Origin of the sequence: Microbulbifer sp. ALW1 (assembly GCF_009903625.1) — a bacterium.
Taxonomy (GTDB): domain Bacteria; phylum Pseudomonadota; class Gammaproteobacteria; order Pseudomonadales; family Cellvibrionaceae; genus Microbulbifer.
Genome location: NZ_CP047569.1, coordinates 3,021,622 through 3,252,307, shown reverse-complemented (window position 1 = coordinate 3,252,307; position 230,686 = coordinate 3,021,622). Strand labels below are relative to the sequence as shown.

Sequence of the window (230,686 nt, the reverse complement as noted above, 5' to 3'; positions counted from 1 at the left end):
GATTTCGGCCGCTGTAACGGGCTGTAACGGAAAGATACGGGGCGAATCGTGTATCAAAGGCCGTGAAAGACGCATAAAAAAACAGGGCTTGAGGCCCTGTTTTTTTATGTCTGGAAGGTGCCGAAAGCGATGCCTTAAAAGGGATTCTGACGAATCACACCAACCGCCAAACCTTCAATGGCGAAATTCTTGTCACGCATATCCACCTGAATAACATCGAAGTCATCATTCTCCGGCAACAGCTGGATGGTTGCCTGGTTGCCGCGTCGCTTGAACCGCTTCACGGTCACTTCATCTTCAATCCGTGCCACTACTATCTGGCCATTGCGGATGTTGTCCGTGCGTTGTACGGCCAGCAGGTCGCCATCAAAAATACCGGCGTTCTTCATGCTCATGCCGTGTACCCGCAGCAGATAGTCCGCCGGTGGGTGGAAAAACTCCGCCGGGATCTCGCAATACTCTTCAATATTTTCTTCCGCCAGTACCGGATTACCTGCCGCGACCCGGCCAACAATGGGCAAGCCGCTCTGGTGGTCTGGAATCCGGATACCGCGTGAGGCGCCGGCGACCATTTCAATTGCGCCTTTACGCGCCAGTGCTTTGAGGTGTTCCTCTGCCGCATTCGGAGAGCGGAAACCGAGCTCCTGGGCAATCTCAGCTCTGGTGGGTGGGTATCCGGTATCGTCCAGATACGTTTTGATCAGTTCCAGTACCTGGGCCTGGCGAGCGGTAAGGTTTGTCATGCGCACTTTCCTGTTGTCTGTATTTTTATACAGTTGCTGGGATTATATACAGATTTCTCTTGCACGCAATCTTCCGGGGGAGTGTGTGGGCTAGCTGCTAGACTTGGGGTACCTGTCGGCTTTCAGGTTGTATGGGCATCCAGTTCCCCAGGAGGGGAGTCGGGCAATAAGGAGAAGGCATATGCTGGACGCAAAAATGCCAGAAGCGTGGCGCGTGCTGCGAATTCAATCGGAACTCGTCGATGGTATCGAGCGCCTGATTACATTGAAGGGCGCGGTGACGGTTTTCGGCAGTGCAAGATTCCGTGAAGATGCGGTGGAGTATCAGGAAGGTGTGCGCCTGGGCGAGTTGCTTGCCAGTGAAGGGGTGCCGGTTATTACCGGCGGCGGCCCCGGGATTATGGAGGCCTGCAATCGCGGTGCATTTACCCAGGCTGGTGCCTCAATCGGCCTGAATATTGAATTGCCATTTGAGCAGACGCCGAATCCCTATCTCGATATCAGTCTGCACTTTCGCTACTTCTTTGTGCGGAAATTCATGTTCGTGAAACATGCCGTTGGCTTTATCGCCATGCCCGGCGGGTACGGAACCCTGGATGAACTGTTTGAGGCGCTGACGCTGGTACAGACGCAAAAAGTCCGACGCTTTCCCATTGTTCTGGTAGGGAAGCGCTACTGGGCGGGATTAATCGACTGGCTGATGGAAACGGTTTTGGACCGGGAATGCATTGATGCCGGTGATCTGAACCTGTTCAAATTGGTTGACACGGTCGAGGAGGCGGCAGAGATCATCGTGGAGTATATTCGCGAGCGCGATATTTGATGGGCTCTCTACCGCTCAGTTAAATACTTTCATCGGTGCCGGGAAAAGATTCGCCTTCCAGTTTGTCGATGGCGCTTTGGGCGGGCGAAAATAAGGGACTTTTGAATCCGGCATCCTCATCATCCTGCATTTCGCGCGCGAGGCTGCCATATCCGGCGTTGGCATCTTCCGGAGGTGCTGCACCAATCACCGGTAGTCGCGGCCAACTGAGAAAGTCAATTTCATCCAGTGCGCCGTCGATGTATTGAACTTCAATGGTGCGAGAGGGGTGGTCTACTGCCACCACTTCAAACAATTCACCAGATTGGAAGTTTTCGAACCAGCTGCCAATTTCCGGAGCAATTCTGGCCATGGCGCGGCCCTCCTGTCGTTATCAATCGTTAGGGGCCCTTTGTTGCCGCGCTACTATGAAATCCCGTCCCCATCGCCATCGTCACTACCACGGCGGCCGGTTCAGGAATCAATAGCGGCTGTTACAGCAAATCCCGCGCCTCTTTCGAAGTTCCGTTTCGAGCAATTTCCTCAGTCTTTAAATTCAATCTAGTGTCGGTGCCGGCTGCTTGGTATCCGGGAGGTCGCGATTTCGGGATTCCCTGGGTGCTTTGTGATCGCCAGGGCAAATTTCGGTGGATTGAAGCGCGCGGCTGCTTAAACCGCTTTTGGGGCAGGGGAGACGGATGTTCCAATTGGTGCCGACTATGCTAGTCTCAGGCCCTTAAACAAGCGTTTTAATTGTTGGTTTGAATTGGTATGAGTCAGCTGGAAACCGTCAAGCGAATCCTGGATGCCGCCGAGGTACTATTTGCCGAGCGCGGCTTTACTGAAACCTCGCTGCGCACCATCACCAGCACCGCCGGGGTGAATCTGGCCGCGGTAAACTACCATTTTGGTTCGAAAAAAGAGTTAATCCAGGCCGTATTTGAGCGTTTCCTTACGCCTTTTACGGAGCATCTGGATCGGGAGTTGAGCCGCCGAGAGCTTCAGGACGAGTGTTTACAGGTGGATGACCTCCTGCAGAGCCTGTATCGGGTCGCACTGGCCGGTCTCGCCAGAGAGGGGCGCGATCCCAAGCGCTTCATGCGTTTACTGGGGCTGGCTTATACCCAGTCCCAGGGCCACCTGCGGCGGTTTATCGTTTCGCGCTATGGATCCAGCTACCGGCGGTTTGCGGGCCAGCTTGCCAATGCCTTACCTCAGGTCGACCCGGTGACCTTCTACTGGCGCCTTTATTTCATGCTGGGCGCCACCATATTTTCTCTGTCGAGCTTCGACGCCATTGAAGCTATCCTTCGGGAGGATTTCGGTGCAGAGAGCAGTCTGGAAGAAACCCTTGCCCGGCTGGCGCCCGCTGCTTCGGCCATGTTGACTGCGCCCGAGCCGAAGGAATAGCCGCGCACAGCCGTGGCGCCTGGCGCGTACAAATTAATCCTGGCGCGTGCAAATTAATCAAAGGAGCAGGAAGACCATGTCTGTTCAGATCGGTCCGGTAATGATTGATGTCGAAGGTACCGAGCTTACCCTAGAGGATCGGGATTTATTGCGGCATCCACAGGTGGGTGGCCTGATATTTTTTGCACGTAATTACCGCGATCGGCCGCAGCTGGAAGCGCTGATCGCCGATATTCGCGGTGTTCGCCCGGAAATTTTACTCGCAGTTGACCAGGAGGGTGGGCGAGTGCAGCGCTTTCGCGACAACTTCACCCGAATACCTTCGATGCAGGCGCTGGCAGCCCACGCGGATACCACCCAGCTGAAAGATGTTGGCTGGTTGCTGGCCGCCGAGCTGCTGGCCGTGGGTGTGGATTTCAGTTTTGCCCCGGTGCTGGATGCGGATGACGATTTTTGCCGAATCGTCGGCGATCGCAGTTTCGCCAAAGATCCGCTGATGTTAGCAGAAAAGGCGCGGCCGTTTATGGCGGGGATGCACGAGGCGGGCATGGCAACGACCGGAAAGCATTTTCCCGGCCATGGCCAGGTGCTCGAAGATAGCCATGAAGAATTACCCGTAGACCAGCGCCCGCTGGAATCTGTATTGGCTTCTGATTGCAAGCCATTCGAAGAGTGTATGCTCGCCGGTGAGCTGGACGCCGTAATGCCGGCACATATCCATTTTGCCAATGTGGATGAGAATCCCGTGGGCTTCTCACGCTTCTGGTTGCAGGAGGTATTGCGCAAGCGCTTTGGATTTGACGGTGTGATTTTCAGTGATGACCTGACCATGGAGGGCGCGGGTGCGGCAGGGGGCTATGCCGAGCGTATTCGCGCTGCCATGCATGCGGGCTGCGATATGGGGGTTGTCTGTAACAATCGCGAGGGAGCGATCGAAGTACTGGCGGCGCTTGAGGGCTATACGCCCGACCCGGCCTCCAGCGCGCGTCTGGAGCGGATGCGCGGCCAACCGCAGATACGCAGTTGGGAAGCGCTGGAACAGTCTCCCCGCTGGCATTCAACCCGGGAATGGCTGGCATCCTGGATGTAAATGCGCACAATAACGCCACCGATCATTAGAAAGCAGTGAATGGAGTAATTTGTGGAGTCAGCCAAAGCGTTTTTGCGCTCTCTCGTCGGGGATGACCGTTTCTGGATTGCCGAAGTGTTTATCGTTGTACTGATTACCGCGATGGCGTCCTGGGTATTGAGCCTGTTCGTTAGTCGTTTGCGCGAGCGCGCCGCGCGCACCGTCAATCCCTGGGATGATGCACTGGTCAATTCCATCAACCCACCAGCGTCGATACTGATCTGGTTGCTTGGGTTATCGCTCGCCGCTGCACGCGCGGGAGCGTCCACGGATGCAGAGGTATTGACCTGGCTGGCTGGAAAGCCCAGGGCTATCGGCTTTGTGGTAGTGATAACCTGGTTTGCACTGCGCTTTGCCAAAGAGGTTGAGCTGAACCTTGCCGACCCGCGATTTGTACGCAAACCCATTGATACAACCACTGTGCGTGCCATTGGCAAGCTGATTCGCGCCTCCATCATGATTACCGCCGCGATGGTCATTATGCAGCGTCTCGGCTACAGCGTGAGTGGCGTGCTGGCCATGGGGGGTATCGGTGGTTTGGCGATCGGTTTTGCCGCCAAGGACTTGCTGGCGAATTTTTTTGGTGGCTTGATGATTTATCTCGATCGCCCTTTCAAAGTGGGAGATTGGGTGCGTTCGCCAGACAGGGAAATTGAGGGGACCGTAGAGGATATCGGTTGGCGGTTGACGCGAATCCGTACCTTCGACAAACGCCCGCTCTATATTCCCAATGGCGTGTTTACCCAGATCTCGGTAGAAAACCCCTCGCGCATGCTGAACCGCCGCATCTACGAAACCATTGGTATTCGCTACGACGACGCCCTGTTGATGGCGCCAATCGTGGATGATGTTAGGGCGATGCTTCAGCAGCACCCGGAGATTGATACTAACCAGACGTTGATCGTGAACTTCAATTCTTTCGCGCCGTCCTCTCTGGATTTCTTTATATACACCTTCACCAAAACGACGGACTGGATCCGCTACCACGAGATCAAGCAGGATGTACTGTTGAAGATTCTGCAGATCGTTGAGGGTCGCGGCGCCTCTTGTGCCTTCCCGACATCCACTCTGCATATTGCGGACTTGCCGGAACTTGCGTTGGCCAACGATAGCCGAATGACACTTGGTGCTGGAGTGACAGCTAAGTGACTTGCTGCGCGAGAGCATGATATGTCAAAGCTTTCGGTGATTTTCGGCCAAATTTGGTGAATTGTTGCGCATTGTTACCGAGAAGTAACATTAATTTCACGTGGAAACCTAGACACTGGCGCAGATTTATCTAAGAATCAGTAACGACTTTCTCCGGTTGCAATGGGGAAGTACTTCGAGGTAACGGCTGCAGTGATCGTTTGATCGTAAGTTACGCAGATACGACACTCCGGCCGCTGCAAATGGGGTAGGCGTTCTGCCCGCAACCGAGGCAGACGCAATAACAATAAATGAGGTTGGCTTAATGAGTGATCGCGTTACGGGTACCGTGAAGTGGTTTAACAATGCCCGGGGTTATGGATTTATCACCTGCTCAGAGGGTGCTGAAGATATTTTTGTTCACTACCGCAGCATTCGCGGTGATGGTTACAAAACCCTCAACGAGGGACAGTCCGTAGAGTTCGAAATGCAGCAGGGTGATAAAGGCCTGTTGGCGGAAGACGTCGTTCCCTGCGAATAAGCTGATCGTCGTAAGACCTGTAAGCCTGTTAGTGAGACGCGCGCTCAAACTTCGATGAATTTTGCCCGGCAAAACGGTCAAAATGGTTTTGGCGCTTGTGCGTTAACCAGCGTTTTATATTGCTGACCTTTTCGCAAGGGTCATGAAAAAGCCCGCACCTTCCGGTAAGAGTCCGAAAGGTGCGGGCTTTTTTGTTACTGGTCATTCGGGGGCGTCGCAGTGAGAGACCGCCCCCGGCACGAATCAGCCGGCACCCACTACGCGCAACAGTTGTCCGCAGAACCAGGCGGCGTAGGTGCCCAGGGCGTAGCCCATCACCGCCAGCAAAACCCCAACCGGTGCAAGGGAAGGGTGGAAGGCGGCGGCGACCACGGGTGCGGAAGCCGCACCGCCGACGTTGGCCTGGCTGCCTACCGCCATAAAGAATGTGGGTGCCTTGATCAGTTTCGCAACCAGCAGCATCAGCCCGGCGTGGATCGCCATCCAGATCAATCCCAGCACAAACAGTTCCGGGCTTTCTTTGAGAGCGGTAATGTCCATGTGGGTGCCGATGGTGGCGACAAGAAAGTAGATAAAGATGGAGCCCACTTTGGAGGCTCCGGCTCCCTCCAGCTTTTTCGCCGGGGAAAATGCCATGGCGATACCGAGGGTAGTGGCAATGATGATCAGCCAGAAGAACTGGCTGGTGAAGCTGAAGCGGGCCAGTTGCGGCGCGTTGGCCTGGAACCAGGGTGCCAGGAAGTCGGCACAGGCGTGGGCGATGCCGGTAATGCCGAAGCCGACGGCGGCAATCAGCATCAGGTCCTGCAGGCTCGGAATGCGCGCATGTTTGCGCTGCATGTGCTCGACCCGCTCCCGCAATGTATCAATGGCACTGGTGTCAGCGCCGCGGCGGGCATCCATTTCCTTTGCATTGCCGGCCATGATCAGCAGAACCGCCATCCACAGGTTGGCGATGATCACGTCTACCGCCACCATGGCGGAAAACACCTGGCCGCCCACGTCGAAAATCTCCTTCATCGCCGCCTGGTTGGCACCGCCACCAATCCAGCTGCCAGCCACGGTTGTCATGCCGCGCCAGATAGCATCCGGTCCGTTGCCATTCAGCATGTCGGGGTTAATGGCTGACATGATCAGCAACGCCAGTGGGCCGCCAATCACAATGCCGAGCGTACCGGTCAGGAACAGGATCAGGGCTTTGGGGCCGAGGTTGATGATGCCTTTGAGGTCGATGCTCAGTGTCAGCAGTACCAGGCTGGCGGGCAGCAGGTAGCGGGAGGCGACGAAGTAGAGGTTCGAGTTGTGGGCGTCGATGATATGGAAGGTGGTGAGCAGCGACGGCAGGAAATAACAAAGGAGCAGGGCGGGGACAAAACGGTAAAAACGTTTCCAAAAGCGTTGTTCGCTGCTGGCAGTGTAGAAAACAAAGCCGAGAATGGCCGCGAGCATGCCGAGAATAATGGCGTCGTTAGTGATCATATAGCGAGTTGGCCTGATTTTTATGATTTGCCACAAGGTTAACCGAGTTTTACCCCTAACGGAAAACGGCCCGTGATGGGCCGTGTTCGCTGGGTTTCTATTCTGGTTTCTATTCGAGGTTCTATCCGGGCTTTGCGTTAATTGAGATCCAGTGGTTCTTCGTCCTGCTGCAGGTCATCGCTGGAGGGTTCCTGCTGCTGCGCAACCGTCCGTACCTCGATCAGCACACCCAACTTGGGGTGATCGATATAATGCAGTTCGCCACTGCGCAGGCGTCGCTCTTCCTGCAGTACTGCTACCCGTGCGGCCAGCTTTTCACTGGGTGCGTGTTCAGCGGGGTCAACCGATTCACCGATCGGGGTGTCTGAAAAACGGTTGCCGCTGCGGAATACCGCTGCGTCTGTGCCGTTTGCGTAGTTGTCAGTGGTGCTCGCAGTGCCATAGCCATTACTTTCTGAAGCTGACTGGGTGCCTCCCAGACTCAGGGGTTCTTCGCCGGCCAGGGAAGAATTCACGCTGATGGCGGCTCTCGGGCGAGTTGGAACCCGAATGCCTTGTGTCGCTGCCGCTGTGGCGGCCTGCTGATAACCGAATCCGGAATTGTCCGCCGTTGGCATTTCAGCAGATTGCGGCAGCCATTCGCTCAGCCACAGGTCGGTGCTGAGATGGAGGTAGCGGGACACGCTGAGGGTGACACTGCCTTCCAGTTCATGGTGGTTATCACTGGGTGCGCCGCCACTGATCAGCACGGCGGGGGCGTTGCGCTCTTGCTGCAGCACCTGTCTCCAGGTTTTGTGGAAGAGCACCCGGTAGCCTGCACTGCGCTTCAGTGCCGCGACTTTGTTGTCCAACTGGTTGGGCGCTGGCAACAACTGCGGTGACATCGGGTTGGAGCGTGAAGGGGTATCGAAATCCACCCAGCGATCGTCGTACGCGAGATGGGGCGCGCTCGGCCAGTTTTCCCGGGACTGGTTCATCCCGTTGTCCCGTGCAAATACCACCATCTCAATCTCGAACTGAGTGCCGGCATAGCTGGCGGCTTCTGCGCCGGCGGTAGCCAGGGTCAGTAGCAGGAGTCCTGCGAGTTGCTTGAGTCCCCGCTGCTGGACTTTTTGTGTGACCTTGATTGCTGAATTGGTCATCATTTCGATACCACTGTTGTCGTTGTTGTCCGCCGCACCCGCTCTGAGGTGTGGGAGGGAGGCGGCTAATTCACCAGTTTGGAATTCGTCCATCTTATCACCGATTGGCACCCCAGTTCCGCAACCAGCTGCCCCTATTGAGACAGCTGTTGCAGAACTTCGGTCACCTGCTGCAGGCGTTGTTCCGGGCCGCCTTCATCCAGGCTGAAGTTCAACTGGTTGGCGCCCTGCAGCTGGAAGCTGGTGGGGCGGGTCTGCACCAGTTTGACCAGTGTCAGCGGGTCTACCTTGGCGTTGTCGGCAAACTCGATGCGACCACGGCTGGCGGAAGCCTCCAGCTTGCGGATACCCATCTGGTTGGCGTTGAGCTTGATTTCGGTGATCCGGAACAGGTGTTTCAGCGGCTCCGGCAGCAGGCCAAAGCGGTCGATCATTTCTACCTGCAGCTCCTTGAGTGCGTCCTTGTCTTCGGCGTTGGCGATGCGCTTGTACATGATCAGGCGGCTGTGCACATCCGGCAGATAGTCCTCCGGGATCAGGGCAGGCACGCGCAGATTGACATCCACTGCTGGCGATTCCAGTGGCTCGTCGATATTGGGTGTGCGCCCCTCGCGGATGGCTTTGACGGCGTGGTCGAGCATTTCCATATACAGGTTGAAGCCGACGCTCTGAATCTGCCCGCTTTGCTCTTCACCCAGCAGTTCGCCGGCGCCGCGAATTTCCAGGTCGTGGGTGGCGAGGGTGAAGCCGGCACCCAGGTCCTGGGCCTCACTGATGGCCTCCAGGCGTTTGACCGCATCGTTGGTCATTGCCCGTTTGTTTGGCGTCAGCAGGTAGGCGTAAGCCTGGTGGTGGGAGCGGCCAACGCGTCCACGCAGCTGGTGCAGCTGGGCGAGACCGAATTTGTCGGCGCGCTCAATCAAAATAGTATTGGCGGTGGGGATGTCGATACCGGTTTCGATAATGGTGGTGCACACCAGCACATTGAAGCGCTTGTGGTAGAAGTCGCTCATTACCTGTTCCAGCTCGCGCTCGCGCATCTGGCCGTGGCCGATGCCGATGCGTGCTTCCGGCACCAGTTCCTGTAGCTCGCGCGCGACACGTTCGATGCTTTTGACTTCATTGTGCAGGAAGTACACCTGACCACCGCGCAGTATCTCCCGCAGTATCGCTTCTTTGATCAGGGGTTCATCGCGTTCACGCACAAAGGTTTTCACCGACAGCCGGCGCGCCGGTGGCGTGGCGATCACAGAAAGGTCGCGAATACCGGCCATGGCCATGTTCAGGGTGCGCGGGATGGGCGTGGCGGTGAGGTTCAGGATGTCGACTTCCGAGCGCAGGCTCTTCAGCTTTTCTTTCTGGCGAACCCCGAAACGGTGCTCCTCGTCGATGATCAGCAGGCCCAGGTTTTTGAATTTGAGGTCGCTCTGCAGCAACTTGTGGGTGCCCACGAGAATATCCACTTTACCTTCCGCGATACGCTCTTTGATGGCATCGACTTCCTTGCTGCTGCGGAAACGGGAGATGACTTCAACCGTGAGCGGCCAATCGGCAAAGCGATCCTGCAGTGACTGGTAGTGCTGCTGGGCGAGCAGGGTGGTGGGCACCAGCATGGCCACTTGCTTGCCTGCATGGGCAGCGACGAACGCTGCGCGCATGGCGACTTCGGTTTTGCCGAAGCCCACATCGCCGCACACCAGTCGATCCATGGGCTTTTTCGACAGCATATCGCCAACAACCGCTTCAATCGCCAGCTGCTGATCCGGGGTTTCTTCAAAGGGGAATCCACTGGCGAATTCACGGTAAGCCATGCCCGGGTCGGCAAAGGCGTGGCCTACCCGGGCTTCCCGGCGCGCGTAAATGTCCAGCAATTCGGCAGCGGCATCGCGGACTTTTTCCGCCGCTTTGCGTTTGGCCTTTTGCCATTGCTCGCTGCCGAGTTTGTGCAGCGGCGCCAGCTCTTCATCGGCACCAGAGTAGCGGCTAATCAGGTGCAGGCTGGCAACCGGCACATACAGTTTGGCGCCGTCCCCGTATTCCAGGGTAAGGAATTCCGCTTGCTGGCCATCGATCTCCAGGCTTTGCAAACCTTTGTAGCGGCCCACCCCGTGGTCGATGTGTACCACCGGCGCGCCGATGCGCAGTTCCGCCAGGTTTTTAACCGCGTTGTCGGCGTCTTCCTTGGCTTTGCGGCGTCGCCGTTGTTGCAGCACCCGGTCGCCAAACAGTTGTGGCTCGGCGATCAGGTTGAGTTGCGGCTCATCGAGCAGCAGTCCCTGATCGATAGGGGCTACTGTAATACCGTAACGCTCATCGCTTGCCAGGAAGCTTTGCCAGCTGTCAAAAGTTTTTGGCTTCAGGCGGATGCCGTTCAACAGATCCAATAAGGCTTCCCGGCGACCACCGCTTTCTGCGCAGAACAGAACCCGCCCCTGGTATTCCATCAAATAGGCTTCGAGCTTCTGTAGCGGCTGGTCGGAATGGCCATTTACCGGCAGGCTCGGCGGTGCCTTGCAGGCAAAGTTGTAATTGCCTTCCGCTTCCGGAAGTGTCTCCGTGGAAAAGAAGGCGCGTGCCTGGGATTTCAGGGCCGCGTAAAACTCATCGATGTCCAGCAGCACCTTGCGGGGTTCAAGTATCGGGCGGGTGAGATCACCGCGGCGGCTTTGATAGCGGTTTTCCGCTTCGCGCCAGAAAGATTCAACTGGCTGTTTGATGTCGCCCTGGATAAAGAGGTTGCTGTTGGCTGGCAAGTAATCGAACAGGCTCGCGCACTGGTCAAAAAACAGCGGTAAATAATATTCGATGCCCGCCGGCGCGATTCCGGCGCTGATGTCCTGATAGATGGAGACCGGGCCCGGGTCGCAGTCAAAATGCTCGTGCCAGCGCTCAAGGAACTTGGCCAGTGCCGGCTTGTGCATGGGGAATTCCCGTGCAGGCAGCAGGTGGATCTCTTCCACCCGGTCAATGGTGCGCTGATCTTCCGGGTCGAAGGTGCGGAGGGACTCGATCTCGTCATCGAACAGGTCGATGCGGTAGGGCAGGGTGCTGCCCATGGGGTAGATATCCATCAGCGCGCCGCGCACGGCAAATTCGCCGTGCTCATACACGGTATCGACGCAGTGGTAGCCCGCCTGTTCCAGTAGGCGGCGCTGGGCGTTGAGGTCAAACTTCTGCCCTTCACTCAATATCAGGGCATTGCCAGCCACATAGTCTTTGGGGGCCAGGCGGTGCAGCAGTGTGCTGACCGGGGCGATAACCACACCACTCCCCATTTGCGGCAAGCGATACAGCGTGGCCAGGCGGTCAGAGATGATGTCCTGGTGCGGCGAGAAGGTGTCGTAGGGCAGAATTTCCCAGTCTGGAAACTGGATAATTTCCAGTGCTTCCTCATCGTCGCTGTAGAGATCTTCTGATCCCCCATCTCGACGCGGCTTGTTAAAAAATTTCAGCTGCACCTCAAGTTGGTGCGCTTCCTGACTGTTGCGTGCAATCAGCAAGGTGGGGGCGGGGCTCGCTTTGGCCGCGCTCAGGATTGCCAGGGCGGCACTAGCGCCGTGCAGCTGGCCCCAGAATTGCCGGTCATTCTTTGTTCGAAAAGCGGGGGGGATAAAGGGGGGAGTTGACTCATGTTTCCTTATAATTCCGTGCTTTCTGACCGCTGGCGGCCGGGGAGGGCGCTATTGTAGCGGCGAACGGCTGCGGCTGCAGGTTTGCTGCTTTTCAGGGCCTCGACCGCCTGCGTAAATGACGCAGGAGCGGCCGTTGCCAGTGGAAAATTTCACGCTGAAAAAATGTAGTTTAACTACAGTTTTTAGGCCATTTTTTGCTCGGTTGCGCACCCCATATCGAATCCACATAATGCGCCAGCCGTCGGCCAGAGGGCTGTTTTTCAGCCTTCCCCTATCATTGAAATAGGCAGTGAATTAGCCATTGATTCCGGGGCCGGCAGGATCCTATTTTTCATTTTGCAGAGGTGTCTGACAGTGACTCAGAAGCGACCAAAGCCCGCTGACTTTTTCAAGGATTGGAAGGCGCGTGAAGCGCTGGCGGAATCCATGATTCCAATGATTGGTAAGCTTAACCGGGAAAGTAACGTCGGCATTTATATGTACGGCCAGAACCTGGTGAACCGCTCCGTACTCAGCATCATGAAGGCGCACCGCTTTGTGCGTCAGGTTGAAGAGAACGAGCTGTCTGAGTTTGAGACCTTTCCGGTTCTCGAGGCCATCTGCAAACTGGAACTGGGTCCGGTCCACATTGACCTGGGCACCCTGACCAACAAATACATGCGCGACCAGCGTGGCCTGAGCATTGAAGACTTCGTCCGCGAAGAGCTGTCCGATGCCTCTGGCGCTGGCAAGCCACTGCCGGAATCCCAGGATGTCGTGATCTACGGTTTCGGCCGTATCGGCCGTCTTGTAGCGCGCCTGCTGATCGAAAAAGCGGGCAGTGGCGATGTGCTGCGCCTGCGCGCAATCGTGCTGCGCAAGGGTAGTGCGGCGAACGACCTGGTCAAGCGCGCCTCTCTGCTGCGCCGCGACTCCGTACACGGCGCCTTCAATGGCACCATCCGTGTGGACGAAGAGACCAATACACTGATCTGCAACGGCAATGAAGTGAAAGTCATCTACGCCAACTCCCCGCAGGAAGTGGATTACACCCAGTACGGCATCAACAATGCCCTGATCGTCGACAGTACCGGCGTATGGCGCGATGAAGAGGGTCTGGCCCAGCACCTGGAGAGCAAGGGCGCTGCCAAGGTGCTGCTGACCGCTCCGGGCAAAGGCGACCTGAAGAACATCGTTTACGGTATCAACAACGGCGATATCACGGCGGACGACAAGATCCTGTCTGCGGCCTCCTGTACCACCAACGCCATCGTGCCGGTACTGAAGGCGATGATGGACAAGTACGGCGTGCAGCACGGTCACGTGGAAACTGTGCATGCCTACACCAACGACCAGAACCTGATCGACAACTACCACAAAGGTGAGCGTCGCGGCCGTTCCGCAGCCCTGAACATGGTGCTGACGGAGACCGGCGCTGCCAAGGCCGTGTCCAAGGCGCTGCCGGAACTGAAGGGTAAGCTCACCGGTAATGCCATCCGCGTACCGACTCCGAACGTCTCCATGGCTATCCTGAACCTGCGTTTGGGCAAGGAGACCACCAAGGATGAGCTGAATGACTATATGCGCGATGTGGCACTGCACTCACCGCTGCGTCAGCAAATTGACTTTACCAATTCTCCGGAAGTGGTATCCAGCGACTTCGTCGGCTCCCGCCGTGCCTGCGTGTTCGATTCCATTGCCACCATCGTAGATGGCGATAATGCCGTCCTCTACTGCTGGTACGACAACGAATTCGGCTACAGCTGCCAGGTGGTTCGCTGCCTGGAAGACATGGCCGGTGTACGTTACGAGCTGTTCCCGAAGAAAGACTGAGTTCTTCAGGACTGAGTGACGACGGGGGAGGGCGGTCAATCCGCCCTCCTTGCTGTCTGGGACCTCCGTACCGAGAATTGGTCGGGCAGAGGTCTAAGGCGCCAGACTGGCGTTGAATTCGAAGGACTGGCGCGTATGTGCCGGAAGCACCATCTCCAACTAAAGTTGTTGTTTTTTCAGCAAAATTTTCCCTCCGTTTGGCCCTTTTGGCCCCATTCGCTCTGGTAAAGCCTCTATCCCCTACTTATAATGCGCGCGATTTTGCGGGGCTGCCGTGTGCCGGGAAATTTTTGCGCAATGACTGCGACTTGCCAGGGCAATAGCAGATCGGTTGCGGCCCGAGCGGTGAGCAACTTCTCCATTCCAGTGGTGCCTCCCGGTAGTGGCTACTCTTTATGTGTCCACTCCCAGGCAGACCACGGCCTAAGCCCCCGCGACGGGTTCTTCATTTTTTAGTGTTTTTTTAACCTAGAAATTTTTAAACCTCTTAAACCTATCAACATTAGAACTTAGGCACAGGCGTATGAGAAAGATCCGTCGGGGATTGGATTTACCCATATCCGGCGCGCCCGAGCAGGTCATCCATGATGGCCCTGCAGCCAAGACTGTTGCGGTGATTGGTCCCGATTACAACGGGATGAAGCCCACCATGGCAGTTGCGGAAGGGGATAGCGTCAAACTCGGACAGTTGCTGTTCACCGATAAGAAAACCGAAGGTGTTCGCTACACCGCGCCGGCCGCAGGCCGCGTGGTTGCCATCAATCGTGGTGCCCGTCGGGTGCTGCAGTCGGTGGTCATTGAAGTGGACGGTGATGAAGCAGAGCAGTTCGCCAGCTATAGCGCTGACCAGCTGTCCAGCCTCACTTCGGAGCAGGTGCGTGTAAACCTGGTGGAGTCCGGCCTCTGGACCGCACTGCGCACCCGTCCGTACAGCAAGGTGCCGGCCCTGACCGCGCAGCCTTCTGCACTCTTTATTAACGCCATGGACACCAATCCGCTGGCCGCTGATCCTGCTGTGATCATTGCCGAGCAGCGCGATGCCTTTGCCCAGGGTGTTGAGATTCTCTCCAAACTGGCAGAGAAGACCTTCGTGTGTACCGCGCCTGACGCCGATATCCCGGTTCCCAGCGCCGCCAGCGTACAGCGCGAAGCCTTCGCCGGCCCCCACCCCGCTGGTCTTTCCGGTACCCATATCCACTTCCTGCACCCGGTCAAGCCCGGCCGTCAGGTCTGGACTATCGGTTACCAGGACGTGATTGCCGTAGGCAAGCTGTTCGAAACCGGCAAACTGTTCACCGACCGCGTGGTTGCCCTGGGTGGCCCGCAAGTCACCAAGCCGCGACTGCTGCGTACCCGTCTGGGTGCCGACCTGACAGCGCTGACCGCTGGTGAGACCGCGGGTAATGACAACCGTCTGGTTTCCGGCTCTGTATTCGGTGGTCGCACCGCTGCGGGTCCGCTGGCGTACCTCGGTCGCTACCACAACCAGGTGAGTGTGCTGGAAGAGGGCCGCGAGCGCCCGATGCTGCATTACTTCACGCCGGGTGCGAATCGCTTCTCGATCCTGCCGATCTACGTATCCCGCTTCCTGAAAAGCAAGCTGTTCAACTTCACCACCAGCACCAATGGCTCCGAGCGCGCACTGATGCCGATCGGTACCTACGAGCGTGTGGTGCCCCTGAATATTCTGCCAACCCAGCTGCTGCGTGCACTGATTGTTGGTGATACCCAGGTGGCTCAACAGCTGGGCGCACTGGAACTGGATGAAGAAGATCTGGCGCTGTGCACCTTTGTATGTCCGGGCAAGTACGACTTCGGTCCCATTTTGCGGGACAACCTGACCCGTATTGAGAAGGAGGGTTAAGGATGTTGCGTAAATTACTCGACAACATGGAACCGCACTTCCACAAAGGCGGTAAATACGAAAAATGGTACGCACTGTACGAAGCGATCGACACCGGTCTCTTCCAGCCTGCGGACCGCACCAAGTCCACCGCACACGTGCGCGACGGTATCGACCTGAAGCGCATCATGATCACCGTGTGGGCCTGCGCCATGATTCCAATGTTCTACGGTATGTGGAACGTCGGTTTCCAGGCGAACACCATTATTGACGGCATGAGCAACCCTGAGCTGACCGGCTGGCGCCACGCCATCATCGGTGCACTCACCGGTTACGATGCCAACAGCCTGTGGGACAACCTTGTCTACGGCGCCATGTACTTCCTGCCGATTTATGCCGTGACCTTTATTGTCGGCGGTATCTGGGAAGTTCTGTTCGCGGCGATCCGTGGCCACGAAGTGAACGAAGGTTTCTTCGTCACCTCCATCCTGTTTGCCCTGACCTGTCCGCCGGATCTGCCGCTGTGGATGGTGGCGCTGGGTATCAGCTTTGGTGTGGTTATTGGTAAGGAAGTCTTCGGTGGTACCGGTAAAAACTTCCTGAACCCGGCACTGACCGGCCGTGCCTTCCTGTTCTTTGCCTACCCGGCTGCCATGTCTGGTGACCTGGTGTGGACTGCCGTTGACGGTTATACCGGCGCTACCGCGCTGTCCGTGATGGCCAGCGAAGGTATCCAGAACGGTATTGTCGGCGTACCCAGCGGACAATTGACCTGGATGGATGCTTTTCTCGGCAACATGCACGGTTCCATTGGTGAAACCTCAACCCTGGCGATGCTGATTGCCGGCGTGATCCTGATTGGCATGAAGATCGCCAGCTGGCGCATCGTTGCCGGTACTCTGCTGGGCATGATGGCCACCGCCACGCTGTTCAACATGATTGGTTCTGAAACCAACTCCATGTTCGCTGTGCCCTGGTACTGGCACCTGGTTGTGGGCGGCTTCGCCTTTGGTCTGATCTTCATGACCACCGACCCGGTATCCGCTGCTATGACCGACGCAGGTCGCTGGTGGTACGGCATTCTCATTGGCGTAATGTGCGTTTTGATCCGCGTTGTGAACCCGGCCTTCCCGGAAGGCATGATGCTGGCGATCCTGTTCGCCAACCTGTTCGCGCCGCTGTTTGACCACTTCGTGGTGCAGTCCCATATCAAACGGAGGTTGGCACGTGGCTAATAAAGATTCAGTAAAAGGTACTCTGATCGTTGCACTGGTGCTGTGTATCGTCTGTTCCGTGGTGGTTTCCACTGCGGCAGTCATGCTCAAGCCTCAGCAAGAAGCGAACGCCGCACTGGACCGTAAGCGCAACGTACTGATGGCTGGCGGTTTGATCGATGCCGATCAGAAAAATGCCAAGGTCATTGAAGACACGTTTGAGTCCGTGACTACCAAGTACGTAGATCTGCGTACTGGTAAGTTCACCGACGAAGCACCGGCAGGTGGCAGCGGTCGCGCAGCGGCCAAAGTCTCCGATGCCAGTGAAAGACTGTCTGCGGACCAGGACACGGCCAACATTATTCGTCGGGAAAATACCAAAGAGGTATACCTGGTGGAGAAAAATGGTGAGCTGCAGCGCGTTATCTTGCCTGTTCGTGGTGCTGGACTCTGGGGCCAAATGTACGGCTTCCTGGCGCTGGAAAATGATCTCAAAACCGTTGCCGGCCTTGGCTTTTACGAGCACAAGGAAACTCCCGGACTGGGCGGTGAAGTAGACAACCCTCGCTGGAAATCCCTGTGGGAAGGTAAGCAGGTCTTTAACGCCGATGGGTCTGTGGACATCAGCGTAATCAAAGGCAGTGTCGACCCGAGCAGTGCGAATGCCGCGCATCAGGTTGATGGCCTGTCTGGTGCTACCTTGACCAGCCGCGGTGTCAACAACCTGATCAACTTCTGGCTGGGAAGTGAGGGCTTCGGTCCCTTCCTGAAAAACCTGAAAGCAGGGGAGGCATAAGCATGAGCATGAAATTAAAAGACACTCTGCTGGAGCCGATTTTTAACAATAACCCCATCGCGTTGCAGATTCTTGGTATCTGTTCCGCGCTGGCGGTAACCAGCTCTCTGGCGGTAACGCTGGTGATGTGCGTCGCGTTGACCACAGTAACCGCGTTTTCAAACTTGTCGGTTTCCTTAATCCGCAAGCAGATTCCCAACAGCATCCGGATCATCGTGCAGATGACGGTGATTGCTTCGCTGGTAATCGTGGTAGACCAGATCCTCAAGGCTTATGCCTTTGACATCTCCAAGCAGCTCTCCGTATTCGTTGGTCTGATTATTACCAACTGTATCGTGATGGGCCGCGCTGAAGCCTTCGCCATGAAGCACGGTCCCAAGGACAGTTTCTTCGATGGTATCGGTAACGGTCTTGGTTACAGTGTCATCCTGATCGGTCTCGCCGTTGTGCGTGAACTCTTCGGTGCTGGCAAGCTGTTTGGTATCGAGCTCCTGTCTACCGTGAATAACGGTGGCTGGTATGTACCGAACGGTATGCTGCTGCTGCCGCCGAGCGCATTCTTCCTGATCGGCCTGTTCATCTGGGCAATCCGTACCTGGAAGCCTGCACAGGTGGAAGAGCAAGAGTTCAAGATTGCGCCGAACTCCAAAGTTCTGCCGGCGCAACAGGAGGCCTGATAGATGGAACATTTTATTTCTCTGATCATCCGCGCGGTTTTCGTTGAAAACATGGCGCTGGCCTTCTTCCTCGGGATGTGTACCTTCCTCGCGGTATCCAAGAAGGTTGAAGCGGCGGTTGGTCTCGGTGTTGCGGTGGTTGTGGTACTGACCATCACCGTGCCCGTGAACAACCTGATTTACACCTACCTGCTGAAAGACGGCGCGCTGGCCTGGGCCGGTTACCCGGATGTGGACCTGAGCTTCCTTGGCCTGCTGTCTTACATCGGCGTAATTGCCGCTCTGGTACAGATCCTGGAAATGTTCCTGGATAAATACGTACCGGCGCTCTACAACGCCCTGGGTGTATTCCTGCCGCTGATTACCGTGAACTGCGCCATCATGGGTGCCTCTCTGTTCATGGTGGAGCGCGAATACAATTTTGGTGAATCTGTTGCTTACGGCTTCGGCGCCGGCCTCGGCTGGGCACTGGCGATTACCGCTCTGGCGGGTATTCGCGAGCGCATGAAGTACAGTGACGTGCCTGAAGGTCTGAAAGGCCTGGGTATCACCTTCATTACCGTTGGTCTCATGTCGCTGGGCTTCATGTCCTTCGGCGGCATCGATATCTAAGCGGGGAGGTCGAATAGTATGGAATTAACGGATATTTATTTTGGCGTAGGCATGTTCACCGTGATCGTGCTGGCGCTGGTGGCCATCATTCTGGTTGCCCGCTCTCGCCTGGTGAACACCGGTGACGTCAACATCCTGGTTAACGGTGAGAAAACCCTCACCGTGCCGGCGGGTGGCAAACTGTTGCAAACCCTGGCAGCCAACAACCTGTTCCTGGCATCTGCCTGTGGCGGTGGCGGTAGCTGCGCCCAGTGCGTGTGTAAAGTGACCGAGGGCGGTGGTGACATGCTGCCGACCGAAGCGGCCCACTTCACCCCGCGTGAAGCAAAAGCCGGCAAGCGCCTGTCCTGTCAGGTGGCGGTTAAGCAGGATATGAAGATCGAAGTGCCTGAAGAGGTGTTTGGTGTGAAGCAGTGGGAATGCACTGTGGAATCCAACCCGAACGTGGCCACCTTCATTAAAGAGCTGACCCTGAAGCTGCCAGAAGGCGAAAACGTAGACTTCCGTGCTGGCGGTTACGTACAGCTGGAAGCGCCACCCCACCACGTGAAGTTCTCCGATTTCGAAATCGAAAAAGAGTACCGTGGCGACTGGGAGCACTTCGGCTTCTTCAAGCTGGAGTCCAAGGTGACCGAGCCGGTAGTACGCGCCTATTCCATGGCCAACTACCCGGAAGAGAAGGGCGTTGTTAAGTTCAACATCCGTATCGCTACTCCGCCGCCGCGCTCTGAAGGCATTCCGCCGGGCCAGATGTCTTCCTACGTCTTCAATCTGAAGCCGGGCGACAAAATGCGTGTGTACGGTCCCTTTGGTGAGTTCTTCGCCAAGGACACCGACAACGAAATGGTCTTCATCGGTGGTGGTGCCGGTATGGCGCCGATGCGTTCGCACATCTTCGACCAGCTGAAGCGCCTGAACTCCAAGCGTAAGATCAGCTTCTGGTACGGTGCGCGCTCCCTGCGCGAGATGTTCTACGAGGACGATTACAACGGCCTTCAGGACGAGTTCGACAACTTCAAGTGGCACATCGCCCTGTCGGATCCGCAGCCGGAAGACAACTGGACCGGTTACACCGGCTTCATCCACAACGTAGTGTACGAAAACTACCTGAAGGACCACCCGGCGCCGGAAGACTGTGAGTACTACATGTGTGGGCCGCCCATGATGAACGCGGCGGTGATCAACATGCTGAAGGACCTGGGCGTTGAGGATGACAACATCCTGCTCGACGACTTCGGCGGCTGATCGCGCATGATTGGACGTATCAATACATCCACAGAAACAGGGCCGCTGCATTCGGCCCTGTTTTTGTTTGTGCGCAGTGGGTTTCTTTTCCGTTGGCTGACCTTGGCAGCCTTGCTGTTTGCCGTGGCGGCCTGTTCACCGCAAAAGCAAAGCTGGAAGCTCAGCGGCCCGACCATGGGTACCGCCTACCACCTCACCGTGGTGGATGTGCCTGACGGGATGAAAAAGGCAGAATTGCAGTCGGCGGTGGATGCCGAATTGGCGGCGGTAAACCAGGAGATGTCCACCTATATCCCGGACTCTGAACTGATGCGCTTTAATGCCACAGCACCGGGTGAGTCGGTAGAAATTTCCCAGCATCTCGCTGAGGTCATTGCGCAGTCCCTGAAAATCTACCAGGACAGCGATGGTGCCTTTGATGTCACCGTCGGCCCGCTGGTGAATCTGTGGGGCTTTGGCCCGGACCCCGAGCCGGAGGCCATTCCTGCAGAGCAGCAGATTTCAGCCATTTTGGCTCAAATTGGCTCCGATGCGCTGGTGCTCAACGACCGCCAGTTACGCAAAACACGGCCGGTGAAAGTCGACCTCTCTGCCATTGCAAAAGGGCATGGTGTCGACCGCGTCGCTGATCTGTTGGAATCCAGGGGTATTACCAATTACCTGGTGGAAGTCGGCGGTGAACTACGTACCGCTGGAGTTAATCCCCAGGGGATAGCCTGGCGTGTGGGCATTGAGCGTCCTAACGCAGGGCAGGTCGTGCAGAAGCCAATACAGGTGAGCGGTAAAGGAATTGCTACCTCTGGTGACTACCGCAACTACTACGAGCGCGACGGTAAGCGATATGCGCATACCATCGATCCGCGGACTGGGCGTCCGGTGGAGCATAAGCTCGCGTCGGTCACCGTGGTGGCGGACACCTGTGCCGAAGCCGATGGCTACGCCACGGCACTCAATGTGATGGGCGCCGATGCGGCGTTAAAATTGGCAGAGCAGGCCAATCTGGCGGTGTTTCTGCTGGTAAAAACCGATTCCGGGTTCGAAGAGCGTGTTAGCAGCGCTTTCAAGCCCTACCTTGAAAGTCAGGGGAGGTAACCGTGACTATTTATATTCTTGCATTCATTACTCTGGTTCTCATTGTGACCGGTATGGCGCTCGGCGCCATTGTGCAGAACAAGCCGCTCAAGGGTTCCTGTGGTGGCCTGAACAATATCGGCATGAAGCGTGACTGCGATATCTGCGGCGGTGACGACGAAGAATGTGAAAAGGAACAGCAGCGGCAGGCGGCAAAAGCGGCAGCAGTTTCCGCGTCGGACCTTGCCTACGATGCAACCAGCAAGCCGAACAAAAAATCCTGATGGATGGCGCACTCTGACCAGGTGCGCCCAATAAATTCTTTATAAAAGCAAAGACAGAAAATCAATGGCAGTTTCCAAGTACGATCTGGTAATTATTGGCTCGGGCCCGGCGGGTGAAGCGGCGGCAATGAGTGCGTCCAAGAAAGGCCTGCGTGTTGCGGTAATTGAGCGCAGCAGTTCAGTCGGGGGCAACTGTACCCACAAGGGCACTATTCCCTCAAAGGCGTTGCGTCACTCGGTCAAACAGTTGATGCGTTACAACACCCAGAGTGTTTTCCGCGCGTTGGGCGAACCGCGCCGCCTCACTTTTCCCCAGGTCATGGAAACGGTCAACAAGGTCATTTCCTATCAGGTGGAAATGCACACCAGCTTTTATGCGCGCAATCGGGTTGAGCTGATTGTCGGTGAGGCCCGGTTCCAGGATGCCAACAGTGTTGTGGTGCAGCTGGTAGACGGTGCCAAGGAAATTGTCACCGCCGATAAAATTATTGTCGCGACCGGCTCGCGCCCTTATCGACCGGCAGATGTGGATTTCAATCATCCGCGGGTGTACGACAGCGATACCATTCTGGATATGGCGCACACGCCCCAGGCCATCATCATTTACGGCGCCGGTGTAATCGGTTGTGAATACGCCTCCATTTTTGCCGCGCTCGGCATGAAAGTGGATCTGATCAACAGCCGTAATCATCTGCTGGAATTCCTCGATGACGAGATTTCCGACGCACTCAGCTATCACCTGCGTGATATGGGCGTTACCGTGCGTCACCGCGAGGAGTACGCGAAAGTGATCGGCACCGATCGCGGTGTCACCATGGAAATGCAGTCCGGCAAACGCATTTCTGCCGATGCGCTGCTCTGGTGTAACGGCCGTTCCGGTAACACCGGTTCCCTGGGGCTGGAAAATGTCGGTCTCGAAGCGAATCACCGCGGGCAGTTGGCAGTCGATGAGCATTACTGCACGTCGGTAGAAAATATTTACGCGGTGGGGGATGTGATCGGTTGGCCGAGCCTGGCCAGTGCCTCTTATGACCAGGGCAGGGCAGTGGCGGCGGCCGTTGTTGGTCGCGGTCACCGAGTTATTGAAGATGCGCCGACCGGGATCTACACCCTTCCGGAAATTTCATCCGTTGGTCAGACGGAGACCGAACTGACCAATGCCAAAGTGCCCTACGAAGTTGGCCGTGCGCTGTTCAAGCACACCGCGCGCGCACAGATTTCCGGTGAACGTGTGGGCATGCTCAAGATCCTGTTCCACATTGAAACGCGGGAAATCCTGGGTATTCACTGCTTCGGGGCCGAGGCCGCGGAAATCGTGCATATCGGCCAGGCCATCATGAAGCAGCCGGCACCGAATAACAGTATCGACTTCTTTGTGAATACCACCTTTAACTATCCCACCATGGCGGAAGCCTATCGCAGTGCGGCGCTGGACGGACTTAACCGGGTGACGCGGCTGTGACAGAGCCATCCTATAACGAGTTTTTCCAGCTGATCGAGGGCGTCTTTGAAGAGGTGCCCTTTGTCCGCGAGATCGGCCTCAAGCTACACGAGGTGGATTTTGAAGCGCAGACGCTGTCGGCGACCTTTTTGCGCAAGCCGCAATTGATCGGCAACCATTACCACAACATTCTGCACGGTGGTGTGATAGCCACGGCGCTGGATCAGGTGGGCGGTTTTACCGCAATGGTGGCGGCCTACCAGCGTATGGGTGGTGCTATCGACTGGGAAGAAAAAATCCAGCGGCTCATGCGTTTGGGCACGGTGGATATGCGGGTTGATTATCTAAAGCCTGGTCGGGGTGAGCGCTTCGTGTGCGGCGGGTCGATTCTGCGTGTTGGCAACAAGCTGGTGGTCACTCGAATGGAACTGCACAACGATAGCGATGAGCTGATCGCCACCGGTACAGCAACGTTTCTCTACTGAACGATTGGCAATTGGCTGCCTGTCATTTTCTGAAGGCAGTCAAAAATGCTTACCGGCCCGGATCAGGTCGGCATACTCGTGGTTGGTGTCGCGGTGCATTACCTCGTCCGCGCGGATGATTTCCACCACGTCGCGCAATCGCGCGTCTTCCGACAGGCCCCAATAGTCAATCGCCACCTGAGGGGCTGGCACATTTTCCTCGTGGCCACTGTCGATACGCTCCAGGTACAGCGTATAGCTGACCACCGCTTCCTCTTCAAAATATCCCACCAGCCGGTGTGCGGTTTTATCGGAAATCAGATACAGCAGGAAGAATGCGTTGTAAAAAACGGCCTGCACGATCACCACGATAAGCCGCTCGTACCAGGTCGGGTTGATGATCTCCATGAACGTCATCAGGTGCATGCGTTCATTTTCCGCTTCATCCAGTAGCGTAAAAATCCAGCCGTCGTCATCGCAAAGCCGGCGCAGGCATTTCAGGTGCTGCAGGGTGCCGCCTACCATGCCAGGAACCGCTGCAACCGTTTCCAGGACGATAGCGCGATTGCCATACCGTTTGGCGAAGAAAGTGTCGGCAATAAAGCGCAGGATATTGACCATTGCGAGCGCAAAACGATCCGAGGCACCACTGGGCGAAAGCCGCTTATCCAGCTGTAGGCTTTCTGGGTCGAGACATTCGTAGGCCTCGCGATTCGGGGTTATTCGCGTACGCTCGGTTTTGCTCATACTTGCCGCTTGGTTCTGTGAAGAATTCACTGTCAGCGGGGAGGCGGGAACACAACAGGGTTGCCTCGACCCAAGATGAGTCTAGCAGGCGACAGGGTGGCCACATTGTCGCCTGCAGATTAGGGCAGGAAGAGGGCGGGGTGGAACTTCGAAAGGAGGAGTAACACCGGTAGGCGCGGGTTTAGCCCTGATGCTTTTTAACGGTATGCAGCACCCGGTCGAATTCGAAATAAACGTAAAAGTTGGCATATTCCCAGCGGGTGATCGCAGGCTCGCCAACCGGGCCCTGGATGTTCAGGGGCTCGCCCAGTTCCGAGGTAACTTGCTCCTGCTTCTTACCGCGCAGGTGGCTGGCCTCGGCAGCAGTACCCTGGCTGCCAACGGGAACTTCCACGGTTTCTGCCTGAATGGTAGAGCTGATGAAAAAAGCAGCGCTCAGTAGCGCGGCCAGGGAGGATTTTGCGAGGAGGCGGGTTGAGAACATACGGGCTCTCCAGTTTGATTATTGGCGTTATCGAGCATTAAAGCAGATATTGTGCCGAAACATGCGGCATTCTTCACGTTTTTCTCCCCGTCTATTTTACCGACACCTGCCGCGCCTCGAGGGCCCGAACGCACAGGTGGCGGGCACCGCGGCGCTGTTGTTCTTTGTGCTAGGCTGAAACTCGTACTCGACTCTTCATTTTCGACCCTTCGTACACGACCCACCGGACAGGCACGGATGCGGCTTGCACACTACTTTTCATCGGCAGGATTGCTGGTTGGCACCATCTTCTTTGCTATTTCCCTGACGCCTTCGCTGATTCCTCGCGAGGGCGTCGTACAGGGCGTAATTTCCGGGTTTTCGCTCGCGGCGGGTTACGCGGTGGGTGTTTTTGTCGCCTGGTTGTGGGGCTTTCTGCAAATTCCTAGTGTGGGAGCCAGAACCCAAAGGCTGCTGCGCTGGGTCGCAATCATCTTCTCGCTGCTGTTGGCGCTGGGCTTCCTGCTGCAGGCGACAAAATGGCAAAACTCGGTGCGGGCATTGATGGAGCTGGAGGAGGTTTCCGGTGTTCGCCCGCTGACCATTGCGGTGGTGGCGGGGCTGGTATTCCTGCTGTGCCTTGGAATTGGCAAGCTGTTCCGGCGATTGTTCCACTTCCTTTCCCGCAAGTTCGAGCGCCGGATCCCTGAGCGAATCGCCCTGTTTGCGGGGTTTGTCGGCGCTATTGCCCTGTTCTGGGCGATTTTCAGCGAAGTTGTTCTTACCTCCGCCCTGCGCACCGTCGACGGCATCTACCAGCGTCTGGATGCCAAAATAGTGCCGGAGATGAAAACCCCCAGTGACCCTATGGATCCCGGCAGCTCGGCGTCACTGTTGCGCTGGCAGGATATGGGCCACCAGGGGCGCCGGTATCTGGCGCTGCGGCCCATGGCCAAGGATATTGCCGAGGTCACGGGCACCGCCAAAGATCCCATCCGGGTCTATGTGGGTTTGAATGCGGCAGATACCCCAGCGAAGCGGGCGCAGCTGGCACTGGACGAGCTGAAACGGGTAGGGGGATTTGACCGTCCCTACCTGATCCTGATTACACCCACCGGCACCGGCTGGGTTGACCCGGGGGCAATCAATTCGATTGAGTACCTGCTCGGCGGTGATGTCGCCAGCGTTGCCGGTCAGTACTCCTACTTGCCCAGCCCCATCGCGCTGATGACCCAGGACGCCTACGGGCGGGAAACGGCCCAGGCGCTGTTTCAGTCCATTTACGGATACTGGAGCAGCATGCCGAAAAGTGCGCGCCCGCGGCTGTACCTGTTCGGTTTGAGCCTGGGGGCGCTCAACTCTGATCGCTCCTTCGACTTTTACGACATCATCGACGACCCCTTCGACGGGGCGCTGTGGGCCGGGCCGCCGTTTCGCAGCGATACCTGGCGCCAGGTGACTGCTGAGCGGGATAAGGGCTCGCCTGCCTGGTTGCCGCAGTTCCGTGGCGGCGCCGTGGTGCGCTTTGGCAACCACTTTGGCGGTTACCAGAAAGGCAAGGCGAAGTGGGGCAATTTCCGCCTGGCGTATCTGCAGCACGGCAGCGACCCGATCGTGTTCTTCGACCCCGGCGCGGCCTATCGCAAACCGGCCTGGATGGAAAAGCCCCGGGCGCGGGATGTATCACCGGATCTGCAGTGGTACCCCATAGTGACCATGTTGCAGCTCGGGATGGATATGCACGCGGGAATCGCGCCCATGGGGTATGGGCACAGTTACGCCCCGGCGGACTATGTGCACGCCTGGCACCAGCTGGTGGCACCGGCGGGGTGGGATGAGGAAAAGCTGACGCTTCTCAACAAAAAATTGCTGAAATGGAATCCCCGCTGAATTTGCCGGTCGAAGCTGCAATGGTGTTCCCATTCTGATCCGGAAATGGGCCTAAATACTTGGATTTCTTGGCGTTTTTCCGCTTAAATCAACGGCATGATAAAACCAGTTCCTCTCTATATCGGCCTGCGCTACGTGGCCGCTCGCCGCCGGCAGCAGTTCATTTCTTTTATCAACGGTTTCTCGTTGCTGGGAATGGCGCTCGGGGTGTTTGCACTGATCGTGGTGACTTCGGTGATGAACGGCTTCGACCGTGAACTGAAAACCCGAATCCTGTCGGTAGTGCCACACGGCTTTGTGGAAGAGCAGGGCGGTCTCGAAGACTGGTCCGGCGCCGCAGACCGACTGAAGCAGCTGCCCCATGTCATCGCCGCCAGCCCCTTCGTGCGCGGTTTTGCCCTGCTGGGTGCCAATAACCAATCCCAGGGCGTGGAGTTTCAGGGGGTGGACCCCGTCGCGCTGCGGGAAGTTTCCGCCGTTGGCGAACACATGCTGATGGGCACTTTGGATGCGCTGGAGTCCCGCAGCTACAAAATCGTTCTGGGGCGTATTCTCGCCCGTCAGCTGGGTGTGATTCCCGGCGATAGCGTCATTCTCACCCTGCCGGAAGTAACGATCACACCCGCTGGCATTTTCCCCCGAACCAAACGCTTCACCGTCGCCGGCGTTTTCTCTGTTGGTGCCCAGGTGGATCAGAACATGGCGCTGATGCATCTAGACGATGCCGCGCGCCTGTTGCGCATGCCGGGCAAGGTTCAGGGCCTGCAGCTGAAATTCGACGACATGAACAACGCGCTGGGGCGTGTTGAGGGATACGCGGCGTCACTGGGCGAGGGGTTTAGCGGTGAAGACTGGAGCCACTCCCAGGGCAGCCTGTTCCAGGCGGTGAAGATGGAAAAAACCGTTGTCACCCTGATGCTGATGATCATTGTGGCGGTGGCGGCGTTCAATATCGTATCTGCACTGGTGTTGATGGTGGCGGACAAGCGCTCGGATATTGCGGTGTTGCGCACCCTGGGGCTGACATCCCGCCAGATCATGGCGGTGTTTATCGTGCAGGGCAGTGCCATCGGCATCATCGGTGCGATTATCGGCGCGATACTGGGCACCCTGATTGCCCTCAACCTGACCGACCTGGTTTCCTGGATCGAAAACCTGGTGGGCGCGCAGATCTTTGACCCCCGTGTTTTCTTTGTCAGCTTCCTGCCCTCGGAATTTCGCACAGCCGACGCCGTCCTGGTGTTGAGTGCGGCGGTGATCATGAGCCTGCTGGCGACGCTGTTCCCCGCATGGCGCGCGGCGCAGATTGAGCCAGCGGAAGCCCTGCGCTACGAATAGCGCCCAAACTCGAGCGATGAAAATGGTGGCGCAGCGCGTTGCTCCCATCAACCGGACAAAATAGATGAATAGCAAAGTGGAAATCCACCCAGAAGAATCTCGCCCTCAGGGCGCCGTTGATGCAGTGCTGGCTTGCCATCAACTGACGAAAACCTATCGCCAGGGCAACAATCAGCTGGATGTACTGCGCGGTGTCGAACTGCAGGTGCCGAAAGGGGAGCGCCTCGCCATTGTCGGCGCCTCGGGCTCCGGTAAATCCACCCTGTTGAACCTGCTCGGTGGCCTGGATACGCCCACCTCTGGTGAAGTCTGGGTGGGTGGGCAAAACCTCGCCAGCCTGAATGCCAATGAGCGCGGCTGGCTGCGTAACAGCAGCCTGGGTTTTGTGTATCAGTTTCACCACCTGTTGAATGAATTTACCGCGCTGGAAAATGTGGCGATGCCACTGCTGATCGGCAAGCGCTCCGTGTCAGAGGCGCGCGCGGCGGCCACCGAAATGCTGGAAGCGGTTGGTCTGGGGCAACGCCTCGACCACAAACCGGCACAGCTTTCCGGCGGGGAGCGCCAGCGCGTGGCCATCGCGCGGGCACTGGTTGCACGTCCCGCCTGCGTGTTGATGGACGAGCCCACCGGTAACCTTGACCGCTCGACCGCCCACGAAATCCACAAACTGATGGATCGACTCAACCAAGAGACCGGGATCAGTTTTGTGATCGTCACCCACGATCCGGAACTCGCCGGCGCGCTGGATCGCTGCCTGCATCTGGTGGATGGCGAGCTGATTGAAAGTTGGCAGCAGGGCGACGGTGTTTAAGCGAAGAATGATTAAGGCGAAAAATGTTTAAGCCATTACCCGCATTTGTCGGTCTGCGTTACGCCGGTGCCCAGCGCAGCGGTGAAGACTCCGCCGGCCTGGTGTCGTTTATTTCCGGCCTGTCCATGATCGGTTTGATTCTCGGCGTGGCGCTGATGATCGTGGTGATGTCGGTGATGAACGGCTTCGACCGCGAATTGCGCGAGCGCATTCTCGGCATCATGCCGCATGCCACTGTGTACAACGCGAGTCCGGATATCGACTGGACCTCCGTGCGCGATCAGGTGGCGGCCACCGAAGGCGTAACCTCTGCTGCCGAGGTGTGGCAGGTCAACGGTCTCGCCCGCAACGGCCTGGAAGTAACGCCGCTACTGGTACAGGGCGTGAACCCGGAAACCATCGTCAATGTATCGACCATCGGCGATTTCCTGCAGCCCGGCAGCTTTGCCGCGCTTACCAGTGATCCTGCTGAGCCGGGCATCATTCTCGGCCGCGGTATTGCCGACAAACTGGAGATTGCCGTTGGTGAACAGCTGTCAGTGATTGTGCCCCAGAGCGGGAGCAGCGAATCCGGCGGTCGCGCCGCCGCGCAATTGGCGGGCTTCAAGGTGGTGGACATATTCCATTCCGGCACCGCGCTGGATCACTCCCTGGCAATCGTGGACTGGTCGCAGGCCAAGGCCCTCGCCGGTGGCGCCGGCGGTGCCGGGGTGCAGATGCGGGTAGACAATATGCTGCGCTCCTTTGCGGTGTTCCAGCACCTGTTGAGGCAGCTTCCGGTTGAGGGCTTTTACGGCAACGACTGGACCGGTACCCACGGCAACCTGTATCAGGCGATTCAGATGTCGCGCAACCTGGTCAGCCTGCTGGTGTTCCTGATCATCGCCATCGCCGCGTTCAATGTGGTTTCCACCCTGGTGATGGTGGTCATCGACAAGCATGGCGATATCGCCATTCTGCGCACCATGGGTGCCAGCACCCGGGAAATTCTGCTGACGTTTGTCAGCCAGGGCGCCCTGGTTGGCCTTGTCGGTGTGCTGGTCGGAGGATTGCTCGGGGTGATCGGTTCGCTGCTGGTCACGGATTTGGTGTCCGGTCTGGAATCCCTGTTTGGCATCCAGTTTTTGAAGTCAGACGTGTACCCGGTGGACTACCTGCCGTCAGAATTGCAGTGGAGTGATGTGGCGCTGGTGGTGGGGGCGGGATTCCTGTTGAGCCTGATCGCAACCCTGTATCCCGCCTTCCAGGCCAGCCGGGTACAACCGGCAGCGGCCCTGCGTCAGGATTACTGACCGGGATTTCTTAGTAAGAATTAGCTGTCCTGGCTGAGCTGCGACTTGCGCTGCGCCAGCCGGGACTTCCAGCGTTTCACGACATGCCAGCGCCAGATGGCCTGCATCGCAAAATAGGCCACCGCGGCAAAGAAAATGCCGCAGATCAGGGAGCCCGAGAATAGTGGCAACCAGATTCTTCCCACTTCCTCCGTCAGCCATTCCCACGATAACTCGATTTTGAACGCCAGTGGCGGGGTGCCCAGCATCCAGGCGCCGAGCTTGTAGGTGCTGTAGAAAATTGCCGGCATGGTCACCGGATTGCTGATCCACACCAGCGCCATCGACAGCGGCAGATTGCAGCGGAACCAGAGCGCGAGCAGCGCGGCGATCAGCATCTGGCCGGGTAGGGGCAGGAAACTGGTGAAAATGCCCACGGCAAAGGCCACAGAGACCGAGTGGCGATTCAGGTGGAAGAGGTTGGGGTCGTGCAGCAGGGTGCCGAGAAACTTCAGCCCATTGTTGGCGCGTACCTGTTCGGGAGTTGGCAGCCAGCGCCTGATAATACTTTTAGGCATGATGTATATCTGCTCGATACTCTCGACTGGGTGTTCCGGAATCTGACATTAGCCCCTTAAGCATCCTCTAAGAATAGAGTGGCAGGGCGTTATTGTGACGAACTATCGAAGGTCGTACCAGTCAGTGCGGGCGCTATTATGCCCATATCACTTTTTCAAGACTACTATTCTTGCGGACGTCATTTCCGGCTTGTCCCCAATTGACCGTCGCTTGGTCGGATCAGCCAGCCCGCTGAGCTCTGTCTTGTAAGCCAGGCAGGCCTCTCAGCGGTGCCCATCCCCGAAATCCCATTCCATTCAGCGCCCAATAGTCTTGTGACCTTCCAGTCAGTCGCAAAATGCCAATGTGTTGACAGAAAATGCGGTTGACGCAAGAAAAGTGGCTATTTAAGCTCTGCAACTCTATAAAGTGTCGACAATCTGAAGTCGGCAACGAGTTTGGCGCTCACGGAGCTGAAATAGATGGAAGGGCAGGTCACCAAATCCCAGGAGTCTGGTAGCGGGCTGGACACCGCTGTCGCTGTAACAGGCAAGACCGAATCCCGGTCGCAGAGCCTGGCGGATCGCCTGTTCCTGACATTGCGCAGTGAAATCGTTGAAGGCCGTATTGCCGCCGGCAGCAAGATCAGCGAGCCGGAACTGGCGCGGCGCTTCGATGCCAGCCGCGGCAGCCTGCGCGAAGCCCTGATGCGGCTCGAGTCCCTCAGCCTGATTGAGCGCAAAGTGAATGTCGGCGCGCGGGTAGTGGAACTGACCGAACGCGGCCTGCTGGAAATTTACGATGTGCGTGAGGCGTTAGAGGGCATGGCCTGCCGCCTGGCAGCCGAAAACCGCACCGAGGAAGACCTGGTGGAACTTCGCCAGATGCTCCATCGCCACGAGCAGCAGGAAGAACTGCAAAAAGGCACCGCCTACTTCCAGCCGGAAGGGGACTTCGACTTCCACTTCCGCATTGTGCAGGCCTCCAATAACGACCTGTTGATCGACACCCTGTGCAACAAACTCTATTTCCGCGTGCGCATGTACCGCTATCAGCTCGGCATGGCCAGCCCGCGCGCGCACCGCGCCTTCCGCGAACACAGCCACATTATCGAAGCCATCGAAGCCGGCGACGGTGAACTGGCAGAAATTCTGATGCGCCGCCACATCCGCGCGTCGCGCAGCAATATCGAAAAGAAACTTTCCAGAACCGATTAACGAAAATCGATTAAGCCAAAACTGATTAAGAGAAAAGGGCAAGTCTATGAGCAGACCAGAATCCGCCGGCGCACGCTTTCGCCAGGCCCTGAAAGACAACCAGCCACTGCAGGTCGTCGGCACCATCAACGCCTACACCGCCATTATGGCCGAGCGCATCGGCCACCAGGCCATCTACCTGTCTGGTGCCGGCGTCGCCAATGCCTCTTACGGTCTGCCGGACCTGGGTATGACCAGCCTGGACAACGTGCTGGAAGACGTACGTCGTATCACCGCCGCCACCAATCTGCCGCTGCTGGTCGATATCGACACCGGCTGGGGTGGCGCCTTCAATATTGCCCGCACCATCAAGGAAATGATCCGCGCCGGCGCCGCCGCAGTACATATCGAAGACCAGGTAGCGCAGAAGCGCTGTGGCCACCGCCCGAACAAAGAGATCGTTTCCAAAGAGGAAATGGTCGACCGTATCAAGGCGGCCGTTGATGCCCGTACCGATGACGACTTTTTCATTATGGCGCGCACCGATTCCTTCGCACAGGAAGGTCTCGAAGCTGCCATCGACCGCGCCCAGGCGTGTATCGAAGCTGGCGCCGACGGCATCTTCGCCGAAGCCGTGACCGAACTGGAACACTACCGCGCGTTCAAAGATGCGTTGAATGTACCGATCCTGGCGAACATCACCGAGTTCGGTAAAACCAAGCTGTACAACAAGGCCGAGCTGGGTGAGTCCGGCGCCGACATGGTCCTGTACCCGCTGTCCGCCTTCCGCGCCATGAACAAAGCCGCGGAAAACGTCTACAGCAGCATCCTGAAGCAGGGCGACCAGCAAGCGGTGGTCGACACAATGCAGACCCGCGCAGAACTGTACGACTACCTGAACTACCACGAGTTTGAAGACAAGCTCGATGCGCTGTTTAAGAAGTAAGGGTTTAAGAAGTAAGAGCTTAAAAAGTAATTTGTACCCAGCGTCATCCCGGCATACGCCGGTATGACGAAGTAAAAACTTAAATCGATAGGGGAAAATAGAGATGGCAGAGAAAAAAGTTGGCGGAGCAGGCCTGCGTGGCCAGGTAGCTGGTAAAACCGCACTTTCCACCGTAGGCGTATCCGGCTCCGGCCTGACCTACTGCGGCTACGACGTAAAAGACCTGGCAGAAAACTGCGAGTTCGAAGAAGTCGCCTACCTGATCTTCAACGGCGAACTGCCCACCGCAGCGCAGCTGGCGGACTACAAAGGCATACTCAAAACCATGCGCGGCCTGCCGCTGGCCCTGCGCGAAGTGCTCGAGCGCATCCCCGCCGACGCACACCCGATGGACGTCATGCGCACCGGCTGCTCCATGCTGGGCAACCTGGAAGGCGAAGAGTCTTTCGACCAGCAACAGGACCGCGCCAACCGCCTGCTGGCCGCATTCCCGTCCATCATCTGTTACTGGTACCGCTACACCCACGACGGCGTGCGCATCGAAACCGAAACCGATGACGACTCCATCGGCGGCCACTTCCTGCACATGCTGCGTGGCGAAAAGCCGAACGACCTGCACGCACAGGTAATGAACGTCTCCCTGATCCTGTACGCAGAGCACGAGTTCAACGCCTCCACCTTCACCGCGCGCGTCTGTGCCTCCACCCTGTCTGACCTGTTCAGCTGCATCACCGGCGCCATCGGCTCCCTGCGTGGCCCGCTGCACGGCGGCGCCAACGAAGCAGCGATGGAACTGATCGAGCGTTTCTCTTCTGCCGACGAAGCAGAAAAAGAACTGATGGGCATGCTCGAGCGCAAGGAAAAGATCATGGGCTTCGGCCACGCGGTCTACACCGAATCCGACCCGCGCAACGCCATCATCAAGCAGTGGTCCGAAAAACTGGCCGCCGACGTTGGCGACGATGTGCTGTACCCGGTATCCGTACGCTGCGAAGAAGTGATGTGGCGCGAGAAGAAGCTGTTCTGTAACGCCGACTTCTTCCACGCATCCGCGTACCACTTCATGGGCATCCCCACCAAACTGTTTACGCCGATCTTTGTGATGAGTCGCGTAACCGGCTGGGCCGCCCACGTATTCGAACAGCGCGCCGATAACCGCATCATCCGCCCGAGCGCGGAATACACCGGTCCGGAACTGCGCAAAGTAACGCCGATCGCGGATCGCTAACACGATCGAAACCACAGAACGCGATGCGAAGGCACTGATGCTGGGGTCCCTTTTGCAGGACTGTCTGCGAGAGGGATCTCGCAGCCAAGCCCCCATGGATGGGTTCACGGCGTGTCCTGCAAAAGGGACCCCGGTAGCAGTGCCGCCACTCAACCACCCGATTGCGTGATCCTCAATGAATACCGAATTCAGAAAAAAACTCCCCGGCACAGACCTGGATTATTTCGACACAAGAGAAGCAGTCGAAAACATCCAGCCGGGTAGCTATGAAAAACTGCCGTATACCTCCCGTATCCTGGCGGAAAACCTCGTGCGCCGTTGTGAGCCGGAAAAACTCACCGACGCCCTCAAGCAGATCATCGAACGCAAGCGCGACCTCGACTTCCCCTGGTTCCCAGCGCGCGTCGTCTGCCACGATATTCTCGGCCAGACCGCACTGGTGGACCTCGCCGGCCTGCGCGACGCCATCGCCGAAAAGGGCGGTGACCCCGCCAAAGTAAACCCGGTCGTGCCCACCCAGCTGATCGTCGACCACTCCCTGGCCGTCGAACACCCCGGTTTTGAAAAAGACGCGTTCGAAAAGAACCGCGCAGTGGAAGAGCGCCGCAACGAAGACCGCTTCCACTTCATCAACTGGACCAAAACCGCGTTTGAAAACGTCGATGTGATTCCGCCCGGCAACGGCATCATGCACCAGATCAACCTGGAGAAAATGTCTCCGGTGGTGCAGGTGAAAAATGGTGTTGCCTTCCCGGATACTTGTGTGGGCACCGACAGCCACACCCCGATGGTGGATGCGCTCGGCGTAATCTCCGTGGGCGTGGGTGGTTTAGAGGCCGAAAGCGTGATGCTCGGCCGCGCCTCCTACATGCGCCTGCCCGACATCGTCGGCGTCGAGCTGACCGGCAAACTGCAGCCCGGCATCACCGGTACCGACATGGTGCTGGCGCTGACCGAATTCCTGCGCCGCGAGCGCGTAGTGGGTGCGTATCTCGAATTCTTCGGCGAAGGCGCCTCCAGCCTGAGCCTGGGCGACCGCGCCACCATCGCCAACATGACGCCCGAATACGGCGCCACTGCTGGCATGTTCGCCATCGACGAGCAGACCATCGACTACCTGAAGCTGACCGGCCGCGACGACGAGCAGGTAGCTCTGGTAGAAAAGTTCGCGAAAGAAACCGGCCTGTGGGCAGACAGTCTGAAGAATGCCGAATACGAGCGCGTACTCAAATTTGACCTGTCTTCCGTCGGCCGCAACCTGGCCGGCCCGTCCAACCCGCACGCACTGTTGCCGGTGTCCGAACTGGCCAACCGCGGCATTGCGAAAGAATGGAAGGAAGAAGAAGGCCTGATGCCAGACGGTGCCGTGATCATCGCCGCGATCACCAGCTGCACCAACACCAGCAACCCGCGCAACATGATTGCCGCGGGCCTGATCGCGCGTAACGCCAACAAGCTCGGCCTGACCCGCAAGCCCTGGGTAAAGACCTCCCTGGCACCGGGTTCCAAAACCGTAAAAATGTACCTGGAAGAAGCCAACCTGCTGCCGGAACTGCAGCAGCAGGGCTTCGACGTGGTCGCGTTTGCCTGCACCACCTGTAACGGCATGAGCGGCGCGCTGGACCCGAAAATCCAGAAAGAAGTGATCGACCGCGACCTGTACGCCACCGCCGTACTGTCCGGCAACCGCAACTTTGACGGCCGTATTCACCCCTATGCCAAGCAGGCGTTCCTGGCCTCGCCGCCGTTGGTGGTTGCCTACGCCATCGCCGGCACCATCCGCTTCGATATCGAAAAAGATGTATTGGGCCACGACAAAGACGGCAACCCGGTGACCCTGAAAGATATCTGGCCGAGCGACGAAGAGATCGACGCGATCGTCAAACAGAGCGTGAAGCCCGAGCAGTTCCGCGAGGTCTACATCCCGATGTTTGATCTGGCTAAAGAGGAAGCGGAACGCGGCGAGCCGCTGTACCACTGGCGCCCGCAGAGTACCTACATCCGCCGCCCGCCTTACTGGGAAGGCGCGCTTGCAGGCGAGCGTAGCCTCAAAGGCATGCGCCCGCTGGCCGTGCTGGGTGACAACATCACCACCGACCACCTGTCGCCGTCCAACGCGATTTTGGCCAGCAGTGCCGCCGGTGAATACCTAGCAAAAATGGGCCTGCCGGAAGAGGACTTCAACTCCTATGCCACGCACCGCGGCGATCACCTCACCGCCCAGCGCGCCACCTTCGCCAACCCGAAACTGTTGAACGAAATGGTTCGCGACGAAAACGGTGCAGTGAAGCAGGGCTCTCTCGCGCGTATCGAGCCGGAAGGCAAGGTCACCCGCATGTGGGAAGCCATCGAAACCTACATGGACCGCAAGCAGCCGCTGATCATTATCGCCGGCGCCGACTACGGCCAGGGCTCCTCCCGCGACTGGGCCGCGAAAGGCGTGCGCCTCGCCGGTGTGGAAGCGATTGTGGCGGAAGGCTTCGAGCGCATTCACCGTACCAACCTGATCGGCATGGGCGTGCTGCCGCTGGAATTCCAGCCGGGTATTACCCGCGAGACTCTGGGTATCGACGGTACCGAGACCTTCGACGTACTCGGCGACCGCACCCCAGGCGCAACCCTCACCCTGCTGATCCACCGGAAAGACGGTGAGACCGTAGAAGTGCCGGTGAAATGCCGCCTGGATACCGCCGAAGAAGTGTCAATCTATGACGCCGGCGGTGTACTGCAGCGCTTCGCCAACGACTTCCTCGAAGCCGAAGGTGCCGCGCAATGACAACCTTTGCCCCTCAGATCAAAGTGCCCGCCACCTACATGCGTGGCGGCACCAGCAAGGGTGTGTTCTTCCGTCTGCAGGACCTCCCGGAATCCGCACAAGTTCAGGGCGCCGCGCGCGACAACTTCTTGCTGCGGGTGATCGGCAGCCCCGATCCCTACGGCAAGCAGACCGACGGCATGGGCGGAGCCACCTCCAGCACCAGCAAAACCGTCATCCTGTCGAAGAGCGAGCAGCCGGAGCACGACGTGGATTACCTGTTCGGCCAGGTCTCCATCGACAAGCCGTTCGTGGACTGGTCCGGCAACTGCGGCAACCTCACCGCCGCCGTCGGCGCCTTCGCGATCAACAGCGGTTTTGTCGATGCAGCGCGTGTTCCAGTGAACGGCATCTGCACCGTGCGCATCTGGCAGGCGAACATCAAGAAAACCATCATCGCCCACGTACCCATCACCAATGGGGAAGTGCAGGAGACCGGTGATTTCGAACTGGACGGCGTCACCTTCCCGGCCGCCGAAGTGCAGATCGAATTCATGGACCCGGCCGACGGGGAAGGGGCGATGTTCCCCACCGGCAACCTGGTGGACGACCTGGAAGTGCCCGGCGTCGGCACCCTGAAAGCCACCATGATCAACGCCGGCATCCCGACCATTTTCGTCAACGCCGCAGATATCGGTTACACCGGCACCGAGCTGCAGGAAGCCATCAACGGTGACGACAAGGCCCTGGCCATGTTCGAGACTATTCGTGCTTATGGTGCGAAGGCCATGGGCCTGATCGAAAAAGTGGAAGAGGCAGCCGCTCGCCAGCATACCCCCAAGGTCGCGTTCGTCGCGGCACCCAAGGGCTATGCGGCCTCCAGCGGTAAGGAAGTGGCAGCAGGGGATATCGACCTGTTGGTGCGGGCCCTGTCCATGGGCAAACTGCACCACGCCATGATGGGCACCGCTGCGGTGGCCATCGGCACCGCCGCAGCCATTCCCGGCACCCTGGTCAATCTGGCCGCTGGGGGAGGGGAGCGCAATGCGGTGACTTTCGGCCATCCGTCTGGCACCTTGCGCGTTGGCGCGGAAGCGGAAGTGGCCAACGGGCAGTGGACTGCCACCAAGGCCATTATGAGTCGCAGTGCGCGGATTCTGATGGAAGGTTGGGTGCGGGTGCCCGGTGACAGTTTCTAGTCCAATTTGCAGTAGTGACTGCCAATAGCGGAGTGTGCGGTTAAAGCTGCTCCGGAAGTTGAAAAAGCGAACCTCTTGCGGGGTTCGCTTTTTTTGTGCTCGAAGAGTGCTGTTTATTACTTGTGCGCCTCCGATGCAAAGGCGATCTCTAACGGATCAAAAGGGTCCACTGAGACTAACCGTACTAGAGGAAACTAGTGCTTCAAAACTTAGGGGGTACTGGTTTAAGGTTGTCATTAGTTCTAAAGCCCATCGCGTCAAATTGAAGCAGAATTAAGGCGCATATTGCTCAATATTCAATCTGGTAATCTTCGAAGTTATGACATCGTACTATTCATCAAGTATTGAAGATTTCATTCGAACTCCAGTCGAATCGGTCTCCGCTGAGCTGCATGCCAAGTACGCTGCAGACGGATTTTTGTCGCAATATACGAGTCAGACTGAAGCATGGAATGTGAGCATTCCTAAGCTGCAATGTGAGTTGCGTGCATTGTCGGAACAGCAGTCAGATGTGGCAGGGTGGACTGTTCTTCTCGAATATCCACTTTATCGACTTAGGCGTCGAATAGATGTTGTGATCTTGGCGCCAGCGGCAATTTTGGTGGTTGAGCTAAAAGTAGGAGAGTCAAAATTCCTGTCTGTCGACCGGCGTCAAGTTGAAGAGTATGCACTCGACCTCAGAGATTTTCATGCTGCGAGCTCCGGTGTAAGTCTTATTCCGGTACTTTGGTGTACTGAAGCTGAGACGGAAGCGTATGTCCCGGAAATTAATGCAGGTGCTGTCGCGGATGTACATTGCATTGGAAGATCAGGTTTTAGAATATTCCTTGATCGTATTTCCACTGCCAGTCCCTCACGAAAATACCAAATCCGGGAATGGGCATCTGGCCCATACCGTCCAATACCGACGGTGATCGACGCAGCAACAACATTGTTTACTGGTCATGACGTTCGCGAGATTGCGCAGGCTGATGCGACGAATTTGAAGGAGACTGCTAAGCGTGTGGTCGAAATAATTGAGGATACCAAGCGGAAGGGGGGGCGTTCCCTCGTTTTTTTGGCTGGTGTACCTGGTTCGGGAAAGACCCTCGCTGGATTAGAGGTTGTGCATAGCGCAGTTGAAACTGGGGTCGAGGACCAAGGCGATATTATTTATCTATCCGGAAATACACCGTTGGTGACAGTCCTCCGTGAGGCCCTTGCAAGAGATGAGACCGAGAGAAGAAGGGCGCGAGGAGAAAAGCCTGCTCTCGCCGAAGCTAGAAATTCGGTTAGGACTCGAATTCAGCACATTATAGATTTTTTACGTGAATATTTAACGAATGATTCAGGCTTAGCACCTCATGAGCATGTGATTGTATTTGACGAAGCTCAACGTGCCTGGGATGAAGATTACGGTCGCAAGAAATTCGGGCGACCATCCTCGGAGCCAAAGCTCCTCCTGGACATTATGGGGCGCCACCCAGATTGGTGTTCCATCGTCGCCTTGGTGGGAGGTGGGCAAGAAATCAATGTTGGGGAAAATGGTATTGCTGAGTGGGGTAAGGCGTTGAGGGCGCTACCGCCTACTGAGCTTGCTGGCTGGAAGATTTACGGCCCACCCGATTTTCTAGTCGGGTCGGATGCGACTGCGAATCTTGGAGCAGGAAGCCTTTCCGGTGTTGATGAAGTCGTTGTCGAGGCAGACCTCGAATTGAACGTTCCTCTTCGAAGTTTTCGTTCCCCTTCGTTGAGTCGTTGGGTGTCGTTCGTGTTGGATGGGAAAGTTTCTGAAGCTAGGGAATTGGCAGCTCGGCTCGGCGATTACCCCATTGTCGTATCTAGATCTATAGATTCCGCTCGAAAGTGGTTGAAGAAAAGAACGCGAGGAGAGCGCAGATTTGGGTTGGTCGCAAGTTCTGGTGCTCGGCGACTCCGAGCGGAGGGCTTCGGAGTTACTCTAAATGCCACTGACGGAAGCGCAATCGCTCAATGGTATTTGAATCAGCGAGGCGATGTTCGTTCTTCCTTTGCTCTTGAAGTACCTGCTAATGAATACACAGCCCAAGGTCTTGAACTGGATTTCGTTGGATTGTGCTGGGGTGGTGACTTGGTATGGAATGGGGCTTCCTGGATGCATAGGCAGTTCAGGGGCAATAGTTGGGCGAGAGTTAGCGCTGATCGTCAACGATTCATTACTAATTCTTATCGTGTGCTCATGACCCGGGGTCGCGAGGGGCTAGTGATATGGGTCCCCAAAGGTTCGTCAGAAGATCCCTCTCGTGATCCCAGGATCTACGATTCCACAGCAGAAGCACTAATTAAATTCGGAGCGGTAGAGTTACTTGATGCATGTGCCACAGTTTGAGCGCTGGCTTCTTAGAGCAAATCGGAAATAAATCGTCTCATATTAATTGTGTCTCGTGTCTAAATATTTTGGGCATCATAAATGATTTTAAAGCTGTAAGGTTGAAGACTTATGTTTAAGGTTAAAGGATTTAGAGAATCTTTGTTTGGGGTGACGTATCCTATTTTTAGTTTGACAATCGACAGTTGGGATGATTTTGGCACAAAATGCAGTTTCCATCTAACTTACCATAAAACAAAGTATGAGAGTGTAGAGATTGGTACAGTTAAAATTTTGCAAAAAGATAAGAATGTTACTGATCTACCTGATGAGTTTTCTAACCTTGGTGAGACTTATATAAGTTTGGGGCAAGATTTGGATTTTTATCGGTCGCTGCTAAGTGCTGTTGGCAGTGAAGAGTCCGAAGAGGTTTTGGAATCGCTAAATGATATTTCATGGAAGCCAATAAAAGCGGAACCATTTGAGAGTGCGTCTGCATATAGAAACGCACTTTTTAGAGAAAATGGTGCCAGGAGTTCATTTAGATTCGGTCGTTCCATTATTTCGGGCGAAAAATATACAGAACACTTTTCCTTTGAATATACTGCCCATATCGAAGGTGCGGATAGTCCATTTACTATAAGTGTGGACTTTGATGAGCGTGATGTTCTACCTGGAAGGATAGTCGGTTTAATTGGCCGGAACGCAGTGGGGAAAACTCAGCTAATGGCGGCTTTAGCAAAGGATCTGGTGCAGGTCGGAAGGATTTCACAGAAAGCGATTGATGAAAAAAATCAAAGGTTCGAAGGTGAGCGCCCGATATTTAGTCGAGTGATAACAATTTCTTATAGTGCTTTTGATAAATTTATACGGCCTAAAAACCCTCAGGTAAGCTATGTCTACTGTGGGATTAGGAATGAAAGAGGGGGGCTGTCAAAAACATCGCTTTTGGAAAATTACAAAAGTAATCTGGCTAAAATTGTCGAGTTAGGTAGGGAGGATGCTTGGGTTTCATTTATGTCTGAAATTCTGGACGATACAAGTGGTAAATTTATTTCTAAACTTGAGCGTGAAGTTGATTCAAAAATTGATAGTGATGCATTGTCTTTGATGAGTTCAGGTCAATCAATTTTGGCTCATTTCGTAACGGCGCTTGTTGCGCGGATTCAAGAAAACACACTGGTTCTATTTGATGAGCCAGAAACGCACTTGCATCCAAATGCTGTAGCGCATTTATTTAATGTTATGAATAAAATGCTAAAGAAGTACAATTCGTTTGCAATTATTGCTACGCATTCGCCAATTGTTATCCAGGAAATCCCTAGAAAAAGAGTAATTCTATTAACCCGTGAGGGGAATAGTACTATTTCTTCATTGATGAGCTTTGAAACTTTTGGTGAGAGTATCTCCGAGTTAACTAAGCATGTTTTTGATACGGTTTCAATAAATAATCACTATAAAAGCGTATTAAAAAGACTCGCAAAAAAATATACACCTGAGGCTGTAGATAAATTATTTGATAGCGGCCTAAGTTTTAACGCTAAAGCATATTTGTTGGCGCAGTATGGTAGTGAAAGATGAGAAAATTAGAAGTCCCTTCATCCAATGTTCCATACTCGCAAAGACATAAAGATGTTGTTAATGCGAAAAATAACACAATAAAAGGGGAGGTGAATGAAACAAAAGTTAATCTTTTGAGCTTGGAGGGGCAAATCCTTAGTCGATATGATTTATTCGAACAAGCAGTGCGGCAAAACTTATTGTTTGATTTTCAAGAAGACCATTCACTAGCACTGCATAAAGATGATTTGTTGAGCTGTTATAAAGGTCGTACAGCTAAACTTAAAGAGATTTTTACGTTGATAGAGGGGACTCAGCCGAAAAGGCTTTTAAAGCGATGCCCTTATTGTGGGGTTACTCTTCCAAAAACTTATGATCATTACCTTCCAGAATCAAAATTTCCGGAGTTGTCGGTCCATGTGTTAAACCTGGTGCCTTGCTGTGCGGATTGCAATCAGACAAAAAGTAGCAACTGGAAGAATGCTGTAAATCGAGTTTACTTGCATTTTTATAGTGATCAAATACCTGAAAGTCAATATTTGATGGTGAGCTTGCAGACTAGGACGGGCATAAATGCTGTAGGAGCAATCTTTTCGATCCAAAGACCTGCCGGTATTTTGGACGGTGTTTGGAGCGTTTTGTCTGCACACTATGAGCGATTAAATTTGGTGGATACATATAACGAATTGGCAAGCGATGAAATATCAGAGGTATTTAATGTTTGCGTTAGCCATCTTAAAAACGGGGGAGATAACATTAGTGGGTTTATACAGCAGTGCTTATCGTCCGAGGAGCAGTTGTATGGGTTGAATCACTGGCGCGTGGTTTTGATGAAGGCGCTTTCTGAAAGTCCTGATTTTTCTGAGGCTGTGAGTTCGGCAGTTTGATGACAAAATAAAAAGGACACCCACAAATAGTGCCTAACAGCAGAAAACGTCCGTCACGAGTATTTTTGCTTGCGCGCAAGAAGTCATTGTTGGAAGGGCAGGCTCGTGTGGTTTTTATCACGCATTCCGTATGATTGGGTGGGCCGCACACGAAGTGTACGCTCGCAGCTGACCTGCGATGCAATTCAAAGGGTGGAGAGAGTAGGGGTTAAGGTATTGCGGGAGGTGATGACAAGAGCCGTTCGCACTCGCGAATTCCGTGCACCCAGCGCTTGCCAAATTGCTCGCAAGCGGTGCGTACAGAATGGCCAGTGCCTACCAGGGATTTAAACCGGCTTTCAAAATTTCTATTCAGATAGGTCCATTGCTTTGGATCAATTTGCAGGCGATCGAGAATGGGAGGAAGTTTTTCGTTGATTGCTCCCCGCTTATCTTCTCGTAGGCAGCGTCCGCTCCAGTCCACCAATTCAATATAGTCCTCTAGCCGAAACGGTAGGCCTGTAGGCATGGGTTCTTTGGGATTCCCGACAAAAGGCAGCAGCGTGGTGGGCTGCTGTGCCTGTTTTGCAGAGAGGATACGTTGCTTGATTGAGGTATGGTCCGATGTCTCTGGGGTTTCGGCCATTTTCGCGCGGATTGGATTAAGGTCGACATAAGCCATACAGGCTGCCAGGACCTTTTCGTCCAGTAATGCTTGGGATTTAAAACGGCCCTCCCAGAATCGCCCGCTACACTGGTCTTCGCGATTGGATTCCCGTGCAATAAACTCGTTCAAGTAGCGCATAAACCAACTGATATCACTCAGCCGTGTCTTCCAGATTTTGGCTACCTCAGACAGTCGTGCAAGTTCGGCAGAATCCAGGGGCTCCCCACGGTAAAAACGCTGCGATAAGGCAGAGCCTTTGCACAGCCGATGCCATCGAGACACCACCTCTAGCAGGTCCCAACCGTCAGCCTGTTGCTGGTTCACGAATAACACGACATGATAATGGTTGCTCATGACGGCATACGAACAAACATCCAGGGCGAATATTCCGGAAAGTTTCAGCAGCCGGTCTTCTATCCATTGTCGACGGTGCTCAAAGCACTGCCCGGTGCGCTCATCACGCCCGCAAAGAAAAGCGCGGCGTACACAGCGGGAAACGCAGTGATAGTAGGGCGTTGTACTTGGATCAATCAGGTTTGATCGCGGTTGGGTCATGGCTATTAATGATGCTGTATATATAGCCAGTATTTTTCGATGAATTATGTTAAATGCAAGTGTTTGGCGTAGGATGCCTTTTCTTCTTTGGGGGTCCCATTGTTATCGAATGGGGGCAGATTAAGTCCACCTATTGGTAGTGCCGCGATCCGGGCGAGTATTTCTGGTCCGTCTATGGCTGCAATGGGCTGGGCTGGGTATCCATTTTCTGAAAACCGGTAACTGTCAGGTCAAGTCTGAACTACCAAAGATTAGAGGCAACTCATATTGTTGAGGGTTAGGGTCAATTTTATGTCTCCGTAGTTCATTTTTACAGTTTCGTCTTGTTCCGTGGATCCCTGGCATTGTGGTAAGTAGATATCCAATGAGTGCTCTTTGGTATCAATTGAGTTGTTATGTTCATCTTCGATTCTGATTTTGAATTTGTAGGTTAGAGTGAACCCCTGAATACACCCTTCCGGTACGGTGATACTTACTCTATCAAATCTACGTTGCACTGGATTGGGCGGGTTATTCAATACAACTCGTTGGTTGTTTCGGCGTTGCAATGTATCGCCAGATGATTCGATAGTGAAATCAATGCTGACACGTTTTGCCGGGTCCATATAACCGCTAACCTCAACCAGAAGTCTGGATTGAAGAAAGCAATCTTCCTGATTTCCTCCTGTGATGGAGGTGGGGGAGCTACCGGTCGCTGCTGTCAAAGTTGATGCAATAGCCGGTGTGGTCGGCGGCGCATTGGGAGGCCAGGGCAGTTCAGGCATCCAAGGCGGAACACGCGGAGGGCCACCGGGATTTGTGGGACGCCCGAATGAACGTCCTAGCCGGTCAAGAAAGTCATCTTTGGAGCGTTTCCACCAGTACTCTTCTGTGACCTCATTAGCGTGCTCCAGATCCTGACGAAGTAGAAAATAATCTGCCTCGTGGGTGAATTCATAAGAGCGAATATCCCCGTAGAGCGAATAAGAACGTCGTTCAGGCACATAAGTACTCATCGGACAATCTTCGCCAGCCCAGCCCCAAGTTTCTTGGTAGTCTATTCGTCTGCGCATCCTTAGTGTGACTTTCAAGGTTATATGAGTAACGACCAGTACATAATGCAGGTTGGTTACTCGTTCAGTAATTTTATTGTGGACCGCTTCAGAATCCAGGCTTGCGGTAGACGTAATTCCCAAGCTTTCCAGAGTAATCGATGAGCTTAGGTTGTATCTTATAATCCTTTTTATTTCTTCTACCAATCGGGTGGTTTGCGTTTCTGTAATCCTATAAGAGGTCAAATTTTCTTTTGACTCATCGTAATTGATGCTAAGGATCTCAATGAAATGCTTACTGGTTCTGCTTAATAGCGACCATCTGCAATTCCGCTCTTGAAATTCAAGGCCCTGTTGCCACCATCCAGATAGAACGATAGGGGAAATGCCTGCAATTCCTTCAGTTAAATCTGGCAGCTGTACTGTTCCAAGTTGGTAGTCGACGTCTTCTTTTTCTTTGATTTTTTCAATGCGGTCAGATTCAATGCGAATGTGATCTCGAAACTCCCTGAGTTCTTCGTCTGTTAGGCGGTCACCCTTGCTCACATTTCGCAGGCCATCCAGTATAAAGCGGATTGAGTCAGTAGATAGGTTTTTGGGGTCAACCAGTTCCACTATATTGCGGACTCTTCTAGCTCGATCTTTTGCTTCTTCTGAAGGGGTTCCGCGCACAACTTCAGAGCCAACAATATGGGTTTCGTCAAACTTTCCTTTTGCAGTGCCGGAAAATGAAAATACACTTATTTCATTTTCTTCTGTTTTTTTCAATTCATATTTCGGCATAGATATTTTCCACTTTGTTGGTTTTTGGGTTGGAGCTTCTCCGTAAAACCATAAATTGGTATGTGAGCTAATTTCGCGATTCTTCCTAAATTCATAGTTTAGAAATACTTGTTGGCAATTTCGAAAATTTCGAAATCACACTTTATAGTCGGTGAGAATTAATTCAAATTTCCAAATTGAAAATATGACTTTGTAGTCGGCTTGATGGCTGCAAGTACGTATTCGGTGCCGGGGAGCTGCATGTCGAGGTAGTGCCTACTGACAATGAGAAGCGACACGCATTTGTAGTTTTCGACATTACCGGGGGGTGAGGCTGCGTCGTCAGAATAAATGGAGGCAGATCAACATTGTGACACCCATTAGCATCCACTGACTTCTCCATCCATTAGTCTAAGGTCATGGCAAAAAGGTAATGGAAAACTCGATGGCCAGATAGCCTCGCCTCGGACCGGCAGGGGTTCCGCAGCATGTCATACAGAGGGTCAACAACCGGCAGGTGTGCTTCTGTTCAGGGCAGGACATGATCGCCTACGCCGGTTGACTAAAACAGTTTGCCAAGGAGTTCGAAATTCAGGTACATACCTGGGTGTTGATGACCAATCACCTGCACCTACTGGTAACTCCGTGGTCTGATCAGGGTGTAAGCAAGGTGATGCCGGCCCTTGGGCGTATTTATGTGCGTTACTTCAGCCGGTAGTATCGGCGCCGGGAACTGCGGGGCAGGGCGCTGGGCTGGGTGCGCATCACTTTGCCGTGAACATTGGTTGTCTCTGTTCTTTTGCGAGTAAATTCAGGGTCGATTCAGTTGCGGCGGGTTAAAAAGCAGGTGTGAATCCAAGGAAAACGCACCATGCGCCAGGTCCCATACCGATTACTCGCCGCTCTCACCATCGCTTTGACGCTCGGTGGCTGTGTCACCTACCCAGCAGCTCCGCCGGTGATCGGCGGGGGCACCTATGTCCGCAAGGCGCCTCCGGTTTACTCCTATACAGTGATCACCGATCCCGGCTATCGCTACTATGACGATACCCTCGGTGTTTACGTATTCTACGACCGCAGCGACGTTTTCTATCGACAGGGGCGTTACTATCGTTGGTATCAGGACCACTGGATCAGTGCCAGTCACTGGGGTGGCCGTTGGTATCCGGCCCCCAATTTCTATATCTCGACAAACTTCAATGATCGCTGGCATACGCGCTTGCGCCGTCACGGCCATCGCTATGCCGGAGGACGCGACTACAGACCGCCACGCCGGCACGATCATGACGACGGTTACAACCGGCGGGAGCGGCATGAAGGCAACGGGAATCGACATGATCGCCGTGAGGAACGCCAGGATCGTCGTGGGCAGGACCTGGATCGTGGCCGAGGCGGTGAACATGGATTTGCTCGTACAGCCGAGTCAAAGCGGCGGGCGTCTCAGGTGGATAACCGGAGCCTAGATAACCGGAGCCTAGATAACCGGAGAGAGGATCGCCGTAATGAACGCCCGAATCCACGTCAGAATCCAAGTCGGGACGAGCGGGTAGTCAAAGTTGCGGACAAGCCCACCGGCAATCGCGTCCCAAGAGTTGTTCCTGCAGTAGAGCGTCCGGCAACTGATCGGCGCACGGTAAGCGAAAGGCCCAAACCGCAAACCCAGCGCGGCCAGCCCCAGCGCAATGCGCCTAAAGATCGGCGCAATACTGCCGCGAAGCCAGCTCCGCCCCAGAAGGGCAAGCAACCAAAGAACGAGGAACCTGAGAGCGAGAAACCAAAGAGCGAACAACCAAAGAAAAAGAAAAAGGAAAAGAAGCCCAAAAAGAAAACGGACAAGCGCGATCAGGTAAGCCGGGTGCGTGAGCCGCTCACCCACCGGTCTAATGAGGCTCGCCGCCAGATCGATTGATCCTTTCTAATAAATAAAGGGAAATCGCGACTATTTACTGCTATTCACGTTTTTGGCTCCAACGAACATCGCAAATAGCCGAATGCCTATGGAAATGAGAATAAGCATGCTTGGCGCCGTAAGAGCAGGCATTGCTTTTAATTGGGTGATTTCTCTTTGAATGATCATCGTTTGATGAGGGTTGGACTGGTGCTTTGAAACCTGGCTGACGTTTTGCTTGAGTAACTTATCGAATGACTCAACTTCTCCCGCAAGCATATCCAGGAGTTCCAATTCGGTCTTGCCTTCCGTCGGTAGCTTTCTCATATCCGCTTTAATCGCATCACCAATTTTTTTCCATTCTTTGGCGAGGAAGTCTTCAAGGGATGAGAGTGTTCCTAGCTTCGAGTTTACGGATTGATTGGCTCGGTAGGCGTTGTGTCCATGGGCGTCGGTCGCCATCACTCTACCAAAGTGCTGTACGCCATGTTTGGCAGTATTCAGGTTCCGGCTGATCAGGGCGAGTTGATCCATGGTCTGATTCAGAGTCTGATTCCAGTTCGGATTTTTATCCTTGTTTTTAATCGCTGCCAGAGCGGTGTTAACCAGTCGACTTACTTGTTCCTTGGTCGCGTGCTCGTTAATAGACATGTCCTTATATCCTCATGCAATCGTTGAAGAGCTTATTCTATCCGTCTGATTTGAGATGAATGTGAAACGAAGAATTTTTCTCAGTTGAAATAAAAGGGGCCAGATCAACATTTTTGAATCGCGTAAGCACAACAAGATTCACTCGATAATGTTGGTCTGGCCCTATCTATTCGGCTCGGAAACCCTGGCAGCGGTGTCTTACAGGTGGTTGAACTTGCTGCTGCTGCGGCGCCGGTTACCGTATTGGGCGACGCGGACGCCGACGGCGGTTTCGATTAGCCCGGTTACGTCGTCTTCGATGCCGTGCGCGTCACGCTCGGTGGGCTGGTTAGCGTAGAAATTCCATGGCGAGTGATCGCTCTGAGCGAAGTTGCCGACCCCGGAGAGGGTGGTTTTGTAGCACTCCCGCATCCACTCCTCGACCTCGAGTTTGATGGTGGTACGCTTGAACCAGATCGGACGGGCCGTCCCGCAGAAGGTCCGAAAGTTGTTGCGCGCGTTCTGGGAGGCTTGATTGGACACGTTCAGCGGCACGCTGAGCCATCTGGAGATCATCTGGGGCGTCGCGGTCACGTCGGTGCCCTGGCTGACATCCTTGAACATCCGGATTCGATCCTGAACCGTGCCCATGCCATTGACACTGGTGTGGGCGTTTATCTTGGAACTCGAGCTCTGGTCGGGGAATTCGATTTCGCCGCCCGCGAGACCCTGCGAGATACGGAAGAACTGCTCGCTGTGGCGGGTCTCGTGGTAGATGGTTGCGCACAGTTCGACGAAGTCCTCGTAGATCAGATTGGCGTTGTTGGTGTAGTTGGCGTTTAGCCTCAAGCGCCAGCTGCCCCAACTGAAGGAGCCGCATAGGCCCGGGCCCAGATTGTTGTGGGATACTGCCGGCGTGGGCATGAAGGTCGTCATGCCGCGAATCGCCTGCTCGATCGACTGCCGCCGACGGGTTGTCCGGCTTCCGCCGGGGCGGTTCCAGTCCTTCCAGACATCGCGCATGCGGTTGGCGAAGGTTTGCTTGGTAACTTGGAGATGGAGAGTCACTGTCTTGCCTCCCTGGCTGTTATTAGGTTGCCGATGTTTACTGTTCGGCGGCGCGAACACTCCTCATTCGGGCGCGGTCATATTCGCTCAGCTTGACTGTTCATTCAAGGGTCGCTTGTCAACTCCGCGACGAATTGCGCCGCGACATCACAGGTATCATTCGTACCAGAATAATTCGTGTCAGAGTCAATTATTGGTGCTTGGCTTTTTTGGGGCTAGCGTCAAAAAAGTACTAAAGCCCAAGTTTTTCCCGTCTAGTTGAAATGTGCTCACCAAGTTCTCATTGAATCGCAATCTTTTCTGGTTGAATTCTGTGAGGAGGTCTTTGAATTAAGCAGTTCAGAAAAGTGTATTACAGTCTTTCGTTTTTGATTTAAATCCCGAAACTCGGCCGAAGTGTACAGCACCAGCTCCAGGTTAATTATGGGGGGAAGGGCGGGAAGGGCAGGCGCTGAATCCGCGCCCATCCTGCCGCTTTCAATTTACAGTGAGGCCGGAGTGATCTGAGCCTCGGCGTAAATGGCTTTCAAACGCTGGACGTTTTGTGCGGTGATCTCCCCCCTTGGCTATTCAATATCATCGAATAATTCGAAATTATTGCGATATTGGGGTTAGAACAGATCACTGGTGATCTGCACTTACTTGGAATCTGTTTTCAGCGGATTAAATGCTGAATTGATTTTCTAATTTAAATGGCACTAACGTGCAATTTGCAAAGCTGGCTTCGGTCAGCTTTTACGTTTTAAACGAAAAAACTTCATTAATGGTGTTCCATGTCACCGTTATTGGAGTTCTTGTAACTTGTTACGCTCCTTTTAATAGGAGAGAATCGCGCCAAATAATAAACGCATGAAAAATAACATGCTCAAAGTAACTTGATCTGAAATATTAATTTGTTCGAAGTAACACAGCTCGATATGTATTTAAACGAGCGGTGACAAGGAAAGGATACATGGCAACGAAAGGAAAGGCTTACCGCCTTCGGGGACTGAATATTCTAGGGTCTCTATTTATCGCAATTTCGCTTACTGCCTGTGGGGGCGGCTCTTCCGGTGGTAATTCAGGTGGGGGGAATTCTTCCGGAGGTAGCAGTAGTAGCGGTGGTAGTAGCAGTAGTAGCAGTAGCAGTAGTAGCAGTAGTAGTGGAGGAAGCAGCAGCTCGTCTGGAAGTGATTCGAACCAACCACCAGTCATCAATGGTTTTTCTATCACTCCGGAAATGGCGACCACTGAAACGACGCTGATTACTGCATTGGATGCCAATGATCCAGATGGTACTCAGCTGGATGAGGAGTATGTATGGCTGGTCAACGGAGCAAGCATAGAAGGCGAAACGGGCGCGACACTTGATGCTCAGCACTTCGTCAAAGGAGATACAGTCTCGGTAGAGGTGACTGTGAGCGACGGCGCTAGCACCGCAGTGCAGAGTGCCAGTACCCTTATCTTGAACAGTGCTCCTCAGCCGACGGCACAGGCCGAGAGCCTGGTGAAAACAGGAAGTGCAGTTACTTTGTACGGTAGTGCAAGTGACGCTGATGAAGATGAGGTTAGTTACGAGTGGAATCAAGTATCCGGTGACTCGGTAGAGCTCAGCAATACGGCTACAGCGGAATCTGGTTTCATCGCACCTGATGAGGCCGGCGAATTGATATTTTCGCTAACGGCTACCGATGAAGAAGATCAATCCGAGCCCGTTACCGTTACTGTTAAGGTTGAAAACGCCCCCAGGGTCGATGGTCTCAGCCTTTTACCCGAAATGGCTTATACCGATACTCCACTTGCCGCCATTCTGGAAGCGAGTGACGCGGATGGGGACGAATTAACGCTAAGCTACTCGTGGCGTGTGAATGGCGAGCTGCTCGATGAGCAATCTGCCGACACGCTAGACAGCAGTCACTACGTCAAGGGTGACACGGTGGAGGTTACGGCTACGGTCTTCGACGGTAATTGGGAAGCTACCGGCAGCGCTGAGATAACCATCGACAACCGTAAGCCTGAAGTCTCGGCCTCTTCAGAGGGCAGTGTTCAAACCAACCGTGCTGTAACTCTGAAGGGAAGTGCAACCGACCTTGATGGAGATGCACTGACTTATAAGTGGGTGCAAATTTCTGGTGAACCGGTCACCTTGAGCGATAGCACTGCTGCAGATCCCACTTTTAATAGCCCGTATGTATTTGGCAACCTGGTGTTTGCCTTGACCGCTAGTGATGGTGAGTCCACCTCCGACCGAATGGAAGTTACTGTCGAGGTAGTGAACTCTCCTCCCGTTCTCAGCAGTCTCACCCTGACTGATTTGCCCGCCTACACAAACACGGACTTGCGTGCTGTTGTCGAAGCTTCGGACGTTGATGGGCAGGCTCTTACCAATCACTATCAATGGTTTGTTAACGGTGAGGAAATTGAGTCATTAGACTCAGCGACTTTGCCGTCTACTCACTTTTCCAAAGACGACCAGGTAATGGTCACCGTAATCGTGAGTGATGGCGAGCTCATGGTGAGCAAGTCTGAGGATACGGTAATCCAAAACAGTCCGCTGGAAATTACTGTGCTCAATATGCCAGAGACTGCGGCGTATGGTGAGGCGGCCAATTTCCAGGTTCTGATCGAAGATGCGGACAATGATCCTTATACCTGGAATTTTCTCGCCCGTCCTAATGGTATGGTTAGAGACGAGTCCGGTGCAGTTACTTGGACACCGACTGGCCCGATGTTTGATACTCAGATGGATGCGTACTGGGAGATTTCAGTCCAACAGGATGAGGAGCAGCACCCGGTTAGCGGAGCGATCACGATCGTAGATAGCGACCGCCAATGGCCTCTCTCTGGAGGAATAAGCTCGCCCAGTCCGAGAGTAACGGCCGACTTGGATGGTGATGGTAAGCCGGAATCAATGATTAGCCATACGCGAAATCGGCTCTACGCAACTGCATTTGATGGTACAGGCTATGGCATAACCTGGGCGTACCCCTTCGCCTTTACTGAAAAAAATCTTCGAATTACCAGTGCAGTCGCTGCGAATCTGGATGACGACTCCGCTGATGAAATACTGGTCGGCTTAGATGCGTACACAAGCCAAACGCAGAAAACGACCAACCTGTATATGTTCGATGGTGATCAAAAAGCGAGGCAGGTGGCGACCGTCGAAGGACACAAAGTAGTCGCCATTCGCACTGCGGACCTGGACAATGACGGGCAGTTAGAGATCGTGGTGTTGGTCGACATGCTTGGCTCTTACAATTCTAGTGAGCAGTGCTTAACCATACTCAAGGCATCAGATTTTTCTCTAGTATGGCAGTCTCCTTCGTTACCGCTTGGGGTTAACCTGGACACTGGCAATGTTGATGAAGACCCAACACTCGAGATTGCTACAGACAATGGCTATCTCTTCGGCCTCAACGGCGAAGGCTATGAGTTGGAGTGGCACTACTCTCGCGGGTTCAATGAGCAGTCGTATGATCACGATATTGAAATTGCCGATGTTGATGGCGATGGAATTGGCGAAATTATCGGCGCTCTGAAAAATCCAGAAATCGGTAGCTCCCACTATCTCACCCTGTTTGATGCCGTTGCGCAGGGTGTAAAAGTGCAAAACCCGGTTTATACGACCAACATATTCGCTTTCGATACAGATGGCGATGGTAAATCAGAAATTTTAACCACTGAGAATGGTGTTGGAAGAGGTCAACTGTATTCGTTTGATGCCGAAGCGTCTCCGCAATTAGTTCCGCACTGGAACAGCTCGCGCTCTAGTGCATGGGGTGAGGGGATGGCTATTGTCAATCTCGATGATGATCCTGAGCTTGAGTTTTTCTTCAGAGATAGAGGGCATGCCAAGACTTACTCGGATATGTCCGGTGACGGTAATGTTGAGCTGGAATGGACCACGCCACAGCCGAATTATCTGACGAGCAAATTGTCGAACCTGCACACGGTAAACTTCAATGGTGAAGGCGTAAAGCTGGCGGCCATGGGTCAAGTGGATTTCGGTAGTGAAGCTTTTTATCTTGGGCTTATGAACCCCGGTAATGGAGAGATGACTTGGGAAGCCGGAATACCGAGACTCCACAGGTCTTCCGCGTTTTCTGGTGGTATTACCGATTTGGGGGGCGACGGTACTAGCCAATTACTTTATGCCGAGGACTCGGTACCGAGAATTTATGATTTCTTCTCGGAGTCCTTCGTCTGGACCGGCTCAGAACTGGACGGTAAGGTTGTAGCGGTTGCTCACGCAAAACTGGCATCTACTTCCAATACTGCAATGGTGTTGACGACTGAACTGGGCTCCGTCTACGCCTTTGATAGTGAAACCTTTCAACAACTTTGGCACCTTGAAAACGCCGGTGGTATAGGCCTTGAAGTAGTTGATTTCGATGGCACCAATGCCACAGAGCTTGTCAGCTACACACCGCAGAGTTTGAACTTGATCACTCCTGGGGAAGGTTCTGCTTCCATTACGCGGACTTTCTCGCTGAATGATATTCCGGAAGCGAAGCGTAGTGAGTACTTTGGCCTCTATTTTGATCGGCTTAATATGGTCGGCGTTACCACTGGCGATGTGGATGGCGACAGTAATAATGAAATCGTGCTTGCCCTGACCAATGGTAGTGCAGGGGATACTTGGCTGCTGCTGCTGAACTCGGACTTTACACTGCGAAGCGTTGCGTCCTTCCCAGATATTGAAATCCTTTCTATGCAAATGCAGGATTACGGCGATTCCGCTAATAATATTATGTTGAACGTCCAGTTCGGTGGTGAATACTATGATCACTTCTTCATTGAGGCGGATCCGAGTAGCGGCAAGATCATCTCTGAGTCGCCGAAGTTAAGTGATACGTCCACGCCTGGTAGTATGAAACTGGTCGACACCAATGGTGACGGTATTCGTGAGTTGTTTTGGACTACGGTACAAGGCGCCATCAACATAACTCGTTGATGTACAAGCTTAACCATTCCGACAAAGGGCCCTAGTGGCCCTTTGTCTTTTAAGGCGAAATCGCCCAGTTCTCGTTACCTGCAATACCGCATTAAACCTGGAAGTGGTTGTGGCCTATCCTTAACACAGGACTTATCTACGGTATTTATTTTCCTTGCGTGAGTCGGATTGATGGGAGTATAGGCATAGCTTATGCGGGCTGTCAGAGCCCTGGCATCTAGCTATGGCGACTACTGATATCTGTGTATTTATCCAGTAGAATGGCGTCAGTCTCTAACCGAAGCCTCAACGAAGTACTACCTCTTGCCTCAAGGATTCCTCCTAAGCCGCCACAGCTTTGACCAGCGCGGCAGCACCTGCATCCACTACTGGCTGGCCACGCCCGAGGGCCCGGTCAAGCTGGTCATTGAAGGTGAGCGTCCGGTCTTTATGGTGAGGGTGGCAGACCACGCCCAAGTGACCGAGGCGCTGGCCGGCGTGCCTTTCGATTGGCAGCAGCTGGGCTTCCAGACCTTTGGCCGCGAGGAGGCGGCCATGCTGTATTTCCCCGCCATCGACGCCCACCGCCGGGCCCAGACCCAGTTGCAAGCACGCGGCATCGAGGTGTTTGAAGCGGACTTTCGTCTCCACGACCGCTACCTGATGGAGCGCTTTGCCCGAGGAGGCCTCTACTTTGAAGGCGTGGCCCGGGCCAAAGAGGGCTATACGGAATACCGACAGGTGCGCCTCAAGGGCGCCGAGGTACAGCCGGATTTCAAGGTGGTGTCTCTGGACGTGGAGTGCTCCGGCAAGGGTGAGCTGTATTCCGTCGGTCTCTACGGCCATGGCGTGGAAGAGGTGCTGATGGTGGGACAGCCTGAAAGTGCTGAAACCATCATCCACTGGGTGGATGACGAACGGGCGCTGCTGGAGGCGCTGGAGGTCAGGATCCAATCCCTGGACCCGGACATCATCATTGGGTGGTCCGTGGTGGACTTTGATTTTCGGCTGCTGCTGAAAAGGGCCGGGCGCTACGGCCTGCGCCTGAAGCTGGGGCGCGGTGGTACCGATGCCCGCTGGCGGGATGGCAGGGAAGGCAACCAGGGCTTCGTGACGCTGCCGGGCCGGGTGGTGCTGGACGGCATCGACGGACTGAAGAGCGCCACCTACAACTTTGAAAGCTTCAGCCTGGAGTTTGTGGCCCAGACCCTGCTGGGCAGAGGCAAGGACACCGAAGACGTGGACAACCGCCTGGCGGCGATTGAACACGACTTTCGCCATAACAAACCCAAGCTCGCCGCCTACAACCTGGAAGACTGCCGCCTGGTCTGGGATATCTTCCAGCACACCCGCTTGCTGGATTATCTGCGCCTGCGGGCCCAGCTCACCGGCCTCGAACTCGACCGCAGCGGTGGTTCGGTGGCAGCCTTTACCAACCTCTACCTGCCCAGGCTGCACCGCAGCCGCTATGTTGCGCCGAACCTGCCGGCCGACGGCGGCCTGGCCAGCCCGGGCGGCTATGTGATGGACTCCCGGCCGGGCCTGTACGACAACGTGCTGGTGCTGGATTTCAAGAGCCTGTACCCCAGCATTATCCGGACCTTCAAGATCGATCCTATGGGGTTGATTGTGGGGCTGGCCGAGGGGCCGGAAGAGGGCGCGGTCGAGGGAACGGAAGAGCGCGGGGCGGATAAAAACAGCATCCCCGGTTTTCGCGGCGCGCGCTTCTCCCGTGACAAGCACTTCCTGCCGGACATCATTACCAACCTCTGGGCCCAGCGCGACATCGCCAAGCAGGAGCAGGATGCCGCGCGCTCTCAGGCCATCAAGATCATCATGAATTCCTTTTACGGGGTTCTCGGAAGTGGCGGCTGCCGTTTCTACGACACGCGCCTGGCCAGCTCCATTACCCTGCGCGGTCACGAGATCATGCAGCAGACGGCCCGGTGGATTGAGGAGATTGATGGAGGGAAACACCAGGTCATCTACGGCGATACCGATTCCACCTTTGTATGGTTGAGTGGCCAACCCAGTCCGGAAGAGGCGGATGCGATCGGTAAGAGTCTCGCGAGCGAGATAAACACGCGCTGGCAGAACAAGCTCAAAGACGAGCTGGCGCTGGAGTGCGAACTGGAGCTGGAATTCGAAACCCACTACCAGCGTTTTCTGATGCCTACCATCCGCGGCTCGGAGGCCGGCTCCAAAAAACGCTATGCGGGCCTGGTGGTGAACGGGAATGAGGAAAAGCTGGTATTCAAGGGCCTGGAAACCGTGCGCAGCGACTGGACGGCCCTGGCCAAGCAGTTCCAGACCCAACTCTACGGGATGGTGTTTAAGGGTGAAGATCCATCCGACTATATCCGCGAGATGGTGGAGAAAACCCGGACAGGGGAGATGGATGAGCAGCTGGTCTACCGCAAGCGGCTCCGGCGCAAGCTGGAGCAATACGTAAAAAACATACCGCCCCAGGTGCGCGCCGCGCGCCTGGCCGACGAACACCGCCGCCAGCAGGGACTTTCACCCAAATATCAGAACAAGGGTTGGATTCACTACGTAATTACCCTCAATGGCCCGGAGCCGGTGGATTACCTCCAGTCGCCGATCGATTACCAGCACTACATCGACAAACAGCTCAAGCCGGTGGCCGATGCCATATTGCCCTTCATCGACCTGGATTTTGACAGTCTGGTGGATGGCCAGCTGGGTCTGTTTGGGCTGACCGATTGAGTATCGGCTTGAAATGAAAACAGGATGTTGTTGCTCGCCAAAGCCGGGCTTTACCACCGTGGCGTTTAATGATTTGTCGAGGCGCGCATTCTTGCCAGCGGCCGCGCTGAAGGATAAATGGATGCCAGTCATGCCTGTGGCTGGCATCCGGTTATATGTTTAACCCTGAATAAAGGCCAGTAGGTCTGCATTGATGGTGTCGGCATTGAAAGTAGGCATGCCGTGGGAAAATCCGGAATAGGTTTTCAGTGTGCCATTTGGAAGTAGCTTTGCAGATAACGGGCCGGAATCCTCATAGGGCACTATTTGGTCATCGTCACCATGCATCACCAGAACAGGAATGGTGATTTTCTTGAGGTCTTCGGTAAAGTCAGTCTGTGAAAAGGCGACGATACCGTCGTAGTGCGCCTTGGCGCTCCCCATCATACCCTGACGCCACCAGTTCCAGATAATTCCCTGTGAGGGTTTTGCGTCTGGACGGTTGTAGCCATAGAAGGGACCGGCCGGAATCTCGTGGTAGAAGTGCGCGCGGTTGGCGAAGAGCTGGGCCTGTAGATCGTCGAATACCTCTTTTGGCAGTCCGCCCGGGTTGCTTTCGGTTTTTACCATGATGGGTGGCACTGCTGCGATAATGACGGCCTTGGAGACGCGATCTTCTCCGTGTCGCGCGATGTAGTGAACGACTTCACCGCCTCCTGTGGAATGACCGACATGTACGGCACCTTTTAAATCGAGATGCTTAACCACGGCTGCCGTGTCATCGGCATAGTGATCCATGTCATGCCAGTCCCAGACCTGACTTGATCTCCCGTGGCCGCGTCGGTCATGGGCGACTACCCGAAATCCTTTCTCCACAAAAAACAACATCTGGGCGTCCCAGTCGTCTGAGCTGAGGGGCCAGCCGTGGTGAAAATAGACGACCTGTGCGTCTTTCGGCCCCCAGTCCTTGTAGAAAATCTCTACACCATCCTTGGTTGTGACGAATCCCATATTCCATTCTCCTTTGCAAAACGGCAGGGATTCTTCCCGGTAAGGTCCCGTTGAGAGCCTGTCGCCCAGTTACACTGATTGCCTAAAATTGCCGCTCCCAGTGTAGGATTAAAGCGGGCTTTAAGGTCGATTTTCTGGGGTGCTAGAATGCTCGCTTATTACCGGAGAACACGCACTATGAACACGGCCCCCGCTTTCTATCCAATCGGTACCCCCGGCACACCCTGGGGCGACGCGGAACGCGCCGAGTGGTTGTCGCGACAGACCTGTCACCGCAGCTATACGGCTGAGGTGGTAAGCAAGATTGAGCGCCTGCACGATCGCTTTGACTTGGAAGAGTACGGACGTCTGGACTATGGCAGCGAGAGTTTTCCGCTCCTGGCGATCCGCAGCCGCGACTGGAATGACGATCTGCCGGTGGTACTGGTGACGGGTGGTGTGCATGGCTATGAAACCAGTGGAGTACATGGTGCGCTGCAGTTTGTGGATCGGCATGCCTCGGACTACGCGGGCCGAGTCAATCTGCTGGTGGCGCCTTGCGTTAGCCCTTGGGGCTACGAGCGCATCAACCGCTGGAACCCTAATGCCATCGACCCGAACCGCTCTTTTTACGAAAACAGCCCGGCGGAAGAGTCGGCGGCGCTGCTGGAACTGGTGGCGCCGATCCGCGACCGCGCAGTGATGCATATCGACCTGCACGAAACCACCGATACCGACGAATCCGAGTTTCGCCCGGCTCTGGCCGCCCGCGACGGCAAGCTGTTCACTCCGGGCGGTATTCCCGACGGTTTTTACTTGGTAGACGACAGCGAAAACCCGCAGCCGGAATTTCAGCAGGCGGTGATCGCAGCCGTAGAGAAGGTCACCCATATCGCCCCGGCGGATGACAACAACGAGATCATCGGCTCGCCGGTGGTGGCGCGCGGCGTTATCGAATACCCGCTCAAGCAACTGGGGTTGTGTGCCAGTATCACCAATGCACCTTTTAAGACCACCACCGAGGTCTATCCCGACAGCCCCCGCGCGACCCCGGAACAGTGCAATACCGCACAGGCGGTCGCGGTGTGTGCGGCGATCGATTTCGCGCTGGGGCATCGATAAAAAGGAGCGCGAAAAAGGACCGCGGAAAAAGCGTGCCATTTGCAGGAAGATCGCACTGTTGCCTGAAAGAGTGACCTGGATCACGGTATAGGGGTGACTATTTGAGACGGACGTGTTGAAATCAGGTGGCACCAAGTAATCGAAGCAATGGTCCTTCAGTGAAGCAGAGGTAAACGGTTTTTCTTTAGGTTCATTAAATTCCAAGGAGGAAAGATATGAATAATATAAGAATGTTTTGCGGCTGCGTTTTGTTGTCGATTGGTTTCGCAGGCTGTTCTAGTGCTCCACCGGCAGCGAGTAGCTATGGGCTTGAACAGCCTTTTCCGGCTCAACAAAGCACAGATTGGTGTCAAAAAAATTATTTTGCAGCGTCGGTAGGTGCTCAGGAACGGCAGAGAAACGCTATCTATTGCGATGAGCAATATCGCAGAACTTCTATGATGTCGGCGCAGAAGACGCGTCGAGATAAGCCGCTATCTGACCGCTAACGAATGCTTAGGCCTGGTGCTAGTGGGCCAGTGGTAAAAGGTGCAATCAGAGGTTACTTAGCCGTGACCTCTGCATTCAGCGTTACCGCGGCACTGAGAGAGTTGGTTACCAGGCAGCTTTCCTCAGATTTCTCCAGCAGCTGGTGTGCCTTTTCCTTGTCCGAGCCTGCCGGTACTTCCAGTTTCGCATTCACTTCAAACGCCGTGAAGCAGGTCTTGCGGCCGTCCTTGTCCAGGGTGCCTGTGGCGCTGCACTCCAAGGATGTCCATTCGAGTTGATTGAACTTCGCAATGGCACGAAACGTCAGGATAAAGCAGTCAGCTACAGCGGCGGTCAACAGATCTTCCGGTGACCATTGGTCACCGGGGCCCCCAAATTGTACTGGCGGCGCTGAGAGCAGCGGCGCGACTCCTTCGGCGGTCAGGTTGACGTTGCCGTCAGCGGTTGCTCTTGCAGTGACGTGGTAATGGTGGGGCAGGGCTTGCATGGGGCCTCCATTTAACGAGCCGTTTTTTCTCGCGCGTTAACAGCTTAGTCGGGTCATATTATGCATGGGGCCTCGAAAGAATAAATTCTTGTCGTGTGGTTTGTCTCAAGGTGGCAGTTACTTTTCGCGAACCACCTAATATGCTTAAGTAAAATACGATGAGGGTACTTCAGATGCCAGGTCCCAGGCTTGGCGGCTACCTGGTCGCGTTGATATTTGGCGCAATTTTGTGAAAAGAATGTGCGTGAACTCTGCTTGACGGTCAGCCGCGTCGAATGACAAAGATAACAAATACGAGTCAGCATTATGGCGCAGTTGCCATTTTGCTTCACTGGCTGATGGCGGTATTACTCATCGCACTCATCGCTCTGGGGCTGTACATGAGCAGCCTGCCGGATGCCGGGTTTGACAAGAAAAAAATTGAACTCATTCTGCTGCACAAAGAATACGGAATATTGGCGTTGGGTTTGGCCATGTTGCGCCTGGCATGGCGCGTCGGCAATGTGCTGCCGGAGTTGGTGGTTCAGCTCCCCGACTGGCAGAAGGTCGCCGCACGCTTTGTTCATCTGAGCTTTTACGGGTTGATGTTCGCCTTGCCTATTACCGGTTGGTTGATGTCTTCTGCGGCGAGTATTCCGGTTTATTTCTTTGGTGTGCGGTTGCCGGACTTAATCGCGCACAACGAGTACCGGTTTCAACTGCTGATCGAAGTGCACATGTGGCTGGGGTATGCGTTGGTTGGATTTATTGTCGTACACGCCACTGCCGCACTAAGGCACCACTTCATCTGCCGGGATAATACCCTGAAGAAAATCTTGCCTGGCGCAGGCTACTAAAATAATTCTTTACGGCACCTGTTCCAGTACAAACTGGGCAGCTTGCTGTAGCGCGTTCGCAGAGGCATCGTTGGCGGCCACCACCCCCGCGACAGGGGTGTCTTGAATCATGGGTTCGCGAACCGTAATCACTCTGCTGGCGATAATCCGGTTTGATGTGCCATCCACAAGCTGTATCCGTAAGGACAGGTGAAAACGTGTGGGCGTGGCGGTGAAGTCCTGTATGAATTCAAGGATTTCCGTTCGCAGTCCGTAATTGTATGGCCCGAAGTAGGGCGGTGTGGTGACCGCTTTGAAGTAATGGGTGTTTTCCAGTGTCTGGGCGAGCAGCGGCAGCAGCATCTGCGCAGGGGTTGCGCCCCATTGATGGCGACTGAAATAGTCGATTTGATGCGGTTGTGTCTGGTACGCCATGCGGATGGTGTCGTAGACGGGATTGATGGCGGTGGGAAGTACCAGCAGCGTCGCCGAATGGTTTTGTTGTTGGGGACGCTCCACTGGGATTTTATCGATTACCGCTACTCGTATGTCGTTTTCCACTGGGGAAAACAGCGTGCATCCGGCAGTGAACATGACGGCAATGGCCAACAGCAGGCGGCAGATTGTTTGTGCCTGAGATAGTGTGCTGGCGGAGCCGTTTTCGCTCATTCGGCTTCGCCCGGACCAAGCGGTGGCGCGGCACTGCCGCGCACGAGGATGGAAGGATCCCGGTTGATCTTGTCCGTAAGGCGGGTCATCGAATGGCTCAGCTGGTTGAGGGTGGCCATGGTCCGATAAGCCTCGGGCAGCACCTGAAGCTGAAGTGCATTTGCGGAGTTGGTGCTTGATTCCAGCAACGGCCCCAGCCGGCCGCTCGCCTGTTCAGTGTTGGCGATAATGGAGTCGAGTCTCTGCTGATTCCCCGCGAGCATTCGGCTCACCTGTCGGAGTGCATTGACGGTGTCACTGCTGGAATCCAGCAGCGGTCCGAGCCGACCACTGGCGTGCTCGGTATTGGCGATGATCGCACTGAGCTTCTCCTGATTTTGTGCAAGCATCTGGGTAACTTGCTGCAGGTTGCCAACCGATTGCTGGATGGAGGCGATGGTGTCTGTATCCAGCACAGTGCGCAACAAGTCGGTCAGTGATTGCACGTTCTGATTGACCTGGCTGATTGCCGTGTCCAGGTTGACCGAGCGGGAAGGGGTGTTGGGGATTCGCGGGTAGCGGGCGCCTGGGGCGGCGGTGAGAGGGCCCTGCTCGTTACCCACATTTTCCAGCAGTATGTAGACATAGCCGGTGAAGCCGCGGGTGGCGAGGCCGCGCGCGGTGATGGTGGCGACGGTCGCTCTGGTTACCGGTGCATCTTTTTCAATATCCAGCAGAATGCGAACGGAACTGGGGCCGGTGAGTTCCACCTCGGTAACCCGGCCGACGTCTACCCCGTGGAATTCCACCGGCGCGCCCGCAATTAATCCGGATACGGAATCTTCGGTGAGTATCTGAAACGTCGCATGCCGTCCGGCGCTCTGGTAGTACCAGATGGCCGCCGCCACGACGCCCAGGAACACCACAACGACAAATACCAATCTCGCCCGATTCGCAATGCTGATCGTCATCGAGCGCTCCTCCGGTGGTGAGATTGGCGACAGTGGAAATGGCCCGAATAGCGACCACTCCAAGTCTAGATCAAAACACTGGCGGGTAAATTGGAGGGGGCCTTGGTCTACGGATGCGGCTGGTAGTGCATCAGCGCAATATCACGGCCTTGCTTTTGGTAGGTATGGAAGCGATCCACAATCGCCGATGGCAAGCCGGCTTCATCCGCCTCGATATAGCCCAGCGACTGATAGAAAGGCACCAGGTGGAGATAGGGGAAGGTGAATGTACTGTCGTCGTAGGCTTCGGCCATGCGCTCCAGTAACCGTCGTGCCACGCCGTGCCCGCGGTAGTTTTCAACAACCGCAACGCCAGTCAGCAGCTGGCTGTCTGTCAGCCTGCGCAACGAACCGCAGGCAATTATCTGCTTTTGGGCATCCCGGATCACCATACAGGGATCGTGCCGCCGTGCTTTGCCGCGGAATTTGTGGGTGCGGTAGAATTTGTTGGCTAATGGCATCTCCGCATCGGAGAGCCAATGGGCAGTTAATGCATCAATCGAAAAGTCTGGATCCATAACTCTTTATGCCACGCGAAATCTGCCCGAGCTGCCAGCGCCCCCTCAAGGTCTGCTATTGCAGCGCGCTGGTGCACATCCCCAATCGAATCAAGGTGCTCATCATACAGCACCCTCAGGAGGAGAAGCACCCGTTCAACACTGGGCGCATGGCGCACCTGTGTTTGGAAAACAGTGAGTTGATTGTGGCAGAGACCTTGCCGGAGCAAGCGCTGGCGCGGCTGTTGGAGCCCCGATCGGCGCTGCTCTATCCATCCCTGAGCTGGCTGCCGGAAGTACCGCAGATGGAAGCGGGAACGCCTCAGGCTGAGGGGTTGGAACAGCTGGTGGTCATTGATGCCACCTGGCGGAAGTCCAAGAAAATATTGCATCTACACCCTGTGTTACAGCAGTTGCCCCAGGTCAGTTTTGAAGGTGCGCTGAGTTCGGAATACCAGATTCGTCACTCGTCACTTGAGAACAGTTTGTCGACCATCGAAAGCATTGCGGCGGCGATGGCGCAGTTTGAGCCGGAGGGGGACTTTCAGCGAATTCTGCGCCCCTTCAAAAGGATGGTCGCGCTGCAAACAATGAATGTTGGCGAGTGACATTTACGCGGAGACAGTATCTGGCTGGTCGTATTACCTGTCGTATAAGCTAGCCTGAAATACCCGTCCCCAAAATATCCATCTCCGAAGTACCTATCAGAGTGTTTGTGGCGATCAATGACCGATGTGCTAATACAGGCCCGTAACCTCAGCCGCACATACCACAACGGACGCGAACAGATTTGCGTGCTGCAGGGGTTATCGCTCGAACTTCGCGCTGGTGAGTCGGTGGCGGTGATCGGCCCTTCTGGCTCTGGTAAAAGCACTTTGTTGAACCTGTTGAACGGCCTGCTTCCACCGGATAGCGGCGAACTGCAGCTGTTCGGCCGCGCGCATTCTCTGCTTGCGGATAGCGATTGGGCCGAATTGCGCCGCACCCGTATCGCTACATTGTTTCAGGATGGCAACCTGATCCCCACGCTCACGGTTTCCCGCAATATTGCTTTTCGCGCTGGGCTCGCCGGCTTGCAAGAACATGAGGGTAGGGCGCTGCTGGAGCGGTTGGATATTGCGGACACCGCACACCGTTATCCCGATCAACTCTCCGGTGGCCAGCGCCAGCGTGCGGCGCTGGCCTGTGCTTTTGCCATGCGCCCGGCCCTGATACTTGCCGACGAACCCACCGGCAGCCTCGACTACGCCACCGCCCAGCGTGTGGCACCGCTGTTTTTTGACGCGATTCGCGAGCGCGCGCTGGGCGCGTTGATCGTTACCCATAATCCGGAGCTAGCCCAGCGCTGCGATCGGATCCTCGAACTGCGGGAAGGAGCCCTGCGTCCATGGGACTCGGCCGTGTCTTCCTGAGCCATTACCAGCGTCACCCGGGGCAGTTCATTGGCCTGCTGTTGATCCTGGTGTGTGCCGCCATGCTGTGGAGTGGCGTCCGATCGCTGACCGGCTCGGCAGAGGATGCCGTTGTCCGCTCCCGCGCGGCGCTGGAGCCGTTACTGAGTATCGAGCGTGTGGATCAACGCAAGCTCGGGGTGGAGGACTTCGCACAGTTGCGCCGCGCTGGGCTCTGCGTTTCACCGCGGATGGAGGTGCGTTTTACGGCCAGTGACACGCCAGTGGTGGTCGGGATTGACCCCTTCAGTGCCGCTTGCCTGCGCCAGTACGCCGAGACCTCGGGACAGGGGAATGATGCCGCTGTTCAACTGGTGGAGCGAATGATCGCCACCTTCGAGCGCCCGCGATTTTTTGGCAGCACGAAAGACTTCACGCGCTGGCAGCTACTTGGGTTGCCGAACACCGATGACTTGTCGCTGGAGGTAATCGACGGGCTGCCGGTGGGGCAACTGGTGACTGACATTTCTGTAGCGGCAGAACTGGCCGTGAACGGTCACAGCAGCCTTGCGATTCTATTGCCGGCCGCGGAATTACAACGAATGGCGCTTCCCGCGGAATATCGCACTCAGGTGCAGGACTATGGCGTGGAGCCGGACCCGCTGGTAGATGCCTTTCTCCTCAGTCTCAACGCGCTGGGTGCCCTGACGCTGTTGGTGGCCGCCTTGCTGGTGCGCAGTGTTTATCGCCTGGCGTCGGAGCAGCGGCGCGGTACCCTGGATATTTTGACACGGCTCGGGGTACCGTCGACGCGGTTGCGACTTGCCCTGATTACCGAAATTCTGCTGGTTGCCCTGATTGGTGGCAGCCTGGGGCTGTGGCTGGGTGGCCGCCTGGCAGCGCTGATGCGCGATGGTTTCCGGGGAACGCTCAGTGGTCTTTTCGATGTTGAGGCACTGGCGCAACACTCGCCCACTGCGGGAACCTGGCTCGGTCTGGTATTGATTCTCGTCATAGTGGTGGCCTGGGCCTGCGCAGATTTGTGGGGGCGCCCGGCGTTGCGTTTCAGCCAAGCAAGGCAGGGGGAAGTGGCGGCAAATTGGCGTTGGTGGGGAGCTATCGCCATTGGCGGTGTGTCACTGGCTTGCCTGCTGCTGACGGGCAAGCTCTGGCTGATCTTTCTCGCCACACTCGGTTGCCTGGTGAGTGCCGGTCTGTTACTGCCTGAATTATTGAGCGGACAATTGAGGTGCTTGTTGGGGTACTTGTTGGGCAGAGCCGAGCGTCACTATCGCCGGCCTCTACTGGAGTGGTCCATATCCGAAATGCGCGCCCTGTGCCGGCTATTGCAACTGCCACTCACGGCACTGGCCTTCGCGATTGCTGCGGCGATTGGGGTACAGGCAATGGTGACCGGCTTCGAATCCACGTTTGCGCGCTGGCTCGACCAGCGTTTGCAGGGAGATCTCTATCTCGACCCGGGGCGCCCGGTCGACGTTTCTGAATTCAGTGAAAGATTGCGTTCATTGCCAGGAGTGAACAGCGTCCTGCCGATGGTGCGTGGGCGCGGCGTGCTGGGGGCGCTGCCCGTGGACGTATTGGGCGTCGATCCCTCGTCGCCACTTTTGCAAGACTGGCCATTTCTTGATGCGACAGCGAACCAATGGGATGCACTGCCGAATGGCGGGGTCATGATCAATGAACAACTGGCACGAAGGCAGGTGCTGGGCCTTGGCGATCAGGTAACCCTGCGGCTCGGTACGGAGGCCTTGGCCCTAAAAGTGATCGGTATCTACGCCGATTATGGCCGGCCGGAAGGCGAGTTACTTTTGCCCATCGCGGCTTTGCCGGGTGAACTCCCGAATCGCTACACCACGTTTGTGCTGGGCAGCCAAGAGCTCGGCAATACACGGTGGCAGCAGTGGCCGGCCAAATACCCATGGCTCGCGGGCAGTCGCCCGCGCGATCAGCAGGGACTGAAGCAGGCTGCCAACACTGCGTTTGCTCGAACCTTCCAGATGACCCGTCTCTTAAACACGCTGACCCTAATACTGGCGGGGACCGCGCTGGCACTGATGGGGTTGGCGATTTTCCGGCTGCGGCAGGGCAGTTATACCTTGCTGTATGTATGCGGCGTACAGCGCACCAGCCTGCGCCGACGGCTGATCGCCCACAGTATGTTGGTGACTGGTCTACTGGGCCTTCTGGCGATACCGCTGGGAATATTCCTAGGTTGGGTGCTGGTTGCCCGGGTTAATCCCGCAGCGTTCGGCTGGGCGCTGCCGCTGCATTTCTACCCAGGGTTCTGGCTGCAGGTGTGGGTACTTTGTCTGTTCATTGGCGCGGTTGTGGGCGCGCTGGTGGGCAATCCAGTGCGGCTGGAGTCGTTAAAAAGTGAATAACCGCTGTTTCATTTTTTTGATTTTCATCATGCTTGCGGGCTGCACCAAAGAGCCCGCAACCGATGCCTCTGTCGAAGCGCTGAGAGCTTCGCCGGAGGGTTTTCGTCAGGCGGCTCCAGGCATGACCATAAACCTGCCACGAGATATGGGGGCACATCCCGATTTTCGTCTCGAATGGTGGTATCTCACTGCGAATCTGAAAACGGTGGATGGGGAACTATTCGGTGTGCAGTGGACATTGTTTCGCACCGGTATTCGTCCCGGTCCCTACGGTGACAAGCAACCGGGCTGGCAGCGCAACGTAGTCTGGTTCGCCCATGCAGCCCTGAGCCGCCCCGACGATCATCACTTCGCTGACCGCGCAGCCCGGGGAGGTACTGGCCAGGCCGGGGTAGACACACAACCTTTCAGAGCCTGGATTGATCACTGGCAGCTCGAAAGCCTGGAAGACAAGAATTGGGTGTTGAGCGTTGATGGCGAGGACTTCCGCTACCGTCTTCAAGTGCAGCCATCGGCGTCCTTTGTATTGAATGGCGACCGCGGGTTCAGTGCCAAATCTGCCGGGGGCGGTGGTTCGATGTATTTCAGTTTTCCGTTGCAGGTAACCGGTGGTGAAGTACAAATAGGTACAGAAAAATATAACGTCAGTGGGCAAGGGTGGTTCGATCGCGAGTGGAGCAGTCAGTACCTGAAATCAGATCAAGAGGGCTGGGACTGGATGGCACTGCACCTGGACGACGGCCAGCACCTGATGTTGTTTCGGGTGCGCGGAGCGGAGGACTATTTCTTCGGCACCTTGGTTGCCGCCGATGGCGCTGCGCAAACACTGGGTAGTAGTAAATTCAGCCTACGGCCAATTAAAAGCCGCGCCACGCGTTATGGCGAAGTGCCGGTCGTCTGGAAGTTACAGGTGCCTTCGGAAAAGATTGATCTCAAAATACAGTCCTGGCCCGGCGAATACTGGAATTCCGGTGCTTTGCGATACTGGGAGGGTCCGGTGACAGTCAGTGGCAGTCACACCGGGGAGGGCTACCTTGAAATGACGGGCTATGGAAAGTAAATGTGTGTGGCGTAATTTTCTAGATCCCATTAGTTAGTGGTATTAAATAAAAGAGGGCACTGGTGCCATGCAAAGGATTGAGAAATTCACTCGAAATCTGGCAGTTATCGTGATCGCCCTATTTGCCTCTGCCCAGCTCTTTGCTGTAGAGATCTTTGAATATCGCCGTCTGGCGGACCTCGATAAAGATTTCGAAGGTTCACAGGGGTACTCAGAGGGGTACATCGATTACATCAAGTCGATTTCTATTAGTGCTCATATTGTCGGCGTGCATTTTGAGGAGGTTTTAGACGGCGAAGAGTTGCGGGAAGTTATTTTGCCGGGCGGGAAAGTCGCCTATATAAAATCTCGAAGCATGAGGAGGTTAAATGATAGCTCGCGCTGGAGTATTTATTTCCTTCCAGACAAACGGATGATTGACGATTATGGCGTTGCGGAGCACCACAGGGAGGCGCTGGAGCATGCCATGTCTGGTGATTTGTATATCACTCATGAAGGAATGTTTTCCATCGCGGGGAAGCCTTATGGGGTGGGACCTGCAAGAGACGTCGAGTCGGACCAGCTGGTTAGAAATAGCAGTATCAAGATCACTAGTGTTAGAGGAGATTTCTCCGTTTTTCTGCGGGGAGATCGATACAAATTGATTCCCTTGGGTGGCGCCCAGAATGATCACCTGTTAATCGAAGTTGATGAATCCAAGATGCCACGGGGGTGTGGTGTGGGTTCCGAGTAAGTTATTCCTTTCAGAGGCCTCGATGGACAGATAAATCTGAGGCACGTCCTAAATATCCAGCGGTAGATTGAATATTGTTCAAATGGACCTTTGCGCAATTATAGAGCCCTCTACTGAGGGCTTTTTATTGGGGCAGCACAAAGCCGGTGTTATTTGCGGCTGTATGACGGGCTGGAAAGGGATTGGGCTTGAATGGGAGATGGCGGCAAATCTAGCCCGTATACCCAATTTGGGGGATGCGTGGGATGTCGGTGTCAGGTTGAATGGCATGTCGTTTTTCTGGCGGTTGTTCACAGCTAGATTGTGATCTCGAACATAACTTGCGCCCCAAAGCCTCGATATAGATATAAAAAAGGATATTTTCATGATGCTCCCACTCATGAAGCAGCCCCTTCTTCTTACCAAACCCCTGTCAGCCCTTGCCGCGGCCCTGTTGGTCAGTTCGTTAACCGCTTGCGGTGGTGGCGGTGGTAGTAGCGATAGTGGCAGCAGCAGTAGCAGTAGCAGTAGCAGTAGCAGTAGCAGCAGTAGCAGCAGTAGCAGTAGTAGTAGCAGTAGTAGTAGCAGTAGTAGCGGCGGCGGTAGCAGTAGCAGCAGTAGTAGCGGTGGAAGCAGCAGTAGCAGCAGTGGTGGCAGTGGTGGCAGTGGTGGCAGTGAAGCGCCGCCCACGGAGACCGGTGTACTTCTCGATAACTTTGTGGCCAACATCGGTTACCGCACGACAGACGCGGAAGGCAACACCACCCATGAAGGTGTTACCGATGCCACCGGCCAATATGGTTACGAGCCCGGTGATATGGTCATTTTCTTTATCGGTGATCTGGAATTCCCGGACGTTACGGCTTCCGGGACAGTAACGCCACTGGATATTGCCGGGACCACCGATACTTCTGCCAATGCGGTGGTAAATATGGCCCGTCTGCTGCAGACACTGGATACCGATGGGGATCCGGCTAATGGCATCACCATCAGCGACTCGGCACAGGGTAGTAAGGATCCGAATTTGGATGCGGAGGCGTTCTTTGATCAGTCACCGGCGTCCTTTGCGGCATCCACTGTTGTGCAGACATTGATCGAAAACGGCGGCCAAGATGTTGCAGTTACCGGGTTGGTCAGTGAGCAGGCTGCGCAGAATCACCTGGAAGGAACACTTGCGAGCGAGCAACTGGGCTATACCAACGAAAGCTCACTCACCGGTGGCTGGGTATTGGATACCAGTGTCGAAACCGGGAATGGTGCCGAGCATTTCATTTTCCTGGCCTTTGACGAGTCCACGGGTAACTACATTCATGTAGAGGAAAAGGAGGGGGCTTCCGAGTCCGAAGAAGGCATGGAGTGGGGCTCCTATTCCCTGGATGCCAGCAAGGTGCTCAGCGTTACCGGGATCACGTCGGACTTGAACGGTTCTATCGGTCTGTACGACCCTGCAGATAATGATTTCAATCAGGAAGACGGCGAGTACATTACCTTCAGCGTTTCCGGTAACAGCGCCAATCTGGATATTTTTGAAAGTGCGCTCGACGGTGGTGAAGATCTGCTTGCGGAGCGTATTCCTGCGGCACGAGTGGAGGCCAACGGGCTTCAGGGCGTGTGGGTACTTGAGTCTTCAGAGCCTGGCGTTCACGAGGGTGAGCTGTTAATGGTGGCTTTCCTTAACAATGGCACCTATGTGCAGGTTGAAGATGAAGGTGCGGATGTGGGCAGCTACAGCCATGACCCGAGCACGGGTGTGCTGACCGTTAGCAATACGATTGTCGATACCAATACCTACGGTTTTTCCAGCTTTGAAGGGACTGCAGATCTGGTACTGACTGTCAGTGGTAACGCCATGACGATGAACGTGATCGGCGAGGGACAGATAGACTTCAAGCGACTTGGCGTAGGCGCCACGGGAATTCCCGGTGATGGTCCTAGTGTGGATACCGGAAATGGCGGTGACGGCGGCGATACCTCCGAAGGTATGCTCGTGCACCAAATCTGGAACGACTGGACTGGTGAGGGCGAAGACTATTGCGAAGAATTTCGTTGGGTCGGTGACACTGAAGTTGTGACCCAGTCTGAAGCAACCGGATCCTGGCAGGTGTTGGTGGAAACCATCAATGGCAGCGTGAAATATTACCCGGAAGCGGATCCTGACCTGATTTCTGCGGGCGAGGGACAGTGTGCGTCGAAGTATCGAACGTCTTTCCGCTGTGCCGATGACAACTTCATTACCTACGAAGACACCGCTGCAGCCTGTGAGGAGATTGGTGGCGAGCTGTTGTAATCGGTTGCGCTAGCTAATTAATCTGCATAACCCCTGACAGCAGGATGCGAATCACATCCTGCTGTTTTTTTACGCCCATTTTCTGGTAGAGGCTTTTTAACTGGCTGCGTACAGTTTTGATACCGATCCAGGGTGAGGGGGCTGATCTGGCCGATTCCTTAAAAACGCAGTCGAACGCCCAAGGCCCCATCAACACCAAAACCTTCCTTGCGGTCATTGTCACTAAAGGCAAAGTTGGGTACTGCCTGGATATAGGCTTGCAGGCTCGGTGCAATACCGAACGACAGGCCGATTGGCAGGCGGACACCGGCTTTGTCGTTGTAATCGTCGTGATCGCCACCCTCGAAGAAGCCGCCCGCGTCAATGTACGCGTGCATAGTGCGGCGGTCGTTGTAAAAGTTCTGCAGGCGCATATCTACCGCAATGGCATCGCTGTTGACGAAGATGGAAGTTCCCCGGAACTGTGCAGTCACGCCTGCGCCCAGATCATAGGCGACGCCGAGCCCGAAGCCCGAGTTATTGTTGGCAAGAGAGGGGGCGCTAAACAGGGCTGCCAGAAGGGGCAGGGCAATACGGAGCAATTTCATCGGTACCTCGTCTATTACTCTTAGGTGGGTGTTGTTGGTTAAAAACTCGGCGGTGAGTATAGAGATACGCGCGTTTGCTGCTTTGCGTCAGATCACAATTGAAGCAAGGTCTGGGCTTTAACCGATCCCAGCAAGACGAGGGGCCTTAAAAGCGGGATAATGCCGCGCTTCTCTCTTTGCCCACTCCAATTCCCCTAATTCCGGTAGTTTCCATGGAAATCAACGTCAACTTTCTCGATAACCTGCGCCTTGAGGCCAAGTTTGACGACTTCACAGTCATCACTGATCAGCCAATCCGCTACAAGGGTGACGGTTCGGCGCCGAGTCCATTTGACTATTTCCTGGCATCTTCTGCGCTTTGTGCAGCTTACTTCGTACGTGTGTATTGCCTGTCACGCAACATTTCCACGGACAATATCCGGCTGTCGCAGAACAATATCGTCGACCCGGAGGATCGCTATAACCAGATCTTCAAGATCCAGGTGGAGCTGCCGGAAGATATTTCAGATAAGGATCGGCAGGGGATTCTGCGCTCTATTGACCGCTGTACGGTCAAAAAGGTGATTCAGACGGGGCCGGATTTCCAGATCGAGACGGTGGAGAACTTGGCAGGAGATGCCCAGGCACTGCTGATGGTGGAGCCGGATGCGTCGCACCATACGATGATCGAGGGCAAGGACCTGCCGCTGGAGCAGACCATCGCCAACATGACCCGGATTCTTGCGGATCTCGGGATGAAGATCGAGATTTCCTCGTGGCGGAATATCGTGCCGCATGTGTGGTCCCTGCACATTCGCGATGCGGCGTCACCCATGTGCTTTACCAATGGTAAGGGTGCTACCAAGGAGAGTGCTCTTTGCTCTGCATTGGGTGAATTCATTGAACGGCTGAACTGCAATTTTTTCTACAACGACCAGTTTTTCGGTGAGGAAATTGCCAATGCACCGTTTGTGCATTACCCGAATGAACGGTGGTTTGCACTGGAGGAGGACGACGGGTTGCCAGAAGGCATTCTGGATGACTACACCCTTGCCATTTACAACCCGGAAGGGGAGCTGGGTGGTTCCAATCTGGTCGATACCAACTCCGGTCGCGCCGATCGGGGTATCTGTTCCCTCCCGTTCGTGCGCAAATCGGATGGTAAGGAAATCTATTTCCCGTCGAACCTGATCGAGAACCTGTTCCTCAGTAACGGTATGAGTGCGGGCAATACCCCGGCCGAAGCACAGGTCCAGTGCTTGTCAGAAATCTTCGAGCGCGCGGTGAAGAGGGAGATTCTCGAGCACGAAATCGCCTTGCCGGATGTGCCCCGGGCGGTACTGGAGCAATACCCGGCAATCCTCGAGGGCGTTGAAGAGCTGGAAAAGCAGGGCTTCCCGATTCTGGTCAAGGACGCCTCTCTCGGTGGTCAGTTCCCGGTGATGTGTGTAACCCTGATGAATCCCCGCACCGGTGGTGTCTTTGCCTCTTTTGGTGCGCACCCCAGCTTGCATGTGGCGCTGGAGCGTAGCCTGACGGAGTTGATGCAGGGGCGCAGTTTCGAGGGTTTGAACGATGTACCGCCGCCCACCTTCAACAGTCTCGCGGTCACCGAGCCGCACAATTTCGTCGAGCATTTTATCGACTCCACTGGCGTGGTGTCCTGGCGCTTCTTCAGTGCCAGCTCCGATTACGAATTTGTCGACTGGGACTTCTCCGGCAATCACGCGGATTCCAATGAGACCGAAGCGGATCGACTGTTCCGGATCCTCGAAGAGATGGGCAAGGAAGTGTATATGGCCACCTACGAGGATCTGGGTGCGCCAGCGTGCCGGATTCTGGTACCGGGTTATTCGGAGGTGTATCCGGTGGAAGATCTTATCTGGGATAACACCAACAAGGCACTGGATTATCGCGAGGACATTCTCAACCTGCACACACTGGACGACGCGCAGCTCGAAGACCTGGTGGAGCGCCTGGAAGAGAGCCAGATCGACAACTACGAAACCATCATCACCCTGATCGGTATTGAATTCGACGAAAATACCGTTTGGGGGCAGTTGACCGTGCTTGAACTGAAACTGCTGATTTACCTGGCCCTGCAGCGGCACGAGGAGGCGTTGGAGTTGGTGGAGAGTTTCTTGCAATACAACGACAACACCGTAGCGCGCGGCCTGTTTTATCAGGCGGTGCGGGCAGTACTGGAAATCGCTCTGGATGACGAGCTTGAACTGGCGGATTACATTGACAATCTGCAGCGCATGTTCGGACGTGAAACCATGGATGCGGTGGTTGGCTCGGTGGATGGCAGTCTGCGCTTTTATGGCCTTACCCCGACCAATATGCAATTGGAAGGATTGGAAAAACATCTGCGTTTGATCGAGAGCTATAAAAAGCTACATGCAGCCCGCGCATCTCGTTAAGTGATCCAAACGCAAAGAGGCCGCCTGGCAATGCGAGAGCTCTCGTCTTGCCAGGCGGCCTCTTTACATTACTGGTACCAGCGCGGTTTAGAACTTGAACTCGGTACCGATACCTACGTAGCTGCGTTCAAAATCGCCTGCGGCCGTTTCGTTGGTATAAAAGCTGAAAACCTTGGCGGCCTTGGATAATTTGTAGTCCAGGCCAAGGCTGAAGGTTTCACCGTCGGTTTTGATGATGTCAGATTGACCGTACTGGGCTTTGGCAGTCCACTGGTTGATTTTGTAGGCGACGGAGGTAACCCAGCCGTCCTTTTTGATGTTTTCATCATCTTCCTGCTCTTCGTAGAGCCCGCCCAGTTGCCAGTTACCCAGATTGTACTGGGCTGTGTAACGGGATACTTGCCAATCGTTGGCCTCAACGCCGTTGTCTATGGCATAGGCCAGGTAAACACCATTGTTTTCGTAAGACAGCGCAATGGAGGTACCGTTGTCGCGGGTATCGATTACATTGCCTTCATCATCGAAAATATCCGCTTTGCTGTTGCTGATGTAGTCGGCCGCAAGGCGGAAACCCGCGTAAGTCGGTGTGGTGTACTGCAGGCTATTGGAAACCCGGTTGTCACTTTTGGTGATCAGGCTTTTGATATCGCCTTCGTAGTCATTGAAAAGGTCAACGCGCTTTTGTGAGAGCTTCATCGGGGTGTCGAATTTGCCACCGATGATCTGCCCAAAGCCACCCTGCAGGCCAGCATAGATATCCCGCTGCTTGAAGGTTTCGTCGGATTCTCCGGCGATGTCGACTTCGTACTCCATTTTGTAAATGCCCTGGATTCCGGCATCGAAATCGAGTTCACCTTTCACGCCCAGGCGCGAAGCGTTACTTTTGACATCGGTGATTGCGCCGTCACCTTCATCATTGGACTGGAACGATGCATTGGCTTTACCGTAATAGGTAAATACCTCTGCGCTTGCCAGGGAGGGGAGGGCTGCAGCCAGTGCCAGTGTCAACGCCGTCTTTTTCATATGCTTCTCGTAAAAGTGTTAAGAAGTAAGCTTGAGTTCAGATGCGGCGCAGTTTGCACACCGAATGTTACAAAAAGGTTAAATGTGTAAGCTTCTTGAAAGTTTTTTGACGGATTTTGGGCGGTAATTTGAAGGATTTGTGACCGGGCGGTATTTAAAAGTCAGGTATGGGGTGATTGGCAGCTTTAGTCGGAGTGTTGATCGCTCGCAGACTGGTCTTACTGCTTGTGTCTCACCAGCCAGGTCAGTTAAATCAGAACCGCTTGATGCATGGCGACTTGGTGGGGTAGCCAAGGGCGTGCTGGTGTTTTTTAAGGCCTAGGGAAGGGCGGATTGGGTATGCATGGAGGGCTTAGGATGGTGCCCGACCGGGGAAGTCTGTGCCGGAAACAGGCCCGGCCGGGTCTCGGGCTATGGGCATTGGCCGCGGGGGTGGGCCAGGTAGCTCTTTGGCCAAGACTCCCTTTTGACGCGGGCATTGCCGGGATGGCCGGCGTATGTGTACTGGTCGTGGGGGCCCTTGTTGTCCTCGGTGTGGTGCCCGCGCCTGGGCGTATACGATGGGCGCTCTACAGATTTGTCCTGCCGTTTCTGCTGGGTACTTGCTGGGGCCTTTCCTCGAATCATCAGTCGCTTTCGCAAAGGCTGCCACTTCCACTGCACGGAGCCGACTTCAAGGTTCGCGTCCAACTCAGCTCCCTCCCACAAAAATCCCCCGCAACTTTCTCATTTGGTCCGAAACCCAGGTCCGTTACCGGTTACCTGGATGCTCGATTTCGCGCGCGTGTGCTTGAGGCGTCGGCGCCGGGGTTGGTAGGGCAGGACCTGCTGCTTGGCTGGTATCGGGCGGACAGCACCACCCTCAGGGACTTGGCTGCAGGTAGCCACTGGCAAATGACAGTGCGCCTGAAAAGGCCCCGCGGCAGCGCCAATCCCCATACATTTGATTATGAAGCCTGGCTGTTGCAGCAGGGAATTTATGCCACGGGTTATGTGCGCGACCAGGATGGGGCGCCGCAATTTTTAACTCCGGGTACCGGGCTGAATGCAGTGCGCGAAGCGTTGCGCGCGCAAATCCACCGGCGCGGGCTCGACCACCAGGCATTGATAGGCGCCTTGCTATTGGGGGACAAGACTGGCCTGGATGCCGAGAATCAGGCGCTGCTGCAGCGCACCGGTACCGCGCATCTGTTGGCCATTTCCGGTCTGCATGTGGGAATGGTCGCTGGCTGCTTTTTCATGCTGGGTGGGCTGATCGGTCGTCTGCTGGGTTTGACGGGATGGCGCTATGCGCAGAACCCGTTGCTGTTGGCGGGGGTGGCTGCACTGCTCGCTGCTGCAGGATATACGCTGGTCAGCGGTGCGCCATTGTCGGCACAGCGCGCCTTGATCATGACTGCGGTGGGCATATTGGCACTGCTGAGTCGCCGCAGGATCAGCGCGGATCTGGCCTATGCGCTGGCGCTCGCCGCGGTATTGTTGCTGCAGCCCCTGGCGGTATTGAACGCCGGGTTCTGGCTCTCGTTTGTGGCGGTGGGGGTTCTGATACTGCGCTTTCAGGGGCGCAGCGGTTCGTCGCATTCAGGCGCACTTAACCGGCTGCTGGATTGGGGGCGGGGGGCCATGCAGAGCCAGTGGGCCATTTTGGTTGGCCTGTTGTTACCCTCAGTCCTGATCTTTTCTGGAATCAGCGTCAGCGGGCTGGTGCTGAACCTGATTGCGATTCCCTGGCTGGGCCTGCTGATTCTCCCTGCCGTCTTGCTTGGGGCTGCGGTACCTCTGGCACCTTTGAAGACGGCGCTGTGGCAGTTTTCCGACTGGCAGCTGGGATGCCTGATGGACTTTTTGCAGTGGGCCGATCGTGTATTACCTGGTTGGCAATCTCTGCCTGTACCCGGTGTGGCCCTGGCGGGGATGCTCGCCATCAGTTGCCTCTGCCTGCTGCTGCCCCGCGGGGTGCCTGGGCGACACTTGGGTTGGTGTTTGTTACCGGTGGTGGCCGTCGGCCTGTTGCCCTGGCAGCGGCCGGTTGCACCGTATTTTCAACTCACGGTACTGGATGTGGGGCAGGGGCTCGCGGTCGCCGCGGAAACCGAGCGCCATACACTGGTATTCGATAGCGGGGCGGATTCCGCAGGTGGCTGGAGTGGCGGTAGCAGTGTTGCGGCGCCCTATCTGATCGGGCAGGGGCGACAAAGTCTGGATGCCCTGGTAGTCAGCCACGGCGACCGGGATCACGCGGGCGGAGTTGCCGGTTTGTTGCAGCGGCTGCCGGCGCGGCGCCTTATTGGGCCAGGACGGCTGCCGCATCGATTGGCGGCGATTGATCACGCAACGGGTTTTCCAGGAGCCTCCCCCTGTATTGCCGGGAATCGCGAAACCTTCGGCGAATTATCGCTGACCTGGCTCTGGCCGCGCTCGGGGGCAATGAGCGGCGAAGAAAACGATCACAGTTGCGTGGGCCTGCTTGCCTGGCGCGGCGCGCGGATCCTGTTGACTGGGGACATTTCCAGCCGGGTAGAGTCTCAGCTGCAGGCGCTGTATCCGGATTTTGCGCCGATCGATGTGCTGGTCGCTCCGCACCACGGTTCACGGACTTCCTCTTCAGCGGGCTTTATCCAGTGGGCCCGCCCCGGCAAAGTCATTTTCAGCGCTGGCTTTCGACACCATTTTGGCCATCCGCACCCGGAGGTGGTGGAGCGCTATGCGTCGAGAAAGGTACAGCAATTCAATACCGCAGAAACGGGTGGAATAACGTTCTCCTGGTCTTCAATCGCGCGAGCACCGGACACTCAATGCGCGCGGAGTGCGCCAAAATTCTGGCTCAGCGTCGACCATCACGGTGGCTTGGCGCCTTGCGAGTGACGGATGTGTGCGCCTGTTTGTGCGCCTGTGCACCTTGTGGTTGCGACGCCTGAATCCTGATTGCCGTCCGTTACTTCCCATCTATGAAAATTGTCTTCCAATCGACGGATCTGTGAGAGCTGGGTCAAGGTTTGGCCTCTGCCGCGGTGGTACCGTTGCGCCAACATTCAGCAAACAGAAGTACCGGTTATTTGCATGAAATTCAATCAGTTGACTACGGCTTCCGTAATGGTCGTGAGTCTCGTTACTTGCGGGGGTGCGTCCGCGTCGGAGTGGAAGTACTCCCTGGGAACAGACATCAGTAGCGGAAGCTATGGTGACTCCGTTGACACCGATATCGTTTCCACACCTTTCACCGCCAGTTATTCACCGAACGCCAGTTGGACATTCAAGGCGTCCTTGCCCTGGACACAAATGGAGGGCCCGGGTGGCGTAATCCCCGGCGGGGATGGCGGAATTGTTGTCGGTCCTGGAAATGGCAACGGTAACGGCAATGGCAATGGTAACGGGGGAGGGCAGACGAGCGATGAAACCCTGTTGATCAAGGAGTCTGGAATCGGCGACTTGTGGTTGACCGGTACCTACAGCTTGGAGCCGATTGCCCAGCAGTATTTTGTCGACCTGTCTGCCAAATACAAACTGCCACTGGCGGATGAGAATAAAGGTCTGGGAACCGGTGAAGCGGATTACACCCTGCAGGCAGAAGTCTTCACGGTCATTGGCGACCTGACGCCCTCTTTTACTTTGGCAAAAAAATACAAGGGCGACCTTCCGGAAACCGAATTGCGGGATGTCTGGTACACCTCGGTGGGAACGGGTTATCGCCTAAGTGAAATTTCAAGTATCGGCGCCTCGCTGGATTATCAGCAGGCGGTGACGTCGGCCAGTGATCCACAAACGGAAATCTTTGGTTATTTGAGCCACAAGCTCAGCGATCAATGGACGGGCATGGTGTACGGGTACATCGGCCTTACGGATAGCAGCCCCGATCAGGGAGTCGGTTTCCAGATCAGTTACCGCCCGCGCGACTAGCGCGCAGGCGAGTGCAAATATTAGCCAAGCAGGAGAAATACAATGAATATTCCTTTTAAAACGACCGCGCTGGCTGCGGTGCTTGCAGGCATTGCCTGTGCTTCTCACGTGTGGGCAAACGAAGATATGCCGGAAACGGACACCACTGAGGTTGAGGTGGTTGAAGTTGCCAATACCGTATCGGGCGATCGTATCGCGGGTATGTTCAGTGACTTCTTTGGTAGTGACGAAGCATCGCAGGGTGTTGTGGCCGGTCTGCGTGACGGCAGCATTCGCTATGTTGAGCCTGTTGCAGAGGGCGAGGGAGACGTCGTGGTTGACGTCGAAGTCTCCGAAGAAGGGGTGGAAGTTGAAGTAACCGAAGACGGTGTGGAAGTCGAAGAAGGGGCAACCGCTGGTGCCGGCATGGGTTATGGCAATGTGCTGATCACCATGGCGCTGGCCGAGCAACTGGCGGGTATGTCCCAGGCGGAAGCACTGGAAGGCGAACTTGGCATGACCGCGGATGAGTCCCTGAACGAAATCTTGCGTATGCGCCAGGTTGACGGTATGGGTTGGGGCAATATTGCCAAGGAGCTGGGCGTAAACCTCGGCGAGATCATGAGCGGCATACACTCTAATCGTCCCGATATGACGGAAAAACTGGCTAGCCGGGACGTACAAAAGTCCATGCGTGCCGAGAAGCATGCAGACCGTGATTTGGCTCGTGCGGAACGCACTGCAAACACGGAGCGTGCTGCAAAGGTTGAGCGCGTTGCTAAGGTTGAGCGCGTTGCTAAGGTCGATCGTCCCGAGAAGCCGGTACGCCCAGAAAAGGCTGAGCGACCAGAAAAACCCCAGCGCCCCGAGCGCCCGGGAAAGTAATAGGCAGGTAAGCTCGCTTACTATTAATACGCGTAGTATTAAAAATAGCCGCACTTGTGCGGCTATTTTTTTATCTGCTCGCTGATCTGCTACAGAAGTGCCCCATATCAAGGACCCGGGCCCGCTTTTGACAGCGTGGCTGGAATTGCAATCCGGTTCACAAGGATGAAAAACATGCCCATCGGCCACTTAGCTCACCGGGATGAGCTGTGGTAGAGTCTCCCGCTACTACCTAACCCGTTACCCTTGGGGTTGGTCACATTTTGTACCGTTGTTTTGGGCCTAAAAAAAGTGTTAGAAATAATAAAGTCCGGCGGCTGGCTAATGCTGCCAATCCTGCTCTGTTCCGTTGCTGTTATCGCTATTTTCATCGAGCGCCTGTGGACGCTTAACGAGCGCAAGATTGCCCCCCGCGCCTTGCTGGGTGAAGTCTGGAGCGGTTTAAAAAACAACCAGTTGACCACTGAGAAAATCAAGGAATTGCGGGATTCCAGCCAGCTGGGGCGCATTTTTGCCGCCGGTCTGTCGAACTCCCGTCATGGCCGTGAGGTCATGAAAGACAGTATCGAGGAGGCTGCCAGCCAGGTAGTACACGAGCTGGAGCGTTTCCTGAATGTACTCGGCACCATTGCCGCAGTTGCTCCGCTGATCGGGCTGCTGGGTACCGTAGTGGGCATGATCCAGGTGTTTACCGCGATTATGCTTGAGGGCACCGGTAACCCAGGGGTGCTTGCAGGTGGCATCTCCCAGGCACTGATTACCACCGCCGCGGGTCTGAGTGTGGCCATCCCTGCCTTGATGGCGCACCGTTACTTTCAGCGCCGAGTCGACTCCATTGTGGTCACCATGGAGCAGGAGGCGGTCAAACTGGTCGACGCCCTGCACAGCGATCGCCGCATTGAAGCTGCAGCCTGAGCGCGCAACGCCAATTACGCTATATAGGCAGGAGCGCTAGATGCAATTTCGTCGCCAGAATACCGAGCAGGAAGGGGTCAACCTTACACCGTTGATCGATATTGTATTCCTGTTGCTGATCTTTTTTATGGTGTCCACCACCTTTACCAAGGAGAGCCATCTCCAGCTGAACCTGCCGGAAGCCGCGGGGCCGCAGGTTGAGAGTCCTCCTTTAACCATTGAAATTCTGATTAACGCGGATGGCTCATACTCCGTCGATGGGCGAGCGCTGATCAACAAGAAGTTGGCCACGCTGAAATCTGCCCTGTCGGAAGTGTCTGCTGGCGAGTACAATCGCCCGCTGATCATTACTGCCGATGCCACCGCACAACACCAGGCGGTGGTTCGTGCGATGGACGCGGCCGGCCAACTGGGATTTGTGCATCTCAGTATTACCACCCGGCAGCCGGACGAACAGTAATCTATAAAGTGTTGAACCGTCGGGGATCGTAAACCGCGCTCCCCGGCGCCCTCCGCAGCGAGTACTTCACCTGCGGTTGTGGCCATTTACGGAGAACACGCTGCCAAGATATTTATGCAAAAATCCCCCCTGCCTGCGCAGAAGCCCCAACACGGTGCGCAAACTTACCGACGTCTGCTTTCCTACGCTGTTCCCCAGTGGCCATTGTTTGTTGTCGCGGTTTTCGGCTTTTTCCTCTTTTCTTTCATGGAAGTTGCGCTGATTGCGGTGACCGAGCTGTTGCTCGATGCTGTCGGCTCTGGCATCAATTCTGGGCGGGGGTTTCTCGCGCAATTTGTCGCCAAATATTTCCCGGGCGGCGTTATGCCCCAGGAAACCGCCCGCTGGCTGGTGCCGGTACTGATGCTGGTCATCGTTGGATTGCGGGCCGTGGGTAATTTTATCGGGAGCTACGGTCTGGCGTATGTCGCGCGCGCGGTGATTCATCAGTTGCGCACCGAACTATTTGCGCATATCGGCCAGTTGCCGAGCAGCTATTTTGACCGCTACACCGGTGCCTACCTGATTTCCAAGGTGGCCTATAACGTAGAGCAGGTTACCAATTCCATCACCAAAGCGCTCAAGACGGTGTTCCGCTCGTCATTTACAGCGATTGGATTGTTGACCTATCTGCTGCTGGTGAACTGGAAGCTTACGCTCACGTTTTTCCTGTTCGTGCCGATTATTGCCGTCATTGTCAGTGTGGTGGGTAAGCGTTTCCGCAAGCTGAGTCATCGTATTCAGAACACCATGGGAGATGTTACCCATGTCACCCAGGAAGCGATCAACGGTTATGAGGTCGTGCGCATGTACGGCGGCCAGACCTACGAGAATGCGCGCTTCCAGGCTGCCAGTAACGCCAACCGCCAGCAGTTCATGAAGCTGGTGGTTGCCGACAACGCGAGTGTTTCGGTAATCCAGATAATGGTCGGATTGGCCACGGCGGTGCTGGTGTGGTTTGCCCTGGCGCCGGGCATGGTCGAATCAATGACCGCCGGTGTGTTTGCGTCTTATATCGGCGCTGCTGCCTCGCTGGCAAAGCCTATTCGGAATCTGTCCGAGGTTTATGCGGAAATCCAGAAAGGCATTGCTGCGGCGGAGAGTATTTTCGAAGTGTTCGATGCTCCCAAGGAGCCGGTCGGAGGCAATCTGGCGCTGCCGAAACCGGTGACTGGTGCTGTGCGCTTTGACCACCTCGGGTTCCGCTACAGCGATGACGGCCCCGCGGTGTTGAGTGATATCGACTTTTCTGTACCGGCTGGGCAGACAGTGGCACTGGTCGGCGCATCTGGCTCCGGCAAGAGTACCCTGGTAAGCCTGCTCTCCCGCTTCTACGACCCGACCTCCGGGCGAATTCTGCTGGATGAGGTGGATATTACCCAGGTACCGGTGACCGCACTGCGTGAGCAGATCAGCCTGGTTTCGCAAAATATCGTACTGTTTAACGATACGGTGTACCGCAATATCGCCTATGGCGAGCTGGAAAACCGCTCGGAAGAGGAAGTGCAGCGGGCAGTAGATCTGGCCCATGCGCGCGGTTTTATCGAAGAGTTGCCCGACGGCCTGCAAACGGTGCTGGGTGACAATGCCCAGATCCTGTCCGGCGGCCAACGCCAGCGCCTGGCGATTGCCCGCGCACTGCTGAAGGATTCTCCGCTGCTCATTCTGGATGAGGCGACATCGGCCCTGGATAATGAGTCCGAGCGCAATATTCAGGCGGCGCTGACAGAGGTGATGAAAAATCGCACGACCTTTGTCATCGCTCATCGCCTCAGTACCATTGAAAATGCCGACTGCATTCTGGTGATGGACCAGGGTCGTATCGTGGAAAGTGGAACCCACAGTGAGCTGCTGGCTCTTGGTGGTCGATACGCTCTGCTGTTACAGCAGCAGTCAGGCGGCGCAATCGGTTAAGGGTAGTGTCTTGGGAAGCGGTGACGTTCGACACTGCTCCGCACAAAGATGACATCAGGGATTTGGACAGGGGGCGCACAGCGCAATGTCTCTTGAAGACTGGTTGAACAAACGCTGGTATCCGGCGACGGACGGCGGCGACAGTGACGGCATGCAACTGCCGTTGCTGGCGCCATTGGAGTTGGTGTTTCGTCATGGCAGTCGGTGGCGCAAGCAGCGCAAGCAGGCGAAACCACTGCCGGTTCCGGTCATCGTGGTGGGGAATATCACCGTTGGTGGCGCGGGCAAGACGCCGATCGTGGCGGAGCTCGGCCGCTGGCTACAGGAGCGTGGGCGTAAACCGGGCATTATCAGCCGGGGCTACGGCGGCCGCGCCAAGCATTATCCCTATAACGTCACCGCACAATCTCACCCCCTGGAATCCGGTGATGAGCCGTTGATGTTGCACTTGATGACCGGTTTGCCGGTGATGGTGTCACCCAAGCGGGCGGAAGCGGCTGAGGCGTTAATTACCGAACACGGCTGCGACGTCATTCTTTCGGACGATGGACTGCAGCACTACGAGCTTTGGCGCAGCCTGGAGATCTGTGTAGTGGATGGGAAGCGGGGGCTCGGCAATGAGCACCTGCTGCCGCGCGGGCCACTGCGCGAATCCGTTGACCGCCTTGCCGATGTGGATATGGTGGTTGCCAATGGCAAGCCCAGTGAGCTGGTGCTGTCACAGTGTGGAGAACAGATCGACTTTGCGATGGAGCTGGCACCATCCCGCTGGCACCAGTTCAATCTGGATCAAACGTCCACACTCAAGTTGGAGTCCGGGCCGGAGGTGGGGCCCTGCCACGGGGTGGCAGCCATCGGTAACCCCCAGCGCTTTTTTAATGCACTGCGTGCGCTCGGTTATACGGTGATGGAAATGGCGTTCCCAGATCATCACCAGTACAGCCAGCAGGAGCTGCAGCTGGACGGTGTTACTCCGGTGATCATGACCATGAAAGATGCGGTCAAATGCCGCGATTTCTGGCAATCGCACTGGTGGGCCATCGAGGTTCAGGCACAGTTTCCGGATCTGTTCTATCAACGCATACACCAGCACCTTGAAAACTTTTCCTCGAATGCAGCTGATTCGAGTAAGGCCCAGTAGAACTCATGAATTCAACAGAAAAAGAGTCGGTGGCGCCGGCTTTTGATGTCATCATTCCTGCCCGCTACGCCTCCAGTCGCCTGCCGGGAAAACCTCTGGCGGAAATCGCCGGTAAACCCATGGTGCAGCGCGTGTATGAGCGTGCCAGTGAAAGCAGTGCCGAGCGGGTAGTGGTTGCAACCGACGATATGCGGGTGGCGGAAGCGGTGCGGGCTTTTGGTGGTGAAGTCTGCATGACCAGCCCGGAGCACGCTTCGGGAACCGATCGTTTGCAGGAAGTGGCGCGCAACCTGGCGGTAGCGGATGACCGGATTCTGGTCAATGTTCAGGGGGATGAGCCGCTGATTCCACCGGCGGTGATCGATCAGGTCGCGCGTAATCTGGCGGAAAATACTTCAGCCGGCGTTGCCACCCTGGCGGAGCCTATTACTTCCACCGAAGATTTCCTCAATCCCAATATCGTGAAAGTCGTGGCTGAAGCCTCCGGGCTGGCGCGTTACTTTTCCCGAGCGCCGATTCCCTGGCCGCGCGATGCATTTGCTCGGGAGCCGGGGTCGCTGCCTGAGGGACTGAACCCGCGCCGCCACATTGGCATCTATGCTTACCGGGCAGGGTTGTTGAACCTGTTTGTCAGCTGGCCGATGGCGCCAATCGAGCAGTTTGAGGCCCTGGAACAGCTTCGCTTCCTGTACAACGGCCACGCGATTCACCTGGCGGATGCCTGCGAGGAGGTGCCCGGTGGCGTCGACACCGAGCAGGATCTCAACCGGATGCGGGCGTTATTTGCCCAATAGAGTTAGCAGATCGAGGCCGTCGAACCGCCGGCCGCCGGGCTCGCTTAGCAGGAACTCTCGCCTAGCAGGAACTCTCGCCTAGCAGGAATTATCGGTACCGGAAGAAAACGCCAATACATGATTCAGTCTGACGTCGATTTACAGCCCTTCAACACCATGACCATAGCAGCGCGGGCCAAGTACTTTTGCGCGGCGACCTCATATGACGAAATGCGTGAAGCGCGGGCGTTTGCGCGCGAGCAGCAACTTCCGATCTTGCCATTAGGGGGCGGTAGTAACATCGTACTGACCGGCGATTTTCCGGGGCTGGCGTTGCACATTGGCCTGCTGGGGCATGAATTTGAGCCGTTGGACGATGGTGTGCGCCTGCGCGCTTCCGCCGGTGAGAACTGGCACCAGCTGGTGATGCACAGTGTGGCGCTTGGTTACGGTGGCCTGGAAAACCTGGCGCTGATTCCGGGCAATATCGGTGCCGCACCCATTCAGAATATTGGTGCATATGGTGTCGAGCTAAAAGACACGTTTGAGCAATTGACGGCCATGGAGATTGCGACCGGGAAACTGGTTACATTCACCGCAGAGGCCTGTCAGTTTGGTTACCGCGACAGCCTGTTCAAGGGCGATGCGAAAGACCGGTTCCTGATTTGTGAAGTGGTGCTGAAATTACCGGCCCGGTGGCAGCCGCAGGTATCTTATCCGGCACTTCAGCAATACTTTGCCGAGCATCAGCAAGGGGAGCAAGACCTGACGCCAGAGCAGGTTGCCAGTGCCGTTATCGCTATTCGCAACAGTAAGTTGCCGAACCCGGTCGAGATTCCCAACGCCGGGAGTTTTTTCAAAAACCCGGTAGTGGGCGCGTCCCAATACGCCGAATTGAAGCAAAAGCACCCGGACCTTGTCGCCTTTGCCGCGGGTAATGACTGGAAGCTTGCCGCCGGCTGGCTGATCGACCAGGCCGGGTGGCGTGGGTTTGCGAGAGATGGGGTAGGGGTGCACGACCGGCAAGCGCTGGTGCTCGTAAATCCCGGGCATCGTTGTGGCAGTCAGGTCGTCGACCTTGCGCAGGATATCGCCCGGGACATCCAGCAAAAATTTGGCGTGGTGCTTGAGCCTGAGCCGCGTTTCTATCCTTGAGCCGCATTGCTGTCCTTGAGTCGAATTGCCAGCCCTGAGCACATTGCTAGCCTGTGACGCATGTTGTTCCACCAGGGTTGTCCGGGTAATGCTGAGGGCATTTCACTTCCCGCGAAATTGGTTAATCTCTGTTACCGATCTGTAAGGATCGTTAGGAACAAAGTTGCTTGTTCTTCGGGCAAGAGGAAATGATGCTCACGTAGTGATTGCCCGAATTACGTGTTTGCCGCTGTCCCAAATTACCCGGCAGGTAAGTCGTCTCTCCGGGGCTGGCAGGTCTCCCCAAAAGGAATATCCGGACATCAGTGCTTTTCCGTTATATTGATCCGTAAATTGCAAAAATCCTCCCGTTTTCTACCTCCCCTAGTTGGTACAGTCTTGCTTTGCATCCAGACATTTGTCTGGTATGTTCTCTAAGGGCTCTGTGGATGGATCTTTGCGGGTATTTCCCGCTGGGCGATAACAAAAAAACACAGTTTTTTGCAAGGTCGATTTACTAGGAAAAGTTTGCAAAAGACTGTCTCAAAATCCGTGGTTGGGGCTAATTTGATAAAAGTCTTAGTGGTAGACGATCACGACTTGGTGCGCATGGGAATTTCGCGCATGCTGGGTGACGTCGACGATATCCAGGTGGTAGGCGAAGCCAAGAGCGGCGAAGATGCCATCGCATTCGTACGGGAAACGGCAGTCGATGTCGTGCTGATGGACGTCCGAATGCCTGGTATGGGAGGGCTTGAGGCTACCCGCAAGCTGATTCCGCGCTTCCCACACGCCAAAGTCATCGCTGTCAGTGCACTGGATGACGACCTTTTCCCTACTCGGCTGATTCAGGCCGGTGCACTCGGCTACGTGACCAAAGGTGCGGACCTTGAAGAAATGGTGCGCGCCATTCGCTCTGTGGTCGCCGGTGAAACCTATATCAGCAGTTCCATGGCCACCAAGCTGGCATTGCGCAGTGTAAGTGGTGGTGCTTCTCCCTTTGAAGACCTTTCCGAGCGTGAACTGCAAACAGCGGTCATGATCGTCAACGGCAATAAGGTGGCGGAAATTGCCGAAACGCTTTCGGTCAGTCCGAAAACGGTCAATACCTACCGCTACCGGATTTTCGAAAAGCTGGGTCTGCATTCCGATGTGGAATTGACCTTGCTGGCGGTCAAGCACAATGTACTGGACCCGGAAGAAGCAGTGTAAAATCTTCCCTGGCACCAGTAATTCCAAAAACAGGGGCTCCGGCCCCTGTTTTTTTATCTGGCGGTTTTCTCCCTGAAATAGTATTCGTAATAGCGCCTGATGTTCGATAGTAAACGCTTTCTCTCTACCGTTACTCGCAAACCCGGCGTCTATCAGATGTTTGATGGGCAGGGAAAGGTGTTGTATGTGGGGAAGGCGAAAAATCTCCGCAATCGTTTGTCGAGCTATTTTCGGGCCAGCGGTCTCACCGTAAAAACCATGGCGCTGGTGGAGAAAATTGCCGATATCGAAGTAACGGTGACCCGCAGTGAAACAGAAGCGCTGGTGCTGGAACAAAGCCTGATCAAGTCCCAGCGTCCGACCTACAACGTTATGCTGAAAGATGATAAGGGCTACCCCTATATTTTTCTTTCGAGCAAAGACACCTTCCCCAGAATTGCGCTACACCGCGGTGCCAAGCGCAAGCAGGGCGACTACTTCGGTCCATTTCCCAATGCCTCTTCAGTGCGTGACAGCCTGAACTTTCTGCAGAAAACGTTTCGTATTCGCTCCTGTGAAGACAGTGTCTTCGCCAATCGCTCACGCCCCTGTCTGCAGTACCAGATTGAGCGCTGTACCGCACCGTGCGTAGATTTTATCAGCCCGGAAGATTACCAGGCGGATGTCAGGCACGCGCAGATGTTTCTCGCGGGCAAAAGCGACAACATCATTCGCGAGCTTGCCAGCGAAATGGAGCGTGCTTCGGTGGCGCTGGAGTTTGAGAAGGCTGCGCGTTTGCGCGATCAGATTGTTGCCCTGCGTCGGTTACAGTCGGATCAGGTAGCGGAAAGCGGCGGTGGCGATGTGGATGTGCTGGGTGTGGCGACCGAAGGCGGGCTGTGCTGTGTCCATGTATTGTTTATTCGCCAGGGGCGTATTCTCGGAAGTCGCAGTTATTATCCCAGTGAGAAATTGGGGCTGGGGGCGGATGAGTTGCTGGCGGCCTTTATTCCGCAGTTTTATCTCGGGGCCAAGCGCGAAATTCCGCGGCAGATTCTCGTTTCCGAGCAACTGGAGGACTTGCAGCTACTGCAGTCCGCACTGTCCGAGCAGGCCGTAAAGGACGTGCAGCTGGCCAACAAGTTGCGCGGCAATCGGGCTACCTGGGTGGAAATGGCACAACAGGCCGCCGCCCAGAACCTGCAGAGCCGCACGGCATCCCAGCAGAAGCTGCACAATCGATTTGAAAACCTTCAGGAAGTACTGCGTCTCGGGGAGTTGCCGGAGCGCCTTGAGTGCTTCGACATCAGTCACTCCAGTGGTGAGGCGACGGTGGCATCCTGTGTGGTGTTCGATACCGGTGGACCGGTCAAGTCCGATTACCGGCGCTTCAATATCGAGGGGATTACCGCGGGCGATGACTATGCCGCAATGGGGCAAGCGCTGAAGCGGCGCTATACCCGTCTTTCCAGTGGGGAAGGGCGCTTCCCCAATATTCTGCTGATCGATGGTGGCAAGGGGCAGGTGCACCAGGCGGTGGACACCTTGAACGAGCTGGGTGTTACCGGGGTCCAAATTGTCGGCGTTGCCAAGGGTACTACCCGAAAAGCGGGCTTTGAGACCCTGCATGTGGTTGCCGATAATCGCGAGTTGGTTTTGGAGTCCGATTCACCGGCACTCCACCTGATCCAGCAGGTGCGCGATGAAGCGCATCGGTTTGCCATTACCGGTCATCGCCAGCGACGGGATAAGAAGCGACGGGAATCGCCTCTGGAGGGAATTCCCGGGGTGGGGCCGGCCAGGCGGCGGGCGTTGCTGCATCACTTCGGTGGACTGCAGGAAATCAAGCGCGCTTCCGTAAATGAGCTGGCCAGCGTGGAAGGTGTGAGCCGCAAGCTCGCGCAGGATATATACTCGAACCTGCACAATGAATGATTGGCGTTTATTTTTGGGTGCCAGATTGCTAAGTTACGCACTGCCGACGAAGTGTGTTCAGCGAATGTAAAAGGATCAGCATGACTCTCGCCAACCAATTAACCCTGCTGCGCGTGGCGCTGATACCTGTGTTCGTGCTGGTCTTCTACCTTCCTTACAAGTGGAGTTACGTTGCCTCCGCGCTGATTTTCTCCATTGCCGCCGCCACCGACTGGCTGGATGGCTACATTGCCCGCAAGCTCAATCAGAGCACGCCTTTCGGAGCCTTCCTGGATCCCGTAGCTGATAAGTTGATGGTGGCAACGGCCCTGGTGTTGCTGGTTGACCTGCACGACCATCGCTATTTCACCATTGCGGCTGCAGTCATTATCGGGCGGGAAATTGCTGTTTCGGCGTTGCGTGAGTGGATGGCAGAGCTTGGTCTACGCAGTAGCGTTGCCGTCAGCTATATCGGGAAGATCAAAACCACCGCGCAGATGGCAGCAATCATCGTGCTTCTGGCCTTTGATGTCCGGGAGTTCCCGGTCATGGAGACCATTGGTTATATCCTGCTTTACATCGCCGCAGCGCTGACTCTCTGGACCATGGTGGTGTACCTGCGTGCTGCATGGCCCGCGCTGACGGCTGACGCAAAAGTGGAAGAGTAGTCCTCGTCGATAAATAGCCCGCCTTACTTACGCGCTGAATTCTCGCGCCGCTTTTGAGTCCCGAGTGTCTTCGGGACTCATTTCACAAACTCCTCACAAAAACGCAACATTTCATGCGCGGTGATTTTCGCGCCACACGCTGTGCTGTACGATCGTTCCATTCGGAAAATAATTTCGCCAATGGAGTGACCCGTGTACGGGCGTGCAGTAACCAGACCCAGATTTCCTGTTATTTTTCTAACTTTGTTCACCGTGTTTACAGGCAGTAACGGCCTTGCGCAGGACTATGATCGCAACGAGTGGTTGCCGCGCTGGTCGGATTTTGATCGAGACTGCCAGGATACCCGTCACGAACTGCTGATTCGCTATTCGCTTGCCCCGGTGGTCTTTACCAGTCGTGAAGATTGCAAGGTGGCGTTTGGCCTGTGGCTGGATCCTTACACCGGTGAGTTCTTTGATAAAGCCTCGGACCTGGATGTCGAGCACATAGTGCCACTCAAATGGGCCCATGATCACGGTGCCGCTGGTTGGAGCCGTGAGAAGAAGCGTCGTTTTGCGGAAGACCCGGAAAACCTCTGGCTGGTGGATGATGGTCGTAATCAGAGCAAGGGGCACCGGGGGCCGGATCAGTGGATGCCGCCATACGGTCCTGTTCGCCGCATCTACATTCAGCGGTTTATGGCGATTGCCAAGAAATACGGACTGGCGACGAGCCCTGAGGAATCACAGATTTTTCTCGCGCTGCTGGAAAACCGTCACGGTTAATCAGCGCAGCTGCGCCAGTATTTCGCCAAAACGGGACTCTACCGGGTAGGGGGTTGCAGACCAGCCCAGACGAAGGATGGTTGCCTCACAGGAGGGGGCAATCATCAGTTTCTGTTCGCGATTGCCCAGCATGAAATAGCTATCGGCTGGCAGCTGGCTAAATAGCGCTGGCAGGCCATCACCATGATTCAGCCAAAACTGGTAGCCGTAGCGCGGGTCGTTGATGCTTCCGTTCGGCGCCGTAGCCCGCTGGATCCAGCGGGGGTCCAGAAGAGGGTGGTTGCCTGTGTGCCCTTCATTGAGCAGTAGCGCCCCCAGGCGCCCCCAGTCTCTCGCGGTGGCGTATCCGTAAGAGCTGCCGATATACACCCCGTCTGCATCCCGCTCCAGCAGGGTGTCACGCATCCCCAGCGGTTCGAGAAATTCGTTGCGCAGGAAATGCGCTGTAGCCTCCGTCCCTCCCAGGCGTTGGTGCATCCAGCGCGCTAACAGGTTGGTGCTGCCCGATGAATAAGAAAAGTGGGTGCCTGGCGGGTGGGTCAGGGGGCGTTGCAGCGCGTAGCGGGAGTGGCGGTTGCTGTTGAACAGCATACGTGTGGCATCTGATCCCGCCCGGTAGCTTTCATCGAAGGCGAGCCCGTCGCGCATTTGCAGAAGGTGTTCCAGCGTAATACCGCTGCGCTCATCGTCTTCCCATTCCGAAAACAGGTTTCTCTCCGAGCGCTCGCTCAAATCGAGAGCCTCCATTCTGCCCCACAGCATTGCAAGCAGGCTCTTGGTCATGGACCAGCCCAGCAAACGTGTCGACGGCGTGATGGCAGGGCCGTAGGCCTCGGCCAGGAGAAGTCCCCGATGTATCACCAATAGCGCACGGGTCTCCAGGCCTTGCCGGTTGTCCTCGTGCAGCTGTGTCTGCAGGAGCGCCTGCAGCTTCTGGTTCCTGTGGCAGCAGGCTTTTTTGCCGCTATTTGGTGTGCGTGTCTGTGTAGGATTCGGATCTTTGAAGAGTGTGGTGTTATGCGTGGTGCCTGACGGCGGTCTGTCCTGGAGTCGGGCGCCGTACTCCGGGTGAAACTCGGCGGTAGCGCGAAAGCGACGCCAAAGCTTCGCAGTAGTCGTATTCTTTTCGTGAGAAATGCGCACCAGCGAAAAAAGCAGCGAATAGCTTCGTAGATCCTGCTGGATCTGCTTGTCGCTAAATCCGGAAATGTGTCGCGCAGAACAGGCCAGTTTTGCACTCATATTGAGGAGGGTGCGGATAGCTTCTTGCGCTGAGGCGCGGATGCGGCGCTTGCGTAACGTAAGGTGGCGGGTGCTAGCGGCAGCGAAAACGATAGCAACAGTAACAATGAAGGCAGCACTAACCAGGAGTGTAATTGCCATGGAGTTGGGTCGCCTGTTTCACACTATTCCCGGCTAAATATAGCTGTAGGGCAGGGCGATCAAGGGAGGGATTTACAGAAGTGGTGGTTGGTGCCCGGGGCGGGACTTGAACCCGCACGACCAGAAGTCGAGGGATTTTAAATCCCTTGTGTCTACCAATTCCACCACCCGGGCAGATAGAGCAATCAGCTGGTGCGGAATTGACCAGTGATAAATCCGGCCCACAGATGAGTCCGGAGAGAAAATGGAGGCTAGGGTCGGAATCGAACCGGCGTACACGGAGTTGCAGTCCGCTGCATGACCACTCTGCCACCTAGCCTAGGTGCCGCTGTGATAGCGGTGAAAACGCCGCGGATTCTATCGGATAACCCTGAAAAATCCTAGCATTTTCTGATACTTACGTGCCCTTGGGCGTGTAAGAGGGCGCTATTCTATGGTTTGTTCACGATTAGTCAAGGGGCAAGGTGCAACCTTAGAAACTCGTTCACTTATTGTTCAGCAAAGGCTCCCGTGCTTGTGTAATAACAGATAGCAATGGTTGCAGGATTTCTATTGCCAATTGTTCTAAGTTTTCCCGCGACGAAAACTGGCAATCCTCCGTGAGTGTCCAATACTCAATGTAGCTGGCTAGCACACATCTCCCCCACGTCGTGTTTAGTAGTGCCGGCCGGGCGCCTCCCTCCATACGGGCGCCCAGTGTGTTGTAAGGATGAAATCCTCCAAGTTTCACTCCTAATGGTCTTGGCCCTGACGCTCTCCCCCCCCGTCGTCAGGGCTTTTTTTTGCCTGTAAGAAATGCTCTTTCCAGTTGCGGAATCGGGGCGCCGGCCGCTTGTTCGGCCAGTGTGCGGAATTTTTCTAGCGTGATTTCTCCCCGTTCCGAGGCCATCGCCGTTACCACTTCATCCAGGCTGTGCTTTCCATCGCTGGACTTCTGGATCTGCTGGTCGATTTGGTGCAGTACCACGGTACCCCTTGCGGTAATTGGGCCTGAGGATCGTTTCACCAGAAGGTTGGGAGAGTCTTTGCCCCATTCGGCAAGTTCTTCCAGTGCCTCCTGAAAGCGGCGCTCACTGATACCTCCGGTGCGGCGCAGCGTTTGCAGTGAGTAATATTCGGCAATGCCCTCGACGATCCAGTCGCTTTCCTTGTCGCCGCGGATACCTGTGCCGACGTGAACAAGTTCATGCAGCAGGCTGCTTGTTCGGTTACCGGAAATCAGCGGCCTGTCTGCGTGCATAAACAGCGAGCGGGTACCGGAAAGTCCGCCGCGCCACATGGGGTCGCCCGCCATCACGATCAGCAGTTTGTCCGGGAACTCAGGGAAAACTTTCTTAAGCTCTGGAAGAGTCCAGCCGAGAAAGGCCAATGTGTCTTGTCGGCGAATACCTTTTCCTCGCGGGCCAGCGACGACTGTATCTGTGCCATCGATGAATTCCTGGCGGCTGCCAATGCGACCGGAGATCAGCCACCCCTTGGGGCGGATAAGGCGGCGGCCAGGATCTTTCAGCTGGAAAATGCCGTTTTCATCTTTTGCATAGGGCGCGAGCGTATTCCAGTTCTCCGGGGTATTCACCTGAAGTGTCGCCCTGGACTTGAGAGTTTTGGGCGCTCGCGCGGATATCGGCGGGATTAGCTTGTCGCTGCGCAAAATGGTCCACTTATCCGTCATCAGGGAGTCGTAGCGACCAGACGATTTCTTCTCATCAATTTTGAACTGGTACTCGATTTCACTGTGACCCACTCCCGGTTTCCAGGTAGCAGTGTCACCATCCAGGGTGACGTCTTCTCCGGATATTTTTGAATGCCGATCGGGGTTGAGGTGGAGCGTCAACTGTGCGGGCAGTTCGTCGCCGGACAGGGCGATACGGACCCTGGCGGCATCATCGCCAGGGCGAAGTTCTACCTGGTATTTGATGTCGTAAGTGGTGTTGTTCGCGGCGGCGTGCACGAGCGGGGCGCACAACAGGCTGAGCATCGTCAAGAGGGCGCCGAAGGACGCCGTTTCGCGAGAGGACCAAGCTTTCCAAAAATAATGCATGAATACTTTCTGGCTCTGTTTGGTGGTCTGTGAGTGTTGGTTTGACAACACATTCTAGTAACAGTGCCAGAGAGTAACGCTCAATCTGCCAGGGTACGAGCCCCGGCTTCGGTATTGTGACCTACGCAGGCTATTGCTTGCTCATCCCCTGGGCTTCAGCGGGTTCCAGCCCGTTGAGCTTGTTGAATACAAGGCTCGCCGCAACCAGATCCTCCAGCGCGTGGCCGACGGATTTGAAGCAGGTCACCCCGGTACGGTCGACCGGGGCATCCAGTCGGCTCAGAGACGGCAGGTCGCCCAGTATCGCGCTGGCGCTGATCACGCCACTTTCAATCGGCAGGCTGAGGTCGCCGGTCTCCGTAATTGCGTGGGGCATCACGTCCACATACAGGGCGACTCGCTTGATCAGCAGGTCATCCGCTTCTCTCATGTCGGGTCGATAAGCTCCCACCAGATCGATGTGCTGGGTGGGCCGGAGCCATTTCCCATAGATGAGTGGCGTTTTACTCAGGGTGGCGCAGCTCACGATATCGGCTTGTGCCATACCCTCCTGCAGGTCACCGCATACGGATATGGAGAAGGGTGCGCCGGCAAGGGCGTCGACAATACGCTGCGCCTTTTCCGGCGAACGCCCCCAAACCAACACGTTTTTGATCGGCCGGACACTCGCATGTGCGCGGATAAGCTCTGGAGCCAGGGTGCCTGTCCCCACCATCAACAGAACACTGGCGTCAGCCGGGGCCAGGAAGTCGGCGGCAAGTGCTGACGCGGCCGCGGTGCGCATGGCCGTAATACTGGCGGCATCCATAATCGCCCGTGGTGTGCCTGTGCGCGCATCGAACAGCGCATACTGTCCCTGAATAGACGGTTGTTGACGATTATCCGGGGCGACGACCACCGTCTTAACTCCCAAGAAGCCGTCAGCCTGCCAAGCGGGCATCAGCAGCAGCGTGTTTTCATTTTGATGTTCACGGGAGTACTGATAGTGATGGTGGTGTCGCTGCGGCACTTCGATGTCCTGGCTGCGAAAGGCTTGGCGCAATGCCTTGATCAAGTGCGGGTAGTGAATGGTTTCGCGAATGGTTTCGGCAGAAATAAAGTGCATTGGAAGTCTTCGGTGTCGTTCAATCGGAAGTTTATTGTGAGTGCCCCAGCAGAAAACCCTGCTGCAGCGGATCTGTTGGGTCGATGTAAAACCGGTGCTGGCCGGTAATGTGAGCAGTGCCGGAAATCTCTGGTATTACCGCAGGAATTCCCGCGTATTGCAGGGATTGGACGGCGCCTCCCGTGAAGCAGCTGCCGGTAATACTCTCGGCAATCAGTGTCTGCTGAGGGCCAATCAGTCCTTGCTCCAGGTGCAGTGCCATACGCCCGGATACCCCGGAACCCGTTGGTGACCGATCCAGTTCGCCATCGGCGAAGACACAGACATTGCGACTGTGAATCGAATTGGGCATTTGATTGGTGTCCAAAGGCCGCGCCTGGAAAGGCGCCATATCCAAAAATATGGTGCCGTACAAAAATCCCAGATCGGGTTCCGTGGGGTGCCGGATGTCTTGCCCGCTGGCCTGGATGCATTGCTTGATTGCACGACCCGCACGAATCAATTGCTCAGCGTGTTCCGCGTCGAGTGAGAAAGGTAGTTGCGCTGCATCGACATACGCGTAAAAAGCTCCGCCGTAAGCAATGTCGTACCGAATGGTTCCGAAGTCCGGAACGTCGATACTTTGATTGCGAGCGAAAACAAAGGAGGGCACACAGTGAAAGCGGGTCGAAATAACGCGGCCGCCAACGTCGGTTTGCGCGAATGCATGAATTCGCCCGCAAGGTGCATCAATCGTTACCGGCGCTTCAGAACCGGGAATACCCGGTTTAACCCAGCCCAATTCAACCGCAAGTTTTGCCAGGGCAATTACCGCGTGGCCGCACATGGTGCTGAAACCTTCGTTATGAATGAACAGGGCTCCAAAATCCGCACCCGGGTCATTCGGGGGAACAACGATGGCCCCATACATATCCCGATGGCCGCGCGGCTCCCACATCAATGCGCATCGCAATTCGTCGTGATGTTGCTGCGCAAAGCGCCGTTTGGCCAGCACGCTATCGCCTTCGAGCGTGGGGAAGCCTCGTAAAATAACCCGAAGCGGTTCGCCCCCGGTGTGCATGTCGATGGTATCGACACTTCGCCAGTTGGCGATCAGTTTTGCTGGGATTTCAGAATTCAGAATTTCCCACGGACGAACCTCGACTGTTGAATTCATCTTACTCCCCTGTCATACATTTGTTACTTTGCGGACAATAACAATATATGTTTTTGGGTGCAATGAAAGAAAGTTGGATGTGAGTTGAGGGGGAGGTGGCAGGGCAGGTGACAGGGGGGCGGTTTTGGGGAGCGGGGCGCGGGGTTTTATCGGTACCCTCAGAAGTACCCCCAAATGTACTTAGTTGAGGGCAAAATATGATCGGTCTAGACGGTGCCAGCGCACAAAACTAGAAGCGTCGCGGGTGTGAAATTTTCTGAGGTGGGGATGTATCAAGAAATGGTCGGTGAGAGAGGATTCGAACCTCCGACCCCTTCGTCCCGAACGAAGTGCGCTACCAGGCTGCGCTACTCACCGACTTTTACAGCGTTGATTCCGTTGCGGAATCTGCTTGGGCTTCCTTGGGAAGCGGGCGGCATTATAACAGCCGTTCCGCCTCTGTAAACCACTGATTTCATTTAATTTTAACTGCCGGGCACCGAAAGGCGCCCAAGGCCGTTTTACTTATTGATCTGGCGGATCAGACCTTCCTGGGTGGTGGAGGCAACCAGTCGTCCATCCCTTGAGAAGATCTGCCCCCGGCAGTAGCCGCGGGCGCCACTGGCAGAGGGGCTGTCGGTGACGTAGAGCAGCCACTCATCCGCCCGGAAGGGCCGGTGGAACCACATGGCGTGATCCAGGCTGGCAGGCATCAGGTGTGGGTCGAACAGGCTGATGGGGTGTGGCTGCAGGGCGGTACCCAGCAACGCCATGTCGGATGCGTAGCAGAGAGCGCTTCGGTGTTCGATGGGGCTGTCGGACAGCTGCCCGTCGACCCTGAACCAAAACATGCAGCGGGGTTCGCGTACGGCGTTGTCGAAGTAGCTCATGGGGTCCAGCGGACGAAAATCCACCATATAGCGGCGCTGGTTCTGGGCGGCGCCTTTCATGCCGGCCTCTTCGGCGAGCTGCTGGGTGTTTTTCAGTTCTTCGGGCTGAATCAAGCTCTCAGTGGGCATCTCCGCTTGATGGTCGAAACCCGGCTCCTCGATCTGGAAGGAGGCGGACATATTGAAGATGGCTTTGCCGTTCTGGCGGGCGACCACCCGACGGGTGGTGAAGCTGCCACCGTCTCGAATCGGGTCGACATCGTAAATGACGGGTTTTTCACTGCTCCCTGGGCGCAGGAAGTAGGCGTGCAGAGAGTGGGGGAGGCGATCCTCAACGGTGCGGGCGGCGGCCATCAGGGCCTGCCCGAGTACCTGGCCTCCAAAGAGCACTTTGCGGTAGTTCTCGACATGCTCCCGGCTACGGAACAAATTGGTGTCCAGTTGCTCGACATCGAGGAGCTTGCTCAACTTTTCCAACATGGGCGATACTGCCTGTCTTGTGTAAAATTTTTACCTGAATTTTGCGCCGCAGGGGCCAACGGCCGCGGTGCGGACCGAAAATAATAGCAAGCGCTGGCTAAATGACCATTACTGAATTTATCAAATCCGATGTAAAAGCCGTCCTTCAAGCCGAGGGACGCTTACCTTACAAGCTGACCCTGGGTGCCATGTCTGAGCACTATAAGGTGAGTTTGACTCCGGTGCGCCACGCGGTGGATGAGCTGGTGGACGAAGGCGTAATTCACCGGAAGGACAACGGTCGCCTGGAGGCGAAGCCAGAGGTGCTGAAGGGGGTAAAGCTTGAGCCCCCGAAAGAAGACGCCACCGAGAAAAAACTGTATGACATTATCCGCCAGGATGTGATCGCGCGCAGTTTAAAGCAAGATACCGAGTACCTGCGCGAGCATGCTACCGCTGAGCAATACGGCGCGGGCCGCACTGTGGTGCGGCAGATATTTTCTCGCCTGGCGGGCGCGGGGTTGATTGAGCATGTACCCCGCTGTGGCTGGCGGGTGCATCCGTTCAGCGAACAGGATATGCACGATTATCTGGATATCCGCGAAATGCTGGAGCTGAAGGCGCTCGACCTGGCCCGCGGGCATTTTACCGATAACGAGCTGGAAAACCTGCTCAAGGCGAACAAGCCGGCGCGGGGAAGTTCCACATCGGAGCTGGACTTCGACCTGCACGATTACTGGATCGAGCGCTGTGGTAATCGCTATATCTCAGAGTTTTTTAAGCGCTATAGTCCTTTCTACAACGCGCTGTTCAATTACGCCGTGATTGATGAAAAGGTAAAGCGCGAAATGGCGCGCGAGCACTGCGAAATTGTCGAGTGTTTGCTGGCGAAGGACTGGAAAGGCGCACGTAAAGCACTTACCCACCATATCCGGGATCAGCGGGAAGCGGTTTCCCGCATGATTGAATACCTGAATGAGAAAAAGTTTACGTAACTCTGAACAGCGTATTCGAGTCAAAAAAGGCTTGCCACCGGGCAAGCCTTTTTTGTTCAGAATCCGTGCGCAAATGGATCTTCCGGATCGAAAATAATCGTGGACTCAGCACTGATATAGGCGCTTCCGGTAATCGTGGGAATGACTTCGCCGCGTGCCGCCCCCGCGCCGGATACCGGTTGGACCGAACCCTCGAAAACGCTGCCGATGATGCTTTCCTGGCGCCATGTCTGACCGGGGGTAATGGTTCCATCGCTATACAGGCAGGCGAGTTTGGCACTGGTGCCGGTGCCGCAGGGCGAACGGTCGTAGGCTTTGCCCGGGCAGAGCACGAAATTTCGACTGTCTGCGACGGCCGGATCGGACGGTGGAGCAAACAGCTCGATATGGTCGATCTCTTCCCCGTTCGCACCGCAAATGCCCTGCTCGCGGAGTGCTTGGCGCACGCGCCAGCAAAACTCGGTGAGCTGGTCGGTATTGTCCACACTGACATGCTGCCCATGGTTTGAAATCAGGAAAAACCAGTTGCCGCCCCAGGCAATATCCCCGCTAAATCCACCCACGCCTTCCACATATACCGGCACACCTTTGCGATAGCGATAGCTGGGCACATTTTCCACACTTACACGGTGGTTGTTGTGCAGTACAAAGCTGACCTCGCCGACCGGCGTTTCGAGCCGGTGGGTTCCGGGAGTAATGGCCCCGGTTCGCGCCAGTGTGGCCGCAAGACCAATGGTGCCGTGGCCGCACATGCCCAGATAGCCGACGTTATTGAAAAAGATCACACCGGCGGCATTGTCCGGGTTTTGTGGCGGACAAAGCAGGGCCCCGACGACAACGTCGGAGCCCCGAGGTTCGCGGATAAGCGCGGTGCGCAGGTAATCGAATTTTTCCTGAAACACGGCCAGTCGCTCTGCCATGCTGCCGCGACCAAGATCGGGGCCGCCGCCGACGACTACTCTGGTGGGTTCGCCACCGGTGTGGGAATCCACCACGGATATCGTGTGGTTCTGATTGCCGTCCAAAATTACTCTCCAGATTGTTCTTATCGTTTGCGGTCAATAATTGTCCGCGTGCTGACGGTAGAGGTTTTGTTACTGCACTGGCCCTTGAGTCCAGTTGCCATCCACCGATCGCCAGGCGTTCAATGGGTTGTGATCCTGCAACAGTGGCGGCAGCCGATGGGAACGCACATTGTCGTAACAGTCGAGCTTGCCAAAGCGGGTCAGCGATGCCGGTATCCCTACTGCAGTAAATCCCGGGTGACCGGACGCCGGGAAGGGGCCGCCGTGATTCATTGCCGGGGAAACCGCGACGCCAGTGGGCATCTTGTCGTTCAGCAGTCGGCCCACTTTCTCGCGCAGTATGGGTGCCAGTGCATTGTAAGCTTCTTCATCTACATCGGTAGTGGATGAGTAAATACATCCGGTGAGATTGCCTTCCAGCTGCTGAAGAATGGCTGCCGTTTGTTCGGTATTTTCGCTCACCACGACCAGTGCCGCATTGCCAAAAGCTTCCGTCTGGAAGGCCTCCGGGGCCTGCAGGAATCCGGTACCGGACACGCACAGCAGGGTGTTGGGGACGCAGGTACGGGTGTCGTCGGCGCCGGTAGTGCTAGTGACCAGGGCCGCGCCCGCCTCGCGCAACTCGGTGATGGCCTTCTGCAGACCCATTTGCGTACCGGCACTCAGCAGGGTACCGGGTTGGCTGCCGTCAAATAGCTCTCCACATCGGGCGATAAACCGCTCACCGTCATCACCAGCGGGGACGATGACCAGCCCAGGGTTGGTGCAGAACTGGCCGCTGCCCATCAGGCAGCTGCCGGCAAATTCTTCCGCAAGTTCGGGGCCGCGTTCGCGCAGGGCGCCGGGCAGCATCACCACCGGGTTAATGCTGGATAGTTCGGCGTAAAACGGTGTGCCTACACTGTCCGCGACCTGTTTGAGGGCAATACCTGCGGTGCGCGAGCCAGTAAATGCACCGGCCCCCAGGCGCTTGTCGCCCATCAGTTTATAGCCGTCTTCGCGGCTGATGGCATACAGCATCTGCACGGTTGCACTGGGTAACCCCACTTGTTCCAGTGCCTGGCGTGCCAGGCTCGCCAATTTGTGGCAAGTGCCGGGGTGGGAGGTGTGCGCCTTGGCGATCACCGGATTACCGGCGGCGATGGCGGCGGCGAAATCGCCACCGGCGAGGCCGTTGAAGGCCAGCGGAAAATTGTTGGGACCAAAAATGACCACTGGGCCTATGGGGCCGCGCATGCTGCGAATATTCAAAGCGGTATCAATGGTGGCCTGGGCCCATGAGCCGTCGCGAGCGGCGTTAGCAGCGGCTCGTAGTTGGCCTGTTGTGCGTGGCAGCTCGACGTCACGCAGCCTCGGGTTCAATGGCAACCCGGTTTCCTCATGGGCTAGCAGGCTGAGCTCGTCTGCTGAGGTTTCAATGGCATCGGCAAAGGTGTCGAGAAAGCGGGCACGGGTTTCTGCGGGTATGGCTCTTAGCGTTGCCGCGGCACCGGCAGCGGCGGCCAGCACTGCCTCACAGTCGTGCCAGTTGGAGACCGGGTAGAGGCGCGCAATGGTCTCTTTGGTGGAAGGGTTGGTGGGCTGAAAGCGGCCGGATTCGGCCGCTTGTCGCCACTCGCCCGCGATCAGTACTGGGGCCGTGTACATGGCGAATTCTCCACTCATGGTGTTACTGGATGGCCGGGCGAGTAGCTATCGCGGTGTGAATAATCTCCAGCACAGACTCCCGCTCGGCACCGGTAAGCGCCAGGCGCGGGTTGCGGCACTGCTCGCTGCCAAGTCCGCATTCCTGCACCGCGAGTTTGATGTATTGCACCAGTTTGGGCTTGGTATCCAGGTGGAGTAGGGGGGTGTACCAGCGATACACCTTACGCGCCTCGTCGTAGTTACCGCTGGTGGCCAGGTCCCACATCAGGCGGTTTTCCTGCGGGAAGGCGTTGACCAGGCCCGAGATCCAGCCGTGGGCACCCAGAGCAATACTTTCCAGCGCAAGGTCATCAACACCACAGAAAAGAACAAAATCATCGCTGACGAGATTGGCGATGTCTGTCAGGCGCCGGGGATCGTCAGAGGCTTCTTTCACGGCGACGATGTTTTTCACCTGAGACAGCTCGGCGACTGCGGCTGCGGACACATCCACGCCGTAGCAGGCGGGATTGTTGTACACCATCACCGGCAGATCCGTTGCAGCGGCAACACCCCGAATATGCGCGACGATCTCATCCGCGTCGGCTTTGTAGGACATGGGCGGCAATACCATCAGGCCATCGACACCGGCTTCTTTTGCCGCACGTGCAAAGTTGCCGGCCTGGGTGGTGGTGTATTCAGACACCCCGGTGAGTACCGGTACCCGGCCATTTACGTGTTTCACAGTGGCCGCCAGTACTTCAATTTTTTCATCCTGGCTGAGAGAGCAGTTTTCTCCCACGGTACCCAGCATCACCAGGCCATTGATTCCTGCTTCAAGCATCACATCGAGATGCTTGAGGGTGGCCGGAATATTCAGGCTCTCATCGGCGTTGAACTGAGTGGTTGCTGCGGGGAATACGCCGCTCCAATCGATTTGCATGTGACTTCCTCATCATGGGCTAGGGGTGCTAAGTGGTGCAAAGGGGCAAACAAGGGTCGATCAAAGGACGTGGTAAAGGACGCGGCAAAAGTGTCTCGGCACTTTTGTGAATCAACTGTCCATCAACGTACTTTTAAAAAAGCCCTTTGCGTTTAGTTGTTATTGTGTACAATAAATAAAGTTTTCGAGAGCTGTCAACATTAATTTCGCTTTTTGTCCTCTCCCGGGGGGAATGGGCGGCGAAACGGCGGACATGTCGAAGGCACAGAACAACAGTAAATTGCTAACCACCACCGGAAGAGCGACACATGTCACTGGCTAACCTGTATCAACTGCATATTGAGGAAATTGTCCGGCGCCATAGCCGCGCGATGGCGTTTCACGGCTTTAGCCGTCTGGTCATCTATTCGGGCACACCCAAGTTGCCGTTTCTCGACGATAACCACTACACCTTCAAGGTGAACCCCCATTTCAAACACTGGGTTCCGCTGCTCGAACATCCGCACTGCGCAATTGATTTCCGCCCTGGGGAAAAACCCAGGTTGATCTATTTTCAGCCGGAAGATTATTGGCACAAGCCACCCGCGGATCCGGAAGGTTACTGGGTAGACGCATTTGACATTGAGCTCGCCACATCCTTCGACGATGTCATCAGCGCGCTCGCAGGTGATACCGAGGGCTGCGCCCTGATTGGGGAGGATGGCACCTGCTTTCCGCAGTTGCCCAAGTCACAATTGAACCCATCGGGGTTAATCGATGAGCTCCACTACCATCGCGCGTACAAAACACCCTATGAAGCGGAGTGCCTTCGCCGCGCTAATCGGTTGAGCGCCGCAGGACACCTGGCCGCGAAGGATGCCTTCATGAGCGGCGCAACAGAGCTGGGCATTCATCACGCTTACCTCGCTGGCGCCGGGGTGCTGGAAGCGGAATTGCCTTATGGCAATATCGTGGCGGTGAATTCCCATAGTTCCGTATTGCATTACCACGGTGCCGATCGTGAAAAAATGTTGCCCGCAGATATCCATTCGCTGGTGATTGATGCCGGGGCGGATTACCTCGGTTACGCCAGTGATATTACCCGCAGCTATGCTTTTCGATCCGGCGACTATGCGAAACTACTCGAAGCTCTGGATACGGCACAACAGACGCTGGTGTCCGAAGTCGCAATCGGCCAGAACTTTGCCGATTTGCACTGGCGAGCCCATTACCTGATCGCCTGCATCCTGCGGGATTTTGACTTTGTAATGATGTCGCCCAAAGATATGGTGGTAGAAGGTATTACCAATGTGTTTTTCCCCTGTGGCCTCGGGCATTTTATTGGCCTGCAGGTGCACGACGTGGGCGGCTACTTGATGGCTCCCCGTGAGCGCCCGCGCCTACGTGACCCACGTGCGCCATACCTGAGAAATGCGAGAAATATCGAAGCCGGGCAGGCGCTCACCATAGAACCGGGAATCTACTTTATGGATATGCTGCTCGGTGAACTATCCAGAAGTAAGCACAGCTACAGGGTCAACTGGGAAAAAGTCGACGCGTTCAAGAAATATGGTGGGGTACGAGTGGAAGACTGCATATTGGTGCACGAAGACCGGGTTGAAAACCAGTCCCGGGATGCCTTTGCGGCGCTGGCGCGTGAAGCCGGGGTCAATGCTTTGAAAGTAACCGCCATTGAGCCCGCGGGTTGAGCAGATGCCACTAGACAGCAATTCAACCGATCCCCGCGAACTGGTTATTATCGGGGCGGGCATTATCGGCGTAGCCCTGGCAGAGCAGCTGCAGCACCGGGGGCATCAGGTCACACTGGTTGACCGGGATTCTCCGGGGCGCGGCTGTTCCTACGGAAATGCAGGGCATTTCGCCACGGATGTGGTCTTGCCGTTGGCGAATATGAAAACGATCCTGTCGGTACCCAAGCTGTTGCTGGATCCGCTTGGGCCGCTCTCTATTCGCTGGGGTTATTTCCCCAAAGTCTTGCCGTGGCTGCTGCGGTTTGCCGCTGCCGCGGCGCCCGCCAATGTCGAAAAGTCCTGCCAGCATTTGCGGGCCCTGAACGGTCGCTCTATTGAAAGTTACGACCGGTTGCTGGGACGCACCGGGCTGACGGACCTGATGACCAAACGCGGAGCACTCACTGTCTACGAACGCCCGGACTCCGTTGACAGGAATCAGGCGACGGTCGATTTGCTCAGGGAGTATGGCGTTGAAATCGAGTCGCTGTCAGGCGATGAAGTTCGGGCACTGGAGCCTGCTCTTGGCAAGGGCGTTGTCGGTGGCCTGTTTTTTCCGCGTACTGCACACACTGCGAATCCGTACCGTTTGGTCACCGCGCTCGCCGATAGATTTCAAAACAGCGGTGGGGAAATTCTACAGGGAGAGGTCGTTGGCCTGCAGCAAACGGCAGACGCCATGGATGTGCGTCTTTCCAGCGGGCGCAGTATCCGTTCCCGACGGCTGGTGATTGCCACCGGTGCCTGGTCGAAAGTGTTCGCGGAACAACTGGGATACAAGGTGCCACTGGATACCGAGCGAGGCTATCACCTGATGCTGCCGCAGCCCGGGACCAATATCTCGCGCCCGCTGGTGTCCTTCGAGCGGTCTTTCGTTATGACGCCGATGGAGGAAGGGCTACGCCTGGCGGGTACCGTCGAGCTGGGCGGCCTGGACGCAGAGCCCAATTTTGCGCGCGCGGATATTCTGTTTGACCATGCGCAATCGCTACTGCCAGACATCAGTAACACCGGGGCGCACCGATGGATGGGGCTCAGGCCTTCATTGCCAGATTCGCTGCCGGTACTGGGCATTGCACCGCATCATCCTCGCGTCGCCTTTGCCTTCGGTCATCAACACCTGGGTCTTACACAAGCGGCCATAACGGCAGAGTTACTTGCCGACGAGCTGGAGGGAAAGGCCCCGGAAATTGACCTTTCCCCATTCAGTATCAAGCGATTTCAATAAGGTCCCGGGGGAATTGGGTTAGCATCTCGATTCCCTCGGCCTGAACCACAATGTCATCTTCAATGCGCACGCCGCCCCAGCCGGGAATGTAAATTCCCGGTTCTACCGTCATGACGAAGCCGGGCTCAATGATGGTGTCGTCACTCGTGGTGAAATATGGCTTCTCATGTGTTTCCAGGCCAATGGCGTGCCCGAGCCCGTCGCCCGCAAAGCGCGCATAAGGGGTTTTGCTGAGATAATCAGCCACGATGGTTGCCGGTTCAGAGCAGGGTATTCCGGCCATCACACTATCCACGCCCAGCTTTTGAGCGTCTTTTACCAATCCGTACACTTCCCGCTGTTGTTCACTGGCTCTGCCGAGTACCACTGTGCGTGTCATGTCGGATCGGTACCCTTCAATCACAGCGCCGAAATCGATTGTAATCATGTCGCCGGTTCGCAGTTGTCGATCAGATGGCATGCCATGTGGGCGTGAGCTGCGTGGGCCAGAGGCAAAAATAGTAGGGAAGGCGGTACCTTCTGAGCCCGAGGTCATCAATGCGTGCTCGAGTGCCACGGCAGCTTCGCGTTCGGTCATTCCAGGGCGAAGTTTGCTGAGTAGCTGCTCCAGTGACGCGTCGGCAATGCGCGCGGCCTTTCGCATATGCTCGAGCTCCGATGGCTCCTTTTTTCGGCGCAGCTTTTCCACTATGCCACTCAGTGGCTTAAACCCGCCGGGGTCCAGGGCCAGATCCACGGCGATGGCCTGCCACTGGCTGTAACTGATGTGGTCGCGCTCAAAGCCCAACCGTCTGGCTCGGCCCGAACCGAGTGCTAGCCGCTGAATCGTCTGGCCGAGGGATTCTTTCGCGCGGTCGCGCACGATAATTTCCATTTCTTTGCCTGCACACTGTTCCTGTGCCTGTTCACCAAAGCGATAGTCGGTAATGAGGAAAGCGTGATCTCCGGCGTGCAGCAGGCTTGCAACGCCCTGTTCATCGCTGGCAAAGCCGGTAAGGTATCGGAGGTTGGGCATACTGGTAATCAGCATGCCGTCAATACCGAGCCCGAAAAATGTTTTCTGCAGTTTATGTAGGCGGGTCATGTGTGTACCTGGATTATTCGCTCATTAGAATTGAAGTGGCGTCTGTTCGGGTTACAGCTTGCGTTTAAGTAATTTTGGGTAAACGCCGGTGATACCAGAGTAGTGCGCAGGCACAGCAGACTGAGAGTGCGGCAAAACCACCCCACATCCAGTCGGGCCTGCCGAGTGTTTTTGCTACATAGCCATAGCCCCAACCGGACAGTAAGCCGGCTGCCAGAAAGCCCAGTGCCATGGATAGGAAGTAGTAGCCCATGAACAGGGCTGCCTGCGCAGAAGGCATGGATTCAGCCACATACTCCTGGCTTTTTGGTGAGGTCAGCATTTCACCTACCGAGAAGGCAATGACCGCGAGCACGATGCCGGCGCCGCCGATGGCGGGGCCGAATCCCATCCATAAGAAGCTGGCGGCCATTACACAGGTTCCGGATATCAGAACCTGTAGTGATGCAAACCGTTTGCTGAGCTGGCTGATACCGATTTGTAGTATCAGAATGCTGCCGAAGTTGAATGCGGTAATAAATTCCGGGCTGATTTGTCCCTGGCTTCCTTCGCTGATGGCGCCGGCGACGGATGGGCTGAAGGATTCAACCCAGGCCAATAGTGGCGCCGTATCGACAAAATCCCGAAGGTACAGGGGTAGGGTCAGGAACAATTGGTTATAGCAGGCCCAGAATCCGGACATCAGCAGCAGATACACCACAAAACGACGATTCTTCAGTACCTGGGCAATATCACTGAATACGCTCTGATCTGATCGTGATCGCGACTGGGATGCCGGCATGGAGTCAGCGATGCGGGGTTCGCGATAAAACAGCAATAGCAGGAAGTTCACCGCAATCCAGCAGGCGGCGACTGAGAACACCCAGTCCCAGCTGATCCCCTTCACCAGGCCCGCAACGATCGGCCCGACAAAACCGCCCACGTTGATCATGGTGTAGAAAATACCAAACCCGAGGGCGCGGTTACCGTCGTTTGTGCTCCGGCTGACCGTAGCCACCACGAGTGGTTTGAATATCGCTGCGCCGATGGCAACAAACAACAGAACGGCAAAAAACGGCCAGAATCCGGAGACTTGACCGAGAAGGTAGTAACCCGGCGTCATGATCGAGAAGGCCAGGAAAAACATGTGTTTGTAGCCGAAGCGATCTCCGAGGGCACCGGTGAATACCGGGAGCAGATACAGCAAAAAGGGAATCACGCCCTGAATGGTCCCACGCTCCGCGTCACTGAGTCCGAGTCCGCCCTGGCTCACACTGTTTGTCATATAGAGCGATGAGAGGGTAAAGAACCCGTACCACGCCAACCGCTCAAAGATTTCCATCACATTCGCGACATAGAAACTCGACGGGAAATAGCCTCGATTCTGCGGGGTTTCTGTCTGTGTATTTATTGTTGTTGAAATAGACGTCATCGCTCACCTCTTGCTGTTTTTTATTCACTGTTCGGGCGTCTCTCATTTGTTGTCATTGTACACACAATATGTTTTAGTTGATATTGCGTGCAAAAATATTTGGCGCAGACCTCGTACAAAACAGATAACGAAACCTATAAACAAACTTAGGAAAGAGGGTTTAGAGATCATGGAAATCAAGAAGAAGCTATTAGCCCTGGCTGTCAGCGCTACGCTGGCGAGTGCCAGTGTGCTGGCCGCTGATACTTCCGGTGGTACGCTGAAGGGGCAGATAGTCAGTTCCACCGGTGAAGCACTTGTGGGCGCAGAGATTACGGTTACCCATACGGGCAAGGGAGTTACGCGAACCGTGACCAGTAACGCAAAGGGGGAATACAGCCTCCGCAATTTGCCGGTCGGTGAATATTCCCTGAGTTTCGAAAAAGAGGGCTATGGCAGCGCGAATGTGCCAGAGGTATTGGTGCGGGTAGGGCAGGCGGTTGTCTTTGATGGCACGCTCGCAGTACCTGGCGAGGTTCTAGAAGTGGTGGAAGTAACCGGGAGCATGCAGCGGCCTGTCGATACCGGTTCTTCCACAGCAGGTGTAGTAATCACCCAGGAAAAGCTGGAATTGTTGCCGGTGAATACTGGCTTCGAGGCGATGGCGCAGCTGGCTCCGGGTGTGGTAATACCCGGTGGTAGCAGCTTCAACGGGGCTTCCAGCTTCGGCGGCGCCTCGTCTGCGGAAAACGGCTACTACCTGAATGGTTTGAATGTTTCCAACATCAAAACCGGTCTCGGCTCTATTGCATTGCCATGGGAGGCAATCAGCCAGACACAGGTGAAGACCGGGGCAATCGACCCGGAATTCGGTGGTGCATTGGGCGGGATCATCAATGCCGTATCCAGATCCGGTAACAATGAATTCAATTTTGGTTCGCAGCTGCGTATGGATCCGGATTCACTCCGTAGCCAGCATGACTCCGTAACCAACGCAGCCGGTGAGTACTCGATCAATACGCGCCAAAGCGCTATGGACTTCCAGGAGGCGCAAGTGTGGGCCAGCGGCCCCATCGTGCAGGACAAGGCCTTTTTCTATGCCCTGTATAGCCCACGTAAAACAGACGACACCTGGGCGAGCGGCTCAAGCTATTACGATCGTACCCGGGAGGAAGATCGCTGGTTGGTGAAGCTGGACTGGTTCATCAATGATGACCACGCGATCGATTTTACCGCGATCAATAACGAGGAAAACGGGGAATACCACAGCTTCGCCTACGACCCGGAAGAAAATCAGGTTGGCAGCGGCCTGGGGCGCACGAAAAGCCGTGAAGGTGGGCAGGTATACGGCGCACACTATAACGGACGCCTCAGCGACGACCTGATACTCGATGTCACCGCTGGGCGTACCCAGGAAACGATTTACAATTCCGCGCTCAACAACCTGCCTTCCGTGTACGACTGTCGCGCAACCTGTGTCAGCTTTAGTAATCACAGTGACTCGACCATTTACGATGAAGACTACGTACGCGATCAGGTAAGGCTCGATCTGAGCTACGACCTGCTGGATCACGCGATCAAAGTCGGGGTGGATTACAGCAGTGTGGATGTGTTCTATCAGGAAAACCAGAACGGGGAGGGCGACGCGCGTGGTTGGTGGCAACAACGTCTGGCGACGGTAAACGATCCATCTCTTCAGGCCGAGGGCACGGATCTGGTCCAGCGCCGAATTCGCGTGCGTGGTACTGATTCCGCGGTAACCGCGACGGCGCTGTATCTGCAGGATTCCTGGTCGGTAACCGATGAATTCACCCTGAATCTCGGTGCCCGTTATGAGCAATTTGAAAATACCGTTACCGGCGGTGAAGCGTTTGTAGAAAACGACGGAATCTCTCCGCGTATTCAGGCGATCTGGGATTTCAATGGGGATGGCAATAGCAAGGCGTTTGCGACTTTTGGTCGTTACTACCAGCCGGTATCTGCCAACATGAATATCACCCAGGGATCCTATTCCCGCGAAACGTTCGATTACTATGCACCGGGTGCGACAGATGATAATGGCCGGGTGTTGCTGAACGAAGATGGCTCTCCCAGCCGCGGTGATCTGCTGCATAGCTGGGTACGCCAGCAGGGTATCGTAGAGCCGGAGCTGATCGCCAGTGGAAACCTCGAGGGTATGTATGCCGACGAATTTACCTTGGGCATGGAAACCCTGGTGCTGGATGGCATGGTGCTGGGTGTTCGCGGCGTTTACCGGGATCTCAAACGTTCGGTAGAAGATGCCGATATCGGCCCGGTGCTCAGCAATTACCTGGAAGCGAATGGGATTGAAGACAACGTTGGGCAGAGCAGCTATTACGTACTGTTAAACCCGGGTGAGGATGTCAACATCCGTTACGACTTTGACGGTGATGGTCAGCTGGATAGTGTGAACCTTTCCGCTGAGGAACTGGCATTACCGAAGGCTTCTCGTCGCTATCTCGCGCTGGAAACGTCTCTCCGCGGTCAGTATACCGAGCGCCTGTTCCTGGATGCTTCCTACACCTGGTCCCACAGCTACGGCAACACTGAGGGCCTGGTACGTACGGACAACAATCAGGCGGATCCGGGTTGGACAACTTCTTACGACTATGCCGACTTGATGGACCACAGTTATGGTGATTTGCCCAACGATCACCGCCACGCCTTCAAGTTGAATGGCTATTACGACCTGACTGATGACCTGACCTTTGGTTTTGTTACTTCGGTGGTATCCGGACGTCCGCAAAACTACTTCAGTATCCATCCGGTGGGTGTAGACAGCTGTGCCGAGGGTAGCCCCTGGAGCGACTGTATTAGCCAGTACTACGGTGAGGTCTCTTTCTACGACGAGAATGGCAATCCCGCACCGCGTGGCTCCGCCGGCAACTTGCCCTGGAGCAAACAGTTGGATTTGTCACTGGCCTATCGCATGCCGCTGCTGGATGGTGACCTGCTGTTGAAGGGCACCATCTACAACGCTCTGAACGACGATGCCGCGCTGGATGTGAATGAAATCCGCTCGGTTCAGGGTACCAATGGTCTGATCACCAACCCGGATTATGGTCTGACAGAAATGCGAAGCCGCGCACGCTACTTCAGCCTGGTTGCTCGCTACGATTTCTAGACCTGACCTTGCTACCCGTAAGGCAAATGAAAATCCCGGCCACAAGCCGGGATTTTTTTGTCTTGAATAAAGGCATTGAAATAAATCGGTATCGGAGTTTGCTGCCCAAAAAAAAGCGCCGCAGAGCGGCGCCGTAAGCAGAGAGGTACAACATTCTCCGACAATCCCCTTTGGGGCAAGGTCCTGTGAGTACAGGGTGACTAGGAGTCGACTCTTGAAGGTGATTTGATTTTTCCTGTGATTTCCCGGGTTCAGAACTTGATGCTGGCACCTGCGTATAGGTAGCGACCAAGCAAGGAATAGTTCGCGGATCCGTAGGAGGTGTAGGGATGATCCGTCCAGGTTTCATTGGTGACGTTGTTCAAGCCCAGGTAGAGCTGGGTGGACTTTGTTACCTGGTAACCGGACCAGAGGTTGAAGTACAGGGAGTCTTCGACGACGCTGCTTTCGTAACGTTCACTGCGACCGTCCAGATCAATCGGGCCGCCCTGGGTGTACTTGCTGGTGAGGCGCAGGGACAGGTCATCGACGTAATACGTAGTCGTGAAATCGGCTTTCCACTCGGGAGTGCCAAATTCGCCAACGTAGTCCGTTGTTTCCAGCTCACCAGTGAGGTTGTTGGTCGAGGTGTAGGAGCTTTCCAGCTGGCGGTTGGCTACCAGGTTGAAATGCAGATCACCGGGTAGACCCAGGGTATCTTCCAGGTTGAAGCGGTAGTCGGCTTCAATATCGATACCGGTGCGACGCGCGCCGTCAGCATTGATGAAGGTGTCGCGCACCGACTCTACATCACCGTTCGCCAGTCGGGTTACCTGGGTACAGAAGTCATTGTTGATGCTCTCGGAATCGACACATAAGGCAAGCGTGTTACTGGCCCCGAAGCGTACGATCATATCGGTGAGGTCGATATCGTAGTAGTCGATGGAAAATTTCAGGTCCTCAGCGAAGGAGGGCGTGAACACGAACCCTGCGGTAAAGGTAGTGGCATCTTCTTCACGCAGTGCATCGTTACCTTCGGAGACTACCTTGCCGCGCTGTCCTTTCAGGTTGGAATCCCAGTTTTCCTGGATGCCGAGCGCTGTGCAGTTTGTTTTGCGCCGCCCGTCATCCGGACCACCATCGATTTGATCGGCATCACAGGGGTCCGTCAGATCGGAATAGCCGATGCTGGTACCCAGGAACATTTCCCCTAACTGTGGTGCACGCACAGCGAGGGAGTAGACGCTGCGGAATCGTACGCTGTCATTCAGCGCCCAGTTCAGGCCGGCTTTCCAACTGGTAAAGTTGGCCGCTTCGGTGGAGTACTCGGCGGCGCGCACGGCGGTTTCAAACTCCAGTGACTCCATAAGAGGGAGATCTGCTAGCAGCGGTACCAGCAGTTCGCTGTACACCTCGTGAACGGTGCGACTCTTGTCGTCGATGGGGGTTTGTTGCGAGCTGAGCAGACCAGACTGCCACAGTTCCGAAGGCTGGTAGTCGAGGTTTTCGTATCGGGACTCAAAGCCCGTGCCGAATTTCACCATTCCGGCAGGCAATGCGAACAGATCGCCGGTTATGTTTGCGGCGAAGGCGTGTTGCACAACTTGAGTGTTGGTGTCGTGGTTGGTCATGACATAGTCATTGACCGCCTGGGAGGCCTGTGTAAATGGAGAAAATTCCGGGCAATTACCCGCTACAGCACAGGGGCCGATCAGGGTAAAGGTGCTGGTGTCGATGCGGTCGTAGCGGAGGTTGTTGCCCTGGGTGAGTTGGGTATCGGTGTAACCACTGTTGATATAGGTATCCCAGTACCAGCCGTTATCGAATTCGCCCTCCAGAGTGGCGCTTAGCGCGAGGTACTCGCGGTCGTTCGTGTGCCAGCGAGGGCCGGCACTCGCAAAGGTGTAGGGGATTTGCAGCCAGTTGTCTTCGTAGTCGGTTAGAAGTTGCTGCACGGAATTGGGTACCGCGATACCGCTGGCTTCAAGGCCTTCCTGTGTTACCCAGGTGCCCCAGATAAAGTCCGGGTCAATTTCGTCGTAGGACTTGGTGTTGGAATACATCAGGTCCGCCGACAATCGGGTGCGGTCGGTAATTTCATAGGTCACGCGGCTGTAGCCGTTCAATCGCTCGAACGGACTGCGTGCGAAGTTATAGGCATTGGGGTCAAACCCGCTGCCATCGGTCGCCATCCAGCCTTGTGAGAGTGCCGATGCCGGGGTTCTCAAGCGGACAGTGTCACCGTCAATACCATACCAGTCGAGATCCCCGTATTCATTGTTCCACATGCCGAACACATTGCCGGCGATGTTGAAATCCGGGTAGGTGATGTTGTTGTGGATGATGAAATCCGGGATGCCATCTTCCGGCCCGGTATTTTTGGGGTTGGGTATATAGCGTGTGCGGCCAGCAGCATTGTCACGGTCGCGAAACAGCAGTGGTTTTTGTTCGAAGTAGTCCAGGGAGAAGGCCACGTTACCTCGGTTGTCGGCAAAGTTTTCACCGAAGGTAAACGTCAATCCGCCGGTTTCGCCACCGCCTTCTTCCGATGTGCCAAGTTGCGAGCGAATGGACACGCCCTCGTAATTGTCTTTGAGGATAAAGTTCACCACCCCGGCCACGGCGTCTGCGCCGTATACCGCGGAGGCGCCTCCGGTGAGTACCTCAACACGCTCTACCAGTTCACTGGGGATCATGCCGATCTCCGTCACCATCGTATTGCTGTCGGTGGTGATCTGGACCGGACGATGTCCATTGACCAGGGAAAGAGTGCGAATTACGCCCATGTCCCGCATGTCCAGCGCATTCAGTCCCGAGTTACCAAAGGAGTAGCTGCCAGAAGTGGAATCGTAGCCGGCACCAAACTGCGGCATGGTGGACAGTACCTCGTTGAGGTTCAGTTCCCCGGTCATTTTGATGGACTCTTTGTCGATCACTGAGGTGGGGGAGGGGCTGTCGAAGGTACTGCGTTGGATACGTGAGCCGGTAACAATCACTTCTTCAAGGCTTGCATCACCCAGCGCGTTATCCTGAGTTTGAGCCTGTGCCAGTCCACCGTGACCAGCGGCGGCAGCAATAGTGAGAGCCAGTAACTTCTTTGATGTCTGCATCGTGATTTACCCGATTATTGTTATGTTCAACTTTTATTTACTTGGTACACAAGATCAAATTAAGGCTAACCAATAATTACTTTGTGTGCAATAGCTACAAGTAGCTCATGGTCAAAATACGCATGGCGGGAAATGCAATAGCAGTGGGGAAAGCGTGAGCAGATGGAAAGGCGTTCGAATATCCCGGGACCTTCAGGTCCCGGGAAGCACGTTAGGGCAGTGAAGCATTACGGTCTCAGCTGTGGTGGCGGTGCTGAGGTGTTTCGGGAAGATCAGCGGGTTGCAGGTAATCCCGGTAGAGATAGCGGTAAAGCTTGCGGGGCAGCTTCTCCGCTGTGGGAGCAGACAGTTCCGATGGTGTCAGTTGGCCGAGCCAGGCAAAAAATTCACTTTGCCACTGCCCTGAATATTGATCGAGTTGCTTGCGATAACCGTCGAAATCATTTTTGCGCAGGTAGCTGGCCAGTGTAGCGAGACTGTCTGGGTCCTGTTGATACAGGAATTGGATGGCCAGGTAGCTCCATGAATACACCCGTGCGCCACCGTCGTCATAGGTGGTCGCGAAAATTTGTTCCAGCGTTGGGTATTCTGAAGGGCGGGTATTGTGGAGGTCGCGTTCCGCACTGTCGTAGTGCTGTCCCTGGGCAATGTAATTGGCGAGCCCCTCGGACCACCACACCATATGACTGGGAAAATGCCCGAAGCCCCCCCACTTGTTAAAGCGCCCGTCCAGATAGTGCACATATTCGTGCTCCAAGTTCCAGATACTGAAATCGGGATTCATCCAGAAGGCTTCAAAGGCAATAAACCGTGCCTGGTTACCTTTTTCGCCCGGGTCGCCCTCCAGGAACATGCCTCCGTTGTTGGTGTTGATATCAAACAGCAGGGCCGCGTACTCGTTGTACTGGCTGTAGTTATCAAAGACCACGACTTCCAGGCGATCGTTATGGTCCTGATCGACGGGCTTGTGATCACTTTGCAACTTGTGGTGGAAGTCCCCCTCCTGGGCAAGCAGGGTTTCGCAGGCCGCAGTCAGTGCCGGATTGCTGATGCTGTTCGCACGGATAAGCAGGGTGGGAGAACAACTGTGCTGGATCGGCAGTGCCTGCTCTTCCGTGGGGTAATGGCAGCGCCCCGGAAACTCTTCGTCACAGGCACTTTTTCCACGAAAGGAGGTGACCAGGTAGGGCCGGGTATAGAGCTTGCGCTGATCCTCTGTTGTGAGAAATGGAAGATCTTTCGACAGCAGTCGCCATACGGTTTCATCCAGCGCTGTGCCATTTTCTTCTTCGTCAATAATGACCTGAAGGTTGCCTAAAGCCCAGAGTGCGTGCTGTAGGCGCCAGAGACCGATTTCGGCAGCGTCCGGTGTCGCTTGCGCGTTGCGGATAAGGACCTCGGTGGATGGCGTGTTGGCAAGCAGCGCCTGTTTGACGAGCGGTTTGCTGCGTGCCTCGTAGGCGAGAAACCCGATGCTCCGGTAGGTCTCCCAGAGAGTGTAGCGCTCCTGGGCACTTTGCGGGCTTTTTGTTTTGGGGTCGTTCAGCGCGTATCGGTTAAGGAGGGCGTATACCGTGTCGAGATGCGGCGCTAACCGGGCCGTGAGTGGCGCGCGGTTGTAGTAGCGGTAGAGGGTAACCGTGAAATGCTCTTGTAACCGCGCCCCCTGATCATTTTGCTGAACAAATAATTGATGCTGACGCAGTTGGGTCAGAATTTTATCCAGGGTGAACCACTGTAGATCATCAATACTCTCCAGGGGGCCGAAGTAACTGTAGGCGCGCAGATAATAGAGTAGTGCGTCCAGATCATCAAAATTCGCCGTCGAATCCGCAGAAAGCTGATCGAGTTGCGCCAGTGCAGCGGAGAACTGATGAGTTTGATGGAGGTCGCCGGTTGACCAGAGTTCGGTATCCGGGTTCTCCAATTGTGTTATCAATCGATTGGTACTGGTTTGGTCACATCCGGAAGTCAGGGCCAGCAGCACGATGGCGGCTGTCGTCCACAGTAGAGATGCACGGGATGGGGGTCGATGGTGTTTCAGCATTCGCTTTGCTCCTTTCTTGTTATTGTGTGCACAATAACAAAGTGTGAAGACGGCGAATAGAGAGAAGTGGTTCTTTCGTGGTGGGGCAAGACAAAAAATCCCGGCCTTCAGGGCCGGGATAAAATGAATCAAGACGATAAAGGATGGCCAGCGATCAATTGGCAATCAGCTGAATACCGGCGCCGCTAAAGCCTTCGCTGGTGAGCACAGAGAAGTAATACCAGCCGCTGTCGGGACTGTTTATGGTAATCGACTCGTTGTTGTCGCTGTTGGTGGACCGTTGATCGTAGTCGCTGCTACTGGCCCAGGTCGCATCGTTGACATACAAGTCGCCATTGCCTTCACCACCGAACAGTTTGATGGTCAGGGAACTCGTGCCTGCGGGGATGTACGTATAGTAATAGTTGATGCTATTGCCATCCGTAATACAGGTACTGGTATTCAGCTCCAGGTTTCCGTAACCGACGGGAGTACCGCTACACGTTTGTGTCGCTGCCTCGGTAAAACTTGCGAGCAGGTTTACCCCGGAAAACGCGGAATAGGCTTTTAACCGGATGTACCAGCGGCCAGCTTGCGGGCTGGCGACATCGCACACTTCCGTATTGCCACCGATGTAGGGGCGACAATCGTAGCTGCTGTCGGTGGGCTCGCTGCCGTGGCGTACATAGAGGTCCGCATCGCCGGTGCCGCCACTGATGGCAATACTCAGGCTCTCGGCATTGGCGGGAACGTCGATGTAGTAGAGGGTATCTTCGCCTTGAGTGGCGACGGAAATGCCGGTGATTTCCTGATTGTTGACAATGGGGGAGGGGGTGTCGCTTCCGGTATCGCCGCCATCGTCGCCGCCGCCGCCATTATCACCACCGTCACCACCGTCATCACCACCACCATTGTCACCGTCAGTGGTGCTTTCGACCTGCTGTAGCCAGGTTTGCCACTCACTGTCGTAGCTGGTGCCGATATTGTTTACGTAGTTCAGGTAGGCATCGTAGTTGCCCGCGCGGAGGTAGCTGAGCAGTTGGACTACATCGTTGTGGTGTTTTTCAAACATGAAACGCACGGCGAGGTAACCCCAGCGGTAGACTCGATCCTGACCACTGCTGTAGGTATTCCCGAAAATTTCACTCAGGTTATAGGTACCGCTGCGACCAAGGTCTACCGCAGTGTCGTTGTAGTCTTTCTTGGACACATATTCGGCCAGACCCTCGATCCACCAGACGGTTTTGTGGCTGCCGGTTTGCGCATCGCCAAAACCACCATAGAGATTGAAGCGTCCATCCAGATAGTGGACATATTCATGGGTCAGGTTCCAGACTTCAAAATCCGGACGCAGCCAGTCGGCTTCATGGGCAATAAAGCGTGCCTGATTGCCTTCCGTGGCGGGGTCGCCTTCCAGGTACATGCCGCCGTTATTGGTGTTAATGCCGTAGAACAGGGAGGCGTAGGTGTTGTACTCATCCCAATCGTCGAATACGACAACTTCAAGATCTGTATTCAGATCATCGGCGACCGGGTTGTAGTTGGTATTGAGCAACTGGTGGAAGTAGGTTTCCTGGTCGGCCAGTTGATCACAGGAATCCGCAAATTCCACCGTGCTCATATCCTGGGCGCGGATCTTCAGGCTGCTACTACAGGTGTAGTTATTGGCCAGTACCTGTTGCTGTAGGTCTTCTTCGAATCCGCAAATGTCAAAGTCTGCACAATCACCGTAGTAATCCGCATTGCCTGCTGCGGCGATCCAGACACCCTGACCGGTACCCATCATGCTGTAGCGGTCGAGAACCTGTTGAGTTTGCGCGACCACGGTATCGTAGGCCGGGCTGGTTGTGTGCTGCAGGAAGCGGGTCAATTCTCGGGCAGCATTTTCCTGCATGAACTGCGCTTCGGAATCCAGCATCCAGTCAGAGCGTGCGAAGTTACCCAGCAATTGCATCAATTGGGTATCGCTACCGGCTGTGCTCACAAAGGTACTGGAATAGTGACCGCGAAAGAGCACCGTGAAGATTCCGTTAACCGACGCACGCATACTGCTGATGGCGGCCGCCTGCGCATTCCACCGCTGCAGCCACTCTTTGACCATGGGCAGATAGCGGGTGTTTTCTTCCGAGCTATCGATCAGGACAATGGCATCGATGGTGGCGCTGCCGTTTGTGCTCGACAATGCATAGAAGTCCGGGTTTGCGATAAACGTGTCGAGCGCTCCTACAACGGCGGACTGTACATTGCTGGAAAAGCTGACCTCATCCGGGTAGTAGTACTCGATGTAGTAACCGGTGCGGAGAAAGTAGAACAGCTTGTTGATGCTGGCATCGCCATCGGCGGCGCTATAGTCTGCCGCCATTTGCTGTGCAGCATTGGCGACCGTGACCATCTTCTGGTTGGTAAAGCTGGCAAAACTCGTACTGTTGCCGTCGTACAGGTCATTGATACAGCTGCTTTCAGACTGGAGGATATGATCCACCAGCGCCTGGCCGCTGTATTGCGCATAACCTGTTGCATCGCATGTGGCCAGTGGCTCGACAGCCAGAAGCGAGAAGTTCTGGAGTTGTAAGGTGGCGACTTGAGGTGTTGCCTGCTGCGACTGCTCTGGGTTGTATTTGGGCTCTACCGGGGCGCTGATCGTGAAATCGGAAGCCGTACTGGTAGTTGGCTTGGCCGGCATCGGCGCTGCATGAGCCTGGAGTGCTGCCCCGAGCAGCGTTGCTGCAAGCCCCGTCAGTAGTCCGTGTATGGACAGGGTTATGTGATTATTTTTCATGTTCTCTCTTTCTTTATAAGGATTTATAGCGGTGCGACAGTTGCGAAAGTGGCCAACTGCCCCACAGGTCGTCAGATGGATAATGTCATAGAGGGTCCTTTTATTATTGTGTATGCAAAAACATACCATTGCGCCCAGGATGTTTTTTGGTCCTGGCGCACACTTTTGGCGGGCATTGGCGGACAAAGCTTCCCGGCGGGACGGGCGGCCTATAAAGGATGAAAAGTCGTTCAAAAAAAGATCAGGTGATCTGAGCTATAAGCGCTAAATTTAAGAAGGGCGGAAGAGGCTGGGATCCAGCTTTTTGGCCGCACCGGCGGGAAATTGTGCTATTGGCGCAGCTTTCTCCCATCAATTAGGCGCGGAGTCCCTTGTCGAATTTGGGAAATCCTTTTCCATTCCGGGGGAATTGCCTATCATTCATGAATGAATAGTCAATTTCAGTCTCCAAATTCACGGACAGCTAAGGTCGGAAGTATGGATAAGGCAAAAGAGAAGGTTCAGCGGTTCCGCGCACGGGAGCAGCGTATCCTGGATGCGGCGTTGGAGCTGTTGCTTGAGCATGGTGAAGAAAAGGTCACTGTGGAGCAGATCGCCGAGCGCGTTGATATCGGCAAGGGCACCATCTACAAGCATTTCATCTCTAAAACAGAGATTTATATGCGGCTACTGATGGACTACGAGAAGTCCCTGACTGAACGCCTCAAGAGTGCCGTAGCGACTGCGGAGCAGGGCGATATTACCGCGCCCGCCCGGGCCTACTTCGAGTCGCGGATGGCGGATCCGGCGCGTGATCGCCTGTTCCAGCGCCTGGAAGAGAAGGTCATTGCCCTGAATCTTGCCCCGGAGATGATCGCCGAGCTACACGCCCTGCGAAACTCCAATGCTTCAGCGCTAAACCGTGTTTTCGAGCGCCGGATGGAGCAGGGGGTGCTGAAGAAGGTGCCCGCCTATTACTACTACTCCACCTACTGGGCGCTGGTTCAGGGGGCCGTTGAGCTGTATCACTCCAAGTCCTTCTCGGATGTGATCGAGGATCGCGAGGGTCTGATGGAGTTCATTATGGATGTGGGCGTGCATATCGGCGATATGTCTGGCCGTCGCAGCAGTGGTGAACCGCAATCCTCGCAAGTCGCACAAACCCCTCCCAGTGCATCGGGCGGTAGTTTTGGCTGAACCGCTCTTCAAGCAGCTTGAGAAGCTCCAGCAGGAATTTCCGGGCCTACCTCCGGTGGAGGCCTGGAACCCTGATCTCTGTGGTGATATGGACCTGGTCATTCAGGCCGATGGTCACTGGATCCACGAGGGCAGCGAAATCAAACGCCAGCCATTGGTGAAACTGTTTGCCAGTATCCTCAAGCGGGAAGGGCGCCACTATTATTTGGTGACTCCGGTCGAAAAGTGGCGTATCCGCGTTGAAGATGTTCCTTTTTTGATCACCCAGGCTGCCCGCGAAGGCGATCAAATCTTGCTCACCACCAATACCGGTGAAGTTGTATCTCTGGATAAAGATCACCCGCTGCTGCTCAAGCCATTCGGTGACCCTCCGCAACCCATTCCCTATATTGATGTACGTCCAGGTTTGCAGGGGCGCATGTCGCGGGATGTTTACTATCAGCTGATAGACTGGGCAGAGCCCAGAGCGCCACAGGAGCCGCCAGCGCGATTGTGCCAGTTATGGCTGAAAAGCAATGGTGAAGAATTTTTGCTCGGTGAGTATTGAAGCTTCTGATTCTGTTAGGACCGCGCCACCTTCCTGTCTGTTTTTTGTCCCTTCGGGATGTCTTTGAAATATCCCTGAAACACTAAATAAATATATCTGTCATTAATATTTCACAATGAAATATTTTTGCATAAATTCTTCGAATTTCTTCTTCGCGTCTTTCATTCGTAACATTTTCGCAACACTCCATTCCTAGACTCCCCCTCGTCCAAATTGCTTTGGCCATTTAAAAAAATAGTCACGGATTAATTTACTTCATCCTTGTTAGGGGGATTCATGAAACTTGTATCCAACAAGCTGCTGCTGGCAGCTGCGATTTCTGCTTTGCTGGCTGGTTGTGATAGCGGCGGTATCAATATTGCGCCTGAAACCAACGATAATTCCGTTGATAACTCCGTGACCAATCCGGACAACGGTGGCGATGACACCAATAACCCTTGTGCCACCATGGCTGGCTCAGGCGTTCAGGGTTCCTACGACGGTACTCACTGTAGCTACGGCACTGATTTCGTATCTTCCGCCAACCCGCTGGTTGAAGATCTGTACCTGCCGGCCCTGCCGAACGGCGGCGCACACATTTTTTCTGGCAGCCTGTTTGTTGGTCAAAACTTTGACGCCGACGCCGACATGGCGGCCGCCGGTATCGCCAAGGGCGGTGACGGTGTGGCTCTGGAAATTCAGGCCGGCGCTACCGTAGCCTTCGAAGACAACTCCGCATTTATGGTCGTTAACCGCGGCTCTCAACTGTTTGCTCGCGGTACTGAGTCTGCCCCGATTACTTTCACTTCCGAGTCCGATGTTCGCGGCGCGGTAGGTCCTGAAGATGTTTCCCAGTGGGGCGGCATGGTCATCAACGGCTTCGGCGTAACTAACAAATGTGCCTACACCGGAAACCTGGACGCGGGCACTCTGGCGCTGGATGGCGAATGCCACATTCTGGCGGAAGGCGCAGCTGGCGACGACCAGTCCAACTACGGCGGCGCCAACAACGAAGATAGCTCCGGTGAAATGACTTACGTTCGCGTCAAGCACACCGGTGCTCAGGTTGCCAACGGCGACGAGCTGAACGGCATTGCGTTTGACGCCGTAGGTAGCGGCACTGTGGTTAAAAACCTGCAGGCTTACTCCACCTACGACGACGGTATCGAGTTCTTCGGCGGCGCTGTAAGCATTGAGAACTACGTGGCGCTGTACGTGCGCGACGATTCCATCGACATCGATGAAGGCTACCGCGGCACCATCACCAATGCGCTGGTAATCCAGAGCGAAACCGACGGCAACCACTGTATCGAATCCGACGGTATCGGTTCTTACAAAGACGGTGAAGCGCGCAACGCTGACCTGATCGCCAAAGGCATCAACAGCCGTCCGGTAATCGACGGTCTGACCTGCATCATTTCTCCGCAGTCTGAAGGTACTCACGATCCGGGCGCAGGCTGGCGCTTCCGTGAGGGTATCTACCCGACCATCACCAATTCTCTGGTTGTCGCTTCCTTTAAAGCGGACGAAAACGGTGTTGAAGGTAGCAACTACTGCCTGCGTGTAGAAAGCGCCGAGACGGTCGCCGCTCTGGAAGCCGATGAAGCCTTCATCACCTCCAACATCTTCGCTTGTGAAGACAAGACCAAAGGTGACATGGCCGACCTGGAAGCCTGGGCAGAAGCCAACGGTAACCAGTTCGCTGATACGGCGGTAAACCCGACTGCCAGCATCGCTACCCAGCTGCAGTTGCTGGAAGGCACTCCGGCCATCTTCTCCATCAACGGCATGATCGTTGACGACGCCGCTACCACCGTAAGTCCGGTAGAGCGCGCTTACCTGGGTGCGTTGTCTCAGGGCGGCACCGACTGGACCCAAGGTTGGACCTATGGTCTGCACCAGGGCAGCCGTGCCAAGCCGCTGTGGTTTGAATAAGCCGTAAAAGATTAGGGCTTATGCCCTGATCTACAGGGCGCCGCTTTCAAAACGGGAGCCGGCGCCCTGTTTGCTTCTACCACAGTAAATAACAGGAAAATTGAGGCCTGGAAAATGAAGAACGCAAAATTTCAGAGAGCGCCGCTGGTACTGGCTATCGCCACGGCCTCAGCTTTTGCTCCGCAACTTTGGGCGCAAGAGATTGCCACCGACGAAATGGCGGCGCAGCAAGCGAAGCAATTAGAAGAAGTGATGGTGCAAGGTCGCCTGCAGGACTCTGCCGAGTCTCTGGTATTCGAACGCCTGGAAGAAGAAGTGGTCACAGATATTCTCGGTTCCGAAATGATCGGCCGGGTAGGGGACTCCAACGTGGCCGCCGCACTGCGTCGTGTGTCCGGTCTGTCCCTGGTGAACGATAAGTTTGTATACGTGCGCGGTCTTGGTGAGCGCTATTCAAGCACTACCCTGAACGGTGCTACTGTGCCGTCCCCGGATTTGACCCGCAACGTTGTGCCGCTGGACGTGTTTCCGACCTCAGTGGTGGATTCACTTGCGGTACAGAAAAGTTATTCGGCCGACAAGGCCGCTACCTTCGGTGGTGGTAACGTCGACATTCGTACGAAATCCATCCCCGATGATCTGACCTATTTCGTGGAGCTCGGTACCGGTAGCAACACTGAAACCAGTGGTGGTGTACTGAGCTATCAGGGTGGCGGTGACGACAACCTCGGAACTGACGATGGCACCCGCGCAATGCCAGAAGGCATTGCCTCTGCGCTGCAGCGCTTCAAGGGCGATATCAGTGTCGGCAACATCCGCAAAACACTGGTGCAGGAAGGTCAGCAGTTCGCCAGCGACGCCGAGGCGACTGCCGCTGCTCAGGCGCTGAACCGCGAATTGGCTCTGAACCTGAACCGCGATATCAGCATCGAGGAAGATACCGTTGACCCGCAGTACGATGCCAAGGGCGCGGTGGGCAATCGTTTCTACCTGAACGACAACTGGGAAATCGGTTTCCTGGCAGGTGCATCCTACAAGAGCCGCTGGAACGAAAGCACGCGCTTCGCGCGGGATTACGGCCAGCCGGAAGAGCAGATTGATACCAAGAAAGAATCTACCTACTCCGTAGATGCCAGCGGCAACTTGAATCTGGGTATCCGCTTTGCCGACGAGCACAGCATTTCTACCACCAGCCTGTTCCTTCGCAATACCGATGACGAGACTTCCATTCGGGATTACTTCGACGAAAACCGCCAGCTTTCCGATGGCCGCGGCAATCGTGAATACTCCCTGAAGTTTGAAGAGCGTGAAATGCGTGTAAACCAGGTCAATGGTGAGCACTCCATTGGCCCTGAAACCAAGGCGCTGATACCCGGTGGCCTGCTGAACTGGGCGCCGGAAGAGTTGACGGTCGACTGGTTCTACTCGGATGCGGTGGCGACCACGGATATTCCCAGTGAAGTGAATGTGTACGCCGATACGATTACCGACCCGAATACCGGGCACACTCGCAGCTCCAGTGTCAGTGTGGGTACCAAAAGTGCGGATTATCGTTTTACCGAACTGGAAGACAATGTCATCAACTACGGCTGGTCCGCGACTCTGCCGGTGGAATTTACGAGCTCCAGGCTCGAGCTGATTGGTGGTTTTGCCCGTACCGAGAAAGGTCGTACCTATAAACAGACTCAGCTGCGCCTCGACGCCTTTGATGTTGCCGATTCTTCATCCATGACCGGTGACCTCGGTGATGTATTTGGTGATGAAAATATTACCAATCCGGACAACAACTTCGTGTTCGACCGCGTGGGTGCCAATACCAACAAGCAAAGTTATATTGCGGCAACCCTCACCGAAGCAGCTTTCGGTAAGGTGGATTGGACTCTGAATGAAACCTGGCGCGCATCCGCTGGTGCCCGTTGGGAAGAGTACAATCAGGTCGCGCTCGACTGGAATCCCTACGGTTATACCGTCGACAATCCGCAGATTGCCACCGACGAAGAATCCCTCGCAGATGCAACTTACGTTGATGACGCTGTGTACCCGTCTTTGTCTTTGACGTATATGGGTGCTTTCTGGGCGGAAACCTTCCAGCTGCGCTTCGGTGCCAGTAAGACGGCTGTTCGTCCTGACCTGCGTGAAATTACCGACGCCATCTATATTGATCCCATCACCGATGAGCAGATCAAGGGTAATCCGAATGCGCGTCCTTCCGAGATTACCAACTTCGACATCCGTGCCGAGTGGTTCTTCGACGAGGGTGACAGCCTGACGCTTTCCGCCTACTACAAGGATATCGTTGACCCGATCGAATTCTTCGAAGCCGGTTCCAGTGATACCAACGTGGCTCGTGAAATCATCAATGCAGAATCTGGTGAAATCACCGGTATGGAAATCGAAGGCCTGAAAAACCTGGGCTTTATGGGATCCTTCATGGAGAGCTTTTTCCTGCAGGGTAACGTAACCGTTCAGGAAACCGAGCTGGTAGCCGGTATCGAAGCGGACGCGCCGACCAATCCGGTGCGTGAGATGACCGGTGCTTCCGAGTATGTGGTAAACGGCATGCTGGGCTTTGATTCTCCCGATGGCATGCACTCTGCAACCCTGGGTTACAACGTTTTCGGCGATCGCCTCTACCTGGCTGGTCGTAACGGTGCTCCGGATGCTTTCGAGAAACCGTTTCACTCGCTGGACCTGACTTACTCCTGGTACCCGACTCAGGAAATTACGGTCAAGGCCAAGATGCAGAACATTCTGGATGAGGCGATTGAAATTGAGCGCTCTGGCGTAATCGTGTTTGAAGAGAAGCCGGGGCAGACGTTTGCTCTGAGCGCGCAGTACCAGTTCTGATACGGCACGAAAACAAGATTCCTGGAAGCAAATAGCTAAACCAACACGGAATGCTTAATAAGCCGGACTCTAGCGATAGAGTCCGGCTTTTTTATTGGCGATAGCCGGGTACAAAAAAGGGCACCCTAGGGTGCCCTTAACACAAGCGACTGGATTACATATTGGGGTAGTTAGGACCGCCGCCGCCTTCCGGTGTGATCCAGACGATATTCTGGGTCGGATCCTTGATGTCACAGGTTTTACAGTGAACGCAGTTCTGCGCGTTGATCTGGAAGCGCTTGCTGTCGCCCTCATCGATGACTTCGTAGACGCCGGCAGGGCAGTAGCGCTGAGCCGGTTCATCGTAAATCGGCAGGTTGTGGTTCAGCGGAATATCCGCATCTTTCAGGGTCAGGTGGCAGGGCTGGTCTTCTTCGTGGTTGGTGTTGGAAATGAACACCGAAGACAGCTTATCAAAGCTCAAAACACCATCCGGTTTCGGATAGGCAATTTTTTTACAGTCCGCAGCCGGCTTCAGTTGTGCGTGGTCTGCTTTACTGTCGCTCAGGGTCCAGGGCAGTTTGCCCTTGAACAGGTTGATGTCGATAAACGCATAGGCGGAGCCAAAGATATTGCCCCACTTGTGCTGGGCAGGGCCGAAATTGCGCTGCATGTGCAGTTCTTTCCAGGCCCAGCTGTTTTTGTAGCGCTCGCTGTAATCGCTCAGCTCGTCGCTGCCGCGCTCCGCTTTCATTGCCTCGGCCACAGACTCCGCCGCCAGCATGCCGGACTTCATTGCCGTGTGGTTGCCCTTGATCTTGGCAAAGTTGAGGGTGCCGGCGTCATCGCCAATCAGCAGGCCACCGGGGAAGGTCATTTTGGGTTGCGACTGCAGGCCACCTTTGACAATGGCGCGTGCGCCGTAGGCCACACGCTGGCCGCCTTCCAGGTACTGCTTGATTACCGGGTGGTGCTTGTAGCGCTGGAATTCGTCAAACGGGCTGACATGGGGGTTGCTGTAAGAAAGATCGGTGATCAGGCCTACGACAACCTGGTCGTCTTCGAGGTGGTACAGGAAGCCACCGCCCGCGCTACCGGATTCATCCAGTGGCCAGCCGGCGGTGTGTACCACCAGGCCCTGCTTGTGCTTGGCGCTGTCAACTTTCCAGATTTCTTTGATGCCGATGCCGTAGTGCTGTGGGTCGCGGTCAGCATCCAGGGAGAATTTGGCGATCAGTTGCTTGCCCAGGTGGCCGCGACAGCCTTCGGCAAACAGGGTGTATTTGGCGTGGAGCTCCATGCCAGGCATATAGGAGTCTTTCTGTTCACCGTTGATGCCGACGCCCATATCGCCAGTGGCGATACCCTTTACGGAGCCGTCTTCGTTATAGAGGACTTCGGCAGCGGCAAAACCGGGGAAAATCTCAACACCCAGGTTTTCTGCCTGCTCGGCAAGCCAGCGGCACAGGTTGCCCAGGCTGATGATGTAGTTGCCCTCATTGTGCATGGTGCTGGGAACCAGCATGTTCGGGACTTTGAGTGCCTTTTCCGGGCCGCGCAGGACGTAGATGTCGTCACCGTTGACCGCGGTTTCCAGTGGGGCGCCGCGCTCTTTCCAGTCGGGGAAGAGTTCGTTCAGGGCGGTGGGTTCGAACACGGCACCTGAAAGAATATGCGCGCCCACTTCGGAGCCTTTCTCCACCACGCAGACGGAAATGTCTTCGTTGATCTGGCGCAGCTTGATCGCAGCGGCAAGTCCGGCAGGGCCCGCACCGACGATGACTACGTCGTATTCCATTGACTCGCGTTCCACAGGTCACTCCTCAGCATGTCTAATTATTCAGCCGCCGAATTATGGCAGGCAATTTATAAGCTGGCGCATTATATCGGTGAACAGCCGGGCCTACCAATTGCAGGAGTTTTCATTTCTGCTGGCAAAAGCGGCGTAATTGCACGTTTTTTGCGGTTCGGAATAGGGCGGATTTATGGCCTGAAATTGATCCTGTGAATGGCTGCTAGGCTTACTATTCAACTATTGATTTTGAATTGTGAAAGGGCCAACATACACGCCGCTCAAACAACTGTTTGAACTTGAGGCTGGCTCACAGGTGCCTGAATTTGCTCGCTCGTGGCGGGTTTGGCAGGGCCGCCATAGGACTCGGCCGGGAGGCTGCCCGAGTTACCCATGTTGTGCCCCAGTCGTTTTGGCTGCCGGGTCGCAACTTCTAAGTAGACTACTGAGACGGGATTTTCATGAAAGTTCTTGTAGCTGTGAAACGCGTTGTCGATTACAACGTGAAAGTTCGCCCGAAGGCGGACGGTTCGGATGTGGACATTGCCAATGTAAAGATGTCCATCAACCCCTTTTGTGAGATCGCTGTTGAAGAAGCGGTACGCTTGAAAGAGAAGGGTGTGGTCAGCGAGATCATCGCTGTTTCCATGGGGCCCAAACAGTGTCAGGAACAGATTCGTACTGCTCTCGCACTGGGTGCCGATCGCGGCATCCAGGTGGAAACTGACGCGGAGCTGCAGCCGCTGGCAGTCGCCAAGTGCCTGAAAGCCATCGTTGAGAAGGAAGAGCCTCAGCTGGTTATCCTGGGCAAGCAGTCCATCGACGGCGACAACAACCAGACTGGCCAGATGCTGGCAGCGCTGACTGGCATGGGTCAGGGCACTTTTGCGTCCGAAGTCAACGTCGAAGAGGGTTCGGTGAAAGTGACCCGCGAAATCGACGGCGGCCTGCAGACCGTTGAGCTCAAGCTGCCTGCAGTGGTAACTACCGATCTGCGCCTGAATGAGCCGCGTTATGCCTCTCTCCCCAACATCATGAAGGCGAAGAAGAAGCCTCTGGATGTGACCAACCCGGACGAACTGGGTGTGGACATCGCCCCGCGCACCAAAACCCTGAAAGTTGAGCCGCCGGCAGAGCGCCAGGCAGGCATCAAGGTTGCCGACGTAGCGGAACTGGTGGAAAAACTGAAAAGCGAGGCGAAAGTAATCTGATGAGCATTCTTGTAATTGCAGAGCACGACAACGCCGAGCTGAAGGGCGCAACCCTGAATACAGTCGCAGCGGCCAAAGCCATCGGTGGTGATATCGATGTACTGGTTGCCGGCAGCGGCTGTGGTGCCGCTGGTGAAGCAGCGGCCAAAGTAGAAGGCGTTAGCAAGGTTTTGGTGGCTGATAACGCCGCTTATGAGCACCAGCTGGCAGAAAATGTCGCCAAGCTGGTCGCCGATCTGGGCAAAAACTACAGCCACGTGCTGGCCCCGGCAACCACTACCGGCAAGAATATGTTGCCGCGCGCAGCTGCGCTGCTGGATGTTCAGCCTATTTCCGACATCATTGCGGTGGAAGGTCCTGATACGTTCAAGCGTCCTATTTATGCAGGCAACGTGATTGCTACCGTGCAGAGCTCTGACGCCATCAAAGTGGCATCTGTGCGTACCACGGCTTTTGACCCGGTGGCAGCAGAAGGTGGAAGCGCAACCGTTGAAACCGTGGACCTGGTGGATGACGCGGGTGTTTCCAAGTTTGTCGGTGAAGAGCTGGCCGTGTCCGACCGTCCGGAGCTGACCGCTGCTCGTGTCGTCATCTCTGGTGGCCGCGGCATGCAGAACGGCGAAAACTTTGAGCTGCTGAACAAGGTGGCTGACAAGCTGGGTGCTGCGGTTGGCGCCTCCCGCGCAGCGGTAGACGCCGGTTTTGTGCCCAACGATATGCAGGTTGGTCAGACCGGCAAAATCGTCGCACCGGACCTCTATATTGCAGTGGGTATTTCCGGCGCCATTCAGCACCTGGCGGGTATGAAGGACTCCAAGGTGATTGTGGCCATCAACAAAGATGAAGAGGCGCCGATCTTTTCGGTGGCTGATTACGGCCTGGTCGCCGATTTGTTTGATGCGGTGCCAGAGTTGGAAACCAAACTGTAATAGTTGGTTCATATACTCTCATCAGGAAAGGGCGGCGAAAGCCGCCTTTTTCTTTGGTGGCAGCTTCACAATCCGCGGTTTCATTGGTATTAACTTATTAGATGCAGGGGATTGATTGGCTGATTTTTGGTCTTTACGCCCCATAACATTGCCTTTCGGGAGGCAAGCCTAGAGAATAGGCGCCAAATTATAGAAACAAGCTGTCTGTGGTACAGCCGAGACGGGTTTAGTCATGTCTTTGGTAAAGCGCACAATTTCATCTGCTCTGCAGGCCCCTGGGGCTGCGGGTAGCAGCACCGCACGGCATAGTCTTTTCGCCACCCTTGCGGTTGTTGGTGGTTGGCTGGCGGTCAATCTGATGGCATACGGGCATCTGGTAATGCCCTCAGAGTCAGGTAACGGGCTACTGGTTGAGCGCAATGCGCGGCCTGTAAGTGCGAATTCCGCCGAGTCTTTGCCCGCTACGGCATTTTTTGGTGTCGCAGAAGTGAAGAGTGAGGCGGAGCCGGAACTGGATCTGGCCAATATTCCCATTACCCAGCTGAATCTGGTGCTGTCCGGTGTGCTGAGTAGCAGCCTGAATGACCATGCCAGCGCCCTGGTCGCTGAGCGGGGTAAGCCTGCAGAACGTTTTTACGTAGGACAGTCACTGCCTGGCGGCGCTGAGGTCTATTCTGTCGAGGTCGACCATATTATCCTACGCCGTAATGGTCAGATGGAGAAATTGACCTACCCCGATGCCGATGGGCGTCCGACCGTTCCCAAACAGTACGCTAACTACGCGCGCGAGGCTGCCAAGGTGATCAGTGCCAATGCAACCAGCGACCGCGCGGATCGACAGCAATCCATCAAGGAGCGCCTGGAGCAACTGCGTGAAATGGCCCGTGAGCGCCAAGGGGGGCGGGACACTCGCTAAAGTAGGCAATGGCTGTTTTTTGGGTAGCAGCTGTTTTTGAAGACCAATAACTTACTGAACACATAAGAATCAGAGTCAGAATTATAATGATGAGCTTGTTTCACCGACGGCTAGTTGCAGTCGCCTTGGGTTTTTTGTTGTCGTTTTCGGTACTGGCTCAGTCTCCCGTGGAAAGGGTAACCCTTTCACTGGATAACGCCGATATCCGTGACCTAATCAATTGGGCTGCGGACTTCACCGGCAAAAACATCATTGTTCACCCCAACGTCAAGGGCAAGGTGACCGTCGTTGCCGGTGACCCCATGACCCATGAGCAGGCGTTCGACGTGTTTATGTCGGTGCTGCAGGTGAACGGTTTCAGTCTGGTGGAGCAGGGGGATGCCTGGAAAGTGGTCCCGGATGCCCTTGCGAAACAGCAGGCAATCCCCGTTGTTGACGAGAAGACCCGTGCACCCGGCGAAGCGCTGGTGGTGCGTACGGTAAAGGTCGAAAACATCTCCGCGGCACAGCTGATCGCAATGCTGCGTCCGCTGATTCCTCAAACCGGCCACCTGGCTGCCTACGCCGACACCAATACCCTGATTGTGGCGGATCGCTCGGCAAACATTGAGCAGATCGTACGCCTGATCAAGCAACTCGACCGTGCGGGTGCCATTGATATCGAGTTGGTTCCGCTGGAATTTGCCTCTGCGAAAGAGGTCAAGCAGGTCATCAATGAGTTACTTCAGGGCGGCGGTAAACAGGCGGGCAACGATGTACAGCCGCTACGCATCGCCGTGGATGAACGCTCCAACAGTATTCTGCTGACCGGTGACCCGGTAACCCGCACCCAGCTCAAAAAAGTGATTCAGCGCCTTGATCAGCCGTTGACCGGTGAGGGTAATACCGCCGTGGTTTACGTGCAGTACGCCAGTGCTGCCGACTTAAAGCCTATTCTTGAGGGGATGAGCGGCAGTATCCAGAAAACCGAAAAAGATCAGCAGGTCGCGGATGTCGAAGTCAGCATCCAGGTTAACGAAGAACTGAATGCACTGGTATTGACCGCGCCGCCCTCGCTGCTGGATACCATGAAAGGCGTCATTGCCAAGCTCGATGTGCGCCGTGCGCAGGTCCTGATTGAGGCCATCATCGTTGAAGTGACCGAAGGCACCGGCAACAAGCTCGGGGTCAAGTGGATTGCCGGTAACGATGACGATGTTTTCGCGGGCTTCCAGAACGATTTTGCGGAAACCCCGATTATTGATGCCGACGGCAATGTGCTGTCCGAGGTCAATCCGTTCTCGCTGGATCCGGCGAATCTGGTCCGCCAGGGCCTGAACCTCGGTTTCCTCAGTGGCACGGATGTGCGTGTTGCGATCAATGCGCTGGCGAATGAAAACAACGCGAATATCCTCTCTACGCCAACCATCATGGCCCTGGACAATGAAGAGGCCGAGATTCTGGTTGGTCAGAACGTGCCCTTCATTACCGGTGAACAATTGTTGTCCGGTAGTAACAACGATCCTTTCACCACCATCCAGCGGCAGGACGTGGGCACCACCCTCAAGGTGATTCCCCGGGTCAATAACAACAATTCCGTCACTCTGGAAATTGAGCAGAAGGTTGAAAACGTGCTGCCGGTTGCCAGCTCCGCAGCCTCGGATATTGTGACCAGCAAGCGCGAAATTCGCACCAAGGTACTGATCGATGACGGCGCCATTCTGGTATTGGGTGGCCTGATCGAAGACAAGGTGACGGAAATCAACGAAAAAGTCCCCTTGCTCGGTGACATCCCGGGTATTGGCCGTTTGTTCCGCAACTCCGACAAGTCGGTGGATAAGACCAACCTGATGGTATTCCTGCGTCCGAAAATTCTGAGCACTCAGATTGCGGGCTACGAAGAAACCCGTCGCCGTTACCGCGCGATGCAGGAGCGTCAGCTCAGATTGCGCGACAATACCAGTAACATCTGGGACTGGAATCGCGGTGAAATCCTGCCGGATCTACTGCCGCCGCCCGCCAGTGCGCAACAACAGGAAGAGACTCTTCCGCTGGAGCCTGAGGCGGTCAAGTGATGACAGAGGTCACGCTCAAGCGACTGCCTTACGCCTTTGCCAAGCGCCACCAGGTATTGCTGGCAGAGGTGGATGGCACCCCGGTATGCCAGTACGTGGCGCCACTGAATCCCACTGTGCTCGCAGAAGTTCAGCGCCTGTGTGAATTGCCGCTCGGGATCGCAGCGGTAGACGCCGACGATTTCCAGCAGTCGTTGCAGCGGCAATACGAAAACCGCGAAGGCGGTAATCTTTCCGACGTGGAAGGGTTGGGGGACGATCTGGATCTGGCTGCCGTCGCCGATTCACTGCCGGAAACAGAAGACCTGCTGGAGCAAGAGGACGATGCGCCTATCGTCCGTCTGATCAACGCCATTTTTGCCGAATCCCTCAAGCAGGGCGCTTCGGATATCCATATTGAAACCTTTGAAAAGCGCCTGGTCGTACGCTTCCGAGTGGATGGCGTACTGCGGGAAGTGCTGCAGCCGCGCCGTGCACTGGCACCGCTACTGGTGTCGCGGATCAAGGTAATGGCGAAAATGGACATCGCGGAGAAGCGGGTCCCCCAGGACGGCCGTATTTCCCTGCTGATGGGTGGCCGCGAGGTGGATGTGCGTGTTTCTACCATGCCATCGTCTGCCGGAGAGCGGGTGGTCATGCGTCTGCTGGACAAGCAGGCGGGCAAGATGGATATGCGCCAGCTGGGGATGGCAGAGCGGGATCTGCGGGTCATTACTGAGCTTCTCGGGCGGCCCCACGGAATCTTGCTGGTTACGGGCCCTACCGGTTCCGGTAAAACCACCACCTTGTACGCGGGCCTCTCCAGCATCAATAACCGCGAAAAGAACATTCTCACCGTGGAAGACCCGGTGGAATACAACCTGGAGGGCGTTGGCCAGACCCAGGTGAATACCAAAGCGGACATGACCTTTGCCCGCGGTTTGCGTGCCATTTTGCGCCAGGATCCCGATGTGGTGATGGTCGGTGAGATTCGCGACCTGGAAACCATGCAGATTGCCATTCAGGCGAGTTTGACCGGTCACCTGGTGCTTTCCACCCTGCACACCAATACCGCGTTGGGCGCGGTTACCCGACTGGTGGATATGGGGATTGAGCCCTTCCTGCTGTCTTCGAGCATTATCGGCGTACTGGCGCAGCGACTGGTGCGGGTGCTGTGCCCTGATTGTCGCCAGCCACACGAAGCGGACGCGTTCGAGCGCAAGATGCTTGGGCTGGAAGAGGGCGCACCGGGTACCATCTACGGCCCAGGCGGCTGTGACAAATGCAACCACAGCGGTTATCTCGGTCGTGTGGGTATCTATGAATTAGTGCCAGTGAATGAGAAGCTACGGCAAATGATGCATGACCGCGCCTCTGAGAGCGCGCTGGTTCAAGAGGCCCGCAAGCTGGGGCCCAGCATCCGCGACGATGGCATGGCCAAAGTACTGGCCGGAATCACTTCACTGGAAGAAGTACTGCGGGTAACCCAGGAGTCCTGAGATGGGTGCTTTCGAGTACACCGCCCTCAACAGCGGCGGCCGCAAAAATCGTGGCACGCTGGAAGCCGACAGTGCCAAAGCCGCGCGCCAGCAGTTGCGCGCCAAAGGGCTGATTCCCCTGGAAGTGAGCGCGGCTGTAGAAACCGCAGCTGCGGGCGGCCCGAGCCTGCTCTCTGGTAGTCCGGGACTGGGCATCAAGCCGCTGGCCCTTCTTACCCGTCAGATTGCCACCCTGTTACGGGCCGGCATCCCCCTGGAAGAAACCCTCAGTGCGATAGCCAACCAGTCGCGCAATCAGAAGGTGCGGCGTATCGTGCTGGCTGTGCGCGCCAAGGTGCTGGAAGGCCACAGTTTCGCCCAGGCCTTGGGGAGCTTTCCGCGGGCGTTTCCCAAGCTTTATCGCGCCACGGTGGAGGCGGGGGAGCACTCCGGCCATCTGGATGAGGTGCTTGAGCGCCTTGGCGATTACACCGAGAGCCAGCAGCAGTTTCGGCAGAAGGTTCAGCTGGCCCTGATATACCCGCTGGTTTTGGTGGTGATCTGTGTGCTGGTGGTTACCGGCCTGATGGTCTACGTCGTTCCAGACGTCATCGAAGTCTTTACCGGAACTGGCCAGCAGTTGCCGCTTGCCACCCGAATTCTGGTTTCCCTCAGTGATTTCATTTCCGCCTGGGGCTGGCTGATTCCACCGGTCCTAGTACTGCTGGTGGTTGGCTGGATGCTGTTATTGCGCCGTGACGGTTTCCGTTACCGCTACCATCACCGACTGCTGGAGATGCCGGTGATTGGCTGGCTGGTTAGGGGCGGTCAGAGCGCGCGCTACGTGGGCACGCTGGCGATCCTGACGGGCAGCAGTGTGCCGTTAGTGCAGGCCATGGGGATTGCCAGTGGCGTAATGAGCAACGACTATCTGAAAGCGCGGCTTCAGGTTGCGCAGAAATTCGTGCGGGAGGGCGGCAGCCTTCGCCGCGCCCTGGAGGATGTGGAATATTTTCCCCCAATGATGATCTATATGATCGCCAGTGGTGAATCTTCCGGCACGCTCGATCAGATGCTGGTGCGGGCAGCGGAAAATCAGGAGCAGGACTTGCAGGGGGCGGTGACTGCCTTCGTGAGTCTGTTTGAGCCCATCATGCTACTGGTCATGGCGGCTATCGTGCTGTTTATTGTGATGGCCATCATGATGCCGATCATGAATATGAACCAGTTGGTTGGTTGATAAATTGTTCAGCACGGTCAATTAGTGGACAATGTTTTACGTTTGAACTCGCGAGGTGAGGAATGAAAAATCTGCGCAAGAGTCAGGGGTTTACCCTGATTGAAATCATGGTTGTGATCGTGATTCTTGGCGTGCTGGGCGCCATGGTGGTTCCGAGTATTCTCGGTAAGACCGGCGAAGCCCGCATTAAAGCGGCCAAGTCCGACCTGCGGACCATTGAAACGGCACTGGACATGTATCGCATGGACAACTTTGTCTATCCCAGCTCCGAGCAGGGGCTGCAGGCACTGGTGACCAAGCCTTCCGGTTTCCCGGAAGCCAAAAACTGGAACGAACCCTACCTGAAGCGTGAAGCCAAGGATCCCTGGGGTAACCTCTACCAGTACATCAGCCCGGGCAGCGCTGGCGCTTACGACCTGTTCAGCCTCGGTGCGGATGGCAAGCCCGGTGGCGAAGGCGAAGCCGCCGACCTGTTTGCCTCAGAACTCTGAGGCTGACGGGAAGCCTCATGCGCGTCACAGCCCGCCGCCAACGGGGATTTACCCTGATCGAACTGCTGGTGGTGATGGTGATCATCGCCTCGCTGGCGGGTATGGCGACGCTTTCCCTGGGAAATACGGACACCCGTCATTGGACTGGGGAAGTTCAGCGGCTCGGCAATCTTTTGCAGTTGGTTGCCGATCGCGCGTTGATCGATAAGGCGCACTACGGAGTTGTTTTTGAGGAAAACAGCTATCAGGTCGTGCGTTATGACACATCGACGATGAAATGGCAGCCGATTGATTTTTCGGCGACCCCGAATGCCGCCAATGCGCGACGCTTCAGCGTCCACGAGCTGCCCGTGAATATGCGGCTCGAAATCCTCTCGCAAACCGAACTTCCCGGTGCCAACAGCAAAGATACGACGTTCGGCGGCAGTCGTAAGGAAAGTAAGGTTGGCAAGAAGGGCAAGGATGACGAAGTACTTCCCCAGTTTGCCGCGCTTTCCAGCGGTGAAGTATTGCCGGTGGAAATTGCCTTATTCCTTTTGAAAAGCGGCGATATCGGCCGTGGCGCCATCATTTCCTACAGTACTTTGCATGGCATGGAGCTCGAGTGGGATGCCGATGATTACTGAGTCAGCAGTCCCCGGCGCTCGTGGCCAGCGCGGCTTCACCCTGGTTGAGGTGATGGTCGCCCTGGTCATTTTCGGGGTAATTGCCGCCAGTGTCCTCAAAACCCTACAGGACAGCGTGCGCCAGCAGACGGCACTGGAAGAGCGCCTCACGGCCAACTGGGTGGCCCAGCAGGCGCTTGCGGAAATTCGCTTGCGCACTGATTGGCCGCCCCTGGGCAAAAAAAACGAGAAGGTTCTGCTGGCCGAGCGCGAGTGGCAAGTCTCGGCGGAAGTCAAAAGCACCAGCGAACCGCGCATGCGGCATATCATCGTGCAGGTTGGTTGGCCTGAAAAACCGCCAATACTGACCATCGACTCCTGGGTAGCGCAATCCATAGCCGCTGCGTCCAGTTCCAGCTCCGGAGGTACGGGGCCGTGAAGCAACAAGTGCGAAAGTCACCACTGCGCCCGTCTCAGGGCTTTACCCTGATTGAAGTCATCGTTGTACTGGTGATCGTTTCTATCATCGGTATCGGTTCCTACTCCCTACTGGAAACATTTTTCACCACAGACCGGGTGCTGACAGCACGCGCGGATGAACTGCGCCGCCTGTCGATGGCCATGTACCGGTTGGATGACGACCTGCGCCAGCTAACGGTTCGCCCAATCAAAAACGGTTATAGCGGCTACGAGCCGGCCTTTCAGGGGGTCAGTAATGAATTTGAATTTACACGTCTTGGCGCCGCCAATCTGACCGGGGAGCCCCGCGGTAACCTGCAGCGTTTGCATTACGGCATTGGCTACCCGGAGGAAGAGGAGCGGGAACGCTACCAGCCGGAAGTCGACGATGACACAGCATTGTTGCTGCGCAGTCGCTGGCGAATTCTGGACCGCGGTCCAGATTCAGAGCCAGTAGCGGAACCCATTCTCGACGGCGTTATGGATCTCAGCCTGCGCTATTTTGATCGGGATACCGAGGCGTGGCTGTCGCAGTGGCCTCCGGCGTCATCCATGACGACGCCCGGCGCCGTGGATTTACGCTTGCCGAAAGCGATCGAGGTCAGGCTGGTCACCAGAACCGGGGGTGAAATGCTCCGCGTTTTTCAGCTCCCCGAATATACCGTGGTCGCAGGTACCGGGTCGGGAGGCTCTGGTGGCGGCAGCGGCAGGGACGATGACGAACAGGCGGGCGACGACAACGGGGATTCCGGTGGCAGTGACGCTGGAGGCGGAGACTCAAGTGGCGACTCGCGTGATGACTCGGGCCGAGAGAATGACGGATCTGGCGATGGCAGCGGCCGCGACGGTGAGGGCAGGCAATGAGTCCCTTAGGCCTGAAGCGCCAGCGCGGTGTCGCGCTGATTACGGTACTGCTGGTGATGGTCATTGCTATCGCCGCGGTCACCCATGCGGTGACCCGCAATCGCCTGGCCATTTCCCGTACCAGTGCCATCCTGGCCAATACCCAGTTGGCGGAGTTCGTTCACGGCGCTGAGGCCTGGGCGATCATCGCTTTGGAGAAGGATTTCGAAGAGGATCGCACTGCTGGTACTGCCAGCGATAACCTGCTGGAACCCTGGGCGCAGCGACTTACCGAATTCAATCCGGATAACGGTAAGATCCGCATACAAATCAAAGACTTACAGTCCTGTTTTAATGTAAATAATTTAACCCTCGGTCGAGCTTCGGGATCTGCGGCCAAAGGTACCGGCGACGCCGCGGTGCTACAGCGATTGGTGCGCAATCTTGGTGCCCGCGCGGACCTTGCACTCGCGATTGAAGACTGGCTCGATCCTGGCGATACACCCCTGGCATCGGGCACAGAAGATACGGGTTATCTCGGCCTGGAGCTGGCTTACCGTACCCCGGATACTTTCATTACTGACGAATCTGAATTGAGTGCCGTACAGGGTATTGAACCTGAAGAATGGCAGTTGATTGCGCCGGAGCTATGCGCGCTGCCCGAATCGGGAACCAAGGTCAACGTGAATACGGCTTCCGAGCAGCTGCTCGCGGCCATGTTCCCGTCGGCGAATATCCCGGGGTTAATCAACCAGCGAGAGTCTGGAACTGTATTTACCCAGATGGCAGACCTGAGTGCTTTCAGTATCACTGGTGGGGGAGAACTGGATTTCAACAGCGCGTATTATGTTGCGCATATCGCGGTGCAGCTGGGCCTGGAGCATCGGCAATACTGGGAGTCGGTTCTGAAGCTCGACACCACCACCGGCAGTGTAAAAGTTATACAGCGCCAAAGGCGCGAATTTTCCGGGCAGTTTTTGCAGGAATTACTGGGGGAATAATTGAGCCAGGAACTGAAATTATTGCGGCTGCGAGAGGCTGGTAGCGGGTCACTCGATGGCGAACATGCAGTGGCGCCCAACGGCGTTGTCGTACAGTGCTGGACCGAGAACGGGTGGCAAACAGTTTCCGTCGATGACCAGTTTCGTCGCGCCTTTGCGGCGGAGAGTGGCGAGCAGCAGGGCTACACCCTGGACACTGCCGACCAGCGGGGCACTCCGTTGGATCCGTCAGCGAGCGATGTGACTGCTGAAGCCCTGACGTTTGACGAAGGGCAGAGAGCCCTGATTCTGCTGCCGGGTGGCTGGGTCTGGAATGGGCTTGAAACAGTGCCGCGTGCGGCGCGCCGGCAAAGTAGCGCCGTTGGTTATATGGTGGAAGAGCAGCTCGCGGAAGATGTGGAAGACCTGCATTTTGTCTGCGAGCCGGTCCTTGGCGACCTCTGCAGTGTCATGGCCGTTGCCTCGGACAAGCTCGGTGCCCTTAAAAGCCAGATCGAGCGCCTCCAGTGGCCAGTGATTGCGGCTATTCCCGAATACCGATTACTCGCAATGTCAGCGACTCCCGGCCAGTCGGCACTCTGGCTGGAGCGTGATCGCGCGCATTTCTGGCAGGCGGCGGGCCGAGGCCTCACGGTAAACCGGCCGCTGGCAGGCGTTGTGGCCGAAAGCCTGTTTGCCCCAGAGGACACCGGCGACGACGCCGAGCCAATAGCGGCAGCGAGTGAGGGAGAGGCTCCCAGCCTGCGTCTGCTGGGTGAGCCGACGGATCTTGAGTTGGCGACATTCCAGCAATTGGGCAGCGTGGATTGCGTTACCGGAGACCCGATTGCAGGACTACTGAAGGCCGTACCCTCGCAAGTGCCAGGCAATTTGCTCAGCGGTGAATACCAGGTGTCGCTGCATAGCGCTCAGGGTCCCTGGTGGAAAAAGCCGGCAATCGCCGTGGCTGCCTGCTTTGCGCTCCAGTTACTGTTTTTTCTGGGGGCTGGGACCTATTACACCCTGCAGGCCAACAAGGCGGACGACACGGCGCGTAACCTGTTCACCGAAATTTTCCCCGGGGATACCCCGAGTGCGGACTTGCGGCGCCAGGTTACCGGTTATCTCAATCAAGCCTCCGGTGGTGGTGGTGAGTTTGCCGGTCAATTGCAGCAGTTGAGTAAGGTCTGGAGTACCGGTAAACCGGGGGATCTCAAACTGCAGTCCCTTCGTTTTGATGGCAATCGCGGCGAGCTGGTATTGCAGCTGAGGGCGGCCAATCTTGGTCAGCTAGACGAAGTGGTCGGTAAACTCAGCAGCAGCCAGTACAAGGCCGAGCTATTGGCGGCGAACGAACTGGAAGAGGGTGTATCCGGGCGTATCCGGTTGAAATAAATGATGAAAGCAGGATCGACAGTTGCCTTGCCAGGCATCGACAATAACAGTGCCAAGCCAATAACCAATATGAAGCAGACAATTGAACAATGGCGCCAAAAGTGGGCTGCGCTACCTCCCAATGACCAGCGGGCCCTGGGGCTGCTCGGGTTGTTCCTGGGGGTAATGATCATTGTGTTTGGACTATTCAAGCCCACCCAGTCTTTTTTTGAGACGGCCCGTAGTGAAGCGGAGCAGTCCCGTGAGTTGGTCAGCTGGATAGAGAAACAGAGGCCACAGTTGGAGCGTATCCAGCGTTCCAGTGGCGGCCAGTCCCAGGCGCAAGGCACCTTGTTGCAGAGGGTCACAGCGGCTGCCAACAATCATCAAGTCACCATCAAGCGCTTTGAGCCGGAGGGTAGTGGTCGTATCCGTCTCTGGATCGATGAGGTCCGCTACCAGGATCTGCAGCCCTGGTTGAACACGCTCCTGCAGCAGCGTTTTGTCATTCGCACGGTCAGTGTGGACGCACTGGGCGAAGAGGGCATGGTTTCCGTCCGGCTGACCCTGGAGCGCTAATTTTTAGTGCTGACCTCCGCAACCTACGAGTGATAGCGCTGCCATAAAAAAGGGTGGCGCTACATCGTGCTACCGAGCCTCGCTGATGTGGGGCGAGGTTCCCTCGACTTTCAAGCTTTCACATATTCTGGACCCAAAAGTGATCTAGCATTCTACTTTTCGGGCTGCTTCTCTCAGAATTTTGACAAATCTTTCGGTTTTGTCGTTTTATTTGCGTGCGGGTTCGACCGACTCATCCTGTCTGCGCTCTCCCCTGGACCGATAAATTCCCTCAGGAATGGCGCTGTTTCTCTCTATACTTTTAGCGATCAAATAGTTAGCTAGAGAGAAAACAGGGGCTGATAATGTTGTTAAGAGATTCCGGATCCAAGCACCTGATTGAGGTTGCCGATATCGTCACTCTCGCGAACCCTTACGAGCTTACGGTGGTGGGGCGTTACCTCTGGGGCGAGGAGGTGCAGGACCCCGAGGTGTTCGATAAATCCAGTTTGCAATTCCTGTCCGGGGAGTCCCTGCCCAGGTGCTGGCACGACAGTCGCTACCGGGACCGCGAAGTACGTCGGATCAAATGCGGCACACGTATCAATGACAGTGACTATTATCAGGGTGCCTAGTATCAGGGTGCCTAGCTGTCGCTAGGCCATCACTGGCGCTATTTTGTCCTGATTCGTCCACCCTTGGAGATCAAGCCCAGCACGGGCGAATGATGTCTTATCTGGCTCGCCTACTATTCGCCGCCGTTGATCCGGCAAACGGCAGCGCTAACTCGTGGTTTCGTACCAATACCTCCTATACAATACGCGCCAATTTTTCATCGGCCCTCAGGGCGGGGTTATCGGGTGTTTTCCCGGTAAGCGTTGGGCAGTATCCGGTTCGCGGTCTGCTGCTATGCGTCCCCCATCTGCTGGGCTTCTGGGAACCAACTGCGGAAATGTTGTGCCATGAGCTTTGAGCTGTTTGAAGAGTATTCTTTATTCTTCGGTATCGGTGGTCTGATTCTTTTCATGATGTTTATTGTTTGGAATCTGGCCAAAGAGTCCAAAGCTGGTCGGTTCGGTACTTTCATTCTGTTTACCGCCCTTGGGCTAGGCTTGCTGGGCTTTGTGATCAAAACCGTACTGGTTGAGGTCATGGGGTTGGGTCAGTAAAACCGTTGCGGCTCCTTCCAAATTGGGATGCCAATTTCGAACACATGGAGCATTCGCCGGATTCGTCTTATGCCGTTATTTGATCACCCCGAGCTGAAAGTACAGAAAGATCGCCGGGTCTGTCGCAATACCGATACCCGTATTGCCAAGTACAGTCGCCGCGGGATGCTGTTTTCGCTGGTTGCCTTTGCCGTCGCGGTAGCCATCGGCGAATTACGTACCAATTCGCCAAAGCTGATACTGGTACTGGCCATCGGCCTCGTACTGGTAACCCTGATTCGAGGCTATTACGTATTCCGTTTCGAGCAAATCTACGCCACGGGCCCCAAGCGCTGGCGGCATCGCTATTTTCTTGCGTCGACTATTGGTGCCATCTGGTGGGGCGCCATATTGCTGAGCCATGCTTTCCTGCTGGGCTTTTCTCCGGCTACGCAATTTCTCTGGCTTTACACTGTTGTTTTTTGCGCCAGTATTGCGTCCGTTTTTTCCCCTTATCACCGTTTTCTTACCTGGTTTCTGGCTGGCTCACTGGTGCCCGCTGCGCTTCAGGGCTTCCTGTCTACCGACATCATCGGTGCTATCTACGGTGCACTGACCCTGGCGTTTGTCTGGTTGATGGCACACCAGGCGCGACGGGAATCCGAAAATTACTGGGACCGGGTGGCGGCGATGCAGGCGCTACAGCAGAAAGCCAGCAATCTGGCCGCCGCGCGCAAGCATTCGGAAGCGGCCGTGGAAGTCACCAATGAATTTCTGGCCAATGTAGGCCAGGAGTTTCGCAGCCAGCTGTCCGATTCCCTCGGTGCACTGGCGTTGCTGGAAGGCGATCGCCTGTCGGAGCGCCAACGCGAGTGGATCAAGCTGGCCAAAAATGCCAGCAATCAGCAGTTAAAGCTGGTCGATAACGTGGGAATGTTCACCCGCGTTGCCCGCAAAGATATCCAATTGCGCCGCGCCCCCTTTAACCTTGTCCGCACCATGGAGAAGGCGTTCAAGTTCGCTGCGCGCACGGCTCAGCGCCAGCGCCTGGAGTTCAACTTCCAGATCAGTGAAGACTTGCCGGTTATGGTCACGGGCGATAACCGCAAGACCGCACAGTTGATCCGCAACCTGGTGGACTCCGCCACCATCATTGCCCAGACCGGTGAGCTCTGGGGTGAAGCTACGTTCGAGCAGATCAGTAGCGATGAAGGGCAATTGACGCTCAAGCTGCTGGATAATGGTCGCGGTGAAATCCTTCCGGATGAGTCCGAACTCTTTGGCGCTTTCTCCAGAATGAACACGACGCAGGTAACTACTGGTCTCAGCCTGAATATCGCCAAGGGGCTGGCCGAGGCCATGGGTGGATATCTGCAGTTACATTCGTCGGATGACGGTAACCGCTATCAGGCGGTGATCAAATTTGAGATAGAGCCCAATCAGCGGGTTTACCTAAACCCGGATCGACGGCTGCAGGATACCGATGTATTACTGCTGCACCAGAAAGGGCTATTCGTAAATGGCATTGCTCAGATGCTGCAGTCATTCGCGATGAACGTCACTTGCAAGCACTGGGATGACGGCAGCACCGAGCCCGCGGACGAGCTGATGCAGGCGGTGGATCGTGGGCAGCTGGTTATTCTGGCGCCGGCGATGGGGGATTCCCGCCTCATCGGGGGGGTGACTCAGGTAATCACATCGTCTCGAGCCGACCCGGTGAAGTTCCCGTTATTGTGTCTCGGTGGTTATGGTCACAAACTGGAATTTGCGGCATTGGCGGCAGCTGAGCCAGAAGCACAGTATTTGCCTCGACCGGTCACCCGTAAGGAATTTCACGATGCGCTGGTATTGCGCCTCTTCGGCGGACTCAAGAAAACCAACCGCCGTGTCGTGTGTGCGAATGCGGAAATCAACCGCAAGCGAAAGCTGTTGTTGATCGAGGAGTCTCGTCAGCATCAAGGGGTCACTGAAGAGATGTTGCAGACCCTCGGGTATCAAGTAGAAGTCGTGCCTTCGATAGAATCAGCACTGGCATTGATGCCGGATAGCAACTATGACCTGCTGTTGGTCGACTGCCAGCAGAACACCGCGCACAGTGCTGAAATTATCGAACAGTTGCGCCTTTGGGAGAGTGAGTATTCTCCGGATGACCGCCTGCCGATCATTGCCCTGACCAGCACCACTGAGGAGCAGTTTGAGGGGCGTTGTCTGGCGGCGGGGATGGATGACTTCCTGACCAAGCCTCTCAGCAAGGACAGTCTGTCGGAAGCCCTGGAGCGTTGGCTGGGTGAGTAACCAGGAATAAGTCCGGTTCAGAGGTTCAGAGCCTCAACCAGAGCCGCAAAGAAAAATGGCCTGTCTCTGACAGGCCATTTTTTTATCCTGAGTAAAAGCCGAATCAGAAATCGTATTTCAGGCCCAGTTTTACTCGCCAGGTAGATTCCGCGGTCTGGAAGCGCGCGTAGTTCTTGCTGTTCAGGCCGCCGAAAGGCTCGTTATAAATGTACTGTCCGTTTTCATTGACCGCGAAATCGAACAGTTTCTGTTGCGGGAACTCCAGGTCGTACACTTTGCCCCAGTCATCGTTGAGCAGGTTGGCAAAGTTGTCGACGGTCAGGTAGACCAGCCCCCGATGCTCCGGCATAAACCCGGGAACTTCCTGGGTAATGGCCAGATCCATGGTGGTTACCCAGGGCATATTGTCAGAATACTTTTCCACGAATCCCCCAGCAGCTCCTTCGACACCGGCCGCGCGCACCATATCCATGATCTCGGCGTAGCTCAGGCCATTGTCAAAATCCATATTGGGGTCGTCCGCACCGGACGGAATGTAAGCCAGGTATACATCGGAATCGTCAAAGTTGGTCTGGTCACCAAATGCGGCATCCCGGTAGGAGTCCAGGGTCCAGGAGAAGGGGCGCCCAGAACGGCGCTCGACGAACAGGTTGAAGTTGGTTTCGTAGCCCTGGATGAACTCCTTGCGGTAACCCAGGTTCAATACCAGGCGGTGTTCGATTTCGTAGTAGGCGGTGCCTTCCAATGGTACGTTGCGATTTTCAACCACCTCGTACTGATAGTTGGACTCGGCCGTGGAGCTGGTGCCTGGGTTTACTTCCGTAATGTCCTGATGGGTGTAGGACAGGTTGAGAGAAACCCCATTGTTGAATGCCTTGTCCAGGGCGGTGGACCAGATAATACTGCGGCCACCGTTGTCGACGTTGGTCAGCTCCAAATCGTAGTTATCTTCGAATTCGGTGCCGGCATAAACGTTGTCCCAGATAATACGGTCACCGACGCGCTCACCGCTGTCCACACGGGAGAGGTCGCGCCAGTAAACAGAGTTCTCCCGGTCCACGTAGGTCAGCTCGGTGCTCCAGGTGAAGTCATCGCCGAGTCCTGGCACTGCAAATATATAGTCTGCCGCGATCTGGTAGCGCCAGTCGGAAGGCAGCTCGAAGTCCGGGTCGATACTGTTGGTGCTGCCGGCACCGGGTGCCAGGGCGTCCAGCGCCACCTGAGGAATGCCAGTTGGGTCGACCGAGCTGCTGTCCAGGCCAGTAGTGTAAAAGGAATCTTTGGTAGCGCCGTCATTGGTATAGGCGTTGGACACCCAGACCAGTGGCATACCACCACTGAATCGCCCGACACCGCCGCGCACTGTCAGGTCTTCACGCAGGTCCCAATTAAATCCAACCCGCAGTAACAGAATGTCGCGGCCATCCAGGTTTTCGGTGTTGGCGTAGCCGTAGGTGTCTTCGAAGTTGCTGTTGCGGTTAGGGGAATCTTCCACGCTCAGCATTTCATAACGCAGGCCGGCAACCAACTCAAAACCCGCAAAGGGCTCCAGGGTAGCATCGGCATAAAGGGAGTAGGTCTGGCCGTTTACATCGTAGGCAATATCCTGAATGTCGTTGGTATAGGCATTGCTGTACTGGTAGCTGGCGATTTCGCGATTTTCCAAATCGTCAATGCTATCGAATGAAAAGGTACCGGCGGCGTGACGACCATAGAGGTTGTAGTTCCAGGTATCTTCAAGTTCTGCACCGAAGCGATACTGGACCTCATTGGCCATGTAGGTACCGTGTACGCCGAAGTTCCAGACTTCATTTGCAAGCACGTTGGCATGACGGTTTTCATCCTGGCCAGCAACGATGGTGCCGTTGGCTGTTCTTACATTGATTTCACCCCAGTTGGAGTTAGTCAGAGAGGCTTGCTCGTATTCCTTGTAGGACAGATTGACTTCCGTGCTGAACACATCGCTCCAGTCGGAGAAGAGGTGGCCGGTGTAGTAAGTCGTATCCTGAGCCAGCGTCCACAGGTTGGAAGACAGGTTCAGGGTGCTGTCACTATCGGTATAGTTGCGTGCAGAGCGGGATTCCTGATTGCTGTAGGTAAAGTCGGCGCGGTGGTTGTCGCCAATGTTCCAGTCCACTTTTACCAGGAATTTCTCATCACTGTCGGGGCGGGGGGCTGAGCCTACGGAATCGCTCAGGCCGTATACGTCCTGCATGATCCCCAGTACGCGCTCCAGCTCCTGTGGCGTAACGTCGTGGTTTTCCAGAGTGTTCAGGTTGTAATTGAAGGCGATATCTTCTTCCCATTTTTCATAGGAGGAGAAGAAAAACAGCTGGTCCTGAATCAGGGCGCCGCTGAAGGTGGCGCCATAGGTTTCCGCCTCACTGTCGATATCGTACTTGGTCACAGCGCCATCGGCAGGCAGTTTGTCGTCTTTGGCGGTTCCACTCCAGGGTACAGACTCCATGTAGGCGCTGCCGTGGAATTCATTGGTGCCGGACTTGGTTACCGCATTGATATTGCCGCCGGTGAACTTGCCCATACGCGCATCAAACGGTGCATAAGAAATGGATATCTGCTCAACCGCGCCCAGGGAAATGGGCGGGCGATTGGTGGGATAACCGTTGGACTGCAGGCCGAAGGTATCATTGATGCCCACACCGTCGATGGTCAGGGAGTTGTACTTGGGGTTGGTGCCGGCGATGCTCAGTTCATTGCCGTCCGGGCTGACAACGGCGAGCGGATTGGCGCGCACTATCTCTTTGAGGTCGCGGCTGAAGGTGGCTAGATTGTTAATCTGGTCTTCACCAAAAATACTGCTGGAACCGCGATTCGCATAAACCTGCGCTTCCGCGGTAACGACAACCTCTTCAACGGCGTTGACTTCAAGACGATCGTTGTCCAGATCAATCGGCAGGTCCAGGGCATTGCCGAGGCTGAGGTAAATGCCGTTCAGCACTTCTTCACCGGAATCGGACTGGACCTGTACGCTATAGGGGCCACCCACCCGCAGGCCGGAAACGCTGAAGCGGCCACTATTGTTGCTCTGGATAACACTGCGGCTGTTGGAGGGCTGGTGAATGATGGTTAGCGTGGCATTTTCCACCGGCTTTCCATCTTCGCTGGTCACAATACCGCGGATGGACGAGGTGGTTTGTTGAGCCATAACCGAGGGCGCAATGCCCAGGGCGGTGATCACCGCGGCCGATAACAGGGCGCGGGGAAAAAAGCTGTGTTTCATGAAACTCTCCATTTAGGCCGAGAAAGGCCTTGGTTGCGACTGGACTTCGAGCGGGTCTCGCGCCTGCTGTTCGAAAATTCACTCAATCAACGTGTCGGTGTCCGACAAATCTGTATTGAACTGAGCGGCCAGTTCCTGTGTGTATCTCAAATTGGTCTTGCCGTATGGCGGCGCGCCCATTCTTCCGAAATGCCATTGCAGTGGCATGACGGGAAAATTTCAGAGATATCGCAAAATGGTTACTCCGATAGGAGTTTCATGGGGAGCACCGAAACTGTAATAAATCCTCCGTAAGGTTGCCCCACTTTTGAAACGCACGATAAATAATCCGTGTTGGTTTCTTTACCTAACGTTCACCTGTTATTGATACCGGGGAAACCATGCAAAACCTTATTCGAAAAGCGCTATTCGCTATGGCTCTGGTTCTGACTGTGGCGTTGCCACGGCCGGGATTTGGCTGGGGTGCTGACGCGCATCGGGCAACGGGAGAAATTGCCTGGCAATTACTGGATGCGGATACCCAGCGTACAGTGGTTGCATTACTTGCGGTGAAAGGGGAGTCGTCACTGGCGGAAGCCGGCACCTGGGCAGATCGAATTCGCGGTAATGAAAACTACAACTGGGCGGCTCCGCTCCACTATATCAACCTGCCTACAACCTGGGAGGGATACATTAAATCTCAGGACTGCCCTTCACAGGGGTGCATCATCGAAGCAATCCACCACTATCGCCAGCAGCTGTCGGATAAGAACCTGCGTGAGAGTGAGCGTGCAGAAGCGTTACTCTTCCTGGTGCATTTTATTGAGGATCTGCATCAGCCAATGCACACGGGGTTGCGGGAAGATCGCGGCGGGAATGATGCGAAGCGCACCTTCTACGGATTCGAAACCAACTTGCACGCGCTCTGGGACACTTATTTGCCGGCAGGCTTTCTGGGAGACTGGCAGGATTTTGCCAGTGCCCAGGTTGATCAATTGAGCAGGAAGGATCTGGCCGCTATGGCCCCGGGAACACCGGAAAGCTGGGCAGAGGAATCCCACCGGCTGGCTCATCGCAATGCCTATACTGACCAGAAGGTACTCGGAGAAGCCTACTACCAAGTGAACAAGCCAGTGGTTGAATTGCGCTTGCGCCAGGGAGGAACCCGACTGGCAGCAGTGCTCACCGCTGCTTTGAAAGACGGCTGATCGGTGGCTGATGTGGGCTGAAAGAGGGGGGAAGTATCCATATCTGGAGATACTTCCCAATGGTTTACATCTTTATATCTTTACATCGAACGCTGATCGATACGCTTGCGGAATTCCTCACTGGTTTCTTTGCGTTCGGAATAGCGGTCGGTGAAGTAGTCCCGCTTGTCCTTCAGCAGGTAGGTGAATTTCATCAGTTCCTCCATCACGTCTACAATCCGGTCGTAGAAAGATGAAGGCTTCATGCGATCGTTGTCGTCAAACTCGAGCCAGGCTTTGGGTACGGAAGACTGGTTTGGAATCGTGACCATGCGCATCCATCGCCCAAGTACCCGCATCTGATTGACGGCATTGAATGACTGTGAGCCGCCACAGACCTGCATCACGGCGAGGGTTTTACCCTGAGTCGGTCTGACGCCTTCCAGGGCGAGGGGAATCCAGTCAATCTGCGCTTTCATAATCCCGGTCATGGCACCGTGCCGCTCTGGCGACGACCACACCATCCCATCACACCAGTTTGCCAGCGCTCTCAGCTCCTGTACCTTGGGGTGCTCGGCACCGGTATCGTCCGGTAATGGCAGGCCAGAAGGATTGTATATCCGAGTCTCCGCGCCGAGCGACTCCAGTATCCGTTGTGCTTCCTCCGCCGCAAGGCGACTAAAGGAGCGCTGGCGCAGGGATCCGTAGAGCAGCAAAATCTTGGGTTTGCTCTCAAGGATCGGTGACTGCAATTGACCGAGATCGGTGTCTTGAAAACAGTCCGGTTGAATATTTAACAGGTCGTCCATCTTGGTTGCCTCAGGATTCAAGCTTCAGCGCCAAACCAGTGGCGGGTACGATTTGCGAAAGCGACCAGTGATAGCATGACCGGAACTTCTACCAGCACGCCAACCACCGTGGCCAGCGCGGCACCGGAGTGCAGTCCAAACAGGGAGATGGCTACCGCTACGGCCAGTTCGAAAAAGTTAGAAGTGCCGATCATGCAGGCGGGCGCTGCGATCTTATGGGGCAATTGCATCCGGTGCGCCGCGGCATAACTGATGGCAAAAATGCCGTAGGTCTGGATCAGCAGCGGTATGGCAATCAGTACGATGGCCAGTGGATTCGCAATGATTGTTTCTGCCTGGAAGCCGAACAGCAGAACGACGGTTGCCAGCAGACCGGCCACGGAGAAGGGTTTTGCCTTATGCAGAAAGTCGTTCAGTTTCTCGTGGTCATTGGCCGAGTCCAGGACTCGCCGTGTCAGAACGCCAGCGACAAGCGGCAGCAGGACATAGAGTACAACGGAGATCACCAGCGTATCCCAGGGTACCGTGATATTGCTGACCCCGAGGAGCAGGGCGGCAATCGGGGCAAACGCAAACACCATTATTACATCGTTTACCGATACCTGTACCAGAGTGTAGTTGGCATCGCCACGAGTCAGCTGGCTCCAGACAAAGACCATAGCGGTACAGGGTGCGACGCCCAGCAGGATCATACCGGCGATGTATTCAGATGCGGTTTGAGGGTCCACCAGATCGGCGAACAGCACCCGGAAAAACAGCCAGCCGAGGGCAGCCATAGTGAAGGGTTTGATCAACCAGTTGACGACCAGGGTCAGCGCCAGGCCCTTTGGCTTGTCTCCCACATGGCGAATGGACGAGAAGTCCACCTGGACCATCATCGGAAAAATCATTACCCAGATGAATACCGCAATTGGCAGGTTGATGTGGGCAATTTCCATTCCCGCGATGGCTTGAAACAGGCCCGGGGCCAGGTTGCCAAGCAACAGGCCGGCGAAAATACTCAGCGCCACCCAAACCGAGAGATAGCGTTCAAAGATACCCATGCTTATTGCTCCTGAGTCAATTTCAACAGGGCCTCAAGCAATTCCGAGCCAAACTTTTGATCCAGATTTTCTTCCAGCATGCGAGCGACACGAGTCTCGATAATATCGATTGTCTCATTAAAGGCCGCGGCCACTTCATCGTCACTGGCTTCGAGTTTGGATGGGTCGGAGAGCCCCCAGTGGACTTTCACTGTGTCACCCAGCCAGATTGGGCAGGCCTCGCCGGCAGCACTGTCGCAGACGGTGATGACAGCATCCGGCTTCCAGTCTTCCAGATCGTCCCAGGATTTACTGTGCAAACCTGTGGTCGCGATACCTCGTGCCTGGAGGTATTTCAGTGATAGAGGGTGCACGACTCCGGAAGGCTGGCTGCCGGCACTGCGCGCCTCCAGTCGACCACTGGCGGCGTGATTGGTAACCGCTTCACTCAAAACACTGCGGCAACGGTTATGGGTGCAGATAAACAGCAGTTTCACGGATTGGTCATTCCTTTAGATTTTGCGTATTGAATCGTGGGTGGCGTTAGCCACAAAGGCCATCCCGGGTAGGGCGGCTTTGCATTTGTGTGAGGGCCGTTGCATTTGGTGCGATAAAGCCCGGATTGGCGTCCAGTGTGGTCTCCAGTACCTGCTTTACCCAGGATGGTAACGACGGGTTCAGGCGATAGAAAACCCACTGGCCCTGTCGCCGATCCACAAGCAGGTCACACTGGCGCAGCTGCGCTAAATGCCGCGAGATTTTCGGTTGGCTTTCATTCAGCGCCGCCATCAATTCGCATACACAGAGTTCATCTTCGCTGGCGATCAGTAGGAGGCATCGAAGCCGGGTGTCATCGGCGAGACATTTGTAGATCGAAACTGGGTTCACGCTGGGCCTCATATCAGGATGCCGGGCAACCATATATGAAAATTCAGATATATGAAATATCAGATATGCGAAAAATTGAATAGGTGAAGTTTCAACTGTTTTGTCAGATGAGTGAGTGAGGGAGGGTGCTTGTAGGGGGCGTTAGAAAGCGCGCTAGGACAGGCCGTTAGGAAAGGCCGCCGGGGGAAGATATTGAGATGGAGGCAAGAGCACAGGTAAGTCCCGTGCTCTTGAAAGGGCAGATCAGACTTTGAACTCAGCCCATACTGGCGCGTGGTCAGAAGGCCGCTCCATACCGCGAATATCGTAGTCGATGCCGGTAGCGATACAGTTGTCTGCCAATGACTGGCTGGCCAGGATCAGGTCAATGCGCAGGCCGCGGCGGGGCTCGCGGTCGAAGCCTTTACTGCGGTAATCAAACCAGCTGAACAGATCATTGGTTTCCGGGTTCTGGGCGCGGAAGGTATCCACCAGTCCCCAGTTCTGGATTTTCTCCAGCCACTCGCGCTCTTCTGGCAGGAAGCTGCATTTGCCATCTCGCAGCCAGCGTTTGCGATTGGGCTCACCGATGCCGATGTCCAGGTCGGTAGGCGAAACGTTCACGTCGCCAATTACCAGTACTGGTGCATTCTTGTCGCACTCACTGTTCAAGTAATTGTCCAGATCGGCGTAGTACTTCTGCTTGGCGGGAAACTTGATCGGGTGATCGCGGTTTTCCCCTTGCGGGAAGTAACCGTTGATCACGGTCAGTGGTTGTGCCGCACCGATATCAAACTGGCCTGCCACCAGTCGACGCTGGGCGTCTTCTGCATCGGTGGGGTAACCGTATTGTTTTTTCAGGAAGGGATAGCGGGAGAGCAGGGCGACGCCGTAGTGGGTCTTCTGGCCGAAGTAAATCACTTCATAACCCAGGTCGCGCACCACGTCTTCCGGGAAGTCCTCGTCGGTGACTTTGGTTTCCTGCAGGCCAATGATGTCTGGCGACTGGGTCTGTACCAGTGCTTCCAGCTGGTGCAAACGAGCGCGGATACTGTTTACGTTAAAGGATACAACTTTCATTTTCCCTCCCCGGAAATGATAAAAGCCAAAGCCCACAAGGGTAGTGGGCTTTGGCGATATGGTGTGTTACCGGCTTCTTTTATTGGGCAAACATGCCCGGCGAGCTCGTTTTATGGCGCAGGTTCGCTAATCGAAATTAGCTACCTGAGGGGCGCTTTTGTGCTTTTTTAGGCCGACAAAGTCCGCCATGATAAAGCCCGCTTCATTCAGTACCGGATCGTCTTCCAGTGTGATTTCGGTAGGGCCACCTACTGTTTCAGTATCTTCCGACTCGCTTTTTTCCAGTGCTTCAAAGCTCTCGTAGGGCTCCAGACCCTTGGCAGCCCGGCGCTTGTTTTCCATCGCCAGAACTTCCTGGTTCAGGTCTTCTCGCTCCTGGATTCGGGCTTGCTCGTTCAGCGATACAAACTTCTTGTTGGCGCGGTCGGTCTGGTATTTGAACTGCTCGCGCAGGAATACAAAGTCCGGGTCAACGGAAGTGCGCTTCTCGTGTTTACGGGACAGTTCCGGTACCAGTTCTTTCAAGTTGAAGTACTTGGCGTGGCGCACCGCGTGGATGCGATCCCAGGGCAGGGCGGTGTCATAAGCACTTTCACCCACGCTCTCGCTATCGATCAGCTGCGGCATACTGATATCCGGGGATACCCCTGCGTGCTGGGTGCTGTCGCCGGAAACCCGGTAGAACTTGGACTGGGTAATCTTCAGCTGGCCTTCTTTCAGCGGTGCCATGGTCTGTACGGTGCCTTTACCGAACGACTGATTGCCGACCACAAGGCCGCGGTTGTAGTCCTGAATCGCACCGGCAAAAATCTCGGATGCAGACGCGGACAGTCGATTGATCAGTACCATCAACGGGCCGCGGTACATGGCGCGTGAGCGCGAGCGGTTGTGACGGGAAATCTGCTCATTGGCGTGACGAATTTGAACTACCGGCCCCTGGTCGATGAACAGGTCGGTCAACATGGTGGCTTCCTGCAGGGAGCCGCCACCGTTGTTACGCAGATCCAGAATCACGCCATCGACGCCTTCTTTCTGCAGCTCGTCCAGCAGGCGCGCCACATCCCGGGTGGTGCTCTTGTAGTTGGGGTCGCGGCGGCGATAGGCCTCGAAATCGATGTAGAAGGTGGGCAGATTGATTACACCGATTTTGTAGCTTTGCTCACCATCGGAAAACTCGAAGGTCGCTTTTTTGGCTGCCTGGTCTTCCAGTTTCACTTTGCTGCGCTGGATAGTGATGGTGCGATGGGTGCCATCGCCACCAGTGGGAATGGTTTCGAGGCGCACATAGGTGCCGGCCGAACCGCGGATCAGGTCCACAACATCGTCCAGGCGCCAGCCGACGACGTCGACCATCTCACCTTCTTTGTCCTGGCCCACGGCAACGATTTTGTCGTTGGGCTTCACCTTGCCAGTACGGTCGGCGGGACCGCCTGCGACCAGGCGTGCAACCTTGGTGTACTCATCTTCCATCTGTAGCACCGCGCCGATACCTTCCAGCGACAGCGACATGCTCATATTGAAGTTTTCCAGCGAGCGCGGAGAGAGGTAGTTGCTGTGTGGGTCGTACAGACGGGTCAGGGAGTTCATGTAGAGCTCGAAAACATCGTCGGAATTCTGCTGGCCGAGACGTTTGAGCTGGCCCTTATAACGGCGCTGCAGCAGGTCGGCGATTTCCTCGTCGCTTTTATCGGTCAGGCGCAAGTTCAGCACACTGGACTTGAGACGCTTGCGCCAGAGGTCATCGGCAGCGCTGATGGACTGGGGCCAGTCGCTCTTTTCCCGATCCAGCTCAAGAGACTCTTCTTTGCTGAAGTCGAACTTCGGCAGGCCGCCGTCGAGCTGCGAGAGTATGTTATTGAGCCGGTCGGAAACCCGCATGCGGTAGCGGTTGTAGATCTCGAAGCCGCGATCCACGTTGCCTGCCTTCAGGTCGTCGTCGAGCTTGGTGCGCCATTGGCGAAACTCGCTGATATCAGAGGACAGAAAGTAGCTCTTGGTGGGGTCGAGACTGTCGATGTATTCGTCCCACAGCCCGGTGGACATTTCATCGCCCACTTTGAGCTTGTTGTAATGCAGCATTTCGAGCTTGCTGACGATCTCACGGGCGGTGCCGCCCTGGTCTTCGTGGGGTTTAAGATCTTCGACGTCTGCCAGACTGGCCGGCGAGATGAGGACCAGGAAGGAGATTGAAAGGCCGGAAATCAGAGCGGCTATTCGATTGCTAAGCATATGGAGTCTCTTTATACGTCCTACTTCAAGGCGTCCCACTGTCAAATAGGGCCGGACATGGATCTCCGGAGCAGTGGCGACTTATAGCTTAGGACAAGTATAAAGGCTGAAAGCTCCGAAAGGCATGAATTGCTTCTTGTACGAGGCCAATGGTGCGCAGATTGCGGTAATTTGCGGGATGATTTTTCCGTCAATTGCCCGGTGAAGATGGGGGTTTGCTCACAAAACCGGCAATTCGGGGCCCGGATTTCCTCTCGACTTCCCTATTTTCACTCGATTTCGACTAATTGAGTGTCGATTGCGCTCAGTTGAAGCGAAAAATCTCGGACCAATGGCCGTCCAAATGGCCAAAATGACCCCATTAAACGGCGACAGTTGGCGATTGAGTCGTATCGGTGACTTTTCTAAGGAATCGTGAGGTCTGCAGCATCTCCAACATGGCTTCCACGTGGCGGGCGCCGACCTCGGCAATATCGAACGCATCCGGGTTCATCAGCCACTCCTGTAGCAAGCCGACAATCCCCGCGTGTACGACAGGCACCGCTAACGGTACATCCAGGTCTTGGGGCAACTGACCAACGGTGACGGCGGTTTCAAGCAGGTTACGAAGCCGAGAATTGGCATCAGCGTGCCCCTCGGCACAACGTTCATTGATTTCACCGTTTTCCGGCACCCATTCACAACGGAGAAAAATAATCGCAAAGATCCTGCGCCACTGCACATTGTTCATCACTTCCCGGTACATAAACATCCAGCGCTTGCGGAGCTCGCCCAGAGGATCAGTGCAGCCTTCCATTGGCGCCTGGCAGAGGGATTCGTCCGGTAGCTGGATTCGGTCGGCCAGGGCGCTGAACAGGTCGGCTTTGTTCTGGAAGTGACCGTAAACGGCGCCGCGGGTCACTCCCGCGAGCTCCGCAATTTCAGTCAGGGAGGGGCGTGAGACGCCACGGCGGTCGAAGACTTCGATAGCGGCATCGAGTATGCGTTCACGAGTTTCCAGTGCGTCTTCTTTTCTGCGTTTGGCCATGAAATCCGATCCTGAATATGCGACATCGTGCGAATTCAAGCCTCGCACGAGCATGCTGGTTGGTCGCCCGGCCCACTTTTGAGGGTATCTGAGGGTATCGGGCTCATCGGCTTTGACACGCGAGATTTTCTGTGTACCGCCGGTTGCTCTGCCGAAATGATAATTCATATGCACGCGTGAATAAATAGTTGATATTCATTCATGCATGTATTTAAATTGTCGGTATTCGCCAGATAAGTCACGTTTGTCTGGTCCATCTGTTTCTTTATTGACCGGGTCTATCAGTCAGCCTGTCACGGTCAGTTGGGAATCGCCGCTCCGGGGGAGTTCGTCGTGAGCGGCATCTTTCAACCAGGATTCCACTTCCCTTGGTGCCCGTATTTCGGCGCCAGTATGGACGCAATCACGAGGTCGTCATGTTGCAGAAAAAGAAGTCGTTGATCTCTGGCAGCCTGTTGCTTGCCGTAGCGCTGCTGTCAGCCTGCGGGGAAAAGCAGCAAGCCATGCAAGGGCATACGCCGCAGGTCACCGTCGTCACCCTGGCGAGCGAGCCGGTTACCCTGACGCGTCAGCTGCCCGGGCGAACCAATCCCTTCAAGGTGGCGGAAGTGCGCCCGCAGGTGGATGGCATCGTTAAGGGACAATTGTTTAAAGAGGGCGGTCTTGTTGAAGCTGGCGCAGCGCTGTATCAGCTGGATGACGCCCGCTATCAGGCCGACTACGACAGTGCCAAGGCCTCGTTGGAGCGGGCGCAAGCGTCGTTGAATGTGGCAAAACTCCAGGCCGGCCGAACCCAAGAGCTGGTAAAGACCGGTGCAGTGAGCAAGCAGGACAACGATACCGCGGTTGCCTCACTGCAGCAGGCGAAAGCGGATGTGGCCGCAGCAAAAGCGGCGGTGCAACGCAGCAAGGTAACGCTGGAGTTCGCCCGAATCAGTGCGCCGATCAGTGGTCGTATCGGAATTTCCTCGGTGACTCAGGGCGCTCTGGTGAATGCCAATCAGGCAGCGCCGCTGGCGACGATCCAGCAGCTGGACCCGATTTATGTGGATCTGACCCAGTCGGTCAGCGAATTGCTGAACCTGCGCAAGGCGCTGGCAGCGGGCACCATGGAGAACACCGACGACCTCCCGGTCACCATTCTTCTCGAAGACGGCAGCCCCTATCCCCACGCTGGCAAACTCGAATTCTCTGAAGTGAGTGTCGACCCGACGACGGGCAGTGTTCGCCTGCGCGTAGTGGTGCCCAATCCGGACCATGCGCTGTTGCCGGGAATGTATGTGCGCGCGTCCGTAGGCAGTGGGCAGCGTGAAAATGCCGTACTGGTGCCGCAGCAAGGCATCGCGCGCGACCCCAAGGGCAACACCACAGCGATGGTGGTTGGTGAAGGCAATACCGTGGAAGTACGCCCGGTACAGGTCTCTCAAACTGTGGGTGCCAGCTGGCTGGTCGAGAGTGGCCTGAAGGCTGGTGACCGCGTGATTGTCGAGGGCCTGCAGAAGGTTCGCCCAGGTGTGGTAGTGAATGCTGGTGAGGCCGCTGCGCCTGCACCTGTAGACCTGCCGGCGCCGAAAAATGAAACCGCAGATAGCGCGCAGAGCGACGCCAGCAAGGGGTAATTGAAATGGCAGGTTTCTTTATCGATCGCCCGATCTTTGCATGGGTGATCGCCATCGTCGTGATGCTGTTCGGCAGTCTCGCGATCAGCAAGTTACCGGTAGAGCGCTACCCGGATATTGCACCGCCAGTGGTTTCCATTTCTGGCGCCTATCCCGGTGCCTCGGCCAAAGTCATCGAGGACTCGGTGACCCAGGTGATCGAGCAGAATATGAAGGGCCTCGACGGTCTGCTGTATATGTCTGCTACCAGTCAGTCCATTGGTACTGCGGAAGTGACCCTGACGTTTGCCAACGGTACCGACCCGGACATTGCCCAGGTACAGGTACAGAACAAGCTGCAGCTGGCTATGCCGCTGTTGCCTGAAATCGTACAGCGCCAGGGCCTGACCGTGGGTAAAGGCCGCGCCGGCTTCCTGATGGTTGCGGGCTTTGTTTCTACCGATGGCAGTATGAAAAAAGAGGATATCGCGGACTACGTGGTATCCAACCTGGTGGACCCGCTTAGCCGGGTGCCCGGCGTGGGCAGCATTCAGGTATTCGGTTCCAAGTACGCCATGCGTATCTGGCTGGACCCGAACAAGCTCGACGCTTACAAGCTGACGCCGTCCGACATCATGGCTTCTGTGCGTAACCAGAACTCTCAGGTAGCCATTGGCAGCCTCGGCGGCACACCGGCGGTGGACGGGCAGCAGCTGACGGCCAGTATCACCGCGCAAAGCCGTATGCAGACGCCGGAAGAATTCCGCAATGTGGTACTGCGGGCAAACCCGGATGGCTCGGTATTGAAGCTGGGGGATGTCGCGCGTGTGGAAATGGGTACCGAGAGCTATGACTTCCTGACCCGTTACAACCGTGCGCCGGCCACCGGTGTGGCGATCTCCCTGGCTACCGGTGCCAACGCGCTGGAAACCGCGGCGGCCGTCAAAGAGAAACTGGCGGAACTTAACTCGAATTTCCCCGCTGGTCTGAAAACGGTGATTCCTTTCGATACCACGCCGTTTGTGGAAGTGTCGATCAAAGGCGTGATCCAGACGCTGGTGGAAGCGGTCATCCTGGTGTTCCTGGTGATGCTGTTGTTCCTGCAGAACCTGCGCGCCACCATCATTCCCACCATTGCCGTGCCAGTCGTATTACTTGGTACCTTTGGGGTGCTTTCAGTTCTCGGCTTTTCGGTGAATATGCTCACCATGTTCGCCATGGTTCTCGCTATCGGCCTGCTGGTGGATGATGCCATCGTGGTGGTGGAGAACGTTGAGCGGGTGATGCACGAGGAAAGGCTCTCGCCCAAGGAAGCCACCAAGAAATCCATGAAGCAGATTACCGGTGCACTGATCGGTATCGGGGTGGTGCTGTCTGCGGTGTTCGTGCCTATGGCGTTTATGGACGGTTCTACCGGTATTATTTATCGCCAGTTCTCGGCCACCATCGTTGCCGCCATGACCTTCTCGGTGATTGTTGCGATCGTACTGACACCTGCGCTTTGCGCCACCATGCTGAAGCCCGGCGACCACGGCACCAAGAAAGGTTTCTTCGGCTGGTTTAACCGCAATTTTGACCGCAGCGCGGCTTCTTACCAGCGCGGTGTGCGCGGCATTCTCGCCCGCAGCGGTCGCTTTATGGTGCTCTTTGTACTGTTGAGCGCGGTCATGGTGTTCCTGTTCGTGCGTTCGCCCAGCTCCTTCCTGCCGGAAGAAGACCAGGGTGTACTCTTCTCTCTGGTACAAACACCCGTTGGCGCCACACAGGAGCGCACCATGGAGTCAGTCGAGAAGCTGGAAAACCACTTCCTCGATAATGAATCCGAACTGGTGGAATCCGTATTTTCGGTACAGGGCTTCAGCTTCGCCGGTAGTGGCCAGAACAATGCCATGGCGTTTATCAAGCTGACAGATTGGGACAAGCGCGAGGAGGATTCCGAGCAGGCGGGTGCAGTTGCCATGCGTGGCATGGGCGCGCTGAGCCAGATCAAGGATGCCATTGCTTACGCTTTCTCTCCGCCGGCACTGCCTGAGCTGGGTACTTCTGCTGGTTTTGCGATGTACCTGCAGGACAATGCCAACCTGGGGCATGAAGCGCTGACTAATGCGCGTAATCAACTGCTGGGTATGGCTGCACAGAGCCCGCTTTTAGCTGGCGTGCGTCCGAACGGCCAGGAAGATACGCCGCAGTTCAAACTGAAGGTGAACAACGCGAAAGCCGCGTCGCTTGGTGTATCCATTGGCGATATCAACAGCACCCTTGGCGTTGCCTGGGGCGGTCAGTACATCGATGACTTTATCGATCGCGGCCGTATCAAGCGTGTGTACATGCAGGCCGACGCACCTTTCCGGATGAACCCGGAAGATTTCCGCCTGTGGTCCGTGCGCAACAGCAACGGTGAGATGGTGCCGGTATCGTCTTTCGCCACCTTTGACTGGGACTACGGCTCCCCGCGCCTGGAACGCTACAACGGTGTACCGGCGGTGCAGATTCAGGGGCAGGGCGCACCCGGCGTAAGCTCTGGTGATGCCATGGCAGAAATGGAGCGCCTGGTAAGCCAGTTGCCGGAAGGCTTCGGACTGGAGTGGACCGCGCTGTCTTATCAAGAGCAGCAGGCCGGCTCACAGACCACGCTGTTGTACGTATTGTCGGTACTGATCGTATTCCTGTGTCTGGCCGCGCTTTACGAGAGCTGGACGGTGCCGACCGCGGTACTGCTGGTTGCTCCGCTGGGTATTCTCGGTGCAATTGTGGCGAGTAACCTGCGCGGTTTCGAGCGTGATATCTATTTCCAGGTTGCCATGCTCACCACCGTGGGTCTGACCAGTAAAAACGCCATTTTGATCGTGGAGTTTGCCAAGCAGAACCTGGAAGCGGGTATGGAGCTGATTGAAGCCACCATGCACGCAGTACGCGACCGTCTGCGTCCGATCATCATGACCTCGCTGGCGTTTGGCCTGGGCGTACTGCCCCTGGCGATTGCGTCCGGCGCCGGCTCCGGTGCCCAGCAAGCCATCGGTACTGGTGTACTCGGGGGCATGATCGTGGGTACTTTGCTGGGTATCTTCTTTATCCCGCTGTTCTTCGTGGTGGTGCAGAAGTTGTTCGGGAAAAAGGGCGCGCAAAACACTGATGAAGAATTCATGGGCACGCTGGGTATTGAGGCCGAAAAGTCTGAAAAGCAGACAGAGCCCGCCTGATCCCATTTAACCAGTCTGTAAACCTTGGCCGGGTAATGCGTAAGCAGCCCGGCCTTTTTTGTTTCTGGGATTTCGCCGACCAAAACCGCTAGACTGCGGCAATGAAGAAGAAGCAAGAAATCTCGCAACCGCATTCTCAACTACGGGGAAGCCTCGCACTGGGTGACAACGGCAAGCCGTCGTTCGCTACGCAACAGGCGCAACTGCTGCGGGCGATTGCCGAGTGCGGCTCCATTTCCGCTGCGGCAAAATCCGTTGGCATCAGCTATAAAACTGCCTGGGATCGTATTGATGCCATGAACAATCTTGCCAGCGCGCCGCTCGTGGTGCGCAGCGCCGGCGGCTCCCAGGGTGGTGGTACCGCGCTTACGCAGATGGGGGCGAAGGTTCTCAAGGGGTTTACCGCACTGGAAGCGGAGCACGCACTGTTTCTAGAGCGCATCGGGCGCAAAGTGCGGGAGTTTGCGGATATCGCGGAATTTGCAGGGGCAGGCGCCATGAAAACCAGCGCGCGCAATCAGTTTCGGGGTTCGGTCATTGCGGTCAAACCCGGGGCGGTAAATGCAGAAGTCATTCTGGATATCGGCGCGGAACAACCACTGGTAGCAATCATCACCAATGACAGCATCACCGCCCTTGGATTAGAGGTGGGGGCCACTGCAATTGCGCTGGTAAAGGCGTCCTGGGTGATTCTCGCCAAAGAATTGGGACTGAAAACCAGTGCGCGCAATCAGTTGCGCGGCACCGTGCGTCGCATCGAGCAGGGTGCGGTGAACAGTGATGTTTCACTGGCGCTTGGAAATGGCAAAACCATTGGCGCCATCATTACCAACGAAAGTGTTAAGGAACTGGCACTGGCGGAGGGAGATGAAGCCAGTGCGCTGTTCAAATCCTCTAGTGTGATCCTGATGGTCGAATAATCGCCTTGTTACTGGTTATCGGACAATCGCAACAGACTTGATCTGCGCCCAGACTTCGCTGCCGGCATGGATGGCCAATTGTTGCAGCGATCGGCGGGTAATGCGTGCAATCAGGCGGGTTTCAGTGATTGCGTGAGGTTCTAAGGTCGCCGGAGTTTCGTTGGTGATGGGCTTCAAGCGAAGCAGTACCATCGCCGGATCGCGATCTGCACTGATTTCCTGTACCCGAACTGGCACACGGTTGAGAATACTGGTCCGGGTATCTTGCTCAAGCGTCAGACTGATATCGCGCGCTAGAATGCGCACACGAATGTCCTCACCAATCGCTTCCCCACTATCCCGCAACCACAAATTGCCGCCGTCAAATTGCGCCCGCGCCAGGTGCCATTCACTGTTGCGCTCGGCAATCTTCGCCTCCACCAAAACACCCAGGTCGTCCCCGAGTTGCACCGGGAAGTCTGTCCGCGACAGGATTTCCGTTGCCGGTCCTTCATTCAGGATTTTTCCGTTTTCCATCAGCAGCAGATGATCTGCCAGGCGGGCAATCTCATCCACCGAGTGGCTGACATAAAGAACGGGTATGTCCAGTGTTCGGTGCAGTTTTTCCAGGTAGGGCAATATGTCCCGTTTTCGCATCTGATCCAGCGAAGCGAGGGGTTCATCCATCAGCAGCAGGCGCGGTTTGACCAGTAGCGCGCGGGCGATAGCGACACGTTGTTGTTCACCACCGGACAGTGCTGCCGGGTATTGCTTCAGCAAATGCTCGATACCCATCAGCGCAGTAACCTGCTCGTACTCCGCAGCCGATACGTTTTCCCAGGCCCGTTTGCGCGCAAACGCCAGATTGTCTGCAGCGGACAAATGCGGAAACAGACTCGGTTGCTGAAACACATATCCGAGAGGCCGCTTGTGCACCGCCAGTGCCTTCCGCGGTTTGTGGACTGACTGCCACAGCGCACCATTTACAGAGAGGCTGCCATTTTCACAGGGTTGCAGTCCGGCAATGCAGCGGAGCAGGGTGGTTTTGCCGGAGCCTGAAGGGCCAAAGATTCCAGTAACGCCACGCCCGGGTAACGCCAGCTGAACATCCAGGGAAAATTGCCGGCTATTTGCCTGGCTCGGCATAGGCAGATAGAAGTGTCCTGTAATTCCTTTGGCTGGCCGCTCAAACGCCATAGCGCACCCCCAGAGCCGACTTGCGCTGCTGGAGGAGATAGAGCGCCAGTAACACCACAAAGGAAAATACGATCATCGCCGCGGAGAGCCAGTGGGCCTGGGTGTATTCCAGCGCTTCGACGTGGTCGTAAATCTGGACGGAGACCACGCGGGTCTCTCCGGGAATATTGCCGCCGATCATCAGAACCACGCCGAATTCTCCGACAGTGTGAGCAAACCCGAGTACCGACGCGGTAAGAATGCCGGGTTTGGCCAGGGGGAGGGTCACATGCCAAAAGCGGTTCCACGGGCTGGCTCCCAATGTTGCAGCCACTTCATCGGGCCGTGTTCCCTGCGCCTCGATGGCATTCTGAATGGGCTGGACCACAAACGGCAATGAGTAGAGCAGCGAGGCCACGACCAATCCCCAGAAGGTAAAGGGCAGGGTGCCCAGTCCGAGCATCTCGGTGAATTGTCCCATGGGGCCAGACGGGCCCATAAAAATGAGCAGATAAAAACCGAGTACCGTTGGCGGCAATACTAACGGTAGCGCCACCAGTGCGCTTACCGGGCCTTTAGAGAGAGAACGGGTTTTTGCCAGCCACAGTGCCAGTGGAGTACCGAGTAGCAACAGCAAAATCGTAACGGTTGTGGCAAGCCGCAGTGTTAACCCGATGGCTGCGAGGTCGGCGTCACTCAACATGTTCATCCCCGGCTTGCGAGGGGGTGCTGTAACCGTAGGCGCGAATGATTGCGTGCACCTCGGGGCTTTGGATAAATCGCCAGAATTCCTGTAGCGCCGGTATACCAGCGGCGCCCTTGAGAATGACCGCGTCCTGTCGGATCGGCTTGTAAAGCTTGGAAGGAGGGATCCACGCGGACCCTTCGGCGATGTGGCCTTGCTGGAGGATCTGCGGCAGCGCTACCAGCCCCAAATCTGCATTGCCGCTCGCTACAAACTGAAAGGTCTGGGAGATATTTTCTCCCTGCACCCAGCGCGCACGGGTTAAGTCTTCCAGTTCGAGATGTTGCAGCACTTCAAGCGCTGCCGCGCCGTATGGGGCTAGCTTGGGGTTGGCCAGTGCAAGCTTGTTGTATTCGTTGCCCCTGAGCACTTCTCCGTCGGCGTCCACAAACCCGGGCTTGATGGACCATAGTGCAAGCTTGCCTTCGGCATAGGTATAGCGGCTGTCGGCGTCAGCGAGTTTCCGCTCTATTAACTGCGCAGGCTTCGCCTGGTCGGCAGAAAAAAATGCCTGGTAGGGCGCCCCATGGCTGATCTGGGCGAAGATTTTCCCGGAAGAGCCAAATGCCAGTGTCACCTTGTGACCGCTGTCTTGCTCAAATTGTTTGGCAATATCACGCATGGGCGCGGTGAAGTTTGAGGCTACCGCGATGATTAGCTCGTCCGCCCGTGTAATTGTCGGGGAGAGCAACCATAAAAGAAGTAATGCGCGCACTGTTGCGCCCCTAAAGCCCGCGCCCTGCACCAAAATCCTCACCTACACCGTCTTCGAAGTCGTTATATATTTGGGTATATAACGAATAATGGCAAGCCCAAACTCGCCTTCCTGTGGTCGGGGGAGCCGCTAAGCCCGAGAAGTCAGCGGCAATGAATCGGGGAAGGTGGCTGATGTACTTAAACGTTACGCCGGTGAATTCCTTATTTCGTGTGCGAGGTGTTCCATTTATGGAACGATTCCGTTATAAAGCGTTCCTTATATCGAACGACTGCGGGAACTGCAGGTGGACAAACTCTCTCTCGATAACCTGGGGCGGCATCTTCAGAACCTGAGGATGGCTCGCGGTATCTCGCTCTCACAGCTTGCGGCGGCAGCCGGCATTGCCAAGTCAAACCTGTCTCGCCTGGAGCAGGGCAATGGAAATCCGACACTCGATACTATTTGGCGTATTGCCGTGCAGCTGGAGGTACCCTTCAGTCAGCTGGTCGAGCCAATGACATCGCCGGTAGAAGATGAAGGAGTACTGGTGCGGCTGATCGACCGTGGCGGCGACAACCCCCAAGTCGACGCCTACTGGATGTCATGTGCGCCGCAGACGTTGCGTGTTGCCGAAACGCATACACCTGGCGCGACAGAATCGGTAATGGTCATCAGTGGTGTGCTGGAAGCCGGTCTCGAGGGGCATACCAGACTACTGGGCCCGGGTGAGAGTCATAGTTTCCCGGCCGATCATCCTCACCTCTATCGAACCGGAGATGCCTGGGCCACGCTGCTGGTTACGATCGTTTACGCTGCTCGCGGAGAAGAAACGCTGTGAACTTACAGGCTGAGACTAGCAACAATCGCCCGTGGCTGATGGGGGTACGCGAATCCATTCCTTTGCTGGGCGGTTATATTCCGGTGGCGATTTCTTTTGGGCTTATTGCCGTCCAGTCCGGATTCAGTAGCTGGGAAGCCGTCGCCATCTCCGTGCTGATTTACGCCGGTGCCTCCCAGTTCCTGTTTGTCGCCATGGTCGCCTCCGGTGCTCCTCTGTGGTTTGTGGTAGTGATGACGCTGCTGATTAATGCGCGCCATGTCATTTATGGGCCCAATCTGGTTCCCTGGCTGACCGGTAGCCGCTGGTGGCCCTGGCTGATGCACGGACTTACGGATCAAATCTTCGCTCTGGCGCATACGCGCTTGCCGCAACTCGCCCCGGACGAGCGAGTTGGCTGGTTCTTCGGTAGTAGCTTGCTGGCCTGGTTCAGCTGGATTGGTGGCACTGCGCTTGGGGCTGTAGCGGGTAAGGAACTGACACAACAATGGCCGTTATTTGCCGAGGTGATGCCATTTGCCTTGCCGGCGCTTTTCCTGGTGCTGTTGGCACCTCGGTTTACCTCCCGACTTTGGTCGCTTGCGCTCGGTAGTACTGTGGTGGTTGCGCTGGTCTTTTCACTGAATGGCATGACGAATGCGGCGATTCCGGTTGCTGCGATTGCCGGCGCTGTGGTCTTTTTCGGGTTGGGCGCACTCAAGTAGCCATATTAAGAGGGAAGTAGAGTGGACACAGGACTAGCGAGCGAGCTGGGGACTGGAATGGGCGTTGACCTCTGGGCGGCGTTGATTGCCGCGGCGATCGGGACCTACCTGATGCGCGCACTTCCGTTAGTGTGGATGCGGCGCCATCTGCTGCGGCGCAGCACCAAGAATACCCTGGAGGCCATGCCAACCTGGCTCAGTGTGCTCGGGCCGCTTATGATCGCGGCCATGTTTGGCGTGTCACTGGTGCCGAGCAAGCTCAGTTTGGCGTCGGGCCTGGCGACAGTATTCGGCGTACTGGTAACGATGGTGGTCTGGGAGAAAACCAGATCACTGGGGTGGCCAGTGTTGGCCGGTGTCGCTGTATACGGGGTTGTGATTTTCCTGGCCAGTTTCCTTGTTTGATTTTTGGATCATTAGGTAGTTGCCAAACTCTCTAGCTTTGATGTTTGTCGTCATCGACCGGCCCGGCAGAATCAGCGCTGATTGCGGCCATTTTTTCCATTAGCGCGGTTGCGGCATTGTCGGTCAGCCGCTGCCCCTCTTCGATGTACTCCCAAACCGTTGCATCACTCTTCCAGCCGCCTTGCTTTTTGATCAATTCAAAATCTACCTTTTCACGTGCCGCGGAGGTGGATAGCCCTCGGCGGAAGCTGTGGCTGCTCAGGTTGCCAATAAAGTCAAAGCCACACTCAGCGCCCAGTTGCTTCAGTAGCTGATTGATTGCGCCTGGGTTGAGTGGCTTGCGCTGAACCTGATCCCAGCGGTTTACCGCACAGAATACGGGTCCTTCCGTCATATCGGCTGCCGCCAACCAATCTCTGAGGGCGGATGCCGGGCACACCGATTTGTCGCCAAAAGGGAGGGCGCGCTGCATGCCTTGGCCCGTCTGGTCTGTCTTTGATCGCGGCAAATGCACAATCAGGCCATCCTCCTCCCATATCAGATCTTCAACCCGAATCGCGACCAGCTCGCTGCGTCGAAATGCTCCGAAGAATCCCACCAGGATCAATGCCAGGTCCCGATACTTTTTCCTGCTGTCCGTGCGTGCGCGCAGGTGGCTGGCCATTTGCGCGATGTGCTCCAGCCGCAGGGCCTTTGCCTTTTGTTTGGGCTTGGCGTGAATGCGGCGGATGCCGTTCATGGTTTTCTGCACCAGCGGTTCCTGGGCCGGGTTTGCGATGCCCTGGTAGCGGTGCCACTGCCCGATAGCGGTCAGGTGTAAATCAAGAGTCCGTGGGTTCAGTGTTTGCGCGCGGCCAAGCAGGTATTGGGTCAAGGTTTCGCTGTCCGTGGGTAGCCGTCCGCCCCATTTCTCGAACTGCCGAATTGCGGAACGGTACGCCTTGCGGGTGCTTTCTGAGGTGGCGGCATTCAGGTACGCCTGCACGGTTTCCCTGGGCAGTTGCTTGCGGGGTTCCGGCGTATCGAGTCGGGCGGATTCAAGGCTTGGCGATTCGAGGCTTGGCAGTTCGAGAGGAGACTTTTCCATATCCAGGGTCGTGTCCAAAAGTTGGATTCTGTACTGGTGAGGCGGGCATTTTCTCACACTAAGAAAACATAACCCACGATAAGTTTAATTATCGTGGGTTAGAAATTCGATGTTAAAAGGTGAGCAAAAAAGAAAAAATTATGCATTATTACGTAACACGTAATACAGTACGAAATTAACCGAAACCGAGAATAAAGGAATCGGCCAGTTCGGCCGACAAGGAACCAAAATGGCACGTACAGGCGTCAACTATTTCGATATCGTCCAGGCAGCAGACACCATCAAGCAGCGCGGCGAAGAGCCAACCGTCGATCGCGTGCGGGAGGAGCTGGGTACCGGTAGCAAAAGCACGATTGCGCCCTTGCTGAAGCGCTGGAAAGCGGAAACGGGCAATGCCCAAAGTGAAATTGGCGGTCTGCCGAAAGATCTGGTGGATGCGTTAAAGGGTCTGCAACAGCGTATTCAAGACGATGCTGATCGCAGAATAGATACCGTACGTGAAGAATCCGAGGAAGCGCTGGAACTTGTGCGGGCAGAACTTGTGGAGGCGCGAGTAGTTCTCGCGGAGCGTAGCGCCAGCCTGCAGGAGCTGGAACAAAAGCTGGGTAGCTCTGAAGAAAGCAATCGGGAATTACACAAATCTCTGGATGAATCGCGAGCAGCTCTGGCTAAAAGTGAATTTCAGCGAGAGGAGGCGGGCGTGCGGATTGCCGAACTCCGCAATAGCGTCGATGAACTCAAGCAGGAGAATCGTACGGTAAGAGAGCACTTCGAGTTTTTTCAGCAGCGAATCGCCGATGATCGCCAGCAGGAGCGGGACCAGTTTCGCCAGAGCACCGCGCAACTGAACGGGCAGATCGCCCATCTGAATGAGCAGCTATCCGTTGCCGGGCGACGCCTTGATGAACGTGAACAGCAGTTTGCGGAGCTGGGTTCTCGCAGCGCAGCGCAGGCTTCAGAACTGCAGCTGGCGCAACAGGCGCTCACTGCCGAGCGCGCGGAACTTGACTCAATGCGGCAGCACCATAACGCGCAGGCGATTAAATTGCAGGAAAGTGCCGCGGAAATCGCGCAGCTGAGAGATCAGGTTGCCGGTCTGTCGAGCAGCAATGCGGCCTGTACCCGGGATTCCGAGCTGCAGCGCCAAGCGTGCAGTAAACTGGAAATCGAGATTAAGCGGTTGCGCGAGAACTTGACGTCACTGCGTATGGAACACCAACAGGCGCTTCAGGAAAAGGCGGAGCTGAAAGGTCAACTGGTGCAGCTGGAACGCGCAGTGCAGACACAGGACACTGCGTTGCAGCCGTAGTTCGGTAAGGGCGCTCTATACCTTTTCATTGGAGTCTGTAAGTATGCGGCCTGAACCGCGACTAATAACGAGCAAGTATAGAAAACGGCAATATGAGTGATTCAGAGGGCAGTGACAGTTTCGTGGAAGAGGGAAGCTCCGGTGTCGAGCGTGACGCCGCTGTTTCTGGTCCCTCTGGCGCCACCGTAGAAGAACAGCTGGTTGATCCGCAGTTTCTGGCGGAATTACGTGCTCAGATGCTCAAATTTGCGCGCCTGCAGCTGCGCGATGACGATCAAGCGGAAGATGCGGTGCAGGAAGCGCTAGCCGGGGCGCTGAAAAATATCGAGTCCTTTGCCCGCCAGTCGGCCCTGAAAACCTGGGTCTTCTCGATTCTCAAATTCAAAATTGCCGATGCCCTGCGCTACCGTCAGCGGGTTATTGCCTCCAGTCAGCTCGGCGACGAGGAGCAGCGGGAGCAACAATTTATGGATGCCCTGTTTAAAACCAATGGTCACTGGCACCGGGCAGAGCGTCCGACCAGCTGGAATGGCCCGCAGGGGGGCGTGCAGAGCGACCACTTCTGGCGAGTATTTGACGCCTGCTTGAATGGCTTGCCGGAAAAGCAGGCGCGGGTGTTTATGATGCGGGAATTTATCGAGCTGGAATCCGAGGAAATCTGCAGCCAGTTGTCGCTGTCTACCAGTAACCTTCATGTGATTCTGTACCGCGCCAGGTTGCGCTTGCGTGAATGCCTGGAGAACAGCTGGTTTGAAACGTCCGCAGCAAGATCGAGAGGGGAATCCACGGCATGATGAACTGCAAACAAGCCACTCGATTGCTCTCGGAACAGCTGGAGCGACCATTACACGGGGGTGAAAAACTCCAGCTGAAATTGCATCTGCTGATGTGTCGAGGCTGTCGCAATTTCGGCGATCAGATGCGCACCTTGCGCCAGCTGTCGAAAGGCTACGCGAAGACAGCATCTGAGGCGGACGGGAAAGATGGAGCCGCACGTGGCAGCTCCGATCTAGACTCTTGAGCTTAAACGGGTTCTTCGACTGGCTCTGAAGCGCCACCTGTAGGGCCAGCCTTGGCCCCATACCAGAACTGGTAAAAGTCCTCGGTAACCTTCTGTTCGATATTCGTCGCCTCTTCACGAGGGCAGAACAGGGTGATCGTCAAAACGTCGTGTCCAAGTTCGCTGGTGCTGAATTTGATTTTCGGTTCGGTGCCAGCCAGATCAACGCCCATACGACTCTCGATCAATTTGCAGTAGCGTTCGGCCACATCCTTGAAGGATTCGCAGTGCTCCAGCACGCGCTCGGTGATGTAGGGCTTGATGGCAAATGGATTTTCGCCCTTGTTCTCACGCACGATGGCAAAAGTATGCTCAATGTAGCGGCGCATGAAATTCAGGTTTTTCACCGGTTGGGTGAAGAACACGTTGTTGGGTACGTACAGGGTGGTACCGGTATAGCCGTTACCGAGGCCGTGCGGATCAATTTCCAGCAGGGTGGTGCTCAGCCAGTTGTTGTCGATGACCTCGCCAAACTGGTCACCAATCCGCACCCAGTCGCCAATGGTGAAAGAGCGCATGCTGGCCTGGTAGAGCCCTCCCACAAGGCAAGCGACTACATCCCGCAGCGCAATGACAATGGCCACCGAAAACGCTGCGATCGACAGCGCAAAATCCCGTAATTCAGAAACCCAGATTGCAAAAAGACTGATCACCATCAGCAGGTTGCTGAAGTTGTGCACCATGTGAATTCGGCGCCGAACATCCTGGCGCGCCCAGCCGGACTTCTTGAACAGAAGCGTCAGCAGGAAGCGCAACAGAATTACCGTGGCAATGAGCAGCAGGCTCAATACCAGCTTGTTGTCCGCAAACTTATGGTACAGCTCGATCAACATGAAAAACCCAGGACGCTCGGTGAAAAATCAGGAGGGATAAATCAGTTTAGCCAGTCACCGCGGCAAACCGAGGCTGGATGTTAAACAGCCGTTGGGTGTAATACAAGGGCGCGGAAATCCACCGGTAGTCGCAGAGTCTGTCAAAAACCCGTGATGGTGGTCAGTTGATACTGACCGCAGCAGCATCATCGGCAAAGCTGAGATAGAAGGACATATATTTGTGCATGGCACTGATTGTTGGCAGGTCACTACCCATGGTTTCCAGCAGCACTGGGTGAAACGCGATCAGCTGCGCCATTCCCAGGTGATGGTCACCAGCAGACTCCTGGGATAGCGCATCAGCCGTTACCTCTGCGGTGCGCTCTGCCATTTTGGGCGCGGCGCCGTTTTCGATCAGTGTATCCTTGAGTGCGGCGATAAAACGCTGGAAATGCGGTGCTTCCGCGGAAAACAGTTCGATGGCGTTAAATATTTTCTGTCCAATTGACATGGTAATCTCCCCCGAGAAAATGAGGGCGCATCCTAGCGGAATCGCTAATGGGAACATACGTCCCAAAGGGCTAACACCATGAATTCAATGACAATATTTTCGCGCGACAGCAACAGGCGGACGAGCGGCTTATGACGGACGTCACACTTCACCTATGGGGAGCGCGCACCTGAAACCTCTACGAAACCCATTTCGCATGCTGCCCGCCACCGTTCGGCTACTGCTCGCCAGTGTTGCCACAAGCCTGCTGCTGCTTGTGACAGGCTACATCGTCTATTTAAACCGTGGCCCAGAGCTGCCGATCTGGCTGACGACCGAGCTGGATGAGGAGTTCACCGAGGAGGCACAAGTAGCCAGCTTCACGGAATACTTGGCGCTGGAAGACCGGTTGTTTGCACAACTTGACGGAGAAATTTACGCGAAAACGGCCCCGGCCACTGAGAGCAGTTTCAATCGCTACCAGAGGGGCAGTTTGGCGGACCCCGCACGCTGGTCGCCCAACTGGAATCGCAGTTTCCTGTTGGAGCGGGACAATCCCCGCGCAATGGTATTGCTGTTGCACGGACTCACCGATGCTCCCTATAGCCTTCGTCACCTGGGGCAGCGGTTCCACGAATCCGGCGCCACGGTGCTGGGGCTGCGAATCCCGGGGCACGGAACAGCGCCGTCCGGGCTGACCACCGTCAGCTGGCAAGATATGGCGGCGGCCGTCAAACTCGCAATGCGCCATTTGGCGGAAACCGGAGAAGGGCGCCCCATCTACATCGTCGGCTATTCGAATGGCGCGGCGCTTGGGATCCACTACGCGCTTAGCACGCTGGATAACCCCGAATTACCGCGGGTTGAGAAGCTTGTGCTGTTATCCCCGGAAATCGGTATCTCACCGGTGGCGGCACTGGCGGTATGGCAGGCCCGGGTTGGGCATTTCCTGGGGATGGACAAGGTAGCCTGGGATAGCGTGCATTCGCTGGAATACGAGCCCTTCAAATATGGATCCTTTGCCATCAATGCCGCTGCGCTTTCCCACGAGATTACCAGGGAGATCAAAAAGCGTGTCAGAACGCTTTCCGAAGAGCGTGCGCTAGGTGACATGCCTCCCATCCTCTCGTTTTCATCAGTGGTAGACGCCACGGTAGAGGCGACCGCCGTGGTGGAGCATCTCTACAACCTGCTGCCAGAAGGCGGGCATCAACTGGTGCTCTTCGACATCAACCGCCAGGCGCAAATAGAGCCGCTTCTGACGTGGAAACCAGACCGGATGCTCGCCGCGATTCAGCAGGCTCCGCACCGCAACTACACCCTGACCCTGGTAACCAACGCCGGCAGGGGGTCTTCGGATGTCGTCGCTCGCCACTGGCCAGAAGGAGAGCAGGGCGGCCACCTCCAAGAGCCACTGGGCCTGCGCTGGCCGAAGAATATTTATTCCCTCTCCCATGTCGCCTTGCCTTTTCCGCCAGACGACAGCATTTACGGTGGGCGCCCCGAGGGTAAGGGCCCCGGAATTCAATTGGGTGGCCTGGCTCTGCGCGGCGAACGCGGTGCTTTGCGTATCAGCGCTGCTGCGCAATTGCGATTACGCTGGAATCCATTCTATTCGTGGCAGGAGGATCACACTGTGCATTTTCTCAATATGACTCCTTCGTCTGGCGCATTCCCATCAGAGAATCTCCACGTCAGTGAAAGAATTCGCAAACATGACCAGTAACGTGCCGGAGAATCAAACTCACAAACGCCTTCTGTTGGTCGGTGCAACGGGCCTGGTCGGCAAAGAAGTGATGCGGCAGGCATTGAGTAACCCGCAGGTTGTGTCCGTGGTCGCCCCGGTGAGGCGCCAGTTAACCGTATACCCCTCGTTAAACGCACACCCTAAATTACATGCGCCCATCGTGGACTTCGATCAGCTATCAGGGACAGAGGACTGGTGGGAGGTAGATGCGGTGATCTGCACCCTCGGTACTACGATGCGCAAAGCGGCTTCTCGGGAAGCATTTTTCACGGTAGATCACGACTACCCATTGGCGGTTGCGCACTTCGCCAGACTGCACGGCACACCAACTTATGCACTCAATTCTGCCGTCGGGGCTGATCCGGACTCGCGCTTTTTCTATAACCGAACCAAGGGAAAGCTTGAACATGCGTTGCGAGGTGTTGGGTTCGAATCCTTGACGTTTGTGCGTCCGGGATTGATTGGCGGGCAGCGTGATGAGTTTCGTTTCGGTGAACGTGTGGCTGCGGCACTTCTCAAGATTTCCGGGCCCATATTGCCGCGACGTTGGCGTATTAACCCGGCGGAGAAGATCGCGCGGGCGCTGCTGGATGCAGCACTCAGGGCCCCACAGGGTGCCCATATCGTAGATTCCGCTGAGCTGGCGTGAGCCTGAGCAAAGTGTTTTATCGCTTAGCGCAACAATGCAGAGAGAATTCGGCTGATCAACTCTCCCTGGCGAGTACAGCCGGTTTTTTCGAAGATTTTCTTCAGTTGATTTCGCACTGTGGCCACACTGCGTCCCCTGATATCGGCGATCGCCTGGATATCCTGGCCGATGGCAAGGCTTTCACAGATTTGCGCTTCAGCTTCCGTCAGATCGAAATATTTGGCGATTTGACGCGCAGTAGGAAGAGGGCGGCCGTTTGAATCATATACTGTTACCAGCGCACCGCCTGAAAGCAGTTCACTACTTTCAATGGGGCAGATGGTTAATATCAAAGGGCTGCGATCACGCCTTTTAAGCAAAAGTGCCTCGCTGCAATAGACGCCCTGTCCCATGCTGGAACGTACAACCTCGGCTGAGGTTCTCATAAAGATTGCCTGAAGCTCTTTCTCATCGAACGTAAATCGCTCATCGTGGATACTCAGGCACCGCTCACGTTGAATCAGCTCACGTGCTGCCCGATTTGAATAAATTATCGACGAAAAGCTATCCAGCACAAAAGTCGCATCCGGCAGTATCTCAATGACCCCAGACAGCGAATCCGCTATTCGGCTGCGGGACGCCATTTGCCGATAGAGCTGAATCGTTTGACGAATATGTGGCACCAAACGATTGAGGGACTCCAGATCACTGCGTAGAAAAGCGCCCTGGGCCACGGTACGTTGGATACTGAGGAAAAACGTATGCGTATCCGATCTGTCGATTACCAGCCATGCAGAATCGAGCATGTCCTGCTCGGTTTCCCATTTTTCATAATCTTTGTCCGGGTGAAACTCCAGTAACAGCGGTAGCGCAGACTGAAACTGTCCCGGCGGCTGGCGGACCGCATGATTGGTAACCACATCCTGCGCGATCATGTTGTTTTCCTGGTACCAGGCCAGGAATTCCTCGGACAGACCGTGATACCAGAGATGGTCGATTTGCATGGGGCTTCTGCGAACTACGATGAGCTGTGAAGCGCAACCATGAACTGCGTTCGCCAACGCCTCAAGGAATGCATGAAAACCGCTGCGATTGGTCAATGAGCCATAGAGCGCGAGAATCAGGCTGTGTTCTTGTTCGAGTACTGAAGCCATATGGGGAGCTATTTGGTGTAATCCGTTGATTTTAGCGAAGCGGAAGCTGAGCCTCTACAATCATAGTTCGCCATGTGCGTGTGCGCATAATATAGATTATGTTAAATGATGTATTTAATGGTGAGAGTGAGGTTTCTGCTACTGCCGACTGTCACTACTGAATGCCCACGATTACTCCGGCTGACCGCCATCCTCCAGCAGCTCTATGGAAAGTCGGCAACCCAGTTCCGTAAAGAACTTTTCTAGAGAACTTCGCTAACATCGATAAATCCTGCCCGTCCGGCCAGTAAATATCGCGAAAAATCTCTGTTCGCACGGCATAGATTGATATGTGGCGAAACTGCGCGATCTGAGTGCAGGATTCGAAACTCTTGCTTCTCGCCTTTAACTTCTAGCGACATCAATAACGTTGCGAAAAAGCTAGATGCCCCTGTTCGGGGCTTGAGAATTTAAGTGCACAAGAACATGCACCAATTAAAACAACCAGGTATGCCACGCGTTTACGCGCTAGTAGCAAGGTCAGCCGGCACGCTTCAGTAACTGCAGCATTTCACGACTCAATTCGCTGGCAACTTGCGCCAGATCAAGGCCAACTACTTCGCCGTTATCGACAACTTGGCGGCCGTCTACGAAGCTTGTTTTCACTTTTACAGGTTCGCCGGCCATCACTGGAGCTAACGTGCGTGCATGCACTCCGGTGTATCGGTAATGCGCCAGATCGTAGACCACCAGATCCGCTGCGCGGCCAATCGCCAATTCACCTGTAATGTCCAAACCCAGCAATCTGGCGCCGTTTACGCTCGACCAATCCAGGCAGCGTTCCAGTGTTGTGGCGTCAGGTCCATGTACGGCCCGGTGCAGCAACCAGGACAGATTTGCCTCCTGAATCATGGAGGCAGACTCAGAAGATGCAGAGCCATCAACCCCCAGTGATACCGGCATGCCGGCCTTATCCATTGCGGTCACTGGCGCAATACCGCTGCCGAGACGGCAATTAGAGGTTGGGCAATGGCTGATTCCGGTACCGGTTGCAACCAGTTGCTCGATATCTGCCGTCGTCGCCTGTACCAGATGTGCAAACCAGACATCGGGCCCTAACCAGTCGCAACGGGCGGCATACTCGACGGCAGAACAGCCATGCAGCGCCTGGGCCTGGGATTCGTCGAAAGGGACTTCGAGAAGGTGGGAATGTAGTCGTAAGTCGTATTCTCGGGCGTAGGCCGCGAGTGCGCGTAGGTCCTCTGCCCTACTCGAGTGAATCAAACTGGTTGGCGCGACGACCAGCTTGCGCATGGCATTGGAGTGTGGCTGATGATAGCGACTGCGGCTAGCGTCGATACGCTCGAGCATGGTATCGATATTTTCGGGGCGAATACCGGCCCGCGCCATGCCTTTATGTGAACCGGAGACGGTTGCACCGCCGCGACATAGCACGAGACGGATACCCAGATCCTCCGCCGCTTGCCACACCGCATCCTCCAGTTCCTCGGTTACACCGGCATGGTAAAGGTAATGGTGGTCTGCGCAGGTGGTTCCTCCCGAGCGCAGCAATTCAGACAATCCCAATGTCGCGGCGAGATACATCAGCCGGGGAGTGAAGTGTGGCCAGAAGCGGTAAGGAACTGATGCCAACCACTCCCCTAGTCCCTGATTCAAGCCTTCGGGCACGCCTTTCAGTACAGACTGGGCAAGGTGATGATGGGTGTTGACGAGCCCCGGCAGTACAACACATTGACCGGCGTCGATTAGCGTTTCGCCGGGCGCTGGAACGAGATCCCGGCCCAGTTCTGAAATGTAGCCATTGGTAATTCTAAGGTCGGTCACATTCCCGGACTGGGGAGCGTGAACCGCTTCTGCATTTTTGATCAGATAATCCACGTGTAAATTCCTTGGACAATTACAGACCAAGAGCAATGTCCAGGAACGACCCGACCGCTTCTACTCTGTCCGATGTTATTACGATTACTGTTGTGACGGAGGCCATGTATCGACAATTTAGTATCAAAAATTGACTATGGCCGCGCACCATTCTTGATCACGCCGGATACCGTTTTCACAAGCTTCACCTGCGCATCATTTTCGCACTAGCTAGCGCACCAATTCGCGGCGCCCTACTTCTTTGTGCACCGATAGTGAGCATCTCGAGATAATCAAAACCGAACAATATCCTGAAAAACCCACAAATTACTGTCGTATCGGTCAATAAATATTAGTGGCACAGCATTTGCTAAGTCAATTGTGCGCACTTTAGCGTTGAGTATAAGCGGACAGGTAAGCCTCGCGGTTTGAGACACTCTACCCGGTCATTGCTCACGGCGTGATTCAAGAACCGGGTAGCTGCTGCTGTCAGGAAGCTTGTTGCGGTGAGACCCAATACCTACCACTAAATCTGTCCGCAGGTCTGTCGCAGCAGTTTGCCCACCTTAATCGCACGTATCACGTCGGCCCCAATCAAATACATTGATATGGAGACAGATCATGCGTCTACTCAACTTTTCGAAGACCCTTGCGGGTTTTGTTTTGCTGCTGTGCTCACCGGCGCTGTGGGCTGCCGATAAAGTCACTTTTCAACTGGATTGGCTGCCGGGCGGGGATAAAGCCGCCGTTTACGTTGGTATTGCCAAGGGGTTCTTTGCTGACGAGGGGCTGGAAGTCGAGATCGCCCAGGGTCGAGGCAGCACTGACGCCATTACCAAGCTGGCTACTGGCCGATCCGATGTTGGCCTTGCAGATATCGGCGCCCTGCTCGCCGCCCGCGCGGAAAGCAATGTGGAAGTCAAAGCGGTGATGACCGTTTTTAGCGATGCTCCCCATGCGTTCTTCACCCTGGAGGATAGCGGTATCAACGGGGTAGCGGACATAGACGGCAAGCGCCTCGCCTCTTCCCCGTTCACTTCGTCCAATATGTTCCTGCCACTGCTGCTGGATATGAGCGGCCTTCCCGAAGACAGTGTGAAGCTCATTAAGGCGGATCCTGGTGCACTGAATCCTATGCTGGTGAACGGCGCTACCGATGCCATCATTGCCTGGGTAACGGACATCCCGAAATACCGGGCGCAAGCAGAAGGCGCGGGCAAGTCGATCAAGGTTATTCCCTGGTATAGCGCCGGCCTTTCAATCTACTCATCATCTCTGATCGCCAGTGAAACTTTTATTGACGAGCGACCGGACGTAGCCAAGCGCTTTGTACGCGCTTATAAAAAATCCATGGACTATACCTGGGCTAACCCGGAAGAGAGTGGTGCTGCTGTGCACACAGCCGTACCCGAAGTCGATGCATTAATTGCTGCCGAGACCATCAAATCCATCAAATCACTGGTGTACAACGACATCAGCGCAAAAGATGGACTGGGTGCTCTGGAAGCAAAGCGCCTGGAAAAAACCTGGCAGATCGTCGCCAAAGCAAAAGGCTTGGACTCTGCGGCGCTGGACCCGGAAGCGGCAGTGAGTCGACAACTGCTGGACTGAGCTGGCTAATAAGGACGAAGTAAAGAGCGCGAGCCGGGCGCGAGTGCCCGGCCTTACTGGAGAAAAAAATGAATCCTTACGTAACCTTGAAAGGCGTTGGGCATACCTATATTAGCGATGAAGGCAAGGCCATCAAGGCATTGCACGATGTGAACTTTGATATCAGCAAGCATGAATTTGTTGCCGTAGTTGGACCTTCCGGTTGTGGCAAGTCTACCCTGTTGCGACTCCTCACCGGTCTTCTGATCCCATCCGAAGGTGCCGTGGAAATGTTCGGCAAAGAAGTCGAAGGACCGCGGGATGAAACCGGGATCGTATTTCAAAAGCCCACGCTGTTGCCATGGCTCAGCGTGAAAGAGAATGTCTTGTTTCCCATACGGCATAAGCACGGGGCCGTAAAAACAGCGGATAAACGGCGAGCGGATGAACTGCTCGCGATGGCAGGACTGTCGGAATTTGCCGAACGCATGCCCGATGAGCTCTCTGGCGGTATGCAACAGCGTGTTGGTATCGTCCGCGCGCTACTTCTCGACCCTGAAATTCTAATTATGGACGAGCCTTTCTCGGCCCTTGATGCCCTGACTCGTGAGGAAATGGGTTTTGATCTGCTGAAAATTTGGCACGAGCGACCGAAAGCCGTTCTGTTTATTACCCACTCCATCTCAGAAGCGGTGCTACTTGCAGACCGTGTGCTGATCATGAGCGAGAGACCCGGAACCATCAGCGGTGAAATAGCCATCGACCTGCCGCGTCCCCGTTCCACGGCAACCATTCAGGACAGTCGCTTCGGTCGTTATACCGATGAAATCCGTCGATATATCTACCAGCCCCGTGAAGCCGCCCCCGCGCCATCTATCGCAAAAGCAGTAAACCTATGACTCAGACAATCATGAATCCACAACGCCTCAAGCAGTTGCTGCCTATGGTGACGCTGCTCAGCATTGTCCCTCTCTGGGAAATTCTCTGTCGCACGCTGTCGATACCCGATTATCTACTGCCTTCGCCCAGCCGAATAATAAATGCCTTTTACGAAGTAGATTCCGCTCGTTGGCTGGATCATCTGTGGGCGACATTGCGTGTTGCGGTATTGGGTTTTGGCCTCTCGATGCTGATCAGCTTTCCCCTGGCGGTCGCTATGGTCTGCTCTCGCTATATGACCAAGACGCTGTATCCGCTTTTGGTCATTATTCAGTCGACCCCTGTGGTAGCGGTAGCGCCCCTGATAATTGTGATCTTCGGAACCGGGGACGCCCCGCGACTTACCATTACCTGCCTGATCACCTTCTTCCCACTTGTGGTGGCCATGACGACGGGCATGCTGGAAACCCCGAGTGAGCTGATCGAGCTATCCCGCTCACTCCGGGCCGGTCGTCGTAAGGAGATACTTCAGATACGCCTGCCCTACGCCACGCCGCATATCTTCAGTGGTATGAAAGTCGCCATTACGCTCTCCATCATCGGTGCTGTCGTTGCGGAATTTGTCGCCGCGGAAAAAGGGCTGGGATATTTCATCCAGTTCTCGACATCCTTCTTTAAAGTGCCGCAGGCGTTTTCCTCTCTCATATTCTTGTCTGCGGTCAGTTTGGCACTGTTCAAGCTTGTGCAGTGGATTCAACAGCGCTTCTTTAGCTGGAGCTTACCGAAGGACCAGCGCGTGTAAGCCAGATACCGGCTTTCCCGTCGCCATGTGCAGTTCAGTGACGGGTAATCAGGAGTAGAAGCGGCAGGTATCCCAACAGGAACCAGGCATTGCTCCATTAGCAATCGCGGCCGAACGGTCGCAACTTTTATGGAGACCACAATGACAACCAGTAACGTGCAATATGCACTGGATGAACTCAAGTTTGAATCAACACTCGGCGGATTAGGGGAGGAAGCCGAAAGCAGTATTATCCCGTTAATTGACCTGTCCGATTTTGAAGAACGCCGTGAGGAAATTACCGAAGCCTTATGGCAAGCGGCCACCGAAGTTGGCTTTTTCCAGCTTTCGAATCACGGTATCCCGCTGCAAGACATACAGAAAACGTTTCGCCTTTCAGAAGAGTTCTTCGCACTCGACACGGGCGAGAAGCAGCAATACCCGCTCAAAGACGGGACAAATGCTGGATGGGAATACATGGCTCAGGTACGCCCTTCTACTGGGGTTGCTGACCGTAAGGAGTCCTACCAGATCACCCTGCCCAATATGACCGGACTTTGGCCCTCAGACGAGGTGCTACCCAACTTCCATAGCGATATGCTGGATTTTGAACGGCAGTGTTGGAAATTGGGAATGCAGGTCCTGTCCTGCTTTGCCGAGCGCCTGGGGTTCGACCGGGATTTCTTCACCCGGGCGCACCATCCGGAATCGGCTGAATACCAGAATACCTTGCGTCTGCTGCACTATCTGCCGATCGATAATCCGGAACAACTCGACGGAAAAAGCTGGCGCGCTGGTGCGCACACGGATTTTGACTGCCTGACGATGGTGTTTCAGCAGGAAAATCAGGGAGGACTACAGGTTTGCGGTGGCAAAGACGCGCGCAACCAGCTCGTTTGGTATCCCGTAATCCCGCAAAATGGTGTTATCACCTGTAACATTGGCGATATGTTGATGCGCTGGAGTGACGATGAGCTCAAGTCCACATTGCACCGTGTGAGGATGCCACGTCCGGAAGAAGGACAGCATTCTCGTTACAGCATGGCCTACTTCTGCCAGGCGAATAAAGACATGATGATTCAAGGTCCCCAGAAACGCTATGCGCCGATCAGTGCGGCGGATTACTTGAAGCTTCGTATTAACGCGAATTTCGCAGACTCCAAGGGCTGATCTAATCGGGGCGCGTATTACGCGCCCTACTCCTGTCCCGTCCCATCCCATCCTTTCAATGCCTGCTTCTGGCGCGCTCTGATATTTCTTCTATCCTCACCACTAACAAAAACCCCGGCCAGTGGCCGGGGTAATGCTTAATTAAAGACTAAATTCGACAAACAGCTGAGGGTTCTTTTGATCCTGGCCGTCTACCCCGTACATATTCTTGCGATAGTCGTATTCCAGGCCTGCGAAGAAAGTACCGGGATTGCCGAAGACTCCCCCCATATCCAGCTTCAATTTCGGTTGTAGCACGATTTTCATCGGCACATCCTGACCAAAATTGGTTTCTGTAGAGGTTTGCAGGTCAATGAACCCTTCCAGGCTCATTTTCGTGTCACCCAGGGAAAACGGAATGCCCCAGGCACTGGCAAAATGGTAACTGGTATCTTCTTCAACACCGTACTTGTTTTTGCCGTTATCCCGAACGTAAAGACCAGTGTCTATCCATGCATACCCCGGCAGGCGCCAGCGTACAGATGAGCCGATCAGTAGATTGTCCACATTGGGCGACGCCGCATACTCCCAAGTCGTTGCCACATAGACATCCTTGATCAAACCTGCCTCGAATCCTTTACCACCAGTGAGACTGAAATCTACATTCAGCTCACCGTAGGAACTATCTTCGAGTGTCTCTTTATCATCGGTCTTGAAGCGGTCGACAAAAAAGAAGCTTTTTCCCCAGTTGTAGGACGCGGCATTGGCAAATGTCAGCACGCCACCGCTACCGTCTTCGCCACTAAACGGATTCAGGTATTCATTTGCAGATAACAGGGTTACAGATGTATTGCTCCAGGTAATTTCAGCCTGGGCACCACTTGCCAAAGTTACCAAGGAAAGCGCAGCCAGGGATTTTTTCATTATTTTCATGTTGATCCTCATAAATTGAGTATTCGCTTTATGAGACCCACATAAATACCTACCCGGAAATCTCCCTTAGAGATTTTCGACTAGGTACTTCATTCTATATTGTTGGTCGCCAACTGGATGCGCGCCTAAAAGGAAAATGATCAACCAGAAAAATAATACATAAAGCTGTCCGATCGGACAATAGTTTTAGAGGTGCGATTGTGTCGAACAATAGTGACTTTCTTTTGCTGTTTGTACATTCAGGTCTATTCGAATAAATAATTTGACCGTACAGATCGGATTTATCAGATAATGTCGCAAATAGCAGTAGTCACGCCGCGCATTAGCGAATTTCACAGGGGACGGATGTGAAGATTGAGGATGTAAAAGCTTCGCTGGAGGCAGATAAGAAATACAAAGTGGGTAAAATTCGGGAGCAGAATTACAAGGACATCTTAGAGGCGGCAAAGATAATTTTTGCCCAGTATGGCTACAAAGGCGCCAGTATGATGTCCATTGCCAATCAGGCTGGTCTCCCCAAAGCCAATATCCACTACTACTTCAAGAGTAAATCTCTGCTGTACGCGGCGGTGCTTGAGGAAATCATTAGCGAGTGGAACCGCAGCTTTGAAGTAACCGAAGACGATGATCCCCGGGATGCACTGGAATCTTACATCTTGAACAAGGTGCGGCAGTCCTGTGAAAACCCACTACCCTCCAAGCTTTTTGCTACGGAAATCATTGCCGGAGCGCCGTATTTGGATGAATACATACGCGGCAACATGCGCAAATGGTTCCGGCACAAGGTTGAAGTGATTAATAGTTGGATTGCGCAGGGAAAAATACAGCCGGTGGATCCGGAGTATTTGTTGTTCATGATTTGGTCATCCAGCCAGCACTACGGAGATTTTGAATCCCAGATCCTCAAGCTTCTGAACAAAGGTGAGTACGACGATACTGACATTGAGCGTATCGGCCGTTTTGTAGCCGAAATGATTCTTGCCAGGTGCGGCCTTACGCCCAGCTGGAAAGGCTGACCCCAATTTTTGCTCTATCGCAGTTCGCGTCCGGCGCTAGGCAAGTTCGCGGAGGTCGCCGCCCAGTTCCTGCTCCACCTTTTTCTTGATCTCCATGTGCGCCTCTTCCTGCTCTCTCTGCAACTTGCGGCGCAAAATAGCCGCTTCGAAGCGGCGCTTTTCGATTAATGTGATGGGTTCAAACTTGGGCACAGGAATGGGGCGTCCATCTTCTCCCAGTGCAACCATCGTGAAATAGCAGCTATTGGTGTGCCTGGTGGTCCGCTTGCGGATGTCTTCGGTAACCACCTTGATGCCGATTTCCATTGAGGTATTGCCCGTGTAGTTTACGGACGCGAGGAAAGTCACCAGTTCCCCCACGTTGATCGACTCCCTGAATAGCACGCGGTCTACCGTCAGTGTAACCACATAGCAGCCGGCAAAACGGCTGGCACAGGCATAGGCCACTTTGTCCAGATAAGACAGCAGTTCACCACCGTGTACCTTGCCGGAAAAGTTGGCCATGTCTGGCGTCATCAAAACGCTCATGCTGAGCTGGTGATCTCGGGCTTCCATCACAATCTCCCTCGTTTCGACCAATTGCCTCAGGGTCTTTTCCCGGTATCGAGTGATACTTGGGGCCCTTCCCCTGGAGCTACCCAGTATTCGAGTTGCAAGATGCGGGCCTGCCGGGGAATTACTTGCGTTGTATCAGGCCTTTAGTCTATTCAGAAGCTTCTTTAGAAGCTTGTTCAGAATGACCAAATGACACGGTCTTCAGCACATTGATTCGCGCCAGATATGCCGCACGGATGCAGGATACGATACGTTTCCCGTTGCTGTCGTAAGAAAAGCCAGTCACCGTCTCGCATTTGGAACGCTCATTGCGAAGCCAGTCCAGTTGCGTCTCCCGGATGCTGTCGCGAACTTCCGGGTTGGCTCTCTTTTGTTGGTAGATGGCATCCATTTGGCGGTCCAGGCTCGATAAATACCTGGAGCCACAAATTTCCTTCTCTACCCTGGTTACAGCTTGCTCACAACGGAAGCTAGGCCCTTTGACTGCCGGGGGACTGGCGTTGTGTTCGGTTGGAAAATTGACTCTGGCGACTCTGGGCTGAGGCTTGATTCTTGAGGATGGCATCGGCGTGGCAGTTCTCAGCGGCTTCTGGCCAGCAACTGCTTGCCGGCATTGATCGCCTATATGCTGCGGTGACGACTCCATAAGTCCGTGTCCCTTGCAGCTATCCAGAGCCAGCTGCATACGTGCAATTCGCAAGTGATACGCCATTTCTATACAGCGCCTTTCCCTACACGCATCTCTGACCTGTAGCCAATCTCGTTCCGATTTCCCTACATGGGGCTGGGCTTCTGGAATTTCGGCCAATTGCGCATAAATGCCCTGGAGTTCGGCGCGGAGGTGGCTTAATTCAGTATCCTGGCAAATCAGCTTTTCGACCGGATCACTGGCTATAGCGCAGGCAACGGCTTCCGGGTCAATCTGAATAGGGTCTGCTACAGGCTCCTGTTTCGGTGTATTACAGGCAGTTAGTGCGATGAGTGGCGCAATTAATGGGCCCATAACAATGTATCGGATTTCAGCTGTACGACAGTTGGCTTTCATGGATCTCCTTCTCTCGAGTTGTTTTTATATTGCATCCGTTCCGGGGCTCACCCTGCTCTCGCGATACTTCACGGCGGCCGAAAGTGGCTTGCCAGCAGCTGCTCAAGGGATTTAGCTGATCGTATCTTTAATCAGGAAACGTGATTCAGGAATTCCGGAATGACGGACTCCAGCCAGTATTCCGGTCGCCACAAACTGCCGCTCACAAAACCCACATGCCCTCCCCGCTTGCTGATGGCAAGCTGAACACTTGGGCTTACCTCGCGGGAACCGGGAACCGCATCCGGACAGACAAATGGGTCATCCATTGCGTGAACAAGCAGGGTTGGACGTGCGATATTCTTCAGGAAGGGGCGGCTCGATGCCTTGGTGTAATAGTCGTCTACGCCCTGAAACCCATGCAGTGGGGCCGTAAAGTGGTCATCGAAGTTGCGAAAATTGCTGAAATAGCGCGCTTGATTCAGCGGAGGCATGGCCTTGGCCAGCGCTGGATCCTGCGCTTTACGTCCCAGGCTTTCCTTCAGGCTTGTAAGCAGGTGACGCTGGTAAACCTTGGATAAGCCCAGGTTCATTCTGCGACTGGAAAGGTGAAGGTCCAATGGGGCTGAAACGGATACCGCTGCGCTCAGCGGGCTGCCCTCCCCGTCTTCCCCCAGCCATTTCAACAAGACGTTACCGCCCAAGGAATAGCCTACAGCCATCAACGGTGTGTTGGGATAATGCTCGCGTAATTGGGTCGCGAGCCATCGGGGGTCTTCGCTGTCGCCACTGTGGTAGGCCCGCGGCAACAGGTTCGGAATGCCGCCGCAACCGCGAAAGTGCATTACTGCGACCTGAAATTTGGTACCCATCAATACCTGCATCAGGCCCTGTACGTAGGGAGATTCTACAGAACCTTCCAACCCATGCAGTATCAGGACAATCGGCCTTTCCCGGTTATCGCAAAGAGGCGTGGGGGTATGCAGGGCCAGGCGGTCCTGATCCGGGGTGGTAAACCATTGGAGCTGGGTGCGAATCCAGGGCCTGGGCCGGTGATAGCGAGAGAAAATGGTCTGCAGATGGCAGTTTCCGAGGCCTATCCCAGGTTGAAAATGATTGATCAGGCTCTTCTCTTTGCCGGTATCGAAAGCAGTGTGATTCAATGTAAAACGGCCCTTGCTGAAAATAACCGCGATGAATGCGGTGAAGGGCCGAAAGCCTAACCTTGTGGCCGGTAAGTTACCAGAGGACTAAACCGATTTACCGGCAGGTTCCGGCGAAGTTACTTTTTCATAAAAACGGTATTCTCCACCCGTCATGATCAGGTAGACGACATAAGGCTCGAAATCCCCACCCCGGTACATGCCTGGGCTTCCTTGAGGCATGCCCGGGACGGCCAGTCCGATACTGTCTTTGGGTGGATTGGACAGGTATTTCCGAATCAGACGCGCGGGTACATGCCCTTCAAAAACATACTGGTTACGCCATACACCGGTGTGGCATCCCTGCATGCTGGGCGGCACCCCCCACTTCTGTTTCACACTGGCAGTATCCAGGCCGTTTTCGCTGCCGACATTAATCGCATTCTGCTGCAGGTGCGTGATCCAGTCTTTACAGCAGAGGCAAAACGGCGACTTGTATACGACCATGTCCTCTTTGTGACTGGGCTGATCGCCACTGCCGTTTGTGTCTCCGGGCGCGCTGCCGCTGGTGCTGCAGGCGGAAAGCCCGTAGACCATAAACGCAAAAACGGCGGCTTTAAAAAACAATGAGGCACTCACCCTCAGGTCAAGGTACTTCGGCATAGAAAATCGCATAGTGATGGTTATTGTCCGTCCAGTATTGCTTGGTGTTAAAGCCTGTTTCCTGCAGCAGTGCCCGCAGTCCAGGTAAGGTGTATTTATGGCTGTTCTCGGTATGGATGGTTTCACCTTCGGTAAAATGAAACTGTGTGCCCGCCACTTCGACGCTCTGCGCAGTCAGGCTCACAAGATGCATTTCCACGCGCTGGCGCAAGCTGTGATAGAAAGCCCGGTGCGCAAACGCATCGAGATCAAAATTGCCCTGCAGTTCACTATTAATACGGTGCAGTAGGTTTTTATTGAAGGCTTCCGTAACGTGGTTGCTGTCGTGATAGGCCCGCTCCAATACCACAGAATCCTTTACCAAATCCGCGCCTATCAGCAAGCCATCGCCGCTGGATAATTGTGCGGAAAATTGACACAGCAGCTCTCGGGCTTTTTCAGGCGTGAAATTGCCAATGGTTGACCCGGGGAAAAACAGGACCTTGCGATAGTGACTCTTTGGCAGGGAGTCCCAGGCCGCAGGATCGGTGAAATCGCCAATCACCGGTACGACTTCCAATTGCGGTAGCTGCCCTTGAATCCTGCGCTGGGCCGCAAGTAGGATTTCCGGGGATATATCCAGGGGGTAATAGGCTACTGGCTCGGACATGGCGGCGAGCAGCGGCTCGGCCTTTTCACAGTTGCCTGCCCCAGGTTCCAGTAATACGACCTCCGGCCCCAGAGCCTGCGCTATCTCTGGTAATCGGCACTCGAAAATTTGCCCTTCGGTACGGGTGAGGTAGTAGTCGTCAAGTTCGCAAATTGCCTCAAATAACTTGGAGCCGGCTTCGTCATACAAATATTTACACGGCAGTGTCTTCTGGCTGGCAGACAGCCCTGCTACTACATCTTGTGCGAACTGTTGTCGCTGCTGGTCCAATTGAGTGGACGCTTGATGCCATGCCTTCCCTGCTTTCTCTGCCACGGTCGCTGCCAAATTCACTATATGTCTCCCGCCAGTCGAATCCCTGAAAATTGCCAGGCTTGGTGAGGATAGAAGAAATTGCGGTAACTGATTCGGATATGGCTGCGCGGTGTCACGCAGGAGCCGCCCCGCAGAACCATCTGGTTGCACATGAATTTGCCGTTGTATTCGCCTACCGCATCTGTGCTGGCTTTGTAGCCCGGATAAGGTTGATAGGCGCTGGAGGTCCACTGCCAGGCGTTGCCCAGGAGTTGTAAATTGCCATCGCTATCTGTCTCGGTCAGCGGCTGAAAACTTCGGTTTTCAAGCATGTTTGCCTGTTGTGCCGCATTCTTCTGACAGTGCAGCCAGGCGGCAATTTCCCATTCAAACTCTGTCGGTAGTCGCTGGCCCGCCCAGCTAGCGAAGGCATCGGCCTCGTAAAAATTGAGGTGGCAGACCGGTGCCTGCAAGTCGAGTGGTTGCAATCCCGCCAGGGTAAATTCAAACCATTCCCCGTCAATTTCCCGCCAATACAGTGGTGCCTGCAGGGCGTCACCCTGTTGCCCGGCTTGTTGCACATGGCTCCAGCCATCGGATAGCCATAGGCGAGGTTCTTCATAGCCGCCGTCCTGCAGGAACTCAAGATATTCCCCATTGGTGGCAAGGCGAGATGCGATACGAAAAGCCTGCTGAAAACGCTGGTGCGCCGGACCTTCGTTGTCGTAACTGAAAAACTCTCCATCACACCCGAGGGTGTAGTTGTCCTCGGGCACCTGCAACCATCGCAGCGGTGCAGCGGTATCTGCTCCTTCACCATCCCACGCGAGATCTTCCCGGTAGGCTGGTGCCAGGGGATTCATGGAAAGTGCGTGTTTGATATCCGTGAGCAGTAATTCCTGATGTTGCTGCTCATGGTGGATTCCGAGTTCCAGCAGTTGGGCATGGCCTGCCGTGACATCTTCCTCTGTCAGCCACTGCTCCACGGCCCGATCGACCTGCGCCCGGTAGGCATAGACCTGTTCGATGGATGGGCGAGAAAGTAGCCCTCTTTGGGGGCGGGCAAAAGGCTTGCCGAGAGAGTTGTAGTAGGAATTGAACAGCTGGTGGTAGGCGGGATCGTAGACGTAATAATCGGGGAGATATTGACGCAAAATGAAGGTTTCAAAAAACCAGCTGGTATGCGCGAGGTGCCATTTTGTGGGGCTGGCATCGGGCATGGACTGCAGTTGCATATCTTCCGCCGTCAGCGGGTCGGTGAGACCTTCAGTTTCGCTCCGTACCTGCTGGAAGTGGCTGAGTAGTGCGGCTCGCTCATCCAGGGAAAGCTCCCGAGCCTCGTCTTGCCCCAAGTGCTCAGATCCAGTGCTTTGCGATACTGATGAACCAGCTTCTGTTATCAGACTCATCCCTTAGCTCGGTCGACGGCGGTGACTGTTATTGATCATACAACCATTGTGGCGAATTCCCATGACAATGCCGGTGCTGGCGAAGGAATCCGCGCCACGAATTTGCCTAGCATTTCCCCCAGGCACAAAAAAGGGCCGGCAAAGCCGACCCTTTTGTTGTCTGTCACAATATCTGTGATCAGAAGCGCACGGTGAAATCTGCACCGTACATGCGCGGCATAAAGCGCCATGCAGGGCTGGCACCAATGGCCGCACCGGTACCGCCGTAGCCGCCAGCGATTTCTTCGTCGGTTACGTTCTGTACCCACAGGGCCGCAGAGTAACGATCGGAAGCGCTGTTCCAGCCTGCGCGCAGGTTCATCAGCTGATAGTCCGGGATAACCCGGGCCGGATCGCTGATGGAGCCAACACGCTCGTCGGTCCAGTTGTAGTCGCCACGCAGCACAACGTTACCACCGCTGGTCAGATCCCAGGTGTATTCCGCCATGATGTTGAACTTATTCTCCGGGGTACCAACGCGGGGCTGACCTACGCGAGAGTGGGTTTCCTCTGTCTCACCGATGGATTCGATGATCTGGTAACGGGTGTACTCGGTATCCAGGAAGGAGTAGTTACCAGCGATAAACAGGTTATCGGTGGCGGCCCACTGGACTTCAAACTCGGCACCCTGCCCTTCGGCATCGGCATTACGCAGGTAGTAGTTGGGGATAGGCGCGCCTACCAGGTCCAACTGCTGCAGGTTCTTGTAGTCATACGCGAACACAGAAGCGTTGAAGCGTACGGCATTGTCGAACAGGCTGCTCTTCAGGCCAATTTCGAGGTTGGTAACGCCTTCCTGGTCGAAAGAAGGATCGATGCCCGGTGCTGCACTGAAGCTGTTGAAACCACCAGCTTTGAAGCCGTCAGCCACGGAGATGAAGGTCATCACGTCGTCGTTCCAGCGGTAATCCAGAACCAGACGGCCAGACAGGTCACTCCAGGAGTCGCTCAGATCCTGATTCAGGTCAGCAACGCCATTGTTGTTAAATGCCATGCCGAAACGCGGTGCAGGGATGGCGCCAACCGGGATACTTGGAATCGGCAGCTGGCCAATGACGCTGCCATCCGGACCCATGATGTCGACCATGCCGCCGGCCAGTGCCAGCGGTAGCGTGTTCTGGTAAGAGCTGACGATGGAGAAGTCTTTCTCATCGGCGGTGTAACGCGCGCCGACGGTCAGATCCAACTTGTCAGTCAGGCTCCAGGTGGCGTCACCGTAGATCGCCGCTGAGCGGTAGTCGCCCTTGTTCAGTACAGATTCGGTCCAGGGGGTGTCGGCCATTACCCAAGGGGTGATGCCGGCCATCAACTGAGCGGCCATCTGCTCACGATTCAGCATGCTCGCAGGCACTGGTGAATTCATTTGTTGCAGCAGCGCGTCAGCTTGTCCAGATTGCACCATCAGGTCGTATACGAAGGTAGCAACTGCCGCACCTTCCAGACCGCCAGCGATCATTGCCTGGCGCTGCTGGTAAGCCATATCTTCCACCTGAGTGGTGGTCAGATCCAGACCCAGTGCTTCTACCTGTGCTTTTACGCCCTCGTAGACGGCGAAAGATTCCAGAGAGCCAGCAGTGAAGTAAGCATCAGTGGTGTGTTCCAGCTCTTCGCGAGAGTAAGAAGCACCCAGGGTCCACTTCAGGGTGTCGGTAGCGCCGTTCAGACGGAATTCCTGAGAGAACTGGGTCTGATCGTCGAAGTTGGCAGAGCCAAACATGTAATCCGGGTTCGCGGTGCCGTCCTCGTCCTGCTGCAGGTGGGCTTCAAAGCCGCGGTAAGCAGTGATGGAGGTGAAGGTCACGTTTTCAAAATCGTGCACCACGGACACAGAGGTGCCCCAGGAATCACGATCTTCAATGGTCGGGGTGTCCAGCGCGTAGTCGCCAAACACGTCAGTGCCGCCCGCTTCCGCTTGCAAAGACGGAACGATGGAAGTACGCAGTGCACTGCCCTGATCCATTACGCCGTACTCAGCGCGCCACAGTACCTCGGTATCTGCGGTCGGTTCCCACAGCAAAGAAGCGCGGTAAGTCTGGGTATCGATGTTGCCAACCTCGAAATCTCCGGCCAGGTTATCGGCAAAAGAATCGCGGCGGTTGGTCGACGCAGTGAAGCGACCGTACAGGTTATCGCTCAGCTGACGGTTGAGCAGCAGGTCGGTGGACTGACGGCCATAATTACCTGCGGTCAGGTTCAATTCGGTGGTGTCGTCTGCCTGTGGCTTCTTGGAAATGATATGGATGGCGCCGCCAGTAGCGTTACGGCCGAACAGGGTTCCCTGCGGGCCTTTGAGTACCTCGACACGCTCGATATCTGCCAGCGGCACTTCGGCGCCTGCACCACGACCGGTGTAAACGCCGTCAACGTAAACGGCTACCGCAGGGTCAGAACCTACGGTGAAGTCACCGGTTTCGATACCGCGCACGCTGTAGGTAGGCTGCAGCGGGGTATCGTTGTTCATTTCAACGCCCGGGGTAAATTTACCCAGGTCGGTCAGGTTTTTTACGCCCATGGCCTTCATGCTGTCGCCGGTGAAAGCAGAAATGGCAATTGGAACGTCTTGCAGGTTTTCCGCACGCTTCTGTGCGGTTACCACAACTTCTTCAATCTCCGCCGCAGAAGCGGCACCGCTCAGTGCGGTAAAGGCAATGGCAGCAGAGAGAGTGGACAGGGTGAAGGACCGGTTTTTACCGGACTGGTCGGCGTTGTACATCATCGCGTCCTCGCGTTTTAGTTATATGAAAAGCGTGATGGAAAATGGTCATTTTGGATAGTTATGTTCGGCCATCTTACGGGTACTAGTGTCCTAAGAAAAGCTTGTGGTGACCTTTTTCTTGTGACCGGTCAGTTTTCGTAATGCAAAATGTGAACTAGTGCGCCACGGTGGCATTTCATTCGACCAAAACAGCAGTATTGTGACCAGATTAAGTCCTGTGGTAACCATTAATGTGTAGGCTGCCACTGGTACACTCTTACCCAGTGGGAACCAGTACGACAGTCCTCGAAGTCCTAAAATAACGATTTTGCTTTTTACCCGAGAGATCCTGCGATGATCAAAACCAACTCCTGGGCAAGGCGCATTGTGAAAGCGCTCATTGCCACCACTGTCCTTTTATCGCTAGTTGCGATTGTCGCCTGGCTTTGGCTGCGACAGAGCCTTCCCCTGCTCGAAGGGGAGCTGCAAACAGGCCAGCTGGAGCACCCGGTTCGCATAGAGCGCGACGCCCAGGGTGTGGCCTTTATTACCGCCGAGACCCGCAACGAGAGCGCCTTTGCACTCGGGTTTCTGCACGCCCAGGAGCGTTTCTTCCAGATGGATCTGCTGCGACGCAATTCCGCCGGCGAACTATCGGAGCTGGTAGGTGAAGCGGCCCTGGAGCACGATCAGGAAGTGCGGCGCCATCAGTTCCGCGAGCGGGCCAAACGCAACATTGCGGCCATGCCCCAGGACCAACAGCAAATTCTCAAGCACTACGCCAACGGGGTTAACTACGGTTTGTCGCAACTGGGAGCCGCCCCCTGGGAATACGCCCTGCTCCGCCAGGAGCCTCGCCCTTGGGACACCGCCGATAGCTTGCTGACGATTTTCAGCATGTATATGACCTTGCAAAGCACCACCGGTAATTTTGAGTTGCGCGACAACGCGCTGGCGGAGTTGCTGCCAGACGATCTTTATGCGTTTTTCGTACCCAAGGGCGGCATCTGGGATGCGCCGTTAATCGGTGACGCGCGCGAAGCTGTCGCGCTTCCCGCGACCAACATTGCCGCGTTGGTAGAAGATGGTGAGCCGATGGCTTACCAGAAGATGGAAAGCGAAGACATGATCTTCGGCAGTAACAACTGGGTTGTGGGTGGCGCCCTGACCGAGCACGGCGGCGCCATTGTTGCCGACGATATGCACCTCGCGATTACGGTACCCAATATCTGGTTCCGTGCGGGCTGGAAGGTGCCGGGTACGGATTTTGAAATGCGTGGCGCCACCCTCCCCGGCGGCCCGATTATCGTGGCTGGCAGCAACGGAAAAGTAGCCTGGGGCTTCACTAACACCACGGCGGATTGGGGTGACCTGATTCCCCTGGAGTTATCCGAAGATGGCAACCAATACCGTACGCCGGAAGGCTGGCGGGAGTTCGACATTGTCGAGGAGGAGATTGCCATTAGTGGAAAGCCGGCTGCCAGTGTGGAGATTCGCAAAACCATCTGGGGCCCGGTTGTCGCAGAAGACCACAAGGGTAACCCCCTCGCCTACCGCTGGGTTGCCCACGACCTGCGTGGCGCAAATATGAATATCCTGAAATTGGAAACGGTTTCCAGCACCCGCGAAGCGATGGATCTGGCTCCTGAGCTGGGTATCCCGCACCAGAACTTCGTGATCGGCGACAGTCAGGGCAATATCGGCTGGACTGTGGCTGGCCCAATTCCCCGCCGTGTCGGGCTTGATGGCAGCCGTTCGGTTAGCTGGGCAGATGGTGCCGCCCACTGGGACGGATACCTGAGTGCCGCAGAGCAGCCCCAGGTTTACAACCCGCCATCCCACCGGATCTGGACGGCAAATTCCCGCACCATGGACGGGGAATACCTCAGAGTAATGGGTGACGGCGGTTACGCCCTCGGCGCCCGTCAACAACAGATTCGCGATGATCTATTCGCCCGCGAGACGTTCACTGAGCAAGACTTGCTGGATATTCAGCTGGACGATCGCGCGGTATTCCTCAGCCGCTGGCAGGAACAGCTCGCCACATTGCTCGATGGGGTTGATGGCTATGATGCAGTGCGTGAGCAGGTTATCGACTGGGGCGGTCGCGCGAGTGCTGACTCCGTCGGCTACCGCATCGTGCGAAACTTCCGCCTGCGCTTTATCGATCTGTCTACGGCACCGGTACTCACCTACATGCGCCGTTATGATCCGGAGTTTAAATTTGGCCGTGTAAACCGCCAGGTGGAGTATCCGGCATGGGAAATGCTCGCCAATGAGCCGGCACACCTGCTGAACCCGGAATTCGAATCCTGGGAGGCGCTGAAGCTGGCCGCACTGGATCGCGTTCTCGAAGATATGGCTGAGGGCGGGTTGGATCTGGAGCAGCAGACCTGGGGTGTTCAGAATGCGGCAAAAATTCAACACCCGCTGGGACGAGCGGTGAGTGCGGTCAACTGGTTTACCGCCATGCCCGCAGACCACCTGCCCGGTGACTCCCACATGCCCCGGTTCCAGTCTTCCACCAATGGTGCTTCCGAGCGCATGGTGGTGGCACCCGGCCATGAGGAATTGGGTATTTTCCATATGGCGACAGGTCAGAGCGCCCACCCGCTCTCCCCTTTCTTCGGCAATGGCCATCTGGACTGGGTGCAGGGTAATCCTTCGCCAATGAAGGAACAGGCGGTGACCTACACACTGACCCTGCAGTAATTTTTATTCCTGCCGATAAATAAGGCCGATAGGAAAGGCGCTCAATCGAGCGCCTTTTTTGTTCATCGTATTACGTGCATCCAGGCTAAGCGTCGCACTGGGCAGCGCGGCAACCCGCCTCCATCTCGTCACGGATAATCTGCGCCAACCGCTTCGTGCCTGGCCCGGGTGACTCCTGATCGGCGAAGATCAAATACATCTGCACATAGCGTTCGCTGCCGCCGCGGAGCGGTAATGGTTTCAGTGCGCCTTCCGACAGCTCCTTGCGAATCTTTTCCTCGGGTAGCCAGGCAAAGCCGTAGCCGCGGCAGGCTGCGCCGATTGACGTCGCCATATTGGTCACCGTCCAGCGCTGTGCAACCTCTACCGTTGTCGCGCTGCGGTTACGGGTAGAGCTGGAGTCCCGCACAACCAGGTGGCGGTGGCTGCGTAAATCCCGAACCGTCAGCTCACGGCCGAGTTGATGCAGGGGGTGCTCCGGATGCGCGACCGGGATGATGCGGACCTGTCGCGCCAGGGGTTCACCCGAATAGCCCTGGGGGACATGGGGCGATATCGCGAGTTCGACCCGCCCGTCTTGCAAGGCTTCCGGGGCGCCCCCTAGCACCGTTTCATAGAGCTCGATACGGGTTTGTGGACTTTCCCGGCCGAATTGATCCAGGCAATTTAGCAGTAGCCAGGTAGGAAACAGTACTTCAACGGCGATACCAATCTGTGACTCCCAGCCGGCAGAGGCTTTGTGGGCGTCGCGCTCAATATCCGATGCGTCATTCAGAAGCTGTTTGGCGCGGGCGTACAGCATGTGGCCGGTGCTCGTCAGTACGGCTTTACGCCCCTCGATAACAAAGGCCTTCATCCCGAGCGTCGATTCCAGCTTCTGAATCGCATAACTCACAGACGACTGACTCTTGTGCAGCCGATCCGCGGCCTGCGCGTATCCGCCGGCCTCAACCAGCGCAACCAGGCAGCGCCATTGCTCGAGGCTGATTCTCGGGGTTTGGGGGCTTATCGAATCTGACTGAACTGCCATATATCGGATTTCTCGATAGATTTGAGCATATTTTTATAATTTTTTATCTAATCCATCAATGCTTCAATGAAGTCATCGGGTTATCAGCAGCCCATTGGAGGCACACAAATGACCAAACACACCAGAAAACTTCTCAAAATTCAGACCAGCCTGTTTCAGAACGATGGGCAATCCACCCAGCTGGCCAATCAATTTGCCGACCAGTGGCTCACCGCCAACCCCGGCGGTGAGATCGTTTCCCGCAATCTGTCCGCCAGTCCGGTGCCGCATCTGGATCTGGAGCGCTTTCAGGCCCTCAATAGTGACCCTGCCGAGCGCACGCCGGAACAGCAGGACGTGGTCGACTTTTCCAACACCCTGATTGAAGAAATCAGGGAGGCGGACACGCTGGTATTCGGTATTCCGATGTACAACTTCAGTGTGCCGTCGAGCCTTCACGCTTACTTTGACCATATCGCGCGCGCCGGGGTGACCTTCCAATACACCGAGAATGGTCCGCAGGGTTTACTGACCGGCAAACGTGCCTACGTGGTGATCACCCGTGGGGGGCTGTATGGCGAGGACCATGCGCAAACGAATTTCATCCGCCAGTTCCTTGGATTTATCGGCATAAACGAAGTGGAATTTATCTACGCGGAAGGTTTGGCGATGGGTGATGAGTCGAGAAATGGTGCACTGAGTGCGGCGCGGGAACGACTCTCGCAACTGGCGTGACCTGAGCCGTTAAAAGTTTCATACCTGTAAGCTTTGGGTGACCTCGGTCACCCTTTTTCTGTGGTCGGTCACTGACCCCAGAAGAATATTGGCGACGAAATCTCAGGCCGTTTCGTCAAGAATCGCAAAAGACAGAAATGAGGTAAGCAATCCCAGCCCGACAATAAAAGGCAGCAGAGGAAAGCAGATCATCAGCAGCGATGCGCCAATCCAGAGATTCTTCACCCAGCCCCGTTTAATACGGTAACGGCGGGAATAGCGGCGCAGGTGGCTGTCACCTTCATCAGGCAGCGCAATTTCATTTTCGCGGGGCGCAAAGCTACGCACCAGAAGGGTGCAATAGAAGCGGAGCAACATCCAGAACATATATCCACCACTCGCAAACATCTCCTTCAGTATAGATAGAGGTTTACGAGTGGTTGGTTCTGGGTATCAGAAGTGGGGATTTAACGGTGCGAAGATGCCCTACTGATACCAGCCCAGGCTTTCGCGCAAGGTAACGACACCGCCAATAATTGTGAGCGCTGGCGCCTCCACTTTGTGGGTTTCGGCCAGTTCTGGCAGGGTCGCGATAGTGCCTACAATCACCCGCTGGTCGCGGGTAGTGCCCTTCTCCACCAGTGCTGCCGGCGTGTCGGGGTCCATACCATTGGCCACCAGTTTTTCGGAGATGGTGGGCAGGCCGGTAAGTCCCATGTAGAACACCAGCGTTTGGTTTTTGGTAATCAACTCGTCCCAGGGCAATACCAGATCACCCTGCTTGAGGTGCCCGGTGATAAAGCGCACGGATTGTGCGTGGTCCCGGTGTGTCAGTGGAATCCCGGAGTAAGCGGAACAGCCAATGGCTGCGGTAATGCCAGGTACCACCTGGAATGGAATCCCAGCTTCCGCAAGTTTGTCGATTTCTTCACCGCCGCGCCCGAAGACAAAGGGATCCCCACCCTTCAGCCGCAGAACCTTCTTACCTTCTTTCGCCAGGTCCACCAGCAACTGATTGATGTCGTCCTGGGGAACAGAGTGGAACTGCTTCATCTTGCCCACGTAAATGCGCTCGGCATCCCGGCGTACCAGTTCCAGCACCTCGCTCGATACAAGCCGGTCGTACAATACCACGTCCGCTTGTTGCATCAGGCGCAAGGCACGGAAAGTGAGCAGATCAGGGTCGCCGGGGCCGCCTCCCACCAGATACACCTCGCCGCTGGCGGCAGGCTTTTGCTCCCAACGCTGGAGCTCTTGCAGCAGCGACGCTTCGGCTTCGGCTTTATGCCCCCGCTCAACCTGGCCGACAATGGGACCGTTGAACACCCAGTGCCAGAAATCTTTGCGCTGGGCTTCCGGCAAGGCTGCTTTCACCTTGTCGCGCATACGTCCAGCCAGCTCGGCGATCAGTCCGAGGCCGGGCGACAGCAACGTCTCGATCTGCGCGCGCAACATACGGGTCAGAACCGGTGCAGAGCCGCCACTGGAAATGCCAATGGCCACCGGGCCGCGTTCAACAATGGAGGGAAAGGTAAAGGTACAGTGCGCCGGTGAATCCACCACGTTTACCGGCAGGCGCCGGGCGCGGGCATCGGCAGATACCTGCGCATTGACGGCGCTGTCGGCGGTGGCAGCAACGACCATCTCGACATTTTCCAGCAGTTCGCTGCGGTAAGTGCCGACGATGTACTCGCCACCACTGGCGAGAACCAGCTGGCGCAGTTCATCGGTGATATCCGGAGCCACGACCAGCAGGCGGGCCTCCGCTTTGTTGAGCAAGCGCGCTTTGCGCGTGGCGATGGAGCCGCCCCCGACAATCAGGCAGGGGCGATTTTTCAAATCAAAAGCGAGAGGCAGGTAACGCAAGGTTCTATTCCATACTGCTAGCCGATCTTGGTCGCGCCCCGCATATAAGGACGCAGTACTTCCGGCACCTCGACACTACCATCGGCCTGTTGATAGTTTTCCAGTACCGCGATCAGCGTACGGCCCACTGCCAGCCCGGATCCATTCAGGGTGTGCAGCAGTTCCGGCTTGCCCGTTTCGGGGTTGCGCCAGCGAGCCTTCATACGCCGGGCCTGGAAGTCGCCCATCAGGGAGCAGGAAGAAATTTCCCGGTATTTATCCTGAGACGGAATCCACACTTCCAGGTCATAGGTTTTGGTTGCCCCGAAACCCATATCGCCACCACACAGCACCACGGTACGGTATGGCAGGTTCAGTTTCTGCAGAACATTTTCTGCATGACTGGTGAGCTGTTCGAGCGCGTCACTGGATTGATCCGGGCGGGCAAACCACACCAGTTCCACTTTTTCGAACTGGTGCTGCCGAATCATGCCGCGGGTGTCGCGCCCGTGGGAGCCGGCTTCAGAGCGAAAGCAGTTGGTATGGCTGGCAAATTTGTGCGGCAGAGAACTGGCGTCCTCGACGATTTCGTCGCGGTACAAATTGGTCAGCGGTACTTCTGCGGTGGGAATGAGGTAGAAACCACGCTCATCCTCCAGCTTGAACAGGTCCTCGGCAAACTTGGGCAGCTGCGAGGTACCGAACAGGGAATCGCTATTTACTATCACCGGCACATTGGCTTCTTTATAGCCGTGCTCTTCTACGTGAAGATCAAGCATGAACTGTGCCAATGCGCGATGCAGGCGGGCCACTTCTCCGCTCATTACCGCGAAGCGGGAACCGGTCAGCTTGGTGGCCACTTCAAAATCCAGACCATTCAGGGCCGCACCCAGATCCACGTGGTCGCGCACTTCAAAGTCGAATTTGCGCGGTGAACCCCAGGTACGCACTTCGACATTATCGTCTTCGTCTTTGCCTTCTGGCACCGACGCATCCGGGATGTTGGGGATGGCCAGCAGAATATCATCCAGCTGTTGCTGCAACTCAGACAGGGCCTGCTTGGCTTCTGACAGCTGTCCACCCAGGGATTCGACCTCTTTCAGCAACGGTGCAATGTCTTCTCCGGCGGCTTTGGCCCGGCCGATATTCTTGGACTTGCTGTTGCGCTCATTCTGCAGGGACTCAGTGCGGGTCTGCAGTTCCTTGCGCTGCTCTTCGAGCTGCTCCAGTTTGGCTGTGTCCAGCTGCACACCGCGCTTGGTCAGCGCCGCTGCAACGTCGTCGAGTTGGTTACGAATCAGTTTTGGATCGAGCATGGTGTTTTGATTACCGCGTTACAGATATTTCAGTCCCAGTGTGATGGCCGCTGCGGTCGCAGCCAAACACACCAGAAAGCTGGCCACGACATAGGCCAGCGCTATTAAAGGCTGGCCATTGTGCCACAACAGCACAGTTTCCAGCGAGAAGGTCGAAAAGGTGGTGAGCGCCCCGAACAGGCCGGTCATGATCAGTAGCCGCCACTCGTGCCCGAGCATGCCGCGCTCAACGATCATTACGTAAGCAATACCGATCAACAGTGAGCCGGTAACGTTGACGATAAAGGTGCCGAGGGGAATCCGGCCCTCAAAAACCGGGAAGCTCCACAAACCGATCAGATGCCGCAGAATCGCGCCTACGGCACCACCCAGGGCAATCGCAATCCACTGCATCAGGAGCTCCCTATCGATTTTTTAATCGCCGAAAAATGGCGATCATAGCGTTTTTTCGACACTCCAGAGAACTGCCAGGTCGGAATCCGGTTATTTTTGCGGATAGCGCTGTATCGGGCTTTGAAGGTTAAGCGCCTGCAGGCGCTGAAGCTTCTCCTCGATTTTGCTTTCCAGACCGCGATTGACCGGGTGGTAATAGCGTCGCCCAGCAATCGCCTCGGGCAGGTAACACTCTCCAGCGGCAAAGCCGTCTGGCTCGTCGTGGGCATAGCGGTACTCGGCGCCGTGCGCCATCTCTTTTGCCAGCTTGGTTGGGGCATTGCGCAGGTGAATGGGAACCTCGTAGCTGGGCTCCCTGCGGATGTCCGCCAGGACGCGCTTGTACGCACTGTAAACCGCGTTACTTTTCGCCGCGACAGCGAGGTAAGCCACCGCCTGCGCAATCGCCAGCTCCCCTTCCGGGCTGCCCAGCCGCTCCTGGACATCCCAGGCGTTGAGGGCGATTTCCAGGGCTCTGGGGTCGGCATTGCCAATGTCTTCACTGGCCATGCGTACTACCCGGCGCGCCACATAGAGTGGGTCGCAGCCGCCATCAATCATGCGCGCAAACCAGTAGAGAGCGGCATCCGGGTCGGAGCCACGCACGGACTTGTGCAGTGCGGAAATCTGGTCGTAAAAGTAGTCTCCACCCTTGTCGAAGCGGCGCACATCCGCGGTCAGCACCTCCGCCAGCACTGCCTCATCAATTACCTGCTGGCCACCCTCTTCTCGCGACAGGTCACAGGCGATTTCCAGCAGGTTCAGGGCGCTGCGGGCATCGCCATCAGCACTCAGGGTAATTTTGTCGAGCACCGCCGGGGTCAGCTGGATATTGCGCGCGCGTAACTCCTCGTCCTCCTGCAGCGCCCGATTCAGCAAGCCAGTCAGCTCTTCCTGGCTTAGGCTGCGTAACAGGTAGACCCGGCAGCGGGACAAGAGCGCGTTGTTTAATTCAAAGGAGGGATTTTCGGTGGTGGCGCCGACAAAGGTAACCGTGCCCTCTTCCACATAAGGCAGGAAAGCATCCTGTTGGGCCTTGTTAAAGCGGTGAACCTCGTCCACGAACAGGATGGTGCCGCGCCCGAACTGGGCGCTGTGCTGCTCCGCTTCAGCGACAGCCTGGCGGATTTCCTTGACGCCCGCGAGCACCGCAGAGAGCGTGGCAAAGCGGACATCACACTCTTCGGCCAATAGCCGCGCAAAGGTGGTTTTCCCTACTCCGGGCGGCCCCCAGAGCACCATGGAGTGCAGCTGCCCCCGCTCTACCGCCTCGCGCAGGGGTTTACCCTGCCCCAATAAATGCGTCTGGCCCACATAGTGGGCCAGAGTTTGCGGCCGCATGCGTGCGGCCAGTGGTTGGTGCCGGGGGGGCGACTGGAAAAGGTCATTCATCGCGGATGATGTCGGTGCCCTTCGGTGGCTTGAAGCGGAAAATGGAATTGGACAGTTTCGGGTTGGCCTTCAGGCCATTGAACTGGATATCGGTGGTCTGACCCATGCCATCGCGTACGGTCATGGCAGAAGGCAGGCCCTTGCCGTCAAAGCGAATCACCATGGACTTGAACGGCGCTGACGCTCTTTTCGGGGTCAGGTAGTAAGCACCCTTCTTGTTTTCCACGCTGAAAGAGCCGCGGATATCTTCGACCTTCCCGCCCAGCAGCAGTGCTGGAGTTTCCTTCATGCGGTTGTCGACCGGACGAATGGTGACCTGCTCCAGATCCGGATCGTACAGCCAAAGCTTCTTGTTGTCGGTTACCAGTAGCTGCGGGAAGGGCTCGCCGGTCTGCCAGCGCAGCTTCCCCGGGCGCTCGACGGAAAAATTCCCGCTGCTTTTCTGCAGGGTTTTTCCCTTCTGGTCCTTGAGTGTCTGTCGGAAATTACCGGAGATGGAGCCCAGTGGCTGCAACAGTCGACTGAGTTCATCACTGGCGTCTGCCGAGGCCCCGTTTGCACCGAAGCCGATACTCAGGGCAACACAGATTGTGCTCAGAATTCGTTTCATAGTGGCCTTCCGTAAACTGTTCGGGAATGTCCTTAAAGCCTAGTCGGCGGCAAGTGAACCCGGCCTGAACCGGGTGCAATTGCGACGAAAAGTTTTACGCCGGCGGCGGCGCCAGGACTTCGCGGTTGCCATTGGCCTGCTGTGGCGATACCACCCCGGCGGCTTCCATGGCCTCGATCATGCGGGCGGCGCGATTGTAGCCGATGCGCAGCTGACGCTGCACGGAGGAAATGGAGGCTTTGCGCGATTTGGTCACGAATGCCACAGCCTCGTCGTAGAGAGCATCCGCTTCCGGGTCGTCTTCCCCACCCTCAGTCGCCATTCCCGGCACCGGAATACTGTTATTGGCATCATCGACAATACCGTCGATGTATTCAGGCTCGCCGCGGCGACACCAGTCCGCCACAACCTGGTGCACCTCATGGTCATCCACAAAGGCACCGTGCACCCTTATGGGGACCGCTGTACCCGGCGGCAGGTATAGCATGTCACCGTGCCCGAGCAGCTGCTCTGCGCCACCCTGATCCAAAATGGTGCGCGAATCGACCTTGGAGGAAACCTGGAAGGCCATGCGGGTTGGTACGTTGGCTTTGATCAGGCCGGTAATCACATCCACAGAGGGGCGCTGGGTCGCCAGTAGCAGGTGAATCCCCGCCGCCCGCGCCTTTTGCGCGATACGGGCGATCAGCTGCTCAACCTTCTTGCCAACGATCATCATCATGTCAGCAAATTCGTCGATAACCACAACTACCGCCGGTAACGGCTTGAGGTGCGGTGCGGTCTGTTCAGCCTCCGGAACGCTGGACATGGGGTCTGGCTGCCAAATCGGGTCTATCAGCGGTTCACCAGCCGCAATCGCATCTTTAACCTTACGGTTGAAGCCGGCCAGGTTCCGCACACCCATGGCGGCCATCAGTTTGTAACGCCGTTCCATCTCGCCAACACACCAGCGCAGGCCATTGGCCGCATCGTTCATGTCAGTGATGACCGGTGTCAGCAGATGCGGGATTCCCTCGTAAACCGAGAGTTCCAGCATTTTCGGGTCCACCAGAATCAGCCGCACTTCGTCCGGGGTGGATTTGTACAGCAGACTGAGCAACATCACATTGATGCCCACCGACTTACCGGAACCCGTAGTACCGGCCACCAGCAGGTGCGGCATCTTCGCGAGATCCGCTACCACCGGCTGCCCGGCGATATCGTGGCCCAGCGCCAGGGTCAGCGCTGAGCCGGCCTTTTCATACACCTCTGCACCCAAAACCTCGGAGAGGCGCACCATCTGGCGATTTTCATTAGGTATCTCAATACCCACCACCGATTTGCCTGGAATCACCTCCACCACCCGCACACTGATGACCGCCAGGGAGCGGGCCAGGTCTTTAGCGAGATTGGTGATACGGCTGACTTTTACCCCGGGAGCGGGTTGTATCTCAAAGCGGGTGACTACCGGCCCCGGCAGAACCGAGACTACTTCCGCCACTACCCCGAAATCCTTGAGTTTCAATTCCAGCAGGCGTGACAGGGCCTCCAGCGCTTCGCGGGAGAAACCAGCCTTCTTGTTGGTATCCGGCGAATCCAGCAGTGACAGCGGCGGCAGTGTGCCGGTTACCGGCCCCTTGAACAGCTCGCCCTGCTTTTCTTTGGTAGCCCGTGGGCTCTGCTTGACCGGCGGCGCGGCCGGTTCGATTTTTGGTGGTATCCGTTTGGCGGTGCGCTGCTTTTCCTCTTCTACCGCCGCCTTGCGAACCACGATGGCCTCCCGTGCCACCCGCTTCTCTTCCCGCTCTTGCCGCGCATGCGCCATACGGCTGGCCAGCCAGCCGAATACAAACAGCACGCTGCGGCCAATATCCTCAAACAACTTGAGCCAGGACATGCCGGTGAAGACGGTAATCCCGATGGCAAACATCGCGAGCAACAGAATCGTGGCACCCACGTAGCCGAGCCCGGTCTCCATAAAGTTGGATATCGATGCGCCGATGATGCCGCCATTGGAAAATGGCAGCGGTTGGTGGGATTCGCTAAAACACAGGGTAGCCAGAGCGGCGCCCGACAGCAGCAGCACAATCAGGCCGCCAACGCGCAGTGCGAATAAGAGACCGTGAAAGCGGGCGTTTTTATCCCGCAATATGCGGAAGGCTCGCCAACCAATCAGAACCGGGAACAGGTACGCCATCCAGCCCAGCAGCGACAGAAACACGTCAGCAACCCAGGCGCCAGTGGGGCCAATCGCATTGTTGATGCCACTACCGTGCCCGGTGTGCGACCAGCCGGGGTCCTGGGGGCTATAACTGAGCAGGCTTATACCCGCCAGCAACGCGCCAGCCAGCAGTGCAATAAGGGCACCTTCGCGCAAAATTCGCGCAATCAGGGAATCCGGGATGCTACCTGCGGATTCACTATCACTTTCAGCCTTCAATGGCTTACCTCGATCATCACGGGATTTATCAGGATTATATGGGCGCTCACAGCGCCAAAGCTTCTGTGTACTACAGCCTTGGGGCAATTGCTACCGCGAGCACAGCTGAGAAAACACTTTAACTTTAGATTTTATTATTTAAAACAAATACTTACAGGCACTAATTCACGCAATTTGTAGAAGTCTGTAGAAGAATCTCACGTGGGCCTGAACACCCTTGACCTTGCGCATATATGGCGGCGAACCCTCCCAGTTATTTGATGAGCCTATAAAAGGGTGCAATCAGATAAATAAGCCCAAACTATTTGGAAGCATTAGAGGCTTTCCCCTATCATTGCCCGCAATTTTGACACTGGCAGTCTATGCCGCTGCATTTCTTAGGCTGCCTTAGACACCGTTTCATCCATTGACGCCTTAAAATTCGAAGTATTGTGAGTCCAGTCATGAGCAACCATCACCGTCTGATCATTCTCGGCTCCGGCCCTGCCGGCTACACCGCTGCAATTTACGCGGCTCGCGCCAACCTGAATCCGGTAGTGATTACCGGAATGCAGCAAGGCGGCCAGCTGACCACCACCACCGAAGTCGAAAACTGGCCGGGTGGCGTACACGACCTTCAGGGCCCGGACCTGATGGTTCAGATGCAGCAGCACGCTGAGCGATTCGACACCAACATCATTTTCGATCACATCCACGAAGTAGACCTCAAGCAGCGCCCCTTCACCCTGAAAGGCAATGAGACCTACACCTGCGATGCCCTGATCATCTGCACCGGCGCTTCCGCGCAGTACCTTGGCCTGCCCTCTGAAGAAGCTTTCCAGGGACGTGGTGTCAGTGCCTGCGCGACCTGCGACGGATTCTTCTACCGCGACCAGAAAGTCGTTGTGGTCGGTGGTGGTAATACTGCCGTGGAAGAAGCGCTGTACCTGTCGAACATCGCCAGCGAAGTGACCCTGGTACACCGCCGCGACAGCCTGCGCGCGGAGAAAATCCTGCAGGATCGCCTGCTGGAAAAAGCCGAAAACGGCAACATCAATCTCTGCTGGCACCACACCCTCGATGAGGTGCTGGGTGACGATAACGGGGTTACTGGTGTGCGCCTGAAGAATGTACAGGACGGCTCTACCAAGGAAGTTGAGGTTTCCGGTGTATTTATTGCCATCGGCCACAAGCCCAATACCGACATCTTTGAAGGTCAGCTGGAAATGAACGGTGGCTATATCGTTGTGGAAAGCGGCTTGCACGGCAACGCCACCCAGACTTCCATCCCGGGTGTATTTGCCGCGGGTGATGTCTCCGACCACATTTACCGTCAGGCAGTAACGTCTGCCGGCACCGGCTGTATGGCCGCTCTGGATGCTGAGCGCTTCCTCGACGCCCAGTAAGAAGACCGCCAATGCTCGCGTGAGCATTGCGTGACGAAAAACAGGCGGCCTTGTGCCGCCTGTTTTTTTTGGCGCGTCACCCGGCCTCTGCCTATCTGTTATTCTGCCCCGCTCTCCAGTAATCAACTTCGAGCAATCAATTTCGAACCACCAGTCTCGAACAACGACATTGAGGCGCAGTTTTGACCAGTAGCACCGATGAGATCCTTACCCTGCTCGATCCGGACAATATTGCGTTTCCGGAAACCAGCAAGGCCCTGGATGATCCAAACGGTTTACTCGCTGTTGGCGGCGACCTCACGCCAGAATGGCTCCTGGCGGCCTATAGGAAAGGTATTTTCCCCTGGTTTTCGGACGACCAGCCAATTCTCTGGTGGTCTCCCTCCCCACGCTGCGTGGTTCGACCGCAATCTCTTGTATTCAGCCGCAGCCTGCGGAAGGTGATTCGGCAGGCACGCTACCAGGTAACCTTTGATCAAGCATTTGAGGCAGTACTCGACGGCTGCGCCGCGCCCCGGGCAAGCGAGTCCGGCACCTGGATTACCGACGATATGCGCGAGGCATATCTTGATATGCACCAGCTGGGGTACGCGCACTCGGTCGAAACCTGGTCCAATGGGGAGCTGGTGGGCGGACTTTACGGGCTTGCCATCGGCAAAGTGTTCTTCGGTGAATCCATGTTTCACCGCGCAACCGATGCCTCAAAGGTGGCGTTCGCCTATCTGGTACGGCAGGTGGCACACTGGGGTGGTCAGCTGATCGACTGCCAGGTGAGCAACCCACACCTGGCCAGTCTTGGTGCCAAGGAAATGTCGCGGGCTGACTTTGAATCGCTACTGCGCACCGGCCTCGGTGATTCAGCTAACTCAGCTGACACGGAAGGCACACGGGAGCCCGGGTTTCCTCACCTCTGGCCCAGCAGTCCATCGCCGGAGCTATTCGAATCGATGTGAACGTCCCGTAAAGTCGCGCACAGTATCTGAGGCGTCCATTTGTATTTTTTGTGACCGCAAATTACCCTCTGGTGTGATCCTGCGGGAGCAGTTGACCTGAGAAATGCGTGGAGCCATTGATATCGTGAATAAAACGACCCGCCGACCGGCCTATCGTGCCTCCATCCGCGATCGGGGTGTACAGCCGCATACCGGCAAATTTCACATCAGGTTCACCAAGTCATGAGCCAGTTCTCCCAACTGGATTCGGTGCGACTACTGGCCACCCTGCCCCACCCTTGCGGCTACCTGGATGACCAGGAAGCCACGACCGTTTTCGTGGATCCACAAACCCCCGTTGACCAGCGCCTCTATAGCCGTTTGTCAGAAATGGGCTTTCGGCGCAGCGGCAATTACCTGTATCGCCCGCAGTGCACACACTGCCAGGCGTGCATTCCCGCCAGGGTACCGGTGGACTTATTCATTCCGAATCGCAACCAGCGACGCTGCTGGCGCCGGAACCGCGACCTGGATGTATTTCACCTGAAAGACATCGATACCGATGAACATTACGGGCTGTACGCGCGCTATATAGAGCAACGCCATGGCGATGGGGAAATGTACCCGCCCAGTCGCGACCAGTTCCGCAGTTTTCTGAACAACGCCTGGGGTAGCACGCGCTATCTGGAGTTTCGTGCGCGGGGGCGCTTGGTTGCCACGGCCGTTACCGATGTGCTGAGTACCGGCGTTTCTGCGATTTACACCTTTTACGATCCTGACGAAATCAAGCGCAGTCTCGGCAGCTATTCCGTGCTGTATCAAATTGAATGGGCTCGCCGCCTTGGGCTCCCCAGTCTTTACCTGGGCTACTGGATAGCCCAGTGCCAGAAGATGGCCTACAAGAGCCAGTTCCAGCCTTTGGAAATCCTTCAGAACAACCGCTGGTCCCTGAAATCCGACTAAACTTTCCAGCAACAACGTACCGTTCAGTACCAAGGTGCCGGCGCTCCAGCCCAACTGCATCCCCAATGGAAACCAGCCGGTCGCCTAACCCGGTTAGGTTCTTGTATTTAATACCGGCCACCGGTCATTCAGGTGTCCTGAACACAAGTCTCACGGTAAGGCGTGGTTTCGCTTGGCCTGTCATCACTTTTCGTGCAAAATGCACGCCCGTCGTACCGCTGGGTCCCCCTTGAACTGAAATCGTTCACTTGAATGGGCCGAATTTTAAGGCGGAAAAGCTAGTACAAATTACTCAAAGGTTGCTGCGCCGCATGGCAAAAGACGATTACATTGAAATGGAAGGCGAGGTCATCGACACCCTGCCAAATACCACATTCCGCGTGAAACTCGAAAATGGACATGTGGTAATCGCACACATTTCCGGCAAGATGCGCAAAAACTACATCCGCATCTTAACGGGCGATAAGGTTAAGGTTGAATTGACACCCTATGACCTGAGCAAGGGCCGAATTACTTACCGCGCCCGCTAAATTGCCAGCCGGCCTCGGCCGGTCATTGTGCTCAGTGCCCTGCACCGCAGGCGCGGCACATAAAAAAGCCACCATACGGTGGCTTTTTTCGTTGCGGCTAGTGGCTCTTTGGCCTTTAGTCATCGCAGGTTTAGTGAAGAGCCGGTACCGCCGTCCTGATTTTCAGCTGGTCGTCTTCAACGGTCACTTCCACCTTGCCGCCATCCTCCGACAGCTCACCAAAGAGTACGGCTTCCGCCAGCGGTTTGCGCAGCTTCTCGCGAATCAGGCGAGCCATCGGGCGCGCGCCCATCTTCTCATCGTAGCCATTCACAGCGAGCCACTCGCGCGCTTCGCTATCGACTTCGAGAGTGACCCGGGATTCGTCCAGCTGCGCCTGCAGCTCCACAACGAATTTGTCCACCACCGTTTTGACCACCTCAAGATCCAGCGCACCGAACTGGATAATGCTGTCGAGCCGGTTACGGAATTCCGGAGTGAACATTTTCTTGATCTCCTCCATTCCATCACTGCTGTGATCCTGATTGGCGAAGCCAATGGAGCGGCGACTCATTACTTCGGCGCCGGCGTTGGTCGTCATGATCACGATAACGTTGCGGAAATCCGCCTTGCGGCCGTTGTTATCCGTCAGTGTGCCGTGGTCCATGACCTGCAGTAACAGGTTGAACACTTCCGGGTGCGCTTTTTCAATTTCATCAAGCAGCACCACACTGTGAGGATGCTTGGTCACAGCGTCCGTAAGCAAGCCTCCCTGGTCAAAGCCGACATAGCCGGGAGGTGCACCAATCAGGCGTGAAACCGTGTGGCGCTCCATGTACTCAGACATGTCAAAACGAATCAGCTCTATACCCATCACCTGGGCCAGTTGGCGACAGAGCTCGGTCTTGCCGACACCGGTGGGGCCCGCGAACAGGAAGGATCCTATGGGCTTTTCTTCCGCGCCAAGGCCGGCACGGGAGAGCTTGATGGAGGTGCTGAGCGCCTCAATGGCCTGATCCTGTCCGAACACCACCATTTTGAGGTTGTCATCGAGCTTGGCCAGGGCCGCCTTATCGGAAGCGGAAACGCTCTTGGCCGGAATCCGTGCCATTTTTGCCACTACATTTTCAATCTCGGTGACAGAAATGGTGTCTTTACGCTGCTCTGGCGGTTGTAGCGCCTGGTAGGCACCGGCCTCATCAATTACATCAATGGCTTTGTCTGGCAGGAATCGTTCGGTGATATGGCGATTGGCCAGCTGCGCGGCCGCTTCCAGTGCAGAGTCGGTAAAACGCACCTTGTGGTGGTCTTCAAAGCAGGTTTTGAGCCCCTGCAGAATCTGAACTGTCTCCTCCACGGAGGGCTCATGCACGTCAATTTTCTGGAATCGGCGTGATAAGGCACGATCTTTCTCAAAAATGCCGCGATATTCGTTAAATGTGGTGGAGCCAATGCAGCGGAGCTGACCGCTGGAAAGCAGCGGCTTCAGCAGGTTGGATGCATCCATGACACCACCGGAGGCAGCACCGGCACCGATAATGGTGTGGATTTCATCAATGAACAGCACCGCATGTTCACGCTTCTTGAGCTCCGCCAGCAGCGCCTTGAACCGTTTTTCAAAGTCACCGCGGTATTTGGTACCGGCAAGCAGTGAACCGAGATCAAGGGAGTAAATTGTGCTTTCTTTCAGCGGTTCGGGCACTTCGCCGTCCACAATACGTCGCGCCAGGCCTTCGGCGATGGCCGTTTTACCAACGCCGGACTCCCCCACCAGCAGCGGATTGTTTTTGCGCCGGCGAGCCAGAATCTGGGTAACGCGCTCTACTTCTGGTGCGCGACCCACCAAGGGATCGATACGACCGAGAATGGCTTCCTGGTTAAGGTTTGTGGAATAGCTTTCCAGCGGATCTGAGCCACCGGACTCGGAAGCTGCGCCGAGATCTTCGTCCACCTGCTCGGGAGAGGGATCGGGGTTGTTGTGCGTGTTGTTGCCGCCAGAGCTGACACGGGAGATGCCGTGGGTGATGTAATTCACGACATCAATACGGGCAACACTCTGCTGCTTGAGGTAATAAACCGCCTGGCTTTCCTGCTCACAGAATATTGCGACCAGTACATTCGCACCGGTCACCTCTTTTTTACCGGAGGACTGGACGTGAAAAACTGCCCGCTGCAACACGCGCTGAAAGCCGAGGGTGGGCTGGGTTTCCCGCTCGGTGTCATTTTCGGGAATAAGTGGTGTGGTTGAGTCCACAAACTCGAGCAACTCCCGGCGCAATGCACTCAGGTCTGCACCGCAGGCATGCAGGACATCAGCCGCTGATTCGTTGTCCAGCAGCGCCAGCAGCAGGTGCTCTACGGTCATGAACTCGTGGCGTTTCGCCCGTGCACCTTTGAACGCTAGATTGAGCGTTACCTCTAAATCCTTGCTGAGCATCTAAACCTCAAACCTTACTGGCCAATGTCATCCGGGCTTTTTTGGCAAACGCCCGGTATTCCTGAGTTGCGGTGCCGGATAACCGGCCGGAAAATCGCACCTGGAGCTGATACTGCAGGCGCTGGAACAGTTGCTTTACCCCTCTTCGCCGTGTTCATCCTGTTCGTCCGCCTCGATCTCACACAGCAGCGGATGCTCGTGATCTCTTGCGAACTGATTTACCTGTGCGGCCTTTGTTTCCGCTATATCTCGAGTATAGACACCACAGATGGCTTTTCCCTTAGTGTGCACCTGTAACATCAGCTGCGTGGCGCGCTCACGATTCACATAAAAGAAAAGCTCCAGCGCCTCAACCACAAACTCCATGGGCGTGTAGTCGTCATTGAGCATGACCACTTTGTACATTGGCGGTCGCTTGAGTCGAGGCTTGGCCTCGGCCAGTGCGGTGCCGCCCTCCGCACCGTGAAAGTAGTGATCGTCACCACCCTCGCCTTCGTTCGAGTGTAGTTTAATGATTTGTGATTTTCCCATAGTGCCAGTCAATCAGAATTGCGGAATCAGTTCACAGTGCTGGCGCCCCCATTATTGGTAGCAAGCCTGAGTCTCGACTCGTGCGCCCATTTTGGTCGGGTTCAGCTTCTGCGGTGAAAATTGCGAGCGGCCATTGTAACCCCAAACCCCTCCGGGCACAGTCCGCCCAGGCTGATTCACTTGACAAGGGCTGGGGTCTTGGCTACAAGAGGTATTAACCGCGCCAACGCGGTTTAAGGCACTCGCAAAACGTTGTACAAATGACTTTGTGCATCGCAACAAGCGCATGAAGCGCGATAACAATAATTAATACAATTTTTGGCGGCCAGCAGTCGCCCCGGCAATTTAGAGGGATTTCGCCATGCCTACCGGTACCGTTAAGTGGTTCAATAATGCCAAGGGATATGGATTTATTCTGGCTGATGAGGGTGGAGAGGATCTGTTCGCACATTATTCGGCAATTCAAATGGAAGGGTATCGCACCCTGAAAGCCGGCCAACAGGTTCAGTTCGATATTATTCAGGGTGATAAAGGCTACCACGCTGCCAACATCAGTCTGCCGACGACGGAAGCCCCGCGGGCCTCCAGTCCTGCGCCACAGGCTCAGTCCATGCGAGAAAAAGAAACCGAAGACGCCCTCGGCTAACGGCTCGCAACCTCGCATTGCGCTTACCGGGCGCTCGGCTCCCGGTAGCCAATGCCAGCTATAACCCTAAGGTGATGACGCCACAACCCGGCGACAGATCACATACTTTCCTGCGCACCGCCAGTGGCACACACGTGCCAGCCACGGGACCTTGCCGATCCGGCAACTAGAACCCCAGGCTCTCGTCCAGCGCTTAAAAAAGACAAAAAAAACCCCGCACCTTTCGGTGCGGGGTTTTTCATTCGCTGAGGATCAAGCCATGTGCTTGATAACTTCCTCACCGAACTCGGAGCAGGACTTCAGTTCTGCACCATCCATCAGACGCTCGAAGTCATAGGTAACGGTCTTGGCTTCGATCGCACCTTCCACACCTTTAACAACCAGCTCAGCGGCTTCGTTCCAGCCCAGGTGACGCAGCATCATTTCTGCGGACAGGATCAGGGAACCCGGGTTCACTTTGTCCTGGCCAGCGTACTTCGGTGCAGTACCGTGGGTAGCTTCGAACAGAGCCACTTCGTCAGACAGGTTGGCACCCGGTGCGATACCGATACCGCCTACCTGGGCAGCCAGGGCGTCAGACAGGTAGTCGCCGTTCAGGTTCAGAGTGGCGATTACGTCGTATTCGGCCGGACGCAGCAGGATCTGCTGCAGCATGGCGTCGGCGATCACGTCCTTAACCACGATTTCCTTGCCGGTGTTCGGGTTTTTGAAGCTGCACCAGGGGCCGCCGTCGATCGGCTGAGCGCCGAACTCTTCGCGGGCAATTTCGTAGCCCCAGTCGGCGAAGGCACCTTCGGTGAACTTCATGATGTTGCCTTTGTGCACCAGGGTCAGGGAGTCGCGGTCCTGATCGATGGTGTACTGCAGGGCTTTACGCACCAGGCGCTTGGTGCCCTCTTCGGAAACCGGCTTAACACCGATACCTACGTTCTGCGGGAAGCGGATCTTCTTAACACCCATTTCTTCCTGCAGGAACTTAACAACCTTGTTGGCTTCGTCAGTACCGGCTTTCCACTCGATACCGGCGTAGATGTCTTCGGAGTTTTCACGGAAGATCACCATGTCTACCTTGTTCGGCTCTTTAACCGGAGAAGGTACACCGCTGAACCAGCGCACTGGGCGCTGACATACGTACAGATCCAGCTCCTGGCGCAGGGCAACGTTCAGGGAGCGGAAGCCGCCGCCTACTGGAGTGGTCAGAGGGCCTTTGATGCTGACAACGTATTCTTTGATAGCTTCCAGGGTTTCAGCCGGGAACCAGTCGCCGCTGTAGGTTTCAGCCGCTTTTTCGCCACAGTAGATTTCCATCCACTCGATGGCTTTCTCGCCGCTATACGCCTTGCTGACCGCAGCGTCGATCACTTTGCGCATTACCGGGGTGATATCCACACCGATACCGTCACCTTCGATGAACGGAATGATCGGGCTGTTTGGTACGTTCAGAGAACCGTCTGCATTGACTGTGACTTTTTGGCCGTTGGCCGGCACTTGGATATGACCCATTAAGTTGACTCCCGTAACTCTTTGACTAAACGTCCGGCTTTGTGGGCGGAAAACCGGCATAATGCGCCGAATATCCACCGCCGGTCATGGTTGCCGCCCATTGCTTGCGCCGTTGCAGTCGCAGGGCTGGCTAAAAATCGGCGGGATTATATCAGCATCCGCCCATTTTTGTAGTTTCATTACAACTAAGGCAGTAGTCGTCATTTCAAACAGCACCATGAGTCACCTGATCCTTTTCAATAAGCCCTATGGGGTACTCTGCCAATTTACCGACTCCGAAGGCCGCCCCACGCTGGCGGACTATATAAAGGTCCCCGGGGTCTATGCGGCCGGCCGACTGGACTTTGATTCAGAAGGCCTGCTGTTACTGACCGACGATGGCCAGCTACAGCACCAGATTGCGCACCCCCGCAACAAGTTGCCGAAGGTGTACTGGGCCCAGGTCGAAGGCGAGGTAACGGCGGAAGCCTTGTGGCAGCTGCAGAAAGGGGTTTCCCTTAAAGATGGCGTGACCGCACCCGCCGAGGCCCGCCTCATCGCCGAGCCGGATTTGTGGCCCCGCCAGCCGCCGATCCGCGAGCGGAAGTCGATTCCTACTTCGTGGATCGAACTCACCATCCGCGAGGGCCGCAACCGTCAGGTTCGCAGGATGACGGCGGCTGTCGGCTTCCCTACATTGCGACTGGTTCGCCGGAAAATTGGTGATTGGGACCTGGGCGAGCTGGGCCCTGGAGAAACGCGCACCCTGGAGGTAGAGTCCCCCCGGGCAACCTCTATAGAGAGACCCGCGAAGAGACCCGCTAGTCGCGGGAAGCCCCGCGGCGGGAGTGCAAAAAAGCCACGCTCCAGAACAGGCGAAAGCTCCAGTGCCAGAAATCCCGGCGACAGAACCGCCAGTGGAGCCAATGGCGCGAATGGAAAGACACCCGGGAAACGGCGCCCTCCGGCGCGACGCCGGCCACGCTAGGTCCGCAAAACCGCCGATGTCACACGCAGCGACTAGGCTGTTAAAAGAGTATTGGCGCCAAAGCCCTCGCATTGAAAATAGGGCCCGTTTAACCCCCCATTGGTCACAAAGGGGATTCACAGGTAAAATGCGCCCCCAATTTTGCCCCACTGCGGTTGAAATACCGCACTGGCGCCTCACTGTAACCCCCGGTATTCATGTCAGATTCGGACTTGCCTGTGCAGCAAACCTCTAGCGACTCCAGCATTCACGCCTCGGACGACGTCAAGCGTGTCATCGTAGGCATGTCGGGTGGCGTAGACTCCTCGGTGGCCGCCCTACTCCTGATGCAGCAGGGGTATCAGGTGGAAGGCCTGTTCATGAAGAACTGGGATGAGGATGACGGCACTGAATATTGCACCGCACGGCAGGACCTGGCCGATGCGGAGTCCGTGTGCGCCCGCCTGGGTATCAAGTTGCACACGGCCAACTTCGCTGCCGAGTATTGGGACAACGTATTCGAGTACTTTCTCGCAGAGTACAAGGCGGGCCGTACGCCCAACCCGGATATCCTGTGTAACCGTGAAATCAAATTCAAAGTGTTTCTGCAGTACGCGGAAATGCTTGGCGCTGACGCCATTGCCACGGGTCACTATGCCCGCCGCCGGGATGAAGACGGCCGCACCTACCTGCTGAAAGGACTCGACGGCAACAAAGACCAGAGCTACTTCCTGCACGCGGTGGGTGAAGCGGAATTTGCCCGCTCGCTGTTCCCACTGGGCGAGCTGGAGAAGCCCGAGGTTCGGCGCATAGCCGAAGAAAATGGCTTCATTACCTCCACTAAAAAAGACAGCACCGGTATCTGCTTTATTGGTGAGCGGCGCTTCAAGGACTTCCTGGAGCAGTACCTCCCCGCACAGCCCGGTGAAATGCAGACGCCGGAAGGCGAAGTGATGGGTCAGCACAGCGGTCTTATGTACCACACCATTGGCCAACGCCAGGGGTTGGGTATCGGCGGCGTCAAAGGCGCTGGCGACCAGCCCTGGTATGTGGTCGGTAAAGACCTGGAGCGCAATGTGCTGCTGGTTGCCCAGGGCAAGCACCACCCCCTGCTCTACTCCACCGGGCTCACCGCTACCCAGGCGCACTGGATCAATGGCACTCCGCCGGCACAGTCATTCCGGGCTACGGCGAAGACCCGCTATCGTCAGGAAGATCAGGATTGCCAGATTACCGTGGGTGAGCATGGTCAACTGACCATTGCATTCGACCAGCCCCAGCGGGCTGTGACCCCCGGTCAATCGGTCGTGATTTATCAGGGGGATGTTTGCCTGGGTGGCGCGGTCATAGATCAGGCAACCGGGATAGGCGAAGCCGGTCTCGACGCACAGGGAAAAAAATTGGCAGCAGGGAGCAACCCTTGAGTAACTGGCGAGAACAGGCACTGGCACTGGCGGGCGTTTTCCAGGCGGCAATTCTCGTTGAGCGCCTGGCGAAAACAGGTACCGCGCCGGCGGAGCAATTGGAAACTGAGGTCTACAGCCTTTTCCAACAAAACCCGGAAACTACCGACGATGTGTTCGGTGGGGTCGAAAAAGTCTTGCCCGGATTGCGCGCAGCCCGCCAATTGCTGGCTACCCGTACCCACCCGGAGTACACCGACTGCCTGCGCTATGTACTGTCCATCCTTTATTTGCAGCGTCAGCTGACGAAGAAACCGGACCTGCTGTCCATTATCGGCAGCAGGCTGGAAAAGGCACAGACGCAAACGGACCACTTTGGCATTGGCCACGAAAACGTTTACGCCAATCTCGCCAGTATTTACAGCGACACCCTGAGTACCTTCCGCTTCCGCATCCAGGTGCTGGGAGATTTCAATTTCCTGCAGCAACAGCGCATCGCCAACCAGATTCGCACCATGCTATTCGCGGGAGTGCGCGCCGCCATGTTGTGGCGGCAGCTGGGTGGCCGCCGCCTGCATTTGCTGTTTCAACGCAAGAAACTGATATCCGCGATGGACGCCTTGATCGCGAAATACGAATCACTGGAACACTGATTTTTTCAATTTTCCGCCGCACTTGTGGGATTCCTTCACCAGCGGCAGAGCTCAATACCGGAGAGACACCATGACTGTCGAGTTGTCCGCCCTTACCGCGGTTTCCCCCATAGATGGACGCTACGAAAGCAAAACCGCCCCGTTGCGCGACATTTTCAGTGAATACGGCCTGATCCGCGCCCGCGTGGAAGTGGAAGTGCGCTGGCTGCAACAACTGGCCCGTCACGAAAAGATTGCGGAAGTCCAACCGTTCACCGGCAATAGCAACCAGATTCTCGACCAGATTGTTGCGGAGTTTTCCCTGGAAGACGCCGAGCGCATCAAGGAAATCGAGCGCACCACCAACCACGATGTGAAGGCGGTGGAGTATTTCCTCAAGGAAAAAGTAAAAGGCGACGAGCAGCTGAACGCAGTGAGTGAGTTCATCCACTTTGCCTGCACTTCCGAGGACATCAACAACCTGTCCCACGCGCTGATGCTGCGCGCAGGTCGCGACCAGGTCCTGCTGCCGGCGATGAACCAGATCGTCAACGAAATCGCTACCCTGGCGAAAACCTTTGCCGACGTTCCCATGCTGTCCCGCACGCACGGGCAGACAGCCAGCCCCACTACTGTCGGCAAAGAGCTGGCCAATGTGGTAGCACGCCTGCGTCGTCAGGTACAGCAGATTCACGAAGTGGAACTGCTGGGGAAAATCAACGGCGCCGTGGGTAACTACAACGCCCACCTGTCCGCTTACCCGGATGTCGACTGGCAGGTAAATGCGGAAGCCTTCGTCACCTCACTGGGACTGACCTGGAACCCGTACACTACCCAGATCGAACCCCACGACTATATCGCCGAGCTGTTCGATGCCATTGCGCGCTTCAACACCATTCTGATCGACTTCGACCGCGACATCTGGGGCTATATCTCCCTGGGTTATTTCAAGCAGAAAGTAGTTGCCGGTGAAGTCGGCTCTTCGACCATGCCGCACAAGGTCAACCCCATCGATTTCGAAAACTCCGAAGGTAACCTGGGTATTGCCAACGCAGTCTTCCAGCACCTGGCGGCAAAGCTGCCAGTTTCCCGCTGGCAGCGCGACCTGACCGACTCCACCGTACTGCGCAACATGGGCGTTGGCGCTGGCTACTCGGTGATTGCCTATGCCGCCACCATGAAAGGTCTCGGTAAACTGGAAATCAACCGCGCGCGTCTCGAGGAAGACCTCAACAACGCCTGGGAAGTGCTGGCAGAGCCGATTCAGACGGTCATGCGCCGCTACAACATCGAAGAGCCCTACGAGAAGCTAAAAGCACTGACCCGCGGCCAGGGTATCAACAAGGATACGCTCGCCGCCTTTATCGATGGCCTCGATATGCCGGAAGCCGCCAAGCAGTCCCTGCGTGAAATGACGCCGGCCAGCTACATCGGTAACGCCATCGACCAGGCAAACAATATCTGAGCCTCGCTCAATCCACATTTTCGGAGATGTCGCCATGACGGAGTCGGGCTTGCGTAACACCATTCAACCGCTGACCCATCTTGGCGATATCCCGGTGGAGACCTTTTTGCGGGAGTTCTGGCAAAAAAAGCCATTGCTGATCCGCAACGCCTTTCCCGATTTTGCCTCCCCCATATCCGGCGAAGAGCTCGCCGGTATGGCGCTGGAGGAGCAGATTGAATCCCGCTTGATTGAAGAGCAGGGAATCGAAGGCCCCTGGCAGCTGCGCTGCGGCCCCTTTACCGAGCAGGACTTTTTCAATTTGCCCAAATCCCACTGGACGCTGCTGATCCAGGCGGTTGACCAGTGGATTCCAGAAGTTGCCGCGCTTAAAGACCACTTCCGGTTTATTCCCGACTGGCGTCTGGACGATATCATGATCAGCTACGCTGCCGATCAGGGTAGTGTCGGCCCCCACTACGATTTTTACGATGTATTCCTGCTGCAGGCGGAAGGCAATCGCCGCTGGCATCTGGGCCCCAAGGCCGATGCCAGCAGTCCACGTGTGGAGGGCACCCAGCTCAATATCCTGCGGGACTTCGAGTCCGAGGCCAACTGGCTACTGGAACCCGGCGATATGCTGTATCTGCCACCACAATTCAGCCATTGGGGTATCGCCGAAGGTGGCTGCACCACCATCTCCGTGGGCTTCCGTGCGCCTTCGGCCCGCACCATGCTGGAAGACCTGGCAGCAGAACTCAGCGCCGGCTTGCCGGATCACTACCGCTACACCGACCCGGATCTGACACTTCCCGCAAACCCATCAGAAATTGATACCGCTACCGTGAGCCGTGTGCAGCGGCAGCTGGCAGAGTGGCTGCAGCAACCGCAGAACATCGCCCAGTGGTTCGGAGCCATCATGACCGAGGCCAAGTACCCGGATACCGTGGCGCTGGATGCCGGCAGTGCTGAGGACTGGCGCGAACACCTCGCCGAGGGGGGCGAATTGATGCTCAACCCCGGTTCCCGCTGCGCCTTTTGCCGTGACCCGGCCAGCCTGTTTATCGATGGCGAGGCATTCCCTGCCCCACTCCTGTTCGCCGAGGGCTTCTGCAACACCCGCAGCCTCACCCAATCGGATGTAGACGGCTATCCGGAGCTGATGGCCCATGGCGGCCTGCTGGATCAGCTGGTTTCCCAGGGCAGCCTGATTTACCCTGAGCTGCTCGACGATGAGGAAGACGAAGAAGACTGGGAGGAATAAACATGAGCCTGTTTGTGCGCCTGGCCGACTGGCAGACAGATAAAGCCACCATTCGCGATATCCGGCAGAAGGTCTTTGTGGAAGAGCAGAAGGTTCCAGCGGACCTGGAATGGGATGAGCACGAAGAGACTGCCCAGCACTTCCTGATTTACCACCACAATAAGGCAATCGGAACCGGACGCCTGACCGGCGGCGGCAAAATCGGTCGCATGGCCATATTGAAAGAAGCCCGCGGACTTGGCGCCGGGCTGGAACTGCTCAAGCGTATCTGCAAATTTGCCCGTATCTCTGGGCAAAAAAATGCCTACCTGAATGCCCAGGTACACGCGATCCCCTTCTATGAAAAGGCGAGCTTCACCGTGACCGGGGAGGAATTCATGGAGGCTGACATCCCCCATGTGCGCATGGAACTCACCCTGAGCGAAAGTGAGCCCAGTGAAAACCTCGACGACTGGAACCGCTGAGCCAACACAAGGCTCGGTAGCAATAGAATCCGGTAACAATAGGGTTCGGTATCGGTAATAAAAAAATTGGATCTGACCGCCAACGCAGTCAGATCCAATCAAGGGGGATCAAACTCTTTGTCTTCACTTTCCGCCAGGTTGTTTTTTTGCAACACAACCTCGCGGGAAGCGCTCGAGGGGAACTCTTTAAGAAAGCCCTTTAAGGAAACCTTTTAAGAAAACCCTCTAAGTAAGCTATCAGGCTACGGCCTTGAACTCTCTCGCATCCCAGATCGGCACCACGTTTTTGCGCTCGATCACGTCCACATCAATCCCGCGGGCAGCCGCAGTCTCGATGAAGTCGGCGATGGTTTCTGCCACGTCGTGATTGATATACACACAATTGCGTTTGTCGAGAATCACGTGCGCATTGTCTGGAACTTCACTCAGCTCCTTGCGAATGGCGCCCTTGTTGAGGAACGTCACTTCTTCTGCCAGCTGCATATTGATCCGAATACGATCACCCTCTTCCTTATCCTGTTTTTTATGCAGGAAGTGAGAATTGAGGTAGTTGCGTCGCAGCAGTGCAAATATCGCGGCCACCATACCGACACCAACACCGGTCAACAGATCCGTGAACACCACGCCCAGCACAGTGATCACAAACGGCAAAAACTGCTCCATGCCACTGTCCCACATCTTGCGGAACAGCGCCGGCTTGGCCAGCTTGTAACCGGTGAGGATCAATACGGCCGCGAGAACACCCAGGGGAATCATATTGAGCCAGGTGGGCAGTGTCGCCACGCACACCAGCAACAAGAAACCGTGGCAAATCGTCGACGCTTTGGAGCTCGCACCCGTCTGCAGGTTAACCGAGCTGCGTACAATTACCTGAGTCACAGGCAGGCCACCGATCAGGCCAGACACGGAGTTACCCACGCCCTGCGCCACCAGTTCACGATTGGTGGGTGTGGTGCGTTTCAGCGGATCCATCTTGTCGATGGCTTCCACACTAAGTAGGGTTTCCAGGCTCGCAACGACGGCAATCGTCGCCGCAACTGTCCACACCAGCGGATTGGACAGTTGTGAAAAGTCGGGCAGCGTAAACAGGCCAACAAACTCATTGAAACTGGTCGCCACCGGCACAGTCACAAGGTGGGATTCATTTAGCCCCAGGCTCGCAGAATGGCCAAACAACAGGTACAACACCACGGCAGAAAGCACCGCCACTACCGGACCCGGCACCATGCTGAGCCAGCGGGATTTTTTTACCAGCGGGGTTTCCCAGGCTATCAGCAGCGCGAGTGACAGCGCGAAAATCACCAGCACCCCGGGGTGCACACCTGCCCAAAGTACAGACAGGCCATCGCTCATTGAAGCCCCATCATCCAGACCGAAGGCATAAGGAATCTGCTTCAACACGATGATCAGACCGATACCGGTCAGCATTCCGTTGATCACGGACGAGGGAAAGAAATAGCCGAAAATGCCGGCCCGGAGCAATCCGAGCAGTATCTGCATCAGGCCACCGATCACCACCGCCAGCAAAAAGATTTCGAAGGAACCCAGGGTTTCAATCGCGCTCAGTACGATAACGGTGAGGCCTGCTGCCGGACCCGAAACGCCGAGCCGAGACCCGCTCACAGCCCCCACCACAATTCCGCCGACAATACCGGCAATCAAGCCGGAAAACAGCGGGGCGCCCGACGCAAGTGCGACACCAAGGCAGAGTGGCAGCGCGACAAAAAACACCACGACACTCGCGGGAATGTCTTTTTTGAAATTCTGCAAGTCCATCACCGTAACTCCTGTACTACTTTTCAGTCATCGTGATCGACGGAACTAATCACCAGAGTGACCAGACAAATTGATCCAGACCTGGCCACAGGAGCACGGCAGAATACGGGCAGTCGCTTTCAGCAACCTTTCACTGCACCCGATAAATGAATGTCTGCAGAGTCAGGTACAAATCCGCGGAATCGTGTATCTTTCGCTCATCTGAAGTGTCACTGAATCCCCTATTTCATGAATATTTTGCTGGTAGAAGATGACCCACTGATCGCGGAGGGTTTGTTGCAGGCTCTCAAGCAGAGTGCCTATACCGTGCTGCATGCCCCTTATGCCGAGCGCGCCGAAGGCTTGTTGCACGCCAATGATGTGGACCTGATGATTCTCGATCTCGGATTGCCAGATATGGACGGCCTGGAACTCCTGCGCCGCGTGCGTGCGCGCCAGAGCCGTGTACCGGTGCTGGTATTGACGGCCCGCGACGGCGTTGAACAGCAGGTCGCCGCCCTGGATCAGGGGGCCGATGACTACATGGAAAAGCCCTTCGACCTGCGGGAGCTGGAAGCGCGCCTGCGGGCACTGCTAAGGCGCAGCCACAATCTTTCGACGGACGAAGTTACCTTGGGTTCACTGCAATTGAGCCCCTTCCAGCGCACCGCGTCCCTGAATGGCGAGCGCCTCGAACTACCCGCGCGGGAATTCGAGATTCTCGAAATCCTCGCCCTGAGTGCCGGCAAGGTGGTTACCAAAGCGCGCCTGGCGCACCGCCTCAGTCGCGAGGGCGATGAAGTGGGCGATAACGCGGTGGAAGTGTATGTGCACCGCCTGCGCCGCCGCCTTAAAGACTCGGGACTCGCCATTCGTACCCAGCGCGGTGCGGGTTACGTGATGGAGAGCGCTGATTGAACACCCGCCTTGATTTGCGCTCCCTGCTACTGCTGCTGGTGGGCGGGCCGCTGTTTGTGCTGCTGCTGATCGAGATGATGATCACCTTCGGCATCGGCCTGCATGTGACCAATCAGGTGTTTGACCGCTGGCTATTAGACTCGGCCTACTCCCTCGCCCAGGAAGTTCGCCGGGAAAATGGCGAGCTGGTGCTCTACGCAGACGAGGCAGCCATCGAGGTTTTCGAATGGGATGAGCTGGATGAAGTTTACTACCGCGTTTCCACCCTTAACGGGCAAGTGCTCGGCGGCAGGAGTGAGTCCTGGGTCAATGCCAATATCGATACTTTGAAAAAAGGACCAGTATTTACCAATTTGCAAATTGAAGGCGAGTGGGTTCGCAGTGTCACGGTACTCGCCAATGCGGATACCCCCGCTGATACTGCGGTAGTGAGTGTCGCGGAAACCCTGCACAAGCGCATCCCACTCTCTCGCACACTGATGCTCGATGTGGTGCTGTCCAAGGCGGCAATGATCGTGGTGACACTGCTGGTCGTCGCCTTTGCCCTAGGTCGCGGGATTCGCCCCCTGCTCAAGCTCAGCCAGGATCTCGCCAATCGCTCCCCCCGGGACCTGACCCCCATCAGCACCCAGGCTGCGCCCAAGGAAGTACACACGGTAATCGACAATACCAACCGTTTGCTGGGACGGTTGGACGACGCGTTTAGCGCGCGCGAACAATTTATTGGCAATATTTCGCACCAGCTGAAAACGCCGCTGGCTGGTATTAAATTACAGGCGCAGCTGGCACTGCGGGAACAGAACCTGGAAACCGCGCATCAGGCGCTGGAACGCATCTGCCAGACTACCGATGCCATGACCCACCTGAATAATCAGCTGCTCAAACTGGCGCGCGCGGAAACGGCATCAGGCCGGGGCCTGCGCAATGAACCGGTCGCGCTGGACAATGTGGTACGCGAGGCCGCGGAAAGCCTGCGGGAACTGGCTCGGGGCCGAAGCGTGGAGGTGCACCAGGATTTCAGTGGCGAATCTCTGGACACATTTAAAGTGCCCGGCGACTACTTCTTGTTGCGGGAGCTGGTATGGAACCTGATGGAAAATGCCATTCTCTACGTGCCGGAAGGCGGCAATGTGTGGGTGGAGCTAATCCGGGAAAACGACAAAATTCGACTTGCGGTAAAAGACGACGGGCTGGGCATTCCCCGCGAACACTGGCCGCAGATTTTTGAACGGTTTTTCCGCTCAAAAATTACCGGTGAAGGCTGCGGGCTGGGTCTCGCCATCGTGAAAGAAATCGCTTTCGCCCACGGTGCCACGGTCGCATTACAGGAAGCACCCGATACCACGGGCGCTTGCTTTGTCTGTACTTTTCCAGCACTGCCCGCAAGGTGAACGTGAACAGTAGCCCTGACAAGGCACTGTGAACAGTAGACCTGAAAAAGCACCGTGAAAACCGTTCTTTAAACAATCCGCTGGGGAGCACTGCTGGGTTCCAGGCGGATTGCAATGTACTTGGACGTAGGGGTAAAGCTGCCAATGCCGTAGCTTTCCAGGGGCACTAACGGGTTCGCTTCCGGGTAGTAAGCAGCAGCCTGCCCCTTGGGAATATCAAATTCGATCAGCGTAAATCCCTGCACTCTCCGATCCACATCGTCACTCCACAGAGAGACAATATCCACCAGCTGACGGTCGGCAAAACCCAGGCGATGGATATCGTCCTTGTGCGCGAACAACACCCGTCGATTGCCCGTTACGCCGCGATAGCGGTCGTTTAGTCCATACACTGTGGTGTTGTACTGGTCGTGGGAGCGCAGGGTCTGCAACACCAAATCCGCCTTGCGCGCGCCCTCTTTGCCGATTTTGTCCAGCACGGCTTGCGGTAATGGCGCAGGTAGCGTGTGGCTAACGAAATTTGCTTTGCCATTTTCTGTCTTCCACTGGCGCAGGCCCGCGGAATTCTGCAGGTAAAAGCCGCCGGGAGTTTCCAGCTTGCGATTGAAATCCTCAAACCCCGGGATTACATCGGCGACCAGCTCGCGAATACGCCCGTATTCTTCCACCAGATGTAACCAGGCTACCGGTCTTTCTCCCAGGGTCGCCTGGGCAATCCCTGCAATAATCGCCGGTTCCGAGCGCATCTCCTTCGACAGCGGCTTCAACTGCCCAAATGAGGCATGCACCATACTGAAGGAATCTTCTACGGTGACCGCCTGGGCGCCACTCGTCTGCATGTCGATATCCGTGCGCCCAAGGCAGGGCAAAATCAATGCGCGCTTGCCCGTTACCAGGTGGCTGCGATTCAGCTTGGTACTGATCTGCACGGTGAGATCACAATTGCGCAAGGCGCTGTGGGTGCGCTCGGTGTCTGGCGTGGCCTGGGCGAAATTGCCACCGAGACCGATAAACACTTGGATCCGCCCTTCCAGCATGGCTTCGATCGCCTTGACCACATTGACCCCCGCGTCCCGCGGCATCGGCATCTCGAACCTTTTCTCCAGCGCATCGAGAAACGGTGCCGAGGGGTTGTCATCAATCCCCATGGTGCGATCGCCCTGCACATTGCTGTGACCACGCACCGGGCACAAGCCAGCGCCGGGCCGGCCGACCTGGCCGCGCAGCAACTGCAGGTTGGTTATCTCCTGAATGGTGGCCACAGAATGTCGATGCTGGGTAATGCCCATGGCCCAGCAAATGATCGTGGCCTTACTGCGACTGTAGATGTGTGCAGCGCGCTCCAGCTCATCCAGTGCCAGTCCGCTGTAGGAAACAATTTCATCCCAGCTCGTTGCCTCCACCACTGCGCGGTAAGCTTCATAGTCCGCGCAGTGTTCCTGAATAAACGCAAGATCCAGCGGGCCAGCCTCTCCGGCCTGCTCCGCTTCATCCTGCCACTGGAACAGGAATTTGGCGATTCCGCGAATCACCGCCATATCACCGCCGAGAGACGGACGGAAGTAATCCGTATTCATGGCGAGTTCGCCACCGGTGAGCATCTGCAGGGCATTTTGCGGCGCCTGGAATCGCTCCAGCCCGCGCTCCCGCAATGGATTGAAAACCAGCACCTGCGCCCCGCGCGCAACGGCTTCACTGAGCGGTTCCAGCATTCGCGGATGATTGGTGCCCGGGTTCTGGCCAATAACAAATATGGCTTCAGCCTTATCGAAGTCTTCGTAGGTGACCGTGCCTTTGCCGGTGCCAATACTCGCCTTCAAGGCCACGCCACTGGCCTCGTGGCACATGTTGGAGCAGTCCGGCAGGTTATTGGTGCCATAGCTACGGGCAAACAGCTGGTACAGGAACGCCGCCTCATTGCTGGCACGACCGGAGGTGTAGAACGCCGCTTGATCCGGTGACGCCAACTGTTTGAGCGCGTCGGCAATCAGGGTAAACGCGTCTTCCCAGCTAATAGGCCGGTAGAAATTGCTGCTGCCGTCGTAAACCATCGGCTCGGTCAGGCGGCCCTGGTATTCAAGCCAGTAGTCGTCCTGGGCCAGCAGGTCCGGCAACGCGTTGCTGGCGAAAAATTCCCGGTCGACGCCGCGCCCTGAGGCTTCCCAGTTCACCGCCTTGGCACCGTTTTCACAGAAACGAATACGCCCCTCTTTTGGCGCCTCACCCCAGGCGCAGCCGGGACAGTCGAAACCGCCGTTCTGGTTGGTCTGCAGCATGGCACGCAGATTTTTGAACGGCTGGCGACTGTCGAGCCAGGCGTGGGCCACGCTGCGCAGAGCCCCCCAGCCAGCGGCTGGTCGTTGGTAGGGACGGAAGCGAAAGCGGTCGACGGGAGTTTTCATTGGGCATTCCTGAATCGATTTGTTGCCGGATCAGCCGATGGCACTAATTAACGGGAACCACTGTAGATACGCGGCATATCGTCTTTTGGCTGGTGCACTAAGTTAAGCCGATAGCGCCTGGCCCAGCGCACACTGATATCCGACGGCGATGACAGAGTGACGAGTGTTCCGACACTGGCGCGCACCGATTTCTGGATCAGTTCCAGACTGCAGCGGCTGGTGACGGCGACAAACCCATGCTGAAGGTCCAGCCCCTCGGCCAAACAGGCGCCGAGTAGCTTGTCGAGCGCATTGTGTCGGCCGATATCTTCCCGACACAGGCGGGTATTACCGGCTTGATCCACATACAGGGCGCAGTGCATGGCGCCGCGCAACTGCCGCTCTTGCTGCACGGAAAGGAACCTATCGCGCATTTGCGCCAAGTGATGGACCGGGGGCAGAGGCAGATTCTGTTTCCGGGAGCACTGCGCATCGGCGGATGCTTCACGTGAAAGTACGTCAATAGACAACGCTTGAGAAAGTGCCTCCACCCCACAGAGACCACAGCCGCTGGTACCGGTCATAGTGCGACGCTGATGCTTCAGGCGATTGAGGGCGCGCTGACTAAGGGTGATTTCCAGTAGCACCCCCTCTTCCACGGTGATCAATTCCACATCCAGGATCTGTTCGCGCTGCTCGATGATTCCGCTGGTAAAACTGAACCCCAGAGCAAAATCATCCAGATCATCCGGCGTCGCCATCATCACTGCGTGGTTGAGTCCGTTGTAACTGATGCCCACTGCCACCTCTGACGCCAGTGGCTGTATCTCGTCTCGAGGGCTGCCACTATCAGCTGCAGGACAATAGTGTTGATAGGATTGTTCGCTGTACTTCATACGAAAATGTGCGGAATAACGGCGGCTTCTATTGCATGGAATTGGTTGAGCTTACACAAATATTCCGTTGTTTGGGCGCCCATAAATTTGTACCCCATAAAAAAGCCCCGCGCGAAGCGGGGCTTTTTATTTTCATTTTCATTGGTGACACTCGAGCCATTGTTGGCTTCAACCAATAATCGCCAATGTCGTGACTGCCTCGGCTATCACGACTATCGCTGGCTGGCCTTGAATTCCCGGCGGCGACGGTGCAGAACCGGCTCGGTGTAGCCATTGGGCTGGGCACAGCCTTCAAATACCAACTCACAGGCAGCCTGGAAGGCAATGCTGGCGTCGAAATTCGGCGCCATATCCCGGTAGCTCGGATCCGCAGCATTCTGGCGGTCAACAACGGCCGCCATGCGCTGCATGGTTTCCTCAACCTGCGCCCTGGTGCAGATACCCTGCTTCAGCCAGTTGGCAATATGCTGCGAGGAAATCCGCAGGGTAGCGCGGTCTTCCATCAGGCCTACATCGTGGATATCCGGAACCTTGGAGCAACCAACGCCCTGGTCAATCCAGCGCACCACATACCCGAGGATACCCTGGGCGTTGTTGTCCAGTTCACGCTGGATTTCCTCCGCGCTCCACTGGGGGTTGTCTGCCACCGGCACCGTCAGGATGTCGTCGAGACTGGCGCGTTTGTGCTTTGCCAGCTCTTCCTGCACTTTCGCCACATCGACTTTATGGTAGTGGAGTACGTGCAAGGTGGCAGCGGTGGGCGACGGTACCCACGCAGTATTGGCCCCGGCCATTGGGTGACCGATTTTGGCCTGCATCATGGCCGCCATCATATCGGGCATGGCCCACATACCTTTACCGATCTGTGCGCGACCTTTGAGGCCGGTCGCCAGTCCGGTGTCCACATTCCAGTCTTCATAGGCGGCAATCCACTTGGACTGTTTCATTTCGCCCTTACGGATCATCGGTCCCGCCAGCATGGAGGTATGGATCTCGTCGCCCGTGCGATCCAGGAAACCGGTATTGATGAATACCACCCGTTCTTTGGCAGCGGCAATACAGGCTTTGAGGTTAACCGTGGTGCGGCGCTCCTCATCCATGATGCCCATTTTCAGAGTGTTGCGCGCAAGACCCAAGGCATCTTCGATACGATTGAACAGCGTATTGGCAAAGGCCACCTCTTCCGGCCCGTGCATTTTCGGCTTAACGATATAGACGCTGCCGGCGCGGGAATTCTTGATATCGCCATTGCCGCGCAGATCGTGGATGGCGATCAAGCTGGTGATCATACCGTCGAGGATACCTTCCGGTACTTCATTGCCGTCTTTATCCAGAACGGCATCGTTGGTCATCAGGTGACCCACATTGCGCACGAACATCAGGCTGCGCCCCGGCAGGGTCAACTTGCCACCTTCTGCTCCGGCGTATTCGCGATCCGGGTTCAGTGTACGTACAACTTCCTTGCCGCCCTTGGACAGGGTTTCCTTCAGGTCGCCCTTCATCAGGCCGAGCCAATTGCGGTAAACCACCACTTTGTCTTCTGCGTCTACCGCAGCGACGGAATCTTCACAATCCATAATGGTGGTGAGCGCCGATTCCAGCAGAATGTCTTTGACACCCGCTTTATCGGCTTTGCCGATGGGGCTTGTACTATCGATCTGAATTTCAAAATGCAGGCCATTGTGATTCAGCAGGATGGCCTCAGGCGCTTCCTGATCACCGCGATAACCGGCGAACTGGCGACTGTCTTTCAGGGCTGCCACTTTGCCATTGCGCAATACGGCTTCCAGCAGTGACCCGTTGATACGGTATTCACGCACTTCGGTATGGCTGGTGCCGTTGAGGGGTGCAGCCTGATCCAGGAATTCGCGACCATAATCGATCACCTTGCTGCCGCGCACCGGATTGTATTCGCCGCCTTTTTCCGCCCCGTCCTCTTCACCGATTACGTCGGTGCCGTAGAGTGCGTCGTAGAGGCTGCCCCAGCGCGCATTGGCCGCGTTCAGGGCATAGCGGGCATTCATTACCGGCACCACCAGTTGGGGGCCCGCCATGGTGGCGATTTCCGGGTCGACATTTTCCGTCTTCGCAGAAAAATCGGCCGGTTCTTCTACCAGGTAATGAATTTCCTTGAGGAAATCCTTGTACTTGTCCAGATCGCGATAGCCCTGGGGATTGTCGCTATACCACTGGTCCATGCGCGCCTGGATGGCATCGCGCTTCTCCAGCAACGCACGGTTGACCGGCGCCAGGTCATTGACGATTTTTTCAAATTCCGCCCAGAACACATCAGCACTGACTCCTGTGCCGGGGATTGCCTCTTCCGCAATCAATGCGTGCAGTTCTGCAGCGATCTGCAGACCGCCAATACGGACTCTTTCCGTCATGTCTGACCTCATGGTTCTGGTGAATTTAGACTGGTAAGTTGCGGCATTCTAAACACGCCAATTGGCATACCGCTAATTTATAGGTGGAATCTTCACTATTCGTTAGATGAATTTAATTCCGCTTGTCGCCGGTGAATCGACTCAGAGTTGCCGCCCCACATCGAGAATCAGGCGCCGCATCCAGCGATGGGGTGCGCTCTGCTGCAACAGTGGGCTCCAGGCCATTTTCAGCTCCAGCGGGGGGATCTTGAGCGGTGGCTCTCGCAGCACGACCCGCGGATTACTGGATGCCAGCTGGGCCAGCCGTGTGGGCACGGTGACAATCAGGTCACTCTGTTCCGCCAGTAGCATCGCCACCTGATAGTGGCGGGTAAACACGGAAATATCCCGTTTCTGGCCCAGCCGACCAATGGCCTCGTCCACCCAGCCCAGGCGCTGCACGTCTTCCGGATTGACCCCAACCCCAACTCCCATACCGGTTTTGCTCACCCAGATATGCTGTGCCTGCAGGTAACTGTCCAGATTGTAGTCCTGGAGGATGGGGTTATCGGCACGCAGTACGCAGGAAAAGCTGTCATTCCAGATGGTGGCCTGGTGGAAGCTCTGGGGCATGGAATCAAAACGGTTGATCACCATGTCCACCTTACCCTGTTCCACGTCCACAAAGCTCACATCACTGGGGGTCATGATGTCTAGACTGATACCGGGAGCACTCACGCGCAGCTGCTTCAGCAGCGGTGGGATCAGCGTGGATTCGGCGTAATCACTGGCCATGATACGGAAGGTGCGGCGGGCATCCGCGGGCGCAAAATCCCGATTCGGCTGGATCACCTGGTCGATGGCGGCCAGGGCTTCCCGCACCATTGGCTGCAGCTCCATGGCACGTTCGGTGGGCATCATGCCCTCCCGGGTGCGCACCAGTAGCGGGTCGCCGAAGAGTTCCCGCAGGCGCTTGAGGCCATTGCTCATGGCGGGTTGGGACAGACCCAGATGATTGGCAGCGCGGGTCACATTGCGTTCGCGCAACAGGACATCCAGGTAGACCAGCAGGTTGAGATCGGCTCTTTCCAGGTTCATGGGCAGGGGCTCTCTAACGACGGTGGCGCCGCATTGCAGTTCAAGTCAGACACAGGTCAGCGCATGGATTCAACAATCGCATCACAGACCCACTATTCAGACCCGCCATCCAGCACATTCATATTTTGGATAGCGAGAATAATGACAATAAATTAGCCAAATTATGCCAGCACTCCTAGGATACGCACAACCTACTCGCAGTCACCTTTTTGAGGAAACACAGCATGTCCACTTACACCAAAGACATCGAAGCGGCCGCCAAGCTCTGTGAAGCCAACGGAAGTTCCTGGGATGCCATCAACCCGGAATCCGTGGCCCGCATGCGCGCCCAGAATAAATTCAAAACTGGCCTGGATATCGCCAAGTACACCGCCGATATCATGCGTAAGGACATGGAGAACTACGACAAGGACTCCTCCAAGTACACCCAGTCCCTGGGTTGCTGGCACGGTTTTATCGGCCAGCAGAAGATGATTTCCATCAAGAAGCACTTCGAAGGCAATACCGACCGCCGCTACCTCTACCTGTCCGGCTGGATGGTTGCCGCGCTGCGCAGTGAGTTCGGCCCGCTGCCGGACCAGTCCATGCACGAGAAAACGGCAGTAGCACACCTGATTGGCGAGCTCTACACCTTCCTGCGCCAGGCAGATGCCCGCGAGTTGGGTGGCCTCTTCCGCGAGCTGGATGCCGCCCGCGAAGCCGGTGACGAAGTTGCACAGAAGGCGGTACAGAACAAAATCGACAACCACAAAACCCACGTGGTGCCGATCATTGCCGATATCGATGCGGGCTTTGGTAACGCGGAAGCAACCTACCTGATGGCCAAGCAGATGATCGAAGCCGGCGCCTGCTGTATCCAGATCGAGAACCAGGTTTCCGATGAGAAGCAGTGCGGTCACCAGGACGGCAAAGTAACCGTTCCCCATGAAGACTTCCTGGCCAAAATCCGCGCCGTGCGTTACGCCTTCCTGGAGCTGGGTGTCGACAACGGTGTGATCGTTGCCCGTACCGACTCCCTGGGTGCAGGCCTGACCAAGCAGATCGCTGTCACCAAAGAGCCTGGTGACCTGGGCGACCAGTACAACGCTTTCCTGGACTGCGAAGAAGTGGACGCCTCCGCGCTGGCCAACGGCGATGTGGTCATCAATCGTGGCGGCAAGCTGCTGCGCCCGAAGCGCCTGGCTTCCAACCTGTTCCAGTTCCGCAAAGGTACCGGCGAAGCGCGCTGCATCCTCGACAGCGTAACGTCCCTGCAGAACGGCGCTGACCTGATCTGGATCGAAACCGAGAAGCCCCACGTGCGCCAGATCGGCGGCATGATGGATGAGATCCGCAAGCAGGTGCCAAACGCCAAGCTGGTGTACAACAACAGCCCGTCTTTCAACTGGACCCTGAATTTCCGCCAGCAGGTATTCGATGCCTGGAAAGAAGAAGGCAAAGACGTATCCGCCTACGACCGCGCCAACCTGATGAGCGCCGAGTACGACGAGTCCGAACTGTCTGCCGCGGCTGACGAGAAGATCCGTACCTTCCAGGCTGACGCTGCCCGTGAAGCCGGCATCTTCCACCACCTGATCACCCTGCCGACTTACCACACTGCGGCCCTGTCTACCGACAACCTGGCCAAAGAGTACTTCGGCGAGCAAGGCATGCTGGGCTACGTGAAAGGCGTACAGCGCAAGGAAATCCGCCAGGGTATCGCCTGCGTGAAGCACCAGAACATGGCCGGCTCCGACATGGGTGACGACCACAAAGAATACTTCGCCGGTGAGGCGGCCCTGAAAGCGGCCGGTAAAGACAACACCATGAACCAGTTCGGTTAAGCGTATCCCTGAGAATCGCTATACACCCCTTCAAGGGCCGCTCTGCGGCCCTTTTTTTATTGGCGCTATTTTGAACTAGGCTTAGTGCAAGCCCGCAACAAAACAGCGTTCCCTATGCCGTCTTGCAGCCAAGTTCTTGTTCTGAATTGCGGAAGCTCCTCGCTCAAATTTGCCATCATCGATCCACACAATGGCGATCTGTCCCTGTCGGGTATTGGCGATGCCCTCGGACAGCCAGAGCCGACCGTCAGCTGGACCCTCGATGGCGAGAAGCACACCGCCAAGTTGCCGGAAAATGCCCGACATACCGAAGTGATCCAATTTCTGGTACAGGATATTCTGGGGGAGCGCGCGGACTTGCGTGACTGCCTGATTGCCATAGGGCACCGGGTAGTACACGGTGGTGAAAAATTCTCACACTCGGTACTGATTGACGACGCCGTGGTCGCCGCCATTCAGGCGTGTGTGGCACTGGCCCCATTACATAACCCGGCCCACCTGCTGGGCATCGAAGCGGCCAAAGCGGCCTTTCCCCGGCTGCCCCAGGTGGCGGTGTTCG

Annotated in this window: 186 protein-coding genes, 3 tRNA genes and 1 pseudogene (1 of these 190 cut by a window edge); 114 read left to right on the top strand and 76 right to left on the bottom strand. The window is 55.8% G+C overall.

Translation table 11 applies throughout. The annotated features are described in order from the left end of the window. Positions 1-134: 134 nt before the first annotated feature. Entirely contained in the window at positions 135-743 is a 609-nt protein-coding gene (gene lexA, locus GRX76_RS13520) for a transcriptional repressor LexA (protein WP_160153799.1), read from the bottom strand. Between the two features lie 181 nt (positions 744-924). Here lexA and GRX76_RS13515 point away from each other — a divergent pair, with 181 nt between their 5' ends. Further along, entirely contained in the window at positions 925-1,566 is a 642-nt protein-coding gene (locus GRX76_RS13515) for a TIGR00730 family Rossman fold protein (RefSeq protein ID WP_160153798.1), read from the top strand. Between the two features lie 19 nt (positions 1,567-1,585). On the opposite strand, the gene GRX76_RS13510 is transcribed toward GRX76_RS13515, so the two are convergent. Further along, positions 1,586-1,918: a DUF6763 family protein gene (locus tag GRX76_RS13510; protein ID WP_160153797.1), complete on the bottom strand. Its 333-nt coding sequence runs from the start codon at positions 1,916-1,918 to the stop codon at positions 1,586-1,588. Positions 1,919-2,316: 398 nt separating this feature from the next. Between GRX76_RS13510 and GRX76_RS13505 the strand changes: the two genes are divergently transcribed. From GRX76_RS13505 to GRX76_RS13490, 4 genes are all read left to right on the top strand, one after another. Further along, the gene (locus tag GRX76_RS13505; RefSeq protein ID WP_160153796.1) at positions 2,317-2,955 is read left to right on the top strand and encodes a TetR/AcrR family transcriptional regulator; all 639 of its coding nucleotides are present in this window, start codon (positions 2,317-2,319) and stop codon (positions 2,953-2,955) included. A 76-nt stretch (positions 2,956-3,031) separates the two neighbouring features. Further along, complete coding sequence (gene nagZ / locus GRX76_RS13500) at positions 3,032-4,045, top strand: beta-N-acetylhexosaminidase (protein WP_160153795.1); 1,014 nt, start codon at positions 3,032-3,034, stop codon at positions 4,043-4,045. Positions 4,046-4,096: 51 nt separating this feature from the next. Next, positions 4,097-5,233 carry a mechanosensitive ion channel family protein gene (locus GRX76_RS13495; RefSeq protein WP_201276821.1) on the top strand — a complete coding sequence of 379 codons (1,137 nt, stop codon included), beginning with the start codon at positions 4,097-4,099 and terminating at the stop codon, positions 5,231-5,233. Positions 5,234-5,537: 304 nt separating this feature from the next. Further along, entirely contained in the window at positions 5,538-5,753 is a 216-nt protein-coding gene (locus tag GRX76_RS13490; protein WP_160153794.1) for a cold-shock protein, read from the top strand. Positions 5,754-5,996: 243 nt separating this feature from the next. Here the strand turns inward: GRX76_RS13490 and GRX76_RS13485 are convergent, their stop codons facing one another. The 3 genes from GRX76_RS13485 to mfd form a co-directional block, all read right to left on the bottom strand. Beyond that, positions 5,997-7,232 (bottom strand): DUF819 domain-containing protein, encoded by a 1,236-nt coding sequence (locus GRX76_RS13485; RefSeq protein WP_160153793.1) that lies wholly within the window; start codon positions 7,230-7,232, stop codon positions 5,997-5,999. Between the two features lie 137 nt (positions 7,233-7,369). Next, positions 7,370-8,467 carry a CsiV family protein gene (locus GRX76_RS13480; RefSeq protein WP_160153792.1) on the bottom strand — a complete coding sequence of 366 codons (1,098 nt, stop codon included), beginning with the start codon at positions 8,465-8,467 and terminating at the stop codon, positions 7,370-7,372. Between the two features lie 41 nt (positions 8,468-8,508). Further along, positions 8,509-12,015: a transcription-repair coupling factor gene (gene mfd, locus GRX76_RS13475; protein ID WP_370463958.1), complete on the bottom strand. Its 3,507-nt coding sequence runs from the start codon at positions 12,013-12,015 to the stop codon at positions 8,509-8,511. A 339-nt stretch (positions 12,016-12,354) separates the two neighbouring features. Here mfd and GRX76_RS13470 point away from each other — a divergent pair, with 339 nt between their 5' ends. From GRX76_RS13470 to GRX76_RS13420, 11 genes are all read left to right on the top strand, one after another. After that, on the top strand, positions 12,355-13,818 hold the full coding sequence (locus GRX76_RS13470) for a glyceraldehyde-3-phosphate dehydrogenase (protein ID WP_160154966.1): 1,464 nt from the start codon (positions 12,355-12,357) through the stop codon (positions 13,816-13,818). Between the two features lie 523 nt (positions 13,819-14,341). Beyond that, positions 14,342-15,682 (top strand): Na(+)-translocating NADH-quinone reductase subunit A, encoded by a 1,341-nt coding sequence (locus GRX76_RS13465; RefSeq protein WP_160153791.1) that lies wholly within the window; start codon positions 14,342-14,344, stop codon positions 15,680-15,682. Positions 15,683-15,684: 2 nt separating this feature from the next. Continuing rightward, a complete protein-coding gene (locus GRX76_RS13460) occupies positions 15,685-16,896 on the top strand; it encodes an NADH:ubiquinone reductase (Na(+)-transporting) subunit B (protein ID WP_160153790.1) in 1,212 nt (403 codons plus the stop codon). Beyond that, positions 16,889-17,671, top strand: coding sequence for a Na(+)-translocating NADH-quinone reductase subunit C (locus tag GRX76_RS13455; RefSeq protein ID WP_160153789.1), 783 nt, complete (start codon positions 16,889-16,891; stop codon positions 17,669-17,671). Before GRX76_RS13460 ends, GRX76_RS13455 begins: the two co-directional genes overlap by 8 nt. Before the next feature lie 8 nt (positions 17,672-17,679). Then, positions 17,680-18,348, top strand: a complete 669-nt coding sequence (locus GRX76_RS13450; protein WP_160154965.1) for an NADH:ubiquinone reductase (Na(+)-transporting) subunit D — start codon at positions 17,680-17,682, stop codon at positions 18,346-18,348. A gap of 3 nt (positions 18,349-18,351) precedes the next feature. After that, entirely contained in the window at positions 18,352-18,960 is a 609-nt protein-coding gene (nqrE, locus tag GRX76_RS13445; RefSeq protein ID WP_160153788.1) for an NADH:ubiquinone reductase (Na(+)-transporting) subunit E, read from the top strand. Positions 18,961-18,978: 18 nt separating this feature from the next. Continuing rightward, positions 18,979-20,205 carry an NADH:ubiquinone reductase (Na(+)-transporting) subunit F gene (gene nqrF / locus GRX76_RS13440; protein WP_160153787.1) on the top strand — a complete coding sequence of 409 codons (1,227 nt, stop codon included), beginning with the start codon at positions 18,979-18,981 and terminating at the stop codon, positions 20,203-20,205. A 6-nt stretch (positions 20,206-20,211) separates the two neighbouring features. Beyond that, positions 20,212-21,297: an FAD:protein FMN transferase gene (locus GRX76_RS13435; RefSeq protein ID WP_160153786.1), complete on the top strand. Its 1,086-nt coding sequence runs from the start codon at positions 20,212-20,214 to the stop codon at positions 21,295-21,297. A 2-nt stretch (positions 21,298-21,299) separates the two neighbouring features. Further along, complete coding sequence (gene nqrM / locus GRX76_RS13430; protein ID WP_160153785.1) at positions 21,300-21,560, top strand: (Na+)-NQR maturation NqrM; 261 nt, start codon at positions 21,300-21,302, stop codon at positions 21,558-21,560. Between the two features lie 64 nt (positions 21,561-21,624). Beyond that, on the top strand, positions 21,625-23,022 hold the full coding sequence (sthA, locus tag GRX76_RS13425; protein WP_160153784.1) for a Si-specific NAD(P)(+) transhydrogenase: 1,398 nt from the start codon (positions 21,625-21,627) through the stop codon (positions 23,020-23,022). Next, positions 23,019-23,486 carry a thioesterase family protein gene (locus GRX76_RS13420; protein ID WP_160153783.1) on the top strand — a complete coding sequence of 156 codons (468 nt, stop codon included), beginning with the start codon at positions 23,019-23,021 and terminating at the stop codon, positions 23,484-23,486. The genes sthA and GRX76_RS13420 overlap by 4 nt, the downstream gene beginning before the upstream one ends. Before the next feature lie 39 nt (positions 23,487-23,525). On the opposite strand, the gene GRX76_RS13415 is transcribed toward GRX76_RS13420, so the two are convergent. Continuing rightward, positions 23,526-24,212, bottom strand: a complete 687-nt coding sequence (locus GRX76_RS13415; protein ID WP_160153782.1) for an alternative oxidase — start codon at positions 24,210-24,212, stop codon at positions 23,526-23,528. Positions 24,213-24,393: 181 nt separating this feature from the next. After that, positions 24,394-24,696, bottom strand: coding sequence for a hypothetical protein (locus GRX76_RS13410; protein ID WP_236250363.1), 303 nt, complete (start codon positions 24,694-24,696; stop codon positions 24,394-24,396). A gap of 237 nt (positions 24,697-24,933) precedes the next feature. On the opposite strand from GRX76_RS13410, the gene GRX76_RS13405 reads away from it, so the two are divergent. The 4 genes from GRX76_RS13405 (at position 24,934) to GRX76_RS13390 (ending at position 30,009) form a co-directional block, all read left to right on the top strand. Then, entirely contained in the window at positions 24,934-26,565 is a 1,632-nt protein-coding gene (locus tag GRX76_RS13405; RefSeq protein WP_160153781.1) for an alpha/beta-hydrolase family protein, read from the top strand. A 96-nt stretch (positions 26,566-26,661) separates the two neighbouring features. Continuing rightward, positions 26,662-27,903 (top strand): lipoprotein-releasing ABC transporter permease subunit, encoded by a 1,242-nt coding sequence (locus GRX76_RS13400; protein ID WP_160153780.1) that lies wholly within the window; start codon positions 26,662-26,664, stop codon positions 27,901-27,903. 64 nt (positions 27,904-27,967) lie between these two features. Then, positions 27,968-28,717, top strand: coding sequence for a lipoprotein-releasing ABC transporter ATP-binding protein LolD (gene lolD / locus GRX76_RS13395; RefSeq protein WP_160153779.1), 750 nt, complete (start codon positions 27,968-27,970; stop codon positions 28,715-28,717). Between the two features lie 23 nt (positions 28,718-28,740). Beyond that, positions 28,741-30,009, top strand: coding sequence for a lipoprotein-releasing ABC transporter permease subunit (locus GRX76_RS13390; RefSeq protein ID WP_160153778.1), 1,269 nt, complete (start codon positions 28,741-28,743; stop codon positions 30,007-30,009). 20 nt (positions 30,010-30,029) lie between these two features. On the opposite strand, the gene GRX76_RS13385 is transcribed toward GRX76_RS13390, so the two are convergent. Beyond that, positions 30,030-30,566, bottom strand: a complete 537-nt coding sequence (locus GRX76_RS13385; RefSeq protein WP_160153777.1) for a DUF2062 domain-containing protein — start codon at positions 30,564-30,566, stop codon at positions 30,030-30,032. A 462-nt stretch (positions 30,567-31,028) separates the two neighbouring features. Between GRX76_RS13385 and GRX76_RS13380 the strand changes: the two genes are divergently transcribed. The 8 genes from GRX76_RS13380 (at position 31,029) to GRX76_RS13345 (ending at position 42,643) form a co-directional block, all read left to right on the top strand. Further along, the gene (locus GRX76_RS13380; RefSeq protein ID WP_160153776.1) at positions 31,029-31,763 is read left to right on the top strand and encodes a GntR family transcriptional regulator; all 735 of its coding nucleotides are present in this window, start codon (positions 31,029-31,031) and stop codon (positions 31,761-31,763) included. A 46-nt stretch (positions 31,764-31,809) separates the two neighbouring features. Further along, complete coding sequence (prpB, locus tag GRX76_RS13375; RefSeq protein ID WP_160153775.1) at positions 31,810-32,688, top strand: methylisocitrate lyase; 879 nt, start codon at positions 31,810-31,812, stop codon at positions 32,686-32,688. Positions 32,689-32,791: 103 nt separating this feature from the next. Further along, positions 32,792-33,916, top strand: a complete 1,125-nt coding sequence (prpC, locus tag GRX76_RS13370; RefSeq protein ID WP_160153774.1) for a 2-methylcitrate synthase — start codon at positions 32,792-32,794, stop codon at positions 33,914-33,916. A gap of 175 nt (positions 33,917-34,091) precedes the next feature. Then, positions 34,092-36,692 (top strand): Fe/S-dependent 2-methylisocitrate dehydratase AcnD, encoded by a 2,601-nt coding sequence (acnD, locus tag GRX76_RS13365; RefSeq protein WP_160153773.1) that lies wholly within the window; start codon positions 34,092-34,094, stop codon positions 36,690-36,692. Beyond that, positions 36,689-37,870, top strand: coding sequence for a 2-methylaconitate cis-trans isomerase PrpF (gene prpF / locus GRX76_RS13360; RefSeq protein ID WP_160153772.1), 1,182 nt, complete (start codon positions 36,689-36,691; stop codon positions 37,868-37,870). The genes acnD and prpF overlap by 4 nt, the downstream gene beginning before the upstream one ends. A gap of 319 nt (positions 37,871-38,189) precedes the next feature. Beyond that, the gene (locus GRX76_RS13355; RefSeq protein ID WP_160153771.1) at positions 38,190-40,217 is read left to right on the top strand and encodes a DUF2075 domain-containing protein; all 2,028 of its coding nucleotides are present in this window, start codon (positions 38,190-38,192) and stop codon (positions 40,215-40,217) included. 111 nt (positions 40,218-40,328) lie between these two features. Next, positions 40,329-41,777 carry an ATP-dependent endonuclease gene (locus GRX76_RS13350; RefSeq protein WP_160153770.1) on the top strand — a complete coding sequence of 483 codons (1,449 nt, stop codon included), beginning with the start codon at positions 40,329-40,331 and terminating at the stop codon, positions 41,775-41,777. Beyond that, complete coding sequence (locus GRX76_RS13345; protein ID WP_160153769.1) at positions 41,774-42,643, top strand: HNH endonuclease; 870 nt, start codon at positions 41,774-41,776, stop codon at positions 42,641-42,643. The genes GRX76_RS13350 and GRX76_RS13345 overlap by 4 nt, the downstream gene beginning before the upstream one ends. Before the next feature lie 208 nt (positions 42,644-42,851). Here GRX76_RS13345 and GRX76_RS13340 read toward each other — a convergent pair whose 3' ends face one another. Continuing rightward, on the bottom strand, positions 42,852-43,844 hold the full coding sequence (locus GRX76_RS13340; protein WP_160153768.1) for a transposase: 993 nt from the start codon (positions 43,842-43,844) through the stop codon (positions 42,852-42,854). 251 nt (positions 43,845-44,095) lie between these two features. Continuing rightward, entirely contained in the window at positions 44,096-45,658 is a 1,563-nt protein-coding gene (locus tag GRX76_RS13335; protein WP_160153767.1) for a hypothetical protein, read from the bottom strand. Positions 45,659-46,214: 556 nt separating this feature from the next. Between GRX76_RS13335 and GRX76_RS13330 the strand changes: the two are divergent. Continuing rightward, positions 46,215-46,355: pseudogene (locus GRX76_RS13330) on the top strand (transposase); the annotation flags it as partial. Between the two features lie 153 nt (positions 46,356-46,508). Continuing rightward, entirely contained in the window at positions 46,509-47,546 is a 1,038-nt protein-coding gene (locus GRX76_RS13325; RefSeq protein WP_160153765.1) for a hypothetical protein, read from the top strand. 30 nt (positions 47,547-47,576) lie between these two features. Here the strand turns inward: GRX76_RS13325 and GRX76_RS13320 are convergent, their stop codons facing one another. Further along, positions 47,577-48,176: a hypothetical protein gene (locus GRX76_RS13320; protein WP_160153764.1), complete on the bottom strand. Its 600-nt coding sequence runs from the start codon at positions 48,174-48,176 to the stop codon at positions 47,577-47,579. A gap of 198 nt (positions 48,177-48,374) precedes the next feature. After that, the gene (locus GRX76_RS13315) at positions 48,375-49,223 is read right to left on the bottom strand and encodes a hypothetical protein (RefSeq protein WP_160153763.1); all 849 of its coding nucleotides are present in this window, start codon (positions 49,221-49,223) and stop codon (positions 48,375-48,377) included. A 952-nt stretch (positions 49,224-50,175) separates the two neighbouring features. Between GRX76_RS13315 and GRX76_RS13310 the strand changes: the two genes are divergently transcribed. Both GRX76_RS13310 and GRX76_RS13305 read left to right on the top strand, forming a co-directional pair. Next, positions 50,176-54,156, top strand: a complete 3,981-nt coding sequence (locus GRX76_RS13310; protein WP_160153762.1) for a hypothetical protein — start codon at positions 50,176-50,178, stop codon at positions 54,154-54,156. Positions 54,157-54,459: 303 nt separating this feature from the next. After that, positions 54,460-56,862 (top strand): DNA polymerase II, encoded by a 2,403-nt coding sequence (locus GRX76_RS13305; RefSeq protein ID WP_160153761.1) that lies wholly within the window; start codon positions 54,460-54,462, stop codon positions 56,860-56,862. Positions 56,863-57,021: 159 nt separating this feature from the next. Here the strand turns inward: GRX76_RS13305 and GRX76_RS13300 are convergent, their stop codons facing one another. Then, positions 57,022-57,852: an alpha/beta fold hydrolase gene (locus tag GRX76_RS13300; RefSeq protein ID WP_160153760.1), complete on the bottom strand. Its 831-nt coding sequence runs from the start codon at positions 57,850-57,852 to the stop codon at positions 57,022-57,024. A 177-nt stretch (positions 57,853-58,029) separates the two neighbouring features. Between GRX76_RS13300 and GRX76_RS13295 the strand changes: the two genes are divergently transcribed. Both GRX76_RS13295 and GRX76_RS19275 read left to right on the top strand, forming a co-directional pair. Beyond that, complete coding sequence (locus GRX76_RS13295) at positions 58,030-58,953, top strand: M14 family metallocarboxypeptidase (RefSeq protein WP_160153759.1); 924 nt, start codon at positions 58,030-58,032, stop codon at positions 58,951-58,953. A 215-nt stretch (positions 58,954-59,168) separates the two neighbouring features. Further along, the gene (locus GRX76_RS19275; protein WP_236250362.1) at positions 59,169-59,441 is read left to right on the top strand and encodes a hypothetical protein; all 273 of its coding nucleotides are present in this window, start codon (positions 59,169-59,171) and stop codon (positions 59,439-59,441) included. Positions 59,442-59,494: 53 nt separating this feature from the next. Here the strand turns inward: GRX76_RS19275 and GRX76_RS13290 are convergent, their stop codons facing one another. After that, on the bottom strand, positions 59,495-59,929 hold the full coding sequence (locus GRX76_RS13290) for an OsmC family protein (protein ID WP_160153758.1): 435 nt from the start codon (positions 59,927-59,929) through the stop codon (positions 59,495-59,497). Between the two features lie 275 nt (positions 59,930-60,204). Here GRX76_RS13290 and GRX76_RS13285 point away from each other — a divergent pair, with 275 nt between their 5' ends. Further along, complete coding sequence (locus GRX76_RS13285; protein WP_160153757.1) at positions 60,205-60,765, top strand: cytochrome b; 561 nt, start codon at positions 60,205-60,207, stop codon at positions 60,763-60,765. 9 nt (positions 60,766-60,774) lie between these two features. Here the strand turns inward: GRX76_RS13285 and GRX76_RS13280 are convergent, their stop codons facing one another. The 3 genes from GRX76_RS13280 to GRX76_RS13270 form a co-directional block, all read right to left on the bottom strand. Further along, the gene (locus tag GRX76_RS13280; protein WP_160153756.1) at positions 60,775-61,413 is read right to left on the bottom strand and encodes an ABC-type transport auxiliary lipoprotein family protein; all 639 of its coding nucleotides are present in this window, start codon (positions 61,411-61,413) and stop codon (positions 60,775-60,777) included. Continuing rightward, positions 61,410-62,363 carry an MlaD family protein gene (locus GRX76_RS13275; RefSeq protein WP_160153755.1) on the bottom strand — a complete coding sequence of 318 codons (954 nt, stop codon included), beginning with the start codon at positions 62,361-62,363 and terminating at the stop codon, positions 61,410-61,412. The genes GRX76_RS13280 and GRX76_RS13275 overlap by 4 nt, the downstream gene beginning before the upstream one ends. A 107-nt stretch (positions 62,364-62,470) precedes the next feature. Further along, on the bottom strand, positions 62,471-62,920 hold the full coding sequence (locus tag GRX76_RS13270; protein ID WP_160153754.1) for a GNAT family N-acetyltransferase: 450 nt from the start codon (positions 62,918-62,920) through the stop codon (positions 62,471-62,473). 8 nt (positions 62,921-62,928) lie between these two features. On the opposite strand from GRX76_RS13270, the gene GRX76_RS13265 reads away from it, so the two are divergent. The 6 genes from GRX76_RS13265 to GRX76_RS19195 all read left to right on the top strand — a co-directional run bounded on the left by GRX76_RS13265 (position 62,929) and on the right by GRX76_RS19195 (position 70,751). Then, positions 62,929-63,507, top strand: coding sequence for a tRNA-uridine aminocarboxypropyltransferase (locus GRX76_RS13265; protein ID WP_160153753.1), 579 nt, complete (start codon positions 62,929-62,931; stop codon positions 63,505-63,507). Positions 63,508-63,624: 117 nt separating this feature from the next. Then, positions 63,625-64,311 carry an ABC transporter ATP-binding protein gene (locus tag GRX76_RS13260; RefSeq protein WP_160153752.1) on the top strand — a complete coding sequence of 229 codons (687 nt, stop codon included), beginning with the start codon at positions 63,625-63,627 and terminating at the stop codon, positions 64,309-64,311. Next, entirely contained in the window at positions 64,287-66,692 is a 2,406-nt protein-coding gene (locus GRX76_RS13255) for an ABC transporter permease (protein ID WP_160153751.1), read from the top strand. The genes GRX76_RS13260 and GRX76_RS13255 overlap by 25 nt, the downstream gene beginning before the upstream one ends. 121 nt (positions 66,693-66,813) lie before the next feature. Then, positions 66,814-67,752: a lipocalin-like domain-containing protein gene (locus GRX76_RS13250; RefSeq protein ID WP_236250361.1), complete on the top strand. Its 939-nt coding sequence runs from the start codon at positions 66,814-66,816 to the stop codon at positions 67,750-67,752. Positions 67,753-67,819: 67 nt separating this feature from the next. Then, positions 67,820-68,485, top strand: a complete 666-nt coding sequence (locus GRX76_RS13245; protein WP_160153750.1) for a hypothetical protein — start codon at positions 67,820-67,822, stop codon at positions 68,483-68,485. Positions 68,486-68,849: 364 nt separating this feature from the next. Further along, positions 68,850-70,751 (top strand): hypothetical protein, encoded by a 1,902-nt coding sequence (locus GRX76_RS19195; protein WP_201276820.1) that lies wholly within the window; start codon positions 68,850-68,852, stop codon positions 70,749-70,751. A gap of 158 nt (positions 70,752-70,909) precedes the next feature. Here GRX76_RS19195 and GRX76_RS13235 read toward each other — a convergent pair whose 3' ends face one another. Next, positions 70,910-71,338, bottom strand: coding sequence for a hypothetical protein (locus GRX76_RS13235; RefSeq protein WP_160153749.1), 429 nt, complete (start codon positions 71,336-71,338; stop codon positions 70,910-70,912). A 212-nt stretch (positions 71,339-71,550) separates the two neighbouring features. Between GRX76_RS13235 and GRX76_RS13230 the strand changes: the two genes are divergently transcribed. Beyond that, positions 71,551-73,740, top strand: coding sequence for an OsmC domain/YcaO domain-containing protein (locus GRX76_RS13230; protein WP_160153748.1), 2,190 nt, complete (start codon positions 71,551-71,553; stop codon positions 73,738-73,740). An 87-nt stretch (positions 73,741-73,827) separates the two neighbouring features. Here GRX76_RS13230 and GRX76_RS13225 read toward each other — a convergent pair whose 3' ends face one another. Next, positions 73,828-74,763, bottom strand: a complete 936-nt coding sequence (locus tag GRX76_RS13225) for a porin (RefSeq protein WP_160153747.1) — start codon at positions 74,761-74,763, stop codon at positions 73,828-73,830. A 339-nt stretch (positions 74,764-75,102) separates the two neighbouring features. Between GRX76_RS13225 and GRX76_RS13220 the strand changes: the two genes are divergently transcribed. From GRX76_RS13220 to GRX76_RS13160, 13 genes are all read left to right on the top strand, one after another. Further along, complete coding sequence (locus GRX76_RS13220) at positions 75,103-77,628, top strand: DNA internalization-related competence protein ComEC/Rec2 (protein WP_370463924.1); 2,526 nt, start codon at positions 75,103-75,105, stop codon at positions 77,626-77,628. A 195-nt stretch (positions 77,629-77,823) separates the two neighbouring features. After that, positions 77,824-78,660, top strand: a complete 837-nt coding sequence (locus GRX76_RS13215; protein WP_160153745.1) for a hypothetical protein — start codon at positions 77,824-77,826, stop codon at positions 78,658-78,660. A gap of 42 nt (positions 78,661-78,702) precedes the next feature. Beyond that, positions 78,703-79,524 (top strand): hypothetical protein, encoded by an 822-nt coding sequence (locus GRX76_RS13210; RefSeq protein ID WP_160153744.1) that lies wholly within the window; start codon positions 78,703-78,705, stop codon positions 79,522-79,524. Positions 79,525-79,815: 291 nt separating this feature from the next. Next, complete coding sequence (locus tag GRX76_RS13205) at positions 79,816-80,439, top strand: MotA/TolQ/ExbB proton channel family protein (RefSeq protein WP_160153743.1); 624 nt, start codon at positions 79,816-79,818, stop codon at positions 80,437-80,439. Between the two features lie 40 nt (positions 80,440-80,479). Continuing rightward, on the top strand, positions 80,480-80,899 hold the full coding sequence (locus GRX76_RS13200) for a biopolymer transporter ExbD (RefSeq protein ID WP_160153742.1): 420 nt from the start codon (positions 80,480-80,482) through the stop codon (positions 80,897-80,899). Between the two features lie 114 nt (positions 80,900-81,013). Continuing rightward, entirely contained in the window at positions 81,014-82,852 is a 1,839-nt protein-coding gene (gene msbA, locus GRX76_RS13195; protein WP_160153741.1) for a lipid A export permease/ATP-binding protein MsbA, read from the top strand. Positions 82,853-82,937: 85 nt separating this feature from the next. Further along, entirely contained in the window at positions 82,938-83,993 is a 1,056-nt protein-coding gene (gene lpxK, locus GRX76_RS13190; RefSeq protein ID WP_160153740.1) for a tetraacyldisaccharide 4'-kinase, read from the top strand. Between the two features lie 5 nt (positions 83,994-83,998). Then, complete coding sequence (kdsB, locus tag GRX76_RS13185) at positions 83,999-84,787, top strand: 3-deoxy-manno-octulosonate cytidylyltransferase (RefSeq protein ID WP_201276819.1); 789 nt, start codon at positions 83,999-84,001, stop codon at positions 84,785-84,787. Positions 84,788-84,904: 117 nt separating this feature from the next. Then, on the top strand, positions 84,905-85,921 hold the full coding sequence (murB, locus tag GRX76_RS13180; protein ID WP_160153739.1) for a UDP-N-acetylmuramate dehydrogenase: 1,017 nt from the start codon (positions 84,905-84,907) through the stop codon (positions 85,919-85,921). Positions 85,922-86,467: 546 nt separating this feature from the next. Beyond that, positions 86,468-87,112, top strand: coding sequence for a response regulator (locus GRX76_RS13175; RefSeq protein WP_160153738.1), 645 nt, complete (start codon positions 86,468-86,470; stop codon positions 87,110-87,112). Positions 87,113-87,211: 99 nt separating this feature from the next. Beyond that, entirely contained in the window at positions 87,212-89,026 is a 1,815-nt protein-coding gene (uvrC, locus tag GRX76_RS13170) for an excinuclease ABC subunit UvrC (RefSeq protein ID WP_160153737.1), read from the top strand. Positions 89,027-89,106: 80 nt separating this feature from the next. Then, positions 89,107-89,673, top strand: coding sequence for a CDP-diacylglycerol--glycerol-3-phosphate 3-phosphatidyltransferase (gene pgsA / locus GRX76_RS13165; protein WP_160153736.1), 567 nt, complete (start codon positions 89,107-89,109; stop codon positions 89,671-89,673). Between the two features lie 252 nt (positions 89,674-89,925). Beyond that, a complete protein-coding gene (locus GRX76_RS13160) occupies positions 89,926-90,438 on the top strand; it encodes an HNH endonuclease family protein (RefSeq protein WP_236250359.1) in 513 nt (170 codons plus the stop codon). Here GRX76_RS13160 and GRX76_RS13155 read toward each other — a convergent pair whose 3' ends face one another. The 8 genes from GRX76_RS13155 to GRX76_RS13120 all read right to left on the bottom strand — a co-directional run bounded on the left by GRX76_RS13155 (position 90,439) and on the right by GRX76_RS13120 (position 97,346). Further along, complete coding sequence (locus GRX76_RS13155; protein WP_160153734.1) at positions 90,439-91,821, bottom strand: serine hydrolase; 1,383 nt, start codon at positions 91,819-91,821, stop codon at positions 90,439-90,441. Positions 91,822-91,909: 88 nt separating this feature from the next. Further along, a tRNA-Leu gene (locus tag GRX76_RS13150) sits at positions 91,910-91,995 on the bottom strand. A 71-nt stretch (positions 91,996-92,066) separates the two neighbouring features. Continuing rightward, a tRNA-Cys gene (locus GRX76_RS13145) sits at positions 92,067-92,140 on the bottom strand. A gap of 450 nt (positions 92,141-92,590) precedes the next feature. Continuing rightward, positions 92,591-93,862, bottom strand: a complete 1,272-nt coding sequence (locus tag GRX76_RS13140) for a hypothetical protein (protein WP_201276818.1) — start codon at positions 93,860-93,862, stop codon at positions 92,591-92,593. Positions 93,863-93,992: 130 nt separating this feature from the next. Then, a complete protein-coding gene (locus GRX76_RS13135; protein WP_160153733.1) occupies positions 93,993-94,967 on the bottom strand; it encodes an ornithine cyclodeaminase family protein in 975 nt (324 codons plus the stop codon). Positions 94,968-94,998: 31 nt separating this feature from the next. Next, the gene (locus tag GRX76_RS13130; RefSeq protein ID WP_160153732.1) at positions 94,999-96,123 is read right to left on the bottom strand and encodes a proline racemase family protein; all 1,125 of its coding nucleotides are present in this window, start codon (positions 96,121-96,123) and stop codon (positions 94,999-95,001) included. A gap of 280 nt (positions 96,124-96,403) precedes the next feature. Continuing rightward, a tRNA-Pro gene (locus GRX76_RS13125) sits at positions 96,404-96,480 on the bottom strand. 143 nt (positions 96,481-96,623) lie between these two features. Further along, a complete protein-coding gene (locus GRX76_RS13120; protein ID WP_370463957.1) occupies positions 96,624-97,346 on the bottom strand; it encodes an acyl-CoA thioesterase in 723 nt (240 codons plus the stop codon). Positions 97,347-97,573: 227 nt separating this feature from the next. Here GRX76_RS13120 and GRX76_RS13115 point away from each other — a divergent pair, with 227 nt between their 5' ends. Beyond that, a complete protein-coding gene (locus GRX76_RS13115; RefSeq protein ID WP_160153730.1) occupies positions 97,574-98,446 on the top strand; it encodes a GntR family transcriptional regulator in 873 nt (290 codons plus the stop codon). A 56-nt stretch (positions 98,447-98,502) separates the two neighbouring features. Here the strand turns inward: GRX76_RS13115 and GRX76_RS13110 are convergent, their stop codons facing one another. From GRX76_RS13110 to GRX76_RS13100, 3 genes are all read right to left on the bottom strand, one after another. Further along, on the bottom strand, positions 98,503-99,471 hold the full coding sequence (locus GRX76_RS13110) for a proline racemase family protein (protein ID WP_201276817.1): 969 nt from the start codon (positions 99,469-99,471) through the stop codon (positions 98,503-98,505). A gap of 69 nt (positions 99,472-99,540) precedes the next feature. Further along, a complete protein-coding gene (locus GRX76_RS13105; protein WP_201276816.1) occupies positions 99,541-101,136 on the bottom strand; it encodes an aldehyde dehydrogenase (NADP(+)) in 1,596 nt (531 codons plus the stop codon). A 4-nt stretch (positions 101,137-101,140) separates the two neighbouring features. Beyond that, the gene (locus tag GRX76_RS13100) at positions 101,141-102,040 is read right to left on the bottom strand and encodes a dihydrodipicolinate synthase family protein (protein WP_160153729.1); all 900 of its coding nucleotides are present in this window, start codon (positions 102,038-102,040) and stop codon (positions 101,141-101,143) included. A gap of 308 nt (positions 102,041-102,348) precedes the next feature. On the opposite strand from GRX76_RS13100, the gene pepQ reads away from it, so the two are divergent. After that, positions 102,349-103,728 carry a Xaa-Pro dipeptidase gene (gene pepQ, locus GRX76_RS13095; protein WP_160153728.1) on the top strand — a complete coding sequence of 460 codons (1,380 nt, stop codon included), beginning with the start codon at positions 102,349-102,351 and terminating at the stop codon, positions 103,726-103,728. Between the two features lie 4 nt (positions 103,729-103,732). After that, positions 103,733-104,998 carry an FAD-binding oxidoreductase gene (locus GRX76_RS13090; RefSeq protein ID WP_160153727.1) on the top strand — a complete coding sequence of 422 codons (1,266 nt, stop codon included), beginning with the start codon at positions 103,733-103,735 and terminating at the stop codon, positions 104,996-104,998. Here the strand turns inward: GRX76_RS13090 and GRX76_RS13085 are convergent. Further along, positions 104,982-106,082: a Xaa-Pro peptidase family protein gene (locus GRX76_RS13085; RefSeq protein WP_160153726.1), complete on the bottom strand. Its 1,101-nt coding sequence runs from the start codon at positions 106,080-106,082 to the stop codon at positions 104,982-104,984. The two genes, GRX76_RS13090 and GRX76_RS13085, sit on opposite strands and share 17 nt — an antisense overlap. 64 nt (positions 106,083-106,146) lie before the next feature. Then, positions 106,147-107,493, bottom strand: coding sequence for an MFS transporter (locus GRX76_RS13080; RefSeq protein ID WP_160153725.1), 1,347 nt, complete (start codon positions 107,491-107,493; stop codon positions 106,147-106,149). A gap of 169 nt (positions 107,494-107,662) precedes the next feature. Here GRX76_RS13080 and GRX76_RS13075 point away from each other — a divergent pair, with 169 nt between their 5' ends. Further along, positions 107,663-110,617, top strand: a complete 2,955-nt coding sequence (locus GRX76_RS13075) for a TonB-dependent receptor (RefSeq protein WP_160153724.1) — start codon at positions 107,663-107,665, stop codon at positions 110,615-110,617. Positions 110,618-110,868: 251 nt separating this feature from the next. Here the strand turns inward: GRX76_RS13075 and GRX76_RS13070 are convergent, their stop codons facing one another. The 3 genes from GRX76_RS13070 to GRX76_RS13060 form a co-directional block, all read right to left on the bottom strand. Then, positions 110,869-113,706 carry a TonB-dependent siderophore receptor gene (locus tag GRX76_RS13070; protein WP_160153723.1) on the bottom strand — a complete coding sequence of 946 codons (2,838 nt, stop codon included), beginning with the start codon at positions 113,704-113,706 and terminating at the stop codon, positions 110,869-110,871. 235 nt (positions 113,707-113,941) lie between these two features. Next, positions 113,942-115,753 (bottom strand): collagenase, encoded by a 1,812-nt coding sequence (locus tag GRX76_RS13065; protein WP_160153722.1) that lies wholly within the window; start codon positions 115,751-115,753, stop codon positions 113,942-113,944. A 154-nt stretch (positions 115,754-115,907) separates the two neighbouring features. Beyond that, the gene (locus tag GRX76_RS13060) at positions 115,908-118,511 is read right to left on the bottom strand and encodes a M9 family metallopeptidase (protein ID WP_160153721.1); all 2,604 of its coding nucleotides are present in this window, start codon (positions 118,509-118,511) and stop codon (positions 115,908-115,910) included. A gap of 477 nt (positions 118,512-118,988) precedes the next feature. Between GRX76_RS13060 and GRX76_RS13055 the strand changes: the two genes are divergently transcribed. The 4 genes from GRX76_RS13055 (at position 118,989) to GRX76_RS13040 (ending at position 124,995) form a co-directional block, all read left to right on the top strand. Beyond that, the gene (locus GRX76_RS13055) at positions 118,989-119,687 is read left to right on the top strand and encodes a TetR/AcrR family transcriptional regulator (protein WP_160153720.1); all 699 of its coding nucleotides are present in this window, start codon (positions 118,989-118,991) and stop codon (positions 119,685-119,687) included. Further along, positions 119,680-120,234, top strand: coding sequence for a DUF1285 domain-containing protein (locus tag GRX76_RS13050; RefSeq protein ID WP_160153719.1), 555 nt, complete (start codon positions 119,680-119,682; stop codon positions 120,232-120,234). The genes GRX76_RS13055 and GRX76_RS13050 overlap by 8 nt, the downstream gene beginning before the upstream one ends. 276 nt (positions 120,235-120,510) lie before the next feature. After that, positions 120,511-122,148, top strand: coding sequence for a serine/threonine protein kinase (locus GRX76_RS13045; protein ID WP_160153718.1), 1,638 nt, complete (start codon positions 120,511-120,513; stop codon positions 122,146-122,148). Between the two features lie 114 nt (positions 122,149-122,262). Then, positions 122,263-124,995, top strand: a complete 2,733-nt coding sequence (locus GRX76_RS13040; protein WP_160153717.1) for a TonB-dependent receptor domain-containing protein — start codon at positions 122,263-122,265, stop codon at positions 124,993-124,995. A 154-nt stretch (positions 124,996-125,149) separates the two neighbouring features. Here the strand turns inward: GRX76_RS13040 and GRX76_RS13035 are convergent, their stop codons facing one another. Continuing rightward, complete coding sequence (locus tag GRX76_RS13035; RefSeq protein ID WP_201276996.1) at positions 125,150-126,772, bottom strand: electron transfer flavoprotein-ubiquinone oxidoreductase; 1,623 nt, start codon at positions 126,770-126,772, stop codon at positions 125,150-125,152. Positions 126,773-126,802: 30 nt separating this feature from the next. Between GRX76_RS13035 and GRX76_RS13030 the strand changes: the two genes are divergently transcribed. The 17 genes from GRX76_RS13030 (at position 126,803) to GRX76_RS12950 (ending at position 143,326) form a co-directional block, all read left to right on the top strand. Next, positions 126,803-126,982: a hypothetical protein gene (locus GRX76_RS13030; RefSeq protein WP_160153715.1), complete on the top strand. Its 180-nt coding sequence runs from the start codon at positions 126,803-126,805 to the stop codon at positions 126,980-126,982. 245 nt (positions 126,983-127,227) lie between these two features. Continuing rightward, on the top strand, positions 127,228-127,977 hold the full coding sequence (locus GRX76_RS13025; RefSeq protein WP_160153714.1) for an electron transfer flavoprotein subunit beta/FixA family protein: 750 nt from the start codon (positions 127,228-127,230) through the stop codon (positions 127,975-127,977). Beyond that, positions 127,977-128,906 (top strand): FAD-binding protein, encoded by a 930-nt coding sequence (locus GRX76_RS13020; RefSeq protein ID WP_160153713.1) that lies wholly within the window; start codon positions 127,977-127,979, stop codon positions 128,904-128,906. Before GRX76_RS13025 ends, GRX76_RS13020 begins: the two co-directional genes overlap by 1 nt. 232 nt (positions 128,907-129,138) lie before the next feature. After that, the gene (locus GRX76_RS13015) at positions 129,139-129,822 is read left to right on the top strand and encodes a type II secretion system protein N (protein ID WP_160153712.1); all 684 of its coding nucleotides are present in this window, start codon (positions 129,139-129,141) and stop codon (positions 129,820-129,822) included. Between the two features lie 167 nt (positions 129,823-129,989). Then, entirely contained in the window at positions 129,990-131,876 is a 1,887-nt protein-coding gene (gene gspD / locus GRX76_RS13010; protein WP_236250358.1) for a type II secretion system secretin GspD, read from the top strand. Beyond that, positions 131,876-133,354 (top strand): type II secretion system ATPase GspE, encoded by a 1,479-nt coding sequence (gspE, locus tag GRX76_RS13005; protein ID WP_160153710.1) that lies wholly within the window; start codon positions 131,876-131,878, stop codon positions 133,352-133,354. The genes gspD and gspE overlap by 1 nt, the downstream gene beginning before the upstream one ends. A 1-nt stretch (position 133,355) precedes the next feature. Next, positions 133,356-134,573 (top strand): type II secretion system inner membrane protein GspF, encoded by a 1,218-nt coding sequence (gspF, locus tag GRX76_RS13000; protein WP_160153709.1) that lies wholly within the window; start codon positions 133,356-133,358, stop codon positions 134,571-134,573. Between the two features lie 62 nt (positions 134,574-134,635). Continuing rightward, positions 134,636-135,064, top strand: coding sequence for a type II secretion system major pseudopilin GspG (gene gspG / locus GRX76_RS12995; RefSeq protein WP_160153708.1), 429 nt, complete (start codon positions 134,636-134,638; stop codon positions 135,062-135,064). A 17-nt stretch (positions 135,065-135,081) separates the two neighbouring features. Continuing rightward, positions 135,082-135,690, top strand: a complete 609-nt coding sequence (locus GRX76_RS12990; RefSeq protein WP_160153707.1) for a type II secretion system protein — start codon at positions 135,082-135,084, stop codon at positions 135,688-135,690. Continuing rightward, positions 135,674-136,108 (top strand): type II secretion system minor pseudopilin GspI, encoded by a 435-nt coding sequence (gene gspI, locus GRX76_RS12985; protein WP_160153706.1) that lies wholly within the window; start codon positions 135,674-135,676, stop codon positions 136,106-136,108. Before GRX76_RS12990 ends, gspI begins: the two co-directional genes overlap by 17 nt. Beyond that, positions 136,105-136,992 carry a type II secretion system minor pseudopilin GspJ gene (gene gspJ, locus GRX76_RS12980; RefSeq protein WP_160153705.1) on the top strand — a complete coding sequence of 296 codons (888 nt, stop codon included), beginning with the start codon at positions 136,105-136,107 and terminating at the stop codon, positions 136,990-136,992. Before gspI ends, gspJ begins: the two co-directional genes overlap by 4 nt. Further along, positions 136,989-137,972, top strand: coding sequence for a type II secretion system minor pseudopilin GspK (gspK, locus tag GRX76_RS12975; protein WP_160153704.1), 984 nt, complete (start codon positions 136,989-136,991; stop codon positions 137,970-137,972). The genes gspJ and gspK overlap by 4 nt, the downstream gene beginning before the upstream one ends. Further along, complete coding sequence (gene gspL, locus GRX76_RS12970) at positions 137,973-139,346, top strand: type II secretion system protein GspL (RefSeq protein WP_160153703.1); 1,374 nt, start codon at positions 137,973-137,975, stop codon at positions 139,344-139,346. Then, the gene (gspM, locus tag GRX76_RS12965; RefSeq protein ID WP_236250357.1) at positions 139,347-139,904 is read left to right on the top strand and encodes a type II secretion system protein GspM; all 558 of its coding nucleotides are present in this window, start codon (positions 139,347-139,349) and stop codon (positions 139,902-139,904) included. A gap of 344 nt (positions 139,905-140,248) precedes the next feature. After that, positions 140,249-140,518, top strand: a complete 270-nt coding sequence (locus GRX76_RS12960) for an acetyltransferase (protein ID WP_160153702.1) — start codon at positions 140,249-140,251, stop codon at positions 140,516-140,518. 327 nt (positions 140,519-140,845) lie between these two features. Then, complete coding sequence (locus tag GRX76_RS12955; RefSeq protein ID WP_160153701.1) at positions 140,846-141,052, top strand: DUF2788 domain-containing protein; 207 nt, start codon at positions 140,846-140,848, stop codon at positions 141,050-141,052. A 69-nt stretch (positions 141,053-141,121) separates the two neighbouring features. Continuing rightward, positions 141,122-143,326: a hybrid sensor histidine kinase/response regulator gene (locus GRX76_RS12950; protein WP_160153700.1), complete on the top strand. Its 2,205-nt coding sequence runs from the start codon at positions 141,122-141,124 to the stop codon at positions 143,324-143,326. A 103-nt stretch (positions 143,327-143,429) separates the two neighbouring features. Here the strand turns inward: GRX76_RS12950 and GRX76_RS12945 are convergent, their stop codons facing one another. Beyond that, on the bottom strand, positions 143,430-146,567 hold the full coding sequence (locus GRX76_RS12945; RefSeq protein ID WP_160153699.1) for a TonB-dependent receptor: 3,138 nt from the start codon (positions 146,565-146,567) through the stop codon (positions 143,430-143,432). Positions 146,568-146,947: 380 nt separating this feature from the next. On the opposite strand from GRX76_RS12945, the gene GRX76_RS12940 reads away from it, so the two are divergent. Next, positions 146,948-147,754 carry a S1/P1 nuclease gene (locus tag GRX76_RS12940; protein WP_160153698.1) on the top strand — a complete coding sequence of 269 codons (807 nt, stop codon included), beginning with the start codon at positions 146,948-146,950 and terminating at the stop codon, positions 147,752-147,754. Between the two features lie 80 nt (positions 147,755-147,834). Here GRX76_RS12940 and arsH read toward each other — a convergent pair whose 3' ends face one another. From arsH to GRX76_RS12905, 7 genes are all read right to left on the bottom strand, one after another. Then, complete coding sequence (gene arsH, locus GRX76_RS12935; RefSeq protein ID WP_160153697.1) at positions 147,835-148,542, bottom strand: arsenical resistance protein ArsH; 708 nt, start codon at positions 148,540-148,542, stop codon at positions 147,835-147,837. A 17-nt stretch (positions 148,543-148,559) separates the two neighbouring features. Continuing rightward, positions 148,560-149,585 carry an ACR3 family arsenite efflux transporter gene (gene arsB / locus GRX76_RS12930; RefSeq protein ID WP_160153696.1) on the bottom strand — a complete coding sequence of 342 codons (1,026 nt, stop codon included), beginning with the start codon at positions 149,583-149,585 and terminating at the stop codon, positions 148,560-148,562. Positions 149,586-149,587: 2 nt separating this feature from the next. Continuing rightward, a complete protein-coding gene (locus GRX76_RS12925; RefSeq protein ID WP_160153695.1) occupies positions 149,588-150,061 on the bottom strand; it encodes an arsenate reductase ArsC in 474 nt (157 codons plus the stop codon). Between the two features lie 46 nt (positions 150,062-150,107). Beyond that, positions 150,108-150,452 carry a metalloregulator ArsR/SmtB family transcription factor gene (locus GRX76_RS12920; RefSeq protein WP_201276815.1) on the bottom strand — a complete coding sequence of 115 codons (345 nt, stop codon included), beginning with the start codon at positions 150,450-150,452 and terminating at the stop codon, positions 150,108-150,110. A gap of 243 nt (positions 150,453-150,695) precedes the next feature. Beyond that, complete coding sequence (xthA, locus tag GRX76_RS12915; protein WP_160153693.1) at positions 150,696-151,511, bottom strand: exodeoxyribonuclease III; 816 nt, start codon at positions 151,509-151,511, stop codon at positions 150,696-150,698. Positions 151,512-151,637: 126 nt separating this feature from the next. Beyond that, a complete protein-coding gene (locus GRX76_RS12910) occupies positions 151,638-153,740 on the bottom strand; it encodes a carboxy terminal-processing peptidase (protein WP_160153692.1) in 2,103 nt (700 codons plus the stop codon). Between the two features lie 361 nt (positions 153,741-154,101). Continuing rightward, positions 154,102-154,767 (bottom strand): TetR family transcriptional regulator, encoded by a 666-nt coding sequence (locus tag GRX76_RS12905; RefSeq protein WP_160153691.1) that lies wholly within the window; start codon positions 154,765-154,767, stop codon positions 154,102-154,104. Between the two features lie 416 nt (positions 154,768-155,183). Between GRX76_RS12905 and GRX76_RS12900 the strand changes: the two genes are divergently transcribed. The 3 genes from GRX76_RS12900 to GRX76_RS12890 all read left to right on the top strand — a co-directional run bounded on the left by GRX76_RS12900 (position 155,184) and on the right by GRX76_RS12890 (position 160,485). Next, entirely contained in the window at positions 155,184-156,386 is a 1,203-nt protein-coding gene (locus tag GRX76_RS12900) for an efflux RND transporter periplasmic adaptor subunit (protein ID WP_160153690.1), read from the top strand. Between the two features lie 5 nt (positions 156,387-156,391). Further along, positions 156,392-159,565 (top strand): efflux RND transporter permease subunit, encoded by a 3,174-nt coding sequence (locus tag GRX76_RS12895; RefSeq protein WP_160153689.1) that lies wholly within the window; start codon positions 156,392-156,394, stop codon positions 159,563-159,565. 101 nt (positions 159,566-159,666) lie between these two features. Then, complete coding sequence (locus GRX76_RS12890; protein WP_160153688.1) at positions 159,667-160,485, top strand: TOBE domain-containing protein; 819 nt, start codon at positions 159,667-159,669, stop codon at positions 160,483-160,485. Positions 160,486-160,500: 15 nt separating this feature from the next. Here the strand turns inward: GRX76_RS12890 and modC are convergent, their stop codons facing one another. From modC to modA, 3 genes are read right to left on the bottom strand one after another with little or no spacing between them, the layout of a single operon-like run. Next, entirely contained in the window at positions 160,501-161,610 is a 1,110-nt protein-coding gene (gene modC / locus GRX76_RS12885; protein WP_160154958.1) for a molybdenum ABC transporter ATP-binding protein, read from the bottom strand. Between the two features lie 40 nt (positions 161,611-161,650). Next, positions 161,651-162,343 carry a molybdate ABC transporter permease subunit gene (gene modB / locus GRX76_RS12880; RefSeq protein WP_160153687.1) on the bottom strand — a complete coding sequence of 231 codons (693 nt, stop codon included), beginning with the start codon at positions 162,341-162,343 and terminating at the stop codon, positions 161,651-161,653. Beyond that, positions 162,333-163,130, bottom strand: a complete 798-nt coding sequence (gene modA, locus GRX76_RS12875; RefSeq protein WP_236250648.1) for a molybdate ABC transporter substrate-binding protein — start codon at positions 163,128-163,130, stop codon at positions 162,333-162,335. The genes modB and modA overlap by 11 nt, the downstream gene beginning before the upstream one ends. 256 nt (positions 163,131-163,386) lie before the next feature. Here modA and GRX76_RS12870 point away from each other — a divergent pair, with 256 nt between their 5' ends. Genes GRX76_RS12870 through GRX76_RS12860 form a run of 3 tightly spaced genes read left to right on the top strand, consistent with a single transcriptional unit; the run spans position 163,387 to position 165,029 of the window. Next, a complete protein-coding gene (locus GRX76_RS12870) occupies positions 163,387-163,920 on the top strand; it encodes a helix-turn-helix domain-containing protein (RefSeq protein WP_160153686.1) in 534 nt (177 codons plus the stop codon). After that, a complete protein-coding gene (locus GRX76_RS12865) occupies positions 163,917-164,624 on the top strand; it encodes an AzlC family ABC transporter permease (protein WP_160153685.1) in 708 nt (235 codons plus the stop codon). Before GRX76_RS12870 ends, GRX76_RS12865 begins: the two co-directional genes overlap by 4 nt. Before the next feature lie 21 nt (positions 164,625-164,645). After that, the gene (locus GRX76_RS12860; RefSeq protein ID WP_236250356.1) at positions 164,646-165,029 is read left to right on the top strand and encodes an AzlD domain-containing protein; all 384 of its coding nucleotides are present in this window, start codon (positions 164,646-164,648) and stop codon (positions 165,027-165,029) included. A gap of 31 nt (positions 165,030-165,060) precedes the next feature. On the opposite strand, the gene GRX76_RS12855 is transcribed toward GRX76_RS12860, so the two are convergent. After that, positions 165,061-166,116 carry a tyrosine-type recombinase/integrase gene (locus GRX76_RS12855; protein ID WP_160153684.1) on the bottom strand — a complete coding sequence of 352 codons (1,056 nt, stop codon included), beginning with the start codon at positions 166,114-166,116 and terminating at the stop codon, positions 165,061-165,063. Positions 166,117-166,345: 229 nt separating this feature from the next. On the opposite strand from GRX76_RS12855, the gene GRX76_RS12850 reads away from it, so the two are divergent. The 3 genes from GRX76_RS12850 (at position 166,346) to GRX76_RS19405 (ending at position 168,446) form a co-directional block, all read left to right on the top strand. Then, positions 166,346-167,425 (top strand): DNA-binding protein, encoded by a 1,080-nt coding sequence (locus GRX76_RS12850; RefSeq protein WP_160153683.1) that lies wholly within the window; start codon positions 166,346-166,348, stop codon positions 167,423-167,425. 92 nt (positions 167,426-167,517) lie between these two features. Next, the gene (locus tag GRX76_RS12845) at positions 167,518-168,219 is read left to right on the top strand and encodes an RNA polymerase factor sigma-70 (RefSeq protein WP_160153682.1); all 702 of its coding nucleotides are present in this window, start codon (positions 167,518-167,520) and stop codon (positions 168,217-168,219) included. After that, positions 168,216-168,446 carry a zf-HC2 domain-containing protein gene (locus GRX76_RS19405; protein ID WP_160153681.1) on the top strand — a complete coding sequence of 77 codons (231 nt, stop codon included), beginning with the start codon at positions 168,216-168,218 and terminating at the stop codon, positions 168,444-168,446. Before GRX76_RS12845 ends, GRX76_RS19405 begins: the two co-directional genes overlap by 4 nt. 2 nt (positions 168,447-168,448) lie before the next feature. Here GRX76_RS19405 and GRX76_RS12835 read toward each other — a convergent pair whose 3' ends face one another. After that, a complete protein-coding gene (locus tag GRX76_RS12835) occupies positions 168,449-169,318 on the bottom strand; it encodes a mechanosensitive ion channel family protein (protein ID WP_160153680.1) in 870 nt (289 codons plus the stop codon). 160 nt (positions 169,319-169,478) lie between these two features. After that, a complete protein-coding gene (locus GRX76_RS12830) occupies positions 169,479-169,808 on the bottom strand; it encodes a hypothetical protein (RefSeq protein WP_160153679.1) in 330 nt (109 codons plus the stop codon). A gap of 196 nt (positions 169,809-170,004) precedes the next feature. On the opposite strand from GRX76_RS12830, the gene GRX76_RS12825 reads away from it, so the two are divergent. Both GRX76_RS12825 and GRX76_RS12820 read left to right on the top strand, forming a co-directional pair. After that, positions 170,005-171,513: a carboxylesterase gene (locus GRX76_RS12825; RefSeq protein ID WP_160153678.1), complete on the top strand. Its 1,509-nt coding sequence runs from the start codon at positions 170,005-170,007 to the stop codon at positions 171,511-171,513. Next, on the top strand, positions 171,503-172,183 hold the full coding sequence (locus GRX76_RS12820) for an NAD(P)H-binding protein (protein WP_160153677.1): 681 nt from the start codon (positions 171,503-171,505) through the stop codon (positions 172,181-172,183). The genes GRX76_RS12825 and GRX76_RS12820 overlap by 11 nt, the downstream gene beginning before the upstream one ends. Before the next feature lie 23 nt (positions 172,184-172,206). On the opposite strand, the gene GRX76_RS12815 is transcribed toward GRX76_RS12820, so the two are convergent. Further along, a complete protein-coding gene (locus tag GRX76_RS12815) occupies positions 172,207-173,316 on the bottom strand; it encodes a helix-turn-helix transcriptional regulator (RefSeq protein ID WP_160153676.1) in 1,110 nt (369 codons plus the stop codon). Between the two features lie 519 nt (positions 173,317-173,835). Then, positions 173,836-175,194: an amidohydrolase family protein gene (locus tag GRX76_RS12810; protein WP_160153675.1), complete on the bottom strand. Its 1,359-nt coding sequence runs from the start codon at positions 175,192-175,194 to the stop codon at positions 173,836-173,838. Between the two features lie 600 nt (positions 175,195-175,794). On the opposite strand from GRX76_RS12810, the gene GRX76_RS12805 reads away from it, so the two are divergent. From GRX76_RS12805 to GRX76_RS12790, 4 genes are all read left to right on the top strand, one after another. Further along, the gene (locus GRX76_RS12805; RefSeq protein WP_160153674.1) at positions 175,795-176,784 is read left to right on the top strand and encodes an ABC transporter substrate-binding protein; all 990 of its coding nucleotides are present in this window, start codon (positions 175,795-175,797) and stop codon (positions 176,782-176,784) included. A 68-nt stretch (positions 176,785-176,852) separates the two neighbouring features. Further along, positions 176,853-177,662 carry an ABC transporter ATP-binding protein gene (locus tag GRX76_RS12800; RefSeq protein ID WP_160153673.1) on the top strand — a complete coding sequence of 270 codons (810 nt, stop codon included), beginning with the start codon at positions 176,853-176,855 and terminating at the stop codon, positions 177,660-177,662. Further along, a complete protein-coding gene (locus tag GRX76_RS12795; protein ID WP_201276812.1) occupies positions 177,659-178,444 on the top strand; it encodes an ABC transporter permease in 786 nt (261 codons plus the stop codon). Before GRX76_RS12800 ends, GRX76_RS12795 begins: the two co-directional genes overlap by 4 nt. 141 nt (positions 178,445-178,585) lie before the next feature. Continuing rightward, positions 178,586-179,593: an isopenicillin N synthase family oxygenase gene (locus GRX76_RS12790; RefSeq protein ID WP_160153672.1), complete on the top strand. Its 1,008-nt coding sequence runs from the start codon at positions 178,586-178,588 to the stop codon at positions 179,591-179,593. 141 nt (positions 179,594-179,734) lie between these two features. On the opposite strand, the gene GRX76_RS12785 is transcribed toward GRX76_RS12790, so the two are convergent. Continuing rightward, positions 179,735-180,505 carry an outer membrane protein OmpK gene (locus GRX76_RS12785; RefSeq protein WP_160153671.1) on the bottom strand — a complete coding sequence of 257 codons (771 nt, stop codon included), beginning with the start codon at positions 180,503-180,505 and terminating at the stop codon, positions 179,735-179,737. Between the two features lie 347 nt (positions 180,506-180,852). Here GRX76_RS12785 and GRX76_RS12780 point away from each other — a divergent pair, with 347 nt between their 5' ends. Continuing rightward, a complete protein-coding gene (locus GRX76_RS12780) occupies positions 180,853-181,521 on the top strand; it encodes a TetR/AcrR family transcriptional regulator (RefSeq protein WP_201276811.1) in 669 nt (222 codons plus the stop codon). A gap of 36 nt (positions 181,522-181,557) precedes the next feature. Here the strand turns inward: GRX76_RS12780 and GRX76_RS12775 are convergent, their stop codons facing one another. The 7 genes from GRX76_RS12775 to GRX76_RS12745 form a co-directional block, all read right to left on the bottom strand. Continuing rightward, positions 181,558-182,076, bottom strand: coding sequence for an acyl-CoA thioesterase (locus tag GRX76_RS12775; protein ID WP_201276810.1), 519 nt, complete (start codon positions 182,074-182,076; stop codon positions 181,558-181,560). 148 nt (positions 182,077-182,224) lie between these two features. Next, complete coding sequence (locus GRX76_RS12770) at positions 182,225-183,121, bottom strand: lysozyme inhibitor LprI family protein (protein ID WP_160153669.1); 897 nt, start codon at positions 183,119-183,121, stop codon at positions 182,225-182,227. A gap of 131 nt (positions 183,122-183,252) precedes the next feature. Then, on the bottom strand, positions 183,253-184,263 hold the full coding sequence (locus GRX76_RS12765; protein ID WP_236250355.1) for a hydrolase: 1,011 nt from the start codon (positions 184,261-184,263) through the stop codon (positions 183,253-183,255). An 87-nt stretch (positions 184,264-184,350) separates the two neighbouring features. Then, entirely contained in the window at positions 184,351-184,905 is a 555-nt protein-coding gene (locus tag GRX76_RS12760; RefSeq protein ID WP_160153668.1) for a DUF411 domain-containing protein, read from the bottom strand. Further along, positions 184,889-185,887 (bottom strand): L-histidine N(alpha)-methyltransferase, encoded by a 999-nt coding sequence (egtD, locus tag GRX76_RS12755; RefSeq protein ID WP_236250354.1) that lies wholly within the window; start codon positions 185,885-185,887, stop codon positions 184,889-184,891. The genes GRX76_RS12760 and egtD overlap by 17 nt, the downstream gene beginning before the upstream one ends. After that, positions 185,887-187,200: an ergothioneine biosynthesis protein EgtB gene (gene egtB / locus GRX76_RS12750; protein ID WP_236250353.1), complete on the bottom strand. Its 1,314-nt coding sequence runs from the start codon at positions 187,198-187,200 to the stop codon at positions 185,887-185,889. The genes egtD and egtB overlap by 1 nt, the downstream gene beginning before the upstream one ends. A 235-nt stretch (positions 187,201-187,435) precedes the next feature. Next, a complete protein-coding gene (locus GRX76_RS12745; RefSeq protein WP_236250352.1) occupies positions 187,436-190,012 on the bottom strand; it encodes a TonB-dependent receptor in 2,577 nt (858 codons plus the stop codon). Positions 190,013-190,345: 333 nt separating this feature from the next. Between GRX76_RS12745 and GRX76_RS12740 the strand changes: the two genes are divergently transcribed. Next, positions 190,346-192,703, top strand: a complete 2,358-nt coding sequence (locus GRX76_RS12740; protein ID WP_160153666.1) for a penicillin acylase family protein — start codon at positions 190,346-190,348, stop codon at positions 192,701-192,703. Between the two features lie 85 nt (positions 192,704-192,788). Here GRX76_RS12740 and GRX76_RS12735 read toward each other — a convergent pair whose 3' ends face one another. Next, positions 192,789-193,733 (bottom strand): LysR family transcriptional regulator, encoded by a 945-nt coding sequence (locus GRX76_RS12735; protein WP_160153665.1) that lies wholly within the window; start codon positions 193,731-193,733, stop codon positions 192,789-192,791. Positions 193,734-193,841: 108 nt separating this feature from the next. Here GRX76_RS12735 and GRX76_RS12730 point away from each other — a divergent pair, with 108 nt between their 5' ends. Continuing rightward, positions 193,842-194,447: an FMN-dependent NADH-azoreductase gene (locus GRX76_RS12730; RefSeq protein WP_160153664.1), complete on the top strand. Its 606-nt coding sequence runs from the start codon at positions 193,842-193,844 to the stop codon at positions 194,445-194,447. Positions 194,448-194,549: 102 nt separating this feature from the next. On the opposite strand, the gene GRX76_RS12725 is transcribed toward GRX76_RS12730, so the two are convergent. The 7 genes from GRX76_RS12725 to GRX76_RS12695 form a co-directional block, all read right to left on the bottom strand. After that, positions 194,550-194,813 carry a hypothetical protein gene (locus tag GRX76_RS12725; RefSeq protein ID WP_160153663.1) on the bottom strand — a complete coding sequence of 88 codons (264 nt, stop codon included), beginning with the start codon at positions 194,811-194,813 and terminating at the stop codon, positions 194,550-194,552. A 99-nt stretch (positions 194,814-194,912) separates the two neighbouring features. Further along, the gene (gene cysG, locus GRX76_RS12720; RefSeq protein WP_160153662.1) at positions 194,913-196,292 is read right to left on the bottom strand and encodes a siroheme synthase CysG; all 1,380 of its coding nucleotides are present in this window, start codon (positions 196,290-196,292) and stop codon (positions 194,913-194,915) included. Between the two features lie 17 nt (positions 196,293-196,309). Beyond that, positions 196,310-197,587 carry a serine--tRNA ligase gene (gene serS / locus GRX76_RS12715; RefSeq protein ID WP_160153661.1) on the bottom strand — a complete coding sequence of 426 codons (1,278 nt, stop codon included), beginning with the start codon at positions 197,585-197,587 and terminating at the stop codon, positions 196,310-196,312. 18 nt (positions 197,588-197,605) lie between these two features. Further along, positions 197,606-197,980, bottom strand: coding sequence for a fluoride efflux transporter CrcB (gene crcB / locus GRX76_RS12710; RefSeq protein ID WP_160153660.1), 375 nt, complete (start codon positions 197,978-197,980; stop codon positions 197,606-197,608). A gap of 90 nt (positions 197,981-198,070) precedes the next feature. After that, on the bottom strand, positions 198,071-199,411 hold the full coding sequence (locus GRX76_RS12705) for a replication-associated recombination protein A (protein ID WP_160153659.1): 1,341 nt from the start codon (positions 199,409-199,411) through the stop codon (positions 198,071-198,073). Next, entirely contained in the window at positions 199,404-200,021 is a 618-nt protein-coding gene (gene lolA / locus GRX76_RS12700; protein ID WP_160153658.1) for an outer membrane lipoprotein chaperone LolA, read from the bottom strand. The genes GRX76_RS12705 and lolA overlap by 8 nt, the downstream gene beginning before the upstream one ends. Positions 200,022-200,115: 94 nt before the next feature. Beyond that, positions 200,116-202,440, bottom strand: a complete 2,325-nt coding sequence (locus GRX76_RS12695) for a DNA translocase FtsK (RefSeq protein WP_160153657.1) — start codon at positions 202,438-202,440, stop codon at positions 200,116-200,118. Between the two features lie 443 nt (positions 202,441-202,883). Between GRX76_RS12695 and trxB the strand changes: the two genes are divergently transcribed. From trxB to infA, 4 genes are all read left to right on the top strand, one after another. Next, on the top strand, positions 202,884-203,825 hold the full coding sequence (gene trxB, locus GRX76_RS12690) for a thioredoxin-disulfide reductase (protein WP_160153656.1): 942 nt from the start codon (positions 202,884-202,886) through the stop codon (positions 203,823-203,825). Positions 203,826-204,007: 182 nt separating this feature from the next. Further along, positions 204,008-204,778: a leucyl/phenylalanyl-tRNA--protein transferase gene (aat, locus tag GRX76_RS12685; protein WP_201276809.1), complete on the top strand. Its 771-nt coding sequence runs from the start codon at positions 204,008-204,010 to the stop codon at positions 204,776-204,778. A gap of 222 nt (positions 204,779-205,000) precedes the next feature. After that, positions 205,001-205,720 carry an arginyltransferase gene (locus GRX76_RS12680; protein ID WP_160153655.1) on the top strand — a complete coding sequence of 240 codons (720 nt, stop codon included), beginning with the start codon at positions 205,001-205,003 and terminating at the stop codon, positions 205,718-205,720. A gap of 311 nt (positions 205,721-206,031) precedes the next feature. Continuing rightward, positions 206,032-206,250, top strand: a complete 219-nt coding sequence (gene infA / locus GRX76_RS12675; RefSeq protein WP_010130378.1) for a translation initiation factor IF-1 — start codon at positions 206,032-206,034, stop codon at positions 206,248-206,250. Positions 206,251-206,380: 130 nt separating this feature from the next. Here the strand turns inward: infA and clpA are convergent, their stop codons facing one another. After that, positions 206,381-208,666: an ATP-dependent Clp protease ATP-binding subunit ClpA gene (gene clpA, locus GRX76_RS12670; RefSeq protein WP_160153654.1), complete on the bottom strand. Its 2,286-nt coding sequence runs from the start codon at positions 208,664-208,666 to the stop codon at positions 206,381-206,383. 135 nt (positions 208,667-208,801) lie between these two features. Continuing rightward, positions 208,802-209,197, bottom strand: coding sequence for an ATP-dependent Clp protease adapter ClpS (gene clpS, locus GRX76_RS12665; RefSeq protein ID WP_160153653.1), 396 nt, complete (start codon positions 209,195-209,197; stop codon positions 208,802-208,804). A gap of 361 nt (positions 209,198-209,558) precedes the next feature. On the opposite strand from clpS, the gene cspD reads away from it, so the two are divergent. Then, complete coding sequence (gene cspD / locus GRX76_RS12660) at positions 209,559-209,843, top strand: cold shock domain-containing protein CspD (protein WP_160153652.1); 285 nt, start codon at positions 209,559-209,561, stop codon at positions 209,841-209,843. 252 nt (positions 209,844-210,095) lie between these two features. On the opposite strand, the gene icd is transcribed toward cspD, so the two are convergent. Further along, a complete protein-coding gene (gene icd, locus GRX76_RS12655; protein ID WP_160153651.1) occupies positions 210,096-211,346 on the bottom strand; it encodes an NADP-dependent isocitrate dehydrogenase in 1,251 nt (416 codons plus the stop codon). Positions 211,347-211,563: 217 nt separating this feature from the next. On the opposite strand from icd, the gene GRX76_RS12650 reads away from it, so the two are divergent. The 6 genes from GRX76_RS12650 to GRX76_RS12625 all read left to right on the top strand — a co-directional run bounded on the left by GRX76_RS12650 (position 211,564) and on the right by GRX76_RS12625 (position 217,499). Next, positions 211,564-212,313 carry an rRNA large subunit pseudouridine synthase E gene (locus GRX76_RS12650; protein WP_160153650.1) on the top strand — a complete coding sequence of 250 codons (750 nt, stop codon included), beginning with the start codon at positions 211,564-211,566 and terminating at the stop codon, positions 212,311-212,313. Positions 212,314-212,531: 218 nt separating this feature from the next. Further along, positions 212,532-213,716 carry a tRNA 2-thiouridine(34) synthase MnmA gene (gene mnmA, locus GRX76_RS12645; RefSeq protein WP_305075857.1) on the top strand — a complete coding sequence of 395 codons (1,185 nt, stop codon included), beginning with the start codon at positions 212,532-212,534 and terminating at the stop codon, positions 213,714-213,716. Then, the gene (hflD, locus tag GRX76_RS12640) at positions 213,713-214,348 is read left to right on the top strand and encodes a high frequency lysogenization protein HflD (protein ID WP_160153649.1); all 636 of its coding nucleotides are present in this window, start codon (positions 213,713-213,715) and stop codon (positions 214,346-214,348) included. The genes mnmA and hflD overlap by 4 nt, the downstream gene beginning before the upstream one ends. A gap of 70 nt (positions 214,349-214,418) precedes the next feature. Continuing rightward, a complete protein-coding gene (gene purB, locus GRX76_RS12635; protein ID WP_160153648.1) occupies positions 214,419-215,792 on the top strand; it encodes an adenylosuccinate lyase in 1,374 nt (457 codons plus the stop codon). A 49-nt stretch (positions 215,793-215,841) separates the two neighbouring features. Beyond that, positions 215,842-217,035 (top strand): cupin domain-containing protein, encoded by a 1,194-nt coding sequence (locus tag GRX76_RS12630; RefSeq protein WP_236250351.1) that lies wholly within the window; start codon positions 215,842-215,844, stop codon positions 217,033-217,035. A 2-nt stretch (positions 217,036-217,037) separates the two neighbouring features. Next, the gene (locus GRX76_RS12625) at positions 217,038-217,499 is read left to right on the top strand and encodes a GNAT family N-acetyltransferase (protein WP_160153646.1); all 462 of its coding nucleotides are present in this window, start codon (positions 217,038-217,040) and stop codon (positions 217,497-217,499) included. Between the two features lie 237 nt (positions 217,500-217,736). On the opposite strand, the gene GRX76_RS12620 is transcribed toward GRX76_RS12625, so the two are convergent. After that, positions 217,737-219,275, bottom strand: a complete 1,539-nt coding sequence (locus tag GRX76_RS12620) for a SulP family inorganic anion transporter (RefSeq protein ID WP_160153645.1) — start codon at positions 219,273-219,275, stop codon at positions 217,737-217,739. Between the two features lie 228 nt (positions 219,276-219,503). Between GRX76_RS12620 and GRX76_RS12615 the strand changes: the two genes are divergently transcribed. After that, a complete protein-coding gene (locus tag GRX76_RS12615; RefSeq protein ID WP_160153644.1) occupies positions 219,504-220,172 on the top strand; it encodes a response regulator transcription factor in 669 nt (222 codons plus the stop codon). Continuing rightward, the gene (locus tag GRX76_RS12610; protein ID WP_160153643.1) at positions 220,169-221,563 is read left to right on the top strand and encodes a sensor histidine kinase; all 1,395 of its coding nucleotides are present in this window, start codon (positions 220,169-220,171) and stop codon (positions 221,561-221,563) included. The genes GRX76_RS12615 and GRX76_RS12610 overlap by 4 nt, the downstream gene beginning before the upstream one ends. A gap of 68 nt (positions 221,564-221,631) precedes the next feature. On the opposite strand, the gene GRX76_RS12605 is transcribed toward GRX76_RS12610, so the two are convergent. The 4 genes from GRX76_RS12605 to GRX76_RS12590 form a co-directional block, all read right to left on the bottom strand. Continuing rightward, a complete protein-coding gene (locus GRX76_RS12605) occupies positions 221,632-223,965 on the bottom strand; it encodes an FdhF/YdeP family oxidoreductase (protein WP_160153642.1) in 2,334 nt (777 codons plus the stop codon). A 47-nt stretch (positions 223,966-224,012) separates the two neighbouring features. Further along, on the bottom strand, positions 224,013-224,840 hold the full coding sequence (locus GRX76_RS12600; protein ID WP_160153641.1) for a formate dehydrogenase accessory sulfurtransferase FdhD: 828 nt from the start codon (positions 224,838-224,840) through the stop codon (positions 224,013-224,015). A 212-nt stretch (positions 224,841-225,052) separates the two neighbouring features. Beyond that, positions 225,053-227,227: a malate synthase G gene (locus tag GRX76_RS12595; protein ID WP_160153640.1), complete on the bottom strand. Its 2,175-nt coding sequence runs from the start codon at positions 227,225-227,227 to the stop codon at positions 225,053-225,055. Positions 227,228-227,368: 141 nt separating this feature from the next. Then, positions 227,369-228,304 (bottom strand): LysR family transcriptional regulator, encoded by a 936-nt coding sequence (locus GRX76_RS12590; RefSeq protein ID WP_160153639.1) that lies wholly within the window; start codon positions 228,302-228,304, stop codon positions 227,369-227,371. A gap of 224 nt (positions 228,305-228,528) precedes the next feature. On the opposite strand from GRX76_RS12590, the gene GRX76_RS12585 reads away from it, so the two are divergent. Both GRX76_RS12585 and GRX76_RS12580 read left to right on the top strand, forming a co-directional pair. Further along, positions 228,529-230,127 (top strand): isocitrate lyase, encoded by a 1,599-nt coding sequence (locus GRX76_RS12585; protein ID WP_160153638.1) that lies wholly within the window; start codon positions 228,529-228,531, stop codon positions 230,125-230,127. Between the two features lie 114 nt (positions 230,128-230,241). Beyond that, positions 230,242-230,686, top strand: the 5' end (the start) of a protein-coding gene (locus GRX76_RS12580) for an acetate kinase (RefSeq protein ID WP_160153637.1). Its footprint extends 791 nt past the window's final position; 445 of the gene's 1,236 nt are visible here — the first part of the coding sequence; it begins with the start codon at positions 230,242-230,244; its stop codon lies beyond the right edge, outside the window.

Bases quoted from the DNA above. Each gene is read 5' to 3' on its own strand.
- lexA (WP_160153799.1), bottom strand. From the start codon at position 743: ATGACAAACCTTACCGCTCGCCAGGCCCAGGTACTGGAACTGATCAAA.
- GRX76_RS13515 (WP_160153798.1), top strand. From the start codon at position 925: ATGCTGGACGCAAAAATGCCAGAAGCGTGGCGCGTGCTGCGAATTCAA.
- GRX76_RS13510 (WP_160153797.1), bottom strand. From the start codon at position 1,918: ATGGCCAGAATTGCTCCGGAAATTGGCAGCTGGTTCGAAAACTTCCAA.
- GRX76_RS13505 (WP_160153796.1), top strand. From the start codon at position 2,317: ATGAGTCAGCTGGAAACCGTCAAGCGAATCCTGGATGCCGCCGAGGTA.
- nagZ (WP_160153795.1), top strand. From the start codon at position 3,032: ATGTCTGTTCAGATCGGTCCGGTAATGATTGATGTCGAAGGTACCGAG.
- GRX76_RS13490 (WP_160153794.1), top strand. From the start codon at position 5,538: ATGAGTGATCGCGTTACGGGTACCGTGAAGTGGTTTAACAATGCCCGG.
- GRX76_RS13485 (WP_160153793.1), bottom strand. From the start codon at position 7,232: ATGATCACTAACGACGCCATTATTCTCGGCATGCTCGCGGCCATTCTC.
- GRX76_RS13480 (WP_160153792.1), bottom strand. From the start codon at position 8,467: ATGGACGAATTCCAAACTGGTGAATTAGCCGCCTCCCTCCCACACCTC.
- GRX76_RS13465 (WP_160153791.1), top strand. From the start codon at position 14,342: ATGAGAAAGATCCGTCGGGGATTGGATTTACCCATATCCGGCGCGCCC.
- GRX76_RS13460 (WP_160153790.1), top strand. From the start codon at position 15,685: ATGTTGCGTAAATTACTCGACAACATGGAACCGCACTTCCACAAAGGC.
- GRX76_RS13450 (WP_160154965.1), top strand. From the start codon at position 17,680: ATGAAATTAAAAGACACTCTGCTGGAGCCGATTTTTAACAATAACCCC.
- nqrE (WP_160153788.1), top strand. From the start codon at position 18,352: ATGGAACATTTTATTTCTCTGATCATCCGCGCGGTTTTCGTTGAAAAC.
- nqrF (WP_160153787.1), top strand. From the start codon at position 18,979: ATGGAATTAACGGATATTTATTTTGGCGTAGGCATGTTCACCGTGATC.
- GRX76_RS13435 (WP_160153786.1), top strand. From the start codon at position 20,212: ATGATTGGACGTATCAATACATCCACAGAAACAGGGCCGCTGCATTCG.
- sthA (WP_160153784.1), top strand. From the start codon at position 21,625: ATGGCAGTTTCCAAGTACGATCTGGTAATTATTGGCTCGGGCCCGGCG.
- GRX76_RS13415 (WP_160153782.1), bottom strand. From the start codon at position 24,212: ATGAGCAAAACCGAGCGTACGCGAATAACCCCGAATCGCGAGGCCTAC.
- GRX76_RS13410 (WP_236250363.1), bottom strand. From the start codon at position 24,696: ATGTTCTCAACCCGCCTCCTCGCAAAATCCTCCCTGGCCGCGCTACTG.
- GRX76_RS13405 (WP_160153781.1), top strand. From the start codon at position 24,934: ATGCGGCTTGCACACTACTTTTCATCGGCAGGATTGCTGGTTGGCACC.
- GRX76_RS13400 (WP_160153780.1), top strand. From the start codon at position 26,662: ATGATAAAACCAGTTCCTCTCTATATCGGCCTGCGCTACGTGGCCGCT.
- lolD (WP_160153779.1), top strand. From the start codon at position 27,968: ATGAATAGCAAAGTGGAAATCCACCCAGAAGAATCTCGCCCTCAGGGC.
- GRX76_RS13390 (WP_160153778.1), top strand. From the start codon at position 28,741: ATGTTTAAGCCATTACCCGCATTTGTCGGTCTGCGTTACGCCGGTGCC.
- GRX76_RS13385 (WP_160153777.1), bottom strand. From the start codon at position 30,566: ATGCCTAAAAGTATTATCAGGCGCTGGCTGCCAACTCCCGAACAGGTA.
- GRX76_RS13380 (WP_160153776.1), top strand. From the start codon at position 31,029: ATGGAAGGGCAGGTCACCAAATCCCAGGAGTCTGGTAGCGGGCTGGAC.
- prpB (WP_160153775.1), top strand. From the start codon at position 31,810: ATGAGCAGACCAGAATCCGCCGGCGCACGCTTTCGCCAGGCCCTGAAA.
- prpC (WP_160153774.1), top strand. From the start codon at position 32,792: ATGGCAGAGAAAAAAGTTGGCGGAGCAGGCCTGCGTGGCCAGGTAGCT.
- acnD (WP_160153773.1), top strand. From the start codon at position 34,092: ATGAATACCGAATTCAGAAAAAAACTCCCCGGCACAGACCTGGATTAT.
- prpF (WP_160153772.1), top strand. From the start codon at position 36,689: ATGACAACCTTTGCCCCTCAGATCAAAGTGCCCGCCACCTACATGCGT.
- GRX76_RS13355 (WP_160153771.1), top strand. From the start codon at position 38,190: ATGACATCGTACTATTCATCAAGTATTGAAGATTTCATTCGAACTCCA.
- GRX76_RS13350 (WP_160153770.1), top strand. From the start codon at position 40,329: ATGTTTAAGGTTAAAGGATTTAGAGAATCTTTGTTTGGGGTGACGTAT.
- GRX76_RS13345 (WP_160153769.1), top strand. From the start codon at position 41,774: ATGAGAAAATTAGAAGTCCCTTCATCCAATGTTCCATACTCGCAAAGA.
- GRX76_RS13340 (WP_160153768.1), bottom strand. From the start codon at position 43,844: ATGACCCAACCGCGATCAAACCTGATTGATCCAAGTACAACGCCCTAC.
- GRX76_RS13335 (WP_160153767.1), bottom strand. From the start codon at position 45,658: ATGCCGAAATATGAATTGAAAAAAACAGAAGAAAATGAAATAAGTGTA.
- GRX76_RS13325 (WP_160153765.1), top strand. From the start codon at position 46,509: ATGCGCCAGGTCCCATACCGATTACTCGCCGCTCTCACCATCGCTTTG.
- GRX76_RS13320 (WP_160153764.1), bottom strand. From the start codon at position 48,176: ATGTCTATTAACGAGCACGCGACCAAGGAACAAGTAAGTCGACTGGTT.
- GRX76_RS13310 (WP_160153762.1), top strand. From the start codon at position 50,176: ATGGCAACGAAAGGAAAGGCTTACCGCCTTCGGGGACTGAATATTCTA.
- GRX76_RS13300 (WP_160153760.1), bottom strand. From the start codon at position 57,852: ATGGGATTCGTCACAACCAAGGATGGTGTAGAGATTTTCTACAAGGAC.
- GRX76_RS13295 (WP_160153759.1), top strand. From the start codon at position 58,030: ATGAACACGGCCCCCGCTTTCTATCCAATCGGTACCCCCGGCACACCC.
- GRX76_RS19275 (WP_236250362.1), top strand. From the start codon at position 59,169: ATGAATAATATAAGAATGTTTTGCGGCTGCGTTTTGTTGTCGATTGGT.
- GRX76_RS13290 (WP_160153758.1), bottom strand. From the start codon at position 59,929: ATGCAAGCCCTGCCCCACCATTACCACGTCACTGCAAGAGCAACCGCT.
- GRX76_RS13285 (WP_160153757.1), top strand. From the start codon at position 60,205: ATGACAAAGATAACAAATACGAGTCAGCATTATGGCGCAGTTGCCATT.
- GRX76_RS13280 (WP_160153756.1), bottom strand. From the start codon at position 61,413: ATGAGCGAAAACGGCTCCGCCAGCACACTATCTCAGGCACAAACAATC.
- GRX76_RS13275 (WP_160153755.1), bottom strand. From the start codon at position 62,363: ATGACGATCAGCATTGCGAATCGGGCGAGATTGGTATTTGTCGTTGTG.
- GRX76_RS13270 (WP_160153754.1), bottom strand. From the start codon at position 62,920: ATGGATCCAGACTTTTCGATTGATGCATTAACTGCCCATTGGCTCTCC.
- GRX76_RS13265 (WP_160153753.1), top strand. From the start codon at position 62,929: ATGCCACGCGAAATCTGCCCGAGCTGCCAGCGCCCCCTCAAGGTCTGC.
- GRX76_RS13260 (WP_160153752.1), top strand. From the start codon at position 63,625: ATGACCGATGTGCTAATACAGGCCCGTAACCTCAGCCGCACATACCAC.
- GRX76_RS13255 (WP_160153751.1), top strand. From the start codon at position 64,287: ATGGGACTCGGCCGTGTCTTCCTGAGCCATTACCAGCGTCACCCGGGG.
- GRX76_RS13250 (WP_236250361.1), top strand. From the start codon at position 66,814: ATGACCATAAACCTGCCACGAGATATGGGGGCACATCCCGATTTTCGT.
- GRX76_RS13245 (WP_160153750.1), top strand. From the start codon at position 67,820: ATGCAAAGGATTGAGAAATTCACTCGAAATCTGGCAGTTATCGTGATC.
- GRX76_RS19195 (WP_201276820.1), top strand. From the start codon at position 68,850: ATGATGCTCCCACTCATGAAGCAGCCCCTTCTTCTTACCAAACCCCTG.
- GRX76_RS13235 (WP_160153749.1), bottom strand. From the start codon at position 71,338: ATGAAATTGCTCCGTATTGCCCTGCCCCTTCTGGCAGCCCTGTTTAGC.
- GRX76_RS13230 (WP_160153748.1), top strand. From the start codon at position 71,551: ATGGAAATCAACGTCAACTTTCTCGATAACCTGCGCCTTGAGGCCAAG.
- GRX76_RS13225 (WP_160153747.1), bottom strand. From the start codon at position 74,763: ATGAAAAAGACGGCGTTGACACTGGCACTGGCTGCAGCCCTCCCCTCC.
- GRX76_RS13220 (WP_370463924.1), top strand. From the start codon at position 75,103: ATGCATGGAGGGCTTAGGATGGTGCCCGACCGGGGAAGTCTGTGCCGG.
- GRX76_RS13215 (WP_160153745.1), top strand. From the start codon at position 77,824: ATGAAATTCAATCAGTTGACTACGGCTTCCGTAATGGTCGTGAGTCTC.
- GRX76_RS13210 (WP_160153744.1), top strand. From the start codon at position 78,703: ATGAATATTCCTTTTAAAACGACCGCGCTGGCTGCGGTGCTTGCAGGC.
- GRX76_RS13200 (WP_160153742.1), top strand. From the start codon at position 80,480: ATGCAATTTCGTCGCCAGAATACCGAGCAGGAAGGGGTCAACCTTACA.
- msbA (WP_160153741.1), top strand. From the start codon at position 81,014: ATGCAAAAATCCCCCCTGCCTGCGCAGAAGCCCCAACACGGTGCGCAA.
- lpxK (WP_160153740.1), top strand. From the start codon at position 82,938: ATGTCTCTTGAAGACTGGTTGAACAAACGCTGGTATCCGGCGACGGAC.
- kdsB (WP_201276819.1), top strand. From the start codon at position 83,999: ATGAATTCAACAGAAAAAGAGTCGGTGGCGCCGGCTTTTGATGTCATC.
- murB (WP_160153739.1), top strand. From the start codon at position 84,905: ATGATTCAGTCTGACGTCGATTTACAGCCCTTCAACACCATGACCATA.
- uvrC (WP_160153737.1), top strand. From the start codon at position 87,212: ATGTTCGATAGTAAACGCTTTCTCTCTACCGTTACTCGCAAACCCGGC.
- pgsA (WP_160153736.1), top strand. From the start codon at position 89,107: ATGACTCTCGCCAACCAATTAACCCTGCTGCGCGTGGCGCTGATACCT.
- GRX76_RS13155 (WP_160153734.1), bottom strand. From the start codon at position 91,821: ATGGCAATTACACTCCTGGTTAGTGCTGCCTTCATTGTTACTGTTGCT.
- GRX76_RS13140 (WP_201276818.1), bottom strand. From the start codon at position 93,862: ATGCATTATTTTTGGAAAGCTTGGTCCTCTCGCGAAACGGCGTCCTTC.
- GRX76_RS13135 (WP_160153733.1), bottom strand. From the start codon at position 94,967: ATGCACTTTATTTCTGCCGAAACCATTCGCGAAACCATTCACTACCCG.
- GRX76_RS13130 (WP_160153732.1), bottom strand. From the start codon at position 96,123: ATGAATTCAACAGTCGAGGTTCGTCCGTGGGAAATTCTGAATTCTGAA.
- GRX76_RS13120 (WP_370463957.1), bottom strand. From the start codon at position 97,346: ATGGCCGCCGCCCGCACCGTTGAGGATCGCCTCCCCCACTCTCTGCAC.
- GRX76_RS13115 (WP_160153730.1), top strand. From the start codon at position 97,574: ATGACCATTACTGAATTTATCAAATCCGATGTAAAAGCCGTCCTTCAA.
- GRX76_RS13105 (WP_201276816.1), bottom strand. From the start codon at position 101,136: ATGAGTGGAGAATTCGCCATGTACACGGCCCCAGTACTGATCGCGGGC.
- GRX76_RS13100 (WP_160153729.1), bottom strand. From the start codon at position 102,040: ATGCAAATCGATTGGAGCGGCGTATTCCCCGCAGCAACCACTCAGTTC.
- pepQ (WP_160153728.1), top strand. From the start codon at position 102,349: ATGTCACTGGCTAACCTGTATCAACTGCATATTGAGGAAATTGTCCGG.
- GRX76_RS13090 (WP_160153727.1), top strand. From the start codon at position 103,733: ATGCCACTAGACAGCAATTCAACCGATCCCCGCGAACTGGTTATTATC.
- GRX76_RS13085 (WP_160153726.1), bottom strand. From the start codon at position 106,082: ATGACCCGCCTACATAAACTGCAGAAAACATTTTTCGGGCTCGGTATT.
- GRX76_RS13080 (WP_160153725.1), bottom strand. From the start codon at position 107,493: ATGACGTCTATTTCAACAACAATAAATACACAGACAGAAACCCCGCAG.
- GRX76_RS13075 (WP_160153724.1), top strand. From the start codon at position 107,663: ATGGAAATCAAGAAGAAGCTATTAGCCCTGGCTGTCAGCGCTACGCTG.
- GRX76_RS13070 (WP_160153723.1), bottom strand. From the start codon at position 113,706: ATGCAGACATCAAAGAAGTTACTGGCTCTCACTATTGCTGCCGCCGCT.
- GRX76_RS13065 (WP_160153722.1), bottom strand. From the start codon at position 115,753: ATGCTGAAACACCATCGACCCCCATCCCGTGCATCTCTACTGTGGACG.
- GRX76_RS13060 (WP_160153721.1), bottom strand. From the start codon at position 118,511: ATGAAAAATAATCACATAACCCTGTCCATACACGGACTACTGACGGGG.
- GRX76_RS13055 (WP_160153720.1), top strand. From the start codon at position 118,989: ATGGATAAGGCAAAAGAGAAGGTTCAGCGGTTCCGCGCACGGGAGCAG.
- GRX76_RS13045 (WP_160153718.1), top strand. From the start codon at position 120,511: ATGAAACTTGTATCCAACAAGCTGCTGCTGGCAGCTGCGATTTCTGCT.
- GRX76_RS13040 (WP_160153717.1), top strand. From the start codon at position 122,263: ATGAAGAACGCAAAATTTCAGAGAGCGCCGCTGGTACTGGCTATCGCC.
- GRX76_RS13035 (WP_201276996.1), bottom strand. From the start codon at position 126,772: ATGGAATACGACGTAGTCATCGTCGGTGCGGGCCCTGCCGGACTTGCC.
- GRX76_RS13030 (WP_160153715.1), top strand. From the start codon at position 126,803: ATGTCTAATTATTCAGCCGCCGAATTATGGCAGGCAATTTATAAGCTG.
- GRX76_RS13025 (WP_160153714.1), top strand. From the start codon at position 127,228: ATGAAAGTTCTTGTAGCTGTGAAACGCGTTGTCGATTACAACGTGAAA.
- GRX76_RS13020 (WP_160153713.1), top strand. From the start codon at position 127,977: ATGAGCATTCTTGTAATTGCAGAGCACGACAACGCCGAGCTGAAGGGC.
- GRX76_RS13015 (WP_160153712.1), top strand. From the start codon at position 129,139: ATGTCTTTGGTAAAGCGCACAATTTCATCTGCTCTGCAGGCCCCTGGG.
- gspE (WP_160153710.1), top strand. From the start codon at position 131,876: ATGACAGAGGTCACGCTCAAGCGACTGCCTTACGCCTTTGCCAAGCGC.
- gspF (WP_160153709.1), top strand. From the start codon at position 133,356: ATGGGTGCTTTCGAGTACACCGCCCTCAACAGCGGCGGCCGCAAAAAT.
- gspG (WP_160153708.1), top strand. From the start codon at position 134,636: ATGAAAAATCTGCGCAAGAGTCAGGGGTTTACCCTGATTGAAATCATG.
- GRX76_RS12990 (WP_160153707.1), top strand. From the start codon at position 135,082: ATGCGCGTCACAGCCCGCCGCCAACGGGGATTTACCCTGATCGAACTG.
- gspI (WP_160153706.1), top strand. From the start codon at position 135,674: ATGCCGATGATTACTGAGTCAGCAGTCCCCGGCGCTCGTGGCCAGCGC.
- gspK (WP_160153704.1), top strand. From the start codon at position 136,989: ATGAGTCCCTTAGGCCTGAAGCGCCAGCGCGGTGTCGCGCTGATTACG.
- gspM (WP_236250357.1), top strand. From the start codon at position 139,347: ATGATGAAAGCAGGATCGACAGTTGCCTTGCCAGGCATCGACAATAAC.
- GRX76_RS12960 (WP_160153702.1), top strand. From the start codon at position 140,249: ATGTTGTTAAGAGATTCCGGATCCAAGCACCTGATTGAGGTTGCCGAT.
- GRX76_RS12955 (WP_160153701.1), top strand. From the start codon at position 140,846: ATGAGCTTTGAGCTGTTTGAAGAGTATTCTTTATTCTTCGGTATCGGT.
- GRX76_RS12950 (WP_160153700.1), top strand. From the start codon at position 141,122: ATGCCGTTATTTGATCACCCCGAGCTGAAAGTACAGAAAGATCGCCGG.
- GRX76_RS12945 (WP_160153699.1), bottom strand. From the start codon at position 146,567: ATGAAACACAGCTTTTTTCCCCGCGCCCTGTTATCGGCCGCGGTGATC.
- GRX76_RS12940 (WP_160153698.1), top strand. From the start codon at position 146,948: ATGCAAAACCTTATTCGAAAAGCGCTATTCGCTATGGCTCTGGTTCTG.
- arsH (WP_160153697.1), bottom strand. From the start codon at position 148,542: ATGGACGACCTGTTAAATATTCAACCGGACTGTTTTCAAGACACCGAT.
- arsB (WP_160153696.1), bottom strand. From the start codon at position 149,585: ATGGGTATCTTTGAACGCTATCTCTCGGTTTGGGTGGCGCTGAGTATT.
- xthA (WP_160153693.1), bottom strand. From the start codon at position 151,511: ATGAAAGTTGTATCCTTTAACGTAAACAGTATCCGCGCTCGTTTGCAC.
- GRX76_RS12910 (WP_160153692.1), bottom strand. From the start codon at position 153,740: ATGCTTAGCAATCGAATAGCCGCTCTGATTTCCGGCCTTTCAATCTCC.
- GRX76_RS12905 (WP_160153691.1), bottom strand. From the start codon at position 154,767: ATGGCCAAACGCAGAAAAGAAGACGCACTGGAAACTCGTGAACGCATA.
- GRX76_RS12900 (WP_160153690.1), top strand. From the start codon at position 155,184: ATGTTGCAGAAAAAGAAGTCGTTGATCTCTGGCAGCCTGTTGCTTGCC.
- GRX76_RS12895 (WP_160153689.1), top strand. From the start codon at position 156,392: ATGGCAGGTTTCTTTATCGATCGCCCGATCTTTGCATGGGTGATCGCC.
- GRX76_RS12890 (WP_160153688.1), top strand. From the start codon at position 159,667: ATGAAGAAGAAGCAAGAAATCTCGCAACCGCATTCTCAACTACGGGGA.
- modC (WP_160154958.1), bottom strand. From the start codon at position 161,610: ATGCCGAGCCAGGCAAATAGCCGGCAATTTTCCCTGGATGTTCAGCTG.
- modB (WP_160153687.1), bottom strand. From the start codon at position 162,343: ATGTTGAGTGACGCCGACCTCGCAGCCATCGGGTTAACACTGCGGCTT.
- GRX76_RS12855 (WP_160153684.1), bottom strand. From the start codon at position 166,116: ATGGAAAAGTCTCCTCTCGAACTGCCAAGCCTCGAATCGCCAAGCCTT.
- GRX76_RS12850 (WP_160153683.1), top strand. From the start codon at position 166,346: ATGGCACGTACAGGCGTCAACTATTTCGATATCGTCCAGGCAGCAGAC.
- GRX76_RS12845 (WP_160153682.1), top strand. From the start codon at position 167,518: ATGAGTGATTCAGAGGGCAGTGACAGTTTCGTGGAAGAGGGAAGCTCC.
- GRX76_RS19405 (WP_160153681.1), top strand. From the start codon at position 168,216: ATGATGAACTGCAAACAAGCCACTCGATTGCTCTCGGAACAGCTGGAG.
- GRX76_RS12835 (WP_160153680.1), bottom strand. From the start codon at position 169,318: ATGTTGATCGAGCTGTACCATAAGTTTGCGGACAACAAGCTGGTATTG.
- GRX76_RS12830 (WP_160153679.1), bottom strand. From the start codon at position 169,808: ATGTCAATTGGACAGAAAATATTTAACGCCATCGAACTGTTTTCCGCG.
- GRX76_RS12825 (WP_160153678.1), top strand. From the start codon at position 170,005: ATGCTGCCCGCCACCGTTCGGCTACTGCTCGCCAGTGTTGCCACAAGC.
- GRX76_RS12820 (WP_160153677.1), top strand. From the start codon at position 171,503: ATGACCAGTAACGTGCCGGAGAATCAAACTCACAAACGCCTTCTGTTG.
- GRX76_RS12815 (WP_160153676.1), bottom strand. From the start codon at position 173,316: ATGGCTTCAGTACTCGAACAAGAACACAGCCTGATTCTCGCGCTCTAT.
- GRX76_RS12805 (WP_160153674.1), top strand. From the start codon at position 175,795: ATGCGTCTACTCAACTTTTCGAAGACCCTTGCGGGTTTTGTTTTGCTG.
- GRX76_RS12800 (WP_160153673.1), top strand. From the start codon at position 176,853: ATGAATCCTTACGTAACCTTGAAAGGCGTTGGGCATACCTATATTAGC.
- GRX76_RS12795 (WP_201276812.1), top strand. From the start codon at position 177,659: ATGACTCAGACAATCATGAATCCACAACGCCTCAAGCAGTTGCTGCCT.
- GRX76_RS12790 (WP_160153672.1), top strand. From the start codon at position 178,586: ATGACAACCAGTAACGTGCAATATGCACTGGATGAACTCAAGTTTGAA.
- GRX76_RS12785 (WP_160153671.1), bottom strand. From the start codon at position 180,505: ATGAAAATAATGAAAAAATCCCTGGCTGCGCTTTCCTTGGTAACTTTG.
- GRX76_RS12775 (WP_201276810.1), bottom strand. From the start codon at position 182,076: ATGGAAGCCCGAGATCACCAGCTCAGCATGAGCGTTTTGATGACGCCA.
- GRX76_RS12770 (WP_160153669.1), bottom strand. From the start codon at position 183,121: ATGAAAGCCAACTGTCGTACAGCTGAAATCCGATACATTGTTATGGGC.
- GRX76_RS12760 (WP_160153668.1), bottom strand. From the start codon at position 184,905: ATGCCGAAGTACCTTGACCTGAGGGTGAGTGCCTCATTGTTTTTTAAA.
- GRX76_RS12745 (WP_236250352.1), bottom strand. From the start codon at position 190,012: ATGATGTACAACGCCGACCAGTCCGGTAAAAACCGGTCCTTCACCCTG.
- GRX76_RS12740 (WP_160153666.1), top strand. From the start codon at position 190,346: ATGATCAAAACCAACTCCTGGGCAAGGCGCATTGTGAAAGCGCTCATT.
- GRX76_RS12735 (WP_160153665.1), bottom strand. From the start codon at position 193,733: ATGGCAGTTCAGTCAGATTCGATAAGCCCCCAAACCCCGAGAATCAGC.
- GRX76_RS12730 (WP_160153664.1), top strand. From the start codon at position 193,842: ATGACCAAACACACCAGAAAACTTCTCAAAATTCAGACCAGCCTGTTT.
- GRX76_RS12725 (WP_160153663.1), bottom strand. From the start codon at position 194,813: ATGTTCTGGATGTTGCTCCGCTTCTATTGCACCCTTCTGGTGCGTAGC.
- serS (WP_160153661.1), bottom strand. From the start codon at position 197,587: ATGCTCGATCCAAAACTGATTCGTAACCAACTCGACGACGTTGCAGCG.
- crcB (WP_160153660.1), bottom strand. From the start codon at position 197,980: ATGCAGTGGATTGCGATTGCCCTGGGTGGTGCCGTAGGCGCGATTCTG.
- GRX76_RS12705 (WP_160153659.1), bottom strand. From the start codon at position 199,411: ATGAATGACCTTTTCCAGTCGCCCCCCCGGCACCAACCACTGGCCGCA.
- lolA (WP_160153658.1), bottom strand. From the start codon at position 200,021: ATGAAACGAATTCTGAGCACAATCTGTGTTGCCCTGAGTATCGGCTTC.
- trxB (WP_160153656.1), top strand. From the start codon at position 202,884: ATGAGCAACCATCACCGTCTGATCATTCTCGGCTCCGGCCCTGCCGGC.
- GRX76_RS12680 (WP_160153655.1), top strand. From the start codon at position 205,001: ATGAGCCAGTTCTCCCAACTGGATTCGGTGCGACTACTGGCCACCCTG.
- infA (WP_010130378.1), top strand. From the start codon at position 206,032: ATGGCAAAAGACGATTACATTGAAATGGAAGGCGAGGTCATCGACACC.
- clpA (WP_160153654.1), bottom strand. From the start codon at position 208,666: ATGCTCAGCAAGGATTTAGAGGTAACGCTCAATCTAGCGTTCAAAGGT.
- clpS (WP_160153653.1), bottom strand. From the start codon at position 209,197: ATGGGAAAATCACAAATCATTAAACTACACTCGAACGAAGGCGAGGGT.
- cspD (WP_160153652.1), top strand. From the start codon at position 209,559: ATGCCTACCGGTACCGTTAAGTGGTTCAATAATGCCAAGGGATATGGA.
- icd (WP_160153651.1), bottom strand. From the start codon at position 211,346: ATGGGTCATATCCAAGTGCCGGCCAACGGCCAAAAAGTCACAGTCAAT.
- GRX76_RS12650 (WP_160153650.1), top strand. From the start codon at position 211,564: ATGAGTCACCTGATCCTTTTCAATAAGCCCTATGGGGTACTCTGCCAA.
- purB (WP_160153648.1), top strand. From the start codon at position 214,419: ATGACTGTCGAGTTGTCCGCCCTTACCGCGGTTTCCCCCATAGATGGA.
- GRX76_RS12625 (WP_160153646.1), top strand. From the start codon at position 217,038: ATGAGCCTGTTTGTGCGCCTGGCCGACTGGCAGACAGATAAAGCCACC.
- GRX76_RS12620 (WP_160153645.1), bottom strand. From the start codon at position 219,275: ATGGACTTGCAGAATTTCAAAAAAGACATTCCCGCGAGTGTCGTGGTG.
- GRX76_RS12615 (WP_160153644.1), top strand. From the start codon at position 219,504: ATGAATATTTTGCTGGTAGAAGATGACCCACTGATCGCGGAGGGTTTG.
- GRX76_RS12605 (WP_160153642.1), bottom strand. From the start codon at position 223,965: ATGAAAACTCCCGTCGACCGCTTTCGCTTCCGTCCCTACCAACGACCA.
- GRX76_RS12600 (WP_160153641.1), bottom strand. From the start codon at position 224,840: ATGAAGTACAGCGAACAATCCTATCAACACTATTGTCCTGCAGCTGAT.
- GRX76_RS12595 (WP_160153640.1), bottom strand. From the start codon at position 227,227: ATGACGGAAAGAGTCCGTATTGGCGGTCTGCAGATCGCTGCAGAACTG.
- GRX76_RS12590 (WP_160153639.1), bottom strand. From the start codon at position 228,304: ATGAACCTGGAAAGAGCCGATCTCAACCTGCTGGTCTACCTGGATGTC.
- GRX76_RS12585 (WP_160153638.1), top strand. From the start codon at position 228,529: ATGTCCACTTACACCAAAGACATCGAAGCGGCCGCCAAGCTCTGTGAA.